This is a genomic window from Gottfriedia sp. OAE603, from assembly GCF_040543965.1.
Lineage (GTDB): Bacteria > Bacillota > Bacilli > Bacillales > Bacillaceae_G > Gottfriedia > Gottfriedia solisilvae.
Genome location: NZ_JBEUNN010000001.1, coordinates 2,774,356 through 3,005,041 on the forward strand (window position 1 = coordinate 2,774,356; position 230,686 = coordinate 3,005,041).

At 33.1% G+C, this 230,686-nt stretch carries 224 protein-coding genes and 9 pseudogenes (2 of these 233 running past the window's edge); 63 read left to right on the plus strand and 170 right to left on the minus strand.

Translation table 11 applies throughout. The features are described 5' to 3' along the window. The 3 genes from ABID96_RS14250 to ABID96_RS14260 all read right to left on the minus strand — a co-directional run. Window positions 1-270 carry the 5' portion of a hypothetical protein gene (locus ABID96_RS14250; protein ID WP_192602606.1) on the minus strand. Its footprint begins 201 nt before the window's first position, so 270 of the gene's 471 nt are visible here — the first part of the coding sequence; the start codon lies at window positions 268-270; its stop codon lies off the left edge, out of view. A 49-nt stretch (window positions 271-319) separates the two neighbouring features. Beyond that, a complete protein-coding gene (locus ABID96_RS14255) occupies window positions 320-1,945 on the minus strand; it encodes a M20/M25/M40 family metallo-hydrolase (RefSeq protein ID WP_192602607.1) in 1,626 nt (541 codons plus the stop codon). A gap of 413 nt (window positions 1,946-2,358) precedes the next feature. Further along, complete coding sequence (locus ABID96_RS14260) at window positions 2,359-3,768, minus strand: SpoVR family protein (protein ID WP_192602608.1); 1,410 nt, start codon at window positions 3,766-3,768, stop codon at window positions 2,359-2,361. A gap of 155 nt (window positions 3,769-3,923) precedes the next feature. Between ABID96_RS14260 and ABID96_RS14265 the strand changes: the two genes are divergently transcribed. Further along, a complete protein-coding gene (locus ABID96_RS14265) occupies window positions 3,924-4,136 on the plus strand; it encodes a hypothetical protein (RefSeq protein ID WP_087998904.1) in 213 nt (70 codons plus the stop codon). 193 nt (window positions 4,137-4,329) lie between these two features. On the opposite strand, the gene ABID96_RS14270 is transcribed toward ABID96_RS14265, so the two are convergent. The 3 genes from ABID96_RS14270 to ABID96_RS14280 form a co-directional block, all read right to left on the minus strand. Next, window positions 4,330-4,713 carry a hypothetical protein gene (locus tag ABID96_RS14270; RefSeq protein ID WP_192602609.1) on the minus strand — a complete coding sequence of 128 codons (384 nt, stop codon included), beginning with the start codon at window positions 4,711-4,713 and terminating at the stop codon, window positions 4,330-4,332. Window positions 4,714-4,884: 171 nt separating this feature from the next. Next, on the minus strand, window positions 4,885-5,355 hold the full coding sequence (locus ABID96_RS14275; RefSeq protein WP_192602610.1) for a CarD family transcriptional regulator: 471 nt from the start codon (window positions 5,353-5,355) through the stop codon (window positions 4,885-4,887). A 219-nt stretch (window positions 5,356-5,574) separates the two neighbouring features. Further along, window positions 5,575-6,030: a hypothetical protein gene (locus ABID96_RS14280; protein ID WP_192602611.1), complete on the minus strand. Its 456-nt coding sequence runs from the start codon at window positions 6,028-6,030 to the stop codon at window positions 5,575-5,577. A 277-nt stretch (window positions 6,031-6,307) separates the two neighbouring features. Here ABID96_RS14280 and ABID96_RS14285 point away from each other — a divergent pair, with 277 nt between their 5' ends. Beyond that, window positions 6,308-6,724 (plus strand): VOC family protein, encoded by a 417-nt coding sequence (locus ABID96_RS14285; protein WP_192602612.1) that lies wholly within the window; start codon window positions 6,308-6,310, stop codon window positions 6,722-6,724. 215 nt (window positions 6,725-6,939) lie between these two features. Here ABID96_RS14285 and ABID96_RS14290 read toward each other — a convergent pair. The 3 genes and pseudogenes from ABID96_RS14290 to ABID96_RS14300 form a co-directional block, all read right to left on the minus strand. Next, window positions 6,940-7,360 (minus strand): annotated as a pseudogene (locus ABID96_RS14290) (Fur family transcriptional regulator). Window positions 7,361-7,373: 13 nt separating this feature from the next. After that, window positions 7,374-8,204 (minus strand): metal ABC transporter permease, encoded by an 831-nt coding sequence (locus ABID96_RS14295; protein ID WP_192602614.1) that lies wholly within the window; start codon window positions 8,202-8,204, stop codon window positions 7,374-7,376. A 3-nt stretch (window positions 8,205-8,207) separates the two neighbouring features. Beyond that, a complete protein-coding gene (locus ABID96_RS14300; protein ID WP_087998897.1) occupies window positions 8,208-8,984 on the minus strand; it encodes a metal ABC transporter ATP-binding protein in 777 nt (258 codons plus the stop codon). A 403-nt stretch (window positions 8,985-9,387) separates the two neighbouring features. Between ABID96_RS14300 and ABID96_RS14305 the strand changes: the two genes are divergently transcribed. The 3 genes from ABID96_RS14305 (at window position 9,388) to ABID96_RS14315 (ending at window position 10,980) form a co-directional block, all read left to right on the plus strand. Continuing rightward, window positions 9,388-10,176: a YitT family protein gene (locus ABID96_RS14305; RefSeq protein WP_192602615.1), complete on the plus strand. Its 789-nt coding sequence runs from the start codon at window positions 9,388-9,390 to the stop codon at window positions 10,174-10,176. Between the two features lie 141 nt (window positions 10,177-10,317). Continuing rightward, window positions 10,318-10,569 (plus strand): DUF2624 domain-containing protein, encoded by a 252-nt coding sequence (locus tag ABID96_RS14310; protein WP_192602616.1) that lies wholly within the window; start codon window positions 10,318-10,320, stop codon window positions 10,567-10,569. A 111-nt stretch (window positions 10,570-10,680) separates the two neighbouring features. After that, window positions 10,681-10,980 (plus strand): hypothetical protein, encoded by a 300-nt coding sequence (locus ABID96_RS14315; protein ID WP_192602617.1) that lies wholly within the window; start codon window positions 10,681-10,683, stop codon window positions 10,978-10,980. A 318-nt stretch (window positions 10,981-11,298) separates the two neighbouring features. Here ABID96_RS14315 and ABID96_RS14320 read toward each other — a convergent pair whose 3' ends face one another. From ABID96_RS14320 to ABID96_RS14330, 3 genes are all read right to left on the minus strand, one after another. After that, window positions 11,299-11,640 (minus strand): hypothetical protein, encoded by a 342-nt coding sequence (locus ABID96_RS14320; RefSeq protein WP_192602618.1) that lies wholly within the window; start codon window positions 11,638-11,640, stop codon window positions 11,299-11,301. 170 nt (window positions 11,641-11,810) lie between these two features. Beyond that, window positions 11,811-12,704: a deoxyribonuclease IV gene (locus ABID96_RS14325; protein ID WP_192602619.1), complete on the minus strand. Its 894-nt coding sequence runs from the start codon at window positions 12,702-12,704 to the stop codon at window positions 11,811-11,813. Window positions 12,705-13,041: 337 nt separating this feature from the next. After that, window positions 13,042-14,349 (minus strand): DEAD/DEAH box helicase, encoded by a 1,308-nt coding sequence (locus ABID96_RS14330; protein WP_192602620.1) that lies wholly within the window; start codon window positions 14,347-14,349, stop codon window positions 13,042-13,044. Between the two features lie 229 nt (window positions 14,350-14,578). Here ABID96_RS14330 and vrrA point away from each other — a divergent pair, with 229 nt between their 5' ends. Together vrrA and ABID96_RS14340 are read left to right on the plus strand one after the other, a co-directional pair. Continuing rightward, a complete protein-coding gene (gene vrrA, locus ABID96_RS14335; RefSeq protein ID WP_192602621.1) occupies window positions 14,579-15,349 on the plus strand; it encodes a VrrA/YqfQ family protein in 771 nt (256 codons plus the stop codon). Between the two features lie 83 nt (window positions 15,350-15,432). Then, window positions 15,433-16,377, plus strand: a complete 945-nt coding sequence (locus tag ABID96_RS14340; RefSeq protein WP_087998888.1) for a 4-hydroxy-3-methylbut-2-enyl diphosphate reductase — start codon at window positions 15,433-15,435, stop codon at window positions 16,375-16,377. Window positions 16,378-16,410: 33 nt separating this feature from the next. Here the strand turns inward: ABID96_RS14340 and ABID96_RS14345 are convergent, their stop codons facing one another. From ABID96_RS14345 to ABID96_RS14455, 23 genes are all read right to left on the minus strand, one after another. After that, entirely contained in the window at window positions 16,411-17,529 is a 1,119-nt protein-coding gene (locus ABID96_RS14345) for a Nif3-like dinuclear metal center hexameric protein (protein WP_192602622.1), read from the minus strand. Next, window positions 17,526-18,233, minus strand: coding sequence for a tRNA (adenine(22)-N(1))-methyltransferase (locus ABID96_RS14350; RefSeq protein ID WP_192602623.1), 708 nt, complete (start codon window positions 18,231-18,233; stop codon window positions 17,526-17,528). The genes ABID96_RS14345 and ABID96_RS14350 overlap by 4 nt, the downstream gene beginning before the upstream one ends. A 118-nt stretch (window positions 18,234-18,351) precedes the next feature. Further along, window positions 18,352-18,708 (minus strand): cytochrome c550, encoded by a 357-nt coding sequence (gene cccA, locus ABID96_RS14355; protein ID WP_192602624.1) that lies wholly within the window; start codon window positions 18,706-18,708, stop codon window positions 18,352-18,354. A 161-nt stretch (window positions 18,709-18,869) separates the two neighbouring features. Beyond that, window positions 18,870-19,406, minus strand: a complete 537-nt coding sequence (locus ABID96_RS14360) for a hypothetical protein (RefSeq protein WP_192602625.1) — start codon at window positions 19,404-19,406, stop codon at window positions 18,870-18,872. Window positions 19,407-19,601: 195 nt separating this feature from the next. Further along, entirely contained in the window at window positions 19,602-20,720 is a 1,119-nt protein-coding gene (rpoD, locus tag ABID96_RS14365) for an RNA polymerase sigma factor RpoD (RefSeq protein ID WP_087998883.1), read from the minus strand. 29 nt (window positions 20,721-20,749) lie between these two features. Further along, window positions 20,750-22,558: a DNA primase gene (gene dnaG / locus ABID96_RS14370; protein ID WP_192602626.1), complete on the minus strand. Its 1,809-nt coding sequence runs from the start codon at window positions 22,556-22,558 to the stop codon at window positions 20,750-20,752. Window positions 22,559-23,302: 744 nt separating this feature from the next. Beyond that, the gene (locus tag ABID96_RS14375; protein WP_192602627.1) at window positions 23,303-24,115 is read right to left on the minus strand and encodes a pyruvate, water dikinase regulatory protein; all 813 of its coding nucleotides are present in this window, start codon (window positions 24,113-24,115) and stop codon (window positions 23,303-23,305) included. 20 nt (window positions 24,116-24,135) lie between these two features. After that, the gene (gene ccpN / locus ABID96_RS14380) at window positions 24,136-24,774 is read right to left on the minus strand and encodes a transcriptional regulator CcpN (protein WP_192602628.1); all 639 of its coding nucleotides are present in this window, start codon (window positions 24,772-24,774) and stop codon (window positions 24,136-24,138) included. A 103-nt stretch (window positions 24,775-24,877) separates the two neighbouring features. Beyond that, a complete protein-coding gene (gene recO, locus ABID96_RS14385) occupies window positions 24,878-25,660 on the minus strand; it encodes a DNA repair protein RecO (protein WP_192602629.1) in 783 nt (260 codons plus the stop codon). 28 nt (window positions 25,661-25,688) lie between these two features. Beyond that, complete coding sequence (locus tag ABID96_RS14390) at window positions 25,689-25,832, minus strand: YqzL family protein (RefSeq protein ID WP_087998878.1); 144 nt, start codon at window positions 25,830-25,832, stop codon at window positions 25,689-25,691. 318 nt (window positions 25,833-26,150) lie between these two features. Then, on the minus strand, window positions 26,151-27,059 hold the full coding sequence (era, locus tag ABID96_RS14395; protein WP_192602630.1) for a GTPase Era: 909 nt from the start codon (window positions 27,057-27,059) through the stop codon (window positions 26,151-26,153). Beyond that, the gene (locus ABID96_RS14400; protein ID WP_087998876.1) at window positions 27,052-27,450 is read right to left on the minus strand and encodes a cytidine deaminase; all 399 of its coding nucleotides are present in this window, start codon (window positions 27,448-27,450) and stop codon (window positions 27,052-27,054) included. The genes era and ABID96_RS14400 overlap by 8 nt, the downstream gene beginning before the upstream one ends. Window positions 27,451-27,496: 46 nt before the next feature. Then, on the minus strand, window positions 27,497-27,874 hold the full coding sequence (locus tag ABID96_RS14405) for a diacylglycerol kinase family protein (protein ID WP_192602631.1): 378 nt from the start codon (window positions 27,872-27,874) through the stop codon (window positions 27,497-27,499). Next, window positions 27,855-28,331, minus strand: coding sequence for an rRNA maturation RNase YbeY (ybeY, locus tag ABID96_RS14410; RefSeq protein ID WP_192602632.1), 477 nt, complete (start codon window positions 28,329-28,331; stop codon window positions 27,855-27,857). The genes ABID96_RS14405 and ybeY overlap by 20 nt, the downstream gene beginning before the upstream one ends. Window positions 28,332-28,341: 10 nt before the next feature. Beyond that, entirely contained in the window at window positions 28,342-30,447 is a 2,106-nt protein-coding gene (locus ABID96_RS14415) for an HD family phosphohydrolase (protein WP_192602633.1), read from the minus strand. Between the two features lie 74 nt (window positions 30,448-30,521). After that, window positions 30,522-31,484: a PhoH family protein gene (locus ABID96_RS14420; RefSeq protein ID WP_087998872.1), complete on the minus strand. Its 963-nt coding sequence runs from the start codon at window positions 31,482-31,484 to the stop codon at window positions 30,522-30,524. Window positions 31,485-31,487: 3 nt separating this feature from the next. Next, window positions 31,488-32,675 carry a sporulation protein YqfD gene (yqfD, locus tag ABID96_RS14425; RefSeq protein ID WP_192602634.1) on the minus strand — a complete coding sequence of 396 codons (1,188 nt, stop codon included), beginning with the start codon at window positions 32,673-32,675 and terminating at the stop codon, window positions 31,488-31,490. A 48-nt stretch (window positions 32,676-32,723) separates the two neighbouring features. Then, window positions 32,724-33,008 (minus strand): sporulation protein YqfC, encoded by a 285-nt coding sequence (gene yqfC / locus ABID96_RS14430; protein ID WP_483301366.1) that lies wholly within the window; start codon window positions 33,006-33,008, stop codon window positions 32,724-32,726. A gap of 243 nt (window positions 33,009-33,251) precedes the next feature. After that, complete coding sequence (locus ABID96_RS14435) at window positions 33,252-33,701, minus strand: GatB/YqeY domain-containing protein (RefSeq protein ID WP_087998870.1); 450 nt, start codon at window positions 33,699-33,701, stop codon at window positions 33,252-33,254. A 14-nt stretch (window positions 33,702-33,715) separates the two neighbouring features. Next, window positions 33,716-33,889 (minus strand): 30S ribosomal protein S21, encoded by a 174-nt coding sequence (rpsU, locus tag ABID96_RS14440; protein WP_003152957.1) that lies wholly within the window; start codon window positions 33,887-33,889, stop codon window positions 33,716-33,718. Window positions 33,890-34,053: 164 nt separating this feature from the next. After that, on the minus strand, window positions 34,054-34,725 hold the full coding sequence (deoC, locus tag ABID96_RS14445) for a deoxyribose-phosphate aldolase (protein ID WP_192602635.1): 672 nt from the start codon (window positions 34,723-34,725) through the stop codon (window positions 34,054-34,056). Window positions 34,726-34,880: 155 nt separating this feature from the next. Then, entirely contained in the window at window positions 34,881-36,098 is a 1,218-nt protein-coding gene (locus ABID96_RS14450; RefSeq protein ID WP_192602636.1) for an MFS transporter, read from the minus strand. 424 nt (window positions 36,099-36,522) lie between these two features. After that, window positions 36,523-37,140: a sterol desaturase family protein gene (locus ABID96_RS14455; RefSeq protein ID WP_192602637.1), complete on the minus strand. Its 618-nt coding sequence runs from the start codon at window positions 37,138-37,140 to the stop codon at window positions 36,523-36,525. Window positions 37,141-37,346: 206 nt separating this feature from the next. Between ABID96_RS14455 and ABID96_RS14460 the strand changes: the two genes are divergently transcribed. The 3 genes from ABID96_RS14460 (at window position 37,347) to ABID96_RS14470 (ending at window position 38,600) form a co-directional block, all read left to right on the plus strand. Beyond that, window positions 37,347-37,655, plus strand: coding sequence for a hypothetical protein (locus ABID96_RS14460; protein WP_192602638.1), 309 nt, complete (start codon window positions 37,347-37,349; stop codon window positions 37,653-37,655). Between the two features lie 230 nt (window positions 37,656-37,885). After that, window positions 37,886-38,371 (plus strand): DUF2975 domain-containing protein, encoded by a 486-nt coding sequence (locus ABID96_RS14465; RefSeq protein WP_192602639.1) that lies wholly within the window; start codon window positions 37,886-37,888, stop codon window positions 38,369-38,371. Between the two features lie 10 nt (window positions 38,372-38,381). Continuing rightward, window positions 38,382-38,600 (plus strand): helix-turn-helix domain-containing protein, encoded by a 219-nt coding sequence (locus tag ABID96_RS14470; RefSeq protein WP_192602640.1) that lies wholly within the window; start codon window positions 38,382-38,384, stop codon window positions 38,598-38,600. 109 nt (window positions 38,601-38,709) lie between these two features. Here ABID96_RS14470 and ABID96_RS14475 read toward each other — a convergent pair whose 3' ends face one another. From ABID96_RS14475 to ABID96_RS14575, 21 genes are all read right to left on the minus strand, one after another. After that, a complete protein-coding gene (locus ABID96_RS14475) occupies window positions 38,710-39,162 on the minus strand; it encodes an RDD family protein (RefSeq protein ID WP_192602641.1) in 453 nt (150 codons plus the stop codon). Window positions 39,163-39,400: 238 nt separating this feature from the next. Then, complete coding sequence (locus ABID96_RS14480; RefSeq protein WP_192602642.1) at window positions 39,401-41,086, minus strand: internalin N-terminal domain-containing protein; 1,686 nt, start codon at window positions 41,084-41,086, stop codon at window positions 39,401-39,403. Between the two features lie 27 nt (window positions 41,087-41,113). Continuing rightward, the gene (locus ABID96_RS14485) at window positions 41,114-42,148 is read right to left on the minus strand and encodes a WxLIP family cell surface protein (RefSeq protein WP_192602643.1); all 1,035 of its coding nucleotides are present in this window, start codon (window positions 42,146-42,148) and stop codon (window positions 41,114-41,116) included. 148 nt (window positions 42,149-42,296) lie between these two features. Beyond that, window positions 42,297-43,022, minus strand: a complete 726-nt coding sequence (locus ABID96_RS14490) for a WxL domain-containing protein (protein ID WP_192602644.1) — start codon at window positions 43,020-43,022, stop codon at window positions 42,297-42,299. Window positions 43,023-43,473: 451 nt separating this feature from the next. After that, window positions 43,474-44,304 carry an energy-coupling factor transporter transmembrane component T family protein gene (locus ABID96_RS14495; RefSeq protein WP_192603152.1) on the minus strand — a complete coding sequence of 277 codons (831 nt, stop codon included), beginning with the start codon at window positions 44,302-44,304 and terminating at the stop codon, window positions 43,474-43,476. Continuing rightward, a complete protein-coding gene (locus ABID96_RS14500) occupies window positions 44,304-46,007 on the minus strand; it encodes an ABC transporter ATP-binding protein (RefSeq protein WP_377896910.1) in 1,704 nt (567 codons plus the stop codon). The genes ABID96_RS14495 and ABID96_RS14500 overlap by 1 nt, the downstream gene beginning before the upstream one ends. An 82-nt stretch (window positions 46,008-46,089) precedes the next feature. After that, a complete protein-coding gene (locus tag ABID96_RS14505) occupies window positions 46,090-46,644 on the minus strand; it encodes an ECF-type riboflavin transporter substrate-binding protein (RefSeq protein ID WP_192602646.1) in 555 nt (184 codons plus the stop codon). A gap of 36 nt (window positions 46,645-46,680) precedes the next feature. After that, window positions 46,681-47,523 carry an SAM hydrolase/SAM-dependent halogenase family protein gene (locus ABID96_RS14510; RefSeq protein ID WP_192602647.1) on the minus strand — a complete coding sequence of 281 codons (843 nt, stop codon included), beginning with the start codon at window positions 47,521-47,523 and terminating at the stop codon, window positions 46,681-46,683. A gap of 246 nt (window positions 47,524-47,769) precedes the next feature. Continuing rightward, window positions 47,770-48,441, minus strand: coding sequence for an ABC transporter ATP-binding protein (locus ABID96_RS14515; protein ID WP_377897067.1), 672 nt, complete (start codon window positions 48,439-48,441; stop codon window positions 47,770-47,772). Window positions 48,442-48,446: 5 nt separating this feature from the next. Continuing rightward, complete coding sequence (locus ABID96_RS14520) at window positions 48,447-49,535, minus strand: ABC transporter permease (RefSeq protein WP_192602649.1); 1,089 nt, start codon at window positions 49,533-49,535, stop codon at window positions 48,447-48,449. 73 nt (window positions 49,536-49,608) lie between these two features. Next, window positions 49,609-50,988, minus strand: coding sequence for a sensor histidine kinase (locus ABID96_RS14525; RefSeq protein ID WP_192602650.1), 1,380 nt, complete (start codon window positions 50,986-50,988; stop codon window positions 49,609-49,611). Further along, window positions 50,985-51,662, minus strand: a complete 678-nt coding sequence (locus ABID96_RS14530; RefSeq protein ID WP_192602651.1) for a response regulator transcription factor — start codon at window positions 51,660-51,662, stop codon at window positions 50,985-50,987. The genes ABID96_RS14525 and ABID96_RS14530 overlap by 4 nt, the downstream gene beginning before the upstream one ends. A 455-nt stretch (window positions 51,663-52,117) precedes the next feature. Continuing rightward, entirely contained in the window at window positions 52,118-52,297 is a 180-nt protein-coding gene (locus ABID96_RS14535) for a tudor domain-containing protein (protein ID WP_087998854.1), read from the minus strand. Window positions 52,298-52,302: 5 nt separating this feature from the next. Next, the gene (locus tag ABID96_RS14540; protein WP_087998853.1) at window positions 52,303-52,599 is read right to left on the minus strand and encodes a ferredoxin family protein; all 297 of its coding nucleotides are present in this window, start codon (window positions 52,597-52,599) and stop codon (window positions 52,303-52,305) included. Beyond that, complete coding sequence (locus ABID96_RS14545; RefSeq protein ID WP_192602652.1) at window positions 52,600-53,895, minus strand: FAD-dependent oxidoreductase; 1,296 nt, start codon at window positions 53,893-53,895, stop codon at window positions 52,600-52,602. Continuing rightward, a complete protein-coding gene (locus tag ABID96_RS14550; protein WP_192602653.1) occupies window positions 53,879-54,919 on the minus strand; it encodes an electron transfer flavoprotein subunit alpha/FixB family protein in 1,041 nt (346 codons plus the stop codon). The genes ABID96_RS14545 and ABID96_RS14550 overlap by 17 nt, the downstream gene beginning before the upstream one ends. Continuing rightward, window positions 54,920-55,747 carry an electron transfer flavoprotein subunit beta/FixA family protein gene (locus ABID96_RS14555; protein WP_192602654.1) on the minus strand — a complete coding sequence of 276 codons (828 nt, stop codon included), beginning with the start codon at window positions 55,745-55,747 and terminating at the stop codon, window positions 54,920-54,922. Window positions 55,748-56,140: 393 nt separating this feature from the next. Then, the gene (locus ABID96_RS14560) at window positions 56,141-56,995 is read right to left on the minus strand and encodes a VOC family protein (protein ID WP_192602655.1); all 855 of its coding nucleotides are present in this window, start codon (window positions 56,993-56,995) and stop codon (window positions 56,141-56,143) included. Beyond that, entirely contained in the window at window positions 56,992-57,351 is a 360-nt protein-coding gene (locus ABID96_RS14565; RefSeq protein WP_192602656.1) for a DoxX family protein, read from the minus strand. The genes ABID96_RS14560 and ABID96_RS14565 overlap by 4 nt, the downstream gene beginning before the upstream one ends. Before the next feature lie 392 nt (window positions 57,352-57,743). Beyond that, window positions 57,744-58,193 carry an RrF2 family transcriptional regulator gene (locus ABID96_RS14570; protein WP_192602657.1) on the minus strand — a complete coding sequence of 150 codons (450 nt, stop codon included), beginning with the start codon at window positions 58,191-58,193 and terminating at the stop codon, window positions 57,744-57,746. A 335-nt stretch (window positions 58,194-58,528) separates the two neighbouring features. Then, window positions 58,529-58,732 (minus strand): alpha/beta-type small acid-soluble spore protein, encoded by a 204-nt coding sequence (locus ABID96_RS14575; RefSeq protein WP_087998846.1) that lies wholly within the window; start codon window positions 58,730-58,732, stop codon window positions 58,529-58,531. 319 nt (window positions 58,733-59,051) lie between these two features. On the opposite strand from ABID96_RS14575, the gene ABID96_RS14580 reads away from it, so the two are divergent. After that, window positions 59,052-60,092: an LLM class flavin-dependent oxidoreductase gene (locus ABID96_RS14580; protein WP_192602658.1), complete on the plus strand. Its 1,041-nt coding sequence runs from the start codon at window positions 59,052-59,054 to the stop codon at window positions 60,090-60,092. Window positions 60,093-60,157: 65 nt separating this feature from the next. Here the strand turns inward: ABID96_RS14580 and ABID96_RS14585 are convergent, their stop codons facing one another. The 3 genes from ABID96_RS14585 to ABID96_RS14595 all read right to left on the minus strand — a co-directional run bounded on the left by ABID96_RS14585 (window position 60,158) and on the right by ABID96_RS14595 (window position 63,972). Then, window positions 60,158-60,349: a hypothetical protein gene (locus ABID96_RS14585; RefSeq protein WP_192602659.1), complete on the minus strand. Its 192-nt coding sequence runs from the start codon at window positions 60,347-60,349 to the stop codon at window positions 60,158-60,160. A gap of 60 nt (window positions 60,350-60,409) precedes the next feature. After that, window positions 60,410-60,574 carry a hypothetical protein gene (locus ABID96_RS14590; protein WP_192602660.1) on the minus strand — a complete coding sequence of 55 codons (165 nt, stop codon included), beginning with the start codon at window positions 60,572-60,574 and terminating at the stop codon, window positions 60,410-60,412. A gap of 230 nt (window positions 60,575-60,804) precedes the next feature. Beyond that, window positions 60,805-63,972 carry an ATP-binding cassette domain-containing protein gene (locus ABID96_RS14595; RefSeq protein ID WP_192602661.1) on the minus strand — a complete coding sequence of 1,056 codons (3,168 nt, stop codon included), beginning with the start codon at window positions 63,970-63,972 and terminating at the stop codon, window positions 60,805-60,807. Window positions 63,973-64,376: 404 nt separating this feature from the next. Between ABID96_RS14595 and ABID96_RS14600 the strand changes: the two genes are divergently transcribed. Then, window positions 64,377-65,093 carry an N-acetylmuramoyl-L-alanine amidase gene (locus ABID96_RS14600; RefSeq protein ID WP_377896912.1) on the plus strand — a complete coding sequence of 239 codons (717 nt, stop codon included), beginning with the start codon at window positions 64,377-64,379 and terminating at the stop codon, window positions 65,091-65,093. A 149-nt stretch (window positions 65,094-65,242) separates the two neighbouring features. Here the strand turns inward: ABID96_RS14600 and ABID96_RS14605 are convergent, their stop codons facing one another. Next, window positions 65,243-65,647, minus strand: a complete 405-nt coding sequence (locus ABID96_RS14605) for a GNAT family N-acetyltransferase (protein ID WP_483301368.1) — start codon at window positions 65,645-65,647, stop codon at window positions 65,243-65,245. A gap of 150 nt (window positions 65,648-65,797) precedes the next feature. Beyond that, window positions 65,798-66,052, minus strand: a complete 255-nt coding sequence (locus ABID96_RS14610; protein ID WP_192602663.1) for a SemiSWEET transporter — start codon at window positions 66,050-66,052, stop codon at window positions 65,798-65,800. Between the two features lie 477 nt (window positions 66,053-66,529). Here ABID96_RS14610 and ABID96_RS14615 point away from each other — a divergent pair, with 477 nt between their 5' ends. Next, window positions 66,530-68,905, plus strand: a complete 2,376-nt coding sequence (locus ABID96_RS14615; protein ID WP_192602664.1) for an immune inhibitor A domain-containing protein — start codon at window positions 66,530-66,532, stop codon at window positions 68,903-68,905. Between the two features lie 495 nt (window positions 68,906-69,400). After that, window positions 69,401-70,243 carry a hypothetical protein gene (locus ABID96_RS14620; protein ID WP_192602665.1) on the plus strand — a complete coding sequence of 281 codons (843 nt, stop codon included), beginning with the start codon at window positions 69,401-69,403 and terminating at the stop codon, window positions 70,241-70,243. A 386-nt stretch (window positions 70,244-70,629) separates the two neighbouring features. On the opposite strand, the gene ABID96_RS14625 is transcribed toward ABID96_RS14620, so the two are convergent. The 6 genes from ABID96_RS14625 to nagZ form a co-directional block, all read right to left on the minus strand. Next, window positions 70,630-71,082: an SRPBCC family protein gene (locus ABID96_RS14625; protein WP_192602666.1), complete on the minus strand. Its 453-nt coding sequence runs from the start codon at window positions 71,080-71,082 to the stop codon at window positions 70,630-70,632. A 98-nt stretch (window positions 71,083-71,180) separates the two neighbouring features. After that, window positions 71,181-71,345 (minus strand): MerR family DNA-binding transcriptional regulator, encoded by a 165-nt coding sequence (locus ABID96_RS14630; RefSeq protein WP_377896914.1) that lies wholly within the window; start codon window positions 71,343-71,345, stop codon window positions 71,181-71,183. A 179-nt stretch (window positions 71,346-71,524) separates the two neighbouring features. Continuing rightward, complete coding sequence (locus ABID96_RS14635; RefSeq protein ID WP_192602667.1) at window positions 71,525-71,953, minus strand: DUF4395 domain-containing protein; 429 nt, start codon at window positions 71,951-71,953, stop codon at window positions 71,525-71,527. Between the two features lie 145 nt (window positions 71,954-72,098). Further along, on the minus strand, window positions 72,099-72,728 hold the full coding sequence (cdaS, locus tag ABID96_RS14640) for a sporulation-specific diadenylate cyclase CdaS (protein ID WP_192603154.1): 630 nt from the start codon (window positions 72,726-72,728) through the stop codon (window positions 72,099-72,101). A gap of 176 nt (window positions 72,729-72,904) precedes the next feature. Beyond that, window positions 72,905-73,177: a hypothetical protein gene (locus ABID96_RS14645; RefSeq protein WP_087998835.1), complete on the minus strand. Its 273-nt coding sequence runs from the start codon at window positions 73,175-73,177 to the stop codon at window positions 72,905-72,907. Between the two features lie 71 nt (window positions 73,178-73,248). Then, on the minus strand, window positions 73,249-74,961 hold the full coding sequence (nagZ, locus tag ABID96_RS14650; RefSeq protein ID WP_192602668.1) for a beta-N-acetylhexosaminidase: 1,713 nt from the start codon (window positions 74,959-74,961) through the stop codon (window positions 73,249-73,251). Between the two features lie 172 nt (window positions 74,962-75,133). Here nagZ and ABID96_RS14655 point away from each other — a divergent pair, with 172 nt between their 5' ends. Further along, complete coding sequence (locus ABID96_RS14655; RefSeq protein WP_377896915.1) at window positions 75,134-76,042, plus strand: alpha/beta hydrolase; 909 nt, start codon at window positions 75,134-75,136, stop codon at window positions 76,040-76,042. Between the two features lie 83 nt (window positions 76,043-76,125). Here ABID96_RS14655 and ABID96_RS14660 read toward each other — a convergent pair whose 3' ends face one another. Further along, the gene (locus ABID96_RS14660) at window positions 76,126-76,323 is read right to left on the minus strand and encodes a hypothetical protein (RefSeq protein ID WP_192602669.1); all 198 of its coding nucleotides are present in this window, start codon (window positions 76,321-76,323) and stop codon (window positions 76,126-76,128) included. Between the two features lie 193 nt (window positions 76,324-76,516). Here ABID96_RS14660 and ABID96_RS14665 point away from each other — a divergent pair, with 193 nt between their 5' ends. Then, entirely contained in the window at window positions 76,517-77,491 is a 975-nt protein-coding gene (locus ABID96_RS14665; RefSeq protein ID WP_192602670.1) for a hypothetical protein, read from the plus strand. Between the two features lie 22 nt (window positions 77,492-77,513). Here ABID96_RS14665 and ABID96_RS14670 read toward each other — a convergent pair whose 3' ends face one another. After that, window positions 77,514-77,741, minus strand: a complete 228-nt coding sequence (locus tag ABID96_RS14670) for a hypothetical protein (protein ID WP_192602671.1) — start codon at window positions 77,739-77,741, stop codon at window positions 77,514-77,516. 72 nt (window positions 77,742-77,813) lie between these two features. Continuing rightward, window positions 77,814-78,110: a DUF4359 domain-containing protein gene (locus tag ABID96_RS14675; protein ID WP_192602672.1), complete on the minus strand. Its 297-nt coding sequence runs from the start codon at window positions 78,108-78,110 to the stop codon at window positions 77,814-77,816. A gap of 219 nt (window positions 78,111-78,329) precedes the next feature. Between ABID96_RS14675 and ABID96_RS14680 the strand changes: the two genes are divergently transcribed. Next, window positions 78,330-79,124: an HAD family hydrolase gene (locus ABID96_RS14680; protein WP_192602673.1), complete on the plus strand. Its 795-nt coding sequence runs from the start codon at window positions 78,330-78,332 to the stop codon at window positions 79,122-79,124. A 204-nt stretch (window positions 79,125-79,328) separates the two neighbouring features. Here ABID96_RS14680 and ABID96_RS14685 read toward each other — a convergent pair whose 3' ends face one another. From ABID96_RS14685 to ABID96_RS14700, 4 genes are all read right to left on the minus strand, one after another. Beyond that, window positions 79,329-79,460 carry a hypothetical protein gene (locus tag ABID96_RS14685; protein ID WP_268876381.1) on the minus strand — a complete coding sequence of 44 codons (132 nt, stop codon included), beginning with the start codon at window positions 79,458-79,460 and terminating at the stop codon, window positions 79,329-79,331. Window positions 79,461-79,591: 131 nt separating this feature from the next. Then, window positions 79,592-79,984, minus strand: coding sequence for a hypothetical protein (locus tag ABID96_RS14690; RefSeq protein ID WP_192602674.1), 393 nt, complete (start codon window positions 79,982-79,984; stop codon window positions 79,592-79,594). Window positions 79,985-80,468: 484 nt separating this feature from the next. After that, window positions 80,469-81,029: a GNAT family N-acetyltransferase gene (locus tag ABID96_RS14695; RefSeq protein WP_192602676.1), complete on the minus strand. Its 561-nt coding sequence runs from the start codon at window positions 81,027-81,029 to the stop codon at window positions 80,469-80,471. A gap of 194 nt (window positions 81,030-81,223) precedes the next feature. Then, window positions 81,224-81,520 (minus strand): hypothetical protein, encoded by a 297-nt coding sequence (locus tag ABID96_RS14700; RefSeq protein WP_192602677.1) that lies wholly within the window; start codon window positions 81,518-81,520, stop codon window positions 81,224-81,226. 289 nt (window positions 81,521-81,809) lie between these two features. On the opposite strand from ABID96_RS14700, the gene ABID96_RS14705 reads away from it, so the two are divergent. After that, window positions 81,810-81,980 (plus strand): hypothetical protein, encoded by a 171-nt coding sequence (locus ABID96_RS14705; RefSeq protein WP_192602678.1) that lies wholly within the window; start codon window positions 81,810-81,812, stop codon window positions 81,978-81,980. Between the two features lie 322 nt (window positions 81,981-82,302). Here ABID96_RS14705 and ABID96_RS14710 read toward each other — a convergent pair whose 3' ends face one another. The 3 genes from ABID96_RS14710 to ABID96_RS14720 all read right to left on the minus strand — a co-directional run bounded on the left by ABID96_RS14710 (window position 82,303) and on the right by ABID96_RS14720 (window position 84,396). Next, window positions 82,303-82,635, minus strand: a complete 333-nt coding sequence (locus ABID96_RS14710) for a hypothetical protein (protein ID WP_192602679.1) — start codon at window positions 82,633-82,635, stop codon at window positions 82,303-82,305. Window positions 82,636-82,802: 167 nt separating this feature from the next. After that, on the minus strand, window positions 82,803-83,780 hold the full coding sequence (locus tag ABID96_RS14715) for a DUF4309 domain-containing protein (protein WP_192602680.1): 978 nt from the start codon (window positions 83,778-83,780) through the stop codon (window positions 82,803-82,805). A gap of 67 nt (window positions 83,781-83,847) precedes the next feature. Further along, window positions 83,848-84,396 (minus strand): hypothetical protein, encoded by a 549-nt coding sequence (locus ABID96_RS14720; RefSeq protein WP_192602681.1) that lies wholly within the window; start codon window positions 84,394-84,396, stop codon window positions 83,848-83,850. A gap of 289 nt (window positions 84,397-84,685) precedes the next feature. Here ABID96_RS14720 and ABID96_RS14725 point away from each other — a divergent pair, with 289 nt between their 5' ends. Then, window positions 84,686-85,180 carry an ABC transporter permease gene (locus tag ABID96_RS14725; protein WP_192602682.1) on the plus strand — a complete coding sequence of 165 codons (495 nt, stop codon included), beginning with the start codon at window positions 84,686-84,688 and terminating at the stop codon, window positions 85,178-85,180. A gap of 120 nt (window positions 85,181-85,300) precedes the next feature. Then, window positions 85,301-85,456 (plus strand): hypothetical protein, encoded by a 156-nt coding sequence (locus ABID96_RS14730; RefSeq protein ID WP_192602683.1) that lies wholly within the window; start codon window positions 85,301-85,303, stop codon window positions 85,454-85,456. Between the two features lie 49 nt (window positions 85,457-85,505). On the opposite strand, the gene ABID96_RS14735 is transcribed toward ABID96_RS14730, so the two are convergent. From ABID96_RS14735 to ABID96_RS14745, 3 genes are all read right to left on the minus strand, one after another. Then, window positions 85,506-86,504, minus strand: a complete 999-nt coding sequence (locus ABID96_RS14735) for an LCP family protein (RefSeq protein ID WP_192602684.1) — start codon at window positions 86,502-86,504, stop codon at window positions 85,506-85,508. Window positions 86,505-86,744: 240 nt separating this feature from the next. Then, window positions 86,745-88,244 (minus strand): Ig-like domain-containing protein, encoded by a 1,500-nt coding sequence (locus tag ABID96_RS14740; RefSeq protein WP_192602685.1) that lies wholly within the window; start codon window positions 88,242-88,244, stop codon window positions 86,745-86,747. Between the two features lie 69 nt (window positions 88,245-88,313). Then, window positions 88,314-92,663, minus strand: a complete 4,350-nt coding sequence (locus ABID96_RS14745; protein WP_192602686.1) for a S8 family serine peptidase — start codon at window positions 92,661-92,663, stop codon at window positions 88,314-88,316. A 638-nt stretch (window positions 92,664-93,301) separates the two neighbouring features. Here ABID96_RS14745 and ABID96_RS14750 point away from each other — a divergent pair. Next, entirely contained in the window at window positions 93,302-94,936 is a 1,635-nt protein-coding gene (locus ABID96_RS14750; protein WP_377896916.1) for a glycosyl hydrolase family 18 protein, read from the plus strand. Between the two features lie 380 nt (window positions 94,937-95,316). Here the strand turns inward: ABID96_RS14750 and ABID96_RS14755 are convergent, their stop codons facing one another. Further along, on the minus strand, window positions 95,317-95,445 hold the full coding sequence (locus ABID96_RS14755) for a hypothetical protein (protein ID WP_377896917.1): 129 nt from the start codon (window positions 95,443-95,445) through the stop codon (window positions 95,317-95,319). Window positions 95,446-95,635: 190 nt separating this feature from the next. Beyond that, window positions 95,636-96,634 (minus strand): NAD(P)H-dependent flavin oxidoreductase, encoded by a 999-nt coding sequence (locus ABID96_RS14760; protein WP_192602687.1) that lies wholly within the window; start codon window positions 96,632-96,634, stop codon window positions 95,636-95,638. Between the two features lie 524 nt (window positions 96,635-97,158). Between ABID96_RS14760 and ABID96_RS14765 the strand changes: the two genes are divergently transcribed. The 3 genes from ABID96_RS14765 to ABID96_RS14775 all read left to right on the plus strand — a co-directional run bounded on the left by ABID96_RS14765 (window position 97,159) and on the right by ABID96_RS14775 (window position 99,780). Beyond that, complete coding sequence (locus tag ABID96_RS14765; RefSeq protein WP_192603156.1) at window positions 97,159-99,234, plus strand: carbon starvation CstA family protein; 2,076 nt, start codon at window positions 97,159-97,161, stop codon at window positions 99,232-99,234. Continuing rightward, window positions 99,227-99,430: a YbdD/YjiX family protein gene (locus tag ABID96_RS14770; protein ID WP_192602688.1), complete on the plus strand. Its 204-nt coding sequence runs from the start codon at window positions 99,227-99,229 to the stop codon at window positions 99,428-99,430. Before ABID96_RS14765 ends, ABID96_RS14770 begins: the two co-directional genes overlap by 8 nt. A 224-nt stretch (window positions 99,431-99,654) precedes the next feature. Continuing rightward, the gene (locus tag ABID96_RS14775) at window positions 99,655-99,780 is read left to right on the plus strand and encodes a hypothetical protein (RefSeq protein ID WP_377896918.1); all 126 of its coding nucleotides are present in this window, start codon (window positions 99,655-99,657) and stop codon (window positions 99,778-99,780) included. A gap of 194 nt (window positions 99,781-99,974) precedes the next feature. On the opposite strand, the gene ABID96_RS14780 is transcribed toward ABID96_RS14775, so the two are convergent. The 5 genes from ABID96_RS14780 to ABID96_RS14800 form a co-directional block, all read right to left on the minus strand. Continuing rightward, window positions 99,975-100,217 carry a DUF2187 family protein gene (locus ABID96_RS14780; protein ID WP_087998807.1) on the minus strand — a complete coding sequence of 81 codons (243 nt, stop codon included), beginning with the start codon at window positions 100,215-100,217 and terminating at the stop codon, window positions 99,975-99,977. A gap of 104 nt (window positions 100,218-100,321) precedes the next feature. Continuing rightward, window positions 100,322-101,131: a metallophosphoesterase gene (locus tag ABID96_RS14785; protein ID WP_192602689.1), complete on the minus strand. Its 810-nt coding sequence runs from the start codon at window positions 101,129-101,131 to the stop codon at window positions 100,322-100,324. A gap of 197 nt (window positions 101,132-101,328) precedes the next feature. Beyond that, window positions 101,329-102,072 (minus strand): metallophosphoesterase family protein, encoded by a 744-nt coding sequence (locus ABID96_RS14790; RefSeq protein ID WP_192602690.1) that lies wholly within the window; start codon window positions 102,070-102,072, stop codon window positions 101,329-101,331. 174 nt (window positions 102,073-102,246) lie between these two features. Continuing rightward, window positions 102,247-102,816 (minus strand): restriction endonuclease, encoded by a 570-nt coding sequence (locus ABID96_RS14795; RefSeq protein WP_377896919.1) that lies wholly within the window; start codon window positions 102,814-102,816, stop codon window positions 102,247-102,249. 27 nt (window positions 102,817-102,843) lie between these two features. Then, the gene (locus ABID96_RS14800; RefSeq protein WP_483301040.1) at window positions 102,844-103,170 is read right to left on the minus strand and encodes a pyrophosphohydrolase domain-containing protein; all 327 of its coding nucleotides are present in this window, start codon (window positions 103,168-103,170) and stop codon (window positions 102,844-102,846) included. 89 nt (window positions 103,171-103,259) lie between these two features. Here ABID96_RS14800 and ABID96_RS14805 point away from each other — a divergent pair, with 89 nt between their 5' ends. Continuing rightward, complete coding sequence (locus ABID96_RS14805; protein WP_192602691.1) at window positions 103,260-103,553, plus strand: YHYH domain-containing protein; 294 nt, start codon at window positions 103,260-103,262, stop codon at window positions 103,551-103,553. Between the two features lie 94 nt (window positions 103,554-103,647). Here ABID96_RS14805 and ABID96_RS14810 read toward each other — a convergent pair whose 3' ends face one another. Further along, the gene (locus ABID96_RS14810; protein WP_192602692.1) at window positions 103,648-104,430 is read right to left on the minus strand and encodes a BglII/BstYI family type II restriction endonuclease; all 783 of its coding nucleotides are present in this window, start codon (window positions 104,428-104,430) and stop codon (window positions 103,648-103,650) included. Between the two features lie 313 nt (window positions 104,431-104,743). Between ABID96_RS14810 and dptF the strand changes: the two genes are divergently transcribed. The 4 genes from dptF to ABID96_RS14830 all read left to right on the plus strand — a co-directional run bounded on the left by dptF (window position 104,744) and on the right by ABID96_RS14830 (window position 115,001). Next, window positions 104,744-106,975 (plus strand): DNA phosphorothioation-dependent restriction protein DptF, encoded by a 2,232-nt coding sequence (gene dptF / locus ABID96_RS14815; protein ID WP_192602693.1) that lies wholly within the window; start codon window positions 104,744-104,746, stop codon window positions 106,973-106,975. Further along, window positions 106,975-108,357: a DNA phosphorothioation-dependent restriction protein DptG gene (gene dptG, locus ABID96_RS14820; protein WP_192602694.1), complete on the plus strand. Its 1,383-nt coding sequence runs from the start codon at window positions 106,975-106,977 to the stop codon at window positions 108,355-108,357. The genes dptF and dptG overlap by 1 nt, the downstream gene beginning before the upstream one ends. Continuing rightward, window positions 108,338-113,566, plus strand: coding sequence for a DNA phosphorothioation-dependent restriction protein DptH (gene dptH / locus ABID96_RS14825; protein WP_377896920.1), 5,229 nt, complete (start codon window positions 108,338-108,340; stop codon window positions 113,564-113,566). The genes dptG and dptH overlap by 20 nt, the downstream gene beginning before the upstream one ends. 97 nt (window positions 113,567-113,663) lie before the next feature. Continuing rightward, on the plus strand, window positions 113,664-115,001 hold the full coding sequence (locus tag ABID96_RS14830) for a Sau3AI family type II restriction endonuclease (protein ID WP_192602696.1): 1,338 nt from the start codon (window positions 113,664-113,666) through the stop codon (window positions 114,999-115,001). Here the strand turns inward: ABID96_RS14830 and dcm are convergent. From dcm to ABID96_RS14875, 9 genes are all read right to left on the minus strand, one after another. Then, a complete protein-coding gene (gene dcm / locus ABID96_RS14835) occupies window positions 114,993-116,240 on the minus strand; it encodes a DNA (cytosine-5-)-methyltransferase (RefSeq protein ID WP_192602697.1) in 1,248 nt (415 codons plus the stop codon). The genes ABID96_RS14830 and dcm overlap by 9 nt on opposite strands. 192 nt (window positions 116,241-116,432) lie before the next feature. Beyond that, window positions 116,433-117,599 (minus strand): restriction endonuclease, encoded by a 1,167-nt coding sequence (locus tag ABID96_RS14840; protein ID WP_192602698.1) that lies wholly within the window; start codon window positions 117,597-117,599, stop codon window positions 116,433-116,435. Between the two features lie 160 nt (window positions 117,600-117,759). After that, window positions 117,760-118,380 (minus strand): BglII/BstYI family type II restriction endonuclease, encoded by a 621-nt coding sequence (locus ABID96_RS14845; protein ID WP_192602699.1) that lies wholly within the window; start codon window positions 118,378-118,380, stop codon window positions 117,760-117,762. A gap of 611 nt (window positions 118,381-118,991) precedes the next feature. Further along, window positions 118,992-120,233, minus strand: a complete 1,242-nt coding sequence (locus tag ABID96_RS14850; RefSeq protein WP_192602700.1) for a DUF1343 domain-containing protein — start codon at window positions 120,231-120,233, stop codon at window positions 118,992-118,994. Between the two features lie 25 nt (window positions 120,234-120,258). Next, window positions 120,259-122,178: a glycoside hydrolase family 3 protein gene (locus ABID96_RS14855; protein WP_192602701.1), complete on the minus strand. Its 1,920-nt coding sequence runs from the start codon at window positions 122,176-122,178 to the stop codon at window positions 120,259-120,261. 11 nt (window positions 122,179-122,189) lie between these two features. After that, on the minus strand, window positions 122,190-123,551 hold the full coding sequence (pbp4b, locus tag ABID96_RS14860; protein ID WP_192603159.1) for a penicillin binding protein PBP4B: 1,362 nt from the start codon (window positions 123,549-123,551) through the stop codon (window positions 122,190-122,192). A gap of 117 nt (window positions 123,552-123,668) precedes the next feature. Then, window positions 123,669-125,036 (minus strand): PTS transporter subunit EIIC, encoded by a 1,368-nt coding sequence (locus tag ABID96_RS14865; protein WP_192602702.1) that lies wholly within the window; start codon window positions 125,034-125,036, stop codon window positions 123,669-123,671. Between the two features lie 24 nt (window positions 125,037-125,060). Beyond that, complete coding sequence (locus ABID96_RS14870) at window positions 125,061-125,918, minus strand: MurR/RpiR family transcriptional regulator (RefSeq protein ID WP_192602703.1); 858 nt, start codon at window positions 125,916-125,918, stop codon at window positions 125,061-125,063. Window positions 125,919-125,930: 12 nt separating this feature from the next. Continuing rightward, on the minus strand, window positions 125,931-126,110 hold the full coding sequence (locus tag ABID96_RS14875; protein ID WP_192602704.1) for a hypothetical protein: 180 nt from the start codon (window positions 126,108-126,110) through the stop codon (window positions 125,931-125,933). Between the two features lie 520 nt (window positions 126,111-126,630). Between ABID96_RS14875 and ABID96_RS14880 the strand changes: the two genes are divergently transcribed. Beyond that, window positions 126,631-128,013: a hypothetical protein gene (locus tag ABID96_RS14880; RefSeq protein WP_192602705.1), complete on the plus strand. Its 1,383-nt coding sequence runs from the start codon at window positions 126,631-126,633 to the stop codon at window positions 128,011-128,013. 90 nt (window positions 128,014-128,103) lie between these two features. Here the strand turns inward: ABID96_RS14880 and ABID96_RS14885 are convergent, their stop codons facing one another. The 6 genes and pseudogenes from ABID96_RS14885 to ABID96_RS14920 all read right to left on the minus strand — a co-directional run bounded on the left by ABID96_RS14885 (window position 128,104) and on the right by ABID96_RS14920 (window position 133,181). Then, on the minus strand, window positions 128,104-128,229 hold the full coding sequence (locus ABID96_RS14885; protein WP_377896921.1) for a hypothetical protein: 126 nt from the start codon (window positions 128,227-128,229) through the stop codon (window positions 128,104-128,106). Window positions 128,230-128,574: 345 nt separating this feature from the next. Next, window positions 128,575-130,179 (minus strand): DNRLRE domain-containing protein, encoded by a 1,605-nt coding sequence (locus tag ABID96_RS14890; protein ID WP_192602706.1) that lies wholly within the window; start codon window positions 130,177-130,179, stop codon window positions 128,575-128,577. Beyond that, window positions 130,146-130,826, minus strand: coding sequence for a hypothetical protein (locus ABID96_RS14895; RefSeq protein ID WP_192602707.1), 681 nt, complete (start codon window positions 130,824-130,826; stop codon window positions 130,146-130,148). The genes ABID96_RS14890 and ABID96_RS14895 overlap by 34 nt, the downstream gene beginning before the upstream one ends. A gap of 181 nt (window positions 130,827-131,007) precedes the next feature. Beyond that, window positions 131,008-132,405 (minus strand): annotated as a pseudogene (locus ABID96_RS20820) (terminase large subunit); the annotation flags it as partial. Beyond that, window positions 132,404-132,757, minus strand: coding sequence for an HNH endonuclease (locus ABID96_RS14915; protein WP_192602708.1), 354 nt, complete (start codon window positions 132,755-132,757; stop codon window positions 132,404-132,406). The pseudogene ABID96_RS20820 and the gene ABID96_RS14915, both read right to left, overlap by 2 nt. Window positions 132,758-132,815: 58 nt before the next feature. Continuing rightward, window positions 132,816-133,181, minus strand: coding sequence for a hypothetical protein (locus ABID96_RS14920; RefSeq protein ID WP_192602709.1), 366 nt, complete (start codon window positions 133,179-133,181; stop codon window positions 132,816-132,818). A 530-nt stretch (window positions 133,182-133,711) separates the two neighbouring features. On the opposite strand from ABID96_RS14920, the gene ABID96_RS14925 reads away from it, so the two are divergent. Next, window positions 133,712-134,191 (plus strand): hypothetical protein, encoded by a 480-nt coding sequence (locus ABID96_RS14925; RefSeq protein WP_192602710.1) that lies wholly within the window; start codon window positions 133,712-133,714, stop codon window positions 134,189-134,191. A 74-nt stretch (window positions 134,192-134,265) separates the two neighbouring features. Here the strand turns inward: ABID96_RS14925 and ABID96_RS14930 are convergent. Beyond that, window positions 134,266-134,668 (minus strand): annotated as a pseudogene (locus ABID96_RS14930) (sigma-70 RNA polymerase sigma factor region 4 domain-containing protein). A 175-nt stretch (window positions 134,669-134,843) separates the two neighbouring features. Here ABID96_RS14930 and ABID96_RS14935 point away from each other — a divergent pair. From ABID96_RS14935 to ABID96_RS20830, 4 genes and pseudogenes are all read left to right on the plus strand, one after another. Beyond that, on the plus strand, window positions 134,844-135,116 hold the full coding sequence (locus tag ABID96_RS14935) for a hypothetical protein (protein WP_192602711.1): 273 nt from the start codon (window positions 134,844-134,846) through the stop codon (window positions 135,114-135,116). Further along, a complete protein-coding gene (locus ABID96_RS14940; RefSeq protein WP_192602712.1) occupies window positions 135,047-135,343 on the plus strand; it encodes a glucuronate isomerase in 297 nt (98 codons plus the stop codon). The genes ABID96_RS14935 and ABID96_RS14940 overlap by 70 nt, the downstream gene beginning before the upstream one ends. Window positions 135,344-135,616: 273 nt before the next feature. Then, window positions 135,617-137,421: pseudogene (locus ABID96_RS20825) on the plus strand (5'-nucleotidase C-terminal domain-containing protein); the annotation flags it as partial. A gap of 45 nt (window positions 137,422-137,466) precedes the next feature. Continuing rightward, window positions 137,467-137,946, plus strand: a pseudogene (locus ABID96_RS20830) (Ig-like domain-containing protein); the annotation flags it as partial. Window positions 137,947-138,413: 467 nt separating this feature from the next. Here the strand turns inward: ABID96_RS20830 and ABID96_RS14955 are convergent. Both ABID96_RS14955 and ABID96_RS14960 read right to left on the minus strand, forming a co-directional pair. After that, on the minus strand, window positions 138,414-138,692 hold the full coding sequence (locus tag ABID96_RS14955) for a DUF3892 domain-containing protein (RefSeq protein WP_377896926.1): 279 nt from the start codon (window positions 138,690-138,692) through the stop codon (window positions 138,414-138,416). Between the two features lie 139 nt (window positions 138,693-138,831). After that, a complete protein-coding gene (locus ABID96_RS14960; RefSeq protein ID WP_192602714.1) occupies window positions 138,832-139,791 on the minus strand; it encodes a RelA/SpoT domain-containing protein in 960 nt (319 codons plus the stop codon). 208 nt (window positions 139,792-139,999) lie between these two features. Between ABID96_RS14960 and ABID96_RS14965 the strand changes: the two genes are divergently transcribed. Then, window positions 140,000-140,377 carry a hypothetical protein gene (locus ABID96_RS14965; protein ID WP_192602715.1) on the plus strand — a complete coding sequence of 126 codons (378 nt, stop codon included), beginning with the start codon at window positions 140,000-140,002 and terminating at the stop codon, window positions 140,375-140,377. Between the two features lie 184 nt (window positions 140,378-140,561). On the opposite strand, the gene ABID96_RS14970 is transcribed toward ABID96_RS14965, so the two are convergent. Both ABID96_RS14970 and ABID96_RS14975 read right to left on the minus strand, forming a co-directional pair. After that, window positions 140,562-141,278: a YwaF family protein gene (locus ABID96_RS14970; RefSeq protein ID WP_192602716.1), complete on the minus strand. Its 717-nt coding sequence runs from the start codon at window positions 141,276-141,278 to the stop codon at window positions 140,562-140,564. A gap of 174 nt (window positions 141,279-141,452) precedes the next feature. Continuing rightward, a complete protein-coding gene (locus ABID96_RS14975) occupies window positions 141,453-142,037 on the minus strand; it encodes a vWA domain-containing protein (protein ID WP_192602717.1) in 585 nt (194 codons plus the stop codon). 100 nt (window positions 142,038-142,137) lie between these two features. Here ABID96_RS14975 and ABID96_RS14980 point away from each other — a divergent pair, with 100 nt between their 5' ends. Next, entirely contained in the window at window positions 142,138-142,644 is a 507-nt protein-coding gene (locus ABID96_RS14980) for a hypothetical protein (protein WP_192602718.1), read from the plus strand. A 36-nt stretch (window positions 142,645-142,680) separates the two neighbouring features. Here the strand turns inward: ABID96_RS14980 and ABID96_RS14985 are convergent, their stop codons facing one another. From ABID96_RS14985 to ABID96_RS14995, 3 genes are all read right to left on the minus strand, one after another. Next, window positions 142,681-143,352, minus strand: coding sequence for a glucosaminidase domain-containing protein (locus ABID96_RS14985; protein ID WP_192602719.1), 672 nt, complete (start codon window positions 143,350-143,352; stop codon window positions 142,681-142,683). 204 nt (window positions 143,353-143,556) lie between these two features. Then, a complete protein-coding gene (gene ftsZ / locus ABID96_RS14990; RefSeq protein WP_192602720.1) occupies window positions 143,557-144,894 on the minus strand; it encodes a cell division protein FtsZ in 1,338 nt (445 codons plus the stop codon). A 496-nt stretch (window positions 144,895-145,390) separates the two neighbouring features. Beyond that, entirely contained in the window at window positions 145,391-145,897 is a 507-nt protein-coding gene (locus tag ABID96_RS14995) for a protease inhibitor I9 family protein (protein WP_377896927.1), read from the minus strand. A 382-nt stretch (window positions 145,898-146,279) separates the two neighbouring features. On the opposite strand from ABID96_RS14995, the pseudogene ABID96_RS15000 reads away from it, so the two are divergent. The 4 genes and pseudogenes from ABID96_RS15000 to ABID96_RS15015 all read left to right on the plus strand — a co-directional run bounded on the left by ABID96_RS15000 (window position 146,280) and on the right by ABID96_RS15015 (window position 149,661). Then, window positions 146,280-146,997, plus strand: a pseudogene (locus ABID96_RS15000) (3-ketoacyl-ACP reductase). Between the two features lie 156 nt (window positions 146,998-147,153). Continuing rightward, window positions 147,154-147,354, plus strand: a complete 201-nt coding sequence (locus ABID96_RS15005; RefSeq protein ID WP_087998782.1) for a cold-shock protein — start codon at window positions 147,154-147,156, stop codon at window positions 147,352-147,354. Window positions 147,355-147,640: 286 nt separating this feature from the next. Then, window positions 147,641-148,987 carry a D-serine ammonia-lyase gene (locus ABID96_RS15010; protein ID WP_192602723.1) on the plus strand — a complete coding sequence of 449 codons (1,347 nt, stop codon included), beginning with the start codon at window positions 147,641-147,643 and terminating at the stop codon, window positions 148,985-148,987. Between the two features lie 95 nt (window positions 148,988-149,082). Next, window positions 149,083-149,661 (plus strand): hypothetical protein, encoded by a 579-nt coding sequence (locus ABID96_RS15015; RefSeq protein ID WP_192602724.1) that lies wholly within the window; start codon window positions 149,083-149,085, stop codon window positions 149,659-149,661. A gap of 48 nt (window positions 149,662-149,709) precedes the next feature. On the opposite strand, the gene ABID96_RS15020 is transcribed toward ABID96_RS15015, so the two are convergent. From ABID96_RS15020 to ABID96_RS15030, 3 genes are all read right to left on the minus strand, one after another. Then, a complete protein-coding gene (locus ABID96_RS15020) occupies window positions 149,710-149,889 on the minus strand; it encodes a hypothetical protein (RefSeq protein ID WP_192602725.1) in 180 nt (59 codons plus the stop codon). Window positions 149,890-150,026: 137 nt separating this feature from the next. Next, on the minus strand, window positions 150,027-150,218 hold the full coding sequence (locus ABID96_RS15025; protein ID WP_192602726.1) for a hypothetical protein: 192 nt from the start codon (window positions 150,216-150,218) through the stop codon (window positions 150,027-150,029). 56 nt (window positions 150,219-150,274) lie between these two features. Beyond that, on the minus strand, window positions 150,275-150,697 hold the full coding sequence (locus tag ABID96_RS15030) for a hypothetical protein (RefSeq protein WP_192602727.1): 423 nt from the start codon (window positions 150,695-150,697) through the stop codon (window positions 150,275-150,277). A 249-nt stretch (window positions 150,698-150,946) separates the two neighbouring features. Between ABID96_RS15030 and ABID96_RS15035 the strand changes: the two genes are divergently transcribed. Beyond that, the gene (locus tag ABID96_RS15035) at window positions 150,947-152,341 is read left to right on the plus strand and encodes a PQQ-dependent sugar dehydrogenase (RefSeq protein WP_192602728.1); all 1,395 of its coding nucleotides are present in this window, start codon (window positions 150,947-150,949) and stop codon (window positions 152,339-152,341) included. Window positions 152,342-152,457: 116 nt separating this feature from the next. Here the strand turns inward: ABID96_RS15035 and ABID96_RS15040 are convergent, their stop codons facing one another. The 5 genes from ABID96_RS15040 to ABID96_RS15060 form a co-directional block, all read right to left on the minus strand. Continuing rightward, entirely contained in the window at window positions 152,458-153,021 is a 564-nt protein-coding gene (locus tag ABID96_RS15040) for a hypothetical protein (RefSeq protein ID WP_192602729.1), read from the minus strand. Between the two features lie 387 nt (window positions 153,022-153,408). After that, the gene (locus ABID96_RS15045; RefSeq protein ID WP_192602730.1) at window positions 153,409-153,795 is read right to left on the minus strand and encodes a spore coat protein; all 387 of its coding nucleotides are present in this window, start codon (window positions 153,793-153,795) and stop codon (window positions 153,409-153,411) included. A gap of 232 nt (window positions 153,796-154,027) precedes the next feature. Then, complete coding sequence (locus ABID96_RS15050; RefSeq protein WP_377897071.1) at window positions 154,028-154,633, minus strand: Dph6-related ATP pyrophosphatase; 606 nt, start codon at window positions 154,631-154,633, stop codon at window positions 154,028-154,030. A 412-nt stretch (window positions 154,634-155,045) separates the two neighbouring features. Then, window positions 155,046-155,636, minus strand: coding sequence for a dienelactone hydrolase family protein (locus ABID96_RS15055; RefSeq protein WP_192602732.1), 591 nt, complete (start codon window positions 155,634-155,636; stop codon window positions 155,046-155,048). 212 nt (window positions 155,637-155,848) lie between these two features. Then, window positions 155,849-156,751, minus strand: a complete 903-nt coding sequence (locus tag ABID96_RS15060; protein ID WP_192602733.1) for a DMT family transporter — start codon at window positions 156,749-156,751, stop codon at window positions 155,849-155,851. Window positions 156,752-157,225: 474 nt separating this feature from the next. Here ABID96_RS15060 and ABID96_RS15065 point away from each other — a divergent pair, with 474 nt between their 5' ends. Continuing rightward, entirely contained in the window at window positions 157,226-158,692 is a 1,467-nt protein-coding gene (locus ABID96_RS15065; RefSeq protein WP_192602734.1) for a spore germination protein, read from the plus strand. A 286-nt stretch (window positions 158,693-158,978) separates the two neighbouring features. Further along, the gene (locus ABID96_RS15070; RefSeq protein WP_192602735.1) at window positions 158,979-159,875 is read left to right on the plus strand and encodes a LysR family transcriptional regulator; all 897 of its coding nucleotides are present in this window, start codon (window positions 158,979-158,981) and stop codon (window positions 159,873-159,875) included. 155 nt (window positions 159,876-160,030) lie between these two features. Here ABID96_RS15070 and ABID96_RS15075 read toward each other — a convergent pair whose 3' ends face one another. From ABID96_RS15075 to ABID96_RS15085, 3 genes and pseudogenes are all read right to left on the minus strand, one after another. Then, complete coding sequence (locus tag ABID96_RS15075) at window positions 160,031-160,657, minus strand: alpha/beta family hydrolase (RefSeq protein WP_192602736.1); 627 nt, start codon at window positions 160,655-160,657, stop codon at window positions 160,031-160,033. A 204-nt stretch (window positions 160,658-160,861) separates the two neighbouring features. Further along, window positions 160,862-161,302: an NUDIX hydrolase gene (locus ABID96_RS15080; RefSeq protein ID WP_377896928.1), complete on the minus strand. Its 441-nt coding sequence runs from the start codon at window positions 161,300-161,302 to the stop codon at window positions 160,862-160,864. Window positions 161,303-161,500: 198 nt separating this feature from the next. Next, a pseudogene (locus ABID96_RS15085) lies at window positions 161,501-162,965 on the minus strand (flavin monoamine oxidase family protein). A gap of 222 nt (window positions 162,966-163,187) precedes the next feature. Between ABID96_RS15085 and ABID96_RS15090 the strand changes: the two are divergent. Continuing rightward, window positions 163,188-163,727, plus strand: coding sequence for a helicase (locus ABID96_RS15090; RefSeq protein ID WP_192602737.1), 540 nt, complete (start codon window positions 163,188-163,190; stop codon window positions 163,725-163,727). A 76-nt stretch (window positions 163,728-163,803) separates the two neighbouring features. Here the strand turns inward: ABID96_RS15090 and ABID96_RS15095 are convergent, their stop codons facing one another. The 3 genes from ABID96_RS15095 to ABID96_RS15105 form a co-directional block, all read right to left on the minus strand. Further along, window positions 163,804-164,160, minus strand: coding sequence for a hypothetical protein (locus ABID96_RS15095; protein WP_192602738.1), 357 nt, complete (start codon window positions 164,158-164,160; stop codon window positions 163,804-163,806). A gap of 142 nt (window positions 164,161-164,302) precedes the next feature. Next, window positions 164,303-164,581 carry a cadmium resistance transporter gene (locus ABID96_RS15100; RefSeq protein WP_192602739.1) on the minus strand — a complete coding sequence of 93 codons (279 nt, stop codon included), beginning with the start codon at window positions 164,579-164,581 and terminating at the stop codon, window positions 164,303-164,305. Window positions 164,582-164,783: 202 nt separating this feature from the next. After that, a complete protein-coding gene (locus ABID96_RS15105) occupies window positions 164,784-165,077 on the minus strand; it encodes a hypothetical protein (RefSeq protein ID WP_192602740.1) in 294 nt (97 codons plus the stop codon). Window positions 165,078-165,256: 179 nt separating this feature from the next. Here ABID96_RS15105 and ABID96_RS15110 point away from each other — a divergent pair, with 179 nt between their 5' ends. Beyond that, window positions 165,257-165,415: a hypothetical protein gene (locus ABID96_RS15110; RefSeq protein ID WP_192602741.1), complete on the plus strand. Its 159-nt coding sequence runs from the start codon at window positions 165,257-165,259 to the stop codon at window positions 165,413-165,415. Between the two features lie 39 nt (window positions 165,416-165,454). Here ABID96_RS15110 and ABID96_RS15115 read toward each other — a convergent pair. The 5 genes and pseudogenes from ABID96_RS15115 to ABID96_RS15135 form a co-directional block, all read right to left on the minus strand. Next, a pseudogene (locus ABID96_RS15115) lies at window positions 165,455-165,889 on the minus strand (class I SAM-dependent methyltransferase); the annotation flags it as partial. 7 nt (window positions 165,890-165,896) lie between these two features. Then, window positions 165,897-166,883 carry a cation diffusion facilitator family transporter gene (locus tag ABID96_RS15120; RefSeq protein ID WP_192602742.1) on the minus strand — a complete coding sequence of 329 codons (987 nt, stop codon included), beginning with the start codon at window positions 166,881-166,883 and terminating at the stop codon, window positions 165,897-165,899. Window positions 166,884-167,231: 348 nt separating this feature from the next. Further along, window positions 167,232-167,459, minus strand: coding sequence for a hypothetical protein (locus tag ABID96_RS15125; RefSeq protein ID WP_192602743.1), 228 nt, complete (start codon window positions 167,457-167,459; stop codon window positions 167,232-167,234). Then, complete coding sequence (locus ABID96_RS15130) at window positions 167,459-167,779, minus strand: YbjQ family protein (protein ID WP_192602744.1); 321 nt, start codon at window positions 167,777-167,779, stop codon at window positions 167,459-167,461. The genes ABID96_RS15125 and ABID96_RS15130 overlap by 1 nt, the downstream gene beginning before the upstream one ends. A 134-nt stretch (window positions 167,780-167,913) precedes the next feature. After that, window positions 167,914-168,303, minus strand: a complete 390-nt coding sequence (locus tag ABID96_RS15135; protein WP_192602745.1) for a hypothetical protein — start codon at window positions 168,301-168,303, stop codon at window positions 167,914-167,916. A 245-nt stretch (window positions 168,304-168,548) separates the two neighbouring features. Here ABID96_RS15135 and ABID96_RS15140 point away from each other — a divergent pair, with 245 nt between their 5' ends. Continuing rightward, the gene (locus ABID96_RS15140; RefSeq protein WP_192602746.1) at window positions 168,549-169,445 is read left to right on the plus strand and encodes a PhzF family phenazine biosynthesis protein; all 897 of its coding nucleotides are present in this window, start codon (window positions 168,549-168,551) and stop codon (window positions 169,443-169,445) included. Between the two features lie 35 nt (window positions 169,446-169,480). On the opposite strand, the gene ABID96_RS15145 is transcribed toward ABID96_RS15140, so the two are convergent. Together ABID96_RS15145 and ABID96_RS15150 are read right to left on the minus strand one after the other, a co-directional pair. Further along, window positions 169,481-170,353, minus strand: coding sequence for a LysR family transcriptional regulator (locus tag ABID96_RS15145; RefSeq protein WP_192602747.1), 873 nt, complete (start codon window positions 170,351-170,353; stop codon window positions 169,481-169,483). Between the two features lie 133 nt (window positions 170,354-170,486). Beyond that, a complete protein-coding gene (locus ABID96_RS15150) occupies window positions 170,487-172,139 on the minus strand; it encodes an FAD-binding dehydrogenase (protein ID WP_192602748.1) in 1,653 nt (550 codons plus the stop codon). Window positions 172,140-172,369: 230 nt separating this feature from the next. Here ABID96_RS15150 and ABID96_RS15155 point away from each other — a divergent pair, with 230 nt between their 5' ends. The 6 genes from ABID96_RS15155 to ABID96_RS15180 all read left to right on the plus strand — a co-directional run bounded on the left by ABID96_RS15155 (window position 172,370) and on the right by ABID96_RS15180 (window position 177,067). Beyond that, window positions 172,370-173,113, plus strand: a complete 744-nt coding sequence (locus ABID96_RS15155; RefSeq protein ID WP_192602749.1) for a hypothetical protein — start codon at window positions 172,370-172,372, stop codon at window positions 173,111-173,113. Between the two features lie 398 nt (window positions 173,114-173,511). Next, a complete protein-coding gene (locus ABID96_RS15160; RefSeq protein ID WP_192602750.1) occupies window positions 173,512-173,967 on the plus strand; it encodes a MarR family winged helix-turn-helix transcriptional regulator in 456 nt (151 codons plus the stop codon). Further along, window positions 173,960-175,141, plus strand: a complete 1,182-nt coding sequence (locus ABID96_RS15165) for an MFS transporter (protein WP_192602751.1) — start codon at window positions 173,960-173,962, stop codon at window positions 175,139-175,141. The genes ABID96_RS15160 and ABID96_RS15165 overlap by 8 nt, the downstream gene beginning before the upstream one ends. A gap of 122 nt (window positions 175,142-175,263) precedes the next feature. Next, window positions 175,264-175,563, plus strand: a complete 300-nt coding sequence (locus ABID96_RS15170; RefSeq protein WP_192602752.1) for a hypothetical protein — start codon at window positions 175,264-175,266, stop codon at window positions 175,561-175,563. A gap of 171 nt (window positions 175,564-175,734) precedes the next feature. Next, window positions 175,735-176,190: a cytochrome P450 gene (locus ABID96_RS15175; RefSeq protein ID WP_377896929.1), complete on the plus strand. Its 456-nt coding sequence runs from the start codon at window positions 175,735-175,737 to the stop codon at window positions 176,188-176,190. Window position 176,191: 1 nt separating this feature from the next. Then, window positions 176,192-177,067 carry a cytochrome P450 gene (locus tag ABID96_RS15180; RefSeq protein ID WP_377896930.1) on the plus strand — a complete coding sequence of 292 codons (876 nt, stop codon included), beginning with the start codon at window positions 176,192-176,194 and terminating at the stop codon, window positions 177,065-177,067. Between the two features lie 252 nt (window positions 177,068-177,319). Here ABID96_RS15180 and ABID96_RS15185 read toward each other — a convergent pair whose 3' ends face one another. Then, on the minus strand, window positions 177,320-178,675 hold the full coding sequence (locus ABID96_RS15185; RefSeq protein WP_192602754.1) for a trypsin-like peptidase domain-containing protein: 1,356 nt from the start codon (window positions 178,673-178,675) through the stop codon (window positions 177,320-177,322). 229 nt (window positions 178,676-178,904) lie between these two features. Between ABID96_RS15185 and ABID96_RS15190 the strand changes: the two genes are divergently transcribed. Next, window positions 178,905-179,105, plus strand: a complete 201-nt coding sequence (locus tag ABID96_RS15190; RefSeq protein ID WP_192602755.1) for a cold-shock protein — start codon at window positions 178,905-178,907, stop codon at window positions 179,103-179,105. Between the two features lie 547 nt (window positions 179,106-179,652). On the opposite strand, the gene ABID96_RS15195 is transcribed toward ABID96_RS15190, so the two are convergent. From ABID96_RS15195 to ABID96_RS15230, 8 genes are all read right to left on the minus strand, one after another. Beyond that, window positions 179,653-179,931, minus strand: coding sequence for a hypothetical protein (locus ABID96_RS15195; protein ID WP_192602756.1), 279 nt, complete (start codon window positions 179,929-179,931; stop codon window positions 179,653-179,655). 402 nt (window positions 179,932-180,333) lie between these two features. Then, window positions 180,334-183,906 carry a S8 family serine peptidase gene (locus ABID96_RS15200; RefSeq protein WP_192602757.1) on the minus strand — a complete coding sequence of 1,191 codons (3,573 nt, stop codon included), beginning with the start codon at window positions 183,904-183,906 and terminating at the stop codon, window positions 180,334-180,336. A 697-nt stretch (window positions 183,907-184,603) separates the two neighbouring features. After that, window positions 184,604-185,821 carry an acyl-CoA dehydrogenase family protein gene (locus ABID96_RS15205; RefSeq protein ID WP_192602758.1) on the minus strand — a complete coding sequence of 406 codons (1,218 nt, stop codon included), beginning with the start codon at window positions 185,819-185,821 and terminating at the stop codon, window positions 184,604-184,606. Window positions 185,822-185,834: 13 nt separating this feature from the next. Further along, window positions 185,835-187,019 carry a CaiB/BaiF CoA transferase family protein gene (locus ABID96_RS15210; protein ID WP_192602759.1) on the minus strand — a complete coding sequence of 395 codons (1,185 nt, stop codon included), beginning with the start codon at window positions 187,017-187,019 and terminating at the stop codon, window positions 185,835-185,837. A gap of 121 nt (window positions 187,020-187,140) precedes the next feature. After that, window positions 187,141-188,598 carry an NAD-dependent succinate-semialdehyde dehydrogenase gene (locus ABID96_RS15215; RefSeq protein WP_192602760.1) on the minus strand — a complete coding sequence of 486 codons (1,458 nt, stop codon included), beginning with the start codon at window positions 188,596-188,598 and terminating at the stop codon, window positions 187,141-187,143. Beyond that, complete coding sequence (gabT, locus tag ABID96_RS15220) at window positions 188,595-189,965, minus strand: 4-aminobutyrate--2-oxoglutarate transaminase (protein ID WP_192602761.1); 1,371 nt, start codon at window positions 189,963-189,965, stop codon at window positions 188,595-188,597. The genes ABID96_RS15215 and gabT overlap by 4 nt, the downstream gene beginning before the upstream one ends. Window positions 189,966-190,066: 101 nt before the next feature. Beyond that, window positions 190,067-191,443, minus strand: coding sequence for a putrescine aminotransferase (locus tag ABID96_RS15225; RefSeq protein WP_192602762.1), 1,377 nt, complete (start codon window positions 191,441-191,443; stop codon window positions 190,067-190,069). Between the two features lie 26 nt (window positions 191,444-191,469). Beyond that, window positions 191,470-192,963 (minus strand): aldehyde dehydrogenase family protein, encoded by a 1,494-nt coding sequence (locus ABID96_RS15230; RefSeq protein WP_192602763.1) that lies wholly within the window; start codon window positions 192,961-192,963, stop codon window positions 191,470-191,472. Between the two features lie 441 nt (window positions 192,964-193,404). Between ABID96_RS15230 and ABID96_RS15235 the strand changes: the two genes are divergently transcribed. Next, entirely contained in the window at window positions 193,405-193,539 is a 135-nt protein-coding gene (locus ABID96_RS15235; protein ID WP_377896932.1) for a hypothetical protein, read from the plus strand. Window positions 193,540-193,605: 66 nt separating this feature from the next. Here the strand turns inward: ABID96_RS15235 and ABID96_RS15240 are convergent, their stop codons facing one another. The 5 genes from ABID96_RS15240 to ABID96_RS15260 all read right to left on the minus strand — a co-directional run bounded on the left by ABID96_RS15240 (window position 193,606) and on the right by ABID96_RS15260 (window position 199,614). Next, window positions 193,606-195,735, minus strand: a complete 2,130-nt coding sequence (locus tag ABID96_RS15240; RefSeq protein ID WP_192602764.1) for a sigma 54-interacting transcriptional regulator — start codon at window positions 195,733-195,735, stop codon at window positions 193,606-193,608. Window positions 195,736-195,912: 177 nt separating this feature from the next. Beyond that, window positions 195,913-196,161: a biotin/lipoyl attachment domain-containing protein gene (locus ABID96_RS15245; RefSeq protein WP_192602765.1), complete on the minus strand. Its 249-nt coding sequence runs from the start codon at window positions 196,159-196,161 to the stop codon at window positions 195,913-195,915. A 35-nt stretch (window positions 196,162-196,196) separates the two neighbouring features. After that, complete coding sequence (locus ABID96_RS15250) at window positions 196,197-196,484, minus strand: SAV0927 family protein (RefSeq protein ID WP_377896933.1); 288 nt, start codon at window positions 196,482-196,484, stop codon at window positions 196,197-196,199. A gap of 18 nt (window positions 196,485-196,502) precedes the next feature. Further along, the gene (locus ABID96_RS15255; RefSeq protein WP_192602767.1) at window positions 196,503-197,801 is read right to left on the minus strand and encodes a Glu/Leu/Phe/Val family dehydrogenase; all 1,299 of its coding nucleotides are present in this window, start codon (window positions 197,799-197,801) and stop codon (window positions 196,503-196,505) included. 517 nt (window positions 197,802-198,318) lie between these two features. Continuing rightward, window positions 198,319-199,614 carry an APC family permease gene (locus ABID96_RS15260; RefSeq protein ID WP_192603163.1) on the minus strand — a complete coding sequence of 432 codons (1,296 nt, stop codon included), beginning with the start codon at window positions 199,612-199,614 and terminating at the stop codon, window positions 198,319-198,321. 472 nt (window positions 199,615-200,086) lie between these two features. Between ABID96_RS15260 and speB the strand changes: the two genes are divergently transcribed. Then, window positions 200,087-201,052 (plus strand): agmatinase, encoded by a 966-nt coding sequence (gene speB, locus ABID96_RS15265; protein ID WP_192602768.1) that lies wholly within the window; start codon window positions 200,087-200,089, stop codon window positions 201,050-201,052. Window positions 201,053-201,134: 82 nt separating this feature from the next. Here the strand turns inward: speB and ABID96_RS15270 are convergent, their stop codons facing one another. From ABID96_RS15270 to ABID96_RS15290, 5 genes are all read right to left on the minus strand, one after another. Continuing rightward, entirely contained in the window at window positions 201,135-201,581 is a 447-nt protein-coding gene (locus ABID96_RS15270; RefSeq protein WP_377896934.1) for a TOBE domain-containing protein, read from the minus strand. 19 nt (window positions 201,582-201,600) lie between these two features. Beyond that, entirely contained in the window at window positions 201,601-202,185 is a 585-nt protein-coding gene (locus tag ABID96_RS15275; protein ID WP_377896935.1) for an ABC transporter ATP-binding protein, read from the minus strand. Beyond that, window positions 202,182-202,976, minus strand: coding sequence for an ABC transporter permease (locus ABID96_RS15280; RefSeq protein ID WP_192602770.1), 795 nt, complete (start codon window positions 202,974-202,976; stop codon window positions 202,182-202,184). The genes ABID96_RS15275 and ABID96_RS15280 overlap by 4 nt, the downstream gene beginning before the upstream one ends. A gap of 4 nt (window positions 202,977-202,980) precedes the next feature. Then, a complete protein-coding gene (locus tag ABID96_RS15285) occupies window positions 202,981-203,907 on the minus strand; it encodes an ABC transporter permease (RefSeq protein ID WP_192602771.1) in 927 nt (308 codons plus the stop codon). Window positions 203,908-203,976: 69 nt separating this feature from the next. Next, the gene (locus ABID96_RS15290) at window positions 203,977-205,074 is read right to left on the minus strand and encodes an ABC transporter substrate-binding protein (RefSeq protein ID WP_192602772.1); all 1,098 of its coding nucleotides are present in this window, start codon (window positions 205,072-205,074) and stop codon (window positions 203,977-203,979) included. Window positions 205,075-205,634: 560 nt separating this feature from the next. Between ABID96_RS15290 and ABID96_RS15295 the strand changes: the two genes are divergently transcribed. After that, entirely contained in the window at window positions 205,635-207,071 is a 1,437-nt protein-coding gene (locus tag ABID96_RS15295) for an amino acid permease (protein WP_192602773.1), read from the plus strand. Here ABID96_RS15295 and ABID96_RS15300 read toward each other — a convergent pair. Both ABID96_RS15300 and ABID96_RS15305 read right to left on the minus strand, forming a co-directional pair. Next, window positions 207,068-207,262 carry a GNAT family N-acetyltransferase gene (locus tag ABID96_RS15300; protein WP_377896936.1) on the minus strand — a complete coding sequence of 65 codons (195 nt, stop codon included), beginning with the start codon at window positions 207,260-207,262 and terminating at the stop codon, window positions 207,068-207,070. The two genes, ABID96_RS15295 and ABID96_RS15300, sit on opposite strands and share 4 nt — an antisense overlap. Before the next feature lie 102 nt (window positions 207,263-207,364). Then, complete coding sequence (locus tag ABID96_RS15305) at window positions 207,365-207,556, minus strand: GNAT family protein (protein ID WP_377896937.1); 192 nt, start codon at window positions 207,554-207,556, stop codon at window positions 207,365-207,367. A 386-nt stretch (window positions 207,557-207,942) separates the two neighbouring features. Here ABID96_RS15305 and ABID96_RS15310 point away from each other — a divergent pair, with 386 nt between their 5' ends. Next, a complete protein-coding gene (locus ABID96_RS15310) occupies window positions 207,943-210,168 on the plus strand; it encodes a heparinase II/III domain-containing protein (RefSeq protein WP_192602774.1) in 2,226 nt (741 codons plus the stop codon). A 41-nt stretch (window positions 210,169-210,209) separates the two neighbouring features. On the opposite strand, the gene ABID96_RS15315 is transcribed toward ABID96_RS15310, so the two are convergent. Genes ABID96_RS15315 through ABID96_RS15325 form a run of 3 tightly spaced genes read right to left on the minus strand, consistent with a single transcriptional unit; the run spans window position 210,210 to window position 213,885 of the window. Then, entirely contained in the window at window positions 210,210-211,328 is a 1,119-nt protein-coding gene (locus tag ABID96_RS15315) for a Ger(x)C family spore germination protein (protein WP_192602775.1), read from the minus strand. Window positions 211,329-211,345: 17 nt separating this feature from the next. Further along, window positions 211,346-212,416 carry a GerAB/ArcD/ProY family transporter gene (locus ABID96_RS15320; RefSeq protein WP_192602776.1) on the minus strand — a complete coding sequence of 357 codons (1,071 nt, stop codon included), beginning with the start codon at window positions 212,414-212,416 and terminating at the stop codon, window positions 211,346-211,348. 23 nt (window positions 212,417-212,439) lie between these two features. Further along, window positions 212,440-213,885, minus strand: coding sequence for a spore germination protein (locus ABID96_RS15325; RefSeq protein ID WP_192602777.1), 1,446 nt, complete (start codon window positions 213,883-213,885; stop codon window positions 212,440-212,442). Window positions 213,886-214,279: 394 nt separating this feature from the next. Between ABID96_RS15325 and ABID96_RS15330 the strand changes: the two genes are divergently transcribed. Then, window positions 214,280-214,819, plus strand: coding sequence for a GNAT family N-acetyltransferase (locus ABID96_RS15330; RefSeq protein ID WP_192602778.1), 540 nt, complete (start codon window positions 214,280-214,282; stop codon window positions 214,817-214,819). Window positions 214,820-214,882: 63 nt separating this feature from the next. On the opposite strand, the gene ABID96_RS15335 is transcribed toward ABID96_RS15330, so the two are convergent. Further along, window positions 214,883-215,614: an AAA family ATPase gene (locus tag ABID96_RS15335; RefSeq protein ID WP_192602779.1), complete on the minus strand. Its 732-nt coding sequence runs from the start codon at window positions 215,612-215,614 to the stop codon at window positions 214,883-214,885. Window positions 215,615-215,695: 81 nt separating this feature from the next. Further along, window positions 215,696-216,031 carry a hypothetical protein gene (locus ABID96_RS15340; protein WP_192602780.1) on the minus strand — a complete coding sequence of 112 codons (336 nt, stop codon included), beginning with the start codon at window positions 216,029-216,031 and terminating at the stop codon, window positions 215,696-215,698. A gap of 242 nt (window positions 216,032-216,273) precedes the next feature. Between ABID96_RS15340 and ABID96_RS15345 the strand changes: the two genes are divergently transcribed. The 3 genes and pseudogenes from ABID96_RS15345 (at window position 216,274) to ABID96_RS15355 (ending at window position 218,617) form a co-directional block, all read left to right on the plus strand. Then, entirely contained in the window at window positions 216,274-217,296 is a 1,023-nt protein-coding gene (locus ABID96_RS15345) for a UvrB/UvrC motif-containing protein (RefSeq protein WP_192602781.1), read from the plus strand. Window positions 217,297-217,569: 273 nt separating this feature from the next. Continuing rightward, window positions 217,570-217,834 (plus strand): annotated as a pseudogene (locus tag ABID96_RS15350) (CD3324 family protein). Window positions 217,835-217,978: 144 nt separating this feature from the next. After that, window positions 217,979-218,617, plus strand: a complete 639-nt coding sequence (locus tag ABID96_RS15355) for a FusB/FusC family EF-G-binding protein (protein WP_192602783.1) — start codon at window positions 217,979-217,981, stop codon at window positions 218,615-218,617. An 84-nt stretch (window positions 218,618-218,701) separates the two neighbouring features. Here the strand turns inward: ABID96_RS15355 and ABID96_RS15360 are convergent, their stop codons facing one another. The 4 genes from ABID96_RS15360 to ABID96_RS15375 form a co-directional block, all read right to left on the minus strand. After that, window positions 218,702-219,025: a hypothetical protein gene (locus ABID96_RS15360; protein ID WP_192602784.1), complete on the minus strand. Its 324-nt coding sequence runs from the start codon at window positions 219,023-219,025 to the stop codon at window positions 218,702-218,704. A gap of 100 nt (window positions 219,026-219,125) precedes the next feature. Then, a complete protein-coding gene (locus ABID96_RS15365; protein WP_192602785.1) occupies window positions 219,126-219,770 on the minus strand; it encodes a hypothetical protein in 645 nt (214 codons plus the stop codon). Between the two features lie 428 nt (window positions 219,771-220,198). Further along, a complete protein-coding gene (locus tag ABID96_RS15370) occupies window positions 220,199-220,546 on the minus strand; it encodes a hypothetical protein (RefSeq protein ID WP_192602786.1) in 348 nt (115 codons plus the stop codon). A gap of 242 nt (window positions 220,547-220,788) precedes the next feature. Next, window positions 220,789-221,046, minus strand: coding sequence for a hypothetical protein (locus ABID96_RS15375; protein ID WP_192602787.1), 258 nt, complete (start codon window positions 221,044-221,046; stop codon window positions 220,789-220,791). Between the two features lie 453 nt (window positions 221,047-221,499). Between ABID96_RS15375 and deoD the strand changes: the two genes are divergently transcribed. Beyond that, window positions 221,500-222,210 carry a purine-nucleoside phosphorylase gene (gene deoD / locus ABID96_RS15380; protein ID WP_192602788.1) on the plus strand — a complete coding sequence of 237 codons (711 nt, stop codon included), beginning with the start codon at window positions 221,500-221,502 and terminating at the stop codon, window positions 222,208-222,210. A 385-nt stretch (window positions 222,211-222,595) separates the two neighbouring features. Here deoD and ABID96_RS15385 read toward each other — a convergent pair whose 3' ends face one another. From ABID96_RS15385 to prmA, 8 genes are all read right to left on the minus strand, one after another. After that, window positions 222,596-222,883, minus strand: coding sequence for a DUF3784 domain-containing protein (locus ABID96_RS15385; RefSeq protein WP_377896939.1), 288 nt, complete (start codon window positions 222,881-222,883; stop codon window positions 222,596-222,598). A gap of 517 nt (window positions 222,884-223,400) precedes the next feature. After that, window positions 223,401-223,934, minus strand: a complete 534-nt coding sequence (gene lepB / locus ABID96_RS15390) for a signal peptidase I (protein ID WP_192602789.1) — start codon at window positions 223,932-223,934, stop codon at window positions 223,401-223,403. Between the two features lie 594 nt (window positions 223,935-224,528). Then, the gene (locus tag ABID96_RS15395) at window positions 224,529-225,812 is read right to left on the minus strand and encodes a uracil/xanthine transporter (RefSeq protein ID WP_192602790.1); all 1,284 of its coding nucleotides are present in this window, start codon (window positions 225,810-225,812) and stop codon (window positions 224,529-224,531) included. A 24-nt stretch (window positions 225,813-225,836) separates the two neighbouring features. Beyond that, complete coding sequence (locus ABID96_RS15400) at window positions 225,837-226,682, minus strand: DMT family transporter (protein WP_377897073.1); 846 nt, start codon at window positions 226,680-226,682, stop codon at window positions 225,837-225,839. A gap of 38 nt (window positions 226,683-226,720) precedes the next feature. Continuing rightward, on the minus strand, window positions 226,721-227,623 hold the full coding sequence (locus tag ABID96_RS15405; RefSeq protein WP_377896940.1) for a peptidoglycan-binding domain-containing protein: 903 nt from the start codon (window positions 227,621-227,623) through the stop codon (window positions 226,721-226,723). A gap of 253 nt (window positions 227,624-227,876) precedes the next feature. Then, window positions 227,877-229,211, minus strand: a complete 1,335-nt coding sequence (gene mtaB / locus ABID96_RS15410; RefSeq protein ID WP_192602792.1) for a tRNA (N(6)-L-threonylcarbamoyladenosine(37)-C(2))-methylthiotransferase MtaB — start codon at window positions 229,209-229,211, stop codon at window positions 227,877-227,879. Window positions 229,212-229,215: 4 nt separating this feature from the next. Further along, complete coding sequence (locus ABID96_RS15415; RefSeq protein WP_192602793.1) at window positions 229,216-229,968, minus strand: 16S rRNA (uracil(1498)-N(3))-methyltransferase; 753 nt, start codon at window positions 229,966-229,968, stop codon at window positions 229,216-229,218. A 1-nt stretch (window position 229,969) separates the two neighbouring features. Next, window positions 229,970-230,686, minus strand: partial view of a 50S ribosomal protein L11 methyltransferase gene (gene prmA, locus ABID96_RS15420; RefSeq protein ID WP_087999530.1) — the 3' portion only. It continues 234 nt past the right edge of the window; 717 of the gene's 951 nt are visible here — the last part of the coding sequence; its start codon lies beyond the right edge, outside the window — the gene reads right to left on this strand; its stop codon occupies window positions 229,970-229,972.

Here is a 230,686-nt window from a genome sequence, read left to right on the forward strand (position 1 = left end):
GGACTTTACTCTAATTTCAATTTTTTCATTGGGCTGAACAACTATCGGTTCTTCTTCTTTTAAAAGTTCAATTGCTCCAGCTTTGTCTACACATTTATGGCTCATTAAACCTTTCCAACAATATGTCCCTAATTTCGTATTATACATTTGATTACTTACAAATACTTTCATTTTTGGTGGCTTCCCAGTCACGTAAGAGATATTAGAATAACAGACATAGATTAAAAGTATCGCAATGATGATCATACTCACTAATAGTCTCTTATTCACATAACACCTACTTTCACATTTAGAACATTATATGATTCTTACTACAATTTTAATCTTTTAGGTGTAATAACTCTTTACTAATTTTACAAATCATTTCTTCAACTATCATTGGTACTTCTACAAAAGCACTTTTCATATGTACCCGCTCTGTACGTTTATGTGCATCTTTACCGAATGGTCCAATATTTAAAACTGGTGCATCTAATTTCTTCATGATGTCAAAAGGTAAAGTATAGGAATCACCCCATACAGGTGTATTCACCTCAAATGAAGTCCAGCCCTCATCTGTATCTGAATAATTTACATAGCTCAAATCACAAATACCATTAAAATAGTGGATTCTTTTTACTGTTAGATCACATTTTTCTAATGCTTTTTCAGTTACAAAATCAATACACTGTTCAACCAGTTCATTTCCAGTAGAATTTACTGCAGGATAATATGGTGGAGCAAATAAAATAATCATTGTCGGTGCGAGTTCTTGACATTGAATCATCAATTTATCGGCAATCCGGAATGATCTCTCACGGTCATCCCAATCGTCACGACTTTGAACTTCTTTTTTTATTTTCTCAACATACTCAGTACCATACTTATTTGTGGCATAAGTCAGTAACTCACTATATCGTGTTACACTTACTTCTCCAATCGGATTTACATTATGTATTTTACATACTTTCTTATATTCTTCATTACATTCATTAGCTGCTTCGATTGAAATTTGCTCAAACAGATCCATAATTTCAGCAGCATTTCGCTTCATTAAAAATACATTGTAAAGTGCAGCTGTCCTATATGGTGTTTGCGTAGAATATTCTAATTTCAAATCTTTTTGCTGTAACGTAACTGGCAATGGTGTATGTTCACCAAAAGAAGTTTCTTGAAATTTCATATTCCACTCCATTTTTTTTGTCAAAAATGATGCAATATATGGTGAAGTTAAGCCACTAAGTGGTTCACCAGCATGAGTTTCCTTTCCATAAAAAAGAGCAGCAGGCATGATCTTTCCAATTGTTCCTGAATATATATAATATTTCGGATCACCTGGTTCTTGTGAAAATACAGGTTCTCCATTTAAAAATAACTTATATTCTATGCCGTATTCCTCTTTCATTGAATGAAGTGTTGTTACAGCAGATCGCATTCCGGCAGAATTCACTTCCTCATCTGGAACAGTTAGAAGAAGCAAGTTAATCGGCCAATTTTCTACTGTCGCTTTCTCAACTAGACTCATATGCATTGCTAGTCCCATTTTCATATCCATTGTTCCGCGACCAAATAAATATTCACCAGACAATAAATCCTTTTGTACCTCTTCGGTAAATTCATTTAACTGATTTGCAAATACCTTAGTTAATTCTTCCGGTTCGGTTGCTAACGCTTCAAAATCACCATATTCTTCAGTGTTTACAGTATCAAAATGGCTGATTAAACAAATCGTTTCCTTTGCATCGGGATGTTTATACAGAGCCGTTACATATTTTCGCCCTAAATCAGTGTCATGAAGGGACAAATACTTTGGATATTTTTGAAAATAATCCAATTCAAATAACTCTTCTTGAAGCTTAAATGAAAATTGGCGCTCTCCTTCAGTCAAAGTCATACTCTTCCAGCTTACTAGTTTAATTAGTAAATTTTTCAAGTCCTCAGGTGTACCCCATTTTAAGTTATTCATTACAATTCCCCCTATTATGATGATGCAATTAGTGTCCGATCTTTTATTTTATAGGCACTGAAAAAAAAAGAATGTTGATTTCCATTCCAGGTACTTCGCTTTCCATGGGGCGTGACGCCCCTGATCCTCTGGATCTCATGCATGTGTTACGACAGAACGTCGTGGTTTTAGCAGCCCTACCTTGCTTTACCTCTGGGGTCTCAAGTTTCCCGCATCTCCGATAGGAGTCTTCGCACCTTTCATACCAATTATAATGAATCGAAATATAATCGATAAAACAAACTGTCATATCAACTGACTTTTTTATATTTTAATGTTCAGTTAATATAGTTTTATTTTCTAGACTTGTATGTAAAAACCCTCTTATCATGATGTTTTATGACGAATTAAAAAACCACCTATCAATAGGTGGTTTACAGATTTCTTTTATACACACTCTTCCCGTCATAACTAAATAAAACTTCTTTACCATCCATTTTCGTTTCAAAATGGATTGTCCTTCCCCACAATTGGAAAATATATGGTAAAACCTTTTCTAAATATTTCACTTCAAGTTCAATATCCTCATATCCATGCTTTAAATATAATTCACCATTCTTCAAATAGTCACCATCGTCCACTGTAATGTATGGATACCCACCATTCGTACGCATGTTCACTAGCTGATCACGTACTTTATCCCAACTTTTATCACTAACTTTATAATCTTTCCCATCTCTTTTAAACAAGTACATATCTTCTCTCATAACAAACTCTTTTGTTATATAGTTTCTAATGAAGCTAGTATCCGATTCTATTTCACGTACTTCGAAAATTTTTTCAGATCCGGAACCAATTTTCACACCATTTTTTTTCATTTCTTCGGACGGATTATTATATCGTTCTTCTATATCTTCAAACATTTTTAATCCAAAGTAATATGGATTTAATCTGGTTTTTGTGGGCTGTACAACGCTAGCATTCAATTTTGCAAATTCAATTGACTCACCTGATGTTAAATCTAGTTCTCTTAAAATGCGCTGATGCCACAGACTCGCCCATCCCTCATTCATAATTTTCGTTTCTAATTGCGCCCAAAAATAGAGCATTTCTTCTCGTAACATCGTCAATATATCTCTTTGCCATTCTTCTAATTCTCGACTGAAATGTTGAATAAAAAGCAAAAGATCTTTTTCAGGTTTAGGTGGAAATTTCTTTTTAATTGGTTTAATATGAACATCACTATTTTTCTTTTCATCTAATTTCCATAAATCATCGTAAGGACCAATTCGTTGGGGCAACTTTTCATCTTCATCCTGCAGTGTCCACGGCAATTGATTCCTAATAATTGAGGGATCAATATGTTCTTGTATAGCAAGGACCGCATCAATGAAACGCTCAACTATTTTTTTCCCAAACTTATGCTCATATTCGTTTATTCGCTCAGCAGTTGCCGCCATACTCTCGACCATATCTCGTCTCGTATTACTAAACCGAACATTATTTTTAAAAAAGTCACTATGTGCTAGTACATGAGCTACAATTAATTTGTTTTGAATCAGACTGTTTGTATCTAGTAAGAAGGCAAAACATGGATTCGAATTAATAACTAGTTCATAAATTTTACTTAGTCCAAAATCATATTGTAGCTTCATTTTGTAATACTGTTTTCCAAAACTCCAATGAGTAAACCTTGTCGGCATTCCGTAGGCACCAAATGTATAAATAATATCAGCAGGGCAAATTTCATATCTCATTGGAAAATAATCTAATCCAAAACCATTTGCTATTTCAGTAATTTCTTCTATTGCATATTCCAGTGCACGAAAATTGCTTGATTCCATTATTTTTCCTCCTACCTTGTGTATAGCCAATGTATGAAAAATTTTGTCAATATATGCTATGCAAAAATAAATTGAATCCTTTTGTTTTATTTGTTCTGATAGAGGTAAACAGCTTCTTTATGTCGAATTAAGTATTGCAGAAGGGAGATGTATAAATGAGCAAAATGATTCTATTGAAAAACCTTCGAAATGCTACTAGAGGAAATTTTTTTTCAATCAGTATTGATTATTCCTTGCAGGATGAAAAAATGAAAATTCAAGAATACGCTAAAGAATTAGAACAAGAAGGATTTATTAAATTAAAAGAATGTAAACAGTTAGAGCAAGCAATTTTTCTAAGCGGTATATTGAAATATGCATCCAATTAATTGGATGTTTTTTTTGTTTACACTATTTGCGAGCTCCTCACCTGTCCCGTCTTCTCCCATAGGAGTCAATCACCTCCAATCAAAATCTTGACTACTCTTTGCTTTCAAAAGCAATAATATTTACAAAACACACTAAACACAAAAAAACCTTACTTTTTAAAAAAGTAAAGTTTTGAATGACTATTTATTTGACTCAATCTACTTCTGTAATACGATAAATATTATGCCCTTCATTAAAGGCTAGTTCTTCAATTAAAAATGTTTTTTCGTGAAGTCTTTTATCGACTAGATCTTCGTATAAAAATGATTGTTGTACACCATCCATTTCTGGATTGTCATCATCTTTATTGGTTCCATCTTGATCTTGTTTGGCAGTTGGGTTTTCTCCCCCAGCAAGAAGTATCCATGTATAATTATCTTTTAAATGTTGATATACAGCATGTTTTTTATAGTGATTATGATTTAACCCAAATGCTTTAAATAGTTTTTTATGACTTTCAGACGACAGCCTAATATTATTATCTTTATCTTTCTTTAATAGATTACCATTATTGTGAATGTATACTTGAATATTCAATAACAATCCCACCTTTAATTTTGATTATATTTAATTATTTCTATTACGTTTGCAGGTTTTGTTTCGTTATTGGATATATTATTTGAATCATTTTTGAGATGTAAAAGAGGTACAAAATGTATAGTTAATTCGAGGAAAAAGTTTAGATTATCATTATTTTAATTCAATTCATTAATTTTGTAATAACAATTCTTTTGCTTGAGTTTCAGTAATTCCTTTAATTAACTCAAGCTCACTGATCAAGATTTTCTTAGCGTTTCCTAACATTTGCTTTTCACTTGAGTTGAGTGATTTTTCTTTATCTATTCGCATTAAATCTCGTACAACCTCTGCGCCATCTTTAATACTACCAGTTCTCATTTTCTCAGTATTCATTTTAAATCTTTCTTTATATGGAAGAGATAAATCAGATTGTCCATTATGAAAAATTTGTAATACATCCTCAAGCGTTTGTGAATTAACTACTAAACGGATTTTTGATTGATCCATTCTAGAAATTGGAATCATTACTTCCATCTTCTTAATCATCAATCTAATGACAAAATATTGTTGTACATCACCTTGAATTTCTTTTTCAATAATGGATTCAATAACACCTGCTCCTTGCATTGGATAAACAATATTATCGCCAATTTCAAACAATATACTCCACCCCCATTAATAACAACTCTTTCAAGCATAACACGAATTTAAAATTTGTCAAATTAATTATTTTATCAAAACGAAACTAATGTTGTCAATAGCTTTTTTGTTTTTTATAAAATAAACGTTTTCCTTTGAACAACTTTAAACTAAAATAAAAAACATTATCTTATCTAAAAGATAATGTTCTTTGAAATGTTTCTTACAATTTAAAATGATTTAGAATCCACCATTACTAATATTATACGCAATAAAAGTACATACAATAATCATGCCGATACATAATAACAAAATAAAACCTGATAATTTTGCTAACCCTTTTTCTTCCTTTACGATCGCAACGACACCAGCAATTAGACTTGCTAACAAACTTATATAGTACGTGTATAATGCAATGAGTTCAATTAAATCAATGGTATGAATTGAAAAGGCAAAGATCGCCCCTAGTATGCTAATCATTACAAGGAAATATGCAAATTTTCCTATTTTTTGGCTAAATTGTATAACACCCTTTGTAACAATCACTAGACAAAGGATTAAGCTGATAAAAAAAGTACCTGCACTTATTTTTTGAAATACATTAGGAAGTGGATCAGAGAATAGGCCAATATATGAAAGAAAAATAATACAAAATAAAAGTAATACATATCTTCTATATTTTTTGAGTTTATCCATTAACCCCCATCCTCCTAGGCAAAGTATATTCCTTAAAACTTTTTGCCTTAAACCATACTATTCAACAATTGATGAATTTCTCCTTTAGGATTGATAGGTGTGATTTCGACAAGAACAAAAGTTCTTGCATTTTGTCGGAGAGTAAATGGAGAACCATCATTTACAAACGTACGTTCTTATTTTATAATGGTTTTGTGGATAGTAATTTGATGAAAAATCGGGTTCAAGTAAACAGGTAGGCTAAATAAAAAAATTGATATTCGAGGAGCTAAATAAAATGACAGTTAAATTAATCCCTTATTTAATTATGGATGGTAATGCAAAGGAAGCAATAAAGTTTTACGAAGAAACGTTAGACGCTCAAATTCAATTCAGTCAAACTTATGGAGATTTTGCTGATACACCAAATACTGTTGATGCAAAGGATCTGATTATGCATGCATGTCTTCAAATTGGCGAATCAAACCTAATGTTATCTGATACATACCCAGGATATCCTCATCAAACGGGTAATCAAGTTACAATCTGTATTTCTACAAATGACATCGAAAAATCAAGACATATTTTTGAAGGTTTATCTAAAGGTGGGCAAGTAGAATTCCCACTTCAAGATACTGGATTTAGTCCTGCATATGGAAAAGTTGTAGACAAATTTGGTGTATTATTCCAAGTTTTCACAGAAGGTAATCAATAATTCCTTCAAGGAAGTGATTCCTTTGTTTTATTAGTTTCATGAATCAATTTTTCCATCTTTTTATGTATCCCATTTTATTAAACAAGTATTATACCTTACATACAAAAAAGAAAATAGCTTTGTCTTATGAATCATTAGACAAGGCTATTTTCTTTTTTAATATATGATTGTTTTATTTATTTCTTACAATAAAGGTAAATAAATGGAAATTCAATTTATAAATTTACATTACAATCCGGACATAGTCCATATATTTCAAATTTATGGCTTTGTACTTTATAACCTGGTAAATCAACAGGGATATTCTCCATTGGACAACCATGAATACTTTTCGTATTTCCACAGTCTAAACAGATAAAATGATGGTGATGCTCAGCAGAAGCGCATTTTGATCTAAATCGCTTCTCCCCGTCCAATTCAGTTACTTCCACTACATCTACATCTACAAAAGTGGTTTAAATTACGATAAATTGTATCAAAGCTGAGTCCTTTGTATTTATCTTTTAATGCAAATTGAATATCTCTTGCCGTTACATATTTATTTTGTCTAAAAATATATTCAAGCATATCATATCGTTTAGGAGTATTTTTATAGCCTCGATCTTTTAATAATTTTGATGCATCTGCTAATTTCATTTAATCACTACCTTTATCTCGTTCTTAATTTCTTCCAACCTAACGTTAAAATAAGAATAAGGATTTGCAGGATCACAATTGTACCACCCGGCGCTAAATTTAAAAAGTATGAAAGGAATATTCCCGCAACAACCGATAGTTCTCCAAAAATAATGGAATAGATGATTGTTTGTTTAAATCCTTTTGCAATACGAATGCTGGCTGCAACGGGTAATGTCATAAGCGAAGAAACTAATAAGACCCCTACAACTCTCATTGAAACAGAAACGACCAATGCTACTAATAAAATAAATAAATAGTGAATCCATTTTGCATTTATACCCGATGCAACAGCGTATTCTTCATCAAATGATAATAAGAACAATTCTTTATACAGTACGATAATTGAAATGACAACAAATATTGCAATGATTATGACAGTCATTAAATCTTGCCCAGAGACTGCACTTACACTTCCAAATAAGAAACTAAATAAATCCGTATTAAACCCATTTGCTAACGAAATTAAGATCACGCCTAATCCCATACCACCGGAAAGAATGATCGGAATGGCAAGTTCTTGATAATGTCTATAAACACTTCTTAATTTTTCAATTAAAAATGCACCTGCGACTGAAAATGTCATCCCCATAAATAATGGACTCATAAATCCACTTGAAAAGAAATACTTTTCTAGTAATAAGCTTGCTGCAACACCTGATAGTGTCACATGGCTTAACGCATCTGAAATTAATGATAATCTTCTAAACACAACAAACACTCCAAGTAATGGAGCCATAATTCCTATAATCATACCTGTTAGTAATGTATTACGTAGAAAATCATATTGAAAAAAATCCATCATAAGCTATCTCTCCCCCTCTTCATGTTCGTGGTTATGAGATAGTAGATGTACTGAATGACCATACAAAATCGATAGATCTTTCTCAGTAGCATCCTTAAATTTTTCTCTGCTTCCGTGGAAATGAAGTTTTTTATTTAAGCAGGCAACATGTGAAACTTTATCAGTAATAATACCAATATCGTGAGAGACTAATAATAATGTAATACCTAATTTTGTATTTAAATCACTTAGTAATTCATAGAAGCTCTCTACATTTTCCGCATCTACCCCAACAGTAGGTTCATCTAGAATAAGTAATTCAGGATTACTTACTAAAGCTCTTGCGATAAAAACACGCTGTTGTTGCCCACCAGAAAGTTCACCAATATTTCGATTTGCAAATTCATTCATCCCTACAGATTTTAATGCTTCAGTAACTTTTTGTTTATCCGAGTTTTTAAATCCATTAAACAGTCCTAACTTTTTAACTAGCCCTAGTGAAACGACTTCAAATACAGATGCAGGAAATCCCGAATTAAAGCTATTCGCCTTTTGAGAGACATAACCAATCTTTTCCCAATTCTTCATTTTACGAATATCAGTTCCAAACAATTCTATGCTTCCTTGATTAGGTTGCTGGATTCCAAGAATACATTTAAGTAAAGTGGATTTCCCACTCCCATTTGGACCAACTAACCCTAAGAAGTCTCCTTTTTTTACTAGAAGATTTATATCTTTTAAAACATTTTGACGATCATAACTATAAGATAAATCTTCTATCTTTATGATATTTTGACTCATTTATACACCTTCATCTATTTAGGAATAATTACGTTTTGTAGTTCAATTTCTTAGTATAAGAGATTCCACCCTATTTGTAAACAAAGAAACATTCGCATTTTTCCTTCTTTCTTTTGTACTCTTTTTTGACGGTTTTTTTGAACTTTTTCAAAGGTATAAATTGAACTTTTTTTCATTAGATTTTCATTAAAAATACACCTTAAAACTTAAGTGTATTTTAATGTTTCTTAAAAAAACCTTTATTTATAAGGCTTTTCATTTTGTGACAAAAAATACATATGTTACAATTAATCTATAAAACTATAGATAAAGAGGTGGTTTTTTGAACGCAGTCACACATCGAAGGCTTTCAAATTTCAAGATTTTTAAACGGGGGTTTTTCATTACATTAGGAGCTGCTTTAATGGCAGTCTGCTTAAAAGCATTTTTTATTCCAACAGATATTATTGATGGTGGAATTGTAGGTATCTCTTTGATCCTCTCTCATATTACTTCGATTAATCTCGGTATTTTTCTATTCATCTTAAATTTACCTTTTGTATTAGTAGGATATAAACAAATAGGTAAAACATTTGCAATTTCAACATTATTTGGAATTAGTTTGTTATCAGTATTTACATCTTTATTTAAAGACATTCCTCATTTAACAGCAGATCCATTGTTAGCTTCCTTATTTGGTGGTCTTGGGTTAGGTATCGGCGTTGGTTTAGTAATCCGTTATGGTGGTTCACTAGATGGTACTGAAATCATCGGAATTCTTTTATCAAAATCAACTCCATTTTCTATCGGAGAAGTAGTCATGGCATTTAACGTATTCATCCTTGGTAGTGCAGGTTTCGTTTTTGGATGGGACAATGCAATGTACTCACTAATTGCCTATTACGTAGCATTTAAGACGATTGATCTTACGATTGAAGGTTTCCAAGATACAAAGTCAGTATGGATTATTAGTGATAATGATAAAGAAATTGGCGATGCTTTAAATGCCCGTCTAGGCCGTGGCGTAACATATTTCCACGGTGAAGGTGGTTTTATGGGTGAAGATAAAAAAATTATTTTCACAGTCATTTCACGATTAGAAGAAGCAAAATTAAAATCAATTGTAGAAGATTTTGATGAAAATGCTTTTGTGGCAATTGGTAATATTGCTGACGTTAAAGGCGGGAAATTTAAAAAGAAAGCAATTCACTAATCAAAAAAGCTTGAGTTCATTATGAATTCAAGCTTTTTTCTATTTGAAGAGCTACTAAAATCAATTTCAGAGTTCATTAAATAGAGATTCTCATCATAAAATGAATAGATGAATATAACACCAACCTAGAGGAGGATCATGATGAATATTATTCAGACACTCATTAATAAAAAAGTTAATAGTATTACGCCGAAAGAATTATTAAAATTAAGTCAGCAATACCAAGTATCAATTACGCAAGATCAAGCGATTAAAGTCGCTTCTTTATTAAATGGTAAAAATGTAAATATATATGACTTAACCCAAAGAAAACAACTACTAGCACAAATTGCGAATGTCACTTCACCTCAAACGGCACAGCAGATTGATTCAATTTTTCAAAAGTTAACTTAAGCAAAGTTAATATGTTGATTAAAAACCTCTAATTAACAACTCTACTCATTTCGTATCTCATATAATTCTCTTACATCAATTTAATTTCAAAACGAAATGAGAGGGATTAAGATGGATTTACGTGAACTACATTATGAGATTATTTATTTAGATAAGAACACACAAGATGAGGTCAAATACAATCATGCGTTTCATTTGGATGATTTAAGTCATGACCTAGCCTTATCAATTGCAAGTAGTTTAATCGAACGTGACAAAGCACATTTAGTTTATATTAAATTATTATTTTTAGATGATCAAAACGAAGAACATATAAATAATGTAGTAACGGTTAAAAGGATCAAAGATGGAAAAATTATTGCCTCCCATTTAGATAGTAAATTAAAGAAAATCATTGAAACAGAGCTATAAATAGTAAAAACATAAGACCTAGGTCTTATGTTTTTTTTGTCTTTTTCGAAAATGTCAGTCTCACTTTAATAGATTTCATCATGAATGAACTTAGGAACTCATATTTGCTTACTTGGCAGTTAAATTTTGAATTACTATTGTCCTATTCATATGCAATATAAAAGTTTTAGATAACCAAAATCTATTATATAAATCAAATAGATTCGCTTTTGATTCCCAAAAGTTTGATCTCTTTTAATGGGAACATTGAAGATTTTTTTACAGAAAAATAGTCACCCTATTTTGGATGACTAAGTGTCAATAGCAAAAAGTTTCTTGTTATTTTTTCTTATATCTATTTCGATTCAATTCTTCGTTTTTTATTTCTTTCAATACATATTCAAATCGATTGATCTGATTGTTTTTATTCACAATATATATAAATGGTAATGAAAGAAAAGTTGAACTAAATAAGAATATTGACCATCCAATTCTATGGTTTCCGATAGCAATCAAAGAAGATGTTAAAAATATGACACTTGTCGAATATAACAGGAAACGAATTCGCTTGATGTTTTTAATATGTTTGTTTTTTTCCTCAGTAATAAATAAGGCGATTTCATCGAATGAACTCATATGCTTGATTTTTCCAAGGAATACGTATGGATTTTTCAATTCCAAAGTCTTCACTCCTTGTTATCTGTTTTGCCTCATTTTCATATTTGAACTTATCTTCATATTATTTATATACTACATTTACCGATTGATTATATCTTTTATATGCAATCATTTATTAATTTAAATTTTAAATAACACAAAAAAGCCCCAGCTTAAAAAGTTGGGGCTAGTTATTATGAATTTAAAAGTTGTTGAATTAGATTTTCATTAAATTCCTTATTTCGTAACATTTCAATTTCCAATTTATAAGGTGCTACTTTATTATTTTTATCTTCACCTACATATGGAGTCTCAAGAATCTTTGGAATTTCTGTCAGCTGTGGATGATGAACAATATAACTTAATGCGTCAAACCCAATTGTACCAAAGCCAATATTTTCATGTCTGTCTTTTCTGCTACCAGCAGGGTTTTTACTGTCATTAATGTGAAGTACTTTTAATTTATCAATACCCACTAACTGGTCAAATTGTTGAAGTACACCATCAAAATCATTTACGATATCATAACCTGCGTCATTAATATGACATGTATCGAAACAAACAGATAATTTATCGCTAAAGTGTACCCCTTCCATAATTCTTGCAATTTCTTCAAATGATTTACCACATTCTGAACCTTTCCCTGCCATCGTTTCAAGGGCGATCTGAACCGGTGTATCAGCCGTTAACACTTCATTTAAACCTTGTATAATACGCTCGATACCTGCATCTTCTCCAGCACCTACATGAGCACCTGGGTGTAAAACAATTTGTTTGGCACCTAATGCGGCAGTTCGATCAATTTCTTTTTGTAGGAACTCAACACCAAGTTCATAAGTTGCCGGGTTTGTTGTATTACCAATATTAATAATATATGGTGCATGAACAACAATATCTGCAATTCCATTTTCAGCCATATGCTTTAATCCTGCTTCAATATTTAAATCCTCGATTTTTTTACGTCTTGTATTTTGAGGTGCTCCTGTGTATACCATAAAAGTATTCGCACCATAACTTGCTGCTTCTTCACTTGCTGCTAAAAACATCTTTTTTCCGCTCATTGAAACATGAGATCCAATACGTAACATACTTGTCCACTCCTAGCTTTTCTTCATACATTCCATTGTAACACGATGATTCAAAAATGAAAAAAGAGAGGCTTTAATCGAGCCTCTCTTCATTCATATAGTCTATTTCCAGTTTTCGGTGACTTGTTTTTCTCGGCAAGAGGCAAAGTTCAGTTTCATGGGACTCGTCTTATGCTTGTCGGAGCTGAACAGTCGCCTCCGCTTTTCTTGTTGTCTAGCTCCACAAGCTAGCTCTTCGGTAATATTCCATTAATCTTTGAAATGGAAAAACCACCACTTCTTCAGATTAATGGAGATATTCCTCTCAGAGCTAAACGCGCTTGTTCCACTTTTCTTGTTACCTACTAGTTTTCTTTTTTACTCTTTGTTTGAATGTTTCGCGTTGTTCGTTTAGTTTGCGTTTGTAGCCTGGTTTTACTTTTGATGGTTTTTTGATGGCTTTTGTTGCTACAGCATCTAGGCTACGGTCTGTTCTTTTGCGTAGTTTACGTTTTGCACGTGGTCCTAGTTCAACCCATTCGCCATTTTTTAGTTCGCGATGTTCGAATGAGATGCCGCGATCTTGAAGTTTGTCTAGTGCCTGTTCATCTTCTTGGTCGTAAATTGTAATGGCTGTTCCTGAGTAGTTTGCACGGCCAGTACGTCCTACACGGTGTACATAGAAATCTAAGTCTGAAGGTAATTCGATGTTAATAACATGACTTACGCCTTCAATATCAATTCCACGAGATGCTAAGTCAGTTGCAACAATATATTGGAATTCTAAGTCTTGAATTTGTTTCATCATTTTTTTTCTTTCACGTGGACTTAAATCCCCATGAATTTGGCCGACCTTTAGCCCATATGATGATAATTGAGATGCAACTTCTTCAGCTTTTTTCTTTGTATTCGTAAAAATAATAGCTAAATAAGGTTGGAAGCTATTTAAGATGTCTTTTGCCATTCTCACTTTGTCTTTATGACGACTAGGAACGATAATATGCTCAATTTGCTGAGCAGATAGTTGTTTCGGGTTAATATGAATATGTTCAGGATTATCCATGTATTTTTTCATAAATGGTTTTAGCTTTTCAGGGATTGTTGCTGAAAATACTAGCATTTGTAAATTCTTAGGCATTTTTGATGCAACTTGGTCAACATCATGGATAAATCCCATATCTAACATTAAATCCGCTTCATCAACTACTAAGTATTTAGATGTATGCACTAATAGTACATTATCATTAACTAGATCTTTAATTCGACCTGTTGTACCAACGACAATGTGTGGTTGTTTCTTTAATTTTTCAACCGTACGCTTGTAGTCTGTTCCACCTACAAAATTCTTTGCAGTTAATTGAGCATCATCTGGACAACATTCAATAATAGATTGAATATCTTTATAAATTTGTGTTGCCAATTCACGCGTTGGAGCAGTGATAACTAATTGCACTTGATCAATTGTTGGGTCAAGTGTATTAATTGTTGGAATTAAATATGCGTGTGTTTTACCAGATCCTGTTTGTGATTGTCCGATAATACTACGTCCAGTTTTTACTTGTGGAATAATTTTTTGTTGAATTTCTGTCGGGCCTGTAAAATGTTTCTTTTCTATCGCTTCCATTATAAATGGTTTTAATTGATAATCTTTAAATGATACTGCCATATAATTCACCTTCTTAATTTGGACTTTCTTTGTTATATAGGAAACAATTTCCTAGTTCGAAATAGCTACAATTATCTATTATACAATAGTTTCACATGGAATAGCTAATTTTTCTTTAATCTTCTTATTTATTATCATTTTATTTTTTAGACTGTCCTATACTAACCATTTTTAAAGTAGTGCATAGCCTAAGTAATAAAATGCTTTTTTGAAAGGAGGTTTGTTAGAAATGGGATTACTTGATAAATTCAAGAAAAAAAATCAACAGGGGCAAAATATGTACGGACCGAACTCTTTTAATGGCTATCATCAGCCTTACCCTAATACGCAAAATCCATACGGTATGAGACCGCAATATCAACAATATCCAAATTTTCAACAACCACCACCACAACATCAATATCAACAAAACTATTTCCAAGGAGGGCAACAGTCCCATCCTCAAAACCAAGGATATTTTCAGCAACCAGCAACAGCCCAACCTCAATTAAATGCATATCAGCAATATGTAAATCAAAATAAATTATTGCAATCTGTGCCATTTCAAAATCAACCTGTTATTCAGTCACATAATAGCAGCATGCTTCAACACCAACAACCAGTTCAGAGTCAATATCCGATGACAGGTCAACCACCAGATAGAAAAGAAAGTGGTAGCACGGGATTTTTATCTCGAGTGTTAGGCGGCGACACATCTATTACTGGGATCATTGGCAATATGCAAAGAGCTGTTCAAACAGCACAACAAGTTACACCAATGATTCAACAATACGGACCAATTGTAAAAAACCTACCATCTTTATATAAGATTTTTAAGGAAGTAAATACTGATGATCCAAGCGATACAAAAAAAGCTACTAAAAACGAAAATAGTGTCCAAACACCCACAAAAGAGAAAAGAAGTAGAAAAAAAACAATTATGAATGATGATAGTGAATTGATGCAAATTCAAGAAAGTAATGTCTTAAATGATTCTCCAAAACCAAAATTGTTTATGTAAATAGACATTTTCCTTTGTATAGTTCTATCTCCCTCCTTTATAATAAAAAATGTACAACAATATAATAAAGGAGGGGCTACTCCATGAAAGTTATAAAAGTTACCCCACGAGGCTATTGCTACGGAGTTGTAGATGCAATGGTAATTGCTAGAAATGCTGCAAAGGATCCATCATTACCTAGACCAATTTATATTCTTGGTATGATCGTTCATAATAAACATGTTACTGATGCATTTGAAGAAGAAGGAATCATCACATTAGACGGACCAAGTCGTTTAGATATACTTGATAAAATTGATAAAGGAACTGTCATTTTCACAGCACATGGTGTCTCTCCAGAAGTAAAGTCTAGAGCAATAAAGAAAGGACTTACAACAATTGATGCAACATGTCCCGACGTAACAAAAACACATGACTTAATTAAAGATAGAATGGCTGAAGGATATCACTTTATCTATATCGGTAAAAAAGGGCATCCCGAGCCAGAAGGTGCTGTTGGTATTGCCCCAGATATCGTTCACTTAATACAAAACAAATCAGATATTGACGAGTTGTCTATTCCTACTGATAAAATTATCATCACGAATCAAACGACAATGAGTCAATGGGATGTTGTCGATTTAATTCAATATGCAATTAAGAAATATCCAACTGCTCATGTTCATAAAGAAATCTGCATGGCAACTCAAGTACGCCAAGAAGCAATTGCTGACCGTGCTGGGGAAGCTGATTTAACAATCGTCGTAGGTGATCCTATGAGTAATAACTCGAATCGACTTGCACAAGTTTCTCATGAAATAGCAGGTACAAAAGCTTATCGTATTTCAGATTTAACTGAGCTTCAATTAAGTTGGTTAGATGGTATTGAAACAGTCGCTGTTACTTCTGGCGCATCAACTCCAACACCAATTACCCGTGAAGTCATTGCCTTCTTAGAACGTTATGACCCAAAAGATGAAAGTACATGGGATATCACTTCTAATGTGGAGTTAAGTCGCATTCTTCCAAAAGTAAGAATAAAAGAATAATAAAAACTCGCCTTTTACGGGCGAGTTTTTTTCTTAAATGAATACAAATGGATCAGTATTTATTTTTGAAGCAACAATTTCACATTTTAGATTATTTTCAATTAGTTTCTTATCTAATAATTTTTTGACGCCCTCTTTCATCACTTTTTCAATATTGTGACCAGCGTCTACGATATTTAAATTTTCCATTTTCCAATCTTGTGCTACATGATAATAAATATCTCCACTTACATAGACATCTGCACCATGTCGTTTGGCATGGAATGCAAATTTATTACCGTCTCCACCAACGATTGCAACCTTCTTGATTTTATCACCTAATTTGCCGACAACACGAACACCTTTTAAATCCAACTTTTCTTTAACATAATGAGCAAATTCTTCTAATGTACATTCTTCTTTCAAAGTACCAATTCTTCCAATACCATATGTTTTACCTTCATTTAATAAAGGAATTGTATCGTAGGCTACTTCCTCATATGGATGTGCATTTAACATTGCTTTTATAACTTTTTTTAGAATTGATTCAGGAACTATTGTCTCTATTCTAACTTCCCCTACCTGCTCTAGTTGACCTTGTTGACCAATAAAAGGTTTTGTGTCTGCTAATGGTAAAAATGTTCCCGTACCTTCTGCATTAAACGTACAGTGACTATAATTACCTATATGCCCTGCTCCTGCTTCACAAATTGCATTGCGAACTTCCTCAGCATGCGATTTGGGTACAAAAACGACTAACTTCACCAATTTTTCTACATACGTAGGTGCAAGTACGCTGGTATTTTCCAACTGCAATGCCTCAGCTAGGAAATCACTAACACCAGCTTCGGCAATATCAACATTTGTGTGAGCAGCAAAAACAGCAATATCATGCTTAATGCATAATTCGATGATTTTACCTGCTTCACCAACAGTAACAATTTTCTTTAATGGGCGATAAATAATTGGATGGTGTGCGATGATCAAATTCGCTCCAATTGAAATTGCTTCTTCTACAACTTCCTTTGTAACATCTAGCGCAATTAATGCTTTATTTACTTGATTTGATAATGTACCAATTTGAAGACCATTTGGGTCCCCTTCTTCAGCAAGATGTTTTGGAAAAAGCACTTCAAACTGTTGAACCAATTGATAGCCATTCACAGATTTCATGCGAGCACCTCATTTATCCATTCAATTTTTTGATTTATTTCTTTTATTTTTTGAATAGATTCTTCAGTTTGTTTTGCTGATTGTAATTGAATAAGAATTCGTTCAAAGTTATTAAGCTCGTGATTCCATCTTTTCTTAAAAACGTCATTTTGATTGTGCATCAAATGCGGTCCGATAAACATTTCTTTATTCTTTGAATCTGAATAAGGTTTATATGTACTTGATTTCGAGGCAACCAAAATTTCATATATTTTCGTATCTTCTTCTAAAATGTCTTCTTTAATTAATGAATACCCTTCTTGATCTAACCAATTTCTGATTTGATAAGCACCAATATTTGGTTGCAATACTAGGGTTTCTACACCTTGAAGCTTCTCTTTCCCTTTTTCAAGTATACTTGCAATTAGTGAACCACCCATTCCGGCAATTGTAATAACGTCTACTTCATTCGGTGTTAAAACTTCCAATCCATCTCCCATTCTAGCTTCAACAATACCTTCCAAACCACTTTGACGAATCGTTGAACGAGCTGAATTAAATGGACCTTCTGTTATTTCACCTACAATTGCCGATGTACATCTTTTATTTAAAACAGCATAACAAGGTAAGTAAGCATGATCCGAACCGATATCAGCCAATCTAGTGCCTTCTGGGATATAATCAAAAACTCTTTTTAATCTCATTGATAAATTTACTTCGTTCATAACAAAATCACCATTTCATATTATTTTCATGACAATATTTTACACTAATTCATGTAAGAATCCTAATATTGAACAAATAAAAATGACCTCTCCATATAGAAAAGGTCATTTAATATGATTATTTTTTCTCAGATAACCATTTTGCAACTGCATCTAATTGTGCACCTGATACTAAACCTGCTGGCATGCCGCCTTCTTTACCGTTTTGTAAGATTGCTTTAATCTCATCTTCAGAGTATCTAGCGCCAACCTTTGTTAAGTTAGGTCCAACTGCACCTTGTAATTGGTCACCATGACAGCTGACACAAGTTTGAGCGTATATTTCATCTGGTTTAGTAGAAGCAGTTTGCTCTTCCTTCTTACCACCATTAGCTATCTCATCAGCTTGTTTTGCCCCTTTTAATGAGATAATTAGCATTACTGCGATTCCTAGTGCTGCAATTAAAGCAAAAGGAATTAATGGATTTCGTTTCATTATGATCCCCCTTATGTAACCCCTTAAAAAATAAAAAGTATTTAATTACTATAACATTATTATTGTATACGATTAAAAACAATAAAAAAAGTATTATATTGGATAATTTTAAAAATAGTTAACCGATTACATTTTACTTAAACCCATACCACACTTAAGAATTACATTATATAGAGAATATATGCAATAGATAAAATGATTAAGCTCACCCCTGAATAAATGAAATAAGTAAGTTTTTTTAAGAAACCAATTACAATCCACAGGGTACAATTTACAAATAGTATGATCCCCATTACCATTGCAGACAAATTGATAAAGCTTCCTACTCCTTCAACTACTAGTTCTAAAAAAATAATAGCAATGACTAGATAAGTAATATGTCTCCAAATAAGCTGCTTTGATGTCAAAAGTACTGCATTAATGCCTAAAAAAAGAAAAACAGATAGGAAAATGAGTATTTGCAAATTTAAAGACAATTCTGTAAAATATAGGAGATAGGTGACAAATGGAATCATTAATAATGGTAAAACTCCTAAGAGTGCCCATAATTTATGATAACCAAAAATTTGAGAATTATCCCTTAATTCACCTTCAGTATAAATACTTAATAAATAATCACAATATTGCTCTGGTAACATACGATTTTCTTTCCAGAACTTTATTTCTTTTATGATAATTTGTTTTCGTTGCTGATCCATATTGCATCCTCCAATGATTTCTTGGAAAAAATTCTGAAAAATCACACTTTGTTATTAGAATATCACTTTTATTGGAATTTGAGTATGGTCATTCGATTTGTTTTGACAAATTTCTTCATAAGCCATTTTGCCTAGTTGATTCAATTGAAAATAAAAAAAGTCTATCCAAAATTGGACAAACTTTTCTATAATATTCTATTCTAAGAAGTCTTTTAATCGTTTACTACGACTTGGATGACGTAACTTACGAAGTGCTTTCGCTTCAATTTGGCGGATACGTTCACGTGTTACACCAAACACTTTACCAACTTCTTCTAAAGTGCGAGTACGGCCATCATCTAAACCAAATCGTAAACGAAGTACGTTCTCTTCACGGTCAGTTAATGTATCAAGCACATCTTCTAGCTGTTCTTTTAACATCTCATAAGCAGCATGTTCAGCTGGAGAAGTAGCTTCTGAATCTTCAATGAAATCACCTAAATGTGAATCGTCTTCTTCCCCAATCGGTGTTTCAAGTGATACAGGCTCTTGAGCAATTTTTAAAATTTCTCTTACTTTTTCTGGTGGTAAATCCATTTCTTCTCCAATTTCTTCAGGAGATGGCTCACGACCTAAATCTTGAAGTAATTGACGTTGAACTCGGATTAATTTATTAATTGTTTCAACCATATGTACTGGAATACGGATTGTTCTTGCTTGGTCAGCAATTGCACGAGTAATCGCTTGACGAATCCACCAAGTAGCATATGTACTAAATTTGTAACCTTTACGGTAATCAAATTTTTCTACAGCTTTAATTAATCCCATATTTCCTTCTTGAATTAGGTCTAAGAATAGCATTCCACGTCCTACGTAACGTTTTGCAATACTTACTACTAAACGTAAGTTTGCTTCAGCTAAGCGGCGTTTTGCTTCTTCATCGCCTTCTTCAATACGTTTTGCTAAATTGATTTCATCTTGTCCAGAAAGTAAGTCAACACGACCAATTTCTTTTAAGTACATACGGACTGGGTCGTTAATTTTAACACCAGGAGGAACACTTAAATCATTTAAGTCGAATTCTTCTTCTTTTTCTAACTGAGCACCTCTTGGCTCATCGTCAGCATCACCGACAATATCAATTCCTTGTTCACCTAATTGTTCGTAAAATTCTTCTAATTGATCTGAATCAATTTCAAAACCATTTAAACGATCAGCAATTTCTTCATATGTAATTACACCACGTTTTTTACTATTTTCAATTAATAATGCTTTTACTTGATCGAGTGTTACTTCTGTTTCCGTATCTTTAGAACGAGCCGATTTATCAGCCATTTGTTCCCCTCCTTCGAAAAGTTCGCGAATCATTTAACATATTTCATACTAGACCGGAGCTGAGTGATTTGTTGGAGGATTGTCGCAGCCTTCACGAAATCTCCTTCACGTTCAGCTTTTTTCAAGTCTATTTCTTTTTCACGTATACGTTGTTGCTTATCATAGTTGTTTAATGCATCTAAATAATCCTTTAACTCTCGCTCTGTTAGTTCAGGTGCTATCTGTAAATTGACAATTTTTGAAACTACTTCAAGTAACCTTTTTGAAGGAAGGTAATTCATAAATTTACTAATATTAGACTCATTGCCCTCTTCATAATAAGCATAAAGATGGATTATAATCTCGGAATAATCATTATTGTAGAATAGACCCTGATATTGCTGTCTAACCTTCTCGGTCACATCTCTGCTATTTAACATGTGTGCTAAGAGTGTTTGTTCTGCTCTTACATGTGCAGGTAAAAGTGTTTTAGAAGATATATCTCGTTTGATATCAGTTTTTACTTCTGTTACATTTGTTATACGATTTGCCTGATTACTATATTGTCCAAATTCCTTCTTAAGCACTTCAATTGAGATAGAAAACTCTTTTGAGAGTTGATTTAAGTAATAATCTTGTTCAATGAGTTGACTTAATTTTGCAATTTCCTGAAGCATTTCTTTAATATATTGAAATTTAACAGTTTCATCTAGGAGATTTTTTCCTTTTCGATGATATTGCATTTTAAAACTCATTAATGATACACTAGCTTCAATAATAGAGGAGTTAAATTTTTCAGGTCCAAATTGTCTAATATATTCATCAGGATCTAAGCCATCTGGCATTTGTGCAACCTTTATTGTAAAACCTTCTTTTTGAAGTATATTTGCTGCTTTTTCGGTCGCGTTTATACCAGCCAGATCTGAATCGTAGCATATGATAATTTGATCAACAGAAGTTTTTAACACTTTTGCTTGATCCTCTGTTAAAGAAGTACCCATTGTAGCAACAGCGTCATTGACGCCAGCTTTATATGCAGAGATAACATCGGCAAAGCCTTCCATTAAAACTGCTCTGTTCTGCTTACGCATCACGTTTTTAGCTTGATAGAAATGATATAATAATTTCCCTTTATGGAAGATTGATGATTCCGGACTATTCAAATATTTTGGTGAACCTTCACCCATAATTCTTCCGCTAAATGCAACAATCTTACCTTGATGATTATGAATAGGAAAAATTAATCGATTTCTAAATCGATCATAATAGTTCCCATCACGCTCGTTACGAACAACAAGACCGGCTTTTTCCATGATTGACATGGAATATCCACGTTTTTCTAATACCTTTGTAACAGCATCCCAAGAATCAAGTGCAACACCAAGTTCAAAATGCTTTATTTCTTCTTTAGAAATGCCTCTGTTAATAAGGTATTCTAACGCTTCTTTACCTTCTGCTGTATTAACTAATAGATGATGATAGTACTTTTTGACAAACTCATGAGCTTCATGCATGATCGCTTGCTCAGTAGATTGTGGATTTTTTACAGTGTCAATCGCATCTGTTGGTAGAGTGATATTTGCCTTTTGTGCAAGTTGTTGTACAGATTCTTGAAAGTTTAAACCTTCAAGCTGCATAATAAAGGAAATTGAATTCCCACCAGCACCGCAACCAAAACAATGAAAAATCTGCTTTTCAGGTGATACTGAAAAAGATGGTGTGCTTTCTCCATGAAATGGACAAAGGCCAAAATAATTTCTTCCTTGTTTTTTTAAAGGAACATATTCACTCACTACATCAACTATGTCTACTGACTCACGAACTTGCTCAATAAGTTCATCGGGAATTCTGTTTCCCATATTGACAGCTCCATATACTATTTTATTCGATAAAACTCGCTGTATTCCTTCAAGTTTCGACAATATTTTTTTCATATTTTTTTCTTAAAAAATCATTTGATCATTTCAAGTCTTATATGTATTATTAATTGTCTGAAAAAGAGGCGCTACAGTAGTTCATAAGCATTGCATTCAACTGCTAGTTCTGGTTTCTATAAAACCCTATTTATTTATCGCTTATGATTAATTTCTACATGTCTTTGCTAATTCCTTCAAAACATGTATCGATTTATGTAGTTTTATTTCCTTCTTTCGATAAACTAGGAAGCACATATTCATAGTTTATTCGTAAGTATAAAAAGTTAAACCTATAATTAACTCTTTTCATACAATTTTTTATTATAATCTATTTCACATTGGAAATCTAGCAATATGCATCAAAGAATTTTTTGTTCATTTTTAAGAAATAAAAAAAGGCTGTTTCCGTATCTTTTGTTGCTATTTAAGAATGTGTTAGTTGATTACAACCCCTGGATGCCCCCTTTCCTCGGGGCGTTATGTGAGCCTCCTCGTTTCCCTGCGGGGTCTCACCCTTCCTGCATCTTCTATAGGAGTCACTCTCCTTTTGTAGGAATCCTTCTTCTGTCTTTATTTCAATCAAAAAAACAACAATTTCTGAAAAGAACCCTAAAAAAAGAAAACACATTAGAATAATCTAATGTGTCTATTTGTCATTGTGTCGACAAGAACAAAAGCTAAGAGATATTATCTAATGTGTCTATTTTGATAATACTGACCTAAAATTACATTTGCTGATTCTTCAACCGCTTTACTTGAAACATCAACGATCTGACAGCCAATACGAGTCACTACATTATTAAAATGTTTAAGTTCTTCTTCTATTCTTGCGATGTTTGCATAACTTGCCCCATCATGAAGCCCTAATGAAATTAATCTTTCTTTTCGGATATGATTTAATTTCTCAGGTGAGATCATTAACCCAAAACAACGTTCTTTTGGAACTTTATATAATTGTTCAGGAGGATCTACCTCTGGTACTAAAGGTACATTCGCAACCTTTAAGCCTTTGTGTGCTAGGTATTGTGATAAAGGCGTTTTCGAAGTTCTTGATACACCAATTAATACAATATCAGCTTTTTCTATCCCTCTAGGGTCTCTTCCATCATCATACTTCACTGCAAATTCAATTGCTTCGATTCGTTGGAAATAATCCTCATCTAACTTTCGGACAACACCTGGTTCATTTTTTGGCTCCATTTTGTTAATTGACGCAATCGTATCAATTAGTGGACCAATTAAGTCATATACAATGACGCCGGCTTTTTTCGATTCATCAAGGATTGCATTTCTCATATCTGGTTTAACTAGTGTAAAAACAATAATTCCGTTATTCTCTTTTGCTACTTGAACGATTTCAATAAGTGTTGCTACATCCTCAACATAAGGTACGCGTCTAATTTCAAATTTATAATGAAATTGACTGATAGCTGCTTTCACGACGTGCTCCGCTGTTTCACCAACTGAATCAGATACAACATAAACGATTGAATTCCCCATATGTTCACCTCTTAATTTTACTAAAACATGTCATTGTTCATTAAGTCTACGATCGCACGAGTAAAATTTGTTTTTGTAAATCGACCAATTACCTCAAGTCCATGTTCACTTTCACGAACAACTGGGACAGCATCAATTTGTTTCTCAATTAAACTCTTTGCTACGTTATAGATTGTATCATCTTTATAGCAAATTGTAATGTTTGGCATTCTAGTCATAATGATATCTACAGGTAATGTATGCAGGTCTTTATTTCCTATACTTGCTCTAAGTAAATCTTTTCTAGATAATACACCCGTTAATACCGTATTTTGATCGACAACAAACAAAGTACCTACATCCTCAAGAAACATTGTAACAATAGCATCATATACCGACGAACTTCTATCAACCACAACTGGTATTGCTTGAAAATCTTTTACAGTCAATTTTTTGATTTTCTCAATAATTTGAGCACCACTCGTTCTTCCCGTGTAATAATAACCTACTCGTGGCCTTGCCTCTAAAAATCCAGTCATTGTAAGAATTGCTAAGTCAGGGCGAAGCGTTGCTCGAGTTAGTGCGAGCCTATCCGCTATATGTTCTCCCGTAATCGGCCCATTTGATTTTACAATTTCAAGAATTTGAGTTTGTCTTTTTGTCAGTTCGATGTTCCTCACCCCTAACGTTCCAATATGCTATACTCTCTAACTAAATATTATATACTATTTTTACAATTTACAAAAGAAAGAAGGAAATAGTTAGCCTATTTCCTTCTTCAAGTTATTCCGACTTCTTATCCGATTTTAAGAAACTATCCATTGCCTTCAATTGTTCTAAAAATTTACGGGATTTCAGATAAATCCCACTATACTCATCATAATATGAAAACAAAATTTGTTGTAATACCTTTTTCGTCTGTTCACTAACTTCAATTTTACCAAGTCGATTTACATCGAAATGATAAAACAATCTCATTAGTTTGACAGACTTTTCAGTTATGGAAAATGCATATGGATCAGTATGTTTACAACGCTGACACAAAAATCCACCATCTTTCACAGAGAAAGCTACAAATATATTTTCATTGGCACTACATTTGCAGTTGATACAATAATCAAAGAAAGGATGATAACCTAATACTGGTATCATTTTTGTCATATATAAATAAGTTAACACCTCTGCATCTGCACCATCATTCATACGTTGAAGAAGTTGGAGAATTAACTCAAATAAGTATGGATTATTTTTTTTCTCTTCAACTGCTTTATCAGTTAATTCAACAATTATCGAAGCGTAGGAAGTAGCAATCAAATCTTCCCTCAAATCTCTAAATGAATCAATTAATTCACCTTGACTTAATGTACCTAATCCAGAACCTTTTTGAATTAAATATGATCCATATGTAAAGAGTTGTGTAACAGAAGCAAGTCGACTATTTGTTTTCTTTGCTCCTCTTGCCACAACTCCAATCTTACCTAATTCTCTAGTCAGGAGAGTTATAATTACATTTGATTCTCCATAAGGATTAGCACGTAAAACTATCCCTTCTACTCGTTGTAACAATACAACTCACCATCCAATTGGATGAAGGTTACGTATGTAGGGAATCAATATCAGCTATTTCTTCATCAATGTAACTTTTCTGTTCCACATGTTCCTGTTCAAGCTGCTTAAATATTAAATACGTCTCAACATTTCCAGTTTTAGAAAAGACATCCCAGGTAAAATTCAACATTGAGAAACCACCTTTCAAGAATAGCTACAACTCATTGCTCATTACCTATTAGCCAAATACTACTTTCCCTGCTTACTTATAATGTGACCTTCTCTCCCAGTTTTCATGTGCACAAAATTTATAAAAAATACAAATAAAACTCTTGCAAAACCATAAAAAGTGTGCATTATTTTTTATTGTGACAAGACCAAGAAAACTTATTAGAGTGCAATGCAAGAACGTTTCTGTTAATACTTACACTATGTATTTTCTTAGCTTGTCCATCTCTGTATCAAAAAAGGGAATCGCTTAAAACTCAATTCCCTTTAACTTACTTAATTAATATTCGTCCTCACGGAAACCTAAATCTCTCAATTGAGACATTCTGTTACGCCAGTCTTTTTGAACTTTAACCCATAGCTCAAGGAATACTTTTGTATCTAGTAAATTTTGTATGTCTAATCGAGCACGTTTGCCAACCTCTTTTAACATACTCCCTTGTTTACCGATAATAATACCTTTTTGAGATGAACGTTCAACGACGATTGTAGCATTCACATAAATAGCGTTACCTTCAGCTCTTCTTTCAATTTGTTCGATAATCACGGCAATTGAATGAGGAACTTCTTCTCTAGTTAAGTGTAATACTTTTTCACGAATTAACTCCGAAATAATAAATCGTTCCGGATGGTCCGTTACTTGATTTGCAGGATAATATTGAGGTCCTTCAGGAAGATATTTTTTAATTACTTCTAGTAAACGATCCACATTATTTCCTTGAAGTGCTGAAATTGGTACGATTTCTGCAAACTCAAATAAATCTTTATACTTTGTAATGATATTAAACAGTTCTTCTGGGTGAATCGTATCAATTTTATTGATAACTAAAATAACTGGGCTACGTGTACCTTGTAGCTTCTCGATAATAAATTCGTCTCCTCGACCAAAACCTTCATCGGCATTCACCATAAATAAAGTTGCATCAACATCCTTTATTGATTCCTGAGCTACTTTTACCATGAAATCCCCAAGTTTATGTTTAGGCTTATGAATACCTGGTGTATCAATAAAGACAATTTGTGCATCATCTTCTGTGTACACACCTTGAATTTTATTACGAGTTGTTTGAGGCTTATCACTCATTATAGCAATTTTTTGACCAACCACTCGATTAAGGAACGTACTTTTCCCTACATTTGGTCTACCTATAATTGAAACAAAGCCTGATTTATAACTTTCTTTATTCATTTAAATCCTCCGGTGTAAATGCTCCTGGCAATAATTCTTTTACTGTAGTTTCTTGGACTACTCCATTTAAGTTTGATAAATATACTACTGTGTCTGGTTTACACAGTTCAAATAATACTTGGCGACACGCACCACATGGTGGAACTGGTCCTTTCGTATCTGCAACGACAGCTACTGCTGAAAATTCAGTAATACCATCTGAGTACGCTTTAAATAACGCAGTTCGTTCAGCACAATTTGTAAGTCCATAAGAAGCATTTTCTACATTACATCCATGAATGACTTGACCATCCTTTGTTAGTAATGCCGCTCCTACTTGAAATTTTGAATATGGTACATAAGCTTTTTCTCTAGCTTTTATAGCTTCATTAATTAATGATTGTTTATCCATGTAAAATAGCCTCCTCATATCGAGAGATTTACGAAAATCAGTGTTATTACCGTAGTATAGTAAAATAAGGAAAAAATAGCAAAAATCCTATTATAACAGAAACAATTGCAGCAACCAAAACAGCACCCGCAGCTACATCTTTCGCTTTTTTTGCCAAAGGATGAATTTCTGGAGATGATAAATCGACGACAGCTTCAACTGCAGAATTAACAAGTTCTAGCGAAGTGACAATTGTGATGATGATCAATAAAACCATCCAATCATTCCGGCTAAAATGAAAATAAGAAGCCAAAGCAATCACAATCAATGCTGCACATAAGTGAATTTTAATGTTTCTTTCCTCTTTAATTACACGTATAATACCACTTATTGCATATCCAAAGGATTTCAGTAATGAAGCTCTCTTATAGTCTCTCAAGCCCATATTTTTCTAAAATTTCCTTTTGTTTAGTAAACATAATTTTTTCATCAGCTTCATTCATATGATCATAACCAAGTAAATGTAAGCAACCATGTACAGCCAAGAAGCCTAACTCACGTCTAAATGAGTGTCCGTACTCCTCTGCTTGTCTTTTTGTAGTAGGAATTGAGATCACAATATCCCCAAGTGTTCTAGGCAAGTCAACACCGACTATTTCAATTTCACCTTCACCTAGTTCTTCCATAGGGAATGAAATCACATCTGTTGCACGATCTTTTTCACGATATTCTTTATTGATTTCGTGAATTCTTTCATCGTCAACAAACGAGATTGAGACTTCTATCTCGCCACTTAATCCTTCAAATTCAAGGGCACATTCAATAAGACCTTTTAAATCTTCTTGTTGCTCGTCTGTTACTTCATTCGTTTCATCTAGAAAGTCTATTTCTAATTGAACCATTTTTTTCACCTTATCTTTCATCTGGATACTGTATTCTAGAATGGAAGGTACCTTGTAATGTTTCACATAATGATTTTTCAACGATATGTAATTCTTTTAGATTCAATTCACACATTGCAAATTGCCCGTCATTTAAACGATCATTCATTATGGCAGAAACAAGTTCCTCAATTTTTTCCATATCTGGTTCCTTTAATGAACGTACTGCTGCTTCAACACTGTCAGCAATCCCAACAATGGCAGATTCCTTCGTGTGTGCTTTAGGACCTGGATAACGGAAATCAATTTCTTTAACTTCTGGATTAACTTCTTTTTCCTTGTAGTAAAAATACTTTAATAAAGTTGTACCATGGTGTTCAGCTGCAATATCAATTATATCTTTTGGCAAATTATATTTTTTTAGTATTTTTACTCCATCACTTACATGTCGAAAAATAATATCTTTACTTTGTAAAGGTTTGATCCGGTCATGCGGGTTATGACCACCCATTTGATTTTCAATAAAGAAGCCTGAATTATTCGTCTTACCAATATCGTGGTAATACGATCCTACCCTAGCTAATAAGCCATTTGCTCCAATCGCTTCACATGCGGCTTCTGCAAGATTCGCAACCATAATACTATGATGATATGTTCCTGGTGCTTCTAATAAGATTTTACGTAATAATGGATGATTCGGACTACCTAACTCAACTAACTTAAATGACGAAACCATACCAAAAGAATCCTCCACAAATGGAAGAATTCCCATTGTGATCACACTAGACAAGATCCCAGAAATTAATCCCATTAATAAGTAAATGCCAATTTCCACTGAAGAATATTGTCCATTTCGAATTAACATCAATGCCGATAACGTTGCGATATTAACTAAAGAGATAAGCACACCGGCATGGATAATCATCGAACGTTTATTGCGTTCTTCATTTAAAAATAAAACGGCAATTGAGCTAAATAATATGTATATCCCCGTTGAATAATTAATTGCACCATTTACTTCTTCATTAAACATGATACTTCCACAAATTGAGAAGATAATCGCCGTCACCATTAAATAGCGATTCCCTAATAAGAATTTAATTAACAAAGTACCAATTGCAACTGGTGCAACGTATACAAGACCTGAAAACTCAATTTTTTGGAACAAACTTACAATTTTTAATATGAAAAGCGTAAAAATGACGATACCAAAGTAAGCGACGATATAGTTATTATCATTCTCTTTTAAAGACTCTGTTTGTTTTAACACAAAGTAAAGCAAGACACCTATTAATAAAATTAAACCAACATATGGCTGAACAGACTGATTGTTTTTAATCAGTCCGACTAGTTTCAATTGATCATATTTTTCTTTTGTAATCGTTTCTCCAACTTTTACAAGAACCTGCCCTTGAAGAATATAGACACTATCAACAGCTTCACTTTCTAGTCGTTTGCGTTCTTTTGTTACGTCTGCATCAAAAAAATAGTTTGGAACAATTGCAAATTCCCCTATATTGATCATAGCATCTTTTAAACCAGGATTAACGCTAACATATGATAATTCTGTTCTAAGATTTGCTCGTGCTTCTTCAATTTGATTTGTTGTAATTTCATCGGACATAACATTATTGATAGCCGTATTTAAAGAAGCCTTAGCGATATTTAATTGTTCAGTAGATGACTTCAATAAAGAACTGATTACATCGTCTTCAAAATTTTTACGAATATCATCTGGAAGCTTTTCTTTCACTTGATTAATCTCTTTTTTGATTAACGCTTGTCCATTGATAGTTTGACTACTTTTAACATTTTCGTTCGTTACTTCTTCTACAATATCAAAAATAGAATTAACAATATCGATCCGATTTTGGGTGTAGTTTTCTTCATATTTATATACATCTTCAACTCTTGCTGCAGCTTCTTGACGTTTTTTATATGTAGCAACCTTATCTTCAATTGTAATCGGAGAATAGATTGTTTGGTCTGAAATTGATAGTAGCTCAACATCGTATTTTATTGGTCTAACATGACTAATTAGAAGAAGAAAACTCGTTAAACCTAAAGTTATGATACAAAATAATATGACAAGTGATTGATTCTTAAATCGTTGGAGTAAAGCTTGCAAATTATTCATCATTTCCCCCTTACTAGTACTGCACCTTCGATAAAACACGAAATGACCCTATCACTTTGTAGGGTCACTACGATTTATTCTTTTGCTACGTCATAAGCTTGAATAATCTTTTGAACGAGTGGGTGACGGACTACGTCTGTCTGCTCTAGTATTGTCATCCCAATACCTTCAACACCTTTTAGCGTATGTTGAGCAGAAATTAAACCAGATTTAACTCCTTTTGGTAAATCAATTTGAGAAGGGTCACCTGTAATAACCATTTTAGAGCCAAATCCTAGACGAGTTAGAAACATTTTCATTTGAGCCATCGTCGTATTTTGAGCTTCATCTAAAATGACAAATGCATCTTCTAATGTTCTTCCCCTCATATATGCAAGAGGTGCTATTTCAATCGTACCTCTTTCAATTAAACGGACTGTGTGTTCTTGACCGAGTACATCGTGTAATGCATCGTACAATGGCCTTAAGTACGGATCAACTTTTTCCTTCAAATCACCTGGTAGAAAGCCTAAGCTTTCACCAGCTTCAACAGCTGGTCTCGTTAGAATAATTTTACTCACTTTGTTATTTTTTAATGCTTGAACAGCCATAACAACTGCAAGATATGTTTTACCTGTTCCAGCAGGACCTATACCAAACACTAAATCATTTGATTGAATAGCGCGAAGATAATGTCTTTGTCCAAAGGTTTTTACTCGAATAGCTTTCCCTTTAGAATTTTTAATAATTTCTTCGTCATATAATCTTGCAAATGATGCTAGCTTTCCTTCTTTAGCCATTTGAATTGAGTAAGTAACATCTCTTGATGTAATACTCACACCATTCCTGATAACCTCTAATAACGCTTGAATAATTTGTTCAACAGTTCCTACGTCTTCACTAGCTCCAGATACTTGTACAGATTGACCACGCGTGACAATATTCACATCAAGCATATTTTCAATAATTTGTAGGTGCTTATCATTTGTGCCAAATAAGGCAATCGCTTCGTTTGGATCTTCTATTTGTTGATTTATCGTTAGTAGTTGTTCTGGCATTACTCAGTCCCCTTGAACAATAGTTTTCGTTTTCGTAATATCTTCTAAAACTTTATAATATATTCTTAAATTAACTTTACCATTGTCTAATGACTCGTGCAAAACTTTTTCTTGTAAAATTTTGGCATCCTGACTTAACTTATCCATTAAATCATTTCTACCTGTTTGTTTTCCGACATTAATTGCTTCAGCCTTTGTGTACGTTCTTACAATATCTTCACTTTCATGGATTGTTTTTTTCGTAAAATATATCGGTAATTTCCACTTTAGAAATTTAAATTGATAGACATTGTCTTCTGTTTGAAAAGCTTTATATTTATTTTTATCAAAACCCCAGAATTTTATTTTACTTTGGCTAGTTCCGATATAATATCTTTTCTTTTTTTCTCCTGTCAACACAGTAAATTTTGTATTTAACGGGATACTGACAATTTCTTCTCTCCATACTTCCCCAATTACTTTTCCAACTGCTGGAACGATAATCGGATGATCTTCTGTACCAATAATGCCTGAAACTAATACTTGACCCCTTTTTACATAATCATTGGTAGTAACTAAAGGTTTTCCTTTTTCGACGAACATACTCGTAATAACTGCTTCTTCTTTCGCTACGATATGTCTTGGTTTAATTTTTCGATCAGGCTTTGGTAAATGCTTTTCTACAACCTCAAAATGAAAGGTAGTCCCATTTAATTGAACACCAATCCAAGTGATTGAAGGATTATCATCCTGTAATTTTTTCTGTATTGTTTGAAGCTTTGGTAATGAAAATTGTGACACACCCGTTTTGACACCAAGTGAATGTAAGTCTTTACGCAGCTTATATTCAATTTCAGGTGAGGCACCCTTCACATCAATTCTCCAAACCATATTCGATAATAAAAATAGTACGACGAGAAAGCCTACTAAACCAATGACAAACCCGAAATGCTTCCATGCTCGTCTAATCTCAAAAGGCAGACCTTGTCTTCCTATAAAATAAACCTTATATTCTTTTTTCCGAGGAATATTTCTAATTCGCTTATAATCCTTTAAATCAATTGTAAAGGAAATCGAATTTGGTCCATTTTTTTTCACATTTTTTAATGGTATCCCTTTTCGCATACACTCATTTAAAAATCGTTCAGGTCCAAGTCCCATTACTTTTACTTGAACCATCCCTGTAAGATTTGCTGTCCACTGATTTTTCATGTTTATCCCCCATGTTCAATTTACTGATCATGGTGTAAGTTCTAGTTGCTATTCATTAATAAAATAAACGTGCTCTATTTCGCCTTCTAATAAAATTTCTTCTGGTAGCATTGTTTTCAATACAAAATCTTTCCCTTTAATGAGAAGTTGACCTTGCTTCATCAGTAAACGAAGTTCCTTGTCTGAATAAACTAATAAACCTCTATGGTTTTCAATATAAATATGTAATTGGCCCAACATTGTAATACGTGGTAACTCAAGGAGTACATCTGGTGGTAAGTCCATCTTACTTGACATCCAGTTTTTAAAATTGTGCGCTAATCTTTTCAAGATAGACTCCTCCCCCTTTCATATCATATTTATGATTAAATTAGAGAACGTATGATACAAAAAGGAAATGACGGATGAATTTTTGTTCGGAAGTATTTTGTAAGCATTCGTATATAAGAGAATTTTATCAATGTATTTGGAAATTTATATTAGAATTCAAATTAGTATGTAGTTTCAGTAAACGAGCATATGAACGTGGAATACATCTTTTGGGGGCAAAAAAAATAAACGTCTATAAATAGACGTTTATTTTAACAGACTAGCTACAGCTTTATTCACAGAAGAGCCATCAGCTTGTCCTTTAACTTTAGGCATAACTGCACTCATTACTTTCCCCATGTCAGCTTTTGATGTAGCACCAACTTCTGAAATTGTTGCACGCACGATTTCAAGAAGTTCGTCTTCAGATAATTGTTGAGGCAAGTATTCTTCTAGAATCAGTAATTCTTGCTTTAATTTATCCACAAGGTCATCACGACCAGCTTTTTCGAATTCCAGGAGGGAGTCTTTACGTTGTTTCACTTCACGAGTTAAAATTGTTAACTCTTGATCAGCTGACAATGTTACATTATTCCCTAGACTAATCACTTCATTTTGCAATGATGCTTTCACCATACGGATAACATTTAACTTGTCTTTATTTTTTTCCTTCATCGCTTGTTTCATATCTGAATTCAAACGTTCGAGAAGACTCATAGTAACACCCTCTCTTAGAATTTACGTTTTCTTGCTGCCTCTGATTTTTTCTTACGTTTTACACTTGGCTTTTCATAAAATTCGCGTTTTCTTGCTTCTTGAAGCGTACCAGTTTTAGAAACTGAACGTTTAAAACGACGAAGAGCATCTTCTAAAGATTCGTTTTTACGAACGACTGTTTTAGACATCTTACTTTTCCCTCCCTCCAAGCTACCACTTACAATCAATAAAAACACTGCAAAAAAGAACACTTTTCTACATGTCTTTTACGATTATAATACATAAAGCATTGTTAGGTCAACAGGTAAATGTCAAGTTTGGACCTTAACACACCTATAATAACTGGTCCTTTTTAATAACCTTCTGTAGCAACATTTCCTTGAGCAATTGTGACCCCATTACTCGTACCAATTCGTGTCGCTCCTGCTTTAACCATTTCATTCAAACTAGCGATATCTCTTACACCACCTGAAGCTTTTACACCAATATCTGGTCCAACTGTTTTTCTCATTAAAGCTACATCTTCTACTGTTGCACCGCCAGTTGAAAATCCAGTTGAAGTTTTTACGAAATCCGCACCAGCTTTTACAGATATTTTTGAAGCTAGCTCCTTTTCCTCATCAGTTAGTAAACTTGTCTCAATGATTACTTTGACAATTGCTTTACCTTTAGCTGCACCGACGACAGCTGCAACATCTTGTTCTACCAATTCTGCATCCTTATCTTTTAGGGCACCAATATTGATCACCATATCTACTTCGTCAGCACCATTTTCAATTGCATTTTGCGTTTCGAATGCTTTGACTTCTTTTGTATTTGCACCTAAAGGAAAGCCAATTACAGTACATACTTTTACATCTGTTCCTTTTAACAACGATGCACAAAGTTTTACCCAAGTTGGATTCACGCAAACTGATGCAAAATGATGCTCTTTCGCTTCAGCACATAGCTTTTCAATTTGAGATTTAGTTGTCTCTGCCTTTAATACCGTGTGGTCAATCAATTTAGAAATATTTGTTGTCATAATGAATACCCCTTATCTTTAGAAATTTGAATATATTTATATGAATAGAAATTGATTTTGAATCAAGAAGTGCAGTTTTAGTATTCGTAATTCCATTGTAAATATGTGAGTTGCACCTTGATCTCAAAAAAAAAAAGAAACTCAGGAGCATCAACCTAAATTGATGCGTTTGAATTTCTCTCAATTGTTATATTACCTTCCTTTACCTTAAGTATCATGAAGAAAGAAACAATGATAAAGAAACCACCATATAAAAACATAAATTTAAAACCAATCATATCAAGGAGCGCTCCTAATAGTGGTGGTGAGACGATATTTGCAATTGATGCAAATAAATAATATAAGCCTGTATATGTGCCGATAAAGCCTACAGGTGCCATCTCAGCTAAAAATGGATATGAATTAATATTCACCATTGCCCAAAAGCATCCCATCACAAAGAAAACGATCCGAATTGCAGTGATATCTTTCAAGAAAAACAAAACGCCAAATCCAACAATTATGCCGATAATACCGATGATTATGCTTTTCTTCTTTCCAATTTTAGTACCAATAAAGCCCGCAGGAATCGCAAATATTAAAAAGGCTAAAGAGATAAACGCAAAAGAAAATGATGCAGCACTTACCTTTATTCCTAAATAAACTTCTCCATAACGAGTAAAGAATGTCTCAATACCATTAAATCCTATAAACCAGCTGAGGATTGCAAGTAAGAGGAATAATGCATTTTTGTTCGCTATTGCCGATTTAAACCCTTCTTTTAAATTGACTTTTTCTTCTGCTTCTTCATAATTGATGACGTCCCTTTTTTCTTTTATAAAATGAAACAAAATGATAAAACTGATGAGCATAAGGGAACCTGCTAAATAAAAAGGAAAGCCCTCATTTATATCCCATAATATTGAGCCAATAAAAAAAGCAATGAGCGCTCCAATTCCACCCATAAAATTAATAATACTATTCGCTTTGCTTCTGTGTTCAGTTCTTGTTAAATCTGGCATAAGTGCAATAACCGGGGAACGAAAAACACTCATGCTCAAATTCATAAACACAACAAAAAAAACTAGTAACATTAGGGACTGGTGGAAAGGGATTAATAAGGTAAAAAGTGCTGCCAGTGGCATACCGATCATTAGAAATGGCATTCGTCTTCCAAACCGAGTGTTTAGCCGATCACTGTAAACTCCAACTGCCGGTTGTAGAAATAACGCAAAGTAATTATCAAATGTCATGATAAAACCAATTAATGCTGAAGATCCGATATAGTCGCTTAATATCTTCGGCATAAAGGCATTATAAACAGACCATGTTAAACTAATTGCAAAAAATCCAAATCCAAGTAACAAGATTTTCCGGTAATTTAAGTTATTCATTTACATCTCCTAATTTTAGAATAACCTTCACTATATCGATTAGGTTCTAGGCTAATTTAATAATCCACTTCATTCCCCTTACTAATATGTATAGTGATTACATAGTCCAATTATTTACATTATTTGATATTTATCATAAGTTTAATAATTCGTTAATGTTCCATTTAAAACACGCTCATAATTACTTACTTTGTAAAAGAAGAATGTTGTTTTCCGCTGCAGATACTCGCTTTCCGTGGGGCGTGCGGTGAGCCTCCTCGCCGCTACGCACCTGTGGGGTCTCACCTGTCCCGCTTCTCCCACAGGAGTCGAGCACCTTTCGCCTCAATCAACTTAATGTAAACCTTTCAATTTTAAAATTCTTGCTACACAAACATTCCATTAAAAGTAGACAAATAAAAAAACGCCATTAAAGGCGTTTTTACTACATTCTTTCTTCTAATGATTTTGCAGTTGCGCTTGTTTTTACTTCTTTTTCATCTTTTAGTGTTCCAAATAATCCATCAAAAATTGGAGTTGATACACCGTACCAATAGTTTTCATTTTTAAAATGATGTAATATGTGAAGCTTTTTAATGTGACGACCTAATTTTGTTTTTGGTTTGATTGGTCGATGTGCGACATAGTGTTTCCATTCGTAAACAAGTAACATCAATACTAAGCCTGCTCCAAAAGCAGAAGTTAAGGTAAGATTTTGCGTGATTAGATAAAAAATGATACATAGAGCACCTAAGTTAGGGATGCTATACCAAATAGGTAAGAATAATAGCTTTAAATCCTCTGGGTACGTATGATGATCATAATGTATGCGCTTTAAAAATTTTAGGAATAATTGGTTTTTAGGTACCTTTAAATGAAATAAAAATCTGTGGGTTACATACTCACTAAACATAAAGAATACTAAACCTGCAATAAAGATTAGTAAAACAGCCCATGAAAAGTGAAAACCAACACTATAAATAAATCCTAATGCAAAAATGATGCCCATAACTAAAATGTCAAAGTGTAGAAAAAAATCTTGATATAATCCTTTACTCTTCATTCCTTACCCCCATGTTCTTTACTCTTTTATAAAACTGACTTTAAAGTGTTATTTATCAACCATAATATTCAATATCATCACAACAAATTCCTTTCTACATCATACCCTTTGCTTTCAAAAAATGATATTTATATAAAATTGAATAATCAATTGTTCAGAGAAGATAATAATAAATAGAACAAAATATGAATGTAAGGGAGATCGTGATGGAAAAAAGGAGATATTATGTTTCAGTACAAGCAAGAACAATGGTTCCAAACCAAGGTGATGCACCATATGAACTTGAAATAGATGCAACTGAAGATGAAGCAGAAAGACTAGGCAGGATTTTTGATGAAATTGATAAATACGATGAAGCTTTAGGCGTACAAACGGCATTTATTGCACCGATCACTGATATGAATCATGAAAACAAGAATGGCTATGATTATTTTCTAAAACAGGCATACAAATTAATTTATGATTTAGGGTCAGAAGAAACGAGAGAACATATACATAGCATGCATATTTTATGATAATAATGAAGAAAATCTATATAAATCAAACATGACCTCTCAGGAGGACGAAATAAACAAATAACATAAAAAATTGTACACCTATTCGCAAATTGTGAGTAGGTGTTTTTTTATTTTACATGGATATTTCAATAACAATAATAATACAATAAATAACAATACCATTTTATCGTAATTCGATAAATCATATGATAAAATCATGTTGTCATTAAATAAGTGAGGTATTTTAAATGAATAGTAAAAGAGGTTCAACAACTTTCTTAAAGGTCATTATTTTTGTGGCTGGAATTGCAGTGCTCGCCTTGTGTATATTTTTAGTGCCTCGTATGGCGAATTTCGCAGCAAAATTGTATCCAAATATTGCCGCAATGAAATATCTCGTATTCATCGTGATGTATGGAGCAGCTCTGCCTTTTTATTTCGCTCTCTATCAGGCTTTCAATCTTTTAAGGTACATTGACGAGAACACAGCGTTCTCGGAATTGTCTGTAAAGGCGTTAAAGAACATAAAATACTGTGCAATTACAATTAGTGGTTTGTATGTATTAGGTTCGCCACTCTTTCATTTTATAGCGAGGAAAGTCGACCCTCCTATTGGATTAATGGGACTCGTCATCATTTTTGCTTCGTTGGTGATCGCTGTTTTTGCTGCAATCCTCCAACGCCTTCTTCAGGAAGCAATTAACATAAAATCAGAAAATGATTTGACGGTCTAAGGAGGATGTTATGTCAATTATTATTAATATTGATGTGATGTTAGCAAAAAGAAAAATGAGCGTAACGGAGCTTTCAGAGAGGGTTGGAATTACGATGGCGAATCTTTCCATTCTGAAAAATGGAAAAGCAAAAGCGGTACGGTTTTCAACATTAGCAGCGATATGTAAGACTTTGAATTGTCAGCCAGGTGATATTTTGGAGTACAAAAACGACGAAGAAACTCAATAAAATAAATAAATCTATTTAACTAACAGGTGTCGATAAAGAATCGAAGGGATAGCTTTTCTGCTATCCCTTCTTTTTCATTTATTGATGTAATTTTTTACTCTATCATTACTTAAACATCAATTACTTTCGTTTTCGCAATCATATCGTGAATTGTTTTTTTATTTTGACTAAAAATTAGCAATGGATCAATAAAAGCGACTAGGTTGATAATATTTGAAATGATTGGCAAAGTTATTTGACCAAAAAATAAAAAGACGGATCTTAATAACATCGTAACCAAATCAACTTCTTCATCTGTATCTTTTACAACTGCAATTTTTATCCAACGTTTCCCAAGTGTCTGCCCCTTCCATACAAATGTAGGAATGATGACATTAAATATCAAAATGCTTAATATCGAGATTACGAAAAACTTTACATTAAATGTGTTATCGATAAATTCAGATGTTGAAATACCTGTTAAAAATGCCATTAGAATGAAGAATAAAAAAGTTATAAATGCATCAATCAATACGGCTAAAAGTCTGCTAGACCGACTTGCTAAGTATAAATCAGTATCCATTATAATCCTCCTTTAGAATTACCATATTCTTAAAATAATCTATATATCTCGTAAAAGAAACAAAAATGTTAAATTCCTCAGAGGAGGCTCAATAATTGCCCTTTTTTAAAACGAGCAGTGGAATTCAACATTCTTTTCTTAACCTGAGCCCCTAAAAAGAAAAGCACACCACAAATTATATAGTGGTGTAACTTCTATAAATGTAACAAAGAAAATATTTTATAGTAAAAATTATTATTTAAGGTGCATCAGACAATGTCCAATTAATTGTTGTAATATATGATTCTGCATAAACCTCATTAGGATTTATCTTCAATAAAATTCCTTTATTAGCCTCCCAATTAATAGGGATAATAGATTCTGCCCCAGTAGTATACTCAAATACATTTAAAGGTGTTTTACTTAATGGAGTTGTATTTCCTTTATCGTCAACATAAACTAGTGCCTCTAACAATTGATGCGATGAATTACTCGTAGACGTTAACGGGGAGTCAATTGTAGCTGTTATATGCCATTCTCTACCAGGGAGTTCGTCATACACAGACATTTCCCAATTGGAATCATCCCTTTGGATGATCGTTTCCTTTGAAGGAATTGTTGTAGTTTGGAAGTTAATTGAATCAGGGACTTGTTTAAAGGATAGAAATCCTTTATTAGTCTGTGATACTTTTCCATTAAAAACCGAACCTGCATTACCAATCGTTACATAATTACTCCATGTTAATTGATTGTTTCCAGGTGTACTCCAAATAAGGTTGCTATTTTCATATGTTCCTGTTCCTTGTATCCAAACAATTGGTGGAATACTGCCATTCGGATTTGAAATAGATATTAATGTTGGGACTCTGATTGTTCCCTGCTCTAATTGGATTGATTGATTGACAAGATTTAAATTGGTTAATTGATTTAATCCTATTAAAGGACTCAAATCAGAGATATGATTATGATCTATTCTTAAATTGGTTAAATTCGTTAACCCAGCCAATGGACTTAGATCGCTAATTTGATTTGTTGAGAAATTAATATCTTTAATTTTAGTTAAACATTGCATACCACTTAAGTCTTGAATAGATTTATTTATTGCTGTTAAGTCTTGAACAGATTCCAATTCTTCCTTTGTTACGTAATCCGTTATTTGTTTACCTAATTTAGCTGCTACCGCCTGCGCTAGATTTATATCAGGAAAAATTTGTTGTATTTGTTTCACCATTTTCACACTAGGATTGAAGGAAACAATTCTCATATCCTTATGTTTCTTTAGTTGACTAGTAGATTCAAGGCCAAAGGCTAATCCAACCGTTGTTCCAGTACCTATAAATGTAAAATTTACAGTACCAGTTTGTCCATCCTTAGTAAGCGGAATAGATCCCTTTTTTAATGATAATTGGTTAGAATTGAACAATTCGTATAAAAAATTTTGATACTCATCACCAGTTGCATCATTGAATACGAAATCATACGGGATAGATACAGCGTAAACTTCACCAATTAAAGTATCTAATTTAATACCTGCAGCCAATGAGGTCTTATTTATGAGAATTGTATCGTAAATCCCTAATGCAAAAAGTCTGTTATCAGCATACATTAATCGATGATTTTCACCTGGAAAAAGAGGCCATCCGGTGCTAATATTTTCCAATTGAGTCATCCCATTAAATACAGCCTCCTTCAAATCACCAGCAAACGCTATATTTGAAAAAGTAACATTCGTCCCACTTTTAATTTGTGTAACTGGCTTCACCAATTCTTCTCCTAATGGGCAAACTTCTAACGTATTAGCTTTTACATCATTCTGGTTCGATTCTGCTATTATTTGTAAAGGTAATAAATTAGTAAATAAAATGACCATAGCACAGACAATCACTTTTAAAAAGATACATTTGGACTTCATTTTTTTTATCGTTTTAAGAATTATTTTTTTCAATTTCCACCTTCTCCTTAAAATCATAAGCTATTTTTCTAGATTTCTATTACTTTTCCCTGTTACTTTTTTAGCTATGATAAAAAGTAAAGCTAGTAAGAGTGATATTCCTCCACCGATATACCACCATAAGTAACTTTTATTTAATTCAAGTGCTTTCTCATTTAAATTATTTGCTACTTTTCCAATTGTGAAGTCCTCATCCCATTCCCAGATTTGAGTTCCGATAATTGCTTTCATTTTCAAACGATACGTTCCAGGTTTAAGAGGATCATTTTTCAAATCAATCGGAAATTCAAAATTTGAGTTTGGGGCCATGTTCAAATCTTTTTTATCTGAACTGTATAAATGTTTAGTTGATCCCTTTTTATATATTTTTGCTGTTACATCCATGTTCTCAACAATTACTGCTTCGCTATTTTGGATATTTGCAACTACTGCTGTACGATAGTTTATTAACATCGGTTTTATATATTTTAAATGTAAATCTGGATAAACATCATTTGTCGTTTCAGTCAATTTTATTCCTACAACATATGCATATTGATTTTTTATTTCGACGCCTGATGTTGAATTTTCTTTCGTCTCTTTTAACTTCTTTTTAAAATGTGCCGCTCCTAAAATTACCCCATCATATTTTTGCTCTGGCATTGAAATGTTGATTGGAACAATCTTAGACTTACCAGCTGGGATCACAATCTCTTTATTATCTGTTTTAGCAATTTCTGTTAAAGGAAATTGTAAACTTTCATCTTTTCGTTTGGTGTCAACTTCTGAATAATCTATTAATCCATTTCTATTTGTAGTAGCAAAAGCAACATCCATTTCTATTGTTTCCTCTTGAGAACTACTATTAAATACTTCAATCTTAACTACTTGTTTTTGTCCAGGTTTCATTTTTAAATCAAAATAAGATTTCAGTGGATCAATTTGATTTTTTGGAATGATAGCCCGAACTGAAAAACCAACATCACTTTCGGATGCTTTCACTGAGAATGGGATGATTGTGAATGCAATTACTATGACGGAGAAAATTAATATATATTTTTGTAACTTTAAGTTCATATACTTCTGCTCTCCTCGATGAATTTGTTCAATACTTGTAAAAAAATCTTACATATAAAAAAAGCTCGAAGAATAATAGCCTTATTTTCAAAGTACGATTCTTCGAGCCCAACCTGTTATCAAACTAATTAAATATTAAATCTAATCATTATTGTCCAGGAGCATCAGTAAGTGTCCAAGTGACAGTTGCTTCATGATTACCAACTGAAGCAGCACCTGCTGGAATCGTTAACGTAACATTATTATTAAGAGAATTCTCGTCATTAGGTGTTTCTCCAAACCATTTTGTTAACCAAGTAAACATACCAGTACTTGGCTTTGCAGATACTACCTTAGACGAAGCCGTACCATCTGCATTTAATGTTACAGTTTGCTCTGGAGTTGGTGCTACAGATACATCTGGTGTTATGACTGCTCCATTTTTAAATGTTAAAACTGCACCTGGCAATGAAGCTGTAGTACCACCATCCGTTGAAAAAGAACTTGCTTTTGCAGATACTGTCCACCCAGCACCTGTTCCACGAAAATCACTAACTTGAATAAATGGTTTTTTCGATTTTGAAGCATACACTTGCGTTGAACTAGAGATTTGTTGAGAGCCGAAGTCTACTGAAGATACATAATCTAATGTTAATGGTCCAGTATTACCAGTGGATGGATCAGTTGGATTATTGGGATCAGTTGGATTTAGTGGGTTTGTTGGATTCTCAGGATCTACCGGTGTACTTGGTCCAGTTCCTGATAAAAATGTAATTGAAGCATCTGAATTAGCTACTGAAGGTACCCCATCAGTTGCTGCTAGAATTGAATGAGAGGCTCCAACAACGGTTGTAATCCCCAATACACTTCCTATTGCGATTTTTGCAAATTTCATAATACTAATCTTTCCTTTCCAATTTTTAATTTTTAGTTAATTTTTATTAAAGAACAACTAAAATCCACAACTAGTAAAAAAATTAAATATTTTATGTAATTAGCGGACTAGTTGTCTTAACAATTTAACTTCTAGTAAATATTACAAAAAAATCAGAAATTTGTCTGTGGAAAATTTGTGAATTTTTTCACTAAATTTACTATATAATGTTAATAAAAGTATTAAGATACAATTTATTTACATAAATTTGTATAGTTTATGAAACCTAAAATTAATAATAAATTAGCCTATTATCCTTATAAATTCAAAAAAATGATGATAAGTTTAAATTAATAAAAGAATTAAGAACTTTTATTCATTTTTTACTTTTTTTGTAATTTTGCTCAAACATCTATACTTAAAATAAAAAAGAAGTTTACTCTTTTGTTTAGTAAACTTCTTTTTACGTTTTTTAAAGAAAGGGATTATAAAAACGATTGCCATCATGGAAAGTAATGTATAACGATCCTAAAAATAAAATACCAATAAAAATAAATGTAATATAATCTCTCATTTCAAAATTTCTTGCATTATACCATGTTCGATAGTTCTTACTGCCAAACCCTCTTAATTCCATTGCAGAGCTAATAACTTCAATTCGATTTAAACTTGAAAAAATTAAGGGCATTAGTATTGAAACGGAATTTACGATTCTCTTCCATAGATTTTGTTTGTTTGATAATTCCAATCCACGCGCTTGTTGTGCAAATGAAATATCTTGATAATCTCGTTGCACATCTGGAATATATCGTAATGCAATTGCAACTGAGTAAGCAATCTTGTAGTTAACCCCTATTTTATTTAACGAAGCTGCAAACTCACTCGGATTTGTTGTTACAATAAATAAGATACCAACGGGAATAACCGTGAAATATTTCAAATTAATATTAAATTGATAGAATAATTGTTCAGCAGTTATACTGATATTTCCAAAAAGATGAAATAAGATATGTCTTGTCCCATAAATTTCAACACCTTGATACGGTGCAAAAATAAAGGTCATCAAGCTATTAAATAACATAAAAAACAAAATAAAATATAGTACAAAAGAAACCTGTTTAAACGCTATTTTGGAAACTTTAAAACATAATATACCCATTAGAAACATCGCTAATAGAATTCGAGTGTCATATGTTACCATAGCAGTCGTTGACCACAATACGAAAAAGATTAGTTTCGTTGCACCCGTTAAATCATGAATGAAGGAATCTTTGCTGATATAAGAAAGCATAGGATTGTTCATCAAGCTCGAACCCTCCGATCATATTCTATAAATTTATGTACAAACTCAACAGAATTGAATATATTTGCTTTTTTAGCTAACTGCTGTAATGATGTTTCTTTTAAATTCGCTTGTTTAATAACTTCTGAATTTGTCAAAATGTTAGCAGCAGAATCATCTGCAATGATCTGTCCATCAGAAAATACAATCGCTCTTTTTGTATATTCAAGCATTAAGTGCATATCGTGAGTGATTAAAATAATTGTCATTCCACTGTCTTGTAGTTCCTTTAAAAATTCCATCATCTCATTATAATGTTTATAGTCTTGTCCAGCTGTTGGTTCATCTAAAATAAGAATTTTTGGATTCAATACAAGTACGCTTGCAATTGTTACTCTTTTCTTTTGACCAAAGCTTAAAGCAGAAATTGGCCAGTTTCTAAATTCATATAAGCCACAAACTTTTAATGTTTTCATCACTCTTTCTTTTATTTCATCTTGTGAGACTCCTCTAAATTTCAAACCTAAAGCTACTTCATCAAAAATAGATGTTTGAGAAATCATTTGGTTTGGATTTTGCAGGACAATTCCAATAAATTCAGCACGTTCTTTTATCGATAAATGCTTCATATCCTTACCTTCAAAAAAGATATCTCCGTTTGTCGGCTGGTAGAAACCACAAATTAATTTAGAAATAGTGGATTTTCCTGCTCCATTTTTTCCAACAATACTAACCATTTCACCCTTATTTATTTTAAAGGACACATTATGAATGATTTTTTCATTCTGTCTGTAACAAAAATCAATTGACTTTAGTTCTAATACAACCTCATCATCTACTAATTTTTTAAATTTCCCTGTACGGTGAAACCATCTTGTTAATTTGTTAATATATGAATCTATTTTTATCGAATCAATATTTTTCGGTTCTGTTTCAGGGGTAATCTCACACCCTGCATATTTCAAAGCAGTGATGTATAGAGGCTCACGTATTCCTAAGTTTTCTAGTAAGTTTGCACTAAGTAATTCATTAGTACTTACATTAGCTAGAATTTCGCCTTCATTTATGACAATAATACGATCAATATCAATTTGAAGAACTTCTTCTAAACGATGTTCAATAATAACAATTGTACTATTTGTTTTTTGATGAATGTCATTGATTAATTCCATCGCAATTTTTCCAGTTGCTGGATCTAAGTTCGCCAGTGGTTCATCAAATAATAAAATATTGGCTTGATCTACCATTACCCCACCAAGCGTTACTCTTTGCTTTTGTCCTCCTGACAATTGGTGAGGCGCTGAATGTAGATGACGATCAATTCCAACCATTTTCGAAATACTTTTAACCGTCTCGATCATTTCTGATTGATGTACTCCCGTATTTTCTAATTTAAATCCTATATCTTCAGCGACAGTCAATCCAATGAATTGAGCATCTGGATCTTGTAAAACGGTACCTACATGTTGTGATAACTCAAAAATTGATTGATTTTTTGTTTCTTTACCATTAATTTTTAAACTTCCACTTATTTCTCCTTCGTAAAAAGATGGAACTAATCCATTTAAACAATGTGAAATAGTACTTTTTCCCGAACCTGAAGAACCAACAATTAATATTTTTTCTCCTTCGTAAATGGTTAAATTAATATCTTTCAGTGTTGGTTTGGACTGGGCTTTGTATTGAAATGAAAAGTTACGAAACTCAATAATTGCTTTTTTCAATTTCATCTTCCTTTAATCAATAAAATTTTAAGTAGTGGTTCATTTTTATGAAAATGAAAAAGGTCGGTGAGATTTCCACCGACTACATATCCTTCGTTAAGCTACCTTGTTTTGGTCTTGTTTTTGCATATACTGTTAATAAAATCGTTCCTAAAATTGCAACAGTAACAATATTTGCTACACCTGCAACAACACCTTGAACAAAGACTTTGTTAACTGGTTCTGAGTAAATTAAAATATCTAATGCTGGAGCAACAACAAACCACGCTAATGCGTTTGCAAGTACTTGAATCAAATTAAATTGAACCATACCCTTGTTACCAAATTCGCCATTTTGGATATTGATTTTTTTTGATGCAAGACCAATGATCAATCCAACAATTGCAGATGCGATTACCCAGCTAAACCAAGGCGATCCATAGAAAATTGCATCCTTTAATGTGTGACCAATTAGTCCTATTAATAATCCAGCAAGCGGTCCATATAAAACAGCCATAAGTGCTAAAAATGCATATGCTGTTTCTACATTTGTATTAGGAACACCAGTTGGTATTGAACCAAATCTTCCTAAAATAATAAACACTGCTGCTCCAATTCCGATTGCAACAATCGTTTTAATCGACAAATTGCTATTCATTTTACACTCTCCCTCTTTACTTTCTTTCTCTATTTTTTAATTTGAAACCTTGATTGAAATCGTCCAGTCTATTCCTGTTGAAATACCATATTCATTTGTGAATGATCCTTGATTAACAGCAACTGCCATTTGATCGAGACTGTTAACATAAAGAATCGGTTCACCAATATTTACATCGGCAAATGACTTTCCATATTTAACCAACTTATGAAAAATGTTTTTCCCTTCATTTTCAATTGAAATTTCAACAGTATCCCCATACTTGGCCCCTAGATTAATAAACTCTGTTCTACCAATATTTGACCATATACTACCGTATCGAATATCAAGAATATCAATGGTTCCATTTATTTTGTTGTTTTCTCTAGTGCATTCTTTTGTAGGTAGTTTTATGTATGAATTTGAATCAACTTCTGGTCCAATATTTTCGAAATCAATTATCCCGGAAGCTAAGCGCGCTCCTGTATAGGCAAAAATATCTCTGCCATGAAACGTATAACTCTCACTTGAATTCGGTAATCTATTAAATTCCTCATCAATTACTCTCAGTTGATTAATTCCATCATTTTTTGCAATATGCGTTAATGTTCCATTATCGGGGGTAATTATGTAATGATTTGAATTTGTTCTAGCTACAACACTTCTACGATCTGATCCAACACCCGGATCTACTACTGATACAAAAACTGTTCCAACCGGCCAATAGTTCATCGTTTGAACCAAACGGTAAGAAGCTTCCCAAATATTATATTGAGGAATATCATGGGTTAAATCGTACATCTTTAAATCATGATTCACACTGCAAGCAACACCATACATAGCACTAACCGCTCCGTCTAGCAAACCAAAATCAGACTGAAATACCAATGCGTTACCCATCTATACACCCCTATTTTAAGAATATTTAAAATTAAATATAAATTCTATTAATTTATTAGTCAATATAAAAAAGTATTTATGATTACTATATATTTCATTCACATTTTGCATTCCAATTTTTTTCTTCCAAAAAATAAAAAAGATATAGTAAGTAGCTACTATATCTTTAAAATATTGTGACGTAAAAAACTTATTTTTATTCTCAGGAACGATTGATCCTTTGATCGTAATAATACTATGGATAATTTACTTTTCAGTTAGACGCCCGTTTTCGATAAATATAACTCGATCGCATAAGTCTAACATTCGTTTATCATGTGTAACCATGATAGCGGCTTTATTTCTTTTTTTCACTTCATTAGCTAGCATTTCAACAACAGTTCGGCCACGTTCAGCATCCAAACTAGCAGTTGGTTCATCTGCGAAAATAACTTCTGGATCATTCATAAACGCTCTTGCGATGGCTACTCTTTGTTTTTCCCCGCCTGATAAATTTTCTGGATAATTCATTTTCCTATTTGTTAAGCCCAACCGCTCTAACAGCTCATCGGCTTTTTGATTAGCAACTGTTGTTTGACCACCAGTTAATTCGCTAATTAATAACAATTGATCCTTTACTGTTAAATAAGGCAACAAGTTGGACATTTGAAAAATGAAACCAATCTTACTCAATCTAAATGCAGTAAGTTTAGAAGGAGGTAGCTTACTAATTTCTATATTATCTATAAATAATCTCCCACTACTAGGGGATAGTAACGCTCCAGCAATCGAAAGAAATGTACTTTTCCCAGATCCAGAAGGACCTACAAGCGCTACAAGTTCACCTGATTTCACTTGAAGAGATACTTCATCAAGTACTTTAATTGAAGAGTCTCCATCTTTATAAACTTTACTAATATTCTCTAGTTCTAGTTTAATACTCATTAATTAGCCCTCCCTATCGCTTCAACCGCATCAATTTTTGTAATTCGGTATAAGGATAATAGTGATCCGATAAGAGCTACAACTAGAAATAATAGTGAACAGCCTAATACTAACTGTAAGTTATAAACAAATGGCATACTATTTGGTAATATTTTTGATAATCCGTAAGTTAATAAACTACTAAGTATAAGACTCGCAACCGTCAAAACAAGAACCTGAGAAACAATATTTTTTGCTAAATAACTTGTTTTTGAACCTATTGCTTTCAATACACCAAATTGGTTGATCTTTTGAATCGTTATTACATAGAAAAATACTGCTAATACAAACGCTCCAATAATAAATAAAAAAATAATCATCATGTATAAAGAACCTTGTTCTTCCTTATAGCCCGGAATCCCTTTTAATGCTTCATCTTTTTGAATCACTTCAATTCCAGCTATTTTTTCTTCTAAATTTTTTACATGATCCGATTTTGTATTTAATGAAATCGCATTAAAACCTTGATTAGCACTAAAAATCATCGACCATTCGTTAAAGTTTAGATGAATGACTGGTGTATGACTAAATGATTGGTTTTCTGTAAATCCAACTACCTGAAACTCTTTGCCTGAAATTTGGTCAATTATTTTATCTCCTAAACGAATTCCATCGTCTTTAAGTGAAGCATCAACGACTACTTCCGATTTTGTATCATTATTAATCATTCTACCTTCTATGACCTTTGGTTGGAGAAATTCACGTGTATCAATTGCGAAAAATGAAGCATCAATTTTTTTTGATTCTCCATCCTTCATTATTGTAGTCATTTGAATACCTAAAGGAGTTGCATTTTTTTCACTTATATATTGTTGCACTTCATTTAAATTTTCATTATTTAATGTGGAATGACTCAAACGTTTATCAGAATCCTTTTGAAGAACGATATAATTTGCTTTCATACTTTCAATTGACGAAGCATTATCAAATGACAATCCTTTCGCAAGCCCAGTTACAAATAAAACCAGTAAAGATATGAGGATCATAATGCAGCTGATTAGTAGAAAGCGAAATTTTGCATGTTTAAATTCTCTTAAAGCAAGAAACATCAACTATTCATCTCCTTTTCTAATTTCTCTCTTGAGTATAGAAATGGAAAGTGAACAGAAGGTGAACAGTTCATTACATTTGTGGAATTTTAATCAAAAACAATGTTCCTTCATTTAATTTACTTTCAACATGTATTTCACCATTATGTAATTCAATAATTTGTTTCGTAATCGCTAACCCCAAACCAGTACTTGATTCTTTACGAATTCTTGCCTTATCAGCAATATAGAATCGATTAAATATATAAGGTAAGTCATTTTCTGAAATTCCAATACCGGAATCTTTTATCTCGATCGTTAACATGTCATGTTTATTAGAAAGTCTTACCGAAATCAAACCACCTTCTTTATTAAACTTAATACTATTCATGATTAAGTTTGTCCAAGCTTGATGTAATAAGTTTTTATCTGCAAAGATATTCGTTGGAGCTAATTCCATTTCAATTGCTAGATTTTTTGTTCGCCAGCTCCACTCATTTGTTACGATTATTTGTTTAATCTGTTCGGCAACATCATATTCCGTTTTTTGTAAAATTTCTTCCTCTTTATCTAATGAGGCTAATACTAATAATTGTTTACTCAATAAAGACATACGTTTACTTTCTTTTTCGATAATTGATGAAAATGTTTTTCTTTGCTCGTCAGTTAAATTATCTGCTTGTAATGATTGTGAAAAGCCTTGAATTGAAGTTAGTGGTGATTGAAATTCATGCGAAACATTTGAAACAAACTCCTGGCGCATTTGTTCAATTTGATCTAATTTTTTTGTCATTTTTGTAAAATGATTGGCAAGCTTACCAATTTCATCTTTTCGTTTAATTTGTAAACGAATCTTATACTTACCTTCAGCGATAATTTTTGTGGCTTCTGTTAACTTCACAATTGGTTTGACAATGTAGCGTGTGCTAATGAATACCATTAAGATACTTAATAAAATTGTTAGACCTAAAATGATGGAAAATAAAATTCTAAGCTCCCCAAACTGAAGCTCCACATTCGGTCTTAAAAATAGTGCAAAATGATTTTCTCCATGATTAATTGGAACACCAATTGTATTTACAACTGAATTATCAAAAAAACCTGTCACAAACCAATTAGTCGGATATCGAGCTATACCATGATAAACTTTCCCGTTTAAGACTGATTCTATAGTGGTCTCATCCAATTGACTCTTCTTAAAAGAACCACCGTAAAAGGTCTGTTTCTCATTCTCATCTACTAACAAAACTTGGTAACCTAAATCTCCTACATTCTCTAAATAATCCTGTATTTTTAAACTAGGATTCTTTTCATAAAATGATTTCACTTCATTGGCCATTTTTGTTAGCTTTTGATCGTTATAAGGCTTAAGTTTATAATGATAATAAATATTTGATATTAGAAACGACACTAAGCCACTAAAAATCATGACAAAAATAGTCGTTAGCACAATCCTTACATATAATGTTTTCACTTTTTCGTGACCTCCAATTTATAACCGACGCCACGTACAGTTTTAATGGAAAAATCATCTGTTAAATTTGAAAAACGTTCTCTTAGTCTCTTAATATGAACATTTATTGTACGATCATCACCATCGAAATCGGCACCCCAAATTAAATGAATTAATTCCTCGCGTGTAAATATTCTGTCAGGATAACTTGCTAATTGTGATAATAATTCAAACTCTTTCATTGGCAGCATTAACAGCTTACCCTTACAATAAACTTCATAGCTTCTTCGATCAATTATCGTTTCATTTAGGGTAATTTGAGTTGCATTTACCATCGTAAAACGTCTTAACAATGCTTTAATACGAAACAATAATTCTTTCGGCTCAAAAGGCTTCGTTACATAATCATCCGTTCCAACCCTATACCCTTTTTCCTTATCTATTAATTGATTTTTTGCAGTAAGTAAAATAACGGGAAAATCATAATCATTTCTAATTTCCTCACAAAGCTCATATCCGTCTTTATTTGGCATCATAATATCAACAATTGCTAAATTCACTTGTTGCTCAGCAAGCAATAATGAAGCCTCTTCCCCATTTGCCGCCTCAAATGTTGCATAACCTTCAGCTTGTAGAAAATGTCTTAATAATTCTCGAATATGAGCATCATCATCAACAATTAAAATTCGAATCATAGAAACCTCCACTTTCCCTTTCAAAAATAAAACTAAATCTAACTTTCTGTTCGTACGATTTTCTTTTTCAATTAATCATATCATCCAGGCTCATAATATACTTTTTGTTTATCAATGGTATTTTATCAAGGTTTAAAAGAAATTGTATCATTAGAATCAGTTGTTTTACACAATAAAAATCCTTCTTCAATTGAAGAAGGGCTACTCAATACATACTCTAATTACATTTTTATATCTACGATTATTCCTACAAAAATAAAAAATTATCGTGGATTTAAATCATTCCTTTTTAACTTAACCGATAAATGAAATCAAAAAAAGACTACCGAAGCAGTCCCAAAATTGTTTCATCATGATCTATTAGAATCAGTCTATTATCAACTAGATCGATCATTTTTTTACGATCCATTCAAATTTATTTGGAGCGATTGGCAGTTCCTTAATCAAAGAAATCTTTACTTAGGGGTAAAAAGTTGAATTAGTTCTGCACAACTAATCTTTTTAAGTAGCTCTTTATTTGCCCAGCTAACAACACGGTCTTCCCAAGCGACTAAGCATTGATTGTCTTTAGTTTCCATAACAGTACCGACAGCACCATCTAAACTAAACATCACATAATTGCCAATTGCGAACATTGCAATCACCCCAGTCTAAAGATAATTCCGTGTCCACCTTTCGGGTATTCCCATTTAATATTTTGATGAGGACATCCAATTCTACAACTTCCACATTCATGACATCCTTCATAACCTACATGCATTCGAATATTTTCCCATTTATAGACTTCAGCCGGACAGAAAATTGTACAGACCTTATCCGGACATTTTGTTAAACAAATATCCGAGTCTAGTACAGTTAAGTGCGATTTTGTATCAGCATTAAAACGAACGAGATATTGTTTTTCCTCAATTGTATGCTCTTTCTTTGTCTCACTCATTTATTTCATCACCTTCCATGCTTTATATACATCTTTCGCAAGTTTATATTTAGATTTGACACCTCCCAAATCGCTCATAATTTTCTTTTGTTTTTCCCATTTAGATTTACCGTCGACAGTGAACATTTGACTTGCTGATTTGTTAAGAAGAGGGATATATTCCTCGAAATATTGAGGGAATTTTTCAAAATGGTGAGTAGCATCTTTGTATTTTTTTAAATCTTGGCCAACAAAGCTATCTAGTAATTTATTAGCATACGATTTTAAGACACGTTCGGTATATTGACCAATTTCTTTTGCTTCAATAATCGTTTCGGCTGCGAGTCTACCTGAAGTCATTGCCATATTAGAACCTTCACGGTGGATCGCATTTACTAATTGTGCTGCGTCTCCAATCACCACTACCCCATTGCCGACTAGTTTCGGAATAGATTTATAGCCACCTTCTGGAATTAAATGTGCCAAATATTCCTGTGGCTCACTTCCTTGAATATAAGGGCGAATCATCGGATGTTTTTTGACATACTCTAGCAGTTCATACGGTTTTATTTTATGTTCAATCATTCCCGAAAGTAATGTACCGACCCCAATGCTTAATGTATCTTTATTTGTGTATAAAAAGCCCGTTCCAACGATTCCTTTTGTCGCATCCCCAAACAACTCAATTGCACAACCTTGATTTCCTTCTAAGCCAAAGCGGTCCTCAATGATTTTGCTGTCGAGCTTGACTATTTCCATCGTCGCTAAAGCAACCTCATCTGGTCTCCATTCCTTATGAAATCCTAGTGATTTTCCTAATAGAGAGTTTACGCCATCTGCCAACACAACCACGTCTGCGTATAAATCTCCATCTGGTCGGTCTGTTCTAACACCGACAACAACACCATTTTCTACGATACATTCCAATACGACCGTTTCATTGATTAGTAGTGCGCCTTGCTCAACAGCTTTTTGTGCGAACCACTGGTCAAACTTTGAACGAAGCACGGTAAAATTGTTATATGGCTCTTCAGCAAATTCCAATCCTTTATAACCAAATGTGGTTGCAGATTGTTTATCTAACATCATGACACGTTGCTCCACTATGACACGCTCGATTGGCGCTTCCTTCCAGAACTCAGGGATTACGTCCTCCATCATTTTACGGTAAAGAACGCCTCCCATTACGTTTTTAGAACCTGGATACTCTCCTCTTTCAATGAGGATTACGTTAACACCATTTTTAGCTAGCTCGTATGCACATGAGATTCCTGCTGGTCCTGCTCCAACGACAATTACATCAAATTTTTCCGGCATGGTCGTGATTTTCCTCCTTTAAAGAAAAGCTTTCTTGGAATTGTTGAATTAAGAGTGGAATGATTTCGAATGCATCGCCTACAATGCCATAGTGACACGATTGGAAAATAGGTGCATCCGGATCTTTATTAATAGCAATGATGAGACCTGAGTTTTGCATCCCAACAATATGTTGAATTGCACCTGAGATTCCAATAGCAAAATATATTTTAGGGGTAACTGTTAATCCAGTTTGACCTACTTGATGATGGTGTTCCACCCAACCAGCTTCGACTACATCTCGACTCGCACCAACAGCTGCACCAATTGATTCTGCAAAAGTCTTAATGATTTCAAAGCCTTCTCTACTTCCAAGTCCTTTTCCACCTGCAACAATTATGTCAGCTTCATCAATCCGAACTTTCTTGGTTGTCGCTCGCACAATCTCCAATACTTTTGTTCGAATATCTTCTTCCTTTAAGTCGATTTCTTCTTCAATTACAATTCCTTCAGCTCCAGGATTAGGAGATAACGCTTTCATCACTTTCGGACGAACAGTTGCCATTTGCGGACGATACTTTTTACATAAAATCGTCGCCATGATGTTACCACCAAATGCCGGACGACTTGCTAATAATAAACCTGTATCTTCTTCAACGTCTAAGACTGTCGTATCTGCAGTTAAACCAGTTGGTAAGTCTGTCGCAACAGCACTAGCCAAATCCTTACCTTTTGAGGTTGCACCATATAATAAGATTTCTGGCTTGTATTTGTTACTACATTCTAATACTGCTTTCATAAAGGATTCCGTTCGATAATCTTTAAAAATAGGCTGATCATAAACATAAACAATATCAGCTCCATATTCAAAAAGTTTAGGGGTTAACGATTTCACATCATGACCAATTAAAATCCCTGCTAGTTCACAACCACGTTTTTCAGCTAATTGTTTACCTGCACCTAATAATTCCAATGAAACGGGTGCGATCACTTTGTCATTTTCCTCAATAAATACCCAAATACCTTTGTAATCTGAGAAATCCATTTATACCCCTCCCTTCACTTCAAATAATTCCTTCTTATCACTTAAAATCTTCATTAACTCAGCTACTTTTTCATTAGAAGTGCCTTCAAAAACTGTGCCACCCTTTGCTTTTGGAGGAGCCCAAACTTTTGATACAATCGTCGGTGAGCCTTTTAAACCTAATTGTTTGATATCCACATCTTCTAAATCTTTAACTGCCCAGATAGTTGGTTGATATTTAGCAGCTTTTATCATATTTGGCAAAGAAGAGTAGGGGACTTCATTGATTTCTTTTTCAACAGCAAATAAACAAGGTAATGTAGTCTTAATAACTTCATGACCGTCCTCTATTTTTCGATGAACGATCGCATAGCCTTCTTCTTTATTTATCTCATGAACTTTTTTTACTGAAGTTAAAGGTGGGATATCAAGTCGCCGAGCGATTCCTGGCCCAACTTGTCCAGTATCACCGTCGATTGTCATTTTTCCACAAACGATCAAATCAATCGGTTGAATTCCCCCTATTTTTTCAATCGCTTTCGTTAAGGCATAACTTGTCGCTAAGGTATCTGCTCCAGCAAATGCTCTATCTGAAATCATATATCCTTCGTCAGCACCAATTTCAATACATTTTCGAATTGCTTTTACAGCAGGAGGGGGTCCCATAGTAATAACAGACACTGTCCCACCATATCTTTTTTTCAATCGAACCGCTTCTTCTACTGCATGTGCATCATATGGGTTCAAAATTGCAGGCGCACTGGCCCGATCCATCGTATTGGTTTTTGGATTCATTTTAATGATTTTTGTGTCAGGTACTTGTTTAATACAAACTACAATATGTAACACCTAGTTCACTCCCCTTTATCTTCCCTTCACCCTTAGCTAGTAAATGTACATGTATTCAACTATATTAATTTTTATAAGGAAATATGATAGAAGTGAGAGTTTAGTTTTAATATTTTGTTTAAAAAAATTATTCGTAGATTTCCACATCAGGATGCTCGCTTTCCGTGGGGCGTGCGCTGAGCCTCCTCGGCGTTTCCGCCTGTGGGGTCTCAGCTGTCCCGCTACTCCCACAAGAGTCGAGCACCTTACGTTCCAATCTTTCATGAAACATCAGTATGCAAAACACCATTCTTTTAGAAAAAGTGTGAATTACTACTATAATCAACCGTTCCAAATAAAAAAGACATTTGCGGTCATTGCTCGCAAATGTCTCTAAATGTAAAATCTTTATATTTAACCGACTAATATTTGAATTGTATTTCCTGATGGATCCTTCGTGTAAGTAATTCCATTCTCTTCAAAAATTGTTGCATTGATGTTTGTTAATCTATCAATGGCATTTGTTTTTTCTTCTTCACTTGGATATAACAATGTGTAATGTTTTAATCCAACATTGTTTTCAAGTGGAGCAGTACCACCTGCGCTATGCCATGTGTTAAAGCCTAGATGGTGATGATATTGACCTGTTGATACAAATAATGCCTGGTTGCCGTATCTAGTTACTACATCAAATCCCAAGCCTTCGCAATAAAACTTTTCAGTGCTTACTAAATCGGAAACTTGTAAATGAATATGTCCCATAATCGTTTCTTGTGGTAAACCTGTGAATGTTTCTTCTCCAGCTAGTGATAATAACCCCTCTACATCAAGGCGACGACTATCCATTACAACCTGTTCATTTTGCCAGTTCCAACCTTCGTGTGGACGGTCTGCATATATTTCGATTCCATTCATATCAGGATCAGCTAAATATAATGCTTCACTTACTAAATGATCAGAACCACCTTGAAGTGGATTTCTAGTTTCTATAAAATGCTTTAACACAATACCTAAATCTTTTCGAGTTGGTAAAAGTAAAGCAAGATGATATAAACCTGTATTTCTATCATTTCTTGGTACGCTATGATCAATTTGTTCTAGCGTAATTAATGGCTTAACCCCATCAGCAGTTAATCTTGCTTTAGTCGCTGATTGATCCAAAATTCGTAGTCCAATTACTTCTTGATAAAATGTAATTGAGCGTAATAAATTGGATACTTTTAATTCTATAGTTGGTGCATAAACTTGTGGCTTCACATGGAAATTCACTTTACATTACCCCTTCTAGAAAATAATACAATTAATGTTAACACTAACAAAACAAACGGAGCCATTGCAACATTTAAGTCTTGACCTGCACTTAGATGAGTGTAGACTGCACCTGCCATAATAATGGCTAATCCAGCTGATGCAAGTGTAGCTATTTTAGATTTCCAAAAGCCTACGATCAGACCAATCGCTCCAAGTATTTCAAAACCTCCGATTAAATACATGAATCCTTTAGAGTACCCATATACTTCTTTAAAATCATGTAACATCTGGATATTACCACTTAACTTAACAGCTCCAGACATTAAAAACGCAATAACTAATACTACTTGTAAGATACGAGTTAACCACTTCATCTCATTCTCTCCCTTTTATATATATTTATAAATGATAACTTTAAGTTTTTAATATACTGAACTCAATACAAGAACAGTTTAAAGCATAAATGAACCAAAATTGATCGCCTGTATTGATTCTAAATAAATTGGTCACTTATACTGCAACTAATTTAATTGAGTTTAGAAAAAAATCCCCTTAAGTTTAATTCTTGTACTTAAGTTTAGTCATCCATTAAGTGTGCTTAACTTAAGGACAGTATATCCGATAACTGTTCTCGTTTCAAGTACAATTTTACATTTAGTTTAATATTTATTCTTCGATAACTGTGTTACCTCTTTAATATTGTTGATGTTCATCTACTTCAAGTTCCTAAATAAAAAAATACCGCACATGAATTTGTACGATATTTTTATATTGATTCTAAACTTTTATGATTAGCTCGTTTTACAAAGTCTGCTAAAGTGTAATTACATAAGAAACTAAGCATATGATCTTCTGCCTCAATAGCGAAATCCGCAAAAACATTATTCATTACTCGTCCACTAGAACAATCTGAAGTTGATTCGATTAACGCTGTCGATAATGGTTCAGTCATTTGCAATGCGAGATACACTTCTTTAAGAGTGATGTCCTCTGGTGCTCTCGCAAGGAGATATCCACCATCTCTACCTTCTCTAGCTTCTACAATTTTATCTTTTACTAAAGGTGCCATAATTCTTCTCATAAATGAAACACCAGAACGAATATGTTTAGCAATTGCTTTACTTGGAGTGACACCATCAGTTGTAGCTAGTAAGACCAATGCTTGTATCGCAAATCCGAACCATTTCGGAGTAACTGAGTTTTTACAATTTGACAATTTCATCACCTACCAGTGACATTATTATCTCTTGTTTCATAATGCCTTGCAAGTAAATAGTCGATTTCGGTAAATTTTATATTAAAAATAACTTTGGAGTGGAAGGTGCGAGACTCCAATTGGAGTAGCGGGATGGGTGAGACCCCTCACAAGTAGGGTAGGCATGCTAAAAACACGACGTTCCGTCGTAACGCATGCATGATCCACATAGTGTGGACCAAGGAGGCTAAAGCTCTCGCCCCATGGAAAGCGAGCATCCTGAAACGGAAATCAACATTCTTTCTTAACAGAGCCAAAAATAAAAAAGATGGAGAATTTTCTCCATCTTTTTCTATTTATCGAGCATATCCGCCTAAACTTTGCTCAGCCATTTGAACTAATCGCTTTGTAATCTCTCCACCAACTGATCCATTAGCACGAGATGTTGTATCCGGACCTAATTGCACTCCAAATTCAGAAGCTATTTCGTACTTCATTTGATCAATTGCTGATGAAGCGTTTGGTGAAACATATTGATTTGATGATCTTCTGTTTGCCATGTTGTCGACTCCTTTGTTTTTTGGATGCTCTGATGTTTCATCAGATTAAAGATAGTATGATTCAGTTAAATTATTCTATACATATATTTACAAATTTTTTTTCTTTTTCCAATTTTACTTTTTGTTGCCATTCATAAAATAAAAAAACATGATTACATAAAAATTTAAGTAGGTTCAAAAACTTGTACATTCTAAGATTATTAACTATAATTCCTGTATACTGTATAAAATTAAAACACAGTTTAAACGAAATATGATATTTTTCCATGACAATAAATACCAAATTACACGTGAAGTTTGTACGTAGGAGGAGAATAGAATGGCATCAAATAGATTTCAAGATAAAATTGCAAAACAATTACACGAAATTCCTTTATCAGTGTTGGATTTAGCACCAGTTGTGGAGGGTAGCACCCCATCTGATGCATTTAAAAATAGTCTTGATTTAGCAAGACATGCCGAAAAATTAGGTTATCTTCGTTATTGGTTTGCAGAGCACCATAATATGCCTGCAGTAGCAAGCTCTGCAACTTCTGTTGTAATCGGTCATATTGCAAGTGGGACATCTACTATTCGTGTTGGCTCAGGTGGGATCATGTTACCAAATCATCCACCATTAGTAATTGCAGAACAATTTGGTACACTTGAATCACTTCACCCTGGTCGAATCGACCTTGGACTTGGTCGTGCACCAGGAAGTGATATGTTAACAACAAGAGCTTTAAGACGTGACTTACGTAGCGGCGAAGATTTCCCTGCACAACTTGATGAGTTAAGAACTTATTTTGATCCGTCACTTGGAAATGGCAGTGCACATGTTCAAGCAATTCCAGGAGAGGGCTTGAATGTACCAATTTGGTTATTAGGATCAAGTGGTTTTAGCGCACAATTAGCCGCTGAACTTGGTCTACCATTTGCATTTGCAGCTCATTTTGCGCCTGACTATACAGTTCAAGCAATGCAAATCTATCATAACTATTTCAAACCTTCGAATGTATTAGATGAACCATATGCAATGATTGGCCTAAACGTGGTTGTTGCAGATACAGACGAAGAAGCAAATAGACTATTCACAACGCAACAGCAATCCTTCTTGAACTTAATTCGTGGTGGTAAACCTTCTTTACTGAAACCACCAGTTGAAAATATGGATGATATTTGGAGTCCATTCGAAAAACAAACATTAGAAAATCAAATGAGACTGTCAGCAATTGGAAGTATTGACACAGTGAAAGATAAGCTACAAGCAGTTTTAAATATGACGAAAGCCGACGAAATAATGGTCAACGGTTCCGTATTCGACCATTCTGCTCGACTATATTCATATGAATTATTGAAAAAAGCTGCTGAAATGCAGTAATAAAGAAAACTCATCTTCTAATAAAGATGAGTTTTTTTATTTACCATATAATATGTAAGTACTTACTACTTATTTTTTTCATTCTCGAATGGCTTCGTTTTAGCGAAAAGTACAAAACTAATCAGCAGTAATACGATATTTGCAATCAATGCATGTTGATTTGGAATAAAAGGCAGTATAAATTGAAATTCAAATTTACGATCAATGACACCAAGAATAATCCCACGAATAATTCCTTGTGCACCAACTACGAACAAAACAATTCCCAATACTCTTAAAAATGTATTGATTTTAATTCACCTCTATAAAATTTCACTCTATTCATCTTTTTTATATTTTCTCCGTATTCTATTAATCAATAAGCCGATGCCTAATATGAGAGCTACACAACCTAATACTGCATCAAATGGATCGAAATGAACGATGATAAATTGACCTTCACTTCCACCAAATTCCTTAAATTCTTTATCTGGACCAAACATGTATTATTATCCACCTCTAATGAAATTGAGAAAATGAAACTACGTTATACTTAACTTATTTCAATAAAAATGGATAACTTCCTTCTTTCTAAACTCAAAATCTGCCATGTAAAACATAAAAAATGCTTGTCAAAACCTCAAATATTTTCAACACGGTTATTCATTTTCAAAAAGATGAAAAACTCATTTGTAAATTGAAAACAAATGAGTTTTTATCTTTATAATACATGCTATTTTGCTAAAAGGATTTGATATACTGCCATCATATCCCGCTTATTCAACTCACGAATTCGGTTGAAAATTGGAATATCTGCAACTTCCTCTGTAATTTGGCTCTCTTCAACTACATCACTAACTTTTCCAGTTAGCCACGTTTGTACATCAATACCCTCAACTATCTGTTTTAGTCCTTCATCATTAATACCACTTGCATAACAACTTACACAAGGTACTGATAATTTATGGACCCCATCATGAAGACCATCTTCTGAGATAACCTTTTTCCCTTTACAGAATGGACAAGGATTACTAGATTTAATTTTATTAATCAATGTCACAATTTTTTTATAACCAAATGCTTCATATACATAAGTTAATTTTTTGTATTTACCATTTGTAAAATATTGATCGATGATGTTTTCTCTCGTTTCGTAAATCCCCTCAAAATCACAGATTGTTATTTGGTTTTTACTACTGATTGCTTCAATATTACTTTTAATTTGATCCCAAAAAGGCAAAGCATTTTGTAAAACCACTTCATAATGGACAAAACTTGCTTGCTCAATTTCAAACATTTTAAGCGCTACTTGCTTTTCTCTAGGTAGTAAAGAAACATCCTCTGTTAGTGCGATATCTCCACCAACAATTGATTTTAATTTTTCAAGAACAGGTAAATTGCCTACTGTTTTCATCACTTGATCAATTGGCTGGTTGATGATTTCACGGATATCACTGTTCCCAAACATTAATTTTTTATGATGTTTTAAAACCGTTCCTTCACAAACTGGACAAGTAATCATCTCTTTTGATTCTTTCATTTGCTCTTTAATCAATGATTTAGAAATAAACATATAACGGCCAATGATAAAGTTGAAACCTTCCCAAGTTCTAGAAGCCTTACCTGCTTTATCATAAAAAGACTTTTCCCAATAACCATATAAAAATGTATGTTTTTCAGCTTCAGTCATCTCATTGTAACTTTTACTAATATCCTGACCAAGTTCATTCTTTATTTCATCAAATAGGAATTGTAATTTAGGATATTGATAATATTTTAATACTTCCATTACGTCTGGATGTAATAAACCATCCCAGAATGGCACAGTTTTGTCTTGAATCACAACATCAATATCAAATTGTTCGATAACACGACGACCAGAACAACTTGGACAATGATTATCTTGGTTATAGAAATCGAAGCTTTTCGTATCTTTATTCTTTGGATGAGCACTTACAATATGGTTGACTAACCCACCAATTTCATAAAGAAAACTAAATTGACTATATAAGTGTCTCTCAAGATCAATTGCGATTACTGGTGCGATTTTTTCTGATTCATATTCACCATAAATCAATCTTGCCATTGACGATAAACTTTTTAAGATACCACCTTTATAGATATTTTCCGCATTTTTAAAATAATCTATATGGTTTTCCTTGATGTAGTGTATCCCCTTTTTTTGATGAATAGTTGAAGTGATTTCCAAAGGTGCATCAATATGTACAGTTTCAATGTTACGATAATACTCCTCATGACTAAGTACATCAAGATGCTTTACTGGCTCAATCTGCCTTTTACCAAAATCTACGATGTAATCAGAGCTTTCTAACATATAAGCATTATGTTCAATCATCATAATTGAAACAGAATCATCCTCAAGAATCACCCTAACACTATCAATGAATTGATTTAAAATATTTTGAGATAATCCTTTTGAAGGCTCATCAAAAATAAACAGCGTATGTGGATTTCTTGTATTACCAAATAGCTCAGAAACTAAATGAACACATTGAAACTCACCAGTCGATAATGATTGTGTTTTTCTTTCTAATGTTAAATAGCCAAGTCCAAGCTTAATTAATAAGCTTAAGCGTTTATGCGCGATGTCTTCATTTGGCAATTCCTCAATAATATCTTCAATCGAACGCTCAAAAATATCATCAATGTCATCACTATATTTTGTTAGTTTCTTTTTAATATCTAGGAAAGTCGCAACTGTAGATCGACTTGTAATAGATTGATTACGATCTTGTCCTACGATCACAAGCTTATCCTTTGGATGTCTATTCAGAAAATCCTTCGCCATACAGTCGTTAACAAGTGTAGATTTTCCACACCCAGATTCACCCGTAAAGGTTACTAATCTATTTTTTGGTATTTGAATTTCATCAATTTGAATATTTCGACAGTAAAGATCATGAAATTGATAATACTCACTTGGCTTTACTTCATTACGTTCCCAAATAATTGGTTTTGGACGTGGTGATTCTTCAACAATTTTCCCACCATATTTACCGCTACCAGGACCAAAGAATAATTGTTCATCCGATGCATCTAAGACTGTATCCGAATGATCAATCAGCCAAATTTGATTTTTATAACCTAATTGTTTAATTTGTTCAAGTATCTTTAAAAGTGTTTGGTGATCAAGACCAACAGAGATTTCATCAATTATAATGACAGTGTCTTCACTAGTAGCCATGAATTCAGCTAAATATAGTCTTGTTAATTCTCCACCTGATAATGTTCCCATTATGCGATTAAGTGTTAAATAACCAATATTCATATTAATAATGTTTTTAAGAATATGTTGTTTGGCTTCACTAATATTTAATTCTTCTGATAAAGAATGAATAGATTCAATGCTTAAGTTATTAATGTCGGAAATAGTATGTAGTTTATCAAACAGTTCAATTGTATATTGTTCAACTTCCTGGCTATAGCGCTTCCCATGACATTTTGTACATTCAACATTTTTAGTCGTACCGCGCCCCTTACAAGCTGGGCACCAACCTAATTCATTATTGAATGAAAAAACCTCCGGAGAAAGATGAAACTTCTCAGCAAGGCAATCACGGATTTCTTTAAATACACCAGTGTGTGTACCAATTGTTGAACGAGGATTAGATGAAATAGAAGATTTTCCTAGAAAAAGTACTAGCGGCATTTCTTCCATTTTGATGGCACTGAAGTTGGTTTCCATAATATTTGAAAATAGATATTGATATTCAGCCTTTGGTAATAAAGATACAAGACGTTTCTTTGATTCTTCCCCAATAGATTGACAGAAAGTTGTTTTTCCAGATCCAGATAATCCAGCTACACCTAATGATTGATTGACCGGAAGTACTGCATCTAACTTATGTATATTGTTCGCAATTAATTGATTTATTTTCATAGTTTCATCCTCTTTAGTTCTAGTTCTCTATACTTATTCTTTCCAACCTATGATACTTTTTAGACTTACTACAAAATCCTCCTTCCTTTGATGGTTACTATTCATTCTAAATTATTACGAATTTTGTCGATTCATAGATTATTATACAATGACGAGTATGCAAACGTATATCATAGTAAAGTTCTATTTCTAAATAAAATGGCTGATTTTAATTTCAGAAAAACACTAACTGTACAAAAAAGAGAGCCACTTTTTGCAAGAGATCTCTCCGTTTCTAATTGTGATTTTTTATTATGCGATTTTGAGTGCAATAAGAAAATCTTTCTCCCTCGTTTGTTGTGTTCTGTTACACTTAAGGATGTGTCTTATACATAAAAAAATGGAATCTTTGGAGGAGAACAGTTTTGAAAAAAATTATCTTGTTTGCTTCCGTTATTGGAATGGTTGGGACAATTTTTCTTCAATCGACCGAAGCAATAACAAAACCGGAACCACAAAAAACGATTTGTATTGATGCAGGACATCAAAAAAAGCAAAACCTTCAGACTGAACCAGTTGCACCTGGATCAAAAGTAAAAAAAGCAAAAGTGTCATCTGGTACGCGCGGTGTTGCTACCAAAAAATATGAATATGAGTTGAATTTAGAAGTGGCACTTCAGTTACAAAAAGCACTCGAAAAAAAGAATTACAAGGTGATAATGACGCGAATGAAGCATGATGTGAACCTAAGCAATATCGACCGTGCTACAATTTGTAACAATGCAAAATCTGCTTTGTCGATTCGCATTCATGCGGATGGAAGTACGAACAAAAATACACAAGGTCTTTCTCTCTTGTACCCATCTGGTACTTCAACGAAAAGCATTAATAAAGTAAGCGAATCCATTGCGAAAACTCTATTAATGGAAAGTATCCTAACAACTAAAGCGAAAAAAGGCTATGGAGACGGCCTTCTCCCTCGAAGTGATTTAACTGGTTTTAATTGGTCCAAAACTCCAGTTGTACTGATTGAAATGGGTTTTATGTCTAATTCAACAGAAGACAAACGACTCTCAACCAAAAGCTACCAGCAAAGTATTGTGAACGGACTGGTCAACGGGATCGTCAAATCTATTCATTAAGTCGAAAATTTCATCACTGGTTATTTAACTGAATGGCTTTATTTAAACTACATTTAGAAAAAAAAGAGGACGATCGATTAATGAAAATCCTCTTTTTGTTGTTCAAGCGAATTTTAGTTTTTAGTAGATCTGTATTTTAAACTGTTTCATTATGATTCAATATAAATTGATTCAGATATCCATTGGTATAAAATATCGGGTAAATTTTCTTCATTTTCGTTCCCTCTACCAATTATTTTAAAGCCATGCTTTTCATAAAAGCGTTGAGCTTTTTCATTTACTTCAAATGTTTTAAGTGTTAATCTCCCACTTGATTGCACTTTTACCATATCTAGTAATAATTGACCAATACCTATTCCTTGGTAATCTTTATGAATATATAATTGGCTTACTTCTCTTTCATTATAGGCAATCATCCCTACCACTTTTTCATCAATTAACGCTATATCTACTTTAAAGCTTTCGAATAATATATGATTTAGAAAATAAACGTGATTTTCAAAGCTATGAGTTTCTTTTTGACCAATAGCATGTTCCTTACTATCTCTCCACATTTTCACTGTATGTTCAGCATAATTGTGATTATACTTTTTAACGATAATATTTTGTTGAGTCACTATACATACTCCTTAATGTTTGTATTTAACTAAAGACTATCGATGTGTTGCCTAAATAACTGCACATTAATTCCTATGTAAGCCTATTTAAGAGCGTGGACTTTTTAGCTTATAAAATAAAATAATGAATGCAAACACAAATGTTACTGCATTAGCCGAAATAACTGCAAGATCATTAATAAATATACCGTAAACTAACCAAAGTAATATTCCAGCACTAAATAAAATGTACATCATTAATGAAATGCCTGATGTGTCTTTTGTTTTTATCGTTTTAATTGCTTGTGGTAAAAAAGAAGCGGTTGTTAATATCGCAGCAATGAAACCGATGATTGTAATCATTTACTATTTCACTCCTTATCAGATGTTTTTGTGTCCTCCAATTAATCCGCAAAAGATGAGAGCTACACAACAGAAGTGTGTTAGTTCAATTGTTCATTCCCTTTGTATATACACTATTTATCTTTATATTATATGTTCTAGTTCAAGTATCCTTCTCCTAATCAGAAATAAAAAATGTTGCTGAAACAACCCTTTGACTTCAACTATTGCATGCGTTAGTTAAATAAGAAAAACTAAATTTTTATTTTGCTTATATATCTAAATAGGTCAATAATGCTAAGGTTCTTTCTTCCTTGCAATTATTTAGTTGGCGTTTGTTTTAACATTCGGTATTACATTGGTAACAGACTGTTTTTTCTTCCAGTAGGAAAGTCGTAATTTGTTGTTATTTATTAACGTTTAGAATATTTACAATTTTCACACAAAAACATATGATTATTCTTGTAATACACTACATATAACAAGGGGGTAAAAGAAATGCTGAAAAACAAAACAGGTTGGAAAGTTCTTTCCAGCATGTCCGTCAGTGCCATTGTGGTGAGCGCCTTATTTAGCGGGACGTTCGTTGGGTCCCATGCGGAAAAACAGGTAGCAAAAGCAGCCACTAAAGAATGGTCAACAACTGATTTAGGGGTTGCCAATGACGAAAGACTTATTGAGTTGTTAAAAAAGCAAGGGAAAATCGCAAAAGATGCAAGTCCTGCGGAAGCTGAAAAAGCGTTGAAAACTTTTTTGAAAGCGAAAAATCAAGCACCTAAAACAAAAGGGTTCGAATCCGATGTTCTAGAAGTGCCAAAAGGTAAATCGAATACAAACTCTAATGGATTGACGAACGGCAAGGGTAATAAATTGGGACAAGCAAACAAATCGACGGTTGATTCTGTTGAAAGAGAAACCTATAACGGTAGTGTCCGTAAAGATAAAGTACTCGTTTTAGCTATTGATTTCCCAGATTACGCGAAAAGCTCAATTACCAAAGAAGAAACGGATATGTTTTATGAAGATTACACCCATGAACATTTCCAAAATATGATTTTCGGGCCAAATGGCTACACAGGACCAAATGGTAAAAATATGATTTCAATGAAGCAATATTATGAAGCGCAATCGGGCGGAAGCTACACCGTAGATGGAACGGTAGCAGGCTGGTATACAGCCGATCATCCAGCTGCTTACTACGGAGGAAACTATCCAACACCAGATGGGGCTGACAGAAACGCTAGAGGTTTGGTGGTAGAAGCGTTGAAAAAAGCTGCTAAAGATCCTTCTATTAACTTAGCAGATTACGATGCATGGGATCGTGACGATTACAACGGAAACGGCGTTTACAATGAGCCTGACGGCATCATTGACCACTTAATGGTCATTCACTCAGGAGCAGGAGAAGAAGCGGGTGGCGGAAGCTTAGGATTCGATGCAATTTGGTCACACCGCTCGAAACTTGCTTCAGGTCCAATTGCGGTTCCAGGCGGAAAATCCAATAGTAACCGCTTTGGTGGATTATTAGGGGCTTGGGATTATACAATTGAACCTGAAGACGGAGCTGCAGGTGTTTTCTCTCATGAATTTGGTCACGATTTAGGCCTTCCAGATGAATATGACACACAATACACAGGTGCTGGAGAACCAGTCGCGTATTGGTCTATCATGTCAGCAGGAAGCTGGGCAGGAGAAATTCCAGGTACAGAACCAACCGGATTTAGTCCGTATGATAAAGAAATGCTACAGAATTTACATGGCGGAAACTGGCTCAGCGGAACCACGATTCACGCAAATGATGTGACAAAAACGGGTACAACGGTTCTACTAGATGAAGGTTCCACGAAAGGAACTAACAATGACGCGGTACGCGTGAATTTACCAGAAAAAGAAAATCACGTGAACATTCCAACAAGCGGAACATACGAATATTATAGTGGTTCAGGAAATGATATGGAACATTCAATGACAGCGAATGTTAACCTGACAAATGCTACTCAACCGAAGTTAACGTTCCAAGCTTGGTACGACATTGAAGAGGATTGGGATTATGCGTCTATTCAAGTGAAAGAAGAAGGGTCGAACGTTTGGACTTCCCTTTCAGGAAACATTACAAAAGACAGCAATCCGAACAATCAAAATCCTGGTCACGGGATTACAGGTACATCAAACGGATGGATACCGGCTACATTCGATTTAAGTGCTTTTGCAGGAAAACAAGTGAGCATTAAATTTAACTACTGGACAGACCCTTACGTTGCTCAACGTGGTTTTTACGTGGACGATATTCAAATCACATCTGATGGTCAATCGATTTTATCGGATAATGCAGAAGGAAATTCAGTGTTTACGTTCCAAGGATTCGCAAAAGACAAAGGAACTTACCTCTCTACACATTACTACCTATTAGAATGGAGATCTCATAACGGGGTGGATGCGGCCTTAGGACACATCCGTCGTGGTGCAAGCCTTATGAGCTATGACCCAGGTCTAGTGGTATGGTATGTAGATGAAAGCTTTGACAATAACTGGACAGGTGTTCACCCAGGTGATGGATTCCTAGGCGTTGTTGATGCAGATCAGCATGCAATGAGCTGGAGTGATAAAGCGGTTGCCTCTTCTCGCTACCAAGTCCATGACGCTGCATTTGGATTGAATAAAACAAATGCCATGTTCTTAGATTACAAAAACCTTTTGGGCATTACGATGAAAGACAATTTTACTGCTCGCAACCCATTGTTTGATGATCAAGCGGATTTCTCAAACAATGGCCTAATCGATGCGGGACGCAACATTCCAACTTACGGATTAAAATTCCGTGTGGTGAACGAAAGTGCGGATGGCACAGTAGGTAAAGTCCTAATATTTAAATAATTTAAAAATCAAATCTTCCTTTAGAAACAGGTGAAGTTATAAGCAATTGCCATATAGTGCAATTGCTTTTCTTTTTTTTATTCAGAATCTAATTGTAATAGACTTAATTAGTGGATTTTGTTTTTATTTACCATAACCTCAAACCCATTCCTAGTGAGCTACCTTAAAAAGTGTTAACCACAAAAACTATTTCATACGTTTTATCACAATAATCAAATCAAAAAAAAGGAACAATAAAAATAATCAGTTAAAATCATTTCTTACTCGTTTAATCTGCTTATTCAACTAACGCATGCGTTAGTAAATAAAAATTTATTAAGAAGTTACTTAGTTAAATTTATTTAATGCCCTAACTATGAATAGCCAATGCAAAATTAATCCCCTTTTTCCTTATTAAGAATACCTTATATTCCCAATTATTTAATAGCTATTTTATATAAAATTAACACAAAATAGATGTATTCAATCACTAAGCATCGGAGTTGACATATAGAGGTGAAAAAAGCTTTTTTTATTGTAATCCTTTCCCTTTCATTATTTTGCTTTGCAGAACTTACTTACGCTACGACAGACGAACCAGCTCTCTCTCCTATTAGCTTTCAAATAGAAATTCAGAATTGGGAAGCTGTCAATAAATTACTCCCAAAATACTCGAAGTTCACTGTAATCGATGTGGAAAGTGGCAAAAGCTTTGATGTACAACGGAGGGCTGGTAGTAGGCATGCAGATGTTCAGCCATTAACAAGAGAAGATACAAAGATTATGAAGGAAATATATGATGGGAACTGGAGCTGGCGAAGAAAAGCTATATTAATTTTAGCTCATGACAGACTAATCCCTGCGTCCATGCATGGAATGCCACACGGTGCAGGTTCTCTTCAAAACGGTTTCCATGGTCACTTTTGCATTCATTTTTTGGGAAGCACGACACATCGGACAGGAAGATCAGACTTTTCACATTATGTGATGATCCTTAAAGCTGCTGGGAAAATTGATGAATATATTAATAACAATCCACCTTCCCAACTGCTAAATATATTATTCGTTACTATTAAAAACGGAGATAAAGAATTGTTTGAAAATATTGCCATAAGTAACAAAAAAAATATTAAAAAAGAGTTTAAAAAAATAGAAAAAATTGAAGCAATACAGTGGAAATTGCCTGAAACAAAGGTGACAGATCCATACTCTTTTGCAACTGAAATCCCAGTTGAGGTTTATCTATTCATAAAAGATAAAGGTCGGGTTAAAACCAAACTCTCTTTTACTTTGACGAGAACGTCACCTCTTTCCCCATGGAAAGTGAATGTAGATCCTTTACTTTCAACCATTAACTAAGTGTCTAATTACAGGAGTGAAAATAATATTAAAGATGTTATTGATGATTTGTCATTAACCATTAAATTTTGCAATTTGATTCTGATACAACGTTCTGACTTTGCTTTGTCTGTTTAAAGTTTTTCTATTTTGCCTAATTTTGAAGAGGATAAAAGATGCTACTCCTAAAGATTCAAAGTAACATATGCGGTAGTTCCGGATAACTAATCAGTCGAACTAATCTGCCATTATGCCATTATTTTGAATAGAATTAATAAAAAAAGGAACATATTTCGTTAAGAAATACGTTCCTTTTTGTTTTAAAATCTATTCCGGAAGATTATAAAACATTTCTCGTAGGTTTTAGAAAAAATTCCGAGAGTTTACGAAAAATCACATTTCATAAATTACATTTTTAATGCTTCTTGTTTAACTCTTTGTAAAAAATCTTCAACTACTTTCATAGCACCTTTTTTATTCCCTAGTTTTAGCATTGCTCGTCCAACGAAATTAACGCCTTTATTTGAACCTTCATAAATAAATTTTGTATGATTTTCATCTATTTTTTCAAGTCTAAATAGAAGATTCGTTTCAAACGCATTTGCTAAAACAAAGCTGATTTGCTTTTTCTTACTAGTTTCTGTATCTTCATAGTCTAATGTATTTACAATATAGGTTTCTACACGCTTTCCTTCTCGGTAGCTTTGTTGGTGCTTTGCACCAATTTCATTTTCGTTTTTTTCTATTAATATGTGTTCTTCAACTTTAGGCATAATTTTTTGAATGTTTTTATCTAAAAATAAGCGCCATACCTTTTCAATATTTGTTTCTATGATAATGTCTTCTTTCCACTGAATCACTTTTTCTCCTCCTTACCAGATGCAATTAAGTCTTGCAGCTGGATATTTTTTCTTTTATTAATTAACAACTAAATCATTTCCCAATTGTAAAACCAAACCTACTTAAATTGCTTAATAGCATGGCGAGAAAATAACTTCCCATCGTAGTAGCGATAATTTTTAGGATCAATATAAGCAGGTTCAAGCAACTTCACTTCAGCATAGTACCTCAAAGTTTCTTTACTTAGTCCTGTTATCTCTGCAAAACCACTTATTTTATACATTTTTATCCTCCCACTACATCATAAACTGTGGGGTACACCACACGGACAATATTTATTTCTATTTTTTTAGTATATACCTAAGTTAGATTGATTCAAAAAGTTAATGTAATGGATTGGTATTAAAAAAAACGCATTACAAATAAAAAAAGAGAAATCATAAATGATTCCCCTTTTAAAAATTATTTTAAGCTTCTTCTATATTTGTATTGATTATATTGAAAATGAATAAAGCAACCAACGCAAAACCCGAGTATAGCAACGAATGCAGCTAAGCCAACCATGATCGTAAATACATAAAATAAATTCTTAAAACCTATTAATGCACTAATAAATGCAATGGTTAAACAGCCTACTGCTATAACTTGGTTGAAATTTTGCTGTTGCTGATCTTCTTGGATGTATTCAGAAGGACTTTTTTTCAAGAATGTTTTCGCAATTCTCATGACTGGATTAAATTGAAAGAACAATCCACCTAAGCCACTAATTAAAGGGATTAACAAAAACCAATAAACACCAGTAAATAATGTTAGTAATACAGATAATACAATCGTCCATTGATTTGCACGTACTAATGGTAATGGAATCGAGTCATTTTTTGATTTCGTCATTAAAATCCAACCTTTCATATCGGATTAATTACGTATAATCATAATATGTTTCGAATCGCTTTACAATTAATAAAACTTGAAACTACTTAAAAATTAAAAATGAACACAATTTAAAAGCGATCACTCAATTTGATCGCTTTAATAATCAAGATAAATTCGGTGAACCAGACTGAACAGGATATAAACTCCCATTAAACGCAAAAGAAATCTTCCCAGTTTCTTCAGATACGACCAATACAAGCGCATCACTTTCCTCTGAAATCCCTATTGCTGCGCGATGCCTCGTCCCTAGTTTTTTATTTTCATATGTAATTTTTGATAATGGTAGTACATTTCCAGCGGAGATAATTGTATTTTGTTCAACTAATACCGCTCCATCATGTAAGGGACTACCAGGATAAAAAATTGACTCCAATAGTGCAGATGACAATGTTGCCCCTACTGGTATCCCCGAACTCATTAGATGTTCGAGCGTATCATCTCGCTTTACTACAATTAATCCACCATGTTTTCTCTCTGATAGATGCTGAACTGCAATCGTTAGTTCTTCAAAAATATCTGTATAAGGAGAAAGATATGAATTTAAATAGTAGGAAGAGGCTTCTAATTGTAGTTTATTAAATACACGATGGATATTTTCAAATTCTGTTAAAATACCGCAACCTTTATTTTCTATTTTTCCAATCATACCTTCAATTTTAGAATTAATTTGTGTAAGTGTACTCGTTAAATTTTTTTGTATTTTTGGCGTTAGTAGAGATTCAATTTCTTCCATTTTCAAATCATCAACTCTCTTTCAAACCTAGTTAGCTTATTTTACTTTACCCACCAGAACATGAACATATACCAGTCTTTACCATTTTAAATCATGCAAAAAAACCTCAGAAGACACATGCCTACTGAGGTTTTTATCCCATTTAATAACAATATATATTTTTATCTATTATCTTTTTATTTTAGTAATTCTATTACTTTAATCATCCCAGACGGTGTTATAGCAACATTATTAAAAGAAGGTATTTCATTTTGATCTACATCACTTTTAACCCATATAATACCGTTGATATAACCTTCTTGTTCTAGATCGATTATCGCAGGTGTAACGTATTCAATTGCAACTCCAACTTCATTGTGAATCCCTTTTTCAAAATTCGGCTCTTTTTCTTGAAGTTCTTTGAAGATTGCAAGTAACATCATCTCTGCATCAGAAATCATCGTAGTCATAAAAAACACCACCTTTCTCATTATCATTTATCATTTATTCGACAAAAAGATGGTATTTTCCTTTTTTTTCCTCAAGGTTCAAGATGATATTTTTTTAATACGCTATTTGTTTTATCAATCAATTCATCCGTACTATAGTTTGGTACTGATTTATTGTCAATTTTGTACTTTTGTTTTAATAAAATGATCCGCTTAACACTTTGGTTTATACGTTCCTCTGATATCGAGCCATTATTTACAGCTGTTTGAATTGCTTTAAATACTGCTTTTACTTTATTCGTATCATGAGCAACCATAATGATGTCGCTTCCAGCTTGAATAGATTTTACAGATGCATTAGCTAAATTGAAATGTTTCCCAATTGCATCCATCGTCATATCATCTGTCATGACGACCCCATTAAATTGCATATCATTTCTTAAAATATTGGTGATTACTTTTTTAGACATTGAAGAAGGATTGTTCGAATCAATTTTTGGCAATAAAATATGAGCAATCATCACAACATCGGCATTTTGCTTTATCGCGTTTTTAAAAGGAACCAATTCAAAGTCTTTTAAATTATCATATGATTTATAAACGATCGGTAATGTTAAATGTGAATCAACACCTGTATCACCATGACCTGGAAAATGTTTGATAACAGGTATGATATTATCTGACTGAATTCCTTTCATTGTTTGAATTCCAAGTTCACTCACAATTGAAGCACTATTACCAAATGATCGATGACCAATGACTGGGTTGTTCGGATTACTATTAATATCCAGAACTGGTGCAAAATCAAGGTTAAAACCAAACGTTTTCACTTGTTTCCCTAAGATTTGACCAATTGCAAATGACAATTCAGGATTGTTTCGCTTCCCTATTTCTGCACTTGAGGGAATCTTTCCAATATTAGCTGGCAGTCGAGAAATCCTTCCACCTTCTTGATCTACTCCAAATAAAATCGGCAGAGGATTCGATTCGTTGGCCTTCTTTAAAGAGTTTATTAATTTTACAGTTTGCTGTTTACTTTTTATGTTGTCACTATAAAGAATAAATCCACCAATTTTATTTTGCTGTACTAAGTTTTTCAGTTCTTCTGTATAATTTGTTCCATAAATTCCTGAAAAAATCATTTGTCCAATTTTTTCATTTAAGCTCATGTTTTTAATCTGCTCATCAATATTAATAGATAAGAAATCTGATGGTATGACTTCGTTCGTATTGTTCATAATTGATACAGATATATGATGAACTGACGGATTTGGTATCTCATCGCTTGGTCGTGGTAAGATAAACTTTAATTCATAATTATGAGCTAATTTATAACCAAGAATAATTTGATCAACTTCTTGATCTTTATAATATTTAATTGTAGTCGGATTCTGTAATAACTCAATAATCGAATCATAGTGAATTTCATGCAGATTTGGTTTATAGGATCTCGCCTCAAAGACAAATCCATCTTGATCATAGCCTACAGCGATTGCTCGATCTTTAAAAGTTAAATACGTTCCTTTTTCAACCTCATCTTTTTGACTGATCGTTCCAAATCTTCCAATTACTTCGTTTATATCCGTTTTACCTACAAAAATACTTGCTTCGGATATCTTACCTTGTTGAGCATTTGAAACAATTAATGCTAATAATTCTTGTTCATCTAACGATTCGCTTTCATCTTCAACTTCTTGTTCAGTTTGAAATGAAGGCTGACTTTGTTTTAAAGGATGTTCTTCTTTTGCATCACCTTTCACATAAAACACGCTAACCCCACATATTAGGATAATGCCAATCATCATCCAGAGTGCTCTTTTAATTGCTAACTCCTCCTAAAATATTCTTATATGTCAATCTATGTATAACTTTTTTAGAAATTGATTTTTGTTAATCATTTTTAATAATGTGTATTGGGCACCTTTCAATCTAATTATGCATAACATGGGAAAGATTAACAAGGAGGGACCCTTTTTAATGACTACAAAAGAACAAAATGATGTAATGTATCAACATAACTATTATTTTAGACATATGAATCCTAATCAATCAACTCCATATTCTTATCAACCTTATCATTTCAATAACGAATATTACACAAATACAACTCAAAATGGATTAATAGATCACAATGACTTATATTTTCGTCAACATATCCTAACATTTGTATTAATTCATGGCTCTTGGGCTGACCCTACTTTTTGGAATGGAATCGCTGGAGAATTACGTAAAATGGGGCATATCGTCCATACACCTCAGTTACCAGGTCATGGTACAGATAAAAACAAAAATGTAACCCACGAAATGATTACTCAGTCTGTTGTTGAATATATTACAACACAAAATCTAAAAAACATTATTTTAGTTGGCCACAGTTTTGGTGGTAGCGTTATCCAAAAAGTAGCTGAACAGCTTCCAGATCGAATTAAGCGATTAGTTTTTTGGAACGCTTTTATTTTAAAAGATGGCGAAAGCATGGCAGATCAATTTCCACCACAAGGACAACAGTTCATACTAGGACTTGCACAGCAGTCCCCTGACCATTCAATTAAACTACCTTTTTCTTATTTTAGGGAAGTTTTCGTTAACTTAGCAGACCTGCAAACAGCAAGGCAGATCTATAACTCTACTACCCCAGAACCATCAGCACCACTGACTGAAAAGCTAGATTTAAAAGCATTTTATCAGTTAACAATTCCTAGAAGCTTTATCAACTTACTTGAAGATACAGCTATACCAGCTGGAGAAGCTTATGGATGGTATCCACATATGGCTAGTAGATTAGGTATTTTCCGTTTCATTCAAGGACATGGAGATCATATGACTACTGCAAAATTACAACCGAGAAAAGTCGCTCATTTAATCGTTAATGCAGGTAGGGATTAATGGATCGTAAATCTTTTAAACTCCCTAAAAAACGCCCAGAAAATAATTTCTGAGCGTTTTTTTGCATAGATTCCATCTGTAAATTACCGATTGATATCAATTGAATGAAGCAATAAGAATGCGAAAACAATGATCATGATTATTTTTGAGGCTTTTAATATGGTTTTACTTGAATGCGTTTTATTAAGTAAGTAAAAAAATCCTACTACCCAAATACCACTTTGAAAAAATGTCATGATAATATTTCTAATCATATTTATTGTAAAATGGTAATCTCCCATATTCATACCTCCTTTTTCTCAATCCCCTGCTCTATTCATATTTACCATCGATACTTTTATTCCTGTAACTTTTGAATCATTTTTGTAAAACAAATTTAATTATTATTTAATTTTCCTAATTTATATTTAATATTTTAAAAACTTATAATATACTAATATAGGGAAAAATACATTACATACAGAGGAGACCAAAATGACAAACTTTAAGAAAATCACATCATTCGTTACTGCAACAACAATAACAGCAGGAATTCTTTTAGGTTCAGTCCCAACAGCAGCATCTGCAAAAACTACATCAAAAACGACTCAAGCGCAAACAGCATTTAAAAATCAGATTAGCGCATACAACAAAACTTTAAACAACTATAAAAGAGATATTAAAGAAAATGATGAGTACATTTATGAACTTTACATGGATCTACAAAGATACAGTAAAGATTTTACAAAGTATGGATATACAGGTAAAGATGAACTAACGAAAAAGATTACAAGTTTCAGAGCAAAACTTGATAAAACTCGTAAAGATAACTCAGCTGTAGACATGAAGAAAGTTTCTGCTACATTTAATGCTTACCTTAAAAAAGGTGATACGAAAAATGCTAAAGCATATTACGTAAAACAAAAAGCAAAATTACTTGCAATCTTAGTTTACCAAGATGATTTAATGTATGACATTGAAGATTATGCTTATGAAATTGAAGACCAAATCTTTACAGAAAACGAAATTTACATTCATAATCAGCTACCAACTGAATTTGAAAACTATGATGCTGAAATGGCAAAAATAATGAAAAGTTCAATTGAATTAATGACAATCGAACAAGAAGTTCAATCTCATGCTTATAAAGTCCTTAATATGGATTACCCTTTATACAAGCAAATTCAAACTGACATAGAAGCAATTGCTGAAAAATACATTAACGAAGATTCTATTGAAGACTTAATGGATTTTATGGGAAGTGACGACTTATATACAGCAATCGAAAAAAGAGATGTATTAAAAGTTAAAGTTGCTATTATCAAAACGACAAATGATGCTAAGTTATTTAATGACTTAATTGTAAAAATCAAAACAGAAATTGATGATTACAAAACGAATCTGCCAGTTAAATTTGCAGATAAAGTGAAAGAACAACCTGCAGAAACAACAGAAACACCTGCTAACTAATTAAGATAAGAGGAGTAATTTATTACTCTTCTTTTTTTGTGAATATAAAATAAAAACAGTCCTTTGTTTGAAAGTCATCTCTTCCAAAGGACTGTTTTTTATGCTTCACTTGCTGTAATTTATCTTTTTTGGTCTTCGTCTTACGTGTATTTAAATCTAACATTGCAAATGGACTTCTACTGAATTCTGGGTTTCTGTTACCTTCTCTTGCTAATTTTTCTCTAAACTTCCTAGCTTTTGATTTACTCATTTTAGCACCTCTTTTGTATTTTCTCCTTCTATTATATACTTAGCTTTGTAATTTTCCACTCACTAAAAGTAACTATTTCACATCTTTTTTCGAAATCGGAATAAATCGATCAAATACACCAATAACCTTAATCTCTTGATCCAATACTTTTACCTCATAAAGTGAAAAAAAGACATAGTCATGCTTTTTCGTAACGGAACTAATTAATTTATCCCCTACTAGTTCAATTCCAAATTTAAGATATTTATTATTTGATTGTTCCACTAGTTTATCTTTCGCCCATAAAACAAATTGATGTTTTGACGGGTTTGTTTTTGCTGAGACAATTAAAACGATTGCTAAAATGATGATGAATATATATTTTTTCATTTTGAACCTACCTATTATTTTATTTCTATTCTTCATATATTAAAGTATTTGGCTCATTAGTCCAAATTTTTTCAGGGTTTTTTAAACATTAAAACAACGAATGGTTATATATAAACCACTCACATATTCTATAGTTTCACTTTCCCTATTTACTAAACTCCTTTTTCCTTGTACCATTATGAATAATTTAAAATATTCAAACATAAAAGGAGATTTCCGATGATTAAAGGAATTATTTTTGATTTGGATGATACATTACTTTGGGATCAGAAAAGTGTGAAGGTCGCTTTTGAAAATACTTGTAAACTTGTTGAAATGAAATATGGGATTCAACCTGAAGTGTTTGAAGAGGCTGTCCGAAATGCTGCTAGAGAACTATATGCATCGTATGATACGTATGAGTTTACTCAGTTAATTGGAATAAATCCTTTTGAAGGTCTTTGGGGTAATTTTTTGGAGGAACACGCTGATTTTCCTAAAATGCGTGCAAACTCATCATCTTATCGCAAAAATGCATGGACACTAGGATTAAAAGCATTTGGAATTGATGACCCTGAATTTGGCCATGTTTTAGCTGAAACATTCCCGGAAGAACGAAAAGGAAATCCGTATGTTTATGAAGAAACGTTCCAAGTGTTAGATTCGTTAAAAGGTAAATATCAATTATTACTTTTGACAAATGGCTCACCTGATTTACAAAATACAAAGCTTTCCATTACACCAGAAATAAAACAATACTTTGATCAAATTCTAATCTCAGGTGATTTTGGAAAGGGTAAACCGGACCCATCTATTTTTGAACATGCCTTATCATTAATGAACTTATCAAAGGATGAAGCATTGATGGTTGGTGATAATTTAATGACAGACATACTTGGATCTAATCGAATCGGAATGAAAAATGTTTGGATTAATCGTCATCATAAAGAGAGAAATGAAGTTATACCTACATATGAAATTACACATTTAGAAGAGCTATTTGGCATCATTGATACTTTAAACTTAGAAAAATAGAATTAAAAACAAAAAGTACTTTCTTAGTAGAAAGTACTTTTTGTTTGTAGACAAATTATAAAAACTAAGAGATTCCAGAATGATTGAAAACGCTTGTCATTCGAGGCGCAAAGTCGGGTGAGGAGCGGAGTTACCTTTGACGGTAATGAGCACCGCAAGCAGGCGAAGCAACGAAGAAAGCGAGCGATTGTCAACAGTCTGGCATTATTCCTCTAACCATTTAAGTATCTCATCAATTCCTATTGCATCTTCAATTACTGGTAATTCATTTTTAAAATGTAAATCAACATCGTTTTTGTTCACTTCATCAAACTCGTTTGGGTCATTAACGTGCATTGATTACACCTCTTTTAAATGATTATTTATTGTAATTTTTGTATTATTAACAAGGTTGGCAAGAATGATACATTTTACTTTAAATAGTTTTTCAAAAACATGTTTTTATCCTCTAAATTTTCTTAACGGACCTATTCATTAACAATATCAATAAAATTTAAATATCCATTCATGTAAGTTGAATAGCCTTGTTCAAATAATAATAGATCTCTGTCATCTACAGATTGCTCCATATAAGGAATACTTATTAGCATCGTGTTTATATGATAGGCTGGTTCTTCTTTATACAACTTTTCTAAATCACTTAAATCTTCGTTTAATGTTTTAAGTACTTTAGCAAGATGAACTTTTTTCATTTCAGTTTCTGCATCAAGTGTTTTATCTCGACGATGTTTCTGATACAGGTTTTCAAGAATTTCAGTGTTTTTCATAATGCGATTCGTCAATTTTTCGGCTTTATTTTCTGTTACACAGCCTGTACTAAAAATGCACAATGCTAAAAATATAAATAATACTTTTTTCAAGATATCTCCTCCGTGCTTGTTCTTTCGATGTAATCATATTTTGACACGGTTGAAGTATTTAATGCAATCATTTTTTAAATTTTTAGATAATTATTACTAAGCTTTTACAAAATGTTAACTAGTCTAATATTGATCTGTTAAAGAAGTATGTTGAATTCCACTCCAGGATGCTCGCTTTCCATGGGGCTGGCGCTGAGCCTCCCTCGATAAAGGTAGGCATGCTAAAAAACCACGACGTCCTGTCGTAACGCATGCATGACCCACATCCTGTGGGCCTCCTGTGGGGTCTCAGCTGTCCAGCATTTCCCATAGGAGTCGAGCATCCTTCCGTTCCATTCAACTTCTTTATTTATCTGTAAAAAAACTTAATCTTTAAGAAAAAATTAGTGCCTGGGAAATAATTTCTCGCATCTTATCCTTCGTTAAATGATACCGTTGTTTTTAAAGGATTGTTTTTTCGGCAAAAATAATAAAAATGTTGAACTTATTTACTATGATTCAATGCAATAAATTCTTCCTCTAACAACGCCACACAAACATGGTCACACCATTCGTCTCCAACTTTTAAGTTTTTTCTGAGGTACCCTTCTTTCACAAAGCCTAGCTTTTCGAGTACTCGTAAGGATGCTTTGTTTTCTGGATTTACTTCTGAGGTTACTCGGTGAAATTTCAATTCTTGGAAAGCAATTTTTAATGCAATTTCCAAGGCTTTTGTCATATATCCATGACCGTTAAATTTTTCTCCTATTTGATAGCCTACCATGCAGCTTTGTTTAGGGCCTCGTTCTACAAAGACGAACTGAACTTCTCCAATCAATGTATGTGAGGAATTATCTTTTAGAAAAATAGCGAAATCATACCTTTTATCCTCTGAACTATTTTTTATATATTCTTTTATGCAATCTATTTGTCCTTGTAGTGTGAAAAAATCTTCTTTTCTTTTGACCGGAGACCATTTTTGGAAATGTTCTTTATTTTCTTGGTGTAGATGAAGTTTTTCTTCTGCATCTTCATAAGTATAGGGACGAACAATTAGTTGTGCCATTATAACTCCTGTTCTTTTTTGTTCTATATACAAGTTCTTTTTTATTTGTTGATTATCCTTTTCTTGGGTCTTTTCAATTCATAAAAAAACTCAGCCGTTATTCAACTGTAAAATACAGGTGAACAACGGCTGAATAGTCTTTTTTTGATGTCTATTTATTTACATCGTTCCGTCCAAAAAGTAGCGTTCATTAATTAAAAATAGTTCATTAAGAATGTGATTGAAATAATCAAACTATGAGGAATGATTGATATATATAGTTGTTCTTTTTTGTTTCTCGCTTTAAATAAAAAACCGATACAATCCTCAATTACTCTAAATATAACTAAAAAAATGAAACATAAGAGCATGGCTACGGCTAGATTAGGTTCAAATAATTTTGTCATAATTGCTGATGTTAGAATGACCGAAACAACTAGTAAAATAAAATATAAATCACCTTTGTCTCTATTTTTATTGATCCACCTAAAAAATACTCTTGTAGTATCCATAATTTCTCCTCATAAAATATAGATTAATGATTTTTACATACTTTTGAAATCTGTTAAAAACATTATATCTCATTTTTAATTAAAAATGAATATCATTCTCAATTAAATCTTTTTACAAACTTTGCTATTTCTATTTCAAATGCATCGGTCTTTTGCTCTTCAGAACTATGTTATGAGAATTATATATCTAACTTTATAAAAACATTTCTCTAAAACAATTACTCATTAATCATTCCAATAAAACATAGATGGACTAATTCTGAATAGATTGTATAAAGGAGTGATTAAGATGACCTTACTTCGTTTATTAAAAGGGTTCCTTATTATCATCATTCTGGTATTTCTCTTTATACAAATCTTTATCCATCGACCTTTAGTTCAATCAATCAAATCCAATCAACAGAAGTCTCTTATTCTATCTAGTGAAGAATACTATATTATTCAAAAATGGTTAAAATAAATCATCTACTTTAGAAACCTAGAATTAATAATCTAGGTTTTTTTCTAATTCACACTTATGATTAATAGTTCGCTAGATAAAAATTATTCAGCAAATCTAAAGTCCTTTTGTAATCACTATTATTAGTTGAATGTTACCTCACGAAATAATATTCAGATTTTTACAAATACTTAACGTTAGTATATTATAATTGAAATCATTTGTATGTACTTTTTAAATTATCTTGTCTTTAAATTTAATTAAAGTTCTTACTTTACTATTAGCTTTACTAGAATAAGAACTTATCTTTTATATATATTCCTTTACACAAATAATTGAATGTTTAAGCATTCCCATAATAATTAGCTTTATAGATGAATCCCTTTTTTCGAACAATATAATTAGTAAAATACGATTCTGTTGCACCACCTTTAGGTGCTTTTGTTAAAGAGTAACATTTTGCTTGTTCTTTCTTTAAATACTCCTCGTCCATTTTATTATGTTCTTGATCATCGATGATTTCTGTTTGAAATGCCAATATCGGATGCCCATTTAAAAAAACATGTGTTCTTACTGCTAACTTAGGAGTAGAATGTAAAACAATAAATAAAATAATAGGAATAATGATAACAGGACTAAACATTAATAATATTTCAGACCACTTTGTTTGCCTCATTTGCATACCTCACATTTACTAAAATTTTCCATTTATTTGTAATTCTATAAGGTAATCAAAAACCCTTTTATTAAGTATCTCATTGCATTTCTACAGAAAAAAAAGAGTTGCATAGCAACTCCTTTAAACTCTTATACACACTTTTTTTATTTCCAGCAATAGATTAACTAGTCAAGAGAATAGAAGCCTAGGTCTGGATTACCTGGTACATCTCCCCCAAAGTAAAAATGAATTTTATAGTTTCCAAATTTATATGTTAAAAATCTACTTTCATCATTTTCTTCTTTAAAAGGTTTTCCTAGTGTATTTTTCAACGTAATATATGAAATTTTTTTTAAGTTTGGATCAGTAACTAGCATCCCTTTGATTAACTGATTCTTTTGATCAACATCTAATGAAACATCTTTATAAATGAGATTAGAACCACCTGAGTCAATTTGATTGGGTTCTCCTAATTTTTGAGTAATCTCCTTAACAGGCGTCCCTACTGGGTATGTAAAATTTAATACCTTCCCTTGTTTTGCTAATTTCGCAATTTTTTTCAGAGTGTTTATTTGTTTTGTAGAATCCTTGGGTATAATGATATACCTATTCGTATTGTAAAACTCACCATCATGTAAAAACTGAAACATAAGTTGGTACTCCCCTACTTTATATAAGGAGTAGTCCGAGTATTCATGTTCAGGTTTCCCATAATATTTAGTAAGAATAGATTTTGATAATTTGTTCAGTCTTTTGTCAACTGTTGTCATACTATTTATTTTTCTCATCGAATTCACTTCAAATTTAACGGCTTTTTTTTCATAAATGAAACTACGCATATCTTCTGGATACATTCCATTAACAAGCAGATCCATAAGAAAAGGAGTGTTTCCATTATCACTTGGATCAGTATCAGCAGCTCCCCATTGCTTTTTTACAGAAGAATATGAATCTCCTATTTTAAATGGACTGTTAATCATTTTGCCTTTCCCAGCATCATTTGTGATCTGATCTAATAACCTTTTTTGTGTAGGTTCAATTTGAGAAACCGCTATCAAGTGTTTTATTTTTGGAATAAAAATAGGGGATAATGCTGCAAGTAAAACAAGTGCAGACATAATCGTTGCAAATAGTATTTTGTTCTTGGATGTAAAGTTTCTCATGTTAATAAACTCCTTGAATTTTAAATGTTATCTTTTTCTAAAATACTTATAGTAACAATTTATTACACTATTCCTTTGTTATAATCTGTTTGCCATTACCATTAAAAAATTGATATTGAAACTCGTAGCTATTATCGATAGATTTTGGTAAATGATCTATTTCTAATAATAAAGCTGAAGGTTTTCCGACTTTCATTTCTTCCTCGACTTGTTTTATTCCATTTACTGATAAATTCAATTTAGCAATTTGATTAAGATTATTCGTAATGACTAGTATTCTATCTAAAGATACATCCACAGTAAAAGTCGAGAGTGATTCATTAGATCTAAATTCTTTATATGTGACTTCATAGTTTCCAAATTCATTTTTAATAAAATGAATATATGCAGGATTGTTATTATACAAAAAAGCTACTAATCGATCATTCTTTGAATCAATAATTTTTATGATTTCAATTGAATCTTTCTTATTGTACCAATCAACAGATTGGATAACTTTTTCTATATTTTCCTTATTATTTCCATTTACTATAAAACTAGATTTCAAGAATAGGAACCATATATAGTACAGTAATATTAAACTAAATAGCACCCTATATTTTTTGAACTTTGGCATAATACTTCTCCTTTAAAATGTTATCTAATGGTGTGTATTCTTGTTTTTTAAAGAAGAAATCTTAAAAAACGATCATCCTATCATTCACACGACTCCTAAAGGAGACTTGAGCCCTTATAATTAAATTTATCATATCATAGACTATGAAACTAAATTGACATAACTAACAATAAAAGAATAAAAAATTATAGTGTATGTAAAAATTAAACCAATAATCATAGACAAGCATACAATCCCATCAATCTTGCCCTAATATAATATAGAAGTTTATATAAGGGATGTGAACAGTTTGCCACCTAAACCGCCGAAAAAACCTAATGATTCAAATGAAGAGAATATGAATATTGCTTCAGCCTTTAGAGCTGTCAATAATGCAAATCAAACCGTACCTGAAAACACTTTTGTAAAAGTAAACTATCAAGTTAAACAGTTTGATTTAGCAAATGAGTATAATCCAATTACATCAACATTTAGACCAAATAATAATGGTGTATATTTAGTTTCTGCAACGATTTCTTTTGCTCCTAATAATGCAAATGTTAATTATAGAGTCCGCATTGAAATTCGCGTGAATGGAAGACCTGCGATCGCTATTGACAACGATTTCTTTGGTCCAATAAACTTTGGAAATGTTGCTAATGTCTCAACGATCCTAAATCTTAGAGCAAAGGATCAGGTTGAAATTTTTGCTCAAAGTAGTACTGCTGGTATTATTGCAGTAAATGCAGATGGTCAAGCTAGTACTCATTTTGAAGCTGCGAGATTTCCATCTCCAACTAAATAAGCATTAAATTTTAAAAAGGACGATTAGCATAGCAAACTATGTTAATCGTCCTTTCACTTATTCTTTAATTATGATAAATCATAATAACAAGCATACAATAACAAAAGGAGGTATTTCACTATGATTTGGAGCATCATTTTTTTTATTGGAATATTTGTCATCATCTTCATAATTGGGATAATTGGCAGGCCTTCTCGTGAACTTTCAGAACAGCAATTACAGGAATTAGAACGTATTAAATCTAACGGTTTTCCACCTGGTGATGGTTCATCATAAGCACTACTACAAACAATAAAAAAGTCTTCAAAGTTGAAGACTTTTTCTTTTACTCAGCTGATTCTGTTATTTTTCCAACTGTATCGGCAGTGATCCCTAAGTGATTTTTAAATTTTGTTGATATATCATCTACACTTGATTGATCTGCAACATAGTACCAGATCCCATTAATTAATTCATTTTTACCAGTATAACTTAACGGTTCAATATGTGCTGTTATATCATCCGGTAGGCTGCGATATAGTTTGATCGCGTCACCAATACCCATATTCGTACGAATGTTTTTGCTGAATTCTTTTGCATATGTATCTGTTTTTAATAGTGATTTTGGAGATTTTAGTTCATTTAAAATGGCAGCCAACACTTGTCTTTGACGCTCTTGTCGCCCAAAGTCATTATTTATGTCACGTTTTCTCATTCGAGAATATGCTAAAGCTTCTTGACCATTTAAATGCTGCATTCCCTTTGTAAAATAGACCTTTTCTCTAGGAACAGAATCGGTATGCTCCCAGAAATCAAATGGTACATCTACTGTTACCCCACCAACTTCGTCAACTATGTTTTTAAATCCATCGAAATTGACAGTTACATAATAGTCAATTGGCACATGTAAGAAATTCTCAATCGTCTGTACCGTTGTTTGTATGCCACCTCTTGCATAAGCACCATTTATTTTAGAGGTAACATTAAAGTTTACAATATCAACATATGTATCCCTTGGGACGCTTAACGTTTTCAGTGTTTGATCTTTTGGATTATAAGTCGCTAGTATAATGGCATCCGTTCTTCCATTAACTCCCTTTGTTACATAATCCTCCAGTCCTAAAAACAATATTGAAATTGGTTCTTCTTGAACATCGACCTCAACTTTTTCCGGTCTAATGATTGACTTAATTTCTTCACCTTGTGTTATTTTATTTAGTTCTGTATACGTAACATATCCCTTATATCCAACAACCGCTAAGAGTATCATGCAAATTGATAGAATAAAAAATAGCACTTTTCTATATTTTTTCTTCTTTTTTATGTTCTTTCTCGATATTTCCATCTCACTCTGTTCTCCCTTAAAGTTCTTACTTTCGTATTAAATACTACATATTACAAGAAAATCCTTTAATTTGAGAATATGTATCCTGATATAAGACCTATAAAGAAATATATATTATAGATATTCCTCCTTATATATCGACTGATTGAGCAAGTTTCTTGAATTTCAAATATAAAATTCCTATTCGTACATATACTTTAAATAAAAAAGCTTGTGGACTATTACGTCCACAAGCTTTTTTTACTTACTCACTTTAATAGATTTCGTTTTCCCTACATTTCCAGCTTTATCTTTTACGTAAACAACAAGTGTTGTTCCCGCTTTTTGGTTATTAATTTTAACTGTGTAACTACCTTTACTGTTTACAACAGCACTACCGATTACTTTTTTACCTACTTTAACGTAAACAGTTGCACCTGCTTCAGCTTTACCAGTCACAGTTTTTGATGATGCTTTAACTTTAATGACCGTTGGTGCACCTGGTGCTGTTTTATCAAGTACTTTCACTTTCGTTACAGTACTAACATTACCATCTTTGTCTTTTGAAGTGATGAACAAGATCGTATTTGCTTTTTGAGCAGGAATTGAAATTTTAAAGTTTCCATTTTTATCTGCAGTACCCGTTTTGATCACTTTTGTACCTGCTTTAATTGTAATGATTGATCCAGCTTCTGCTTTACCAGTGATGACTTTGTCATAATCTTTTAAAGCTGATACTGTTGGTGCTTTCGGAGCTGTTTTGTCTGCTACAACAATTGCGACTTCTTTACTAGCTTCACCTTTTGAATCTGTTGCTTTCACATATAAAACAGTTCCTTCTTTTATTTTCTTTGAAAGTTTAATAGAAAAAGCTCCACTTGCATCAGCTGTCGTTGTAGCATTGAATTCTTTCTTATCCGTCACTGATACAGTAGTACCAGCTTTTGCTTTTCCTGAAATAACTGTACTTTCAGATGTAACTGCATCCACCTTTGGTGCTTCCAAGCCTGTTGCTGGTGGCTCTGGATCAGTTGGCGGTACAACTGGACCTGGAGGTGGTGTACCTGGATCTGTTGGAGTCGTTGGAGCAGCTTTTACAACGAATGTTTTCGAATCAATTGCACTCATACCAACAATTGAAGCTGTTACTGTATAAGTTCCTGGTGAAGCATTTGCAGGAATCGTAAATGATTTTGTAAATACTCCTCCAGGGCTTGTTACATTTGTTGGAGGTAAAATTACTGAACTACCCTTTTCAACTTTAATGCTAACCGTTTTGTTTGCAGGTTTATTATCAACTAACACATTACCATCTATACGAACCAAACCATTTGGTGAATATTCAGGTTTATCAAATCCTATAGTCACAGATCCTGTTTGAGTTACCCCACCAGAAATTGTGATTGTATTTGTTTTAAAATCTCCTCCTGCTGTTAATCGAAGAGTGTATGTACCGTTTACAATATTTGTTCCTAGTTTAATATTTGTTGAGATTGCACCGTTTGTTCCAATTTCGCTATCATTCCATTGCTTAACTTCTACTACTTGTCCACTTGGGTTTAACAATTGTAATAATGGATTTGTTCCTTTACCTGCTTGTCCATCTTTTAAAACATTACCTGTTACAGCAATTGTTGAACTTGCTGAATAAGCTGCCTTATCTGTTTGAAAATCCACAGTTACTGTTGATGCAAATACTGGTATTACTATTCCAATTGTTAAGATAAAAGTTGTTAGAATCATTAATAATTTATTCTTCAAAGTATTCACTCCCTGCATAATTAGTAGGAAGTTAGGGAGGCATGGAACACCTCCCACTTCTCTACTTACTTAATTCACTGTAAATGTTTGTTGACTACTGCTTTCTGTTAATGGGTTATTTTTTTGATCCCATACAAATACTTCAACTTTATAAGATCCTTTTTCAAATTCATCTAGTGCAAGATCCACTCCAAATCTATTCATTGATCCGTTCTTTAATGTATTCAGATCAACTTGTTTGAAGTAAACGACTGTTCCATCAGCATCTTTTACTTGAACGAATACTGTAGGACTTACTGCATTTTGTCCTAAGTTCTTCAAGTTACCTTTAACACTTACAGTATCACTTGTAGTGAAGGTAGATGTTTTGTTTCCAGCTCCATCGATTGTAGAAACGCTATTTACAGTGATTGGGAAGTTCACTACTGTAAATGTTTGAGATTTTGATAGAGTACCATCTTCAGAAGTTAACACTAATGTGTAAGAACCATTTTGTGCTAATGCATCTGGAGTGAATGAAGATTTGTAAGTCTTGCCTTCTGCTCCTTCAAGCGCAATTTCTTTTCCATTTGGATCTACTACTTTTGCATTCCATTTAATTGAAGTAGAAGCTTCTGCAGTAAATTCATATGGACGGTTTGCACTTACATCTTGAGTTGGTGATGCTGAGAAGTTCGTAACAAATGAAGCAGGTGCAGCTTCACCTTTATAGATGCAAATTGTTTTTGTCACTACATGACCAGTTAAGTCTGTAGCTGTGAACTCAAAGTTATTTTCACCTGGCTCTAAATGTAATGTTACTTTTTGTTCTTTAGTAAGAGCTCTTCTTTCAAATGGCTCATCAAATACTGTTTTGAATTCTTCGCTTCCATTTACTTGTAAACGAAGTTCATCAAAATTATCTGCTACTGTAACTGTTACTTCAGGATCTTGTCCGTCAGCTGCTACGACGTTATTTTCAGGAACTCCAGTTACATCAACTGTTGGGCCTTCAGTATCAACAATAATTTGACGTCTGAATTCAATATGGTTACCAACTGAATCTTCACCTTCAAAGTAAATCTCATGAACGCCATCTTCAGTAAATGGTATTTGTGTAGCAAACTCATATTCTTTTAATGTTGAGTTATATTCAAGATCTAAGTCGATTTCTCCACCTTCAATCTTGTCGCCTTTCACTTTTAGGTACTCAACAGCAGAACCATCACTTACATAACCAGATAATGGAACTTCACGAGTATCATAGTATCCTAGAGCTTCTGGAGAGTCAGTAATGATATATGGAATTGTATTATCCCATTTACCAGTTAATGATTGACCACCAGTGTTATATCCATAGTCGTAAGCAATTACTTCGATTGTAGAACCGTCGTTTACTTTACCAATCTTCACTTTAAAGTTTGTTTTTCCTGTCGGGTTCACTTCACCTAATTTTTTGCCATCTACATAAATTTCAAGTAATTGTAGTCCGCTACCAGAAGAAGTATCACTAGCTGTAAATGTTAAGTATCCAGTATTACTGCTATAAGCTGCATTTGAAACTGTTGGTGCCGTTGTATCAACACGAACTGGTATTTTTACAACTTGAGGAGTTTCACCAGCTAAGTCTACTTGTGTTTTTACTTGATAATAGTAAAGACCATCAGCCGTTTTCTTGTTATTAATTAAACCATCCCACTGTGTAATCTTTTTATAAGAGTAAAGTGAAGCTGCTCCTGCAGAAGAAACAAGATAGTTTTTACGCTGTTCTCCATCTGTTGTAATTTTTCTTAAAGTTGTACCAGCTTGATTCACAATGCTGTATTCAACTGATTTACTATTACGTAAGAATGAAAGAACTGGTGTGATCGCTTCATTCAATCCATCACCATTTGGTGAAATTGTGATTAAATTCTTGTCATAACCTTTAAATTTATTGAAACCTAAGTACTCACCGTACTCATCAACCATACCAGAATATCCGTAGAATGAATCTGCATCATAAATCATTCCATCTAATACCGGAGGCTTGTTCCAATCACCTTTAAAGCCTACAAATGGTACAGAAATTGCTGGGAAAGGATTTTCTTGTGAGTCGTTTGTTAATTTAATGAAGCCTTCTACAAAATAACCGTTTTCCATTAATGCTTCTAAAGCAGCTTTTGCATTTGTTAAGTCAACTTTCACTGTAATATCAGCTGATTCCCCCGCTAAAAGAGTGATTTTAGGTGTAGCAACAGTTACTTTTGCATCAGAAATGACTTTTTCCTTTAGTTGATTATAGCCATTTGCAATTGCATCAGTTAACACTGAAGCATCAACATTATACGTTACATCCTGATTACTGAAGTTAGTAGCTGTTAATGTCATTGTGAAGGAATCGTTATTAATTTCTTTTAATTCAACCTTACCTTCATTTGTTCCTTTATTTACAACGTAAATTGGTGTAGAGATTGCTGAATGTAGTTGCATTAATCCAGCACCTTGGCGACGAGGAGAATAGTAGATATTATTGTTGTCTGGATCAGTTACAGGTTTAGCTGTATTCATTAGAAGAAGTTTTGCGCGTTTTACTTTTTCCGCACCTGTTAGAGTTGGGAATAATTGTTGAACTCGTTGTAACACAAGAGCTGAACCACCTGCAACGTGTGGAGCTGCCATTGACGTACCACTCATAACACCATATTTATTGTTATTAAGAGTAGAATAAATTTGTCCACCCGGTGCAGTAAGTTCTGGTTTAATTCCTAAATCAGGCGTTAATCCCCATGAAGTAAACGTAGACATTCTACCAGCTGCAGTATTTGCAACTTGCATTGGTTTATCAGGGAAGTTTACTTTAGCAGTACCACCATTAGCGATAATTTTTCCTTGTAACAGATTACCGTCACTTTGACTTAAAGAAACTAATGGTATTTTTGGGCTTAATAAAGCCATACTTACATAGTCACCGTGAGCAGGGTTTCCTCGAACGATTACGCCTGATGCTCCAGCAGCTTCAGCTTGCTGTTGAATTTGACCGTAATTCGGAGCCGATGCAGATCTTACTGCAAATACAACTTTACCTTTTACATCTTTACCTTGGTATTGAGCTGCACTTCCGTCACCAACATACACGACATCTAGATCATTTGTTTTGCCAAACACTTCAACAAAATCCGGAGAATCCTGAGTTTTGTATGCAATTGGAATTGATTCATTACCAAACTTCATCGTTAATTGTTTTAACGTAATCTTACTATTTTCTAAAGAAGCAACCGAAATTGAGTTTGTTGATAAACCAGGTGAACCAACTAGTCCAATATCAGGGTTCGATGCGTATGGTTTATCAACACCACTACCAAAGTTTGCACTATTCCCTGCAGAAATGGACATAACAACACCACTATTTACTGCACGGTCAATCGCTTTTTGCTCTGAATTATTTGAATCTACGAAACCTGCAGTTGATCCTAAACTCATATTCAGAACATCAGCACCTAATTTAATCGCATCGTCAATGGCTTTTATGTAAATATCCCCGAAAGTTGAAGGCATAGCAGGGTCATTACCGAATACTTTAAGTGCTAATAATTGCGCTTCAGGAGCTACCCCTTTGATTCCATCTCCTGACTCATCACCGTTTGCACCAACTGTACCAGCAACGTGCATACCGTGCATTGATGCATCTGGTCCTAGGTCTTTCACTTCACTATTTTTATCAGCGTAGTTATAACCATATGGGACTTTGCTTGTATAAAACTTACCTTTTAATCCTTCTTTTGCGACAACTGCATCCACTGACTCTTTCGTTAGTTTAGGACTAGTATTTGTCAGTTTCATATCCTTGTGTGTATAGTCGATACCAGTATCGATAACCCCTACAACCATTCCACGTCCATCAAATCCAGCATTCCACGTTTGAATTGTTTCAACGAGGTCTTTACTAGAAATCATCTGAGGTTTTTCTGTTGGTCTTTGATATTGATTTACAAGACTTACAGATTCAACGTTTGGTAGTTTTTCAAGTTCATCAATTTCTCCAAACTTTACTTCACCACTAATACCGTTCATTACTGTCGTTACCTTGTTTTCAACATCAAAATCAATGTCTTCTACCTTTACATCAGATAAAAATTCATTTTGTTCGCCTTGTACTGCTGATTGTAATTGTTCTTTTTGCGATGCAGGAAGATCCTTATATCTTTTTCCTTGTTTTGTAGGTAAAACGATAGCTGGATCACCTTCTAATTCAACGATAACACGTACTTTATCGTTATCATCGAAGTTTTGACCCAAATCGATTTTTTGCTGCGGAACCGCTTTAGGCTCTTCAAAATTTGAGGTATCCCCATCTGACTCTGCATGAACAGAAGTAAGTCCCATACTAACATTAGATAATGTTAATAATGTCGCAACTCCTACTGCCATACTTCTTTGATATTTCTTTCTCTTTTTCACTTGCTTCTCCCCTTTGAATTATAGTGAAATACTAAAATAATCCCCCTTTTCAACAGTTTCATCCAATTGTTAGGTGTATTTTCCTAACTACATAAAAAGTAACACGACCAAATTACCCCGTAAATAGCAGAAAAAAACTCATTTTGTAGAATTACACATAAAATTACAAATTTTTACCGACAAAGTTTGATATTTTTCTGACATAATTTTATACTTTACCTATGATTCTCCAATTCTCCTTATTATGAAAAATTTACCATTAGAAATATTTAAGGTATTTTTCTGATATATTAGACAAAATTCACGAATGGATGACATGTAAAAAAAGAGAATTCTGTTAAATGTTACAAAAAATGATTCAATTGGGTTTAAGCTCATTTTTTTGACTTTTTATGAGGAAAAATTCTTTCCTTTTTTTCCAAATAAAATTAAAAAAAAATAAAAATCTTATTAATTTATTAGTAAATGAAGGCATGTATACAAAATGTATACTTTTTTACCAAACTAACTAAATTCGTTTTCGTAGTATAAATTTTTAATCCAAATTTATAGATATAGTTTTTATAACTATTTGGATACATCTTCCTGTTTTTTTTAATACTAACTATGAAATTTGTTGAAAAGCAGGTGGAGTCGAAGTGGATTTATTTAAAAGATATGAGATTAAGCAGATAAATGGCGAGACTATAATCATCGTTCATTTATCACCATTTTTAGAAGAGTTTTCAAGTGAATTTGGAACGACCTCAATCAAGAAGATTATTAACTTAAAAAAATCAGCAATTGAATATATTCAGCAAAACGTGCCACAAATTAAGACTGCCACGATCAGTATTGTGGCTGGTTCGTTTATATTAGCGTCATTTCCAATGAAAAGCTCTGCACATTCAGCAAATTTTAATATGAGCTATTTATACTTTGGTAACACAGACTCATATCTTTCACAAATTGATCAGACGAAAGGAAATTTAAATCTCGTTGCTCCAAGTTTCTTTGATATTAATTCTGATGGGACACTTAAAGTTACAAATCAATTTAGTAGGAAACTAGTGAGTGAAGTTCATAAACGAAACATGAAGGTTGTGCCATTCCTTAGTAATCACTGGGATCGTGAATTAGGACGTACTGCTTTAGCAAACCGTGATGTTTTATCCAGTCAAATTGCCAGTTTTATCATGAAAAATAATCTAGATGGTGTCAATGTTGATATTGAAAATGTAACCGATGATGATCGCGATGCTTTCACTGATTTAGTTAAGCTACTTCGAAATAAACTACCAAAGGATAAAGAAGTCTCAGTTGCTGTCGCTGCAAATCCCTATGGTTGGACACAAGGATGGCACGGCTCTTATGACTATAAAGCACTAGCTAGTTATGCCGATTATTTATTCATCATGGCTTATGATGAACACTATCAAGGTGGAACTGCTGGGCCGGTGGCTAGTAGAGATTGGGTCGACAAATCCATTCAATACGCGTTAAACCAAGGTGTATCAAAAGATAAAATCGTGCTTGGTGTTCCATTCTTTGGTCGGTATTGGAAAGATGGTAGTGCCCAAGGTGGGTATGGGGTAGGAGTAGATCAAGTTGAATCGCTCATTTCGAAATATAAAGGAGTCGTGTCATACGATCAAACAAGCCAATCACCAAAAGCAACAATCACAATTAAAAGTGGTGACACGCTTCCAGTCATACATGGCAGAACATTACAACCAGGAACATATGTATTTTGGTATGAAAATCTTACTTCCCTAAAGGCAAAAGTAGACCTGGTTCATAAATATGAATTAAAAGGCACAGGTAGCTGGTCACTTGGGGACGAAAACACAGCAATTTGGAGTAATTATAAAAGATGGATGACTACGCATGACGATAGAGTCACACTACCCCCGCCTGCCAACGTTACTACTACTTATCCAACACTAAAAATTGGTTCAAAAGGTGAAAGTGTAAAAAAATTACAAACTGCACTCAAAAAACATCGATTCTACTTTGGGACAGTCACCGGACTATACGATGCTAAAACGAAAAATGCTGTTACTACATTTCAAAAGAAATACCATTTGAAGATTGATGGAATTGCAGGAAAACAAGTACAAACAAAGCTTTATAGCCTACAAACACCAAAAGTATACGCCACATTAAAACCAGGCTCAAAAGGAAAAAGTGTAACCGATTTACAAAATGCTCTAAAGAAACTAAAATTCTACACAGGATCAACGCACGGTATCTATGACTCAAAAACAAAACAAGCTGTTAAAGTTAAAAGTTGATGGAATTGCCGGGAAGGAAACACAGACGAAGTTGTTTGGGTTGGTGAAATGATGTATGGACCGCTCTGATTGGGCGGTTTTTGATTTTAAATAAAAAATTTTTTCAAGCTTATAAATCAAAAAGCAAACATATACCAATAAATACAGTTACTAATGTTAGTTGTCTACTAAAGCCCTTTCTATTCACGTAGATTGCATATAAATATAAAGAAATACCACCAAGAATTAAACTTATAGCAGTTAGAAAACTTACGATCTCTGCTCTAGTAAATATACCCTATAACAAAACAACTCCAGTACATGACCAAACAATGTAGCACAATAATTTAAACAAGATATTCATTTAAGCTACCTCCTATAATAAAGATTTTCTTTCACTTTTACTTAAAAAGATCCTTCATAAATTCAATCCCATAAGGTGAAACGTCCATCATCTTTAATACAAATCCAATACTGACCACGAATAATAAAAATGCAATACTCCACCACATTTTCGTATTTTCTTTCATAGAATCCTCCAATCTACATATTATCGAATATACTTTGTGAAAATATTAACATACATAATTAGAAGAAAATGATCGAAGTTGTGTTCATTAAATGGCTATTTTTCAACAAATTAAAAAACATAAAAAAAACACTTCAGAAAAAGTTTTCCGAAGTGTTTTGATCCATTACTAAAACGCTTTCAAATTTACCTTATTTAATGACCGTCGACTTTAACTTTTCAGCCTGTTCATTTAGCTTTTGAACAGCTACATTATACTCTTCTTCAAGCTCGCTAATAATATCAGCTGCTGAACTGATTTTTGTAATCGCACCCACCCCATGGCCTGCTGACCAAATTTCTTTCCAGGCTTTTGCGCTCGTTTCATTTTTCATGCTATCAAATTCAACTTTATCTTTCTTTTTCAATAACGCTGGATCAAGACCGGCTTTTACAATACTCGGAATTAGCATATTTGCTTTTACCCCAGAGAATGCATCTGTTAGAACGATATCGTCTTGCGTAGAATCAACAAGCATTTGACGGTACTCATCATTTGCCAAACTTTCTTCAGCAACGATGAAGCGTGTTCCCATATATGCTAAGTCTGCACCTGCCGCTTGTGCTGCTAAAATGCTTTTCCCTGTAGAAATTCCACCTGCAAGCACGATAATGCCATCCCAGAATGTACGTACACTATCAACAAAGGCAAATCCATTTAGATTTCCAGCATGACCGCCTGCTCCAGTAGAAACTAGAATCAAACCGTCAACCCCAGCTTCAGCTGCTTTTCTAGCAAACTTCATATCGCTGACATCAGAAAATACAAGTCCACCATAGCTATGTACAATATCTACTACAACTTTCGGACTTCCTAATGAAGTAATAACAAGCTGAGGCTGATGTTTTTTCAACAGTTCTAGCTCCTCTTGTAAGCGGCTATATGAGCTGTGAACTACCATATTAATTGCCCAAGGAGCAATCTTACGCTCTGGTTCTTTTTCTCGCGCTAAAGCTAGATTCTCATTTAAACTACCCATCCATTGATCAAGTAGCTCAATTGGACGTGCATTTGGTGCAGGGAATGACCCTATTACACCATTTAAACATACTGACTCTACTAACTCAGGTCCAGACACTAAAAACATTGGAGCAGAAATGGCTGGCAATTTTAATTGGCTCCACCACTGTTCAGGAATTTTCTTACCCATACAAAACGCCTCACTCTCATAACAGAATTTTCTGATTATTACTTAATCTTACATTAGTAAACTATTATTTTCAATAATCTAAATGTAAAAAAGCATGTTGTATGGTTAATGAAAACTACTTACTCTTGAATTTGATATTTAAATATAATAAATTGCAACTTTAAAATAGTCCTACTTAGGTAGTACATACTAATAAAAAATTCATATTTAATAATGGGTTGTAATGTTTTGGGTCCTATTTATTTTCTACTAGTTGATAAAAAAATTATTATTAGAATTATAGATGGTATTCCTAACAAAAAGCTTAAATGTATTTCTCCTAAAATTAAAATCATTCATTAAATTAATGATGAAACGAAATTAAAACTAGTGACTGCCATTACACTCCCAAAACTAATTTAATCATTTTACGAATTGGTAAGATTGTACTTACATGTTATTTCATATTAGGTCTAATTAATTATTAGAATTTTCTTAATTTTAAGATATAATACTTGTAAATTTTGGAAAAGGTGGCGATATTTATTAAAGCGCTTAAATCAATTTTAATTTGGGGATTAATTGCTGCCCTTGGAGCAGCAGGATTTGCGGTGATGGCCTTAAATAGTGGAGAAAGTATTAATGCAATTTGGCTTTTAACAGCAGCAATTTCTGTTTATGCAATTGCTTACCGTTTCTACAGTAGGTTTATTGCGAATAAGGTTTTTCAGCTCGATGACAAACGTAAAACACCTTCTGAAATACATAACGATGGAAAAGACTATGTTCCGACAAATAAATGGGTGCTCTTTGGACACCACTTTGCTGCCATTGCCGGTGCCGGGCCATTAGTTGGTCCAATTCTTGCAGCGCAAATGGGTTATTTACCTGGAACTCTGTGGATTGTAGTAGGAGTTGTGTTAGCCGGTGCTGTTCAGGACTTTATTATTCTTTTCGGTTCTATGCGCCGAAATGGTAAGTCACTCGGTGAAATGATTAAGGACGAAATGGGACGTGTAACAGGCATTATTTCAATGATAGGTATTTTAGGAATTATGGTTATTTTATTAGCTGTATTAGCATTGGTAGTTGTGAAAGCATTAGTAGGAAGTCCATGGGGAATGTTTACTATTGCTGCTACCATTCCAATCGCTATTTTTATGGGAATTTATATGCGCTATATTCGCCCAGGGCGTGTCGGAGAAGCTTCTCTAATTGGTATTGTCTTGTTGCTTATTTCTCTATTCTTCGGACAAACAGTTGCTGAAAATCCAACATTAGCAGCTATGTTTACCTTTAAGGGTGAAACAATTGCTATTATGATGATTATTTATGGATTTATTGCATCTGTCTTACCAGTTTGGCTTCTTCTAGCACCGCGAGACTATTTAAGTACATTTTTGAAAATTGGTACAATCCTTGGCCTAGCGTTAGGAATCATTATTGTTGCACCAAACCTTGAAATGGCAGGTGTTACAAAATTCATAGACGGTACAGGTCCAGTTTTTGCAGGAAATCTCTTCCCGTTTTTATTTATTACAATTGCTTGTGGATCTGTTTCTGGATTCCATGCATTAGTTTCCTCAGGTACAACACCTAAAATGATTGAACGTGAGTCACATGCTCGTCCGATCGGATATGGAGCAATGCTGACAGAATCTTTTGTTGCGGTTATGGCTATGATTGCGGCCTGCGTATTGACACCTGGCGTTTACTTTGCGATTAATAGTCCACCTGCTTTAATCGGAACGGATGTTGTCCAAGCTGCTTCAACGGTTTCGAGCTGGGGCTTTACAATCACTCCTGATGATTTAAAAGCACTCGCAAATGACGTTGGGGAGCAAACCATTCTTTCAAGAACTGGCGGTGCACCGACGCTTGCAATCGGTATGGCTGTCATATTCTCCAAAGTCATCGGTGGAAAGGCACTAATGGCATTTTGGTACCATTTTGCGATCCTCTTTGAAGCACTTTTTATTTTAACTACTATTGATGCAGGAACACGTGTTGGACGTTTTATGATTCAAGATCTTATCGGGACTGCTTATAAGCCTTTTGCTAGAACGGATGCTTTAATTCCTAATATGATCGCAACCGCTCTATGTGTAACGTTTTGGGGTTATTTCTTATACCAAGGTGTTATTGACCCGCTTGGAGGAATTAATACACTATGGCCGCTATTTGGTATTGCTAACCAAATGTTAGCTGCTATTGCCCTTTTACTCGGTACGACGATCCTCTTTAAAATGGGCAAAAAAGCATATATTTGGGTAACATTGCTTCCGACAACATGGTTGTTAATCGTCACGCTAACTGCAGGCTGGCAAAAATTATTCCATGAAAATCCAAAAATTGGTTTCCTTGCCCATGCTAACATTTTCAAAGAGGCCTATAATGATGGAAAAGTGCTAGCACCTGCAACATCGCCGGCACAAATGAAACAAATTCTGGTAAATGATTATCTTGATGCCACCCTATGTATTATTTTTATCGCAGTTGTCATTACAGTATTAATTTCAGCAATCAGAATTTGGATTAAAGTCATTACAAACCACAAATTACCGTTGCATGAGACAGCTCCTGTACCTCGCGACGGAGGAGATATTACAAATTATGCTTAACAAATTAAAGGAAATCTTATCGTATAGAAAGCAATTCCTAAGTCTTCTTGTCGGCGTTCCAAGCTACGAAACATACGTCGATCATATGAAAAAGTGCCATCCCGATGATTCTGTGAAATCTAGAAAGGAATTTTTCTCTGAGGCTCAAGAAGCTCGTTACAACGCCAAAGGCGGTAAGGTTTCTAGATGCTGTTAACAAAAATATGAAGACGTTTTCTTTTTAATAAGAATAAAGATAATACGAAAATTGACTACTTACTATCTTTACTCTTATTTTTTTGTTTGTCTATTCAATTAGTTTCCGAAAATACTTTTATTCAAATAAAATTTCTATCCCAATGTTTTCCATATCTAAGGATAGTTTTTTTCAACAATGGGAAAAATGAAAATGATATTAAAGCGTGATAAGGAGAATGAGAAATGAACAAAGATTTAAGTAATGAAGATTTTCATATTGCAAATTTGAATGATGAAGCGAAAAGTAAGATTGAAAACTTGGAAGATGAGTTAAGCGTTACATTAGTTGCTTATGAATGTGAAAAGTGAAGTATTGTAAAAGACCACTTGTAAGACTTAGTCAAGCCAAAAACCGCTCAGGTGAACATCCTCAGCGGTTTAAATTTTTATATTAGACATCTATTTACATATGAACCATTCTAGCTTTTTAAGGATTTGAATCTCAATAAATTAATTCCTTATTTCAGGAGATTTCACTGAATGAGTCATCATTAATAACCAGCTTAAGCCACTGTAATGATTTTATATTTCTTATGATTTACAACAGTATGTTCAGTTTCATAATATCCAACATGATTTAGATCATTACTCATATCTACGATAACTGAATTTGTCATCACTTTCGTTACGATGCCTTTTAATAAAATTGGCATCAATTCTCTTTGTTTATTCTCAATTGACATGAACTCTATTTCATCACCGGGTTTAACAATTGTATTAGGGTTTTGATTAGTAATTTTATTCATTGTTTCCTCACCTTTTTATGTATTTAATTCAATTATATAGAATATTACAAATGTTAAAAGTGAATAATCTACTAAAAATAAAAAACTTTTTTACTATTTCTACTTTAAACTTCTAAAATAACACAACTTTCTTCTAAAATAACTTGTAAATCCTGTTCAAAGAACTCAATTCCATAATAACCTAAAGGAGTACAAATATACATACAACCATCTTTTTCTACACATCCAAAACGCTTATGTGTATGTCCAAAAATACAATGGGTTACATTTTTATATCGTTTGATACATTCACCTATTTTTTTTGAACCCATATAAGCATTACAAAGATTCCAAAATCGATCTGATTTCCATATTAAAAAATCTTCATGTGGTATAAAGTGATTCATCAAAATGACTTGTTTAGATTCATATTGTTTAAGTTTCTCTTCAATTCTAATTAAGCATTCTTTCAGATACTCTTTATCAGTTAATTTTAGGTGGGTATAACGTCCATCCCAATTCGTATCTTTAAACCCCTTAATATCTTCCTCTAATAAATTCATTTCTTCGATAAAACTATAATCATACCAACCACTGTCACCAACAATAACAACCTCTTTTGTTAACTCAATCGAATGATGTATTAAACAAGACGGATGCTTCGCTAGCTCTTCAATAGCAACAGTAGATTCACCCTCACCGTCAGCCCAAACTTCATGATTACCTGGAATAAAGTAAACTGGAATACCTGTAGCATTTTGTACAAGATCGATAAAATTCAACGTAACTTGAACTGTATTACTGATGTCGCCAGCAATTAAAATACAATCGGCCTCTTTCTTTTTCACAAAAGTAATAAATTCTTCTTCGAAAGTAATACCTAACTTTTTTCCATTGAAGTCAATGTGAAGATCACTAAAAATACATATCTTCATTCTTTCCCTCCTTGGTCATTGTGTAAAATAAAAAAGACCCCTTATATTATACCAAATTTTGGAAACAAGTGTAGGGGTTAATTGTTCACAATGTCCAAAATAAAAAAAGAGAATCTACAATCGATTCTCTTTTTAAACGTTGAGCTTAAGCATTGTTGTTAATTGATTTCTAAATTGTTTAAATAGAATATATTTATTCACACCTCATATTTCCCTGTCCTTGATTTACATAAAACAGAATGAGTCGATACAATACCTTCTTTATTTACTTTCATGCCATGTAAATACCCACCATAAACAGCTCCACCATCTAAACAAATTTTCGTATTGCAAGGTGAAGTCCAAATATCAAATTTATTCTCAGTTTTATGAAGAATAGATGTAGGGGTATGACCGAAGATTATCGTTTTATTCGTATTGTTGTTACCGAGGTGAAACTCGTCACGAATCCAATAAAATTCTCGCTCAATTGTATTCTTCCAATCTTCTAGATCCAGATTAACGCCAGCATGTACAAAAATGAAATCCTCCCATTCATAGTATAGTGGTCTAGTTTCTAGAAACTCCAATCCTGTTTTAAATTGAATTTTCATTAATTGAGCAATTTCATCAGCATCTTTGTGATTGGTTATATCAGATCCAAAGAATGAGTTGATTGTTTCATATCCACCTTGTCCGTAGTAGTAGTCTTTTTTTAACTCTGGTTGGTCTAGCCAGTCTAGTAGCATTCTTTCGTGGTTTCCTAGTAAGACGATTGCTCCGTGATCTTTTTGTAATTGGATGGCTTTGTGGACTACATCGTATGGTTGTGGGCCTCGGTCTACTAGGTCTCCTAGTAGTATTATTTGTTCTTTTTCAGGATTCCATTGATTTAGTAGTTCATTTAGTTCGTTGTAGCAGCCGTGAATGTCACCGATTGTGAAGATAGTTTCCTTTTGCATGATGGGAATCCTTTCTGAAATGAGATAATAAGTGATTTTAATAATTCTTTTATTATGACATATTTAATGTAAAATTATAAAAATTCAGAAGGAGTAATTAGATATTATAACGCAAATGAAAAAATCTAGTAAACTTGTATGTTCTTCAAGATTTTACTAGATCATTTTTAGTTATTACTTAGCTTGCTGCTTTTTTACCGAGAGACTTAATTCAATTAACTCATCCCGGCTTATTAGCTTAACGTTGGTTGATTTGGCTAGTGAAATAGCTGCATTTGTATAGTTATTATTCGTAACGACCCAAGCTTCATTAGCTTTGTAATGAAATTGTGCTGCTTTTACTTCTTGTACTGCTTTAATTCCAACATTTTTAGCATAACGTTTCGCTTGAATTACAATTTTCTCATTATTCTTCTCTAAGATTAAATCAGCACCATAATCCCCAGTCACACTTGTTAAAGAAACTCTGTAACCCTTTTGAAGATAAATCTCCCTCAAATATTTTTCAAATACAACTCCATCCATTTTATCAATTTCATTAATACCTGAAAGTCTTAATCTTTCATTTCTTTTAGCATTTCTTAACATAATAAAAATCATTAAGCCAACAAAACATAATCCTATAATGATAACTGTTAAATAGATAGATTTTGTTAAATAATATAATCCAAACCCACCCACTATAAATAAAAATGAAAGTAACTCATCCATTGCTTTTTGCTGTTTTTTTGTTCTTCTTGCCATGAAAGTGTCCCCCTGAGAAATCAATTTTCATTCCACCACATGTTTCAATAATATTCTTTGATTAAAACCACCACGATCTTCTTTCTTTTGCAATCTTACATTTTCTATTTCCTCAACGGTTATACCTTTGGATTCTGCTAGAGCATAAAGGACCTCGATAATATCAGCTATTTCTCCAATGACTTCTTCTGGAGTAGCTGAGTAAAATTCATCAAGCTCTTCTTTTAACTTTTCATTTAATTTTTCTTCATATTCCTTTTGTCCCAGAATTTCTGTTTCAAATGTATTTCCCGTGTTTTCAATTATTAAAGGAATTTTGTCTCTTACTAGTTTGTTATATCGTTTAATAGCCACATTTTCTCCTCATGTCAAATTTTTTAAATTGTATAAACAATTAATCCACTAGTAAAATAGTAACAGATTATATTAAGGGGTGGAAGAATATGTCAAAAAAAATTATTTCTAGTTTAATTGCAATTATTCTTAGTTTAACTTTTGTATTTCATGACGCTGACGCGCACAGTGGAAGAACAGATCAATTAGGAGGGCATTTCGTATCAAAAACAGGTCAATATCATTTTCACTCATATTCATCCATTACTAACAAAGCAAAGACTAAAAAAGCTGTTGTAAATTTAATTCTTAATTACAATAGTAGCGCTGATAATTATGAAGTTAATGTGAAGATCATTGATTGGGCTTCGTATAAGATGATTTATAATAAGAATTTGAAGTAAATGAAATAATGTAAATTAAAAAGAGAATCTATTAATGATTCTCTTTTTAATAATGTTTATATAAGTTTACTAAGTATTTTTAGGAAATTATTTTTTACGACTGAATATCAATTCCAATAAGCCAAATAGGTACTTTAAGGATGCTACTATACTGATCAAGTATTTCACTCATCATTTCAAAATCTACAATACCATCACTTAAATATTCATTTAAATCACCTGTAGCTGTTATATAAATCAATAAATCTATATTTGCTAAATTATCTAAGTGAAGTACTTTAAACATATCATAATAAGCTAAAGCCCAATTACCAAATTGAAATTCACCTATTATTGTTGGTTGCTTTTTTTGGGTTGGCAAATCTTGTCCTAAATTACTTTTATTTAGTAATTCATATTTTTCAGCAATTAATTTCCAGTCTTTACGTCGTTTTTTATTTACTTCTTTATTCCATACTTCATTTCCTTGGAAAACGGCCTTTTTACCAAAACAATAATTTCTATAATTTGTTACATTAAATTCTTCGTCATATAAAGCGAAATCGAATCCACCTGTTTTGGGTGAATCAAACAATATACCCTCTTTATATTCTACTTCAAATTTCATTTGTTTAAATTCTTTAAAATTATGCTTTAGTGATTTATTTAGTGAGGTAGCTCCAACTCTTTTAAAATATTTATTTTTTTTATTCTCTGAAACTTTAAAATTTAATTTCTTTAACTCTTTTTCAATATTTTCTATTATTGAATTTTGCATTTCAGGAAAATTTCTCAAAAACAGTTCCGCATTACGATGAAATTTTTGTTTTGAAATATATACATACCCTTCGCTTTGACTAATCCAACTATTTATTTCATTTTGATTTATTTCTATCATATTATAATTCTCCACAAATTAATTTTTTAACTTCACCATTTTCTACTTCAAAACAAAGTATAAAAATCCACTACCTAACTTTTAAATATATTTAGTTAAATAATTAGGTTTATATTATCACATTTACACATAGTGTTACTAAAATGATATATGACAGGCTTAAATTTTAGTAAAATATGAAAATAATTTATTTAAATTATTATTTACCAGTTTTTGTTACACGAATACGTATTCAAAATCGAAATTAGTTTGATATAATAGTAATATTGTGGTAATTTTCCGGCCAAAACTAGGAATTGAAAGGAATTTTAATATGAATTTTGAAAATCTATGGACAAAATTGAAAATTTTAGTACCAGATGATGAGCCTTTTTTTACTTATTCTGAAATGGTGCAAATGATAGATAATAACCCAAGTGAGCAGATCGTATATATGGATTTACTTTTTAGAGAACTTTCAATCCAACGAATGCAACAATTGTATAAGAAACATTCCCTAAAAGAACTTTCTATCAATTACTTTCATATGCAAGCCATTGATAAAGGATGGCATTTGATGAAGGTTAATTTAAATGCGCCTATGAAAGAATATAAACTTGCACTCAATTATGTAAAAATAAGTCGCATTGTTTATCAAAGAAATATTAGTCTAAATGAAGCAAAAGAGGCATTGCATATTCTTTTATTACTTGCTGAAGAATGGATAAAAGAATTTGGTGATAGTGTTGAAGTTACACAAATTTTAACTGTTAACAATCAAATTGAAGCCAATAAAGAAATAACCCCTTCTACTCCTGAAGCAAGTGATTTTCCTGTGATTAAACCTGTTAAAATAACAGAAAAAATCATTTTGGAAGCTGACAATACAAATAATCAACCTGAAAGTCAATTATTAAAACAATTACGTGTACTTCAATCTTCATCAAAGGAATCTGTTGCGGATGCTGATAACTTTGGAGAGTTAAGAAATTATATGCACGTCGTTCGTCCTATACAGTTAGAGTTGGAAAAAATTCTTAAAAGTATTAAAAACAGCTCTGAACCTCAGCTAATTTTATTATGTGGTAGTGTTGGTGATGGAAAAAGTCATTTACTAGCATATTTAAAGGAAAAACATCCTGAATTACTAAATGATTTTTATATTCATAACGATTCTACTGAATCATTTAATCCGTCTAAAGATTCATTGGAAACTTTAGAGTTGGTATTAGACCAATTCGATCACTTACCTTCAGATGGAAAAAACATTATTATTGCAATTAATCTAGGAGTTCTTCATAACTTCTATAATAAACAACGTTCTAATAATCGTTTTATTCAATTATGTAACTTTATTGATAAGACTGGCATTTTTAACCAAAGTGAAATTAGCATTCAATCAGACAATCAATTTCATGTTTTAAATTACGCTGATTACCAGCCCTACGAATTAACAAACTCAGGAGCAAGTTCTATATTTTTTACTAATATTCTAGAAAAAATCACTGCTGTTACTACGGAAAATCCATTTTATAATTCTTGGATTAAAGATAAAGAAAATGGTGTTACTAGTATTACTCACCAAAACTTTGGACTATTACTACAGCCTGAGATTAAACAAGCAATTGTTACGACACTTATTAAATCTATGGTTCAGCAAAAAATTATTGTATCAACGCGTTCCTTCTATAATTTACTATATGACATTATTGTTCCTGTAATCGAGGAAAACAAATTAGTTAATAAAATAAATTATATGTTGCCAAATCTTTTATTTGGACATCCTGACCGTTCTCATCTTTTAGAGGCTATTCATAAGCTTGATCCAATTAAGTATAGAAGCAATATTAATGATCAATTAGTTTCTGAATTTATGTTGTCTATTGATTTGAGCCAAAAAGTTAAACAAGTTATTGAGAAAACTAAAGACTTAGAGATTTGGAGTTTTATAAGTCCTAATATTAAAAATGATGAATTCATTGCATTTTCTAAGCTTTTAGTTAGACAGTATTCTCTATTATTTGAAACAACAGAAAATCAATCTTATCTTGAATTTATTAATTACCTATTTCACTACTATCATGGAAATGAAGACGAAATTGGCTCTCTTTTTGAACTTATTTCAGATGTGTTGTTTAAATGGAAAGGTTCACCAAAACAAGATTATATTTTTATAGATTCTCCAAACAAGTTGTTTAGAACTGCTTATCCATTACAAATTGAACCAGCAGTTGATGAACAAAGATTCGGATCATTTAACGGTTCTACTGAAATTTCCAAATTTATTCCCTCAATCGCAATTGGATTTGAGCAAAACGGGAAAAATCATCTATTTGAATTAGATTATTCTTTGTATGACTTACTTAAGAAAATACAAAAAGGTTATAGACCGAATCGCAAAGATATTTTAAATGCTATTCAGTTCTCTGAATTCTATGAGTCTTTGATACGCAATACTGATAAAACAAAAAATATGCTAATTGTCTCAACAAAAGATGGCATGATATTGGAACTTAAAAAACCAAAGTTCTCAACCTCTAAGTATGAAGTAAAGCAGGTGCACTAATGACAAAGTATGAACTTGATTTTGAAGCGATTGAAAAATTTGCTCTTGATAAAAAAGGTAAATATCGAAATGAAAGACGTGATATTACTTACCTACTACCTCTTCCCACACGTGAACCTGAACGTGCGAAATTTGAGAGAGGTTTTTGGTCAATCACTGCTGGTATTACTCGTTTAATTTTTAAAAAAGATATTATACCTCAATCAAATGAAGAAACCTTTGAAGCATTACTTCAATCAGGCAAATTCGATTCTGATGCAACTATGAAACTATTTAAATACTATCTACAAGAACAGTCAAATGATGTCCAACGTCACCAGGTATCTCAATTATTTCAGATTGAAAATATACCTCTTTCTGAATCAAAGGCTGAACAAAAAGGTGAAATTGATTATATTAAATTTTTATTTGATACATTAATTTATGGTTCTTCAAATGAGTTAACTTCATATTTTAAAAATGAGAATGAACTAGATTTATTAAATAATATTATTATTTCGTTAAATCAAGAGTTAGTTTCGTCAAAAGAATATACTCCAATATATCCGAACTTATTTAAAGAAATAAAAAACCAATTTTTAGAAGACTTAAAACATCTTTCTAAAAACTCAGTTTTTATGCTTGAAAATATTAATATTTTACTTGTTCACTATTTATTTATATTAATGTCACAAACTGTATTACAAACAAAAAAACTAACTGACTTTAATGAAAATAAATTAGTTCCTTTATTCTTTATAATGAATTGGGAGAATGGCGCTAGTTGGCGTAATAATTATAAAGAAGGATTTAAACTATTAAGGGAACAAGTTAATGACTTCTATTCACACGAACATGCCCTAAATATTATTGGTAAAACAACATTTACTACAGAAAGAAATCTTTATTACCATAATATTCATCAAAAGCTGCAACAGGCAGGTCCAGAGGCTGAAAGACAATATATTGAATCAGTCTATAAATGGCTAAACGAAGTATTTACAGAAAAAACAGGAATTGCAGTTGAGCATTATGATGAAACGAAACAATTAAATGATGCTTTTTCTGATTTAGTAAAAGCTGTTTCTGCCAATTTAGGTAATGAATTAAAATCTCGTTATCCAAAGGCATTTGAAGCTGTCATTCTTAAATTCTATCGAAAACATGGTGGTTCATTAGGTACACTATTATCACTTTCACAAGAGCAATTGATTCTTCTAGTTGCAGTATCAATAAAAGATGAAAGAATTGAACTAAACTTGCTATGGAAGGAATTCGAAAAGCGAGGTATTTGGATGGACTATCAAACAAAAGAAGAAGTCATTAAAACATTAGATAAACTTAACTACTTAGAAAAGAAAAGTGATAGTGGGGATGCTCAATATGTCAAATCAATTTTATAATTTTATTGGAAAACTATTATCTAAGTTTTTTGCTAATGAGGCCCATTTGAATAATAATGATAGATTTTATTTACATTTACCTTCATATGAACATGTGGAATCATTGTTTGATGCATTAAAGCATTTACCTGAAAGTCATACATTTAACTATACCCACGAAAAAGGGAATCAGGAATTCACAACAATTAGCTTAAACTATGAAAATATTAAATATGTAATCGCAACGACAGGTCCGAATACTTCTGAGGATTTCCTTGTAACTTTACGAAATGAAATGAGTAAACAATTGAATAAATGGGAAAATACTTCACTTGTTCTCTTATGCGATATCGTAAAAGATTCTATTTTAGGTGGAAGCATCAGTTTAACAAATGAGGGTTTACCTCTCCATATAAAGCAGATAGTCAAATATTTTGATCAACTTTTACTAGACAGTAAATTATCGGTTAGTGAACGAAAATTAATTGCACATTACCTTAAAAAAAGAGAATCAGGTCAGCGAATTGAAAACTCTTCATTCCTAGATTTTAAAGATATACTAGCACTTGTTGAAAAAAGCTCATTAATTAAAGAGGATTATAGATCTCTTCATTACTTTGAAGACAGCGACCTTATTTCAATGATTAGTCAACAAGAAAATGAAGTTTTCGAATCAGGAAAATGGAATCAACTTCAACGAAAAATAGAAAAACGATTAGATGAAAATAATCGTAAGCATGAAGAAATAGAGAGAATCTTGACACTAGGTAATTCCAAAGAAAAACTAGAGGATTTATACGATAATGGTGCTAAGAGCTTAAATGACGAAGACTGGTATAAGCAAGACTTTAGTAAACTACTTTCTTGGGAAGAAAAGGTTAAACAAAAGCGCGATATTTGTTTAGAACCAGAAAAGATTTCTGTAACAGATAATCTAGATAGAAAACTCGGTAGTGATCAATTTTGGAAGCGTGCAACCTCTGATACGAAGGCTGGACAAAGAAAATGGCATCTTTTAATCTTTGCATCTGATGATATGTCACATGTTGAAATTAAGTTTCCATTTGATCGACATACTCAAAAAAAATCACTTATAAGTGCTAGTTCTAAACATACTGAAACTAAAGGTCACTCTCTTATTACTACTTTACCTATTGACCATGAAAAAGCAACATTTGAGCGAGTTGTGTACAAGCATGAAAACAGTTCTAGTAGTGAATTCGTTTTTAATATTGCTATTATTAAGATTGAGACTAGATTTTTAGATTCGCATCGAGTAGGTTTTCTAATTGATACAACTCCTAAAAATCAACAGGCTATACGTCTTACATTAGATGGAGAACATGAAATCAATTTAGGTGAAGCAAAATCAACAATAAAACTTGAACAACAAAATTCAACCTTAGAAATTGATGATGAAGCTAAAATAATTTTTTCTTCAAACATCATTTCTGAAGACGAGTCTACGCTTCGTTTCACGATTAGAAATAATGGATATACAATTCCCATTTCTTTACGAGATGAAGTTTTAAGATCCTTACCAATTGATGGACCTAAGATTTGGGAGAAAAAGCGTTTAAATCAAAGTTCTTTCCCACTTTTAGAAGAAGCCAAAAAAGTAGAAATCGAAAATAATAAATACTCTACATTCCCCAATGATCGTAAATATTTTATTTGGGAGCAAAAATGGACTGAACTTTCCATGCGTTCTGCTAGTTTAAAATTAGATGAATTGTATCCAAATCAAATAGAAATTCCTAAATTAGTTGAGGAAGCATATGAGAAATTTATTAATATAATTCAAGAGAAGAACACCATTCCTTCCCTACTATTTTATGATGATGAAGTAAAAAATGTTGCAACAGAATATCTTCGAGCCTATTTAAATGCAATTGAGGATATTGAAGCACATAGAATAATGGATAATAGTCATCGTAATTTATTTCAATTAGGTACATTACAATCTGATACTGAATTTTATATGACTCCTTTTTCTCCTCTAAATGTTGCTTATCAATTGCAATTAATGAGTGAAGTTGGAGATGAAATGATAGATTCTAATATCATAAAAAAACTGAAAGCTGCATATACACTCCCTTATATCACTGATACACAAGGAAACATCTGTAAACCAACAGATGACAGCTCGCTTCCAGAATGGCATCTATTTAAGAAACGTGAAGTTGTAACAATTGGTGAAACTAATAGTTATTTAGCGCAAGTGGTACATGAAAAAATGGAACAATTTTGTGATCATTATGATTATTTATTCGCTATTGACGAAACAGCACCAATTCGATTAAATATCATTAATATTCCAAATGACCGTGAAGTACTAAATGGAATTGTAAAATGGATTAAAAAAGAAATTACTTTACGCCAGGGCTTTACAAACCTCCGTCAGATTGAAATTTCGGCTTATGGAAATTGGGCAAATACTACAAGTTCATTCGATGCATTAAATGAAATAACAAGTGCAGAATTGCTGAAACAAACAATTGGCATCGATTTTTCAATGAATAACTATGAAGCTGATGACGTTTTACATGCAACTCAGAAAATTGTTCAATATATGAAACACAATCTAGATGATCCAATTAATTATGCACATGTTTCCTTCTTTAAAATGGGTCAGGAAGAGCGAATTGTGAAGCAACCAATGAAAGAATTACCTAATAGTTTAAATTTAAACGGTCTCTTTACTACTATCGTTTCAACTAAAGCCGATGACTTAGGATTTAGAGCTGGTTTTGGTATCGGAGGAGCTAATGTTAATCGAACTGATCTAACAAGATTCGCTTATCTAATGAACGAATTAGCTGCAAATATGGATAACGGTGGACACGATGTATATATGAAAGATATTTCTTTATCTATGCATATTGGTTTAGAGGATGAAAAATTTTTAAAGGATCTATATCAACAATCTCATTGGGTTACATTTATTGATCCTTCTGTAGATTTAAACTATTTCCAAAAAGCGTCAAGTAATGTAGTGATTGTTCATTATACTGATCAATTATCATCTACAAATAGCTATGATGCTATTACGATTACAGACAAGTCTGAACAATACTTTAATATAATAAAAGAATTTTTATCTTCACAAAAAGTAACGTTTAATGAAGATAATATCGAACAAGCAATTCAAGCTTTCAATACTTTCAATGGAGAATGGTTACTCCGAGCTGTTCAGGGGCGTGGACAAGATAAACGTGAGAAGATGAGTATCGTTTCGGCAATAAAGAAAATGCTCTTATTCTTTGATCGACCAAATTTTTTATGGGTACCTATCTCAATGGAAGAAATTGTACGTGTAACAGGCAATGTTAAATTAAGCCGTAAACAAGGATTGTTTTCTGGTAAAACAATTGGAATTCGTGGCAACTGTAGTGATGACTTACTTATGTTGGGTCTTGAAATAGTAGAAGACAAATTAAATCTTCATATGTACCCTGTCGAAGTTAAAATCAGTAATAATGAATCAACTGTGATAGAAAAAGGTATTAATCAAATACTTGAATTAAATAGAAGGATAAATGAGCAGCTAGTTGAATCAAACTCATTCGATTCACGCTTTTTAAGGAATTATTTTGCACGATTGTTTATTAATAACTCCAAAAAAATGCTTATGAATAGTATTTGGAATGAACGAGATTATGATCTTCCACAGCAAATCATTGATAAATTATTAAATGATGAATTTGCTATCGTTGATTCATTAAAAGCTGAATATGGAGCTGGCGTAGTTGTCTCGTTCCGTAAATTAGCAACAGGTGAAAGCAAAGTTCGACGTCATGGAGTTACTGTTTACGAGGTTCCAGAATTTGAGGGTTATGCAACTGTATCTAAATCAATAAAACAACTTGAAGATGAAATGAAAAATAAAAGTGTTTCTGCTTTTAGAAATGATACTGAACACGGAACAAATAAAACAATAGAAATTCCAGATGAAAGTTTAACTAAAGGTTTAACAGTGAATGGTGTAAGAATAAACCAAACAGACGATTTACCAAACGATAATGGTACAATTCAACCACCAGTAACAAATGATGATACCGCTCTTCAACCTAACAATAGCAATCACACTCCTTGGAACCAAGCGCTTCAAGACATTCGATTGCTAATTGGTAACGAACGAACAGATAGCTATTTTTGGGAATTTGGTCATGGTCAATTATCTAATAGACATCTCTTGATTGGCGGACGATCTGGTCAGGGTAAAACTTACTTTATTCAATCTTTACTATTACAATTGTCAAAACAAAATCAATCTTCAGTTGTAATAGATTACTCAAATAGTTATACAGAACAACAACTTGATCCAATTTTTGTTGAAAATATAGGTGATCGATTAAAAGAGCGAATAGTCTATCATGAAGGCTTCCCTCTTAACCCTTTCCAAAGACGTAAGAAAGAGATTGGTGGAATAAGCGAACTTGAAAAACCTGCTGAAGTAGCTAGAAGAGTAGTAGCAGTTTTTGCAGCAGTATATAAGTCATTTGGAGAGCAGCAAAAGAGTGCGATTTATGAAGCTACTAAACATGGTATTGAAAAATACGGTGACAATATGCGAATGGAACAGTTGCTTGAAGAGCTTGAGAATCTAGAAAAACAAAGCAAGGCTGTAATCTCCTCTGTAAGTAGTAGACTAATCCAATTAGTTGATATGGATCCTTTCGACTACGATGCTGAAAATGAATGGGAAGAAATTTTTGCGCCTAATGGAAACGTGACAATTATTCAACTTGCAGGATACGACCAAGATGAGATTAAGAAATTATTAGCAGAATTCATTTTATGGGATTTATGGTATTATTCTCAAAATGGAACGAAAGATAAACCACTACCGGTCGTATTAGATGAAGCACAAAATCTATCATTTAACGATGGTTCCCCTTCTGCTAAAATTTTGAGAGAAGGACGAAAATTCGGATGGTCAGCTTGGTTTGCTACTCAGTCTTTTAATAATTTCGCGAAAGAAGAATTATCTGTACTAGATAACTCTGGCACTAAGATTTATTTCGCTCCTGCAGAAAGTGAAATAAAAATCATTGCCAATAGAATTGGATTATCGTCTCCAGATGATCTAAGAAATTTACAAAAAGGGCAGTGCTTAGTTGTTGGTCAGTTTTCACAAGGAAATGTTGGGTTATCTTTACCTGAACACCACTTTGTAAAAGTACCATCGATTGCAGTTCATAATAAAATTGAAATCGGACTTAAGTAATACACTTTTAGTAACCTCACTTTCTGAGGTTACTAATTTTTTAAATTCATACAAATGAAATCTTCAAGATGCAAAATAATGTTATTAAGGAGACTATATGGATTACAAAGTAAACGATCCAATTGACATAGAACGTCATGCTAAAATATTAGAAAACAAAGCATTTTATGAAATAATGCCTACTGATATTAGCACAAATAAGGACCATAAGGGTGGTCTAGGTACTATTGTTGAAAGATACCATTTTGGTTATGAACCAAACTCAAACAGTGAGGCAGATTTTGCTGAAGCAGGTGTAGAACTCAAAGTAACGCCGTACAAACAAAATAAAAACAAATCGTACTCAGCTAAAGAGAGATTAGTCCTTAACATTATTAATTATATGAATGAGTATAAATATGACTTTGAAAATAGTTCATTTTGGAATAAGAACAAACTCATATTATTGATTTTTTATTTGTTTGATGAACATGTTTCCAGAGAAGAATATAAAATTACTCATGCTCAATTATTCCAGTTTCCAGAAAAAGATTTAGAAATTATTAAATCTGATTGGAATACAATCGTCAATAAAATTAAAGATGGTAAAGCTCATGAACTCTCAGAATCAGACACATATTATTTAAGTGCATGTACTAAAGGTGCTAATAAAGAAAGTGTTAGAGAACAGCCTTTTTCAAATGAACTAGCAAAACAACGTGCTTTTTCCCTTAAATCGTCTTATATGACTTATGTATTAAATGAATATGTCTTAAAACGTAAACAAACCTATACACCTATTACTCAAGATTTACAAGGTAAAACAATGGATGAATTTATCCTTGAAAGCTATTATAATTACTTCGGTAAAAGTCTTACGAATCTTTGTGAATTATTTGATATAAATCAAACTAGTAAAGGAAAAACATTTTTAGTGGCAGCAAAAATGTTGAATTCTGAACTAACCGATTTAAATAAATCTGAGGAATTCATTAAATCTAACACAAAGATCAAAGCTATTCGAATTGAAGCAAATGGAAAAATAAAAGAACACATGTCATTCCCTAATTTTAAATATACTGAGATAGTTAATGAAAATTGGGATGAATCGGAATTAAAAAATATGTTTCTTGATACGCGCTTTTTGTTTGTTATTTTCAAAAAATCTCAGGATGATTATGTATTTTCAAATGCATTCTTTTGGACAATACCAACAGAAGATTTAGCTGAAGTTGAGCTTGTTTGGAATAAAACAGTTGCACAGATCCAAAATGGTAAAGCTCATGATCTACCTAAACAAAAAGAAAACCGTGTAGCTCATGTTAGACCTCATGCAAGCAATGCTTTGGATACATATCCAACTCCATATGGCGAAGATGTTGTTAAAAAGTGCTTCTGGTTAAACAATTCGTATATTCTAGAACAAATAAAAAAACAAGAAAATGCCTCAAATTGAGACATTTTCTTGTTTTTTATTTAACTCTTTATTAAATTCTAATTCAATCTCTTTTATTCTTTCGCCCATTCTTTCAACTAAATCGACAACGAGAGCATTTCCCATACAGAAATATCTCATACGTTCAGACATCCCAGTGTTTGTCCAATTATCAGGAAATCCATTCAATCTTTCACATTCAACAGGTGTTAAGTACCTCAATCGATTTGTTTCCAAATCTGCAACAACATGAGTACTACGATTCGTTGTACCTTCGCTAGTTAGCATTGTTCTACCAGGTTTATCTAAGTCCTCAGGGAATGACATTCCACCTTCTGAGAAGATATACTGATGACCTGTTGCTGAAGTACGCTCTATTTTCTTCGGTCCTTTTAGATATTCAAACTTCGTTATTGCTTCATCAGATAAGTAATATTTTTCCTCAACATTGCTGACTAAAATATTTTTTAGAGGAGTTGGACTTTCAATAACTGGTGTAACTTCTTGTGATAAAAACATTCCGTTTCTCATAATGCCAGCATTATAAAATTGGGCTTTAAAATTATCAGAAGTCCAAAGAATGTCTGAAGTAATATTACCTTCTGTAATTTTAGTCATGTTATTTAACCATGGTTCAACAGGAAACTTTTTCGCAAATAATCCATCTTCAAATAAAACTTCATTATTTGTTTTAGCGATAAGTGAATTTGCATACTCACTATTACTTTTATATGCAAAAATAAAAACTCTTCTTCTTCTTTGTGATAAACCATAATCAGCAGCGTTAATTACTCGCCATTCAACATCATAACCAGCATTACTTAAGCTACTAAGCATAATTCCAAAATCTCTTCCTCTTTGTTTAGAAGGTGATTTTAAAAGTCGATCAACGTTCTCTAATAATATATATTTAGGTTTAGTATTTAATTGATTCACTAACCTCATAATTTCCCAAAACAATACACCTTTTTTTCCTTGGATCCCTTGCTCCCCACTTAACGTACGAGCTACTGAATAATCTTGACATGGAAATCCGCCAACTAACACTTCAGCTTCTGGAATATTTTCAATTTCGATAGTTGCTATATCCTGATTAAGGTGAACACCAGTATCAAAATTATTGGCATAACAATTAAAAGCATCTTGAGCTTTTTTTGATGGCTCCCATTGATTACCAAGCACTATATTAAAAAACTTAGTTTTTTCTAAACCAAGTCGAAATCCTCCTACGCCTGCAAATAGTTCTATTACTTTAAGCATTATTTTTACATCCTTTCTACAATCAAAACACGAACATACTTTCTATGATTATTATATCATTATGATAGATGATTTTGTAGAAAAGATCAAGTATTTACACTAGAAATTTATTCCGAATAAACAAAGTAATAATTTTCATTATTAAATAAATCAATAATACTAAATGATTTACAAATTTAATTAAATCATTATTCAATCTGGTTTAAAGTTTGCTCTTAACCACTCGAGGACTTGTAGTTTATTCTTATACCCCATCCGTTTTAAAATAGATACAATTTCTACAGCTGAAATAATGACTATAGGATGCTCATCAATAATTATCTCTTTATATGTATACTCATCTACATAGGATGTTGTAACAAGTATTCCAAACTGTCTATGCCGTAATCTTGATATTAATCGAGATGTTTCTTTTACACCTACACCATTTTTTATATTATAAAGTTTAGCTTCTAAAGCAAAATCAACCATTATCGAACTAGATTCTATTCCAATTCTATACTTACCAACTACATCTCTTCCTCCATCCTTGGTACCCCTAGTAACTATATAATCTATTATATTAGAATCCATAAGCTGTGCTAAACGACCTGCACACGGTTCGAATGCTTGACCTGACTTAAAGTAACTATGAATACATGAAATAATCTCCAAATCCTGCTTTGTTTTTGGAATTTGTTCTGATTTATTTCTATATTGTTTAACTTTCATCGATTTTAATGGACTATAATGACCGTTTAATATCCAATCCTTCCATACTTGAGGAGCATACATACTAGTAATACCTTTTGAATTAAGTAAATCATCTAACCAAATTCTATTAATTTTAGCAACATTTAATATTGTAAAAGTCGCCTTATAATTTTGGAATCTATAACCATTTTTTATATTCCATAAAGCCATAAGATCCTCTGTTCCTGTCATTCCTTCATAACCAGGAACAGCTAAGCCTCTAAAAATTACATTTCTTCCTTTATCCTTTGAAAAAATAAAAAAAGGTGGTATTTTTTCTCTTAGGTTGCTGTGTAAGTTATTAAAACACTCTTTTAATATCAAATTACCTTTTTTTGCAGTGTCATGCAGTTCCTTACCGGGTTTCTTATTGTCTCCGTAATATATAAATTTTCCACTTTGAACATCAATTTCATCTATCCAATCAATGTCTTCACCAGTTGTAAATAAGACTATGTATTTCAAGTCAAAATCTTTTTTTGTTCCCCTGACTCTAAACCCTCCTGAATTCTCCACATACATAAGTTTACTTAACACATCGTCAGAAATATTCCCTGAGGTTCCACCTAAATAGACTTCATCTATTAATAAATCTGCTTTATCTAGCTCTGTAAATAATACACTCATACTAAACCTCAATTTTTTTGATATTATATTTAACTTTATATTTTAGAAAAATTCACAAAAAATATAAATTTTATAATAAAAAAATATTATTTTTTTATTATAATTACAGATATATATGTTCAAATAATTTACTTGATATACTTAAAAATTTAAGAGCTATCTAGTTATTTAAAATAACTTTTCCAATTTTTTTGTTTTCCGGATTCTTTTCAACCTTTATAAAAAAAGATTCTGGTGATTCCAGTCCAATTATTAGAAGTGGCGTTGTCAGGAGATGATTTAAGGGCTTTAAGTATTCTACATATTTTTCGAAACTCCCCACAGAACCATCAAACCCTCCAGTTTTTTTAAAGGAATTAGTAGCACATATAATTATACCTGCCTTAGTTTGTATGGCTTTTTCAACGTGATTTAATTCACTAGCTAAACTAGGTTTAATTAAATTCCAAGCTACCGCTTCACCATGATTAAAAGCCACCTCTATTGAAATACTATCTTTAGCAAAATCTAGTCTCCAATTCTTATTTTTTGAGAATTTTTTGTCTTTAAAAATTGGGGATTGAGACAACCAACCTTTTTCAATCAACTTATTGTCAATTAATTTATTTAATGTTTCAGAAATACTTTTAGCCTTTCTCTTTTGATGATTAAAGTAATCAATAATTTCATGATCAGATATGTTTTCAAGAACTAACTTTACTTCATCCAGAAGATATGTAAACTCTGCCTTTGTATTAAATATTTCTAATGCATGGCGAAAAGAATGCATTTTATATTTCATTAGAATAACCCCTTATTATTTAAATAAATACATTCTATTATACAATATTTTCATTCTAATTAAATAAAGCTATATATTTCAGTTGAAACTAAACTGTATTTGTTTTCTTGTCATTTATAGTAATAATCGTAATTTAAAATACATAGATGATGAAAAACTCCTCGCTAACATTTGGGACGATTTGGTTTGTGATGATATCTCTCATGTTTTTTTTGTCCATCTCATACAGTGGCATTGATTAGGGCAGTGTTTCTTCCTGTTTCGCTCGAGATGGATTAGCTGAATTAGGTGTAGCTAACGCCTTTAAAGGTGTCTTATTTTGTGTTTTTTCGAAATTACATTTAATCGGTACTATCCACACAATTATTAATCTAGGATTGCGGTTTCTACTGTATCCATTTTTTAGTCCATAAAGTATTTTTATTCTTCAATCAGGCTTGATTTACCGTTTCACCCAGCTCCATTTATTTGCTTCCGAGTGGACAACCTATAGTCCAGAGTGAACGCCTTCACCTACACATAAGGATTTCTGGAACAAAGGAAATTACTCCTAACCCCCCAACTGGAAACAAAAAAAGATGAAATCAAACTGATTTCATCCTTTTTCTTTTTTACTTATACATCAAATACTCTTCCCTAACCTTCATAAATTCATCTAGTTCCTTCTGATATTTATCCATGATGTCAGCAACGGATGCCCCTTCAAGGATCATTGGTCTAATCCAATCATTTCCAATCAATTTATCAAAGAAATTGTTTGAAAGAAATTGGAAGTCATTCGGGTACATGTCATGGATCGTTTTAATGATGTGAAGACCTGTTGGAACCGCATTAAATTTATCACGGTCTGTTACATAGATTTCAACACCATGGCTGAGTTTTCCGACATATTTTGAGAATGTCGGTGTAAAGGATGCAGCTCTGAATTTCACACCTGGAAGACTCAGTGAGTTCAATTTTGCTGCAAGGTCTGTACTGTTGATATATGGTGCACCGATCAGTTCAAATGGCTTGGTTGTTCCGCGTCCTTCTGATAGATTTGTTCCTTCAATTAGACCGGTTGCTGGATAAATAAATGTTGTTGATACTGTTGGCATGTTAGGCGACGGTAAAACAAATGGAAGTCCAGTGTCCTCGTAATCCATGGAGCGCTTCCAGCCTTTCATTTTGACGACTGTTAGATTTGCTCCGATTTCAAATTCTTTGTTGAAGAACATTGCGAGCTCGCCTACTGTCATTCCATGCTTTGTTGGAACTGGATACAGCCCAATAAAGGAAGTGGCATCAGGCTCAAGAACTGGACCATCAACTGAAAGTCCGCCTTGTGGATTTGGACGATCAAGCACCACGATTGGAATGTTGTTTTCTTTTGCCGCTTCCATCGCATAAGCCATTGTATAGATATACGTGTAGTGGCGTGTACCTACGTCTTGAATATCAAAGACAAGTACCTCTACGTTTTTAAGCATTTCAGGTGTTGGTTTTTTTGTTGGTCCATAGAGGCTGTAAACAGGTAGCCCTGTTTTTTCGTCTTTATAGAATTCAACATATTCCCCTGCTTGAGCACTACCACGAACTCCATGCTCTGGACCGAATAAAGTTGTAAGCTCAATATCTGGATCCTCATTTAGTAAATCGACAATGCTGTTTACGTTTGAGTCAATGCCTGTCGGATTGGTAATTAACCCTACTTTTTTGCCTTTTAATAGCTCTTTCTGATCATCTAAAAGGACCTCAATCCCTGGCGATACTTTATTCTTTTTCTTTTCCTTTTGTGCTGAAACATCTTTGACGATCGGCCATGTACATAGCGCAAGTACCAGAATCGAAATTAGCAAAAATATACGTTTCAATGGATCCCCTCCTCTTCAAATCAGATTATTTTAGCTGCTTGCCTGAACGAATGTCTAGTCCGTAACCAAAAGGATAAAGATTTTTTTCAGGTTGAGTGACAGATGGAATATTAACAGGTAATTTACCTTGTGGTCTTGATTCACCAAAGATTGTTTTAATCCCGGCTGGAATATTTGGCTGTCTATATGCTCCATTTGAATAACCTTTATATCCATATACTGCAATTACAGCTTTTGCTTCTTCAAAATTTGCAGCATCATAAGGGTTCCTCAAGCTCATTAGCACAAACTCTTTTTTATGATCTTGAGCATATTTCATGACCGCTCTTGGGAAAGCCGTTGCCCATTTGCTTGAATCCTGAACAGTATCATCAATGACGCCATCATTTACAGCTGGATCATTTTTCACAACGTAAGAACCGGTAATCACATAGTCAGCCTTATCAATCATAGCTGCCACTTGTTCGTTGAATGACTTACTTGAGAAAGCATATCCAGTAACTTCAACATCTTTCTTTTTACCTTTTAATTCTTTTATACTTCTTGTCATTGCTTCTACTTGGTCCTCAAAAGGAGCGAGTACAAGAACTTTGTCATCCTTTTTCGGTTTAAAAGGGAGTGTTTTGTCTTCATTTTTCAAAAGAGTAACAGCATCCTCAGCCATTTTCATTTCTATTTTCCTATGATCCTTATTTCCAACTACTTCTAAAGCATTTGCTACTTTTTCATCAATTGAAACAGTTTGTGGATTTAGAATGCCGCGTTTTTCTTTCAAGTTTAGAATTCTTTCTACCGATGCATTTACTTGCTCCATTGGAAGATTTCCTGTTTCGATTGCTGCTTTCACTGCGTTAAAAACAGAAGCTAAATTTTTTTCCATTTCAAGCGAGTTCACTTGTGCAGGCATTAACGCAATATCTACACCTGATTTTAAAGCTAATACAACTGCTTCTTCCTGGCCAAAGTTATCTGATATTGCTTTCATATTTAATGCATCTGTTACAATGACACCTTCAAATCCCATTTCCTCGCGGAGAAGACCAGTCAATACTTTTTTGGAAAGAGTGGCTGGAACCATAATCTCCTGACCATCTTTTTTACTGATATACTTTGTATCATCAAAGGCAGGGAACTGAACATGTGCTGTCATGACCATATCTACACCTTCATCAATCGCTCTCTGGAAAGGTGCTAATTCAACAGAACGTAATCTTTCCTTATCATGTGTAACAATCGGTAGGCCGTAATGACTGTCAGTAGCTGTATCGCCGTGTCCAGGGAAATGCTTTACAGTTGCTGCAATATTTTGACTTTGAAGCCCTTTAATTGTCTGGGTACCAAGCTTTGAAACAAGCTCTGGATTTGAGCTATATGAACGGACACCGATTACAGGATTTCCTGGGTTGTTATTCACATCCAATGACGGTCCAAAGTTCACATTAATACCAAGGGATGATAATTCCTTTCCAATAATTTCACCAGTCTGATAGGCATACTTTTCACTTCTTGTTGCACCAAGCGCCATGTTACCGGGCAGATTCGTTCCTGTTTGAAGACGTGTTACGATTCCACCTTCCTGATCAATGGTGATGAGAAGAGGCAGTTTAGGGCTTGCTTTTTGTAGGCCATCTGTCAAACGAGCTGTTTGCTCTGTTCCCACGACGTTTTCAGCAAATAGAATGACACCACCTAAATGATATTTCTGAATGATACTTCCTACTTCATCATTCATCACTGTAAAGCCCGTTGCTTTGGTTTCCCCTTGCTTTTGCCAGTTACGGAAATCCGGCATCAGCATTTGACCTATCTTTTCATCAACCGTCATATTTTGAACAATGTCTTTCACATTTGTTACCGCTTCCACTTTAGAAGGTTTGAATTGTGTTAAGGTTGAAACTGAAAGTACTGCTGCTAAAGCTACTGCTGTCCATTTCTTTTTAAACATTTCCTTTCCCCCTATTCATTATTTGATTCTAAAGCTTCATAAATAGCTGTTACTACACTTCCATAGCTTCCTGTTGTAAAAAGATCACCAAAGAATTGATTGGAGTTAGTAACTGGATTCACAAGTGGTGAATGTTTTTTATTCGTTAACAAGACGATTCCCATGTTCTGTTCTGGGTCAATTATTGTTACCGTACCGGTCCAACCTGTATGCCCGTATGCACTGTTGCTAGCATATTTGCTAAACATCCAGTCCATGCTGTCATCTCCGTTTACTCTCCAGCCAAGACCATATGTTGCATTCATTTCAGAAGGTGCAATGAATTCTTCAATCGTTTCTTTATTAAACAATGATTGATTACCGTAACCGCCGCCATTCAACATGACCTGCAGAAGAACAGCAAGATCGCTAGTTGTAGAGAATAATCCTGCATGTCCGGAAACACCTTCCATTGAATAAAATGCTTTTTCATCATGTACTTCTCCTTGAAGAGTGTACGTCCGAATGTTCGGGAAATTAATGACTCCATCACGTGTATTACCTAATAGCTCTGTTGCTGCAAAGTCTTTAGACTTAAACCCTTTTTGCAACGGATTAAATACTGTATTTTTTAACTTCAATGGCTTGTATATTTCATTTTCAACGTATTGATCTAGCTTTTGGCCAGTGATTTTTTCCACAATCGTCCCAAGCAGCATATAGTCGACATCACTGTAGACATTTTTTGTCCCAGGTTCATAAGTAAGCGGGGTTTTATTAATGTTTTCAATCGTTTTTTCGTGTTCCTGAGAATAAAGCACACCTGATACTGCAGGATTATGGTATTGCGGGTCTGGTTTAAATCCAGCAGTGTGATGAAGGATATCAATAATCCGCATCGTATCTTTGCCTTTAATCACGTCTGCTTCTGTGTCTTTAAAATCAGGTATGTAATCCTGAACTTTCGCGTAAATATCAAGTTTTCCTTCACTTACAAGTTTCTGAAGGGCGAAATTCGTTGCGTACATTTTAGTATTTGATGCAAGATCAAACATGGTGTCGTTTTCCATTTTCAAAAACTTCTTAAGTGGTGTATGTCCGTCAAACTTTTGCTTATAACCGTAGCTATCATTCTTAACGATTTTACCGTCTTTTATGACGATTAGGGCTGCTCCAGGAAAACCGGCGGCCACTTCTTTTTCAATCAGTTGATCCACTTTTTTAAGCTTTTCAGAGGAAAATCCAACTTCCTCTGGCTTTTTTACTTTTGTCAAAACAGGATACTGAAGGTGATTTTGAGTCGATGCTTTTTCATTTTGTTCTGCAAAAGAAGCAGGTGCAAGTAATGAAATAGCCAGAACAGAAGTTAATGCACAGGTTTTCCATTTTTTCATCATGTTTCTCCTCTAGAATCATATTTTAAAAGCTCGCTAAATTATCTATTTTTATAGTAGTTTAAACTTAAGTAGCCTTTTTTTACAAAATCAAGTGAGATTATATTTTCATATCGATTATTTGAATTCAACTGCCATATCATCATTAAATCCGAATAAGTAAGTAAAAATAAAGCCAGCTGCATATGAAATCATTAGTCCAGTAAGGTACAAGAGAATCTGGCTTGTATGAACTAAAAATGTGAGTGGAAGGCCTGAAACACCGACTGCAATTGTCGCAATATCGAAATGAGCCTGAAATGCTCCGCCAACTCCGGCACCTAAACATGCAGTTAAGAATGGGCGTCCTAGCGGTAGTGTTACACCAAAGATTAATGGTTCACCGATACCAAGCATTCCTGATGGAAGTCCCCCACCGATTGCACGTTTTAAGCTTTTTTTCTTCGTTTTAAAGTAAATTGCAAATGCTGCTCCGACTTGACCAGCTCCACCCATCGCAAGAATTGGAAGCAAAGGATCATCTCCAATGGAATTGATTAATTCAAGATGTACTGGCGTCAAACCTTGATGAAGCCCTGTTACTACTAGTGGAAGGAACGTTGCGCCAAGCACGAATCCGGCTACAACTCCACCAACATCAAGAACACTAAGCAAGCCTTTTGTGATCGTATCCGATACAAAACCACCAACAGGCATGAACACAATGTAAGTGACGATACCTGTAATTAATAAAGCAATTGTAGGTGTTAAAATGATATCAAGAGATTGCGGCACAAACTTTCTTACTTGCTTTTCAACTAGAGCGATAAAGATTGCAGCGAAAAGAACGCCAATTAACCCTCCACGTCCAGGAAGAAGATTATCCCCAAATAAAGAGATATCGCCAACAGCAGGGTTAATAACAAGAATACCTGCCAGTGCTCCAAGCGCTGGTGATCCGCCAAATTCCTTTGCCGCGTTTGTTCCGACCAAGATTCCAAGATAAGCAAACAGACCAGATCCGATTACAGTTAAAATAATAGCTAATTTTGAATCTCCTGCAAGCCAGTCTGCCTGAACTAATGCTTTTGTAATACCAGTTATTAATCCTGAAGCTACAAGGGCAGGAATTAGCGGTATAAAAATACTTGCAATTCTGCGTAAAAATAGTTTAAACGGTTTTGCATTCTTTTTATCAATCTCTGATTTATTTTTAGAAGCTACTTCTCTTAAATCAAAATCATTAGCAGCAAGTAGCTTATCAAACTCTGCAGATACTTTATTTACAGTGCCGGGTCCAAGGATGATTTGAATCGTTTCTTCTTCTACAACCCCTAGAACCCCATCTGTCTTTTTGATTGCCTCGATGTTGACCTTTGAACGATCCTGCGGGGCTACACGAAGTCTAGTCATACAATGAGTTGATGTCGTAATATTTGCTGCTCCACCCAAATGCTCTAATAATTGCTCGGCAATTAATAAGTTTTTGTTATTCCCCTTTGCCATCTAATCGACTCCTCCTGAAAGAATCTATTTATTTTTTTCTGTCATTGATTTAATGGCCGCTCTTGTATTGTCGATATATTGAACGGTCTCATCGTACTGCTCTGTTGCCATTCCAAAAAATAAAATGTCGATCATATATAACTGTGCCAATCGGGAAGAAGTCGCTGCGCTACGGAAAGTCGCTTCATTTGAAAATGAGGTATAAACTGAAACATCGCACAATGACGAGACGGTTGACTGTCCAAAATGAGTAAGCCCGATGGTTTTCACACCACGCTCTTTGGCAAGTTTTAGCAGGTTGATGATTTCCTGTGTTTCTCCTGAAAAAGAGATCGCAAACAAAACATCGTCTGGATTTGCATTGGCGATCAAGGTTGCAACTAGATGTCTATCTGTAAAAGCTGTTGCACCTTTATTAATGCGGATCAATTTTTGCTGGGCATCCTGCGCTACAATATTTGAAGCGCCTACCCCAAAGAAATGAACGTTTTTTGCTTTCAGTAACATACCGATAGCTTTTTTCAAATTTTCATGATCAATAATTTCTGCTGTATCACGGATAATCTGAATCGTGTTGCTAGTGGTTTTTTCTACTACTCTATATAGTGATTCGGATGGTTCAATATCACGATATCCCTGCTCCACGGTTTTCATCAGATCACCGGCAATTCTCATTTTCAGATCCTGGAACCCTTTTATACCAAGTGATTTGCATAGCCTGACGACTGCTGCCCCACTCGTTTTCGCTGAAGTGCTTAATTCACTTACAGTGCTGTTCACTACTTCATGCGGATTCTGCAGAATGTACTCCGCAAGCTTCTGCTCTGACTGTGGAAGCTTGTTCATCATCGTTTGAATGATGGATAATCCGCCTGTTGCCATAGTAATCGCTCCTTATGGTTTATGAAATAAGTAGGCTTTACTTACATCCCAACCCATATGTTTTAATAGTTTTATTACTTCCTTTGTAAATAGATTTGTAATCATGTCATTAATCGGTGCTGATAGATTGATAGTTTTTTGAATCGTTTGCACCAACTCCTTCTTCAACTGACATTCTACTGTATCCATCATTTCAAATTTCCCCTCTTACCTGCATGAATATAAATCAAACTTCCTCCCTTCTTTAACAATTGATATGTACATTCAATAACTACCTTAATTTGAGGCAGACTCTCATGCACTGCAATCCCTCGTTTATACTTCGTTGCTTTTCGTTGGAAGAATATCAAGTGTATTTGCCCAAGATGAAACAACCTAAAAAATGAAATTCCTAATATTCAGTATATTAAACAAAATTTCAGATTATCCTTCAATATTATGAAATTTTATTTTAAATTTTACGCAAATGATAGCGCTTTTATAACTAGTTTGGAAGAAGAAAAAAACAACAATAACGAGCATTAACTTAATTAAAACTGTTTTGTTTTTACTTCTTCAGTTTAGTACTGTTACATCAATTCTTATCCAAGCAGTTTATGAAACTTCATTACAAGAATATGAATATACTAATCACCTTTACCTAACCAAGCACCACTATTAGGCAAATGCATATATTGTTACTCTACATCTGTAGGCTAAAGGGGGGATTGTAATGCATGTTGATTTAACAGCCATACATTGGCTTTATGTGGCATTTATAGGAATTATAATTATGTTTTTAATTATGAGACGTGATACGAGTTTAGTATGTCTAGCTGGGATTTTTCTTTTAGGTCTTGTCGCTACAGAATCACTTACTAGTTCGGTCAGTATCTTGTTTTCAAGTTTCATATATGCAATAACCGAATTACTTTCTACGATTCTAGTTATATCGATCATCGTTTCCATGAGTAAAGCTTTAACCGAGAGCGGAGTACACCAAGCGCTCATTAGTCCATTTACAAAGGTGATGAAAAACGCCTCACTCGCATACTGGACAATTGGAATTGTGATGATGGTCGTTTCATGGTTTTTCTGGCCATCACCTGCAGTAGCATTAATCGGAGCTGTGTTACTACCGGTTGCGCTTCGTGTTGGTTTACCTGCATTAGGTGTTGCAATGGCAATGAATTTATTCGGTCATGGTATCGCACTTTCAAGTGATTTTGTCATTCAAGGCGCACCAAAATTAACTGCAGACGCAGCTGGGATTCCTGTTTCTGAGGTCATTTCAGCAAGTGTTCCATTAATTATTGTAATGGGGGTCGTTACAACTGTAACAGCATTCTACTTTTTAAAACGAGACATGAAAAAAGGACTTCTAAAAGTAGAAACTGTTGAAAGCGATTCCGAAACTGAAACTTATTTACTTTCTTCGGCTCAACAAAAATGGATGGCAGCACTTGTTTTCATTCTGTTCGCAGTAGATATTTGGGCAATGATTCATTTCAATTTACAAGGTGGAGATGCTACTGCTTTAATCGGAGGTACTTCACTTATCATACTTTCAATCCTTTCAATGATGGGTCATAAATCTAAAGGGTTAGAAGAAGTTACAAACTATTTAATCCATGGGTTCAAATTCGGTTTCCGCGTATTTGGTCCAGTTATACCTATTGCTGCATTTTTCTACTTAGGTGACAGTGGTTTTACGACCATCATTGGTGATTTCTTACCAAAAGGTTCACATGGCATCGTTAATGATTTAGGGTTTGCACTTGCTCATCAAGTACCTGTTAATCCAGCAGTAGCTGGCGTTACATTAACAACAGTTGGAGCAATTACAGGGTTGGATGGATCAGGATTTTCAGGTATTTCACTGGCTGGATCGGTTGCTTCATTATTTGCTACAGCTATCGGTCATGGTATCGCGACACTTACTGCAATGGGGCAAATTGCGGCGATTTGGGTCGGTGGGGGAACATTGATACCTTGGGCATTGATTCCTGCAGCAGCTATTTGTAATGTTAGTCCGTTTGAGTTGGCTAGGAGGAATTTGCTACCGGTTTTAATAGGAATGTTTGTTACCACTATTGTGGCAATTTTCTTGATATGATTAAACATAATTTACTTTAGTAGCGAGTTAGCCAAGGCAGATCCTTGGCTTTTTAATATTTCATATTAAGATTGGTAAATTATGTTATTATTAAATGTGTTTAAATGTTTCAAGAGCATTTGTCTCATTTACAACTACGCCAGTACCAGGAGTGACTCCTGGGCTGGAAAATACATCATAACTATCACCTGAATAATTGTTGAACGCTTTTCCCAAAAATCCCACCACGCCACGCATAATTTCAAGTCCTTTTAAATAATAAAAAAAGACTACAAAAATGTAATCTTTACTCTTCTAAAATATAGATTTTCTCCTTGCTCAAAACATTTGAGAAATCTTATCTAATTCAATAAAACAAAAGGGAGGCTCTAGCCCCCCAAAATAAAAATCCTAACGATGACAATTATGAAAAAACTTTATTTCACCTAAAATCAAATGAATAAGTGTAATTAAACCCAATCATTTTTTTAATAATTTTTTTATTAAAATTACTATTAAAAAAACTATGATCAAAAATGTTAGAAGTCCAATAAAGCTAAAATTCATCATATTACCATCTCCTTAAAAAGCATATTTATTAAATGATCCACTTGTTGTACTAACAGTAGTATAAGCATTTGTATAGGTATACACAACTCCAGCCCCACTGTAATTAACAGTTTTATCCATAGAACAAGTTGTTTTTGAGGATGTAGTAGCAGATGTTGAACCATTATAAACTATTCCGATTTTCTGCCCAATTGCGCCATAAGCAACATTTGTTACTACTACTTTTATTGATTTTACCTTTGAACTTCCGGCAGTAATAGTAGCCTTAACATTTCCACGATAAGAATGGTTTAACCAATTAAGATCTGAATAAAGAGTTCCAGTAAATTTTACAGATACTCCATACTTTGTAATCGATCTATTAAATGATTTACTAGCACTATCTAAAGTTTGAGCTGTCGCAAAAGTTGAAATAGAAGAATCAGCATTTGCTGAAACAGCAGAAGTAGTTGAACCATCAGTTGGTGGAGCTACTGAAGCATATGTCTTTACAAAATTTTCATCTTCCAATGACATTTCTTCTCCAAGTGCATATTTATTATTAATTTCCTCAAATCTCTGAATTATCAAATCATCAAAATCAGATGAAGTGTCAGGATCTACTGAGATTAATGGTGTACTTGGATCCGACATATTGCTTTCACCTACTGGGTATTTCGCAGAAATTCTAAACCAATAATGATCCGTATCTGGATAAATACCTCCAGAATTTTTATATACTTGTGCTGCACTTTCTGCTAGCTCCGCACCGTTTCCATCATGATGTAATAGATAGCGAGTAGGTTCTGTTGTGTTAGTCTTCGGCCAAATCCCTTTATTTCTTGTAGACCATGTAGTAGTATTACCATCTGGAATATCAAATGCTTCATAATCTACTCCATTAAAAAACCATACTGTGTATCCCGTTGCCCCAGTAATTTTACCCCAACTTAAATCGACACCACCTGTTCCATCTCCATTTGAATATACTGTACTTACTGGTTCAAATGGTGTAGGAATTGTGTAATCTACAGATAAATATGGTTTGTTTGTATCATTTGCTGATGATAGTATTCTTTTCCAAAAATCTGCAGCATTTCCATTTGTGTGTAGTTTAAAGCCATAGTTACTTCTTGTCCCATCAGCCCAACTTTGAACAGTTGATGTAACATTATATCTTGCCCATTGTCCTGTAGATACATCAACTTGTCCAATATTAGTAGATGCTGGTTTTGTATTCCATGTTACTGAATTTGGACTAATTGGAGCATCCGTTCTGTCTAACCACAGTCCATTAGGGGTAGTATTATTGTGTTTCATTACATAAGCATTGAATGTAGCCGCTGTAATATTCATACCATAGATACTTGAAATTGGATTGATTAAATACGCATAATTTGTTCCTGTTGTTGAACTATAATATCCAACATTTAATACCCATTTTTGTAAAGCTTCATCCCATTTACTAGATGTTGAAGAATAGTTAGTATTAGGATTAGCACTTGAAACAAAAGTATCAGTAGTTATAGAAATAGATGTAGTAGGATCAATAAATACTGGGAATTTTCTTGATGGATCTTTTAACCAATTAGAATCAGCATCCACTACAAGGTTGTAACCGTTATCAACTTTCTCCAAATCATATTTAAACTATTTAAAATAATATCCTCTTTTGTATTCTGATTGAATGTTAAGTTTCTTAAATCAACTTGTGGGAAAATATCTTTGTGAACAACCTTATTATTTTCAGTTTCGAAAGTAGCTTCAGCATCCTTTACAGGAATGCTTTCAACATCATCACCTGAAGCTTCAAGAATTGAAAATGCCAAAGTGTGATTATTATTTTCAAAAGTTGCATATTTTCCATTTTCCATTTTTGATAGGAAAGTAGATTTTAACTTTGTATTTTCTGTTTCAATTAGATCAGTATTTTGTTTATCCAGTACTAAATCAGAAGAAATTTCTTCATAATTAGTATCGCCTTTTTCTTTTATATGAATTGGCTCAAAATAGATTTGTTTAGTATAAGTATCGTTTCCATTATAAAAAACTTTTGTATTTGCAGTTCTTTCCTCAACAATTTCTCCTGTTTTAAGGTTGTCGGTACTGACTTTATCTTCAACAGTTGAAATTTCCTTTGCATTAGCATCTTTTGAAGAAATCATCCTTGGATTTTTTTCTCCTGGTGATAATTCATTGGCAAAACTATTAATAGGTAAAGAACTTATTATAAGAAGTAATACTACTAATCTTATAAAATAATGGTATAAAGTATGTTTTTTCATGATGTCTCCCAATTTTTATAATTTTTTAAACAAATGTACTTTCTAAAAACTTTCCCCCTTCTATGTTTTAAAACCTTTTGTATTATAATTCTATTAAAATTTAATTGCAATACTATTAATAATATAATTTTAATAATTTTATCAAAATACAAAAATAACATTATTTTCATACTATTAAACATTACAATATTAAAAAGCCTCTATCTTCATAGACACTTTTAGTGTTAATATTTAACATTGCTCTTACGTGTGCATTAATAGCTGAAGCAATAGGATCTATTCTTTCAACGGAATTTATCGAGCATAATATTCTCATTGGCATCCTGCTTCGTAATTGCATTACCAACTGCCTACGTTAGTACGGGACTATTGTCATGCTCTAACTTTTATCGATAAACTTGCTCTCTAAAATCTTTCGTAGGCCCACCGAGTGTTTGAAATCCTTGTCGTATCTCAACAACAGTATAACCATCTGCTTCCATATCTTGCATGAACTGAGTTGCATTCCAGGGATCACAACAAATCTCTTTTATCCAAAGTTCATATTCTTTTTCTTTGTCCTTAATGTATTTCTTAATAAATGCATAATCCTCAAGTCAATCTTTGCTGAGAAATCAGTTCCAACGGTTACTTCCATACCCCTTAGTTCTTCCCAGTCAATTTTTCTACCGCAATCCTTCCACTTCTTCATGTCCATATAGCCGTTATCTTTTCTATCAACCCATATATCCATGTTTTTTGTTAAGAAACTTCGCATTTTTTTAGGTTGTTCAAGTGCAGTATTTAAGTCAGAACGTAATGAGGCTAACCCTTCTTCGTATGTAGCAACAATTGGATTTGCTTTAATCCAATTTCGCTCATCTCTGATGTCGTCCCCTTCATCTAGTTCACATATTAGAGCAAAATAATCATCATTTTCGGTATTAATATTCGGGTCCAGAATTTTTCTTACATACTCGTATTCTTTGAAACAAGGTCTTGAAATATCAAACCCAGCTGTAGTAGTTACGAACATCAAAGGTGATTTACGTGCAACCATCCCGGAAAGTATTACATCATAAATCTCACTTGTTTCATGGGCATGATATTCATCGATTATACCTACAGACGGATTCTTTCCATCCCCTAACTTTCTAGTTTCTTTAGATAGTGGTTGAATTATAGAGTTAGTCTTTAACCGAGTAACTTTACCGTAACTATCTTTATACGTATTTTGGAGTATTTCTGTGTTTTAAATTTGGTCAAGTACTTCATTTTATACTTCCTCAGATTGTTCTTTGGACCATCCGGCATTATAAACACGGTGTTTTTCATCACTTAAAAAAGTTTCATAGGTTGCAATAAGAGCCAACAATTGTGATTTAGCATTTTTACGGGCTAGTTGAATGTAAACCTTACGAAATCTACGGGAACCATTCGATTTTTTGATAAAACAAAAAATGTTAGCTACAATGAACAATTGAAAGTCTGTTAACAAAATAGGTTGTCCTGCAAGAACACCTTCAGCATGCTTGAATTCTTTTGCCCATTCATAAAAATCTTCAAGTATGTCTGCATTAAAAATAAACTGACAATCATCACCTAATCGACCCCTTACCGAACCCTCCATCTTCTGTGGCCGTCTTTACGTCATGAGGATGCTTGCACAAAGGCTGGCAGTTCTTACTGTCCCAAAACAACTTCATGTCACCTTTATGCGGAATGATATGATCCACCACAGTCGCAGATATATACTTACCTTCATTCTTACAATGAACAAACAAAGGATTTTGCTTTAAGAAACGCTCTCTAGCTAACTGCCACTTGTAGTTGTATCCACGTTGGTTTGAGGACTTTCGTTGTTCTGGAAGCTGTCTATGACTTTCACAATACTTATCTCTAGTAAGTTGATTACACCCATATTTATTACAAGGCTTTAATGGTTTCTTCATATCCCACCTCATTTCATAAATAAAAAACCACTCACGCAAGGTGAATGGCTTCCCGACATCAAAAACTATATTCAAAGAATGATTTCTTCTCATAATCATAAACAGAAACAGAATTTCCAGAGACTGTACACTCGAAATGGTTATTCACATCGTAATCGTAGCCACTGAATTTATTACTGCCCTGTTTTTTTAACTCGATGTGTTTATTATTTCCATAATGAAATAAATCGAACTTATCGTTGTTTCCATTTCCACTTATATGACATTTAATACTATAATCGTAGACATTTACCCTTTTAGAAGTTACTTCTCCATCAATAGTAATAAATTTACCAATACTGTAATCATATACAGCACTCTTTGATGATCCAGTAGCTAACCTTAAGGTGATATAAGCTATGCCTGCTCTTGCCTCATCTTTCATATCCTCACCCCCTATGTCGAAATGTTTCGACAAAAAGGAAATTATTTCCTTCTCATTGCTCCATTTCTTCTAGAATATATATCACGATTCATACCCATAATTTCTTTCTAATTAACCTTTTCTTATTTAGATTTCTTATGTTTCATTTTCTTTTGTGACATAACTTAATTCAGCTGCTTTTTTTGTTCGCTTGATAAGTGATCCGCAATTTTCATAGCTCACCTCTAAGAATCAAAAAGAGCACATCATCTGGTGATATGCCCTCTTTGAAAGAATTCTATGGTATTAGAATAAATGATTTTGTATATAGTTTAAATTCACTTTAGGAGTGAATCTAAAGTGAACTATTTTTATTAAACTAATGATGTTGGATTTAATGCCATTCATAGAAGAATTTAAAGATGAAATAATAATCAGTATAATATATCACAAGAATACTATTGAAATTTCTTTAATGTTATTACAATTGTGTTACAATCATAACTGTAATTAATAATATTGTTACGAATATAAATCTAGGAGATTACTTCATGAAATACAACCTTGGTAAAAAATCTTTTAAACTATTTTTATTAGTTAGTAGTTTTATTTTAGTTTTCTTTATTGCTCGTGAAACTGCAAACGGTTCCAGTTACGCACTTTCAACTAAGCAGGTAACTAAATCTGATGTTATTCAACGTGGTGGTGTGATTAGGTTAGGGGCAAAGGGTGTTTATCTTCACGTTAATAGTACACATCATAGTGTAGGTATACGTAGTGTTAAAATCAATAGTTCAGGAAACTTGGAAATAGGAACGGAAAATGTTTCTCCAATTATTTCAGTTAATGTTAGCCCTGATGAAACCTTAGCACAAAAAAGTGTAATTGCTGGGGCTAGTGTTGGAAACACAACGACAGTTATTAAATTTTCAAAAAATGGTAAACCCTTAAATCTGAATAAAGCTTCTGACTATAAACTTATTGCAAGTGATGTTTCTAATTTGTGGGTACAATGGGCAAGCCACCAATAAATTAATATATATTAGTTAGTCTTATAAGGAGAATACAAAAAATTAAAATGGCATTGCTATAGAGCAATGCCTTATTAATTTTTTAGTTCAATTACTTTAAATTCCTCAATAAATTTTATAGTCCTCACTAATTCAGCATGCTTCTTTTTTATATGACTTGAACTATAATTTAATTTTTCAGCAGTTTTTTCAAGAGAAAGACCATCAATGTATTTTAATTTCAAGACCTTATGATCCAGTCCCTTGAATGTACTAACTAATCGTACTAGCTGAATCTTCTGTTCAGTTTTTTCTAACAACTTGGCTTTAATCCTTTCATTCCGTTCCTCTAGCTTTGCTCCATCTGATTCTGCTTGTAGTTTAAGATAGATCACCACTTACCCATCTTTTTAATTTTCTTTCTGATTGTTCTAAGTTGAATTCGAGATAGGTTATTTCTTCTTCTAATCTTTGATAGTCCTTTAGCCATTCATACAAAGAACAATCACCTACCTTTAATTAAATTTTTAATAAAATATACTTATTTGTAAAATAATATGGTTTATCATTAATTAACATTGGAGAAATAAAATATGAAGAAAATATTCTTATCTATATTCTTTATCTGCTTATTGACTGGATGCTCAATCACCTTAGGGAACAAGATATTAAAATGTACGGAATACACTATGAACATGATAAATTACATCAAATTGGGATTAACGCCATCACTTATGATGAAGATGGAACTATCCATTTTTATGTCGATGAAATAACTCCACAGACTAAAGATAAAATAGATAAAGAATTAATTATTTTTTTGGGCGCAAAAATTATCCTCTTTGACAAACAGTTTCTTACCATTAAAAAAACAGTTTGGCTAAACTACAACTTGTCTCAGCAAGGTGGTTTAATTACACAAGAAGTGGCATCCGCAAACAGTTAACGACACTCTCAGAAAATAGTATATTACATCACTTTGTTGGCATGCTAACTGATTCAAGAAGCTTCCTATCCTATCCACGGCATGAATATTTCCATCGAATATTATGTGATCTAATCGGGGAATGGCACTCGATAGGAGAAGTTCCAGATGACTTTGAACTTCTTGGAAACATGGTAAAAGCAATTTCTTATGAAAATGCTGCTTATTATTTTAATTTTAAAGCGTAATAATTGGAAAACTCCCTTATCTTTTTAAGGGTGTTTTTCTTTAGGTTTCTAAAATAATGGCAAAATTAAATCTTTAGTCAATATCCACCTAAATAAATATGTTACAAAAAAATAATTAAAAAAAGTCTATTAATCTAGCTTTAATACTAGTAAAATATTCTTGCAATACAAAATATTTTGTCGAAAGGTGGAAAACGTGTGATTAGAAAGAATTCAAAAAACACTAAGTGGAAACTGTTTAATGGTTCACTAGTAGCTGCGCTAGCCATTACAATGGCTCCTCTAAATATTTTCCCTCAATCTGTGAAAGCGGATACAAACGGAGATATTCATGTTCAATTATTAGGCATTAATGACTATCATGGTCAGCTTGATACTTGGAGATCTATTAAGGATTCAACTGGTAAAGTAGTTGATTACTCTGGTGGTATTGAGTATTTAGCTGCATACTTAAAAGAAAGAGAAGCTACTAACCCGGCTAATACTCTAATGATTCAAGCTGGTGACCTTGTTGGAGCAAGTCCTCCTGTTTCTGCATTATTACAAGATGAGCCTACGATTCGTTTTATGAATGAACTTGGCTTTGATGTAGGCACAATCGGTAACCATGAATTTGATGAAGGCGTTGCTGAAATGAAGCGTCTAATCTATGGTGGAAGCAATCCAAAAACTGAGAAATATGAAGCAAAATATGGCAAGTTTACTGGTTCAACAATGGACTATGTGGTAGCAAACGTAGTGGATGATAAAAATGAACCTATTTTACCTCCATATGTAGTAAAAGAAGTTGGTGGAGCTAAGATCGGTTTTATTGGGGTTGTAACAACTGAAACACACCAACGATTGTATCACCAAAAGGTGTTGAAGGTGTTAAATTTACGGATGAAGTTGCGGCTATTAACAAATATGCAAAAGAATTAACGGATAAAGGTGTTAAGTCAATTGTCGTTCTTGCACATAATCCTGGTTCTTCTCAAGCAGACGGTTCAAATGCATCTGGTAGAGTTGTAGATATAGCGAATGCAACAGACGCATCAGTTGACGTGATTTTTGGTGCACATGATCATAAACTTTTAAACGCAAAAGTAAATGGTAAGCTTCTAGTACAATCATGGTCTTATGGAACAGCATTCTCAGATGTTGAATTAACAATTGATCCTGCTACACAAGATATCGTAGAAGCAAAGGCTGAGATTGTTGATACTCTACATAGCAAAATTACACCTGATGCAAAAATTAAAGCTGAGCTTGATGGTTATAAAGCTGATATCCAACCAATTACAAGTCAAGTAATGGGAGAAACAGCAGATATAATAACGAATGCAGCTAATACAAGTGGTGAGTCAGCACTTGGAAACTTTATTGCTGACGGAATGAAAGCAACAACAAACACAGATTTTGCATTCATGAATGCTGGTGGTATTCGTAACCCACTACCAAAAGGAACAATTACTTGGGGAGATTTATTCAAAGTTCAACCATTCGGTAACGATTTAGTTACGATGACGATTACTGGTGAGCAAGTAAGAACTTTATTAAATCAACAATTCAATGCTCCTCCAAGTTATAACAAGATCATGGCAATCGCTGGTCTTCACTATACTTGGACGGATAAGAACGATTACGGTAAGAAAATACTTGATATCTATCTTCCAGATGGATCTAAAATCGATCCAACTAAAGAATATTCAATCACTGTAAATAACTTTATGGCTGATGGTGGAGACGGCTTTACTGTCCTGAAATCTGGGAAAAACCGTGTGACTAGTATTGTAGATTTAGATGGATTTGTTAATTATTTCAAATCATTTAAAGGACAAGTTAGCTCAACTGTTGAAGGCAGAGTTCAACTTGCAGAAGTAACTCCGGCTACTCCTGTTGTTGGTGAAGTGACAAACAAATCAACAAAGGTAACAGGTAAAGCTTTTGCTGATGCTTTAGTTAAAGTACAGGCAAATGGAAAAGTAATTGGTACAACAACTGCTTCTACAGAAGGAAGCTTCACAGTAGACATTCCAGTTCAAAAAGCTGGAACAACAATTAATGTGATTGCAAGTGACGCTAAACTAAATGTAAGTAATGCACAAGTTAAGGTTAAGGATGTTATACCGCCGACAAAACCTGTAGTTAATCAAGTTGATGACAACGATATGAAAGTTACTGGAAAAGCAGAAGCAGGTACAACAGTAACTGTTAAATCTGGCAAAACTGTAGTTGGCACAGGAAACGCTAACTATAAAGGAACATACACAGTGACATTAACTAAAACGTTAAAAGCTGGAACTACTTTATCTGTAACATCAGTAGACAAAGGCGGCAATACTAGCCCTACAGTAACTACAAAAGTAGTTGATAAAACTGCTCCAACTGCACCTGTATTGGTAACAAAAGTAACAAGTACTACTACTAGTTTAGTAGGAAAAGCAGAAGTAGGTTCTTCTGTACAATTAAAGGTTGGTAAGAAAGTTTATAAAGCAATTAGCAATAAAAAAGGATTATTTACTTTCAAAGTTGCTAAACAAAAAGTTGGTACAATCCTATACTTCACTGCTAAAGATAAAGCAGGAAATGTAAGTAAAGTAACAAAAGTAGTAGTAAAATAAGCAAATAGAAAGAACCCTGAAACTAGTTTTCAGGGTCTTTTTGTACATAATTCACTATTTTGGCTCTGTTAAAAAAGAATGTTGATTTCCATTCCAGGTACTTCGCTTTCCATGGGGCGTGACCCTGAGCCTCGGGTCCACACGATGTGGATCATGCATGCGTTACGACAGGACGTCGTGATTTTAGCATGCCTACCTTGCTTGGCCTCCAGGGTCTCAAGTTTCCCGCATCTCCCATAGGAGTCTTCGCACCTTCCATTCCATTACTCCCGAACAGACTATTCTCTTTTCATATTCTTAATGTATTTATAATCAATAATTAATAATAACAGAGCCTAAATTTTAAATGTTATTCAGTTCTGTTTGGAGAAAATATATATGTGATTTTAATTTTGTCAACCTGGCTTCGAACTAAGTAATCCATCATAACGTAAAAAGAGCCACGTATAATCGTGACTCTTTTATCTTTAAAATGACGGTAAATTACTCAAGTTATTAGACGGATCTCCATCAGGATACGAACGAAGCGTTTTATGTTGATGTCCTCGTGTTGTACCAATGTTTACATCTTCAATCAAATCCTGCTCTGCCATGACAATAGCTTGTTCGATCGTTGCTGTTTCACCATTTTGGAACTTCACTTCCGATATGTCCCCATCACCATTTTTTCGAACTGCTACGATTTGTAATTTATTGGGGTCAATATGATGTTCAGGATTTCCTTCTCCACGATTTTGGAAAGTCATTTCGCGCACCTCCATGTAAGTAATTCAAGTTTAGTATGGTTGAAGGCTGCTATATTTATTCTATCTCTTTGTGATCTTTCTTTTAATTGGAATAAAAATAAACCCTCTTCTACATTGTAAAAGAGGGTTGTACATTATCTCAATTATCATCACAAGGCATTGTCCTCGGATTCAAATAACTCTCAATCGATCGATAATTATATAATTTACTATAGTCTGTTTCCACTTGAGTCTCTTCTAATTTCTTTAGCTTTTCTTCTAAAGACTCCTTTTCATCTGCACTTAGTTTCCCTTCTTCAGATAAAACAGTAATCTCTTTTAGTAGCTCATTAATTTGTCGGTCGCGATTTTCTTTTTCTTGTTCTTGTTGATAGATACTCATTTTCGTGTGAAGGATGGCATTTACTAATTCATCAGCACCACCGGAAATCCTATTTAAGATTAACAGCTGTTCATTTAATATTTTATTATCCAAGTCATATGGATATCTTAGCTGATGGTCGATTTCGCTCCACCCTTCTTCAAAAATAGTTCGTACTTGTATTTCTGCTAGATAGTTCACTTTTGTCATTTGTGATTTGATGACATAATGCCAAGACCTGTAGCCGGCATCATGAACTAAAAATTGAAAGTTTTCTTGGTCGATATATTGTTCATTTGTTAGATCCCCAAGACGATGATAGATTGTCGCTTTTTCATGTAAGTTCCAATTCATTCGAATCGTTTGATCGATGTCTGCAGCTTGATGTTTGTATAAATGGAGCGCTCTAATTCCAATTAAATCCCCTATTTCGGACTTATAATTTGATACATTTATTTCATATGAAGGGTCGCTTTTTTTACCTTTTATTGTTTTTCGAATAATCTTTTCGATGAGATGCTCAGGATATTTTATTCTCGATTTCACTGTATGAATTTGAGGATTTTTCCGAAGTATTTCTGATATAAATGAAGCGACAGTTTCAAGATTCGGTATTTCAGCTAAGTAATCCTGATATATTTCAATATAGTTAGTCCATCCTAAAGCATACTGCCCAAATTCTTGTTCATCTATCTTATATTTTTCAAAGAATCTTTTTTGATTTTCAATTAAGTCCATACACTTTCTCCTTATAAAAACGATTACATTTATCCATATACTACCATATTTTCTATATAAGCATACTCCCTCTATATTAACTTCGCTAATGATCCATCTCAATTCTATTAAATAAATGTAAAAATCGGCTACTTTCTATCAATCTGTCTAATCCAAACTAAAAATATTGAATAGTTTATTGTATCAAGAAAAAGGAGGAATGATCTTTTTGGGAAAAAAAATTGAGATAAATGTTGAATACCACTTTCATATTGGTGACAATATTGAACAAAGAGCTGAAGGTGGTGGCCAGATTCTAAGAAATGTTGGCGCAAATGCTAACCAGGGAGGCCAAATAGCGGTCGACCATAGCTCAACTGCAAATAATAGATCACAATTTGCTGATGGTAATGGAAGAAGTGGAATTGCTGGTAGAAACAATGATGAATTAGGTGGTCAGCAAGGGATTAAGGTCCGAGATAGTAGAATCAGAGACAGTATTTTAGAATCAACTGAACAGCATAACGAAGGCGCTGAAACTCTGGAAGAGGCAGTTGAACAATTTAGATTACCAAGATTGTCCAGAATTAATAGAAGTCAAAGTTAAGAGATTTTTATTCAATGGTATGTTAAACACTTCTCACTTTTCAAATAGAAAATGGACAAGTTATATACTAGCAAGTTGATCTGTGCGTAATGAATAGTGTCAATTTAGATTTTGGGGGAATGTAAGAAAGAAAAGTACTAGAACTATTTCTAGTACTTTTTTTACTTTCGTTCTAAAACACTTTTCATCCATTTTCTCTTCTCATATTTTCTTTTCTTTGCAATATTCCCATAGGAATATACGTAATAATAAAAACAAAAATGGCAATGATTTCAAGATTAATATAATACATGATTCCACTGCCCAAAAATGATAATATTGTTTTTGAATCGGTTGGGCTCGCTAAATAGAAAAAGTTCGTGTCAAGCTGTTGGTTTAAGAAAAAAACTGGCACGGCAATTATGTTCACACATACATAACTATATAAAATGGCTTTCTTTGGAACTCTGTAGCCTTCAAATTGAATAAAATACAAAACGGCTAATGGAATTGCTGAATGATGAAGGAAATATTTTATGAAACGGAAATGAGGAAAATGGTAACCAATCTCAGGTGTAACCATACTTAAAATAGGAGGAAAAATACCAATAAAGAATAACAAGTTAAACACTTTATTGCTCTTTTTGAGGAATAAGAACAGTGCTAAAAAGGTACTTATGGAGCAAAGTTGGATTGGAAGATCACTCGCGTCCCATTGATTTGTTAGTATTAACCATATATGCAATGAAACCTCACTAAGAAGCAGCATACTAAAAAGCACCCATTTAATTGTTTTTTTGTATGGCTGAAGTGTCTTTCTGTAATAAATTAAAGCGAAAAAAGTTATTAAGAATAAAATGAATGTAACAATATGGGACAATGAAAACATTTCGAAATCACGCATTTCTGTAACAGAAAACATGATGTCTCACCTCTTAATGTAAATTGAAGTGCTGTTTACTATCCATTGTATTCCATCACAAATGAACTAAGACGCTAGCAGACTAGTACTACTAAAAAATATTTCATACAAAAAGAGAGCTAAGATTTATTCTCTCGGGCTCTCTCTTGTTCCTCTTATATATCAAGTATCTTATCATTTCATCCTTTTCTCAGATACAGCCTCACAAATGACATTGTACATGGACTCGACCCCTTCTTCAGAAGCTTCAAAATGATAGGCATTTTCCCTTGTAATCCCAATACTTTCTGCTTCTTTTGCTGCATCAATATTTGCTCCCATGAAAATAAATTCCCAATTGTATTTTTCTTGTTGGTGTCTAATCAGTTCTTGTACTTTTCTATAAGTAAATTCGCTACTCGCATTTTCCATTCCATCTGTTGTAATGACAAAAATTACTTTTCCCGGTCTATCTTCTTCAATTGTTTTAGTCAATCTGTAACCAACATCTAAAATCGTCTTTCCTACTGCATCTAATAGTGCCGTTGTACCTCTAACGAAATACTCTTCTTCAGTTAACTTTGTTTTGTTCGCATGAATACCATTCCATAAAATCTCATATTGGTCATCAAAAAGCACCGCTGTTAGAAAAGTTTCCCCTTCAAGCTTACATTGTTTTTCAATCAATGCGTTAAATCCTCCAATTGTATCACTTTCAAGTCCCGCCATTGATCCACTTCTGTCTAGTAAAAAAATGATTTCTGTTTTATTATGATTCATTCTCATCATCCTCCTGTTTCTTGATGTTATAATAGTAACGAAATTCATTCATGAATTGGTCGCCTGTGAAGCGACATTTCTAGGAGGGTAAAAGATTCAAATGCTTACTAAAGAGATTTTAAAAGAATTAAAGGAGTATGTTGATAACCATTTACTTCTCTTCTCATCACATGTTTTAGAAGAATACCAATATAGTCTCCAAGAAGAACGTATCGATCTTCACTCCATGGAATTAGAAGATTTTATAAAAAATAAACGGAAACCTACTCTTAGCGAATGTTTGTTTCAGTTTATTGACCAAAAAAAGACGAGTGATCCAGTGATCTATAAAAAGGCGGGTATTGATCGAAAACACTTTTCAAAAATCCGCTCCAATCCAAACTATCTTCCAAAGAAAAATACCATTATCGCTCTAGCCTTTGCGCTTGAACTAAATGAGCCTGAATTTGAAGAACTGTTAAGTACTGCCGGTTACTCTTTATCAGACAGTGATACGAGTGATCTAGTCATTCAGTTCTGTTTGGAGAAGAAAATATATGATATAGATTTAGTCAATCAAGCTTTGGAATACTTCAGTCTAAAGCCGTTGAATGGACTGCTTAAGTAAATAAGAAAGCCCTATTCAATAATCAGAATAGGGTTTTTAATTTAGCATACTCATTTTCTCCCTTGTATCTTTTCCAACAATTCCATCCTCTACCAAGTCCTTTTCTTTTTGAAAAGCTTTTACAGCAGTTAATGTGTTTACTCCAAAGATTCCATCTACTTTAATGCCCAGTAAGCGTTGAATTTGTTCAACATATACTCCTCTAGAACCAAACTTCAATAATGGATAAGTTACAATATCATATCGAGTTAAATCATTTACTTCAATAATCTTTATTAGCTTACTAGCATAATCCGGATCAGTTGCATAATCCGGATCAGTTGCATAACCCGCATCTTGAATGAATTGGGCTACCACTTTATAATCCTTTTCTCCAATAACCTTTTTATATTTATTCCGATCCCAGGTAACCCCGTTTTGAAATAAAATTGCTAAATCATACATTGACTCATACCAGGAAGGATATTTTCTAAATGCTGTATCAATGTAATATCTTTCTTTTTTAGCATTGAATTCTGCAGTTCTCATTGTGACCGACTCACCCAAATAAGAACCCTTAATACCAAACAAATTCTTTCCATTTAAAGCTAGTCCACTTTTCCCCCAATTTGATTCAAGAATAGCTTGCGCAATGATGATCGACGCTAAAATATTAAATTCTTTTTGAATGCGCTGTGCATGCGGCAGAATTTCATCTATGAAAGACATAATTCATTTTCTCCTCCTAACTATTTTTTAGATTTCATTTTGTATATAAGTTAGGTTGGAAGGAATCTATTGAATGTCTTTTGACTTATTTATGAATTTAATTTTCATTATGTAATTTATTTCTTACTAGCCCCCGAAAATAGCAAACTTATAAAATACAAAAAAAACTGATTTCCCAAAACAGAAATCAGCTTTTTTATTCAATCATTGTTGTCTTTTTCTTTTCCTTAAGAACGCCGGAATATATGAAGATTCTTCTGGCTGTTCTACGTAGCGATCATATTCTTGTCCTTGTTCGCTACGAGTGATGCGATGTGGTCGTTCGTATTCTTGCACATGTTCATTACGGTTCGGTCGTTCGTATTCTTGCAAACGTTCATTACGATTTGGTTGTTCATATTGATATCTGTCATATTCTTGAACTCGTTCGTTTCGGTTGATGGGTTCATATTCATAACGATCATATTCTTGCACTTGAACTCTTTCACTACGGTTGATTGGTTCATATTGTGGACGTTGTTCTCTTTGATAAGATCTAGATACTTCCGCCGCCCTAGGCTCGGGAGCAGTTTTGATTGGTGCATCCTTTTGCTCTGTAAATCCAGTGGCAATGACCGTTACGATAATTTCATCTTTTAAGTTCTCATCAATTACCGAACCAAAGATCATATTTAATTCCTCATGGGAAGCTGATGCAACGATATCGGCTGCTTCTTGTACTTCAAACAGACTTAAATTGTGACCGCCCGTTATGTTCATAATCACACCATGTGCGCCATTAATCGATGTTTCCAATAATGGACTATTCAGTGCTTTCTTAGCCGCTTCTACTGCACGACCGTCACCTTTTGCTATACCAATTCCCATTAGGGCTGTTCCTTTATGTGACATGACTGTTTTCACATCAGCAAAGTCCAGATTGATTAATCCCGGTACTGCAATTAAATCGGAAATCCCTTGAACCCCTTGGCGAAGTACATTATCCGCTTCACGGAAAGCTTCAAGCATTGGTGTCTTTTTATCTACTAGCTCTAATAAGCGATCGTTCGGAATGATAATTAGCGTGTCCACCGCATCTCTAAGTGCTTTAATTCCACCCTCTGCGTTTGTAGCACGCTTCTTGCCTTCAAATTTAAACGGACGTGTGACAACCCCTATTGTTAGCGCACCAAGATTACGGGCAATTTTCGCGATTGCTGGAGCAGCACCAGTGCCTGTCCCACCGCCCATACCAGCCGTTACGAACACCATATCTGCGCCTGCTAATACTTCTTCAATTTGATCTTTACTTTCTTCTACAGCTCTTTTTCCTATTTCTGGATTTGCACCTGCTCCTAACCCTCTTGTAAGCGAAGCACCAATTTGCATGGTGATACTGGCTTTTGATTGTTTAAGCGCTTGTGCATCTGTATTAAAGGCAATAAATTCTACGCCCTCAACTCCATCTTCTATCATTCGATTCACGGCGTTGTTTCCCCCACCGCCAACACCAATGACTTTTATTTTCGCTAATTGTTCTATATTTGCATCAAATTCAAACATGATTATTCCTCCTTGTCTTTCAAATCCCAATGGTTTACGCTAACCAAAATTTGACCGAAGAACCCCTCATATGTATCGAACCTTTTATCTTTTTATATGTATTTTTGTAGAATAGGAGACTAGCTGACATATAACTAACTTTTTGATGATCTAATTTACCAAAACTTTTAAAGTACATCAAATAAAATAAGAGAATGGCTTAAAAAAGCTCATGTAGATTACGCTACTAGGAGTTCATTCAAAGTTACAAAGCAAGCTCCCTACTCTAGTAAGTACTCCCCCTTATTATAAAGTTATTTTAAAGTGTTTAGTAGAATAATTGATATTTCATTTTGTGGTGTAATTGCATGAATTTAACGAGTATCATTACGTAAAGCAATTGAAACGATAATGTTTGATACAGAGTTTTAATATTTCATAAACCTTTTTAATACTCTCCTTTATTTGAGTAATATCGGTGAATATTTCTATACCAACAAGTACTTCGTTTCTACCTTTACAATTGATTAAACGGTGCGATTGGAGGCATTAGATGAACTTTTCTATTTGGATAGATTTTTTCGATAACAGTTGATTGTAATAATCTTTTTATTTCCACTGCAGGTAAATCCATTGAAACGCCATTAAGTACAGTCTTATACGTATGTCTAATAGAATATGGAACTTGATGATCATCAAGTAATGTCGTCAGTTCCTTCTGAAATAATTCATGACTTTCCTCAACCTGTTTTGTTGCTTCTTCCAATGTTAACTGCTTTCCCTCGGCCTCAGCTTCCAAAACAGCGATCTTTGCTGGCTTTGTTTTAAATTCAATGATAATTGAAATGAACTGATTACTAGAAAGGTCAATCGACGGATCTACATAGAAAGATGTACTCATCGTATCTTTAACCACCTTCTCTTCATTTATCAAACCATACTTAAAAAGAGTCTTCTCATTCCAATTACATATGCTAGAAAGTATTGTTATAAATAAAATGCATCTTCTATAATACTTCTTCATAATGATGACAACTCCTTTTAGCATGTAATGCAGCAATTAAATTAATATTTTCACCTTAATTTCTATTACCTGATAGATTCCTCTATCTCAACTAATTCCGATCATTTTATTTCTTCAATTCTTCACAATGATGAGTTCCCTATTTTTAAAACAACAGAAGTAAAGCTTTTGCTAACCTAAAAGACAATGAACTGCTTCTTTTGGATATAACCGGTCTTATACTTATGATTAATGTACACTAAATTTTAAAAAATATAAGTAGCGAACTAGTTGTAATCAAACTGCGCACTTCTTTTAAAAGCAGATGGGAGTCATTCTATTCGTAATTAATATTTAATTTTGGTATGATTTAATAATATTTTTAATTTATAGGAGTGATGAAATGAATTCTTTAAATGGAAAAACGGCCATCATTACAGGAGCAGGTAGAGGGATTGGCCGCGCTACTGCTATCGCGTTAGCTAAAGAAGGTGTTCATTTAGGATTGATTGGCTTAAACATGCCTAATCTTGAAAAGGTAGCTGCTGAACTTTCACAATATGATGTAAATGTTTCTGCTGCAGTTGCAGATGTAACCGATCTTGAATCTGTTACGCATGCGGTTGAACATATCAAATCCGATCTTGGTTCAATTGATATTTTGATCAATAACGCAGGTGTTGCTAAATTTGGTGGGTTTCTTGAATTAACGCCTGAGGAGTGGGAAAAAATCATCCAAGTTAACTTAATGGGAGTCTATAATGTAACAAGATCTGTACTTCCAGGTATGATTGAGCAAAATATATGGTGATATTATCAATATCGCTTCATCTGCTGGTCAAAAAGGTGCTCCGGTTACAAGTGCATATAGTGCTTCTAAATTCGCTGTTTTAGGTCTTACAGAATCGCTTATGCTTGAAGTAAGAAAGCATAATATCCGTGTAACGGCTTTAACACCTAGTACGGTAGTAACAGATTTGGCAATTGATACAAATCTTGTTAAAGGTAATGAAGAAAACGTTATGCACCCTGAAGACTTAGCTGATTTAATCGTTTCAAGTTTAAAACTTAATCGTAGAGTTTTTATAAAATCAGCTGGGCTTTGGTCAACAAATCCTTAAGCATCTATGGCCAATGAATCATGAATTTTTCAATTCATTGATCGGTGAAGTTAAACCAATTATAGTAAAAGATTGTAGGCGATTTGCTTATCTTGACAATAACTGGTAATATAAAGATATTAATTCGTGTGCAGAGCACACAAGGAGGCTTTTTTAATGGAACATGGTAAAGTAAAATGGTTTAATGCAGAAAAAGGTTTTGGATTTATCGAGCGCGAAAACGGAGACGATGTATTCGTACATTTCTCAGCTATTCAAACTGATGGATTCAAATCTTTAGACGAAGGCCAAGCTGTAACTTTCGAAGTTGAGCAAGGTCAACGTGGCCCACAAGCTACAAACGTTCAAAAAGCATAATATTGAACCAAAAATAGTCAGAACCTTTTAGGTTCTGACTTTGTTTATTTATATCAACAAATTACTCCCTCAATACTCCACAATCAGATAAGCTGTAAAACTCTTTTACAACCGAAATTCATTCCTCCCCCCTAAGTTAAATGCCTTCAGATGTAATTTTTCCACAAACACAAAATAATCTAGAATCTCGGACAAAATTCGCCATTTCCGAAAAGCTATTAAAGGTTTATGCAAACTCTTTAAAGAATAAACTAAATTAGAAGAAATTATATTGGGGGAACAACTTATGAAAGAAACTGAAATTCAAGTTTTAAAAAAACAACATCCTTTACTAAACAATCTCATTTCCCTACAGGAAATATTTTGGGTAAATCCGAATATTGAATCATTTCAAACAGCAATCAAAAAATCCCCTCTCACTCAAGTGGATGTAAAAGATGCAGAAGATCGCTTACAAAGATTTGCACCATATATTAAAAAAGCCTTTCCTGAAACAGAAAAATCAGATGGGATCATTGAGTCTCCATTAGTAAACATCCCTTCAATGAAAAAATCATTAGAACGAACATATGAACAAAAAATATTTGGTGAATTATTACTAAAGTGTGATAGCCACCTTCCTATTTCAGGATCGATTAAAGCTAGAGGTGGCATTTATGAAGTACTCAAAACTGCTGAATCATTAGCCCTTCAACACGGCATGATAACAATCGATGAAGATTATTCGATCTTACATAGTGATAAGTTTCGTCATTTCTTTTCACAATTTTCTATTGCTGTAGGCTCAACTGGAAATCTTGGACTTAGTATTGGCATCATAAGTGCACAACTAGGGTTCAAAGTGACAGTTCATATGTCAGCCGATGCGAAGCAATGGAAAAAAGACTTACTTAGAAGTAAACAGGTCGAAGTCATTGAATATGAGGCGGATTATAGTAAAGCCGTTGAAGAAGGTAGATTACAGGCAGCAAATGATCCAACATGTCACTTTATTGATGATGAAAATTCCCATGATCTCTTTTTAGGATATGCCGTAGCAGCTTCTCGTTTAAGTAAGCAATTAGAAGCTTTACATGTGAAAGTAGATCAAGAACATCCTTTATTTGTTTACCTTCCATGCGGAGTCGGTGGTGGTCCTGGTGGAGTCGCATTTGGATTAAAATTGATGTTCCAAGACAATGTACACTGTTTCTTTGCTGAACCGACTCATTCACCGTGTATGCTACTAGGTTTAATGACAGGTTTACATGATCATATATCGGTACAGGATGTCGGCATCGATAATATCACTGCAGCTGATGGACTTGCAGTTGGTAGAGCTTCTGGTTTTGTCGGACAAACAATTGAACCATTCTTAAGTGGGAATTATACAGTGAGTGATGAACAATTATACTTATTACTAAAAGAACTTCTAGATACGGAAAATATCTTTTTAGAACCTTCTGCTCTTGCAGGTATGATTGGGCCAGTAAAATTATGTAATGAAAAAACGGACTATATACTCAGGCAAAATCTAACAGAAAAAATGCAGAATGCGACTCATATTATTTGGGGAACTGGTGGCAGTATGGTTCCTAAGGAAGAAATGGAATTATATATTCAAACAGGCTCAATATTAGCAAGTCGAAATTGATTAAATAGAAAAATCTTAAGTAAAACATTATGAAACCGATATCTCTCGTCAATACTCATAAGAAGAATATGAATATTGGCGGAGGTATAAACAATATGGATTGCTATAATGGAACTTATATTTGTGGACACCCGGGGAAAATAAAACTAGATGATCAATTAGTCTTTAATGAACTTTATGTAGAAAAGATTTTTTTGAAAAAATGTTACGATTGTAGAAATGCAGAATTTGAGAATTATAAACAAAAAAAGAATGACTATTCAATGGAAATCTCAAATGAAATGGGCTTACCTGCTTTGGTTGGTAGCGAAAAACAAGTAGCCTGGGCCACGACATTACGTGTAGATTTTATTAAACAATTAGAAGACGAAGAAAAAGAACTACTTTTATACAAAAATATAATGAGTACTGGGACATACAAAAACCAACCACGAATGGTTTCAAAAATAGCATTTGCAGAGAAATTAATTAACGAATTAAAAGTGTCGATCACATCAGAAAAAGAGGCGAAGACCTTTATTGATATGAGAGGTAAATTAGGAAAGGGTATCGTAAACGGTATTCTTCACAAGAATAATTTATTTCAATGGATTTGGAAAAACGCCGTATCAGAAGAAGTAACCGAATTTGCACTCTCATTAGAATTGTGTACTAGAGAAGACTTAACTTCATAAACAATCATCAAAAAAAGAGAAACCTATATTAGGTTTCTCTTTTTTTACTTATAATTGATCCATTGTAACTGAAAACACATAACTTTGATAACGATCGCAACCTACATAATTGTAGCGCTTACCATCCTTTGCGAATGTCTTGCCATCATCTTGAAATCCTAAATCATGCAAAACATCTAGAATTGAACCCTCTTCATAGTCTTTTCCTACTTCGAATTCGATACTCAAGTGCTCACCCTCAATTATGTTTTTGTAATTAGTTTGTATCAATTCGAAATAAACTATTCACTTTTTTAATGAAGGAAATTCTTGTACAATCTATCTCAAGCTTACGATATGAATTTAAGTAGTTTTGCACTCTCTGTTCACTCTTTATCTAAAAGTTTTTCAAGCCGCTCTAATCTCTTTTCAAGCTCATTTATTTTCTGATCTCGCTTTTGAGCATTCCCTTTTCGAATACCTTTAATTAGAAAATAAATTACTAATATGATAATGAGCCAAAAACCTACTATTTCTAATAGCGTACTTGAGTATTCTACCCCGACTCCTTGTTCCAATGGTCTTCCTCCAAATTTCATAATATGTAATGATTTAACGTTAATTCATCCAAAATTTAAACTTCTTCCTGATATATTTCTAATTTGATCGCCTTCAAATTCAATGGAAATTTAAACTCTTGAAGATTCTCTACATGATGAAAAAAATCATCAAGATTCACAAAATCCATTGACCATTCTTCTATCGTAATATTTCTTAGTTCAACTGTAGGGTTCAATAAAAATTCACAGTGGAGTTGTTCCATATGAGAATATTCGTCTTCATCATAAACTGTAAATTGACGGACAAAATCAAAATGAAAAAGTTCTTCTCCAGTAAAATCATATACTCCACATTGAACTAGAATTTCTTTTTCCTCTTCTCCCTCAACTGATTCCTGACAGAAATTCTTAAATGTTTCCCAAACTTTTTTTATATCATTGGTATCTTCACCAATTCGGTCTTTAAAATAACTTTCAGCCTGTTTAAACGAAATCATACTAATCCTCCATTTTTTGCTGCGTCCTATCGTCTTCAACTAAACACATTTGTTATTTGTATCGTAAATGATATCGAAACTTACTTCAATCTTTATATTGGACTAATCATTTACTCCTCTTCGACTTAAGTCACTTATAATCTTTGTCTACTATAAATGCATTTCAAAATCTTAATCGGTACCGGTACTAACAGAACTGCTCTCATCATATTTTATAGAAGAAAAAAAGATAAAGGAGGTGTATAGTTTGTGCAAAAAGTGAAGGTTCGTTTACGTCCCCTTGTCAGTAAGATTAATTTACCGACTGTGTTGAAAACAACTATACTTCCAGGTGAATCCATTGAAAGATTATTTATTGCAACCCAGGTTGGAGAGATCTTTTACATAGGAAATGGAGATATCAGGACTTTTTTAGATATTCGTCCGCTTGTTTTGAAATTAGGTGCTGATGGTGGTTATGATGAACGCGGATTGCTAGGTCTAGCGTTTCATCCCAATTTTTATCAAAACGGACTATTTTATCTTCATTATTCGGTAGCCGGAACTCAAGGTCCAGGAGCTCTTCCTAAAACGTTTAAACCTAATCCATGTGACCCAAAAACTTTAAAGCTAAAATGGGAGAATAGGGAAACTCAATATGATCATATTGATACAGTTGAGGAATGGGTTTTACAATCAAATACTCAGCCACAAAAAAGACGAACATTACTGAACTTAAGAAGGCCATTTTCTAATCATAATGGTTTTAATAGCTTAAATTTTTCACCTGAAACAAAGAGACTTGTTTTAACAACTGGAGATGGTGGTTCAGGCTTTGATCCATTTAACTTAAGCCAGAACAATCTCGAAATCGCAGGTAAAATTATTGAAATTGATGTTGAACAGCAAATAAACATCAACACACCACCCACTGTCACACGTTTTAATGAACTACCCACAACAATCCAACAAACACTCTCTGTAATGGCCAAAGGGGTTCGCAATATACCAGGTATTTCATTTCAGAAGGTTTATCAGCAGTATATTAAATATGCAGGTAATGTCGGTCAGAATTTGGTCGAGTCAATTTTTTCATTTGTTCAATATAAACCAATACCTGTTTCTCAACTTATTCAAGCTTCATCCATGAATTCTGAACTTAATGAAGAAGGTTTTATTAACTTTGGATGGCGAGGCTGGGAAGGTGCTTTCCCTACTTCCTTTATCAGACCCTGCGCAGATCAACCGAAAACAGATGAGAAAACAATTGCTTTTTATAATGAATCAGTATCACTTTCAAGTAACCGACTTCAGCCTTTAACTAGTTACTTTCATAAAGATTCAAGACCTGATAAATTTGAAGGAATTGCACTAACGGGAGTCCAGCCGTATATGGGAAATGGAATCCCTGGTTTAACTGGAAGCGTTGTGTTTACAGATTTGGCTCAAAAATCTCATGGAGTTTTAGCTTATACAAAAGTAAGACCTGATGGGAAACAAAGTGATTATAATGTGATTCAAACCGAATATGATTTTGGATCTCAATCATCATTTTATGTTAGTTTAGGTACCAATCTAAATCAGACCAGTTTATATTTAGGGGTCTATGGCTCAATGAAAGTAACTGATTATAACAAAGGAACTATTTTTGAAATCGTTCAATGAATAAATTAAAATGACCACGGGCTTAATTTCATACCCGTGGTTTACTTATTTTCTATGTAAAAAATTTTTATCCTATTATCCCCACTATGTTCCTAAGACTCAGGTAAGTTAGAAAACTAGTTAATAAAAATAATCTTTATTCTAAAAAAAATGATCAAACCTATTTCAACCCACATCCAGCTATATAGTAAAGTAAATAAAAAAATACCTCCTGTTTTAAAAATTGAAATGGAATCAGATACTCCGGGACCTAAAACTGGAAATTGAAAAGCATATAATAGGCTCATAATGCCTAAAAATAATAGAATTGCACCAGTCGCAATAATATTTACTCTCTTCTTAAAAAAGCAAAAAGATGACCCAATCCCTAGTCCCAACAGACCTGTTGTAAAAGGAAATACCATTAGTTCAGTGGGCTGTAGGATACATAATAATAAAATGGTCAAAAAATAACACTTTATCCCAGATGATATTGAAAACATCGAACATAATAAAATGGGTGCAGTAGCAAGTGGACTTAAAAATAATCCAATCCCTGGTAAATAGCCACCTGCGGACTGCAAAATCGCAGCAATACAAGCAAACATAGACACTATCATGAATTTCATCATGGTTTTATGTTGATGAAACATGAGTTGAAATACTCGAACCTCATTAGAAATATCTCTAAAAAAATACATATTTTCACCTCATTATAAAATCTTTAAATATTGATATTCACTATTTATATGAAATGAATTGAATAGTAATACTCTTCTAAACAGTAACATCCAGCATTTTTCATCTTTTTCGATTTCAAACACAGGAAAGATTCTTAATGTATTAACAGTCGTGATCATTGCGGAAGAAAAAAATAAAATACCATCTTTTTTATCCAATTGACAAAAAAGATGGTATAAAAGCGAAAATGAAAATGAATCTATATTGGCATAATTTTTTTGAAGTTTGTTGACTACAAATTGCTTCAAAAAAATTATAAAACTCCAGCAAAAAATCAACTAACAAATTTGAAATATTCTAAAACCTATTAGGAAAAATATACTTTGTCCCATGCTTCTCAAATATTATTAGCCGATTTTTGCTACTAATTGTGCTAATAGTTGAATTGCAGCTTGGATGACTGCTTCAAGTTGCAGTTCAGTTTGTGTTACTACAATTCCATCTGAATTTTCAATGTAAACTGATTGTGCTTGTAATTGAAGGTTTTCTAAGGATTGAGCAACGCTTTGTAATTGACTAATTCTAGGATCATCACCAAATAGAATAATCACAGCCTCAATTGCAGCTTGTAAAGATGCTTGTACTAAAACTAAAGCTTGAGCTTCAGTTTGAGTAACTGCAATGTTGTGTGAATCGCGAATTACTAATCTTTGAAATTCTGCTTGTGCGTTTTCTAATCTATTAAAAGTTCTTTGTCTTTCCTCTGTACGAGAACGGATTGGATAGAGTGCCATGTAAATCACCTCCTTAATATTTAATATAACTTATTCAAAATATTAGAAAGTAGATTGGACAAGCAACCTAGTACATATATGGAATTTAATAGTTTAGCAAAAATTACACTAGTAAAACCGCACATTTTGATTTAATTTTCATCTTTTTCTTTTAGAATCAGATCAGTAAAACAGAATCTAGTTTCTCCTGTATATACATCGGCTGTCAGCTTCATTTCTCCTACAAGATACTCTATTGGCTTATTAAAAATCGACCATCAAAAACAAATGAATGGTACTCCCCGTTCTCACCGCAAGGGTCAACGCCATCGGGAAGTTCTGTAATCAATTGATTATTTATTTCTTTACCAGAAAATCCTTCTGGCAATCTTGTTAAATCCACACAAGTAATAATCGTTTTATATCCTAGAGACAAAAATCGATTAAGTACATTTGTCGTACCTTCTCCCCACAATGGAAAGATTGGAATTATTTCTAATGGCTTAAGCATTTCCTCACGATATTTACGTACATCTTCAAGAAATAAATCTCCAAAAGCAATATGATCAATTCCTTGCTCCTTTAACTCTGTATTAACCCGGATCATGATTTCTTGATATGTTTCATTAGAACAATTTTCTGGAATCCATATCTTTCGCAGTGGTATTCCAATTGATTTTGCTTGAGCTTCTAATAATTCAACCCTAACCCCATGAATGCTCGTACGATTAAAACCTTCTGTTACAGATGCAATAAGCACAACTACTTCATACTCATCAGCGTGCAAAAGATCATGCAATGCCAAGGTTGAATCTTTACCACTAAAAGATACTGCTACTTTTTTCTTAACGATGGTGATTTCCTCCTTCTCTAGATATTTCTGCTATGGAAGACCTTTCCTATTTAACTAACTCATTGCATTAACTTAAAATGATTGTTTAAATTGGTAATCCTTTACATATTTATCTAAAACCAATCATTCTTTTCTCATAATACATATTGCCGTCCACTGTATTTATGCTTAAGCTATATCCCTGAAATATATATCTTCTCCTAAGTAACTATGTATCAATTTATTAAGTTTTTATCATACACATCTTACTTTTCCTTTCAAATGATTTATATGATTAAATTCATTGCATTTAGGAAAAGTCCTTGTACAACTTTACTGCCGTATAATGAAATAAGGATGGTCGATAATAGATCATCCTCTTTTTGTTTTTCTTATTCAACTAAAACAGGCGTAAGTTGTATAAAACCTTATTTCATAATCAATTTTTCTTTAAGAAGTTTAACAATTCGTTTAAAGCGTTTTGGTATGCTTTTTCATTGAATTTTATAGAGTATGGGTCACTAAACCCGTGTTGACCAAAGTATTTATATATATCTATATTTTTTATTTGTAAATTTGAAATTAACTCATCCACGCTAAAGGATTCTTCCTCTTGAGGAAAGAATAAAATTGTAGGGCATCGCGGCACTAATTGTGTGTAATTCCTAATTCTCGAACCATAGTAACCTACAACCCCATCAAGACACTCTTCCTCACTACACAACCAAGCAACAGTTGCTCCAACACTAAATCCAATAATATATATTTTCATGTATTTATTTTTAACATCTAATAATAAATTCTTTATCTTTTGAGTAGCATCTGCGAAGCCTACATTTTCCATAAAATTGAGATAAGCAATCTCCTCTTCAGAATAATCAAATGTTTGTTCACGTTCTAATAAGTTTGGACAGATCACATCAAAATCCTGATTTGATAATACCTCACAAAAATTCTTTATATGTTGATTAATACCATAGATTTCGTGTATCACAATAATCAATTTATCTGATTTATTCAGTATTTCCATTTTGAACCCCCTTAAGAGTGATTCTAAACTATAATTGTAATTATATCATCTGTCATTAGACTGATATGAACGAAACTGTCAAACTACTAATAACAGTCCTAAAACTAAGATTTTTCCAATAAAAAAATCGACTAAACAGTCGATTTGGGTTTACAACTAACGTTAGCGTTGTTCAATAAACTTCGACTTGGATAACGAGATTAAACAGGGTACTAATTCTGTTCAATCTCGTTATTTAATGGGGCTACTTGTTCCTTTGCAAATTTACGAGCTGCTACCACACATAATACAACGACAATATTCACGGCTATAAGTAACCAACCAACTTTCTCTTTCAAAATCAAAGAGGCAAGCAATAATCCAAAAAAAGGTTGGAGAAGCTGCAACTGTCCAACCGCCGCTATGCCGCCCTGAGCAAGACCTCGATACCAAAATACAAAGCCGATGAGCATGCTAAATAAAGATACATAAGCAAGACTGAAGAGAGCAGGATGGCCGATGTCCTCCCACGATCCTGGAGCAAAGTAGTACGAAAGTGGAAGCATAAAGGGAAGAGACAGAACGAGAGCCCAAGAGATCACCTGCCAGTTCCCTAGACGACGTGATAGTCTAGCACCTTCTGCATAACCGAGACCACATACAATGATAGAAGCCAGCATGAATGCGTCACCGATAAGTGATGATTCCCCTCCATGTATTAGAGCAAATCCTGTCACCAGAAAGCTACCTATGGCTGAAAAGATCCAAAAGGCTGGTCGGTGGCGTTCACCACCTCGAAGTACTCCAAAAATTGCAGTCGAGAGTGGAAGTAACCCAATGAAGATAATCGCATGAGCAGACGTGACATACTGAAGTGCCAACGCTGTCAGTAGCGGAAAACCAATTACAACCCCGAACGCCACTACCAATAGTGGAACAATGTCGCTACTGACAGGTCGTTTCACCTTGAAAATTAAAAGGAGAGCTCCTGCCAATACACCAGCTATTGCAGCACGGCAGACTGTTAAAAACAACGGATCAAATTCAGCCACAGCCAAGCGCGTTGCGGGTAACGAACCACTGAAGATGAGAACTCCTAGGAAACCATTAATCCAGCCTTTAGTTACTTTATTCATAGCAATCACTCCAAATCATGTCTATTCAAACCCCTTTATGGATAAACGACTATTAACTGGATTTGATAAATAAGAACTCTTTTTTGACATATTAATAGTACTCACATTGCGAAAATAATTTAATTCTACTCAAATTCCACAACCCCCAATTCCCATAATATGTTAATTCTCGAACTTAAATGATATTTCCTTCAATAAGTCACGATTGAAATTAGTTTCAATTATCAATTATTTAAACTGCCAAATTTGTTATTTAAAAATCACTAATACTCACCAATTTGATTTGTGAAGTTTCAGGAAAAACAAATGCTTATATTCCATATCGTTGTTCGACTATCGCTTACAATAGTTAAAAAAGAGTAAAATGCAGAAAGGTATATTTTCATTGAAAAAGAAAGTACATTTAATTGAATATTAATCAAGTAATTTTAGATACTAAAAGAGATTGCTACAACGTTAGATTCGAGGTGATATATGAATAACGTAGTACAAGATTTAACCAAAGGCCTGAATAAAAATATAAAAAAGATAAAAGAAGCGTTACATGGGTCACCTGAATTATTTGTAAGGCAGATTCAATTGGACCAAAATGGAGACAACATCGGTGCATTATTGTATATAGAAGGCATTGTAAATACGGAGCTAATACGGCAGAGTATTATTGAACCATTACATAGTGTCCGAATCAAGGATAAAGATACATTTATGAATACGTTGGCCTGTTATTATATTCGTTCAGAAAATGTTGAGGTCGTTACATCTATTTCATCTTCTGTTGAAGGGATTATAAGTGGTAAAACGCTTGTTTTAATTGATGGATTTGAAAGTGGTATACTTGTCGATACAGCTGATTGGCAACAACGATCAGTTGAACAGAGTATAAGACAACGTAATATTCAAGGACCGTTGATTGCTTTCTCAGAACAAATGAAAGTGAACTTAAATTTACTTCGTAATTTAATTCAATCTTCTACATTTATGGTAGAAAAAAAGAAAATCGGAAAAGTCGCTAAAACAGATGTGGCGATTGTTTATTTAACTGATCGAGTTGATCAAATAGCTTTAAAAGAGGTTCATAATAGAATTAATTCATTAGAAGTTGATTATGTTCTAGAGTCAAGGGTAGTTGAAATTGCGATTGAAGGAACGCAGAAAACATTTTTCCCACTTTCTTTTATAACTGAGTTACCAGATGCTGTAGCTTCCGCATTGTATGAAGGAAGAATTGCCATTCTGGTGAATGGTACCCCAACTGCAGCAATTGTGCCTAATTTATTCGTTCAATACTTTCAGCAACCAAGTGACTATTATCTTAAACAATTAAAGTTTAGCGTTCGCCTTATTACAATAATAAGTCTCCTGATAACAATCTTTTTACCTGGATTTTATCTTGCATTTGCAAAATTTCATGACAATTTGGTATCAAAAGAGTTCCATAAAAAGTTTTTTGAAGAAACAACCACCATTTTTCCTTTATGGGCTGAAGTATTCTTGCTTATCTTTTTATTACAAATATTAGGACTTGGTTCATATAAAATTTCAAGGGAAATGATGCTAGTTGTTTCATTAATCTCTACAATTACAATCGGTACAACAGCAGTAGATGCAAAGCTAGTACACCCCCTTAGTCTCATCGTAGCGGGGGTAGTTTACCTTACTAGCACTATGCTTACAATAGGGACATTACCGAGTTCCCTTCAACCAATACGCTATATTTTTCTTTTTATAGGAAATTTTTTCGGTTTCACTGGAATGGGGATTGCGTTTTTACTATTGATTATACATATGTCTCGTTTACGTTCAGTAGGTGTTCCATATCTAGCACCGTTCATCCCTTTTAATTTCAAAGAATTTAAAGATGTTTTTTATAGAGGAGATTTACGTAAATTAATTAATAGTTCACACAAATATCCGCATGATGATAAGAATAAAAATAACTAGACAAAAAAAACAAAACTCTAATGAAGATGTACAGAATGTTAATTGATCTTATTGAGAAAATGATTGTTCGATGCACCTGTACCTTTAATTTTAAAAATGTATAAAAATTAATAAAGAAAATTGAAGTATAAAGGATCTTGAAGGGTCCTCTATACTTTATTTTTCATATACAACGAACGCATACGTTGTTCAGTAATTTGATATTTACTACTTTTTATAGAAGAATGTATACAGTTTCAATTGATAGAAAAAAATAAGTTTGTAAATTTTTATTCGAGGAGAATTTATGAAATTTGAGCAAATGGAATATATCGTGAAAGTTGCGAATGAGAAATCTATGAATAAGGCTGCAGAAAAATTACATATTACAAGTTCAGGAATTAGTCAATCTATCTCCCAACTAGAGAATGAATTAGGAATAACGATTTTTAACCGTTCAAAAAAAGGAACAGTTCCTACAGAAGAAGGGAAGATTGTCATTAAAAGAGCTAGTGAAGTCTTGCAAATTATATCTAAATTAAATGAAGAGCTGTTTAATTATAAAAATAATAAAAACGTACATTTAAAAGTTGTAGCTGCTCCTACTTTCGCATCCGTTCTTCAACAAGCATTGAACAGAATCCATGGTGAACATCCTAATGTTACAATTGAAATTGAGGAAAAAGCTCCACCTCTAATCATGGAAACGATTAGACACACTGAATATGATTTTTGTTTTTTTCCTCAAGATTTAGAGATTCTAGAGAGTGAAAAAAATATTAGCTATGATCTAATTCGAACTGATCGTGTTCATGTTATTGTAGGAATACACTCCCCACTTTTTCATTTTAGCTACGTAACACAATCTGATGTACTAAATATGGACACAGCGTGCTATTCAATCTATTCTGATTATTATTATTCTAAGTTAATTAAAAAGAATAAAAATAAAATCAAAATAACTACAAACAGTATAAATATCCTTGCAGAGGCTGTTAAAGAACAGAATCTAATTGTCTATTCTCATGAGTCAGGAGCCAAATTACATCCGGACATTCTCAGTGGAATGATTAAATCTATACCTTACAAAGAAATTGATGATTACGTTTATAAAGATTTGTGGGTAATCTATCCAAAAAACAAAAACCTTACTGATATAAGTAAAAAGTTTATTGAAATTGTTAAAGAATTAGCCACTCAGTGATGGTGGCTATTAATGATTCCCTATTAGTCTACTTTGTACCATAATTTTCCGAATAAGTCTCTGCATAAGCCAACTATGAATCGTAAAAAACTACGATTCACAACTGTGAATGAAAATAGAACTACCGCATGCGTTAGTTTAATACGGATTAAATATTAAAATTTATGTATGATGTTCATTATCTTCTTTAATAAGTCTATTGAATCGAAGATGTTGTTCTCTATTTCTAAACTATGATTTGCGCCTTCAATTAAATTTAGATTTAATATATTATTACCTTTTAAGACTTCAAACCTCTCTTCGTTATACCACTGATCACAGTCACCAATGATACAAAGTCCTTTTTGATCTGCATTCTTTAATGCAAGATAAACATCGTCTCTTTGTAATAATGGAGTTAACCAATATGCTTCTGCAGATTGAAATTTAGGATTATCTAAAAGATACGTCATTGCAATAGTTCCAATGGATTTAGCTATAATTTTAAAATGTTCGTATTTATATTCAGAGATGATTGATTCAATTACAGATAGAATATCATTTGTAAAATCAACTTCATTTAATGCAGATAATTCCTCTTGAGAATACCTATAATTTACATGCAGAACATCAATATCCTTTTTTATTAAAATCTGCGTAGTATAACGAAGCAATGGAGACTCCGTAGTATACCCAGTGCCAGGTAAAATAATGGCTAAACAATTTGATTTTTCATCTTGTTTATAAAAAGTATATGGAATGTTCTTATTACTCGAAGTAATAAGATCGCCACTAATCTTCAATTTACTTTCCTCCTGAATAGTTTAAATTATATAATTCCATATCATCAAACATTATCCTTTTTGAACCCACCTAAAAAAAATCATTAGTAAATCAAAAAAAGAATCTCTTATCTAAGAAGATTCTTTCGATGTGTAATTTATTGATATCTTTAGAAGCGTTGAAAAAAGTTTATTACTAACGCATGAATTAGTTGAATTAGATTATTAAAATTCAATATAAAAAGGATGGATGTTTTCATTTAAGCAATATTCTATTCTTTGCCTAAAATTTTTCCAAGTTACCATTTCTAAAGCTTCGTCGATTGAAAAATATCCCACTTCTAAACTTTCTGAAGAAGTTGTCAACTTACCACCTATTGGTTTAGCTAAAAACAATGTATTAAAAATAGAACCACTTACATTTTGGAATACTCCACAAAATTTTAAAACTTCAATTTCAATTCCACTTTCTTCTTTTGTTTCCCTAATTGCAGCTTCTTTCAATGATTCCCCTTCTTCAACTTGCCCACCTGGCATTTCCCATCCTCTTTGTGGACCTTTTATTAATAAAATTTCATTTTTATCGTTAATTACAATTGTTGCGGCTGAAATAATATGTTTTGGTGGCAAGAAAACATTTTCTGTTCTCTTAATCTTTGAAACCAAAAAAATTCCCCCTTCTAACTCTTTAACCCAAAATACACTTCTTATATATTCTAGAAATATATATTGAGTCCTTTCGGAACTAAACTACCAGTTAGCAAAATAAAAAGGCTGCAAAGCAGCCTTTCGTGTTGTACAACAAACGCAAGCAGTAGTCGTACAAGAAATTCTTCTATTTTAATCATTTATTTAAATGTATGGTTATCTATTATTAACTTCATAAGCCGTTCTAATTCCAGCTTCAATGGCACCTTGAATCCAACCGGGAGTAGTAGATGAATGTGATCCTGCGAAATGAATTCTACCTTCTGGTGTACTTATATATTGGCCTAATTCTTTTACTTGGTCAGGTTTAAACATCACAAAAGCCCCTCCATAATAAGGAAATTTCGACCAATTATGTGAGAATCCTATTAAAAACTCCGAAAATACTTGATTGCCGAATATATAAGAAAGATCATTCAAAGCAATTTTTATTCGCTCATGTTGTGTCATATTATCCCAGATGCTTGAATCGTCTTCCCATGTGTAGCTAGCAAGCATAATTCCTGTACTGTTCGTTCCACCGGCAACATGACTAGGAAGATATGCAAATTTGATTGGGAGATCAGTTGTTATTTTACCACCAAATAACCCATATTTTTCCCAAAATCTTGTTTTAAATTGTAGACCTATTTTAGTTGAATTAGCATAATGTATCTTTCTAATTACTTTTCTTTTTTCATATGATACGGATTCAAAGGGAAGTAAATCTACAAAATTCAGCAATGTATATGGAATTGTAGAAATAACAAAATCGCTAGTCAGTTGATGTTCGGTATTTAATATTTGATTTTCCGTATATATTGTTACATTTGCTTCTTGTTGTATGATTTTTTTAACTCTTTGATTCGAAATAATATCATCTTTAAGCTGTGGTAAAAATCCATTAATAAGATGATCTGTTCCCCCTGTAATTTCATAAAATTTAAGGTCCTTTGTTAAGAGTACCAAAACTTCTCTTAATATAGCAGTAAATGCAAGTTCACTAAATCCTTCTATTCCAACCATCGTTTCAATCATATCGATTGCTTCTGGAGATAAGGATACACTAACAGGGTTATATTTTAAAAAGTTAGCCATTGAATAATGATCATACAAATTTATAACGATTTCCCAATTTTTTTCAGGATCTTGATTAATAAAATCAATTACAGGTCCAATTGCTAATAATAGTAATTCAGTTGCAGTTTTCCCTTGTTCACTTGGGTAAACTTTAAAGTTTAGTTGATCTGGATTTGCTTTATAACTGGTTTCATTTGTTAATACATTATTTATGAACATTAAATCATTTGGTGTACTATTTATAAATTCATTCACTTGAAGATTGAATTTTTTTAATATATTCTAAAACTAGATGATGAATTGAAGGTATCCGCATTGCACCTAGATCTATATATTGATTATTAATAAAAGGTTCCCTTTTTGTGTAAATTCTTCCGCCAATTCTATTATTAGCTTCTATAATGGTAACTCGATGTCCAGCTTCTTTTAATAGTGAAGCTGCAACTAAACCGGATATACCTGCACCTATAACGGTTACATCCTTCGGTGAATTTGTTTTTTGTAATCCATTATGAATAATGTGAATCATTTGCTCCATAGAAAGCAGTAATTTTTGAATCATAAATATCACCTCAACTTGCAATATATAAATATCCATTACATATTATTCATTTACAAGTTGAAGTAGAATTTCAAAAAATTTATTCTTCTGATAAAAAACTTATATAACGAACCTAACAGTTAGTCGAAAAAGGAAATCTATAAGATTTTATAGAATATTAAAAGTCAGTCCATTAAATCGTTTTGTGAGACTTTATTCAAAAGTTGATAGGAGTGAATTCGAATGAGTATTGAAAATCAGAAAATATATCCAAACTGTCAAACTATGCCCAGATCAGTAGAGGTTGGCGGACTTACGAAATCACAGCTTATTATGAAATTGCAGGAAAATTCAATTTTGCTAAATGAGTATGGAGAACGGTTATTAGCTGATGAAAAATTTACGACTTCTGATAAAAAGTACAGCCTTGAAACCGTAGAACTAACCGTTAGCAACCTCGGCTTTTTTGAAGGTGCTACGACTGCTCAGATTTTTAAAAGAGCTAGCGAACTCGGTTTGGAATTGTGTCCACCTGAGCTTGGACCGTACTTAAGACTCGAATATCTTGATCAGCCAGAAGGTAATTTGGGAAGTTCTATGCAGTATCAAGCTCCATCTGGTTCGATTACAATAGCTTCAGAAGTACTGAAGGAAGATGATGATTTTCCGAAAGGCTTTTATCTTAGAAGAATAAACGGTGAGTTGTGGCTCCGCGGATACCGTGCTGATCATCTACACGTTTGGAATCCTGGTGATCATTTTATCTTTTGTCAAACAAAGTGAAGAGATCTTTTATTAGAGCAAAACTACTTACTAAAATAAGAAAAAGACTGCCATTATATTGCAGTCTGAGAGAAGATTATACTTGTCTGTTAAATGAAGTACTGAGATTCTCTAATGTATATACCCTAGCTGAAAAAAGATATAGTTCATTATAGTTCCGTTCTATATATTCACTAATAATATTTAACCCTTTTACTAAATTGTCTACTAATAAATAAGTGTATTTTTCATCCCAAGTAAATCGATTAATTCTGATTAGTTCATCTGCTAGTACTTGAAACCTAAATTCCTCGATTAGTAGTTTTATTTGATATATTTTATCTGTATTTTTAATAAAGTTGTGTTTACTAGTTTCATGACTTTTGTGAATAAATTTTATAAAGCCATTTATACTGCCAGCTAACATATTTGCTTTTTGCATCTCAAATTTCATTTCCCCATCCCCTAAAGTAGAAAAATAATACAGTATTAAGAATATTGTATGTTTTGAGACGCTATCATAATACAAACAATAACTAGTTTTATTCAAAAAAATAAGAGCCACACCAGTGACTACAGCGTTTTCAACTAAAACTTTAGTTGAAAAAAAATATTAAATTGAATGTTCCATTTTCTACTAGAATGTAAATTCCAAGACTTATTAGTACAAATGGAGCTACTATATGTCCATAACTTTCTAATCCTTTTGCAATGAACGGATGACGAACGAATAAAGCACCAATATAGCACCATAATGCTACTAGACAAAGGAAAATTACTATAATCATTATAATTTCCCCAAAACTTTTACTCGAAAAATATGGTATATATAACCCGATATGATTTCCTCTATTTGCAAAAGTGACCGTAGCCAATTTTAAAGTATCAGGATTACGACGTTCTTAACCAAGCAAAACGATTGTTTGAAACACCTGCATCATCATCTTTATCGTCTAATTTTAGTTCACCATCTGTTGCATGAAGTCTTTACTAATTTTCTATAAAAATTACTTCACCGCTAATTTGTACAAAAAAAATAGACTACCTGTGTAGACTATTCTTCTTCAACAATAAGTATTAAAATTTATCAATTGAATTTGATTCACTGTTAGAGCGAAAATAAATTGCAAAGGAAATCATTAATATCGATACTAATCCTATTACTCCATATATAAATCCAGCTAATGTTACAGCCATTCCTTCAAAGCCTCTGATCGTGCCAAATCCTGAAAAAAACATTATTGTACCAATCATTAAGAATGAAAATGAGATAAATAAAGCAATTATTTTTTTATTTTTAGCAAGCGCCAGAAGAAATACTACCATTAAGACTATTATAATAACAAATTGATGATCCGTTAGAATATACAAGTCCATTTTCCTCCCTTGGTAGATTGTTCCATTTGCATAAAGTATATTATGTAAACTTAATTTCTTTGCCAATTTTAAAAAATTATTTTAGCTATTACTATTTTTGCTCGTTCCTTGGGATATACCAAGTCATTTTGTAAATAATATGATTGTACTTAATAAAATTAGGGAGGGCTTTTATGCCACAGAATCAAAAAGGTAAAGCAAATTTGAGTTCTAATACGACACCAAATGTTGCTGGAACTGATCCTCAAAAAGTAAAACAAGAAATTCAGAATGACGTTAGCCATGGACAAGGAGCAATGACTTCTCGAGAGGCAGGAGCAATGCGCGATTAAAAAACCACTTTGTGTGGTTTTTTCTTTTACACTATTTCATTACTTTTGACATTTTAACATCATAAATGTAAAAGGAGGTTTATTTTCCATATTCTTATGAGGCTCTACAATTTCCGAAGACTCTATTAGTCCATAATTTCCAAATTCTTTTTTAATCGAGTCAGCATCATAAAAATACATTTTGACCCCTTCCATGATCTCAAAATAGTCTTCATCTAGTTTCTTGCCCTTTCCAAACATTGGGGCATCTTTTGAAATTGTCGTTAAAATCATATATCCGCCTGGCTTTAACTGATTATAGCAATCTTTAATAAACTTTTCTCTCTCACTTTTATTCAATAAGTAAATTATTGCTTAACAAAATATCCCATCATAAAGCTTGTCTTCAAAAGGCATATCAGTTACTGAACCATGAAAAGTATTAATATCAAGCCCATTATCTCTAGCTAGATCAATCGCTGTTTGGGAAATCTCACAAAGTCTACTTTTTTTCAACTAACTCTGGCTCATTTTTTTCTTCAGACCAATTCTGAATTCCATCATCCTCATCCAATTCGATGATTACATCCGTTACGCCTTTTTCATTCATAATTTTCTCTTCTAATCGATCTTTTATATCATCAGCCTCAGCAACTGTTAAATTAGGATCAAGTTCTATTTCCAATTCAACATGTAAATCTTCGCCTTCTTTTACAACTGTAAGAGCCTGAATATCCTTTACATCAGGATCTTGCATTATCATCTCACCAATTTTGACTTCCATTTCTTCGTCAGCTTCACCAATGACTCCGGCAGCATTATCAAGAAAAACTTTTCCAACAACAATGAACATCAACATACCTATGATGACAGAAGCAATTCCTTCAGCTTCATGTAATGGTGAATAATGCGCAACAATTACTGCTGTCATGGCTAATAATCCCCCAAGAGTAGCAACTGCATCCTCTAAGAAAACTAATCTTGTAGCCGGTTTTGCTTTTCCCAAATTAGAAATTGCTTGTGTTACAACTCCAAAACCACTTGAATTTATTCCCAGTTCATGACTGATTTCCTTCATTGCTTTATAAAGTACAAATGATTCAAGCAAAACGGAAATTCCTAAAATAAGTAGACTTATAATAAACCCTGACGGGTGAGTAGGTTTAATAATATGATGAATCCCTTCAACGATTGTTTCATACGCCATAATCCCTACAATTAAGACAGCACCCAGCAAAACTAAATTAACAAGTCTACCAAATCCATTTGGAAACCGATCCGTTGGTGACTTTTTACTTAAAGCAGAACCAGTAAATACAAAAAGCTGATTGGCAGTATCCGCAGCACTATGCATCATCTCAGCAAATAAAGCAACACTACCTGTCATTGCAAATCCAATTCCTTTTAAAATAGCTATTATTGTATTAACAATAGCTGCTAATAAAGCAGATTTATTCCCTTTTTTTAATAATAGTAGAAACTCCTTCATGCATGATCCTCTTTTCAAATTTTTTATTATATATTTTTACTTTTTTATATCAAAATGGTCTTTTGTAAAAAGCGTATTATGGAACTTAATATTTACTTATTCAACTATCTTTTCCAAAAATTAATAAAAATAAGTAGCCACAGGCTACTATCACATCATTAACTCATAATTTGAACTAGGAAATTTTAGAAAGCTCATTTTTACAATACACTTTCTAAATTTATCACGTATCAAATATAACATAATTTTCCATCTGAGATTAAATTAATATACTAATTTGCAAACAAAAAAGACTGCCAAAGCAGTCAAATGTTGTTCTACAATATTTTAATTTCCATGTAACTGCGATTATTTCACTTTTTTATAAAAACGTTCGCCTGTATCAGGATTATAATATACCCTTGTTTTCTCACCTGAAACAGGGTCAACATTTATTTCTTCTGTCGATTGAAAACCATCAGGGATTTTTGACCCATGATTATGTTTAAACCGTTTGTCATAGATAAAATATCCAAGCAATATGCAAATGACAATGATGAAAACTTGTAAGACATAATAACCTATGACCAATTCCATTATACTTTCTCCACAACGACAGCTGTTCCATATGCTACAATTTCACTCATGTTTGTACCAATTTCTCCAGAGTCATATCGCATCATGATAATTGCATTTGCGCCCATTTCATTCGCATTTTTAATCATACGATCCAAGGCTTCCTTTCTCGAGTCTTCTAGCATAGCAGTATATTGTTTGATTTCTCCTCCTACTAGCGATTTTAGCCCTGCCATAATATCCCCACCGAGACCTCTACTTCTAACAATTAGACCAAAGGCAGGCCCTTTTACTTCAACAACTTTATAGCCTTCAATTTTTTCTGTGGTCACTACTAACATATTAATCTCCTCCTTTTTTAACTATTGATAAACTTAAAGCAAAGTCATTTACCCGCGTGTTATTTTTATATTAAATTAAATATATATCTTATTTAATAGCTTCAAAAATAAATGACTTAGCTTAATAAGAAATTTTATAGGTTATCTATTTTTAATATTTCTTTAAGTTTCTGTGCATCTACATCTTCAAATTTGCGATACTTATGATTAAGAATATCTACTAGAATTACCTGACTGTCCTCAAGCCACACTTTGTAATTATTTATTAATTCCGACTGGCCCTCTTTTTCGTGCTTTATAATATAGTCCGCATCACGATCAGGCCATATAACATTAGGTAGACTGGGTTCATTCAATAATTTTTTTAATCTATTAAACTCACCCTCATTGTTAATTACTTTTGTAACTACATTACTTCTAGTTTCATCGAATATCCTGAAACTTTCTTTATTTTGATTTATTGAACAAGCAGATAATGAAACCATTTGAAATAAGACTATGAACCCTTTAATGATTTTAGTCATCATATAACATCCTTTCTATCTTAAAGAAATAAAAACATCCTCTATTTCAATTCTTCATGTCAATTTATTTCTCCTTGTTAATCAAACTATTAACATAAATAAGAAAAGAGTGCTATGTAATAAACTACCCCTTTCCCTGTATAAATCAGTTTTTCTAATCCAATACATAAGAAAGATTCATTTTACTAATAGTACCTCGAGTCATATGATAGAACTATCAAAAGATTTTGAAAGGGGATATTCAAATGAAGGAAATTCGTGTTTATCATGTGGATGCTTTTACATCAGAGAAGTTTGGTGGGAATACTGCTGGGGTGATTTTAGACGCTGAAAAACTTTCAGAGTCTGAGATGCAAAATATTGCAAAAGAATTAAATTTACCCGAATCTGTATTTTTATTACCTTCAACGGATGAAGCTGCTGATTATAAAGTGAGATATTTTACACCTGCTGAGGAAATTAACTTTTGTGGTCATGCTACGGTAGGGTTAACTTGGTTACTTGCAACTGAAATGGGTTTAGCAGATGAAAAAGATGGTATCGTTCTAGAAACAAATGTCGGTCATATTCCTGTTATTTGGCATAAAGAAAACGGAAAAATAAAGACTGTTGAAATGACACAAGTTTCGCCTAAAACAGAAGGATTTGAGATACAACTTGATACGCTTAGTTCTCTAATAGGAGTGAAAGAAGATAGTATTGACCAAAACTTCCCTATTAAATTAGCAAGTACAGGTAATTGGCATTTGCTTGTTCCAATGAAAAATAAAGAGGATATTGATGCTGCAGCTCCAGATTTATCTTCACTTGCAAAACATAATAAAGAACATCAGATCAGCACAACTCATCTTTATACTTTTAATACAAATGATGAATATGATTTGTATACGAGGGATTTCGCACCAGGTATAGGAATTAATGAGGACCCTGTAACTGGAGCAGCAAATGGTGCGCTGGCAGGCTTTCTCTTTTTAGAAGGAATGATTTCAAAAAATGAAACAACAAACTTGAAGATTGCACAAGGTAATGCGATTGGCAGACCTGGAACTTTATACATCACAGTTATCCCTGAGAATGATACTGTAAAGATTAAAGTCGCAGGTGAAGCAACAATTACAATTAGAGGCATTTTAATGCTATAAAAAAGCAGCTTGAATTGAATCCTATTTTTGGATTTTCAATTCAAGCTGTTACATTTTTCTTTTACAATTTCTATACATTTCTTAACAGATGGTGAGGCTTGCTTCATTGATTTTATCACTAATCCAATTTCACGATACATTTCTTGCTCGAGTGGAATCACTTTTGTGTTTGAGAGATGCTTCGGTAAGACCAACTCTGGTAGGATCGTCAAACCTATTTCTTCTTCTACCATTGAAATAATTGTTTGGTTATCCTCAATTTCAAATACAATATTCGGCTCGATGTTATGCTTTTTTAATAATCCCTTCACTAAAATCTCGCAGCCTGATTTAGGCATAATAAATGATTCACTTTGTAATGAATTTATGTTCAATTTTTCTAATGTACTTAAATGGTGATGTTTATGAAGAAATACAAATAATCGATCTTTTTGTAGTGATATCGATTCAAAATCATGAATTGGTAAAGGTAAGAAACCAAAATCTATTGTTCCTTGTGTCAGCCATTTTTTTATATTTCCGTAATCACCTTCGAACAGTTCGATTTTGATACCTGTGTATATTTTTTGAAAATCTTTGATGATACCTGGAAGAAACTTCGACGAAAAACTTGGGAAGCTACCTATTTTAATGGTTCCTACTTCAATACCTTGAATGAATGCTGCTTCTTGTTCTAATCGTTTTGCAGTTTGAATGATTTGACGAATATAAGGAATCAATCTTTCACCTGCGTCTGATAAAGATATGCCATTACGGTTGCGATGAAGAAGTACAACGCCTAATTCTGTTTCAAGTGTCAAAATGTTATGACTAACACCTGATTGAGTTAGACCTAACTTTTCACCTGCCTTCGTAAAACTCCCAGTTTCAACGACTTCTAAAAATACTTCATATTGAAAAGTACTCAAAATTCATCCCCCTTTCGCTTTCCACTATTGTAACTTATTGAATTTCGCAATGATCCTTAATCCTTATCATTATATTACTCAACATAGAAAAGTGGAGAACGAATTGCTCGCCTCCACTTCAACTTATAACAAATTATTTTCTTCCAATCGCACGGCCAGCTTGTCTTCCTGAGAACAAACAACCACCAAGAAAAGTTCCTTCCATAGATCGGTAACCATGTACGCCACCGCCACCAAATCCTGAAACTTCACCTGCAGCATATAATCCAGGAATCACATTACCTGAATCATTAAGCACGCTACCGTCTAGATTCGTTTGAAGTCCACCTAAAGTTTTACGACTTACTATATTAAGCCTAACCGCAATTAGAGGTCCATTACTTGGATCTAAAATCTTATGAGGTGGCGCTACTCGAATTAATTTATCCCCTATGTAATTACGCGCTCCTCTTAAGGCTGTAATTTGCAAATCCTTTGTAAATTTATTTTCAATTTCACGATCACGCGCTTTTAACTGACGCTCAATTTCTTCATATTGTATGTAATTTTCATCAGTTAATTGATTCATTCCCTTTACCAGCTCTTCTAGCGAATCCGCAATTACAAAGTCTTCACCTTTTTCCATGAAGGCTTTTACAGGACCTGGAATTCCAGCTGTTGCTCTTCCGATTACTTGTTTAATGCTTTTTCCTGTTAAATCAGGATTTTGTTCAGAACCAGATAGGGCAAATTCTTTTTGAATGATTTTTTTCGTTAAAATGAACCAAGAATAATCAAAACCCGTTTTTTGAATTGTTTCTAGTGTTCCTAGAGTGTCAAAGCCGGGAAAATTCGGTGCTGGTAATCTTTGACCACGCGCATCTAACCAGATTGATGACGGTCCAGGAAGAATACGAATGCCATGGTTAGACCATACTGGATTCCAGTTTTTTAGTCCTTCCGTATAATGCCACATTCGATCTCGATTGACGATTCGTCCGCCCGCCTTTTCAGTAATTGCTAGCATCCTTCCATCAACGTGTGCAGGAACACCAGAAATCATTTTTTTAGGTGCTTGCCCCAATCGACTCGGCCAATTTTGGCGGATCAAATCAAAGTTTGCACCTATACCACCACTTGAAACTAATACTGATTCTGCTTCAAAAGTAAATTCCCCAACCTCAACACGTGAACTATCTTCCCCACGTTTTGCACTACTTTCTTCAAGAATTGCACCGCTCACACCAACAACTGCACCATCTTGAGTTAGTAATTGATCTATTCGATGTCGCGGACGATAATCTACTAAACAATTTTTCATGTGCTCTCTTACTCTTTTTTCAAATGGAGCGACCACCCCTGGACCTGTTCCCCAAACTACATGAAATCGTGGAACCGAATTCCCATGACCTTCAGCAAGATAACCACCACGTTCAGCCCATCCAACGACTGGAAAAAATCGAACGCCCATATTATATAGCCACGATCTTTTTTCTCCTGCCGCAAAATCGACATATGCCTCTGCCCATTTCTTCCCCCAATAATCCTCATCTTCTTCACGATCAAATCCAGCTGTTCCAAGCCAATCTTGCCACGCTAGTTCCTTAGAATCCTTAATACCAAGTCTTCTTTGTTCCGGTGTATCGACTAAAAATAAACCACCAAAAGACCACCAAGCCTGTCCACCTAATGAAGCTTCCGGTTCTTGATCTAATAGCAACACTTTCTTTCCTACATCTGCAATTTCGGCTGTTGCTACTAAACCTGCTAAACCAGCGCCTACAACGATTGCATCGTATTTTTGCATTTCTAGAACCCCCCTCATATCATTCTCTCTTTTTAAGATGTAGCTTATTTATTTTCTTAATTTTCAGTTATCTATAATTATATATTACATTAAATCATAAGTCCCTTACCTACTAAAAAAAGTTTTGCCATGTTAATTATAACAAGATTGATTTGCCAACCCTAGTCAATAGTAGTATAAAGAATAAAATAATATGAATGAAAATGATAAACATAATGGAGGAATTTTCTTTGACAATCGCACCCTATTCTTTATTTGATACATATAAGAAACATATTTTAAATTTACCAACTCCACTTGAAGTCTATTCCTTTAAGAATGAACAGTTTTTACTCGATCAAGATGAAAAGAAACATTTAGAAATCTATTACGCTCCTTTTGAGTACATAAATGAAAAAGCAAAAGTTTTAATTGTCGGGATTACCCCTGGTTTACATCAAATGAAGCGAGCCTATTCAACTGTGGCTAGCTTTAAAGAAAATCCCGCAAGCGATGAAGTCATTCTTCACGAGGTCAAAAAACAATCTAGCTTTGAAGGACCAATGCGCAAAAATCTAATTGCCATGTTAGATGAATTACAATTACACAGCTACTTAGGTATCTCATCGACAAGTGAACTTTTTAGTACAGCTAGTAATTTAGTACAAACAACATCTGTAATTACTTATCCTGTCTTTTATAAAGGTAAAAATTATAATGGATCAACGCCTAATATAATCAATACTGAATTATTAAGGAAGTATATCGTTCATAATTTTTCGAAAGAAATAGTGAGTCTAAATAATCCGCTCATTATCCCTTTAGGAGTGAACGTCTCCAAAGTTTTAACCTTCCTTGGAAATAACGACTATATTGATTTTAATTCTATTTTACATGGGTTTCCACATACATCAGGTGGAAATGGACATCGTCATAAGCAGTTTGCAGAAAATAAGGAAGAAATGAAACAGAAACTGAAATCTTATTTTGGATAGAAAAATTAAAAGTATTTAATGAAATTAAAATAACAATTAATTTAGAAATAAATTCACTGATCCTTATTTTAGAGTAATATTGAAATTTTCTAAATGAATTACTTTATTCTAGTTTTTTAATTGCATGCTGTTGTTTCATGATTGGTTGGAACGGAAGGTGCTCGACTCCTGTGGGAGTAGCGGGACAGGTGCGACCCCGGAGGCGCGCCGAGGAGGCTCACCGCACGCCCCACGGAAAGCGAGCATCCTGAGTGGAAACCAGCACATACTTTTTTAAATCAAAATTAATATATTAGTAACATTTCCCCCACTAGACATTATCCACATTTTCAAATATAATTAGCTAGACAACTAATTTAATTAGCTAGCTAACTATATTATTTATTAGGAGAATAAATATGCGAAATCGTCAGCCTTTCTTTTTTTCACTTAATCAAGTTACACGCCAATTTTCAAAGTCATTTAATGAAAATCTTGTACCGACAGGATTATATTTAGCACAATGGTCTGTTATTCGTTACATTAACCTTCATGGACCATGTACCCAACGTACGATTTGTTCGAATTTGAATATTGAGCCACCTACATTAACAAGAACTTTATGCAGAATGGAGAGTCTTGATTTAATTGTTCGAAAAGAAGGTAGCGATAAAAGAGAAAAAATGATTCATCTTACCGATAAAGCAATCAATCAAATTAACGATTGGCAAGAGAAAATCATTTCGTTTGAAAATGAAGTGATCAAAGATATATCCGATGAAGAGCTTGAGATTGCACATCAAGTTTTTCAAAAAATGATGAACAATATGAAAGCATCTGAAGGAGAAACAACTGGGGGAATTTTAATTGAATGAACGTTTATGGACAAAGGATTTTATTAGTGTTAGCTTAAGCGCTTTTTTTGCATTTTTAGTTTTTTATACATTAACAGCAACATTGCCTATTTATGTACTAAATGATTTAGGTCAAAAACAAAGTCAGGTTGGCCTTGTCATCACAGTTTTCTTAATTTCAGCCGTTATCATCAGACCTTTCTGTGGTATATGGCTTGATACAATTGGAAGAAGAAAAATATTAATATCTTCGTTAGCTTTCTTTGCAATCACTACATTTTTCTATTTAATCGTAAATAATTTCTTCGGATTACTTACACTTCGATTTATTCAAGGAATTTCATTTGGATTAGCAACAACTGCTTTAGGTACAATTGTAGCAGAAATCATACCTCCAAAACGTCGGGGAGAAGGAATGAGTTATTTTAGCTCAGCAATGATTTTAGCGATGGTTTTTGGTCCTTTTCTAGGGATCACCTTTATGAATCATTTCAGTTTTTCTATATTATTTTTAGTTTGTGGCATATTTGGAATTCTTTCCTTTGTGTTTGGAATGACGACAAATATCCCAAAACAAAGCATTAATGCGAAAACTCCGATTCGATTTTCTAACTTAATTGAACGAAAAGCTTTACCAATCTCATTAACAGCAGCATTTATTTCGTTTGGTTATAGTAGTATCATGTCATTTATTACTCTTTATGCGAATGAATTAGGGTTTGTAGAAATCGCTAGCTTTTTCTTTATCGTATATGCGGTTGTCGTATTAATGTCGCGACCTTTTACAGGAAAGTTATTTGACCGTAAAGGTGAAAATATCATAATTTATCCTGGCATCATCGTATTTTCGATTGGACTAATTGTTCTAGGATTTTCTAATATCCCTTCGATCTTTTTACTTTCAGCTGTTTTAATTGGTTTGGGTTACGGTTCAATCGCACCAAGTTTCCAAACATTAGCAATTAACACCGCAGCTCCTGCAAGAAAAGGTATGGCAACAGCCACTTACTTTATGTTTTTTGATATCGGTATTGGATTAGGTTCTTTCGTACTTGGAATTGTCACTGCAAAAACTTCTTTCCATTCAATGTACGTTTTATCTGCATTAATCGTTTTAGTCACTACTGTAATTTATTATTTGTTGCACGATCGAAAACAAAAAGTGGTACCAGAAATCAGCAAGCAAGCAGCTTAAATAGATTTATAAAAAAACTCGCCAATATTGGCGAGTTTTTTTACACTGCCTTTGTTCAATACCAGCATAATTCAACACTGATAAGGAAAACGTAATACTAAAAATGATATGGAGGAATTCAAATGAGTACTGAAAATCCGAATGACGGCTATCCATTTCCAATTTTAGGTGTAAATTTAGATTCAGAGAATAATGTGAAATTAAATGAGGATACATATGAAGTGTATGTTAATGATGAATTTGTCGGACACAAAACATTAAAAACTGCTGGAGAAAAGCTTTCAGATGTTGAAGATTTTTTACGAATTCAAGGGATTCATGATTTTTCCTCTGCCCTAAGAGGAGACCATTTTATGATTCAAACAAATGGTGACTTCGAACATCTGAAAGAGGCATTATCGGTATATTTTAATAATCGGTAAAAAACAATTTATTTTCTAAAATTAAACTCCCCTAAACAACTACTTTTAGGGGTTTTTCAAATTGGAATAAAATGATTGATATAAAGATACTGATGGATAGCATGAGTTATTGTATATCGTTAATATAATAGGAATATCTGTGAAAAACTTTCCTGATTGGAGTGAAACGATATGCTTGAAATAAAAGGACTGGCTTCTTTTTCACCTTTAGGTCATTTAAATGAGTTTCGAAAAGATCCTCTTCTATTTTTAAGTGATCTTTATCAACAATATGAAACGATTGTCTCTTTTCGATTTGCTCATCGTAAAATCCATTTACTATTAGAGCCAGACCTCATTAAGGAAGTACTAGTTTCTAAACAAAATTCTTTTCATAAATCTAAACCATTTCAAGAAATGAAAACCTTACTCGGGGAAGGATTATTAACTAGTGAAGATGATTTTCATTTGAAACAGCGTAGATTAATACAGCCTTCATTTACAAAGCAGCATGTACAAACATATGCTGAGAAAATGACGATGATTACGGAAGAATTTATCACTTCTTGGGATGACGAAGAAGAACGGCTCACTAGCAGAGATATGATGGAACTCACTTTAGCTATTATTGCCAAAAACAATGTTTAGCATGGATATGAAACAGGGGCATGAAAAAGTCGGTAAGCACTTAGATGTGATTATGAATATAGCAACAAAGCGAATCCGCTCTGTCTTAAAATCCCCCTTAGCTTTGAAAACACCACAAAATAAGTCACTAACAGAAGCGATTAAGAAAATAGATGATGTATTATATGAAATCATCGAAAAGCGAAGTAACTTAGACACACAAAATGACTTATTAGAAGTTTTAATGCGTGCTAGAGATGAAGAATCAAATGAAGGAATGTCTAATCAACAATTAAGGGATGAAGCAATGACTATTTTTCTTGCTGGTCACGAAACAACAGCAAATGCATTGTCATGGTGCCTATATTTAATTTCACAATACCCAGATAAAGCTAAACCCTTATACGAAGAAGTTGATCGTGTACTTGGTAAAAAACGAGCAAATTATGATTCTATGAAAGACTTAATCTATACGCAGCAAATAATTTGGGAAAGCATGCGCCTCTACCCTCCCGCTTGGGTGATCAGTAGAAAAGCAATGAATGACGTAACAATCGGACATTATAAAATAAATAAAGGTGAAACAGTCATGATGAGTTCCTATATCATGCATCGCTCTGAAAAGTATTTTTCAAATGCAGATGAATTTATCCCAGAACGTTTTCAGAATGGCAAAGTGCAAGGTGTTCCTGAATTTGTTTATTTCCCATTTGGTGGAGGCCCACGCGTTTGTATAGGGAATCATTTTGCCATCATGGAGGCAACACTAGTTCTCGCAACATTGGTAAAAAACTATTCGTTTGAACTTGTCTCAGATCATCATAAAGTCGAAGCAGAACCTCTCATTACCCTTCGCCCGAAGAATGGCTTACGTATGGTAGTTAAAAAGAGAAAGTAAAAACAGGTTCACTTCACAAAAAAAGCTTGGGAATCTCCAAGCTTTTTTTATTTGTTTCAAGATTGTTCTTTGGCTAAATTTCTATTTACTAAAATATCATTCCATTTATTAGCTAAAAGTCCATACATTACTTGGTCTACGAAACCCCCTTTTCACGTTAGTCATTTATTAATAAACTTCTTTGGATTGGTTTTTAATATTTTAACAAGTAAAGGGCCTCCAATTTGGAAGACCTTTACTACAAACTATTAATTATTGTTCTCCAATCCATACTGAAACTGAATATTCTTGACCTGCGTTATTATATTTAGCTTGAGGGTCTACATACACTCCAATATGATAAAATCCTGGTGTTAAATCATTTGATAAATAGCAGTAGTACCTTTGACGTTCTGGATCCCATTCTGCAGTACAGACATCAATGAATTCACCATCAACGTCATATAAAGCAAACGTTAGGTCCTCACTATATGTAGCATCAGTCGTAGAAGCTATAATAGATACATTTTCATTATCTGTAATTAAAAAGTAATAGAAATCCATATCTTTATTACTTGAAAAGGTTCCATATAGCATTGCATCTGAGTATGGAATATAATCTGCATCATCAACCGTATTATTACTTTCTTCTTCTTCAACTGATCCCTTACCATGTGCTGTAACATAATAAGCCTTATTTATTTCAAATAAATCATAGTTTGAGTTTGCTGGAATTTGCTTATACACATTAATTGGAATAGCGTAATTCATGTTTTGTGCATCTACTCGTGTTAAGTCATTTACTCCAATTACTTCTCCATATACATTCACGAGTACACCTCCTGAATTTCCTGGCGTAATCGGCGCACTTGTTTGGATAAATTGATTCTTTCCAATTGTTACATTTTTATTGCTAACAATACCTTCAGTAATCGTATTTTGAACTCCTCTAGGTGACCCAAGGGCATAAACTTTTTCACCTGTTTGAACTTTACTTGAATCGGCAAGAGTTACAACAGGTAAGTTTGTAGGGCCATCAATCTTTAAAATAACAATATCTTTATCCGCGTTAAAACCCTTAACCCTATTAGTCTCGTAAGTTATTCCATTTGAGAGTTTAATCTTAACATTCGATACTAAAGATACATCTGAAACTACGTGATGGTTAGTAACGATTTTTCCGTCTTTGGAAACAATAAACCCGCTACCAGTTCCAACCAATTGATTATATTGGTTATATGATTCTATGTATACTACACTTTTATTTACTTTATCAAAGGCTTCTTTAGCAGAAAGTTTCTTTTTAGATACTGAAACTGTTGCTACGCTTTTGATCTTTAGTTTCGGAACTGAAACAGTTATGTTAGCTTTACCTGGCTTTAATGCTGTTACTTTGCCATTTTTCACTGACATTACTCCGCTATTACTTGTTGACCATACTACAGGAGTGTTCTTAATGTTTTGCGCCTTATATGTTAGTTGTTTACTCTGACCTACATAGATGCTTAATTTTGATTGTGTTAGTTTGATAGATGGTTTTACAGTTGCAGCGGATGCATTGTTTGTATAACCTTGAACTAAGAATAATACTATCAACATTGATAAAAAAAGATTCCTAAACTTCTTCAATCGATCTCCCCCGTTACATAGTTTGTATTATTAAAAATATATTCCAAAATAACCCAATTATTATATCGGCATTACAAAATGGAATATTAAGAAAAAGATTAAACCAGGTAAAATGATTGAGTCTTAATTTAGTTTAAATCTAAATATTTTAGGTAATTTGATTATATTCACCATTACTGGTAGAATTAGGTATTACATTGTGTGTAACACACGCTAGGAGGCAACAAAAATGGAACATGGTAAAGTAAAATGGTTTAATGCAGAAAAAGGTTTTGGATTTATCGAGCGTGAAAATGGAGATGATGTATTCGTACATTTCTCAGCTATTCAAACTGATGGTTTTAAATCATTAGATGAAGGTCAAGCGGTTACATTTAATGTAGAGGCAGGTCAACGTGGACCTCAAGCGACTAACGTTCAAAAAGCATAATCATATAAAAGGAAAGACAGATCTTTTTTTAAAAGGTCTGTCTTTTTTTATTTAAGTATGTAGGAACTGCATATTAGAAATCTTATATGATCCTCATTTTTCTGTTAGCCAAATGGCTTTTGAGAAAGTTTCTATTGCCTACGTAAGCCACAGTTAAATTTCTTTGCTTCATCAATCGTTTTTGTTTCGACCACTCAGAGTCTATGTCAGTAAACAACCGAAACACGTATTGGCACAAAGAAAACCCACAAGATTCAATATATGTATGGTATGCAGAGAGTATTCCATTTTTTATTCTAACGTTAACGTTCTTACTAATTCATTAAACATAATAATACATCTTATGCTATTAAGATTGTGTTCCGTATTTTAAATCAGTACCATTACTAATTGCTTCTCAATTTCTTTTTGAAACAAAAAACCCCTATTCATATCGAATAAGGGTGTTCACTAAAGGTATATCAAGTAAAGAAAATGGTTTAAATTATTATAGCTTAAATAAAATTTAAGTACAAATATCTACAGATTAGCACTTTACTAAATCAACTCATTCAGGTCTTACTTTTCTTGGAATACTCTCGTAGAAAGATTTAAATGCATTAATTTTTGAATTCAACCTTTCTAGTTCTTCATTAGGAATAAAACCAACTTCTAAGAACTTACTATGAACATCCTGCATATACCTTATAATTTCAGTAATACCAGAATTTGTGTAATTATATAAAGTTATATATCGACTTGTTTGAACTGTAAATAACGAGTAATCTTGTTTATATGTATTTATACGGTTATAGATAATGATGGCATGATTTTTATTAAAATTCATTTTATCTCTAGATAATTCAAATTGTTCAATTGTCTTTATATCATAAGACCATTTTGATTTATTGTACTTAATGGCGAACTTGAAGTACAGACTGAAAGAAATAAGCTATATTAACTGTTTTTTTATCTTTAAAATAAAAATCCCCTTTAAGACCTTCATAAACGATCAAGTTCTTTTAAAACTTCATCCCCATTTACATGTCCATACTTGGTTCTATATTAAAATATTTATTTTTATATTCACACATTTTATATGTTTGATAGTTTTATTTTACTTAACATCGGTCACTTGTAATTCAAAATTCTAAACTGGATATATTCTATAACTTGGAGAAATATATACAATGTATGTAACCCAAAAAAATACAAGTCAAGCTCATTGAAAGCTGACTTGTATAAAAAATTAGCGTTTTACCGTAATTATTTTGGATGATGTTGTTACTTTGAACCCATCCTTTGTAATTACATCTGCAGAAATAGTATACGTACCATCTGGAACATTTGATTCAGGTGTCCATTTCATACGTAAAGTATGTTCATTCATAACATCTTTCGTTTCAATTATGTTTCCATTTGAATCTTTAATAATAATCTTCCAATCTACGCGATTATTTGCATAACCTGTAATTTGAGCTGGATTATTTTCATTTACATTATATCCAGATACGTAAAACCAACTAAGAACCATGCCGTAATCAATATATGATGGGTCACCCCAAACTCCGTAACTTTGATTGTATGCATAATCATAACCTAATACAACGACACTTTTCGGCTCAGATGAGACAGTGATCGATGATTCTCCTACCTTCGTTTCATAATACTCACCATTTACAAACACGATGGCACCTTTGTATCCGCTACTATTTAGTGTGTCAACTGCATTAAATGAGATTTCATATTTTCCATTTTTTGGTTGCACTTGAATATTTGAAATTTTTACTGCAGTCGAATCCACCTTAACCGGAAGCTTTACATATTGGGGCTTCGCATTTTTATAATCCAATACAGTTTTAATGACATAATTGTAATATCCATCCGGAACAAGCTCACCCTTCTCGTTTGTCTCATTCCATGTATATTGTGGTGCAGTGAATTCATCAAACTTATAGTAGAAATCACCGCTAAACATGCTATTTTTTGTGAATTTATATGGAGAACCATCAGCTGTAAATTCACTAAAGTTCCCTAACCATTTAACTTTACGACCTGATTCGTCTTCAATGTACATCTCAGTTTCTTTTAAATTTCGAAATACTTGAAACGATGGGAACACACCTGGTGCAAACGTGTTTGGTGAAATAGTCATATGATTCACATTAAAGCCACCTGTATTTCCATCAAATCCTAGTGGACCCTCTGACACATCATCCCAAAGGACAGTATATCCTAAATAAACCCCGTCGTTCCATGGTGCAGGATCTATATTTTTTGGCTTTGTCCAGTCACCTAAAAAGCCCATATAAGGCATCGTTAGAGGGACTGCTTTATCTTTATTCACCCCAGATGGTACAAGACGAACAAATCCTTCTAAAAATTCTTCTTCTTTAATGTTATATGGCAGGTCTATTTTAACGTCAATCGAAGCGTATTCTCCTGGCTTTACAGTTACAACAGTACCTTTCGTATCCGTTACGACTTGATTGTTAACTTTGATATTTGCTCCGGTTACGCGTTTACTCTTTAATGCTAAGTATTCGTGTGATTCATCTACTTTTCCATCATTGTTATAATCAAACGTTTTGTTCTCAGTTTCATCAGTTAAAAGATCAACATAAACTGTATATTCTATGTCATTTACACTACTCTTTTTATTATCTTTATTTGCTCCTAGAAGTGATTCTAAATTTAAACTAAAGTTCACATTTTTATTATTTATTTCTTTAAGCGCTACTGCACCAGCTTGCTCGAGTGGTGTTTTTTTCCTTGTAATGATTGCAGGAGTATTAATTGCATTTTGAATTTGCATTAAACCTGAACCTTGAATACGTGGAGAATAAGGGATTGCATTATTCGTATTAGGGTCCATTAAAACAGTTGAAGTATTCATTAAGGCAATTTTTGATTTTAATACAGTTTCCTCTGAATGTTTTAGTCCTTTTTTATATAAAGACTGTAATAAAAGTGCTGCTCCACCAGCTACATGAGGTGTTGCCATTGATGTACCACTATAAACATCATATTTGTTCCCAGTTACTGTCGAATAAATATTTCCACCTGGTGCAGTAATTTCTGGCTTGAAATCTAAAGTATAAGGCGCACCGTATGAAGAGAAGTAGGACATATTATTTTTAAATTCATTATCAACATAAGTGCCACTTGATATTTGCATACTTACTTTTTGTCCACTAGATAGTTTGGAGATTAATGCATTACCTACAGCTTTAGAAGTAGTAACTGACGTCAAGAAGTATGGTGAAAAATCAATATCAGCAAAATCGGGTAAGCTTGAACCTGGTACTTGGATCAGTGCAACCGCTCCCCTTCTCGATGCCTGTTGTTGAAATTCAACATTCCCTACATAGCCGTAAGGAGGAATCGGTTTCGTTACAACTATTTTTCCATTTACATCTTTTCCATTGTAATCAATAGACCGTCCTTCACCTACATAAACAAATTCATAATTTTTCCCTTTTTCTAAAACGTCAGTCAGACTATTACCAGCTTGATTTTTATAAGGAAAAATATCTCCAGTTGTTGATTTCAAAGCGTCCATATGAACTTTTGAATTTTCAAAAGATGAGACAGATAATGCAAATGGACTGACACCAGGTGACCCCACTGTTCCAATATCTGGATTCTCTGCATATGGTTTTAATGACCTATCTAGTAGATTATTTTTCGTACTATAAGCTGCATTTCCACCTGCAACGACAACCAATGTCCCTCGTTCAGTTGCTCGGCGTATCGCTTTTTGTACTGGATCATCTTCTTCACCAACCCATCCAGAATCACTACCTAAACTTATATTAATAACATCTGCATCCATCGTTACTGCGTGTTGAATTCCTGCTATCAAGTCATCCTCGTATGCTCCGCCACCATTATCTGAAAATACTTTTTCAGCTAACAATTGAACACCAGGTGCTATACCTTTCACACCATCACTCGTTTCATCACCATTTGCACCTATTGTACCTGAAACGTGAGTACCGTGTGCGCTTCCGTATGATCCAGGAATAACATCTGTGTCATCATCCGCCCAATCATATCCTGTCGGAACTTTGTCACTATACCAAGTTTCGTTTACATTTGTTTCTGCAAATTTTGCTTGAATCTTATCTTTTGTCAACTTTTCTTGTTGCTTCCCTTTATCAGTAATCGTCATATCCTTATGTGTCCAGTCAATACCTGAGTCGATTACTCCAACTACAAGTCCTTCTCCTTGGTATCCGTACGATTCCCAAACTTTTTGGGCTTGTACTAATTCCTTGCTCGCCGCCATTGAAGGTTGGAAAACATTAGCAATATGAATATTCTTTACGCCTTCAATCGTTTTCATTTCTTTCACATTTTTATATTCTGTTTCAGTACTAAATCCGTTAAATCCTATAAAGAAACGATGTTTAATATCTATATTTTTTTTCGTTTTATTTAGATTTTTAATGACTTCATCTTGCTTGACCTTATACTCTTTCTCTTTCGTTTCATCAGACATGGATGATGTATCTTCTGGACTATCAACTTCAACTATTATTCTTACTTTCTCGTTTGGTTGAAACTTTTTAATTTGTTGCTTCTCTGGATCATATAAGTCTTTATATCCAACATGATTGTTTTCACCAGACCCATTCTGATTTTGTTCAGATAATAATCCTTTTTTTATGTAATCACTGATATTGCGAGACGGATTATTTTCATTTGTTGAAGCAATTTCATTATTTGCTCCTTCTGCGAATACAGTTGTAGAGATTAGTAAAACAGACAGACCTACTGAAGAAATAACTTTATAAGGAAATAATTTTCTTTTTTTCAAACTTTCCACCCTTTCAATCTATTAACTTATAAGTGGGTAGCCTTTACTAGAAATATAGAGGTTGATTAGTAGGATATACTTCTGAATTCATTTGGAGTAAATAAGGGAGATAGAACAGACCCAAAAAACATACAAAAATTGCAATTCTTTTTTTAATCACTAAACGGTCTTTTCATCTTAATTAGCAGAACAAAAAACTTCTTCTAATAATGTAAACCATTTCTATTTTTTATGATCCGTTTTTATATCGCCCCTTTCAAATTTAATTCCCTTGAACGTTATTGAGATTCTAAAAATCTACTTTGGGAACTTTATTCATATTGTAGTTGGACACGGACACACTGTAAATTGGGGGAATTATTAGTGGTTCTGATATAAAAAAAAACAGTTTTCTCCTAAAATAATGCCGAAATATAGAGACTAATATAGAATTTGGTAAAAATTATCTGTAAGTATATTATGTAAATAAATTTTTTTAAAATGAGAAGATTAGAATTTGGGGGAAATAGTCATTTAGACCTTATCGCTTAAAGAGAAAGGAAGTATAATTGTCACGGGCAATTGTTAAAATTCAAATTACCGTTACTAACAAACAAATGAAATTCTTTTAACAAAAAAAAGACAAGAGATATCTCTCTATGTCATTCATAAATAACTATTTTAGTTAGATATAGCCACAAATGGCGATATTCCGTTTTTAGGATTTAACTGTTTCTACATTAACCTCTTCAAATGGCCAAGATGGAAGCATTTTTCTTAAGATTTTATCTTCCCTATAGCCTAAGTCATATTCAGCCTGCATAATTGTATGAATTTCTCTTGTTCCTTCGTAGATTACTGGAGCTTTTGAATTTCTTAAATAACGCTCTACAGGAAACTCATTTGAAAATCCGTATGCACCATGAATTTGCACTGCATCATTTGCAGCCTCATTTGCGGCATTACACGAAATCCATTTCGCTAGTGAAGTTTCTCTTGTATTTCGCTTACCATTATTTTTTAACCAACCAGCTTTATAAACTAATAATCTTGAGATTTCAAGGTTTGATGACATTTTAGAAATCATCTGTTGAACAAGTTGGTGTTTTCCTATTTCTTTACCAAACGTTTTTCGTTCGTGGCAATATTTTACACTTGCTTCAAGGGATGCTTGGATTAATCCACAAGCACCAGCTGCTACTGTAAATCGTCCATTATCAAGTGCAGACATTGCAATTTTAAATCCTTCACCTTCAAAGCCTAATAAATTTTCAGCAGGCACTCTTACATCATCTAAGAATACTTCACCAGTATTTCCTGCTCGAATTCCCATTTTTCCTTTTATCGCTTTTGTAGAAACACCTTCAAAAGAACGTTCTACAATAAAACAAGATATACCATGGTGCTTTAAGTCGTGACTTGTTTTAGCAAAAATTAAAAAATGGTCAGCTACATCACATAATGAAATCCATGTCTTTGATCCATTTAATAGGTAACTGTCACCATCTTTGACAGCAGTTGTTTTCATAGCCACTACATCTGAACCTGCATCTGGTTCAGTTAATCCAAAAGCACCAATTTTCTTACCCTTAGCTTGTGGAACAAGATATTTTAGCTTTTGTTCTTCATTTCCACATTGTAATAATGTCATGCTATTTAAACCTGTATGAACAGAAACAGCCGTACGGAAAGCAGTATCTCCTCTTTCTAATTCTTCACACACGATTGCCAATGTATTATAGTCCATCCCTACTCCACCGTATTGCTCTGGAATACAAACTCCCATTAGTTGTAACTCAGCAAGTCGATTTAGAATATTTGTTTCAAAGTGCCCTTTTTCATCCCACTCTTTTATAAAAGGAATAATTTCTTTATCCACAAAACTTCGTACTACCTTTCGTACACTAATTTGTTCCTCCGATAATGAAAAATCCATCTTTATTTCCTCCTCAAATTGAATGATTTAATTTCATTTCTTCTATTTCTGATTGTGAATATCCAAGTTTACTCATTATTTCTTCAGTATGCTCGCCATGTAATGGAGGGTGTCTCAAAACTTCAATTGGCGTTTTCGATAATTTTAATGGTGATCCAACTAACTTTAGATTTTTTATGAAAGGATGATTTACATCTAAAACCATATTTCTCGATTGAGCTTGTTCAGACTGTAGGGCTTCACTAATATTATAAATAGGGCCGTTAGGGATACCATTTTGATTTAAAAGTTCTTTCCATTCACTTTTACTTTTTGAAATTAACTTATTTTGGATTAATTGTTCTATTTGTTTTCTATGCTGTAAGCGACTAGAATTTGTCTTGAATGTTTCTTCCAATAAAATTGGTTCTTCAATTAGTAAAGCAAATCTCCTAAATTGTTCATCGTTACCAACTGCTATAACCAGTTCTCCGTCACTCGCAGAAAAAACTTGGTATGGAACAATATTTGGATGATAATTCCCCATTCGTTCTGGTATATTTCCACTACATAAATAATTACTAGCTACATTCACTAAAGCAGCTAGTTGAGAGTCAAATAAGGAAATATCGATTTCCTGTCCTTCTCCTGAATAATTGCGATGATGTAATGAAGCAAGAATTCCAATGCAAGTAAATAATCCAGTTAATACATCTGAAATGGCTACTCCGACTTTTGTTGGTTGTAGCTCTTTCTCTCCGGTTATGCTCATTAATCCAGACATGGCTTGGATAATATAATCGTATCCAGGTAAATTTGAATTAGGTCCTTGACTACCAAACCCACTTATTGAAGCTAATATAATATCTTCTTTTATCTTTGTCATATCATCATAGGCAAAACCTAATTTCGCTAATGTTCCTGGCTTGAAATTTTGAATGACCACATCAGCCTCTGAAATTAGCTTTTTTAATATTTCCTTACCCTGCTCACTTTTCAGGTTCAGCGTAAAGCCTTGCTTATTTCTATTGGCACATAAATAATATGCACTTTCTCCTTCAACAAAAGGTGGTCCCCATCCTCTTGTTTCATCACCACGATCAATACTTTCTACTTTTATTACCTCGGCCCCTAAATCTCCTAAGATCATCGTACAAAAGGGACCAGCCAGCACTCTGGTTAAATCTATGATTTTTATTCCATGTAATGCTCCTGGCAATTTCCTCACCTCAATCAATCTACATAATAAGCCAGTAAACTATCAATCACATTACTTCATTGACTGTTTATCTGGCTTACATTTTCATTATAGGAAATACTATTAAACTACTATTTAAGTCTTAAATATCTAACCCAATTGAAATATATTTAACCTCTAAAAACTCCTCGATTCCATAGTGACCGCCTTCTCTTCCAAGTCCGCTCTCTTTATAACCACCAAACGGAACTTGTACCGCTGAAGGTAACGCATCATTTAATCCAATAATGCCGTATTCAAGCGCCTCTGTAATACGGAACGAACGACTTAAATTCTCCGTATACACATAAGCAGCTAATCCATATACTGAATTATTTGCTCTTTCAATCACTTCTTCTTCCGTTTTAAAAGTAGAGATAGGTGCAAGTGGACCAAATATTTCTTCCTTCATGCATGCCATTTCGTCAGTAATTCCAGTTAAAATGGTTGGTGCGTAATAAAAACCATTTTCTTCAGCCGGTTTATTGCCACTAAATACTACTTTCCCACCGTTTTTAGTTGCATCATCTACTAATGTTTTTACTTTTTCCAGCGCAGTATTGTCAATTAAAGGTCCAACATCAATTCCTTCTTCCAATCCATTTCCAACCTTTAATTTTTCTAGTTCTCTCGTAAATAAATGCGTAAATTCTTCTGCTACACTTTCTTGTACATAAATACGATTCGTACAAATACAAGTTTGACCCGCATTACGGAATTTTGATTGAACTAAACCAACTGCTGCTTTTGATAAATTTGCATCATCCATTACGATAAATGGTGCATTTCCACCGAGCTCTAAAGAAACCTTTTTGACATTTTCAGCCGCATTTCTCATAAGCGTTTTACCTACTTCTGTTGATCCAGTAAATGTAATTTTTGTAACTCTTGAATCATTTAGCCATACTTCACCAATTTCTGATGATTTACCGGTAACAACATTAATAACCCCTTTTGGGATTCCAGCTTCATGTGCAAGCTCTGCTAGTTTCAATGCTGTTAACGGTGTTTGTGTCGCTGGTTTAATGACAGTTGTACAGCCTGCTGCAAGAGCTGGTGCCACTTTTCTAGTAATCATTGCTGCAGGAAAATTCCACGGTGTAATTGCTGCAACAACTCCAACTGGCTCTTTCCTTACTAGAATTCGCTTATTAGGGTGAGATGCAGGAATTGTTTCTCCGTATATTCGTTTTCCTTCTTCTGCATACCAAGAGATAAATCCGTTTGCATACATTATTTCCCCAAGAGCTTCTTTTAAGGGCTTTCCTTGTTCAATAGTCATTAATCTAGCAATTTCTTCCTTCTTTTCATCAATGAGACGATACCAATTCATTAACAGCTGATATCTTTCTTCTGCAGTCTTTTTTGACCATGATTTAAAAGCATTATGAGCCGCATCTACCGCCAGTCTTGCTTCATAAGTTCCACCTGTCGGAATAGCACCTACAATTTTACCAGTTGCAGGATTTGTCACCTTTGTAAAATATTCATGATCATTTCCAACCCATGTTCCATCAATATACATTGGGTAGATTTCATATTTTTCTTTTATTTGGCTCATGAGTTTACCTCCAACTGAATTTCTGGTAGTAAGACTGCCTCAATTGACTCTCTTAAAATATCTAATCCTTCTTCAAGCTGTTCATCAGTAATCGTTAAAGGCATTAATAAGCGGAGCACATTACCAAATATTCCTGCACTTAATAACATTAATCCTCTATTATTTGCTTCTTTAACAATCTTTCCAACTGTGACTTTATCTGGTGTTTTATCTTTTCTATTTGTGACAACTTCCATTGCACACATTGCACCAATTCCTCGGATATCTCCAATTTGTTCATATTGTTTTGCCCATTGGTGCATTTTCTCGTTTACTTTTTCTCCAATTAAAACTGCTCGTTCATTTAACTCTTCATCTTCAATAATATCTAACACAGCCAATGCAGCTCGACATCCAAGTGGGCTACCAGAATATGTTCCACCTAACTCACCAATATCAGATGCTTCCATAATTTCTTTTCTACCTATAACACCACTTATCGGAACACCAGCACCCATTGACTTTGAAATTGTAATTAAATCAGGTTCAACGCCAAAGTGTTCAATTGCAAAGTATTTACCAGTTCTAGCAAATCCAGTTTGAATTTCATCTGCCACAAACAAAATTCCATTTTTCGTACAGATTTCTCTTACCTTTTTAACAAACTCGATATCAGGAACTATAAATCCGCCTTCACCTTGTATAGGTTCCATTACAACAGCTGCAATCGTTTCAGGAGCAACTTCAGCTATAAGAAAATGTTCAAATTGCTCAATAATAAAATTACTATACTCTTTTTCGCTCATTTGATCTGGACGTCGATAAACATAAGGATATGGTGCTTTATAAACCTCAGGTGCAAATGGACCAAATCCAAATTTATATGGTTTAACTTTACTTGTCATTGACATCGTCATTAATGTTCGACCATGGAATCCTCTAGTAAACGAAATGATTCCTTGACGTTTTGTATACTTTCTAGCAATCTTCACTGCATTTTCAACAGCCTCCGCGCCACTATTAAAAAACGCCACTTGTTTTTCAAAACTACCAGGAGAAATTTCAGCAAGTCGTTCAGCGAGCTCGATATAAGATTCATACATCATGACATTAAATCCTGTATGAATAAAATCCCCTGCTTGACCTTGAAGTGCTCTTACGACTCTTGGATGCGAATGTCCAACATTCAAAGTTCCAATCGCACCTGCAAAATCAATAAATGTATTACCATCAATATCTTCAACAAGAGCACCTTTCGCTCTTTTCACAAATGCTTCACTATTGTTACTAATCCCTTTAGGAACGGATTTATTTCTTCTTTCAAGTAGCTCCTTTGATTTTGGTCCTGGAATTGTTGTTTGGAGTTTAACAAATTTTCGATCTCCCATGTATACACATCCTATCTATAATGAATTAAAAATGACTAAGTTTTGTTCAATAATCAAAGCATGTCATGTTTTTAACAACATGACATGCAAAATAATATAGATTAAGCTCTAATATGAGATAATACTTCTTTGAACGTAGTAACGACAGTATCCACTTCTTCATAACTAATTTTTAAAGATGGCTCGATTCGAATTGTTTTTGAATTAATTAAAGTCCCTGCTACTAACACACCTTTATCAAACATTCCTTTTGACACTTCGTAACCAATCTCATCTTGATGGAATTCAATTCCAATCATTAATCCTTGACCACGGATTTCTAACACTTTATCTTCATGTCCTTTTGCAGCTGCTTTTAACTCATCCAAAAAGTAGGTACCAACAGTTGCTGCTCTTTCAGGTAAATTTTCTTCAAGCAGCACGCTGATTGTCGCAATTGCTGCAGCACATGCTAACGGATTCCCACCAAAAGTTGTTGTGTGCATAAATGGATTTGGGAACCAACTTTTAAATACTTTTTCTTTTGCCACAACTGCACCAGCAGGCATAACGCCTCCTCCAAATGCTTTTGCAAGACAAATGATATCTGGTACAACTTCATATAGATCAGATGCAAACATTTTTCCAGTACGTCCCATTCCTGTTTGAACTTCATCAAAAATTAATAGAGCGCCATATTCATCACACAATTCGCGTACTTCTTTTAAGTAGTTTTGTGGAGGAAGTATAATGCCACCTTCACCTTGAATTGGTTCAAGTAGAACGGCAGCAACATCCTCACCGACTAATGAACATGTTTCAAACGTTTTTCTCATCATATCAATGTCCCCGAATGGAACGTGACGGAATCCTTGAATAAGCGGAAGAAATGGTTTACGAAACATTCCTTTAGCTGTTCCTGAAAGTGCACCTAAACTTTTTCCGTGGAATGCACGAGTTGTCGAGATAACTGTAGATCGCTCACTATACATTTTTGCAAGCTTCAATGCTGCTTCAACACTTTCTGTTCCACTATTCGTAAAAAATGAGTATTTTAAATCACCCGGTGTAATATCTGCTAAGATTTTTGCTAACATTGCACGTAAAGGATCTAATAAATCCTGACTATGAAGCGCCTGTCTTTTTAATTGATCTGTTACAGCCTTTACGACTTTAGGGTTACGATGTCCCACATTATAAATTCCAAATCCGCCTAAACAATCAATATATTCCTTACCATTAACATCTTTAAAGCAAGATCCGCTGTCAGACCATTCAACTGATGCGAATTGGCCACCCTCTGTTACAGTTTTACGATAAGCTAGAAAACCTGGATTTACGTGTTCTCTAAAGCCATCAACTGTTTCTTTCGTAATCCAAGCTGCATCTTCTGAAGTTACAGTCTCTTTTTCTATTAAACTTAAAACCTTATTAATGTACTCGGTTACATTTTTTTCATCCTTACTTTTCTGTTGTTCATTTTGTAAGTTGATACTCATATTAGCACTCCTAAACTAATTTTTTTTTATTCTGCAAACCAGCCAATTGGTTCTACTTGTAAATTAATATTAATTTGTTTAATTTCTTGGAATTCTTCTAATCCAAATGTTCCTAGACTACGCCCAACTCCACTTTGCTTGTAACCACCCCAAGGTGCTTCATTATAAGTTGGATGATATGAATTAATCCAAGTTATACCTGATCGAAGCTTTTTAATAACCCTCAATGCCTTCGCTCCGTCTTTACTAAATACTGCTCCTGCTAAGCCATATACTGTTCCGTTAGCAAGCAATAATGCTTCTTCTTCCGTACTAAATTTTTGGATACATACAACCGGACCAAAAATTTCTTCTTGAACGATTCGCATATGTTGTTCCACATCTACAAAAACAGTTGGTTCAACAAAGTAACCTTTATCAAAACCATTTTCTATAATGCGATTTCCGCCACAAGCAATTCGAGCTCCTTCATCTTTGCCTATTTCGATATAGCCTAAAACTTTCTCTAAATGTTCTTTACTAACAAGTGGTCCCATTTCAACATCAGCTGCAGTTCCAGGACCTACTTTAATTTTTTTTGCACGTTCTACAAAGCGTTCAACAAATCGATCATATATCGATTCTTCTACTAAAATTCTTGATCCCGCTGAACATACTTGACCAGCACCTGCATAGATTCCAAATAGGGCATAATCTACAGCAGTTTCAAAATCCGCATCAGCAAAGATAATATTTGGTGATTTTCCACCAAGTTCTAAAGATACTTTTTTCATTGTATCTGCTGCAGTTTTCATAATATGTTTTCCAGTCTTTGTACCCCCTGTAAATGAAACCATATCTACGTCAGGATTAGCTGCGATTTCATTTCCAACAACTAGTCCTGCACCCATAACCATATTTGCAACACCATCTGGAAGACCAACTTCTTTGAAAATCTCAAATAATTTTTTGGGAGTTACCGGCGTTACTTCTGATGGCTTAAAGACAATAGTATTTCCAGCCGCTAGTGCCGGTGCTATTTTCCATACACTCATTAATAATGGGTAATTCCATGGAACAATTAATCCACAAACCCCAATCGGTTCACGAACCACCATAGCTTGCATCGGATCTGCAACGTGATATGTAAATCCATCAGGCTTTGTAATTAGTCCTGCATAATAACGGAAACACGCTGCTGCATCAGCCACATCATAACCTGCTTCACGATTAGGCTTTCCATTGTCTAGTGTTTCAAGTTGTGTTAGTTCTTCAACATATTCTTCTATTTTGTCTGCAATTTTAAATAAATAAGTTGCCCGTTCTTGAGCTGATAATTCAGACCATCTTCCATCGTTAAATGCTTTTCGAGCGACATCAATCGCTTCTTTCGCATCTTCAATTGTTCCTTCAGGAGCAAAAGCAATTACTTCTCCATTTGCTGGGTTAATAACAGGGCGTTTCTCATGATTGCTAGAATCTTTCCATTCACCATTAATAAACATCTTTAAATCAATTGTTTTAAATTGGATATCGACCATTTAAACAAACCCTCCTTATTTTCTTAACAACTATTTAAATTGCAAGAACTATGCCAATTTCAATAATCAGGCTTAATAAGGATTTAGCTAGTTCAACCCTAAATTTCTATGCAATTTTGCATAGAGTTATTAATCTCTGCATAACCAATGGAATAATCCTTATTTATTCACTCAATGAATGGTTGCTTTTAAACAAACTGTTGATAAACAGGTTAATTGGAACGTAAGGTGAGAGACTCCTGAGGGAGTAGTGGACAAGTGAGACCCCTCAGGCAATTATGCGAAAGGAGGCTCACCACCCATCCCACGGAAAGCGATCATCCTGTTGTAGAAATTAACTAAGATACTCAATGAATTGAAACAACGATTTTTAACGTAATAACCGACATACTAAGAAAATTTGCCGCATAGGCTAAAAAACTATGAAAGGAGGAATGAAACATGTTACTAGTTGGAACATGTGTCGCGGTTGGACTAATCATTATTTTTATGGCAGTTGGCATCTCAAAAAATCACATTAGTATGACGGAGGTACTTGAAAGTCATATAGAAAAAGAAAGCAATGTAGAGAAATAAAAAAACGCACAAAGTGCGTTTTTTTATTTGAAATTTGAATATATTGACTACTTTACTAGTACTTCTTTAATATATAAATTCACTGTTTAAATTTTTGTCATTTACTATTTTCTGATATTTACGGCTAACTGAGGATTGACTAATACCTAAAACTTGTGCAGCTTTAGTAGTTGTTTTATATTGCTTCATAGCTAATAGGATTAGCTGTTCCTCTACATGATCAATTGCTTCTTGAAGTGGTATTACTTTGCTAATTATAGGTTTCGATTTATTAAAATCATAACTATTTGGTAGGAACTGATTTACATCCTCTGCATTAATTGTTTGATCGTCAGCAGAGACTACTAATCTTTCAACGATATTTTGAAGTTCTCTGACATTACCTGGCCAAGAATAAAACTCTAATACATTAATTGCATCTGGTGTAATATGAAAATTTTTATTATATTTTTCATTTAGTTGCTGTAAAAAATGAAATGCCAGTAAAGAGATGTCTTCAATTCTTTCTCTTAATGGTGGAATATTTAAAGGAATGACATTTAATCGATAATATAAATCCTCTCTAAACGTACGTTCTTCAACCATTTTTTCTAACCTTTTATTTGTAGCAGCAATAATTTGTACATTCACTTTAATTGGTTTAGTACTTCCAACTGGAATGACTTCTTGTTCTTGAAGAACTCTAAGTAGTTTAACTTGTAAATGTAACGGCATTTCCCCGATTTCATCTAAAAATAAAACACCTTGATCAGCTTGTTTAAAATAACCATCTTTATTTTGATCAGCACCTGTAAAAGCACCTTTAATATATCCAAAAAGTTCACTTTCAAGCAAATTTTCTGGAATTGCACCACAATTTAGTTTAAGAAAAGGCTTAGTAGAACGGTTTCCAAGCTGATGGATAGCCTGAGCAATTACTTCTTTTCCTACTCCAGATTCTCCATGTAGTAAAACCGTTGAAGAAAAATCTGCAATCTTTTTTGCTTGATTGATTATTTGCTCCATTTTAGGACTACAATAAATTAATTTTTTTATAAAACGGTCCTTACTCTTGAAATCGTCTAGTTCCTTTTTATACTGCTCAGATTTTTTCTTCATTTCCTTTAACTCAGTTTTAAGACGAGAAGTTTCAGTAATATCTCTAGAAGCTATAATAATTCTTTCAATTTCCATATTTTCATCAAAAACTGGATTGCCTACAGCCAAAACTTTTCGTCCATTAATTGTTTCTTGAACGATTGAAACTTTTTTCTTTTTCTCCAAAACTAATTTCGTAACTGATGGCGTAAAAAGTCCTTGGCTTTCAAATTCCAATATGCTTTTTCCGATTAAATCTTTTAAATCCACATTCCAAAATCCAGGAATTATATTCTCACTATATCGGATTAACTCTCCTCTATTATTTACTACAAGTATTTCATCATAAATGCTAGACAGTATTGCGTTCAGATCTTTATTTAGATCTTTAATATATTCAATTTCTAGTGCCATTTCTTCCACCATAGGAAGATCTTGTACAACAATAATTATACCTTCAACTTCCTGATCAAAACTGAAAATGGGACTATAATCTACAAGCAGACCCAGATCGTCATTAATTTGAAGGTGATTAAGAATTGTTTTTCCTGTAGCAAAAACATTATTGATATGTTCCACACTAAAAATGTTTTCTGCTTTTGTATTAATTACTTTTTCTGATGTCGATCTGATCATTTTTAAACCAGCATCATTACAATTAATAATTTTTTTATCTTTATCAACTACAAAAGTACCCATAGGTATTGAAGTTAATATACTTTTCAGCAAATCTACACTTTTATTCTCTTGTTTAAAAAGCTCCGCCAAAATTTCTTCTCGACGAATATAGCCACTAGGGTAACCTTCCTTTGCTTGAACAATTGAAATCGGTTCGCCGATTATTTGAAAAAGAATTGTTAATGAAATTTGACCATTTAAATGACATACACTGTTAATCGATTGAGATTCGCTCATAAGTTTAGATAATGTTATATTTTGTTTTTGTTTATTGCCTTGATTAATATTATTTATTTGAACGTAAGCAAATACTTGATTCTGCTTACTTAAGAATAAAAAGGGTTCACTTATATAGGATATATCTATTTCGTCGTCTTCCTTAAATTGATCAATATTAACTTTGATAACGGGTCTAATTTGATTCTCGTTTATTGATAACATTTGATTTCCCCCCTTGAACCTGAATATATGTATAGTACCATTTTAACAGAATTTTTAAACTTTTTATCAAAATCTAAGATTAGAAATCTATATCATTAGATTTAATTTCATTTTTTTTAAACTTATATTTAAATACAAAAAAAGAAGATGAGTTTAACATCTTCTCTCTCTTTATAATCAATCGCTCCCTGTAACAAATAAGTCTTCTTTTACAAAAGCAAGTACCATTCCTGGAACTACTTTATCGCCTTCAGTAACCTCTAATGAAACTACTTTACCACTTATTCCTTGATGAATAACTTGTGTTAAACCATCTGAAGTTTTAATAGTAAACAAAGGTTCCCATTCATAGATTCTTGAATCCCTACCTATCGTTGTTTCCTCAATAATTCCATGGTAAGGACTAATTACAGCACTATAATACATAAAGTTCATCCCTTTCACGAAATTAATATGAATAACTAATATTGTTCACGAAACTGCTTAGAACTTAAAACTAGACTAAAGAAATTTTGTATTTCTACAACATCCTCACTTGCAATCCCTAGTTTAGGAGCCCAATACTGGTCAGCACAAATATCATCAGAGCAAAGCAAAACCATTTGACCAGATTGAATGGAAATAACCATTGATTTTCCATAAAAGTGACTTGAATATGCTATCGATAGATCATATCTATTATTCTGTGTTAATAAGCAATAGTAATGTACCAACTGGTTTTCTTTTGTTTCAGAAATAATATCAAGCATCATTTATCGCCCCTTTTATTAGTATTTTATCCAACCTCTTAAACGACAAGCTTCAGCGATTTTACGAACTCCTTCAATATAAGCAGCTATTTTCATATTTACTTTAAAATTTTTAGAAGTGTTGTATACTTTTAAAAAACTGTCAGAGATTTTTTCTTTTAAACGCTGATCTACAAGCTCTTCTGTCCAATAATACCCTTGCATATTCTGGCACCATTCAAAATATGAAACTATTACTCCACCAGAGTTAGCCAAAATATCCGGAACTACTAAAATATCTTTCTTATCAAGAAATTCAAGTGCTTCTTTCGTAGTTGGTCCATTTGCAGCTTCAACGACAATTTTGCAATTAAGTTTTTTAGCATTACGTGAATGTATCACTCCACTAATCGCAGCTGGAATCAATACATCACATTCTTTTTCTAGTAATTCTTGATTTGAAACAGAATTTTTAAATAAATTAGAAACAACACCAAATGAGTCCCTATTTTCCAGTAGATATGGGATGTTCAAACCACTTGGATCATAAATCCCACCAAGAACATCAGATATACCAACGACTTTTGCTCCAGCTTCATATAAATATTGAGCTAAGTAACTACCTACGTTACCAAATCCTTGGATAATAACCTTCATATTATTAATATCAATTTTCTTTAATTCACTTATTAATTCAAGGGTATAAAATACTCCCTTTGAAGTGGCTGTTTCACGACCAACCGATCCACCTAAAGTAATCGGTTTTCCTGTAATAAAACCAGGTGAGTCAAATTCCCGAATATGGTCATATTCATCAAGCATCCAAGCCATTACTTGAGAATTCGTATACATATCAGGTGCAGGAATATCTTTAGTAGGTCCTACTAATTGACTGACAGCTCTTACATAACCTCTACTTAACCTTTCCAATTCTGAATTACTTAAAAGCCTTGGATCACATATAACTCCACCTTTTGCGCCTCCATAAGGTAAATCCGTAATACTACATTTTAGGCTCATCCATCCTGCTAGGGCCTTAACTTCTTCCGCTGTTACATCTGGATGGAAACGAATCCCACCTTTTGTAGGACCAAGTGCATCATTATGTTGAGCTCGAAACCCTTGAAAAATCTTCGTTTCACCATTATCCATTTGTAAAGGAATATTAATTTCTAAAAATCTCATTGGTGATTTTAAAAATTCGAATACTTGCTTTGGAAAATTCATCGTATTAATCGCTTCAGATAAAGTTTCTTGAAATTCTTGAAGTGAATTATCTTTTTCAATCTGATTACTTACCACTTCCAAATTTTCAACACCTGTAGTATTTGAACTCATTTTAAACACCTCATTATTTTTTAGGCTTGATAGATCTTTTATAACTGAGCCTATTTTATAAAAACTAAATTGCAATTCCCGTGCCAACTATAATTGTTTACCTGAATTCGAATAAAGTTAAAGCGTAATAAAAAGCTTTATATCAGGCTTTTGAAATTATTTATCAAATATTTAACTTAAAAAACTATAAATATAAAACTCTTATTGTTTTCATAAAATATTGAACTTCGAAGAACGAAAATATGAACACATGCATGAATTATGCAAATTTGCATTGTTTTTATTCAAAAATGAATTACTCAACTATATTGAAGAAGTGAATTGGAACAGAAGATGCGATACTACTGTGAGAGTAGCAGGACAGCTGAGACCCCACAGGCAGTTCCGCCGAGGAGGCTCAAGCGCACACCCCACGAAAAGCTAGCAGCCTGAAGCGGTAATCAACTAAGAACCTACTCATTTACAAAAACAAAAAAAGACACATTCATCTAAAAGTAGAATGTGCCCCATATCTTAACTAAGTTAAATTTAACGCCTGTTCCTCTTCATATTTAGGAGGAGCAATACGGAATGCCTTAGTAAGATAAATTAGATAACCTAAACCAATACAAAACCAAACCGACCCCATAATAAGAGAACTTTTCTCAATGTTAAACCATAAAATCGCAACCGAAGCTGCACCAATTAAAGGCATAAACAAATAACTGAAAAACCCTTTAAATGTACGAATCTTTCCTCGTACGTAAAAATGATTAATTACAGAAAGATTAACAAACGTGAATGCCATTAAAGCTCCAAAATTAATTAAAGATGTAGCTGTAACTAAATCGAAAAAGATTGCAGATAATGAAATCACACCAACAAAAATGACATTGAATACAGGCGTTTTCCACTTTGGATGTACAAATCCAAACCATTTATCTGGAAAAACATTATCTCGCCCCATAACATACAATAAACGTGAAACACTAGCATGCGACGCCAATGCTGACGCTAGTGTATTAATAAATGTAATACATAAGAATATAGACTGGAATAGCTTGCCTCCTACGTATAATGCAATTTCTGGAGAAGCGGCATCTGGATGCTTAAATCTTGATATATCTGGATAATACAATTGAATAAAAAATGAAGTAACAATAAAGATGAGCCCACCCCATAGAGCTGTATAAATAATAGCCTTTGGTATTGTCACCGCAGGATTAATTGCTTCTTCTGAAAGTGTTGAAACAGCATCAAATCCTAAAAATGAGAAACAAAGAATGGTTGCACCAGTTACTAAAGTTCCATAATGCATTCCTTCATTAAAGAAAGGTTTCATACTGAATCCGCCATATCCCTCTCCAGCATTTAATCCTTTTATTACTAGAATAATAAACACAACCATAATTGCAATTTGTATTAATACGAAAAAAGTATTAAAGTTTGCTAACATGTTAATGCTTCTTAAATTTAAAAAGGTGACGATCGCAACAAATATAACTACCCAAATCCAAGTTGGGACATTTGGAAAAAGTGCATTAAGATAAATTCGAGTTAATAACGCGTTTACCATTGGTAAAAACAAATAATCTAGAAGTGAAGACCATCCTACAAGAAATCCGAGATGACCATTTATTGCTTTCTGGGTATATGTATAGGCAGACCCAGCTTCAGGAAATACTCTTACAAGCTTGCCGTAACTTACTGCTGTAAATAACATTCCAATTAGCCCAACAATATAGGCAGTTGGTACATGACCTTTAGTAATATCCGAAACAATACCGAATGTATCAAATACTACCATTGGAGTCATATAGGCTAACCCCATCATAACAATTTGCCATAATTTCAAGGATCTTTTTAACTGTGTTTTATTTTTCACCTATCTATCCCCTTCTCCCTAAATTAAGCGCTTCCAAAATTAACTCATATACCTCTAATTCTCAACCTTCCATTTAAAACCTCCTTTTTTTGAATATTTAAATAAATCAATTGTTTAATTTGCAAGTTCTATGCCAATTTTTTATAGTCATTAATACATTCCCTGTAATGTACTATACAGCTCTTAAAACTCATTATTTAATAAGACTCTTTTCTAAAAGATTGTTATTTCTAAAGCCAAAAGAAACATAGTCTATTTTTTTCTAATTAAAAATTATTCATCCTTGCATACATTATTCATCTACTCATAGCTACATATCACACATACAATCTAAAAATCGATATTAATACCCTATTACTAAAGCTGGCATGGAAGTTGCATTACTCCATAATATAAATAACTTTTATGGAGGTATTTAAACATGCAATATCCACTATCACCTGATGTAAAACCAGAGTTTTGTACATCTGGAACATTTATGAGATTACCTTCATCACGAGAAAATACAAAACTAGCAATTATCGGTATGCCATTTGATACTGCTGCATCCTTCCGTGTTGGAGCTCGATTTGCTCCTCAAGCTATTCGACAGGCATCTATGACATTATTCCCATATCACCCAATTCAAAAGGTGTATCCTTTTGATGAATGCAATGCTATTGATGTTGGTGACGTATCAGTCATACCTCATAATATCCATAGAAGTTATGAGTTAATTGAAAAAGCAGTATTTGATTTTATGAAACAAGGAATTATTCCAATTGGACTTGGTGGAGATCATTCTGTTACTTTGGCAAATCTTCGTGCCGCTGCAAAAGTATATGGTCCAGTCGCTTTAATTCATTTCGATTCACATACTGATACTTGGGACACATATTACGAAGAAAAGTATTGGCATGGTTCACCATTTATTCGCGCTTATGAGGAAGGCTTACTTCAAAATGACAAAGTATTTCAAATCGGCATTAGAGGAACGTTAAATCATCCTGGAGATATTGACGCAAGTACGGACCTTGGATACAAAGTTATTACTACCCCTGAACTTAAATCACGCGGAATTGAAGATGTTATAAAAGAAGTAAAACAAACTATTGGTGATACTCCTTGTTTCTTGAGCTTTGACATTGATTTCGTTGATCCTTCATGCGCACCTGGAACAGGTACCCTTGAGGTTGGTGGTCTAAATAGCTACGAAACATTACAAATGATTCGTTCTTTATCAGACTTTAATTTTATAGGATTTGATCTTGTGGAAGTTCTACCTCCATATGATCCTTCCCAAATTACTTCACTATTAGCTGCAACGATTGTTCACGATTTTGCTAGTCTTGTAGCATTAAATTTAAAGAAAGAAACTAAGAAAGATGTAACAGAATCAACTTCTTAATAAATCTAAAAATATCCTATAGAGTAGACGTTTAAGGTGTCTAAACTATAGGATATTTATTAATAATAAATCCGGCCCTGGATTACGATAAAATAACCGGTTCATTCTTCCAAGTAATACCTACTTCTTGACCTGTATAGTATTTGTTGTCATCTTTTAAGATTATGGCAACTTCTTCCCCTCTGTGAATATCAACCAAAAGTTTTCGTACAGAACCAGCAAATAGTATTTCTTTCACAACTCCTTTAAAATAAGAATTCTCATCAGATATAATTAAATTCTCTGGACGAATTGAAACATTTACTTGCTCTTCTAATTTAAAATTCACGTTTCTATTAGTTTTAAATTTATGACCAAATATCTCTATTATGGCATCATTCTCTTGAAAACTTCTAACTTTCCCTTTAAGTAAATTAGTTTCTCCTATAAAATCAGCTATGAATACCGTTTTAGGGTTATTATATATTGCTTCAGGTGTATCTAATTGATCAATTCGCCCGTCATTCATAACAGCAATTCTATCGCTCATCGTTAATGCCTCTTCTTGATCATGGGTAACATAGATAAACGTCATACCTAATGATTTTTGCAGATGCTTTAACTCTATTTGCATTTCTTTTCGCAATTATTAAATCTAATGCTCCTAAAGGTTCGTCTAATAAAAGAACTGATGGATTATTAACTACAGCTCTTGCAACGGCAATACGTTGCTGTTGACCCCCTGACATTTCCTTTGGTTTCCTAGTAGCAAAGCTTTCCATTTGAACCATTTTTAAAATTTTATTAACTCTTTCCAATCGTTCATTTTTTTTAATTTTTTTCATTTTCATTCCATATTCAATGTTTTCGTTTACAGTCATATGTGGAAATAATGCATAGTTTTGAAAAACAGTATTTACATCACGTTTATTAGGAGGAGTATACGTCACATCTTTTTCATTTAAGAAAACTTGCCCTGAATTAGGAGCTTCAAATCCCCCAATCACTCGAAGCGTAGTAGTCTTTCCACATCCGCTTGGTCCTAATAGTGTTAAAAATTCACCCTTAAAAACTTCTAGCGATAAATCTTTCACAATATGGTTCGTTCCATATGATTTATTAATATTTTTTAAATAAATGATTTGATCCTTCATATTCGTCTTCCTTCCTCTTTAGTTAATGTAGTTGAAATAATAATTAATATGAGCGATACAAAAAAGACGATTGTTGAAATAGCATTTACTTCAGGAGTAATTCCATTTCGTGTCATGCCCCAAATTTGGAGAGGTAAAGTAGAAAACACTCCATTTAAGAAGAATGTAACGGGTATTTCATCTAATGATAGAGTAAATGCAAGCATTGAAGCACCAATTAGAGAAGTAGATATAGATGGTAGAATAATATAAAAAAATGTTTGTAATTTAGTCGCTCCTAGATCGTATGAAGCTTGTTCAAAATTTTTATCTAGGCGTTTTAATCTTGCATAAACTTGAGTCATAATTACAGCAATTAAAAATGTTGTATGACCAATTATGACAGCATACATAGACGAACGAATACCTAATTCTTGGAAAAAGTTTAATAATGCTACACCCGTTAAAATACCTGGAAGCATTAGCGGTAACAATACAATTCTTTCAAATAGTTTTTTTCCAGGAAAATTAAAGCGATCTACTAAAAAAGCTCCTGGCAATCCTAAACAAATTGCAAAAAACGTACTTATTAACGCAACAGTGACTGAGTTTTTAAGCGACTGAATTAGCGCTTCATTATTTGCCATTACTTGATACCATTTTAGTGAGAATCCACTCATTGGAAAACTATTAACGCTATCCGGATTAAACGAATAGATTGTCACGACAATCAGAGGTAAATATAGAAAAAGAAGTACGAGTATTGCCATCGTAAAAATGGCACTATTTAAAAATGAAAATCGTTTTATCATAGGGTTACCTCTCTTCCTTTGAATCAATCGCAGAAAATTTCTTTTCAGCTCGACCCGTTAAATCTAGAACAATTAGAACAAGGATGAAGATAATTACACCAATGGCTGACCCATATGGCCAATTATTTGATGTTCCAAATTGCAATTGAACTAAATTCGCTATCATTGTATTACTATCTGGTCCCCCCAATAAAGAAGGTGCTAAAAAATCACCCATCGATAAAACAAATGCAAATGTAGCCCCTGCAATTACACCCGGTAAAGATAACGGAAAAATAATTTTAAAAAATGTTTGAAATCTATTTCCCCCTAAATCCTTTGATGCTTCCATTAAATTTCTAGGAATTTGTTCCAAAATTGTATAGATTGGCATTAATACAAATGGTGTATAAATGTGCACCATCCCGATAATAACGGATATCTTACTGTACAAGAAAAATTCCAATGGTTTATCAATTATATGTAAATACATTAATGATGAATTTAAGATTCCATTTGTTCCTAAAATGATTTTCCATGAATAGGCTCTAACAATATAGCTAATCCAAAGTGGAATGATAACCAGCATATAAATAAACCGTTTATATTTCGTTACTCGAAAATTAATAAAATAAGCTAAAGGATAACTTAGTAGAATGGTAAATAATGTTACAGTTCCTGCGAGCTTAAGAGTATCTAACAGAATTGAAAATGGAGCACGTGCACCAGCAGTTGCAGTAAAAAATTTTGTGTAATTTGCCGTTGAAAACTCCTTAATAACATCTATAGGTCCAGCGCGCCAAAAGCTATAAACAAATAAATTAAGATAAGGTAAGATTAAAAACAAAAATAACCAGATAATCGTTGGAATAAATGCAATATAAACAAATAATCTTAGCCGTCTTTTTTTCTTATTGATAACAACTGCTACTTTTTCTTGAACAACTTCCATCTTATTCCTCCTGTTTCCATATTCCAAAAAAGGATTACTAATGTAGTAACCCTTTTTTAAGAATATTTTTTACTGAGTTTTAACTTCTGTCCAAATCTCGTTATAACGATTACGATCCTTCACAGGCTGCCAAAAGTTTAACTTTGAAAACATGTCATCCATGTTATTTACATATGTTTGTTCAATTAATGCGTCATCCATGAAATCTGCTGCTTTTGGATTTGCAATTCCATAAGTCGTAACTTTTGCAACTTTTGCTTGAGCCTCTGGTGTAGAAATATAGTTTAAATATTTTTCAGCCAAATCTTTATGTTTTGATCCTTTTACGATCATCAATCGATCAATCCACCCAGTTGCTCCTTCACCTGGAATTGTCCATTTTAAATTACGACCTTTCGCATTTACCTCTGCGATTGTTAATGGCCAACCTACTGCCATGACTACTTCTTTATTTGCAAATAAATCGTTTAATTCCCCTGCTGTAGCCCAATATTTACGAATATTTGGTTTAAGTTCTAACAATTTTTTCTTTGCATCTTGAAGTTGTTCTTCTGACATATTGTAAATGGCACTTTCATCATTTTTATCTAATCCCATTACTTGCCCAGTTAAATAAATATTTGAAATATCATCCCAAATAGATACTTTACCTTTATATTTGGAATCCCAGAATGTACTCCAGGATGTCGGCGCTTCTTTAATAACATCAGCATCATAAATCAAATAGTCGGGTCCCCAAGTAAAAGGTACGCCATATGTTTTCCCATCTTTTACAACATCTTTTAATGATCTTAGACGCTCATTTAAATCACTAAAATTTTCAATTTTGCTCGTATCAATTTTCTCAACTAAATCTGAATCTACTAAAATAGAAGCAACATCTGATGAAGGTGAAATAATGTCATATGTATCTCCCCCGCCAGATTTTAATTTAGCTAATAATTCATCACTTGATCCAAAGTATGTAGCATTTATTTTCACGCCATATTTATCTTCAAATCCCTTTGTAAATTCTGGGTCTGCATAGCCTTCCCATGTTAATAAATTAAGTGTTTTTGAACCTTTTTCTTGTCCGCCCGTTTTTTCACCTTTTCCACAGGCTGAAATAATCATCGACGAAGCAGCAATTCCCATTAATAAAGTCGCAAACTTATTTATTTTTCTCATAAAAAGCCTCCCCATCCAAATATCTGTTTCAAATTAAATTATTTACATGTAATTTGTAATTTGCTTATTTCCCCTTTCTGTGTTTTTTAGAATATTCAATTAATTATATTTGCAAGTTTTATGCCAACATTATAAAGTAATTAGAATGTATTTCTTCACTTGTTTTATTACATAATTAACAATTAGTTTTTTAATAATAAACTAATTTATAGGTACTTTTTTACCCCTTTTTAGCGTGACAATTATTCACAATTGCATACATTATTCATTTCTTCATAAATTTGAATCCTCTTAAAATACCAAACTCTATATTTTCGTTATTTTAAAGACTGGCACGGAAGTTGCATATTCGAATATGAAATATATTTTCCTAGTCTTATAGACATACATAAAGAGAACGACAATGATGACCTATTTAAATCATTAGCTTTTAAGGATTAGCTCTTTAGTTATATTGGGACTATCGATAATAAAACTTTAGTTAATTTTAAAGGATTAACTATGAGTTTAATTATAAGAAAATTCTGTAAATTAAAATCGTATATCGGAGGAGATGATTTATGAGCAAACCAGGTATTGATTCAGAAGCTTTACAATCGTTTAACTACAAACAAGAACTACACCGTTCATTGAAGTTTTTCAGTTCATTTGCAGTGGCATTTTCTTTTATTTCAATTACAACTGGGATCTTTAGTTCCTATAGTCTAGCATTGGGAGCTGCTGGTCCGGCAGGAATTTGGACATGGCCATTTGTAATGGTTGGCCATTTACTTGTTGCATTGATTTTTGCAGATTTATCAAGCAAAATCCCGCTTAGTGGCTATGTATACCAATGGGTAAGTCGTTTGACTAATCGTGGATTTGGCTGGTTTACCGGTTGGGCTGCATTGTGTTATTTAATTATAGTTGTCCCAACTGTTGATTATGGTGTTGCACCAATATTTCTTGATTTAATTGGTATAAAGAGTACAACCTCTGTGTTGACAACTGTTGTAATTATTACGATTATAATTCAAGCATTATTAAATATATTTGGCGTTCGATTAGCAACGATTATTAATAATTCCGCAGTTTATACAGAAGTTATTGGATTTATAGGTATCATATTAATCTTAGGTTTTGTCTTATTTTTTAAAGGAGCAGATTTCTCTTTATTAACATATACAGCACATAAGGTTGGTGCAAATGGAAGTTATTTAACAGCATTTGCTTTAGCGGTCGTAATGGGCTCGTATACATTGGTCGGTTTTGAAGCTGCAGCTAACTTAGCTGAGGAAACTGTTGATGCGAAGAAAACCGTTCCAAAAGCTATTGTTTATTCAATGTTGTTAGCTGGTATTATTGGTTTTATTTTCTTAATCGTTGTTACTTCAGGAATTAAAGATATTAATAATATCATGGCTTCAGCTTCTCCTATTTCAGATATTTTGCAGTCACGGTTAGGTACTGCAATAGCAGATTTATTTCTAGCATTAGTTATTGTTTCAATTTTTGCTTGTGGACTAATTATTATGGCATCCGCATCTCGTCTTATTTACGCTTTATCAAGGGACAATGTTTTCTTTGCTTCAAATGTATTTAAAAGAGTAGATAAAAAACACAATGTGCCTTATAACGCAATTATATTAGTTTCTATATTAGGTATTATTGCTGTTTTCTATTTTGGAAAACTATCACTACTAATCGGTACATCGGCAGCACTACCAGCAATTATTTATTTAATTACTGTTATTGCATATGCTACTAAGATTAAAACATTACCTGATACAGATGGATTCAAATTAGGAAAATGGAGACTTCCAGTTACGATTCTGGCAATAGTTTGGTTAGTATTTGAGGTTGGTATTTTAACTCTTCCAAAAGATTTCCTACCAACAACGAAAGTTATTCTCTACTTATTTATTGCTGGTATCGTTATTTACTGGACCCTTTTCCGATCTAAAATACAGAATGGTAAGATAGGCATCAATATTGAGAAGAATGACTTGAGTCTTTAAATGAAAAAGGCAGTGCCCTGATTGGGCCTGCCTTTTCTAAAGCCTAAGCGTTCAGGCAATGCTCTACTTTTTTTATTTTCTACTGCTACTTTAATCTGAATTCGATTAAGACCCAATTCTTCAAAGCCATATTGTATTAATGTATTAAGCGCTTTTATCATGATTCCTTCAGGAATTGTTCTCCTAACCAATAACCAACTACACCAATTTTGCTCGCTCTATTTATGTCATTAAATCCAATTGTCCCTGCAATTTCTCCTTTGAATAGGATCGCAAATGATTTTGGATATCCCCTATTTTCTATATATGTTTAATCCTGATTTAATATTTTGAGCAGTATCTTCTATACTTTCAACATAATCCAGCCAGCCTAACCATTCTTTTAAATATGATTTTGAACTGATAGTTAGATTGTAAAATTCTTCAGCGTCGTCTTCGTTAAACATTCTTAACGATACTTCTTCATCAATTTTATGTAATAACATATAACCTCTCTCCCAATCTTTCAAAATATTAAATTTAATTTAACATAAAATTTCTATGATCGATTCAAAATTAAGTTCATAATCTAAACTGAACAATAGCAGCTTTTAAAGCACAACAATGATAAAGAGAATAATTGAAACGACAGGTGCGAGACTCCTGTGGGAGTAGCAGAAAGGGTGAGACCCCGCAGTTGAAGCCGAAGAGGCTCAGCTCACGCCCCACGGAAAGGGAGCATCCTGAAGTGGAAATCACGAATACTTTTTTAATAGAAGTGTAACCAAAACCTACTTTTTTCACTCTTTTTCGACTAGATTCATAAATTCATGTCAGTATTCTATATTTGTTGTATAATAAATAGTTAGAATATTCATTAAATGGAGGGTTTATGAAACAGATTCTATGTACTTTTTTAACCGTGGCTATTTTGATATCATCTTCAATACAAACATTTGCAGAAGAAAATAAGGAAATATACATAACAAAGAGAAGTGCTGTTTCGGATAACACATTGGAATATGCAGAAAAAATTTTAAGTGGAGAGTTATTTGTTTCTCCTAATTATCCAGCTTATAAAATAAAGACACCTGTAAATTGGAAAGAAGATCCTTACAAAAGTACAACATGGCGATTGTATTATCAAAGCTTGGATGCATTGAGTTATTTAACAAATGCTTATGAAATGACAAATGATCCAAAATACTTAACTTATGGACTAGAGATGATTCAATCATTTTGGAAAGTAAATCATTCCCCTGAAAAAGCTACAGATTCGTATACATATGAGTCACATGCAATGGCAAATCGTACAAATAATTTAATGTATTTCTATCACTACTATGTGAGTTCTCCTATTGCAACTGAAGATATTCAAAACTATTTGAAAGTCATACTTAGAAAACATGGCGTTGTTTTAAACGATGATCAATATTATAATTTCCGTTCAAATCATGGAATTTATGAAGATCGATCTTTAATTGAATTGGCCTCTTATTTTCCCGAGTTTTCAACAAGCTCAGATTGGAAGGAACATGCCTTATATCGAACAAAGCAACATATCTTAAAAGACTTTACACCAGAAGGTTTACATAAAGAACATAGTCCTCTTTATTTTTTACTAGTGATGAACTTAATTGAAGATATTAATAAAATTGCTGGAGATCCAGAATTGTCACAATTAGTATTAAAGGGGCAAAATGCATTTTCCAAAATTGTTTTATCAGACTTTAGATTACCTGGTTTAGGAGATTCAGATTATGCGTCTGCACAAATCACTAACTCTTATTCAAAGCTTGACCCTGAATTTGAATACGTGATTACAAAAGGCGAAAAAGGAAAGCAACCACCTCTTGTTTCTAATGTATCTGATTCACTGGCTGTGATTCGTGATGGTTGGGGAAATGATACTTCATCCATCGTCTTTTCAGCAAGTAATTTTAGCGTCGTTCATAAGCATGCAGATGATTTATCGTTTCTATTTTCTCAAAATGGACAAGATATTTTCATTGATAGTGGAAAGTATAATTACAACACAAGAGAAGCAGTTCAAAAATATTTGCGTACTACCTTTGCTCATAATGTTGTCACGATTGATGGCAAATCATATCCAATTTCATTAGACAATGTGGGAAAATCAAAAATTTCTAATGTTGTAGAAAATAAAGACAGTGTCATCATGACTGGTGAACATACGATTTATTCCGGTGTTACTGTTTATCGGACTATCATTTACTTAAAAGACAAGAAAATAACATGTATCCAAGACGAAGTGCTTTCTGACACGCAACATACTGCAAATCAAATTTTTAATATAGGACAAACAATCTCTACAAAAACAATAGATTCAAATACAATTAGATTAAATAACTCCATCACGATGAAACAGCATAATCCGTCTTACCTAAAAGAATATTTTGGACAAATGAATCCGATTCGTGGTTTTGCATCAACGACTTTTAATGAAATTTTCCCAATTAAACAATTGGATTTTGAATCTAGTGGTAAAAACATTCAATATTTTACTAGTATTAGTACTACGCCAACAACAGTCTCACAGTTTTCACTAGCAGCAGATCAATATCGAATGTCATTATCAGATGGGTCAAACTATATTGTGACAAAACCGATTACAACTCCTTTTGTAAATGCGGTATCTGATAAAAGCTTAAAGATTAGTGGTTTTACACAAGGAAATGCAATGGTAAGTATTCATTCAGGAAACGATACGATTGCCAAAGGTATTGCAAATCAATTTGGGAACTTTAACATTAAGATTAACAAGCAATTAGCGGGTAAAAAGCTAACTGTAATTGTGAAAAGCAAAAATGCATTTTATGAGGAAGCATCGACCGAAACGATTGTATTAGATAAAACAGCTCCAACTACTCCGAGAATACATCCGATAGCACAAACGATTAATTTACTTTCTGGAACATCAGAAAAATTTGTTACTATTTTTATCGAGATAGATCATGAAGTATTTACGACCAAAACCAACTCAAAAGGAAACTTTCAATTGAAGATACCAAGTCCCAAAAAAGGAATGTCTATTAAAGTTTATGCCAAAGATTCGAGTGGAAACATGAGTGATACGAGAACTGTTAAACTAAGGTGAAATATGATAAAAGGTACTGTTCTATCCGAACAGTACCCTTTTTACATTGATATACCTTTATCAAAAATAATGATTTCAACATTCACTTTAATTTTTGCTTTTTCATAAAATGAAATCCATTTATCATCATTTTTCTTCCAAACTGAATGATTAAACGCTGACGCATAAATCCCTAAACCTAGAGGATCAACTTTTGCTTGTTGGAATGATCTTACTAAATCATTTAATTCCTTCTCTAATTCCTTTTCTATTTCATCTCGTAAAGATTTTTCCGTTTGATCATTTAACTTAATTGGCGATTCATTTATGACAATTGGCATTTTTAGATTGATATTATATTTATATTGACCATTTTTATATTTTTTATGAATCCTTCTTCTAATATCTTTCGCATAGAAACTAACTGCATTTTCTTTGAAAATATCAACATCTTTTTTAAATTTATCTAGAGCTAGTGTATATGATAACTGCCCTTCCACTTTATCATTTAAGATTTTAAACAACTGCGTTTCTTTCATAGATAAAGTCTTACTATACAAATTCTGATCGTTTAATAAAGTCGTACCGGTCATCTTTAATTTATTTTCTACTATACTGAGTTCTGGTGCAAACGGTGTGATTCCTTTTTCATAATACATTTGATAATATTTCCGTAATGAAGTTCTTACCGCAACTTCTCTAAAGTTTGCAGTTTCCAATAATTGTGGTAAAAAAATTGATAATCTTGGTTTATCTTTTAAATCAAGATCAAAAACATCTGAAACTGAACCATTAACAAAAACAATATCTGCGTTTAGTCTCAACTTCGGATCCCGATATAAAAAATCTAAAGTTGAATACCAGTTCTTATGTTCAATCATCTTTGAACCTATTAATATGGCTTGAACTTTACCACCCGAAGTAATTCCAGTTGCCATTGTATCAAAGTAATTTCTCGCTTCCTTCATAGACAAAGTTTTCACTTCAAAATGTTCATTTTTTTCTTTTGCTTCTTCACTAAAGACAGGGCTTGACATAAACATTTCAACTTTACCTTCTTCATTTACATCTATACCTAATAACAGTGACATTGTTATATCTTCTATATTCACTTTATCTCTACAACCTGTTAGACCAATAAACATGAAAACTGTAAGGAAACATACTTGAATAAGCTTCAACCTCTATTCACCCTATATCATTTTTTGATTAAACCACCTATCCATAAAATGATAGGTATCCCAATAATAATGCAAATTCCAATGTTCGTAATATAATTGATCCAAATATTTGTCGTTGTAAAAGTAGGAATTACTAGATAAGTAATCAATACGAATACAATAAAAAGGAGGAAAAGTATGATGATAAACCTTTTTATATTAAATAATTCAGTTATTCCACACATTCCCGCCCACAAATATGTTACCCATGTCTTTGAAATAACCAATAAAAATAGTGACAATAACACGAAATCTAGTCTTTCGATGTATTGAAATTCAAGAACACTTAAAATATCGATAACCGGCTCATAAATTCTTGATATTTCATATGGACTATAAATTACGAAACAAATCAATGTCACAAATAAATATGTAAATGTACTCATTGTGTTCCCAATAATGACTCCTTTTATTGCCTTATCTTTTTCTTTTAAATAAGGGTAAACTATCATGATGATTTCAATTCCTAAAAACGACATGGTTGTAGTTGGGATTGTTTTAAAGATAGGCATCCACCCATCTTTGATGATTGGTAAAATAAAATATATATTCATATCTTTTAACGTAAAAAGAAGCATTAGTAATACAAATACGATAATAGGAAAAATTGTCTCTATATATTTAACAATTAAATGCACACCACCAGACACTAATTGAAATGTTGGAACTAAGAATATTAATAAAACTATCGTTACACTTGTATGTTGAAGTATATAAGATTGAATATAAAGAATTGTTCTTACTAATACCGTATACCCCATACACAAAAAATAAATGGAAAGGAAAAATACAATGACTTTCCCAAGTATTTTTCCTAGATAAAATGTAAAAAAGTCAACGAAACTTTGTGTTGGTGCCTTTTCTCTAATCTTTATAAAAGAAATACTGATGATTGTACTAATTAAACCACCAAATATGATCGCGATCCAACTACTTGTTCCAGATTTATCAGCTAATTCACGAGGAAGGGCTAACATGCCTATGCCGATTTGAACACCAAATATTATTAATATGAATTGTAATATTGATATATTTTTCTTACCATTCATGACATTTCCCTTCCAACATTTGATTACTTTTTCCGTTTGTTTTGTTTATTCCATAGTAGTCTTAGCGGTATTCTAAATAAAGTATCATTTAATTGTGAGATCTTTAGTGGTGAAAATGGGACGGTGTATGATGTATTAAAATTAGTTAATGTCAAGCCGTGTACAATGAGGACCATCGTACTAACAACAAGACCAATTAACCCAAATAAAGAAGCCATTACCATGATTGGAAACCTAACAATCCTTAAACTAGACGCCATTTCAAAGTTTGGAATAATAAAAGACGATATTGCTGTTAGCGCAACAACAATAACCATGATATTACTAACAATCGCTGCTTGAACTGCAGCTTGACCAATTACGATTCCTCCTACTACTCCTACAGTGGTACTAATTGGAGCCGGTAGTCGAATTCCAGCTTCTCTTAACATTTCCAGTGTAATTTCCATAATGATTGCTTCAACCAAAGGATCAAATGGAACTCTTGTCCGAGATTCCCCTATTGAAATTAGTAATTTCAATGGAACAATTTCATAGTTAAAAGAGATGATGGCAATATATAAACCTGGTAAAAATAGCGTGATAAAAAAAGCGACGACCCTAAGGATCCGATTAAAGGAACCGACAAGTGTTCTTGATGAATAGTCATCAATACTTTGAAAGAAAGATAAAAAATTAGAAGGAAGTACAACGACTTCCGCTGACCGATCTAAAATCAAAATGACTCTCCCTTTGAGTAAAGCAGAAGCAGCCTCGTCGGGACGTTCAGTTGTTAATAATTGTGGAAACGGTGAGATTGGATTTCTTTCTAGCAATTGAGCCAATTGATTCACATTTAAAATTGAATCCTCTTTTATTTCCGAAATTTTTTTCTGTATTGAAGATAATAACTCCTCATCTACTACTCCATCTATATATGCAATTGAAACAGTACGCTTATTTTCAGTACCTATTTCAGTTTGATGTGTACGAAAACTACTAGTAGTAATATATCTTCTAAGTAATGCAATATTTGTTTGGTATGTTTCAACAAATGATATTTTTGTGCCCTTCAGTGAATTATCGATTGTTGGTGGAGAAAAAGGTCTTTGCATTAAGTTTTCTGTTGAATAAATAAAAGCTGCAGGTTCATTTTCTAAAAATAAAATACTTTTACCTTCTAAAATCGATTTCTCAATGTCTACAATTTTACTTGATCTAACTGCATTATTACTCATAAACAGTTCAAGTTCATCTGAACTAGCCGACACATTATTTACAAATGAATCAACCTTTTGTTCATCTACTAAACCCGTCAAATAAAATAGAAAAGCTTGTTTTTTATTGATAACTAAATTCTTTTTTCTGATATCAGAGGTTGAAAATATTTTACGGATTAATTCCTCATTTTCTTCGATATTCCCATCGATATTAATTGTCGATGAGCGTATTTTATATTTTTTTTTGAAACTTCCATTTTGTAAATCCATTTAGTTACTCACTCCTAGCAACTAAGTTTGTTCATTTTGAGGGTTAAATATGCATGGTATTTTCTTCATAATCCGTAAATTGAATGCGTTAGTTGATACAACTCTAGGATGCTCCCTTTACATAGGGCTTGAACTGAGCCAGTTTGCAAGCCTCCGGGGGTTTAGCCCTCCCGTATTTCCCATAGGAGTCTCGCAACTTCCGTTGTAATCAACTTATGTCTGCATAGTTATAAACTCAAAAAGAATCAATCTTGTAGAAAATGGCTTCAAACATCCATTGAAGCATCTATAAAGTTGCGATTCTTTTTCTCTATGTAATAAAATAATTCGTAACAAGAGCTTTTGGATAATAGAGACTGATCGTCAGAACAATTAGCCTATGGGAGTGGGAAGTATGAATTTAATTTATGAAGTGATATCAGAAGAAAAAATAGAATATTGTAGAGATTTATGTAATGAACTAATGGCATTCCAGAAATCAAAAGCAAATATTACACCAGAATTATTTGATAGCATGAATTTCGATACGAGATTAGTTCCATCAGTTAAAAATGCCCTACATAACTATATTGTGATCGTAAAAGATGCTGATAAAATAGTAGGTTATGTTTATGCAAATATCTCACCAAAAGAATTTTATTCAAATAGCTTTGCTACTTTTTTTGACCTATCATCTGTTGAGAAACAAAATGTTGGTTGCTTATCTCAGTTTTATATAAAAGAAGAATACAGAAAATATGGAGTAGGCTCTGTCCTATTTAAAATGTCAATGAATTGGTTAAAACAGTTTAATGATGTAGATGATTATTTCATTTATGTTTCTAATGGCAATGAAGATGCCCTAGAATTTTATAAACGAAAAGGTTTCACAGTCAGTCATGACATATTAGATGGCTTCATTACAGTTTTACGTAGTAATCAAGCATTCAAATGATTTGTAAAAAAAGCAGAGTATGCTATTACATACGCTGCTTTTTACTGTCTTTATATTCATTTACTACTCTTCATCTTCTCTTAACAAGTCTGCTAAAAATTTTTCTCGATGCTGTAAGAAGTATTTTGTGATTTGATAATGCTCTGTGTCTTCATATGCTATTTTGGCTATTTCGCCGTTATCAAAGCTTAATATATTCGCATTAGGACAACCAAGTAAGATTGGTGAATGCGTAGCGATAATAAATTGGGAATTGCCTTCTACAGCTAAATCATGGAGAATTTTTAAAAATGTTAATTGTCTTGCAGGAGAAAGTGCAGCCTCAGGCTCATCTAGTAAGTAGATCGCATCTCCATTAAAACGATTTAAAAATAAAGACAAAAATGATTCACCGTGAGATTGTTCATGTAATGATTTTCCGCCGTAGCTATTATATGCTCTTGGATCATCCATTTCATCAAGATACGTTGCAAAATGATAAAAAGACTCCGCTCTTAAAAAGAAGCCATTTGTTATTTTTGGCAACCAAGATAGTCTTATAAAGTTACTGAGTAAAGATCCTGACGCAAATACTTCATAGCTATTATTACGTCCCCCACCAGCTGTATGAAATCCACATTTGTCAGCAATTGCTTCTAATAAAGTTGATTTACCAGAACCATTTTCTCCAACAAAAAATGTAATATTACTCTCTAAATTCAGCTCATCTAGCTTTCGAATTGAAGGTATTGAGAAAGGATAGGTAGAAAAAGATGGTACATTTTCATTTAATAGTGTTATTTTCTTTAAAAACATGTTCATCACCTAAATAAATTATACAATATTTAAAATTATTTTCGAGACATAAAAAAACAACAGAAAAGCTCTGTTGTCCCTTTAAAAAAGCGTTACAATTGCATCTCTATATAATATGATTGCTCTTACAATATGGAAAACGCTCACTAGGATAAGTGTCACTTCAAATGCTGAAACATGCAGTAATAAGAATTTTTTGCGAAGGATATGCTGTCTGAAAAGCGCTGGAAAGCCCTCATCTTTTTTAAGGCATATGAAATAAAAAAGTAAAATGACAAGATATAAAAAGAAAGCCAGGTCTAGATAAGACCAGTCAAGTACATTAGCGAATTTAAAACATCCCCAAATAATGACAGCATTCAAGATGCAAGCAACAATCCATGTGAAGAAGGAAGATGTCGTATATATCGTTTTCATTTGATCACTTCTCCTTCTATTATACAGTTATCCTCTGTAGTCAATTCTTACGCGACTCCTACTTCGTTTATGCTTTTTCTCTTCCTTGTCAGGTGAAAATTTTTATACAATTAGAAAATGCGAATACACCAAGCTCTTCATTCTCGTGATAAAATGGAAAATATATATTTAGAAAAGGAATGAATCATATTACTCTACAAGAAAAAGTAAAAAATCTACCTCTTACTCCTGGTGTTTATTTAATGAAAGATTCACAAGGTCATATTTTATATGTAGGAAAAGCGAAAAGTTTGAAAAAGCGAGTACAAACATATTTTCAAAATACAAAGACTCATTCCCCAAAAATTAAAAAACTTGTAGCGCATTTAAAGGATTTTGATACGATTCAAACAGATACAGAATTCGATGCTTTTATGCTGGAATGTCACCTAATAAAAGAAATAAAGCCACATTATAATCGAATGATGAAAAGTCCACAGTCCTTTGCTAACTTAGTCATAGATTCTCAAAAAAAAGTCCGAAAAATTGAAGTTAGCAATCAACCAACAGACTATAACAATGCTTTCATTTTCGGCCCTTTTACAAGTAAAAGTTTAGTTGAACGAGCGATTAATGGCATAAAAGATTGTTTTAAAATTAATTGTGCATTTTCAACTATTAAAAATAGTGCTTGTCTTAATTATTCATTAGGTACATGCAATGGTGTTTGTTTAGGTGGTAAGGCAGTTGAAGAATATAACGCAATCATTGATCGATTGATTGCATTTTTGGATCGAACAGATATGAGCTTAATAGAGGAGATGCAACAGATGATGCATCAAGCTTCTGAAGAATTTAATTTTGAAGCTGCTTCAAAATATCGAGATTGGATTGACACTGTTTCCCTTCTTTTAAAGAAAGAAAAAGTGATTGAATTTACCGAAAAAAATCATAATATCATTATGATTGAGCGCTTAGATGATACTTCAATTAAGATGTTTCTAGTGAAACGTACGCAAGTTCTCTTTAGTGAAATTTATCATATGAAAAACAAATCGAATGACCAGTTAATAGAAGAAATTAAATTAAACGCACAAGCATACTTTCTTAATCATGAATTAAAAAAATCATTTGATGTAAGTCGTGATGAAATTGATGAGGCGCAAATTATCTATAGCTATCTTAATAGTCCTAACTGTCATTCTATCATCATAAAGGATCAGTGGCTTAAACCTAATTCTTCAACTCTTGATAAAGAGCTTTTGAAGTTTATCTTAACACTCTAAAATTTTTTCATTTTTACATGTACGGCGACAATTACCTAAATCATCATTTATAATGAGAAGGAATGTATTTAACATTTTTACTTTAGGGAGGTGATAGAAAATGACAAGTAAAGTGCGTTTGTCAGATTCTGCAACGTCTCATGCAAAGCCTAATATTGGAAAGGCGATACTTTGCATGGGGTGAGTACTACATTTAATCGCCCAAGTAAGCTTTTTTAAATATTGGCTTTGCACCTTATTTTAAACGAAAAATAAATAAGGGGCGTTACAGTCATGACATATATAAAAGCAACGGCTATTTTACCTGAAAAATTGATTTCGGAAATTCAAAAGTATGTTCAGGGAGAAACAATTTATATTCCAAAACCTGAAACGACTCATAAATAAATGGGGTTCTCGTTCAGGAACCAGAAAATTCATTGACGAAAGAAATATCAAGATCAAAAAAGCTTATAAAGCTGGGACCTCGATTGATCAATTAGCTGATGAATATTTCCTTTCTATTGAAACGATTAAAAAAATTATTTATACGAAATAAACTATAAAAGCACTGATGCGTATCAGTGCTTTTTTTATGGCGAGTTTGACTGCTACTCATTTTCTACATATTAATTTAGATGTATCTTGTGTAAAGTAAAATTAATGATTGTATATGGGTATACCTTGATTAGGAGTGAAGAAAATGGAACCCTTTATAAGAAGTGATCAATATAACTTTATCAGAACACAAATACAAGTGCTTGTGAATGCACATTCGACTGTTAATGATCGGATTGTGTTGCGTGCATTAAAATCTCTTACACATGAAAAAGTTTATAATATGTTTCCTGACATAAACGAAGAACAAATTCAGCTACTTTCTCCAATTATCACAATTGAAGATAAGTCAGAAGCTGAAAAAGTATTAGCGCAAATCAAGCCATATGTATTTCCTTTTAAGAAGATTTCCGAACAAGCAATAAAAAAATTATTCCCAAAAGCTAAAAAACTAAAAACGCCTATTTTAGAAAATTTAGATCTAACAGAAATTACTTATTTGGGTTGGGATGATATTGGCTCAAATAAAAAATATATTGTTACCTACTACAATCAAAAGTTAATAGGCTTACAAGGTACATTTAATCTAGTAAACAAAAAAGGAATTTGTACATTTTGCCATAAATTTGAAGAAATCGGAATGTTCATGACAAAAACAAAAGGTGCAGATCAAGGTACTTTTATAAAGAGAGGAAATTACATTTGCAAAGATAGCAAGAAATGTAATGAAAATATTACATCATTAAATAAATTACATGAATTTATACAATTAGTGAATGGTTAATGGCGTATTGAATGTTAAAAGGCAAGCTTTTAAAAGATTAAAGTAGTTGGGGAAAAACGAAGCTTGCCTGGAGATTGGAGTGTGTTAAATAAACTGTTCATCCTCTACTATAAGAACATGTGTTGATCTCGTTTGAATAATCATCTTTTTTAAAAGAGTAAATTTTAATAGATAACAATCAACCAATTTCACTAAATAACTTACAAGTGTAATAAATATACCGAAAATAATAAAAAATAAACCCATTTTATATTTCTTAACTTTAAAGTTTAGTATGATTATAGGAATAGTGGCAAACAAATAAAAGAAGTGAGTTGTATTAGCATTGGAATATATTCCAATACTTGTAAATGTATAACTAAAAATAAAAAATAAAAATATTAATATTTTTTTTTCACTTTTATCCATGTTTATTCCCTCTTAAAATAATTTAATATGGTTTTGAACCAAACCACCAACTTCCTATACTTGTGTAAACTGTATCATATTTTTTAGTTTGCATGTTAAACTATGCTCCAATATCTTGATACCTATAAGCATATTGATTCGAACCATATCCAGTTGGAACTAAACCAGTTGTTTGGTAAAGACTATAATAACTTGAGACAGTCATCATGAGACCTCCAGCTAATAATGTCCCACCTCCGACTATACCAACCCAATTTGAAATTGAAGTGGCTATAGCTGTAGTAGCAAGTGCAACACCAGCAACTGCTCCTCCTGCAATCACTGCGCCAATAACTGTTGCAATTGCACCAACAGTGGTGAACGTTTTACTGACTTTATTCTCATAGGTTGTAACGTATTTTGGAGTCCATGGGTTAACTGCAAGTTGAGTTTTTACCTTTTTAGCAAATTCCGGATCTTGATAAGATTTTCTTTGAATCTCAATCTGTTCCCCATCTAAGGTTAAGAAAGAATCACCCTCAATTAAAGTTGCAGAATGAGATTCTTTGCCATCTGTAACGGTGTTAATTACGATTGAAGAGTCGGTTTGTTTTATACTAAAATCAATTTTATGCTCTTCATTGAAAATTGTGAAACTTGAAAAATCATTTGTAGCTTCAACATCTGATACAATAAAATTTTGTACCTGTGAAGAAGTGTCCTTATTAATTTCTGCAAAAGAAGTGCTTGTTGGAGTTAAAGTCATCGCTGCAACTACTGGAATAATTAATGTTGATTTTTTCAGAATAAATTACCTCCATTTTTTATTTCGCTAGCTCACTAATAATATATAATAGTAGAATAATTATTTGTTTAAACTTTTCGGAATATGCTAAATTTGTCACAACATTTTGTATAAAATTTGAATTATTTGGGCAAGTTTTGTATAACAATCATAGCTATCAATGGAAATTAAAAAGATGAGTTCTGTAGATTACAGAAATCATCTTCTTTGTTTGGCATAAATTTTTTTAATGCAAATACTTTTTCATGTAATCATCTTTATATCGCTCATTATTATCTCAAACTATATTCTATTATTATACTTTTTCTTTTTTCATTTACATGAATAGAAAAGGCGCAAATGACGCAATTTTATTTCATAACATTAATAACTAATAATAAGAATTTTACTTACATCGAAGTAATTCCAAGCATAAGTAGCATAAGACCAGCCAAAGCGAAACTAATCATAACGGTTATAGTAGATAAATAAATATTTTTCTTAAAGTTCATTACTCCAAAAATACAGCCACACATTACGGTTCCCCACCATAAAACATCAGCTAATGCTTCGGTAATTTTTTCTAATTGAGTTGTAAAAAACATTACAAAAAGCAGAACTTGAAAAAAGAGTGATAAAAGCAATGTCCAATGTGGTTTATTGAACTTACCCTTGTTCCTTTGATGATTAGCAATGAAAAGAACAATAAGGATTCCGAAAACTATTAAACAGAATATCAATAATATCAAACTAATCACAACTCTAGCTCCCCATTTTCATTATCTTTATAAAACCATTACGATTCTTCTGTTCGTACTATAATTCCTCTTAAATGTTACCATAATTATCTAATTTTCTGTTATTCTATATAACCTCTAAATAGTAAAATAGGAGCCGTTATTGGCTCCCAACTTTATTTAACTTTAACGTTTAATACTCAATAATTTATATCTATAGAATTAAATATCTCCACAAATGGTAATATGCTATACAACTTTATTTATAAAATATTATGTGCCTTTAACTCAATTAATATAATAAGTGCTAATAACCCAAAAGCTAATATAAATCTCCAGATTTTTTGAAATAAATAAGGAGTCATTGCTAATATGTTCATATAAAATGCACCTGAGTTGTCAGGCGAACCGAAGCTACCACTCTCCTCAGATGTTTTTCTATTATATTTGAAAGCTATTATAAAAAGTATACTATCAGTTATTCCCAAAAAAATAAGGAGTCCTAGTTCGTTAGCTGACATTTGTTTTTTCTTCCTCCACCATGTTTATATAGATTCGTCACTTTATTTCACCTAAATTTTTTATTTTCAACTTCTTAATTTAAGCTCTCATTTTCACAACCTACAAAAAGTAGATGCCAAAAATATTAACACTAATAATGCAAAATAACGTTTCAAGCTGTTTCCTCCTAGTTGATTCACTATTTCATAGTGTAACTGAAACAAACCATTCAAGCTAGACCCATATATTTTTAAATAAAAAAAACACTATTGACTTTACGTTAGAAATAAAAAAAGTGCCGCGTAAGCAACTCGTAATGTTCAATGAACATATTATTTGGAAAAATAAAAAAGAAAATTTTATTTGTTTATTCGATTAATTTTTATTGAACTAAGTTCGACTGGGATATAAATCTTATTTTTAAGTACAATAAATGAAGTAGATTAAAAAAATAGAAATGGAGAGGTAATTATATGACAACACCACATAATACCGCTAAAGTTGGAGAAATTGCTAAAACAGTTTTAATGCCAGGAGATCCGCTACGTGCGAAATATATTGCGGATACATTTCTAGAAAATCCAATTCAGTTTAATGGTATACGTAATATGCTTGGCTATACAGGAACTTATAAAGGAAAACAAATATCTGTAATGGGATCTGGTATGGGAATGCCAAGTATAGGAATCTATTCCTACGAATTATATAAATTCTATGATGTAGAAAATATTATCCGTGTTGGTAGTTCAGGTGCTTATACAGATGAATTGAACATACATGATATTGTGCTTGTAGATAGTTCTTGGAGCCAATCTACATATGCAAACGTTCAAGCAGGTGTAGAAGGTGATATTCAGTACCCTTCTGAGTTATTAACGAATAAAATTGAAGATACTGCAAAGCAAATAAATATTCCTATTGTTAGAGGAAGAATACATTCGAGTGATGTGTTTTATTATGAAAGTTCTGTACCAAATTATATTGATTTTTATAATAACCATAAGTGTATTTGTACAGAAATGGAAAGCTATGCATTATTTCATAATGCGAAAACATTAGGAAAGCAAGCGGCTTCATTACTTACTATTTCAGATTCTTTAGTTACCCATGAGGAAATTAGTGCGGAAGCTAGACAAACATCCTTCAATAAAATGCTTCAAATTGCATTAGAGGCTTGTCTATAAAGTGTAGAAATATAAAATGCCAATAGATGCAAAAGCATTTATTGGCATTACTATTTTTGAAAACAAGATATTTTGAATACTCCTAATTACCCTTCAAAATAATATTTAAAAGTATCGCCTAACTCACCACAGTTGTCTTGGAAATGTGTTTGTTGTCTAGGACTGATGTGTTCTTTTTAGACTTGAATAAGTATTTTATTTTAAACGCTCGTGTAATTTTTTTATTTCTTCAGTCTGAATAATGATGTTATTATTCAATTTTCTAACTGCATCAAAAACTAAGTAGATACCAATAAAAATTAAAAATCCAAACAGAGAACTCATCATATAAATTTGTTCCTTCTTCCTATTAGGTTGTTTAACTTACACCGAAAATTTGTTTGACTTAATCAAGTAATTTTCTATTAATAATAAAGTACACAATTGTTATTAAAATCAATATTACGCTCATTAGAACCGTTACTTCATAAGGATAGTCGATAAAACTATTGAAAATTATTAACAAGCTTAAAGGAAGAAAAAAACCTCCACCTACTACTTTACCTAACAGGGACTTATTTTTAATCATTTTCTCATTAAAACCAGCTAACAACCATGTTTGTTTTTTAACAGCGACAAGGTAAGTTATAAGTAAAAGTACTATACCAATTATCAATAATCCATAATCTATCAAACTATTACACCTCCCTATTCTATCTCTTTTTCCATCATATGATTCTTACCCTTAAATGATCTTCCCTTTTGTGGGAAAATCTATGTTAAGATAAACTGCCAGATAGTACAAAAAAGTTACTAGACAGACTTTCGTATTCTTCAACAAATACAAGCTATAGTTGTATTAAACCTAAACAACACTTTCCTATTTTTTTCTTAATTTACCTGCAATATATATTAGTAAAGTAAGAATTACTGAGTTTTGAATACACAATACAATAATTCCAACCATTTCCTCTTCGTTAGTTGTTGCACCAAGTATTCCACCTACAATATTAAACACAGTAAATTATAAAATAATAATTCCTATAAAAGTTGCCAATGCTTTCAAATGGATCCCCCTTAACCCTCACAATTCCACGTAATCATAACGATTTTATTTTGTTAGATTCCTTACTTATTGAGCAAATAGTTAAATAGGAACCGAAATTGGTTCCTATTCTATTCATACGTTATCCATGAAACTTATGTATTTATTATTCTATAAATTTTAATCTCTTAAACGGATAATATATGATTTGAGCTTTTCCTACTATTTCTGAGTTCTCAATGTAATCTAATCCATTTCTACTGTCTTTGCTGTTAAGACGATTATCTCCCATTACAAAATAAGAATTCTTCGGAACTGTCACTCGATTATATTGTAAATACTTCTTATATTCGGCCTTTAAATCTTTATCTAGGTAATCTTCTTTGATTGGAACTCCATTTACATTTAGTATTCCATCTTTTATCTCAACCTTATCTCCAGTAAGACCCACTACACGTTTTACATAGTACTTTGGATCATTTTCTTTTTTGATAATAATGACATCTCCGCGCTCTACATCTGATATGTGTAAAGCTACTTTATTAACAAATAAATGATCTTCATTATGCAAAGTTGGCTGCATTGATGCCCCTTCAACTATAAAGGGAGAAAAAATAAATAGTTTAATAATAAACGCAAACGTAAATGCATAGGCAATTATTTTAATTAATTCCCATGGAATATTTTGTTTTGTTTTCAATTTTTAACCCCTCCTATAAAATACTTAATAACCATATTTTACCATAAAATAAATAACAAAAAGACTGATTCAAAAAATAGTGGCTGTCTCATAATTCTAATCTGACAAAGTAACGCCCTTTACATTATAAAAAAAGAGAATGCGTTTATTTCCACTCCAGGATGCTCGCTTTCCGTGGGGCGTGCGCTGAGCCTCCTCGTCGCATTCGCTCCTGTGGGGTCTCACCTGTCCCGCGTCTCCCACAGGAGTCGAGCACCTTCCGTTCCAATTATTATGTGTTAATGAGTGCTCTAAAAGAACCTATTTTAATATTACTAGCATTTATAAGAAGCTATATTCTTAAATAGAGTAAATCTAATTTTTATATTTTAAGGACAGCCCCTTAGACAATTCTAAGGGTCAACCTGTCAATTACAATGTTGATTTCGGTGTTAATTTATACTTATTCATCGTTAAAAGGTTAATTTCATAATAAAAACAAGAGGACCAAATCATATGCGATTTGGTCCTCTAACTACTTATCTATTTATATATTTGTCCTCATAAACCGAACCCGTTTCAGTCTTTATCTATATTTCAAACCATTCCGGTTCATTATGATAATTGATCCCAATTTACAAATTTCTCTAACATAATAGAAATAATCACACCCATGATTAGCCCATTTGTTAAAAACGGTTGTAAATACATTGGTAAGTCACCGAATATTGTAGGCGATATATTCATTAGACTAACACCTACTAATACGGGTGCTGCAATTCTAAAAATTGAATTGGAAGTAAATACTTGCCCCTTTGTACTATTAAAAGCCGTTCCAAATAATTGAATATAGGCAACAAATAATACAGCATTTCCAACCGTAATTGGCATTGTTGCTAGAAATGTAATAATCGGCGGAATTAAGCCAACTAATGTTAGAAGCATTCCCCCAATTAAAAAAGGTTTTCGCTCGTAAAGCTGCGTACTTTGGAGAAATCCAATTGATGATGTAAAAGGTGTATAAGGTACAAGTCCAAATACCGGCGCAATCATTGAAAACAAACCTGTTAAAAAAAGCGAATAACGATATTGCTTCGGCTTTGCTTCGATTCTAGTCACTTCAGATGCCGCTTGTAATGAAGCAAACGTATTACTTAAATTCATTAATCCTGCAAAGAAAGCAATCGCTATGATTCCAAATTCTAGGTTTGGTTTACCTAATGGGAAAAGTGAAAATGTGGCATTTGCCGAATCCATTTTTGGCGTAGAATCGGAAAATAAAATAGCATAAAATATCCAACCAACAATCATACCGATTAAGATTGAGAAATTGCTAATATTTTTAGATCCTTTTATCTTCAATATGCTAACAAATAAAACAATTCCTAAAGATAGTAAGCTAACTGGTAGATTCATTTTTCCGTCTTCCGTTATCCCAAGCATTCCTTTAAAAAAGACAAAAATAAGTTGAAAGGATAGTAGGAATAAATAGACTGTCATAACCATTGGTGGAAAAATTCTTTGCACGTAAGATACTAGATTCATTGCAGCTAGTAATAACGTTACGATTCCTGCGGCGATAAATCCCGTCGCAATCCCCCCGCCAATTTGGGTATAGCTTAAACCAATCGCAGGTGCAGTTAATCCTAAATTCAACATGACTCCCCATAATAAACCAGAATGACCTTCCATAATTGGATACTTATGTCCCTTCCAACCTTGAATAAAAGATGCGATTCCAGTTATTATTAGTGAGCTTCTCATCGTCATTTCAGTAATACTTGAAGGAAGATGAAATGCAGCTCCGATTGAAATTGGAACTACTACAGTGTTTGCAAAAATAAAAAATAACCATTGAAAAGAAGAAAAAAGCGTTACAGAGTCTTTTAAGCTTTTCATCTTGTCCCCTCCTTGTTTACATTTCTAAGATTTTTGTGAATACAATTGTTCTCCAACTTCTTTTTTCAATTTCATAGAAGTTGAAAGGATGACACCTATTATAATTAGGAGCCCCCCAGATAATTGAGAAATCGTTACATTATTTTTTAAGATGATCAATCCTACAAGTATAGCGATAAATGGCTCAAGATTCAAAAACATGGCAGCCTTTGAAGCACCGACAACTTGAATTTGATGATTCCAGATTAAAGTACAAATACCATGCATCAAAATGGCAGTGACAATTAATAAAATCCAAAGCAAAATATCCAAACTAATCTTTGAAGTGTTTTCTGTTACCAGAAAAGGTACTAAACTACTAAATCCAATTATATTCGAATAGAGTGAAATTGTAATAGAATGATATTTCTCTGTCAATTTCTTAATCATGATGATCGAGATTGCAAAAGTGAGCATCGTGATAAAAATCCAAATCAGTCCGATTGAAAAATTGAGCTCTTTACCATTTGTAATGACTAAAAAGACACCTATAAGAGCAACAATTGATCCAAAATAAAATTGCCTTGTTATGCTTTCTTTTAGAAAGATTGATGCTAAAAGTGATGTCGTAATCGGTGCAAGTGCAAGTATTAATGCGGAGGTTGTTGGGTGTGCTGTTTCTAGCGCTGCATAAAATGACCATTGATTGATACAAGTACCTATTAGTCCTAACAGAAACATCATGAACCAGTCTTTTTTATGAATCTTTTTCCATTTATTCACCATAACGGCATAGATCGTCATAAACAGTACGATAAAAAATAATCTGAATACTGCAAGGAACATCGGTGGGAATGCCTTAACTAAAATGGCTCCAAAAAAGCATCGGATTCGATGCTCTTTTTTTTACTACATTCTAATTGTAAAAATTAATTTCCACCTTTGCTTGGTGGTGCGTTTTCATTTCCACCTTTACCTGGTTGCTCTGATTCGCCTTTACTTGGTTGTTCTGTTTCACCTTTACCTGGTTGCTCTGTTTCACCTTTACCTGGTTGCTCTGTTTCACCTTTACCTGGTTGCTCTGTTTCACCTTTACCTGGTTGCTCTGTTTCACCTTTACCTGGTTGCTCTGTTTCACCTTTACCTGGTTGCTCTGTTTCACCTTTACCTGGTTGCTCTGTTTCACCTTTACCTGGTTGCTCTGTTTCACCTTTACCTGGTTGCTCTGTTTCACCTTTACCTGGTTGCTCTGTTTCACCTTTACCTGGTTGCTCGCCTTGGCCTTCACCTTCACCAGTTCCACCGCCTTGGCCTTCGCCTTCACCAGTTCCACCGCCTTGGCCTTCGCCAGTGCCGCCTCCAGCGCCACCGCCTTCACCTGCTCCGCCTCCAGTGCCGCCGCCTTCACCTGCTCCGCCTCCAGTGCCGCCGCCTTCACCTGCTCCGCTTCCAGCGCCGCTGCCATTTCCTGCTCCGCTTCCAGCATTAAATTTCACAACTGCATAAGCATAAGAAATAGATTCAAAAGTAGCTTTGTCGACTGCGCCAGTTACAGGGAGTCCATGAGTTTTTTGGAAATATCTAACACCTTTAACTGTTAAACTATTATAATGACCAGTAATCTTACCAGAATAACTTCCAATCGATTTTAACATTCCTTGTACTACGAAAACATCAGGTCCTTCTGATCCTCTTCCAAATGCAAAACCTGTAGTAGATAAACCAAGTGCTAGCATTAATGATAATAAAACTGTTTGAATGCTTTTTCTACCAAAACGAATGATAGATTGATTCTTGTCATGAGCAATTTTTGCTCCATCAAATTTCTTCACTTGCTACACCATCCCTCAAAAATTAAGAATTTTTTAAACTACAAATTTTACTATTCCCTTTTCATTTTCAAAAATTCATCGTTCATATATCAAAAAACAATAAAGATTCCTTGAATGAAAGGGTCTTTTTCGAGGTCAATTAAAGTAACAAGTGAGAAATTTAGCATTAATGGATCAAGTGAATTTAAAATCAAAAAATCAAAAAGCCTAGTTCATTTACTGAACTAGGCAATAATGTTTAGCTATATGTTAATTAGTTAACTGCTACATCTTCTAAAACTCGAACAAATTCACCTTTGTTCACTGGGTAACCAGCTTGAGCAATTTTAACTTTTACAATTTTACCAATCATATCTTCAGTTCCTTTAAACACAACTTTAAGATAGTTATCAGTGTATCCGATTAGATAACCTTCATGACCGTCTTCAGTGTATGTTTCTTCTGGAATTACTTCAAGAACATCGCCATCAAACATTGATGCGTATTCTTTTGCTAATTGGTTTGAAAGTTCGATTAAACGATGTACTCGTTCATTTTTGATTTCTTCATCAACTTGATCTTCCATACGCGCTGCAGGCGTACCTGTACGTTTTGAGTATGGAAATACATGAAGTTCAGAGAATTTATTGTCTCTAATAAAATTATAAGTTTCCATAAATTCTTCTTCTGTTTCACCTGGGAACCCAACAATTACGTCAGATGTAATCGAACAATTTGGTAGTACTTCACGCAATTTTTCAATTCTTTCAGCAAACTGTGCCATCGTGTATTTACGACGCATACGTTTTAAGACTGTGTCAGAACCTGATTGTAATGGAACATGTAGATGTCGTACAACAATATTTGAATGACGTAAAACCTCAATTACCTCGTCAGTAATTTGGCTTGCTTCAATTGATGAGATACGAACACGTTTTAAGCCATCAACAGCTTCTAAGTCTTTTAATAACATTGAAAGATTATAGTCTTTCATGTCTTGACCATATCCACCTGTATGAATACCTGTTAATACGATCTCTTTATAACCAGATTCAACTAATTGAGTTGCTTGTCGAACTACCTCTTTAGGATCACGAGAACGCATTAATCCACGCGCCCAAGGTATGATACAAAAAGTACAGAAGTTGTTACAACCTTCTTGAATTTTTAATGATGCTCGTGTACGATCAGTGAAAGCTGGTACATCTAATTCCTCATAAACACGTGCTTTCATAATATTGCCTACACCGTTAATTGGTTGACGTTCAATACGATATTGCTCGATATAATCAAGCATTTTTGTTCGATCCTGTGTTCCGACAACTATGTCAACACCCGGAATCGCCATGATTTCAGCTGGTGATGTTTGCGCGTAGCAACCAGTTACACAAATTACTGCATCTGGATTTTTACGCACGGCACGACGAATAACTTGTCGGCTCTTTTTATCACCTGTATTTGTAACTGTACAAGTATTAATTACATAAACATCAGCTTGGCTTTCATATTCCGTACGGTCATAGCCTGCTGCTTTAAATAGCTGCCAAATTGCTTCTGTTTCATAATGATTAACTTTACAGCCTAATGTATGAAAAGCTACTTGTGGCATTTCTTCACCCCATTAATTCAAAATGATAGGAGGCAGCCGCTAATACATAAAATGGTGCTGTTTCTGTCCGTAGAATTCTAGGTCCTAATCCACAAAGTTTTGCACCTTTAGCTGTTAGCTGGTCAACTTCTTTTTCAGACAATCCACCCTCAGGTCCGAATACAACTAATAATCGTGTCCCTTGTTTTAATGATTGGAATGTTTGAACGAGCTGTGCTGTTTCTCCTGTTTTTGCACTTTCTTCATATGCTACTATACACGCATCAAATTGCGGTATGATATTAAGTAATTGTTGAAAAGCTACTGGTTGTTCGACTGTTGGAACAATATGTCGATACGATTGCTCTGCAGCTTCCTTTGCAATCTTTTGCCATCTCTCAGCCTTTTTACCTGCTTTTTTATCATCTAATTTAACGATTGAACGAGCAGCAGCAAATGGTAAAAATCCAGTGGCACCAAGTTCTGTTCCTTTTTGGATAATCAGTTCTAATTTATCGCCTTTTGGAAGACCACTTGCAATCGTAATTGAAATTGGCAGTTCATTTGTATTCTCAACATATTCTACAACAGTCGCAGTTATTGTTTCACTAGAAATATTTGTAAGGACACACCGAACTGTAGAAGAACCTGGTACTGTACAAATGATTTCTGTTTCTGGCTTCATTCGCATGACATTTGAAATATGATGCGCATCATCACCAATAATTGTGACAATATCATTTTGTAGTTGTGTTGCTTCTATAAAGTATCTTTGCATATTAAATCACTTGTGCTGGTTTTTTTGCGATAATAGCAACCCAGTCCTCCAAATGAATCACTTCTTCAATTTCAAATCCAACTCGCTTCAGTTCATCTTCTATATCTTGTTGCTTCGAACCGATAATACCTGAAGAAATGAATGTTCCTTCTGGTGATAAAACATTATAAACATCTTCTACAAAGCGAAGAATAATTTCTGCAAGTAAGTTTGCTACAACAACTTGGAACGGACCATCGATTCCTTGTAAAAGATTGTTTTGATCAACTTTTACAACATCGTCTACTCTGTTTAAACGAACATTTTCTTTTGCACTATTTACCGCTACATCATCTAAATCATATGCTTCAATATTTGTTGAACCAAGTTTAGCCGCTGCAATACTTAATACACCAGATCCTGTTCCTACATCTATAACACGGTCTGTTACTTTAACAACCTTTTCAAGTGCACGAATACACATAACAGTTGTTGGGTGAGTACCAGTACCAAATGCCATACCTGGATCTAATTCAATAATTAGCTCATCATTTTTTTTCGACTCATATTCCTCCCAAGTAGGAACAATTGTAAAACGATCTGAAATAGAAATCGGGTGATAATACTTTTTCCAAGCAGTTGCCCAGTCTTCTTCATTCACTTCATGGATTGTAAACGTGTTTTTACCTAAATCAATATCAAATGAAATCAGATTATTGATTGCTTCTTTAATTCCGTC

What these genes read in the sequence shown, in the direction of transcription:
- ABID96_RS14255 (WP_192602607.1), bottom strand. Translation starts at nt 1,945, where the DNA reads ATGAATAACTTAAAATGGGGTACACCTGAGGACTTGAAAAATTTACTA.
- ABID96_RS14260 (WP_192602608.1), bottom strand. Translation starts at nt 3,768, where the DNA reads ATGGAATCAAGCAATTTTCGTGCACTGGAATATGCAATAGAAGAAATT.
- ABID96_RS14265 (WP_087998904.1), top strand. Translation starts at nt 3,924, where the DNA reads ATGAGCAAAATGATTCTATTGAAAAACCTTCGAAATGCTACTAGAGGA.
- ABID96_RS14280 (WP_192602611.1), bottom strand. Translation starts at nt 6,030, where the DNA reads ATGGATAAACTCAAAAAATATAGAAGATATGTATTACTTTTATTTTGT.
- ABID96_RS14285 (WP_192602612.1), top strand. Translation starts at nt 6,308, where the DNA reads ATGACAGTTAAATTAATCCCTTATTTAATTATGGATGGTAATGCAAAG.
- ABID96_RS14295 (WP_192602614.1), bottom strand. Translation starts at nt 8,204, where the DNA reads ATGATGGATTTTTTTCAATATGATTTTCTACGTAATACATTACTAACA.
- ABID96_RS14300 (WP_087998897.1), bottom strand. Translation starts at nt 8,984, where the DNA reads ATGAGTCAAAATATCATAAAGATAGAAGATTTATCTTATAGTTATGAT.
- ABID96_RS14305 (WP_192602615.1), top strand. Translation starts at nt 9,388, where the DNA reads ATGGCAGTCTGCTTAAAAGCATTTTTTATTCCAACAGATATTATTGAT.
- ABID96_RS14310 (WP_192602616.1), top strand. Translation starts at nt 10,318, where the DNA reads ATGAATATTATTCAGACACTCATTAATAAAAAAGTTAATAGTATTACG.
- ABID96_RS14315 (WP_192602617.1), top strand. Translation starts at nt 10,681, where the DNA reads ATGGATTTACGTGAACTACATTATGAGATTATTTATTTAGATAAGAAC.
- ABID96_RS14325 (WP_192602619.1), bottom strand. Translation starts at nt 12,704, where the DNA reads ATGTTACGTATTGGATCTCATGTTTCAATGAGCGGAAAAAAGATGTTT.
- ABID96_RS14330 (WP_192602620.1), bottom strand. Translation starts at nt 14,349, where the DNA reads ATGGCAGTATCATTTAAAGATTATCAATTAAAACCATTTATAATGGAA.
- vrrA (WP_192602621.1), top strand. Translation starts at nt 14,579, where the DNA reads ATGGGATTACTTGATAAATTCAAGAAAAAAAATCAACAGGGGCAAAAT.
- ABID96_RS14340 (WP_087998888.1), top strand. Translation starts at nt 15,433, where the DNA reads ATGAAAGTTATAAAAGTTACCCCACGAGGCTATTGCTACGGAGTTGTA.
- ABID96_RS14345 (WP_192602622.1), bottom strand. Translation starts at nt 17,529, where the DNA reads ATGAAATCTGTGAATGGCTATCAATTGGTTCAACAGTTTGAAGTGCTT.
- ABID96_RS14350 (WP_192602623.1), bottom strand. Translation starts at nt 18,233, where the DNA reads ATGAACGAAGTAAATTTATCAATGAGATTAAAAAGAGTTTTTGATTAT.
- cccA (WP_192602624.1), bottom strand. Translation starts at nt 18,708, where the DNA reads ATGAAACGAAATCCATTAATTCCTTTTGCTTTAATTGCAGCACTAGGA.
- ABID96_RS14360 (WP_192602625.1), bottom strand. Translation starts at nt 19,406, where the DNA reads ATGGATCAGCAACGAAAACAAATTATCATAAAAGAAATAAAGTTCTGG.
- rpoD (WP_087998883.1), bottom strand. Translation starts at nt 20,720, where the DNA reads ATGGCTGATAAATCGGCTCGTTCTAAAGATACGGAAACAGAAGTAACA.
- dnaG (WP_192602626.1), bottom strand. Translation starts at nt 22,558, where the DNA reads ATGGGAAACAGAATTCCCGATGAACTTATTGAGCAAGTTCGTGAGTCA.
- ABID96_RS14375 (WP_192602627.1), bottom strand. Translation starts at nt 24,115, where the DNA reads ATGGGGAATTCAATCGTTTATGTTGTATCTGATTCAGTTGGTGAAACA.
- ABID96_RS14390 (WP_087998878.1), bottom strand. Translation starts at nt 25,832, where the DNA reads ATGTTGAATTTTACCTGGGATGTCTTTTCTAAAACTGGAAATGTTGAG.
- era (WP_192602630.1), bottom strand. Translation starts at nt 27,059, where the DNA reads ATGAATAAAGAAAGTTATAAATCAGGCTTTGTTTCAATTATAGGTAGA.
- ABID96_RS14400 (WP_087998876.1), bottom strand. Translation starts at nt 27,450, where the DNA reads ATGGATAAACAATCATTAATTAATGAAGCTATAAAAGCTAGAGAAAAA.
- ABID96_RS14405 (WP_192602631.1), bottom strand. Translation starts at nt 27,874, where the DNA reads ATGGGCTTGAGAGACTATAAGAGAGCTTCATTACTGAAATCCTTTGGA.
- ybeY (WP_192602632.1), bottom strand. Translation starts at nt 28,331, where the DNA reads ATGGTTCAATTAGAAATAGACTTTCTAGATGAAACGAATGAAGTAACA.
- ABID96_RS14415 (WP_192602633.1), bottom strand. Translation starts at nt 30,447, where the DNA reads ATGAATAATTTGCAAGCTTTACTCCAACGATTTAAGAATCAATCACTT.
- ABID96_RS14420 (WP_087998872.1), bottom strand. Translation starts at nt 31,484, where the DNA reads ATGCCAGAACAACTACTAACGATAAATCAACAAATAGAAGATCCAAAC.
- yqfD (WP_192602634.1), bottom strand. Translation starts at nt 32,675, where the DNA reads ATGAAAAATCAGTGGACAGCAAATCTTACAGGGATGGTTCAAGTAAAA.
- ABID96_RS14435 (WP_087998870.1), bottom strand. Translation starts at nt 33,701, where the DNA reads ATGAGTCTTCTCGAACGTTTGAATTCAGATATGAAACAAGCGATGAAG.
- rpsU (WP_003152957.1), bottom strand. Translation starts at nt 33,889, where the DNA reads ATGTCTAAAACAGTCGTTCGTAAAAACGAATCTTTAGAAGATGCTCTT.
- deoC (WP_192602635.1), bottom strand. Translation starts at nt 34,725, where the DNA reads ATGACAACAAATATTTCTAAATTGATTGACCACACGGTATTAAAGGCA.
- ABID96_RS14450 (WP_192602636.1), bottom strand. Translation starts at nt 36,098, where the DNA reads ATGAATAACTTAAATTACCGGAAAATCTTGTTACTTGGATTTGGATTT.
- ABID96_RS14455 (WP_192602637.1), bottom strand. Translation starts at nt 37,140, where the DNA reads ATGAAGAGTAAAGGATTATATCAAGATTTTTTTCTACACTTTGACATT.
- ABID96_RS14460 (WP_192602638.1), top strand. Translation starts at nt 37,347, where the DNA reads ATGGAAAAAAGGAGATATTATGTTTCAGTACAAGCAAGAACAATGGTT.
- ABID96_RS14465 (WP_192602639.1), top strand. Translation starts at nt 37,886, where the DNA reads ATGAATAGTAAAAGAGGTTCAACAACTTTCTTAAAGGTCATTATTTTT.
- ABID96_RS14470 (WP_192602640.1), top strand. Translation starts at nt 38,382, where the DNA reads ATGTCAATTATTATTAATATTGATGTGATGTTAGCAAAAAGAAAAATG.
- ABID96_RS14475 (WP_192602641.1), bottom strand. Translation starts at nt 39,162, where the DNA reads ATGGATACTGATTTATACTTAGCAAGTCGGTCTAGCAGACTTTTAGCC.
- ABID96_RS14485 (WP_192602643.1), bottom strand. Translation starts at nt 42,148, where the DNA reads ATGAACTTAAAGTTACAAAAATATATATTAATTTTCTCCGTCATAGTA.
- ABID96_RS14490 (WP_192602644.1), bottom strand. Translation starts at nt 43,022, where the DNA reads ATGAAATTTGCAAAAATCGCAATAGGAAGTGTATTGGGGATTACAACC.
- ABID96_RS14495 (WP_192603152.1), bottom strand. Translation starts at nt 44,304, where the DNA reads ATGAACAATCCTATGCTTTCTTATATCAGCAAAGATTCCTTCATTCAT.
- ABID96_RS14505 (WP_192602646.1), bottom strand. Translation starts at nt 46,644, where the DNA reads ATGAATAGCAATTTGTCGATTAAAACGATTGTTGCAATCGGAATTGGA.
- ABID96_RS14510 (WP_192602647.1), bottom strand. Translation starts at nt 47,523, where the DNA reads ATGGGTAACGCATTGGTATTTCAGTCTGATTTTGGTTTGCTAGACGGA.
- ABID96_RS14520 (WP_192602649.1), bottom strand. Translation starts at nt 49,535, where the DNA reads ATGTTTCTTGCTTTAAGAGAATTTAAACATGCAAAATTTCGCTTTCTA.
- ABID96_RS14530 (WP_192602651.1), bottom strand. Translation starts at nt 51,662, where the DNA reads ATGATTCGAATTTTAATTGTTGATGATGATGCTCATATTCGAGAATTA.
- ABID96_RS14535 (WP_087998854.1), bottom strand. Translation starts at nt 52,297, where the DNA reads ATGTTCGCAATTGGCAATTATGTGATGTTTAGTTTAGATGGTGCTGTC.
- ABID96_RS14540 (WP_087998853.1), bottom strand. Translation starts at nt 52,599, where the DNA reads ATGAGTGAGACAAAGAAAGAGCATACAATTGAGGAAAAACAATATCTC.
- ABID96_RS14545 (WP_192602652.1), bottom strand. Translation starts at nt 53,895, where the DNA reads ATGCCGGAAAAATTTGATGTAATTGTCGTTGGAGCAGGACCAGCAGGA.
- ABID96_RS14550 (WP_192602653.1), bottom strand. Translation starts at nt 54,919, where the DNA reads ATGGATTTCTCAGATTACAAAGGTATTTGGGTATTTATTGAGGAAAAT.
- ABID96_RS14565 (WP_192602656.1), bottom strand. Translation starts at nt 57,351, where the DNA reads ATGAAGTGGTTAACTCGTATCTTACAAGTAGTATTAGTTATTGCGTTT.
- ABID96_RS14575 (WP_087998846.1), bottom strand. Translation starts at nt 58,732, where the DNA reads ATGGCAAACAGAAGATCATCAAATCAATATGTTTCACCAAACGCTTCA.
- ABID96_RS14580 (WP_192602658.1), top strand. Translation starts at nt 59,052, where the DNA reads ATGGCATCAAATAGATTTCAAGATAAAATTGCAAAACAATTACACGAA.
- ABID96_RS14590 (WP_192602660.1), bottom strand. Translation starts at nt 60,574, where the DNA reads ATGTTTGGTCCAGATAAAGAATTTAAGGAATTTGGTGGAAGTGAAGGT.
- ABID96_RS14595 (WP_192602661.1), bottom strand. Translation starts at nt 63,972, where the DNA reads ATGAAAATAAATCAATTAATTGCGAACAATATACATAAGTTAGATGCA.
- ABID96_RS14605 (WP_483301368.1), bottom strand. Translation starts at nt 65,647, where the DNA reads ATGTGGAGAGATAGTAAGGAACATGCTATTGGTCAAAAAGAAACTCAT.
- ABID96_RS14610 (WP_192602663.1), bottom strand. Translation starts at nt 66,052, where the DNA reads ATGATTACAATCATCGGTTTCATTGCTGCGATATTAACAACCGCTTCT.
- ABID96_RS14615 (WP_192602664.1), top strand. Translation starts at nt 66,530, where the DNA reads ATGCTGAAAAACAAAACAGGTTGGAAAGTTCTTTCCAGCATGTCCGTC.
- ABID96_RS14630 (WP_377896914.1), bottom strand. Translation starts at nt 71,345, where the DNA reads ATGTATAAAATAAGTGGTTTTGCAGAGATAACAGGACTAAGTAAAGAA.
- ABID96_RS14635 (WP_192602667.1), bottom strand. Translation starts at nt 71,953, where the DNA reads ATGACGAAATCAAAAAATGACTCGATTCCATTACCATTAGTACGTGCA.
- cdaS (WP_192603154.1), bottom strand. Translation starts at nt 72,728, where the DNA reads ATGGAAGAAATTGAATCTCTACTAACGCCAAAAATACAAAAAAATTTA.
- ABID96_RS14645 (WP_087998835.1), bottom strand. Translation starts at nt 73,177, where the DNA reads ATGACTACGATGATTTCTGATGCAGAGATGATGTTACTTGCAATCTTC.
- nagZ (WP_192602668.1), bottom strand. Translation starts at nt 74,961, where the DNA reads ATGATGATTGGCATTATCCTAATATGTGGGGTTAGCGTGTTTTATGTG.
- ABID96_RS14655 (WP_377896915.1), top strand. Translation starts at nt 75,134, where the DNA reads ATGACTACAAAAGAACAAAATGATGTAATGTATCAACATAACTATTAT.
- ABID96_RS14660 (WP_192602669.1), bottom strand. Translation starts at nt 76,323, where the DNA reads ATGGGAGATTACCATTTTACAATAAATATGATTAGAAATATTATCATG.
- ABID96_RS14665 (WP_192602670.1), top strand. Translation starts at nt 76,517, where the DNA reads ATGACAAACTTTAAGAAAATCACATCATTCGTTACTGCAACAACAATA.
- ABID96_RS14670 (WP_192602671.1), bottom strand. Translation starts at nt 77,741, where the DNA reads ATGAGTAAATCAAAAGCTAGGAAGTTTAGAGAAAAATTAGCAAGAGAA.
- ABID96_RS14675 (WP_192602672.1), bottom strand. Translation starts at nt 78,110, where the DNA reads ATGAAAAAATATATATTCATCATCATTTTAGCAATCGTTTTAATTGTC.
- ABID96_RS14680 (WP_192602673.1), top strand. Translation starts at nt 78,330, where the DNA reads ATGATTAAAGGAATTATTTTTGATTTGGATGATACATTACTTTGGGAT.
- ABID96_RS14685 (WP_268876381.1), bottom strand. Translation starts at nt 79,460, where the DNA reads ATGCACGTTAATGACCCAAACGAGTTTGATGAAGTGAACAAAAACGAT.
- ABID96_RS14695 (WP_192602676.1), bottom strand. Translation starts at nt 81,029, where the DNA reads ATGGCACAACTAATTGTTCGTCCCTATACTTATGAAGATGCAGAAGAA.
- ABID96_RS14700 (WP_192602677.1), bottom strand. Translation starts at nt 81,520, where the DNA reads ATGGATACTACAAGAGTATTTTTTAGGTGGATCAATAAAAATAGAGAC.
- ABID96_RS14705 (WP_192602678.1), top strand. Translation starts at nt 81,810, where the DNA reads ATGACCTTACTTCGTTTATTAAAAGGGTTCCTTATTATCATCATTCTG.
- ABID96_RS14710 (WP_192602679.1), bottom strand. Translation starts at nt 82,635, where the DNA reads ATGAGGCAAACAAAGTGGTCTGAAATATTATTAATGTTTAGTCCTGTT.
- ABID96_RS14715 (WP_192602680.1), bottom strand. Translation starts at nt 83,780, where the DNA reads ATGAGAAACTTTACATCCAAGAACAAAATACTATTTGCAACGATTATG.
- ABID96_RS14720 (WP_192602681.1), bottom strand. Translation starts at nt 84,396, where the DNA reads ATGCCAAAGTTCAAAAAATATAGGGTGCTATTTAGTTTAATATTACTG.
- ABID96_RS14730 (WP_192602683.1), top strand. Translation starts at nt 85,301, where the DNA reads ATGATTTGGAGCATCATTTTTTTTATTGGAATATTTGTCATCATCTTC.
- ABID96_RS14735 (WP_192602684.1), bottom strand. Translation starts at nt 86,504, where the DNA reads ATGGAAATATCGAGAAAGAACATAAAAAAGAAGAAAAAATATAGAAAA.
- ABID96_RS14755 (WP_377896917.1), bottom strand. Translation starts at nt 95,445, where the DNA reads ATGAAAGAAAATACGAAAATGTGGTGGAGTATTGCATTTTTATTATTC.
- ABID96_RS14760 (WP_192602687.1), bottom strand. Translation starts at nt 96,634, where the DNA reads ATGGGTAAGAAAATTCCTGAACAGTGGTGGAGCCAATTAAAATTGCCA.
- ABID96_RS14770 (WP_192602688.1), top strand. Translation starts at nt 99,227, where the DNA reads ATGCTTAACAAATTAAAGGAAATCTTATCGTATAGAAAGCAATTCCTA.
- ABID96_RS14775 (WP_377896918.1), top strand. Translation starts at nt 99,655, where the DNA reads ATGAACAAAGATTTAAGTAATGAAGATTTTCATATTGCAAATTTGAAT.
- ABID96_RS14780 (WP_087998807.1), bottom strand. Translation starts at nt 100,217, where the DNA reads ATGAATAAAATTACTAATCAAAACCCTAATACAATTGTTAAACCCGGT.
- ABID96_RS14785 (WP_192602689.1), bottom strand. Translation starts at nt 101,131, where the DNA reads ATGAAGATATGTATTTTTAGTGATCTTCACATTGACTTCAATGGAAAA.
- ABID96_RS14790 (WP_192602690.1), bottom strand. Translation starts at nt 102,072, where the DNA reads ATGCAAAAGGAAACTATCTTCACAATCGGTGACATTCACGGCTGCTAC.
- ABID96_RS14795 (WP_377896919.1), bottom strand. Translation starts at nt 102,816, where the DNA reads ATGGCAAGAAGAACAAAAAAACAGCAAAAAGCAATGGATGAGTTACTT.
- ABID96_RS14805 (WP_192602691.1), top strand. Translation starts at nt 103,260, where the DNA reads ATGTCAAAAAAAATTATTTCTAGTTTAATTGCAATTATTCTTAGTTTA.
- ABID96_RS14810 (WP_192602692.1), bottom strand. Translation starts at nt 104,430, where the DNA reads ATGATAGAAATAAATCAAAATGAAATAAATAGTTGGATTAGTCAAAGC.
- dptF (WP_192602693.1), top strand. Translation starts at nt 104,744, where the DNA reads ATGAATTTTGAAAATCTATGGACAAAATTGAAAATTTTAGTACCAGAT.
- dptG (WP_192602694.1), top strand. Translation starts at nt 106,975, where the DNA reads ATGACAAAGTATGAACTTGATTTTGAAGCGATTGAAAAATTTGCTCTT.
- dptH (WP_377896920.1), top strand. Translation starts at nt 108,338, where the DNA reads ATGTCAAATCAATTTTATAATTTTATTGGAAAACTATTATCTAAGTTT.
- ABID96_RS14830 (WP_192602696.1), top strand. Translation starts at nt 113,664, where the DNA reads ATGGATTACAAAGTAAACGATCCAATTGACATAGAACGTCATGCTAAA.
- dcm (WP_192602697.1), bottom strand. Translation starts at nt 116,240, where the DNA reads ATGCTTAAAGTAATAGAACTATTTGCAGGCGTAGGAGGATTTCGACTT.
- ABID96_RS14840 (WP_192602698.1), bottom strand. Translation starts at nt 117,599, where the DNA reads ATGAGTGTATTATTTACAGAGCTAGATAAAGCAGATTTATTAATAGAT.
- ABID96_RS14845 (WP_192602699.1), bottom strand. Translation starts at nt 118,380, where the DNA reads ATGAAATATAAAATGCATTCTTTTCGCCATGCATTAGAAATATTTAAT.
- ABID96_RS14855 (WP_192602701.1), bottom strand. Translation starts at nt 122,178, where the DNA reads ATGTTTAAAAAGAAATGGACAGCAGTAGCTTTAGCAGCAGTACTTTCA.
- pbp4b (WP_192603159.1), bottom strand. Translation starts at nt 123,551, where the DNA reads ATGAAAAAATGGAAAACCTGTGCATTAACTTCTGTTCTGGCTATTTCA.
- ABID96_RS14865 (WP_192602702.1), bottom strand. Translation starts at nt 125,036, where the DNA reads ATGGCAAAGGGGAATAACAAAAACTTATTAATTGCCGAGCAATTATTA.
- ABID96_RS14870 (WP_192602703.1), bottom strand. Translation starts at nt 125,918, where the DNA reads ATGGCAACAGGCGGATTATCCATCATTCAAACGATGATGAACAAGCTT.
- ABID96_RS14875 (WP_192602704.1), bottom strand. Translation starts at nt 126,110, where the DNA reads ATGATGGATACAGTAGAATGTCAGTTGAAGAAGGAGTTGGTGCAAACG.
- ABID96_RS14880 (WP_192602705.1), top strand. Translation starts at nt 126,631, where the DNA reads ATGCATGTTGATTTAACAGCCATACATTGGCTTTATGTGGCATTTATA.
- ABID96_RS14895 (WP_192602707.1), bottom strand. Translation starts at nt 130,826, where the DNA reads ATGAAAAAACATACTTTATACCATTATTTTATAAGATTAGTAGTATTA.
- ABID96_RS14915 (WP_192602708.1), bottom strand. Translation starts at nt 132,757, where the DNA reads ATGAAGAAACCATTAAAGCCTTGTAATAAATATGGGTGTAATCAACTT.
- ABID96_RS14920 (WP_192602709.1), bottom strand. Translation starts at nt 133,181, where the DNA reads ATGAAAGATGAGGCAAGAGCAGGCATAGCTTATATCACCTTAAGGTTA.
- ABID96_RS14925 (WP_192602710.1), top strand. Translation starts at nt 133,712, where the DNA reads ATGAAATACAACCTTGGTAAAAAATCTTTTAAACTATTTTTATTAGTT.
- ABID96_RS14935 (WP_192602711.1), top strand. Translation starts at nt 134,844, where the DNA reads ATGTACGGAATACACTATGAACATGATAAATTACATCAAATTGGGATT.
- ABID96_RS14955 (WP_377896926.1), bottom strand. Translation starts at nt 138,692, where the DNA reads ATGACTTTCCAAAATCGTGGAGAAGGAAATCCTGAACATCATATTGAC.
- ABID96_RS14960 (WP_192602714.1), bottom strand. Translation starts at nt 139,791, where the DNA reads ATGGACTTAATTGAAAATCAAAAAAGATTCTTTGAAAAATATAAGATA.
- ABID96_RS14970 (WP_192602716.1), bottom strand. Translation starts at nt 141,278, where the DNA reads ATGTTTTCTGTTACAGAAATGCGTGATTTCGAAATGTTTTCATTGTCC.
- ABID96_RS14975 (WP_192602717.1), bottom strand. Translation starts at nt 142,037, where the DNA reads ATGAATCATAATAAAACAGAAATCATTTTTTTACTAGACAGAAGTGGA.
- ABID96_RS14980 (WP_192602718.1), top strand. Translation starts at nt 142,138, where the DNA reads ATGCTTACTAAAGAGATTTTAAAAGAATTAAAGGAGTATGTTGATAAC.
- ABID96_RS14985 (WP_192602719.1), bottom strand. Translation starts at nt 143,352, where the DNA reads ATGTCTTTCATAGATGAAATTCTGCCGCATGCACAGCGCATTCAAAAA.
- ftsZ (WP_192602720.1), bottom strand. Translation starts at nt 144,894, where the DNA reads ATGTTTGAATTTGATGCAAATATAGAACAATTAGCGAAAATAAAAGTC.
- ABID96_RS14995 (WP_377896927.1), bottom strand. Translation starts at nt 145,897, where the DNA reads ATGAAGAAGTATTATAGAAGATGCATTTTATTTATAACAATACTTTCT.
- ABID96_RS15005 (WP_087998782.1), top strand. Translation starts at nt 147,154, where the DNA reads ATGGAACATGGTAAAGTAAAATGGTTTAATGCAGAAAAAGGTTTTGGA.
- ABID96_RS15010 (WP_192602723.1), top strand. Translation starts at nt 147,641, where the DNA reads ATGAAAGAAACTGAAATTCAAGTTTTAAAAAAACAACATCCTTTACTA.
- ABID96_RS15015 (WP_192602724.1), top strand. Translation starts at nt 149,083, where the DNA reads ATGGATTGCTATAATGGAACTTATATTTGTGGACACCCGGGGAAAATA.
- ABID96_RS15030 (WP_192602727.1), bottom strand. Translation starts at nt 150,697, where the DNA reads ATGATTTCGTTTAAACAGGCTGAAAGTTATTTTAAAGACCGAATTGGT.
- ABID96_RS15040 (WP_192602729.1), bottom strand. Translation starts at nt 153,021, where the DNA reads ATGTATTTTTTTAGAGATATTTCTAATGAGGTTCGAGTATTTCAACTC.
- ABID96_RS15045 (WP_192602730.1), bottom strand. Translation starts at nt 153,795, where the DNA reads ATGGCACTCTATCCAATCCGTTCTCGTACAGAGGAAAGACAAAGAACT.
- ABID96_RS15055 (WP_192602732.1), bottom strand. Translation starts at nt 155,636, where the DNA reads ATGGAAATACTGAATAAATCAGATAAATTGATTATTGTGATACACGAA.
- ABID96_RS15060 (WP_192602733.1), bottom strand. Translation starts at nt 156,751, where the DNA reads ATGAATAAAGTAACTAAAGGCTGGATTAATGGTTTCCTAGGAGTTCTC.
- ABID96_RS15065 (WP_192602734.1), top strand. Translation starts at nt 157,226, where the DNA reads ATGAATAACGTAGTACAAGATTTAACCAAAGGCCTGAATAAAAATATA.
- ABID96_RS15070 (WP_192602735.1), top strand. Translation starts at nt 158,979, where the DNA reads ATGAAATTTGAGCAAATGGAATATATCGTGAAAGTTGCGAATGAGAAA.
- ABID96_RS15090 (WP_192602737.1), top strand. Translation starts at nt 163,188, where the DNA reads ATGAGTATTGAAAATCAGAAAATATATCCAAACTGTCAAACTATGCCC.
- ABID96_RS15095 (WP_192602738.1), bottom strand. Translation starts at nt 164,160, where the DNA reads ATGAAATTTGAGATGCAAAAAGCAAATATGTTAGCTGGCAGTATAAAT.
- ABID96_RS15110 (WP_192602741.1), top strand. Translation starts at nt 165,257, where the DNA reads ATGCCACAGAATCAAAAAGGTAAAGCAAATTTGAGTTCTAATACGACA.
- ABID96_RS15120 (WP_192602742.1), bottom strand. Translation starts at nt 166,883, where the DNA reads ATGAAGGAGTTTCTACTATTATTAAAAAAAGGGAATAAATCTGCTTTA.
- ABID96_RS15125 (WP_192602743.1), bottom strand. Translation starts at nt 167,459, where the DNA reads ATGGAATTGGTCATAGGTTATTATGTCTTACAAGTTTTCATCATTGTC.
- ABID96_RS15130 (WP_192602744.1), bottom strand. Translation starts at nt 167,779, where the DNA reads ATGTTAGTAGTGACCACAGAAAAAATTGAAGGCTATAAAGTTGTTGAA.
- ABID96_RS15135 (WP_192602745.1), bottom strand. Translation starts at nt 168,303, where the DNA reads ATGACTAAAATCATTAAAGGGTTCATAGTCTTATTTCAAATGGTTTCA.
- ABID96_RS15140 (WP_192602746.1), top strand. Translation starts at nt 168,549, where the DNA reads ATGAAGGAAATTCGTGTTTATCATGTGGATGCTTTTACATCAGAGAAG.
- ABID96_RS15150 (WP_192602748.1), bottom strand. Translation starts at nt 172,139, where the DNA reads ATGCAAAAATACGATGCAATCGTTGTAGGCGCTGGTTTAGCAGGTTTA.
- ABID96_RS15160 (WP_192602750.1), top strand. Translation starts at nt 173,512, where the DNA reads ATGCGAAATCGTCAGCCTTTCTTTTTTTCACTTAATCAAGTTACACGC.
- ABID96_RS15170 (WP_192602752.1), top strand. Translation starts at nt 175,264, where the DNA reads ATGAGTACTGAAAATCCGAATGACGGCTATCCATTTCCAATTTTAGGT.
- ABID96_RS15175 (WP_377896929.1), top strand. Translation starts at nt 175,735, where the DNA reads ATGCTTGAAATAAAAGGACTGGCTTCTTTTTCACCTTTAGGTCATTTA.
- ABID96_RS15180 (WP_377896930.1), top strand. Translation starts at nt 176,192, where the DNA reads ATGGATATGAAACAGGGGCATGAAAAAGTCGGTAAGCACTTAGATGTG.
- ABID96_RS15190 (WP_192602755.1), top strand. Translation starts at nt 178,905, where the DNA reads ATGGAACATGGTAAAGTAAAATGGTTTAATGCAGAAAAAGGTTTTGGA.
- ABID96_RS15195 (WP_192602756.1), bottom strand. Translation starts at nt 179,931, where the DNA reads ATGAATTTTAATAAAAATCATGCCATCATTATCTATAACCGTATAAAT.
- ABID96_RS15205 (WP_192602758.1), bottom strand. Translation starts at nt 185,821, where the DNA reads ATGGATTTTTCATTATCGGAGGAACAAATTAGTGTACGAAAGGTAGTA.
- ABID96_RS15215 (WP_192602760.1), bottom strand. Translation starts at nt 188,598, where the DNA reads ATGAGCCAAATAAAAGAAAAATATGAAATCTACCCAATGTATATTGAT.
- gabT (WP_192602761.1), bottom strand. Translation starts at nt 189,965, where the DNA reads ATGGGAGATCGAAAATTTGTTAAACTCCAAACAACAATTCCAGGACCA.
- ABID96_RS15225 (WP_192602762.1), bottom strand. Translation starts at nt 191,443, where the DNA reads ATGAGTATCAACTTACAAAATGAACAACAGAAAAGTAAGGATGAAAAA.
- ABID96_RS15230 (WP_192602763.1), bottom strand. Translation starts at nt 192,963, where the DNA reads ATGGTCGATATCCAATTTAAAACAATTGATTTAAAGATGTTTATTAAT.
- ABID96_RS15235 (WP_377896932.1), top strand. Translation starts at nt 193,405, where the DNA reads ATGTTACTAGTTGGAACATGTGTCGCGGTTGGACTAATCATTATTTTT.
- ABID96_RS15240 (WP_192602764.1), bottom strand. Translation starts at nt 195,735, where the DNA reads ATGTTATCAATAAACGAGAATCAAATTAGACCCGTTATCAAAGTTAAT.
- ABID96_RS15245 (WP_192602765.1), bottom strand. Translation starts at nt 196,161, where the DNA reads ATGTATTATAGTGCTGTAATTAGTCCTTACCATGGAATTATTGAGGAA.
- ABID96_RS15250 (WP_377896933.1), bottom strand. Translation starts at nt 196,484, where the DNA reads ATGCTTGATATTATTTCTGAAACAAAAGAAAACCAGTTGGTACATTAC.
- ABID96_RS15255 (WP_192602767.1), bottom strand. Translation starts at nt 197,801, where the DNA reads ATGAGTTCAAATACTACAGGTGTTGAAAATTTGGAAGTGGTAAGTAAT.
- ABID96_RS15260 (WP_192603163.1), bottom strand. Translation starts at nt 199,614, where the DNA reads ATGATGGGGTTAGCCTATATGACTCCAATGGTAGTATTTGATACATTC.
- speB (WP_192602768.1), top strand. Translation starts at nt 200,087, where the DNA reads ATGCAATATCCACTATCACCTGATGTAAAACCAGAGTTTTGTACATCT.
- ABID96_RS15270 (WP_377896934.1), bottom strand. Translation starts at nt 201,581, where the DNA reads ATGAGCGATAGAATTGCTGTTATGAATGACGGGCGAATTGATCAATTA.
- ABID96_RS15275 (WP_377896935.1), bottom strand. Translation starts at nt 202,185, where the DNA reads ATGAAGGATCAAATCATTTATTTAAAAAATATTAATAAATCATATGGA.
- ABID96_RS15280 (WP_192602770.1), bottom strand. Translation starts at nt 202,976, where the DNA reads ATGATAAAACGATTTTCATTTTTAAATAGTGCCATTTTTACGATGGCA.
- ABID96_RS15285 (WP_192602771.1), bottom strand. Translation starts at nt 203,907, where the DNA reads ATGGAAGTTGTTCAAGAAAAAGTAGCAGTTGTTATCAATAAGAAAAAA.
- ABID96_RS15290 (WP_192602772.1), bottom strand. Translation starts at nt 205,074, where the DNA reads ATGAGAAAAATAAATAAGTTTGCGACTTTATTAATGGGAATTGCTGCT.
- ABID96_RS15295 (WP_192602773.1), top strand. Translation starts at nt 205,635, where the DNA reads ATGAGCAAACCAGGTATTGATTCAGAAGCTTTACAATCGTTTAACTAC.
- ABID96_RS15305 (WP_377896937.1), bottom strand. Translation starts at nt 207,556, where the DNA reads ATGTTATTACATAAAATTGATGAAGAAGTATCGTTAAGAATGTTTAAC.
- ABID96_RS15310 (WP_192602774.1), top strand. Translation starts at nt 207,943, where the DNA reads ATGAAACAGATTCTATGTACTTTTTTAACCGTGGCTATTTTGATATCA.
- ABID96_RS15320 (WP_192602776.1), bottom strand. Translation starts at nt 212,416, where the DNA reads ATGAATGGTAAGAAAAATATATCAATATTACAATTCATATTAATAATA.
- ABID96_RS15325 (WP_192602777.1), bottom strand. Translation starts at nt 213,885, where the DNA reads ATGGATTTACAAAATGGAAGTTTCAAAAAAAAATATAAAATACGCTCA.
- ABID96_RS15330 (WP_192602778.1), top strand. Translation starts at nt 214,280, where the DNA reads ATGAATTTAATTTATGAAGTGATATCAGAAGAAAAAATAGAATATTGT.
- ABID96_RS15335 (WP_192602779.1), bottom strand. Translation starts at nt 215,614, where the DNA reads ATGTTTTTAAAGAAAATAACACTATTAAATGAAAATGTACCATCTTTT.
- ABID96_RS15340 (WP_192602780.1), bottom strand. Translation starts at nt 216,031, where the DNA reads ATGAAAACGATATATACGACATCTTCCTTCTTCACATGGATTGTTGCT.
- ABID96_RS15345 (WP_192602781.1), top strand. Translation starts at nt 216,274, where the DNA reads ATGAAAGATTCACAAGGTCATATTTTATATGTAGGAAAAGCGAAAAGT.
- ABID96_RS15355 (WP_192602783.1), top strand. Translation starts at nt 217,979, where the DNA reads ATGGAACCCTTTATAAGAAGTGATCAATATAACTTTATCAGAACACAA.
- ABID96_RS15360 (WP_192602784.1), bottom strand. Translation starts at nt 219,025, where the DNA reads ATGGATAAAAGTGAAAAAAAAATATTAATATTTTTATTTTTTATTTTT.
- ABID96_RS15365 (WP_192602785.1), bottom strand. Translation starts at nt 219,770, where the DNA reads ATGACTTTAACTCCAACAAGCACTTCTTTTGCAGAAATTAATAAGGAC.
- ABID96_RS15375 (WP_192602787.1), bottom strand. Translation starts at nt 221,046, where the DNA reads ATGTCAGCTAACGAACTAGGACTCCTTATTTTTTTGGGAATAACTGAT.
- deoD (WP_192602788.1), top strand. Translation starts at nt 221,500, where the DNA reads ATGACAACACCACATAATACCGCTAAAGTTGGAGAAATTGCTAAAACA.
- ABID96_RS15395 (WP_192602790.1), bottom strand. Translation starts at nt 225,812, where the DNA reads ATGAAAAGCTTAAAAGACTCTGTAACGCTTTTTTCTTCTTTTCAATGG.
- mtaB (WP_192602792.1), bottom strand. Translation starts at nt 229,211, where the DNA reads ATGCCACAAGTAGCTTTTCATACATTAGGCTGTAAAGTTAATCATTAT.
- ABID96_RS15415 (WP_192602793.1), bottom strand. Translation starts at nt 229,968, where the DNA reads ATGCAAAGATACTTTATAGAAGCAACACAACTACAAAATGATATTGTC.